Source organism: Simplicispira piscis (assembly GCF_054783455.1).
Genome location: NZ_BAAGQN010000015.1, coordinates 151,936 through 373,752, shown reverse-complemented (window position 1 = coordinate 373,752; position 221,817 = coordinate 151,936). Strand labels below are relative to the sequence as shown.

Here is a 221,817-nt window from a genome sequence, read left to right as displayed (position 1 = left end):
AACAGGTCCCCCAGGATGAAAAGAGCGTCTGCGGGGGTGGTCTGCAAGTAGTCCCGCCATGCCACCACGGTGGCAGGCTCGCTGGCCTGCAGGTGCAGGTCCGAAATGAAATCGACCGTACGCCAGTGCGGGGGAGCAGCAAGCTCTTCGAACCGGGGCACGGTCGGGGTCACGGTGATCGTTTCAGATCAGAGTGCCACGGCCTTCTCGATCACTACGTCTTCCTTGGGCACGTCGTCATGGAAACCCGAGCGGCCCGTTTTCACGGCCTTGATCTTGTCCACCACGTCGGTGCCACCGACGACTTTGCCGAACACGGCGTAGCCCCAGCCCTGGGCGTTGGGGGCGGTGTGGTTCAGGAAGCCGTTGTCGGCCACGTTGATGAAGAACTGCGCGGTGGCCGAGTGCGGGTCGCTGGTGCGGGCCATGGCCACGGTGTAGTTGGCGTTTTTCAGACCGTTCTGGGCTTCGTTCGCGATCGGTGCGTCCGAGTCCTTTTGCTTCATGCCGGGCTCAAAGCCGCCGCCCTGCACCATGAAGCCAGGGATCACGCGGTGGAACACGGTGTTGTTGTAGTGGCCCTTGTTCACGTAAGCCAGAAAATTCTCGGTCGACTTGGGGGCCTTGTCGGCGTCGAGTTCGAGGGTGATGACACCGTAACCGGTGATGTGCAGTTCGACTTGGGGGTTGCTCATGGCGGGTTCCTTGGTGGGGTTTACTTCAGCAGCGTGGCGGAGGTGATGGTGACGGGTGTGCTGGGCACGTTCTGGTACGGCCCCTTGTTGGTGGTGGCGACGGCCTTGATCTTGTCGACCACTTCAGTGCCCTGGATGACCTTGCCGAACACGGCATAGCCATGGCCGTCGGGCTGGGGGGCGTTGAGCATGGCGTTGTCCTTGACGTTGATGAAGAACTGCGCGGTGGCCGAATCGGGCGCGCCGGTGCGTGCCATGGCGATGGTGTAGGTGTCGTTCTTGAGGCCGTTGCTGGCTTCCAGAGGAATAGGCGATTTGGTGGGTTTTTGCACCATGTCGGCGGTAAAGCCGCCGCCCTGGATCATGAAGCCATTGATCACGCGGTGGAAGATGGTGCCGTCGTAGTGCTTGGCGTTCACGTAGGCGAGGAAGTTCTCGACAGACTTGGGGGCCTTGGCGGGGTCGAGTTGCACCACGATGTCGCCCATCGAGGTCGCCAGCTTGACCTTGGGGGCCTCTTGCGCCATTGCGGGTGCTACTGAAAATGTAGCTGCTAGCGTAATACCAGCAAGCGCCAGGGTCGAATTTCTTCTGGAAATCATCCAATTACTCCTTCGAAAAATATTTGCCAACGGTTGCCCCTGCGGGCCCAGAACTGGCGCTTGACGGGGCCGGTGCGTGCACCGGCGGCCACTTCGCCGAACGTTACCACCATGGTGTCTGTGCTGTCGGTCCAGCGCAGGTAAGACTTGTCTTTGAGCTGGAGTTCCCGCCCGCGCAGCGCCTGCGTTTCGGCATGCAGCACGGGGGTCCACTCGCTCAGTGGCTTTCTTTTGTAGGTCTGGAAGTCGGGGGCGTAAAAATCCAGCAGGCGCGGCATGTCGCCTTCGGTCTTGGCGTTGCGCCAGGCGTCCAGCACCGCCTCGAACGACTTGCGCTCGGCCTGGATGCTGTGCGGCTGCACCCACTGAAGCTGGCGCGCAATCACCACCGGGGTTGAACGCGGCTCCACGGTGCGCAGCAAGCGCTCCAGGTCAGGGTTGGCCAGCGCCACGCAGCCATCGGTCGCCTGCGGTGCGCGCGAGAACTGGTCGGGCGGCGTGCCATGCAGCCAGATGCCGCTGCCGGTCTTGCCGCGCAACTGGTCCAGCGGGTTGGGGTAGTTCAGGGGCAGGGCGCCCGCGCCGTAGAAATCGCGCAGGGCTTTGGGGTCCAGGCGGCTGGTAATGAAGTACACGCCCAGCGGCGTGCGCTGGTCGCCTTCGACGGCTTTCTCAATGCCCAGCTTGCCCACCGAGGCGTAGTAGTCGGCCACCAGCCGCAGGCCCTTGGAGGTGTTCTCAAACAGGTAGAGGCGCGAGAGCGCTGCATCGACCGCGATGGCATGCCGGTAACTGGGCGCCAACTGCAAAAACTGCGAGGGAATGCTGTGCTCGGGCGGCCGTATGCGCTGCGCCACCATGCGCTGGCGCGATTCGGTGCGTAGTTCTTCCAGCGCGGCCGCGCTGCCCGGTGTGCTGGCCACGGCCAGTTCGGTGGAAACATTGCCCAGGCGCTGCAAGGGGCGGCTGCGCGCCAGCAACAGGTCGCCCAGGGCCAGTTGGGCCAGCTGGAAGTGGGGGTAATCGCGTACCAGGCGTTCGGCCTGTTTCAGCGCTTCGCGGTGGTGCCCTTCGCTGGTGAGCCGGAAAACCTGCAGTAGCCGCGCCTCGGCCTGCCCGTCGCGCAGGGGGGCGGGGGGCGGTGCCGTGGGTGCTGGCCGGGCAGTCCGTCGGCCTTTTCCCCGGTCGGGGCCCTGGGACAGGGCGGGGGTGGCCAGCAGCAAGGACGCTGCCAGCCAGGCCACTGCAGCCATCCGGCTGCCCGTGGACGAAGCCACAAACATACGCAGTCTCAAGATGGGTGCAGGGCCGTCCGTGTGGCGGGCGCGGCCAGGCGGGTCAAGGCGAGGAAAGGTGTCATCAGCCGCCGGTCGATTCGCGCACGATGACCCAGCGGCCCTGGTGCTGCACCAGGTCCAGCGTTTTACGGCTGGACACGTTCAGGGTATCGGCACTGTAAGCCTGCTGGAAGCGGGCCGTCGCCTTGTTGCCTTGGACGGTGACCTGGATGTCCGACAGTTTCACGCTGATGCGGGATTTGCCCACGATGCGCGATTCGCGCTCTTTTTCCCAGGCGGCGCGCGTCTGGCGGCCAGGAGGATTGAACTCCTTGCCGTAGGAGGCAAGGTAGGCCTTCATGTCTTTGGCCGCCCAGGCGGCCGCCCAGTTCTGGACTGCAGCGGTGACGTCCTGCACGGTGGTATCCGCAGGGGCGGGCTTGGCGGGTGCGGGTGCCACAGCGGGCGCCGTCGCCTCAGGGGCGGGTGTGGCCGCTGGAACGGGCGCCGGGGCAGGTGGCGCGCTGGAGGCGGGTGCCACGGCGGGCGCCGCAGGTTTGGCCGTGGCCACGACGGCTGCAGGCGCTGTTGCTGGCGCTGCTGCAGGGGTGGGTGCGGTGGCCACAGGGCGCGCAGTGCTGCGTGTCTCGGCGGTGAACAGGTTGCGGATCAGGGCCAGCTTGGGGCGCACGGAACTGGCGTTGCTGCCGTCGAGCTGCAGTGCCTTGCTATAAGCCTGGCTGGCCAGCTTGGCATAGATGTCGCCCAGGTTCTCGTGGGCCGTGGCATAGCTCGGGTTGGTGCGGATCGCCATTTCCAGCGCGGCACGGGACTTGTCGAGCTGGTTCTGGTTGGCATAGAGCACGGCCAGGTTGTTGTAGGGCTCGGGCAGCTCCGGGTATTCTTCCGTCAGCTTGGTGAAGGTGGCAATGGCGTCGTTCTGCTTGCCTGAATCGGCCTGGGCCACGCCGCGCAGAAAGCGCAGCTGCGGGTCGCGGGGAGATTCGGCCAGGCGCTGGTCGGCCTTGGCCAGAGCTTCGGCGGCCTTGCCGGTTTTCAGCAGCTGGGCGATTTCTGCATAGTCGTTGGCATAGGCCTGGCCCACGCCCACGAGTGCCGTCAGGGCCAGCAGACGAAGGAGGCGGGGAAGGGTGCGTGTCATGGGCATGCAGTAGTGTGGGGGTGGGCAATGCCCGAACCCGGGCCGGGCTTATACTGCGGCGGATTGTAGCTGAGGGGGTTGTCATGACGGTACGCTGTTGCCACTGGTGATTTCCCATGGCGTCCCCTCCGGCGGGCGCCCAGCGGGAGGGTCGTTTGCCCTGGCGCCGCCAGATGAACGGGCCCTTCCACCCCCACCACGTTTCCCTGACCAAGATTCCATGAGTTTGCGCATCTACAACACGCTTTCGCGTGCACTGGAGGAGTTTTCCCCGCTCGAGCCCGGCCATGTGCGCATGTACGTCTGCGGCATGACGATCTACGACCTGTGCCACATCGGCCACGCCCGCATGATGATGGCGTTTGACGTGGTGCAGCGCTGGCTGCGCGCCAGCGGCTACCGCGTGACCTACGTGCGCAACATCACCGACATCGACGACAAGATCATCCGGCGCGCACTCGAGCGCGGAATCACCATCCGCCAGCTCACCGACGAGATGATTGCCGCCATGCACACTGACATTGCCAAGCTGGGCATTGAGCCTCCCAGCGTTGAGCCGCGCGCCACCGAATACGTGCCGCAAATGCTGTCGCTGATCGATACGCTGGAGGGCAGGGGCCTAGCCTACCGCGCCGGTAACGGCGATGTGAACTACGCGGTGCGCAAGTTCCCCGGCTACGGCAAGCTCTCGGGCAAGTCGCTCGATGAGCTGCGTGCGGGCGAGCGTGTGGCGGTCGATGATGGCAAGCATGACCCGCTCGACTTCGTGCTCTGGAAGGCCGCCAAGCAGGACGAGCCGCCCGAGGCGAAATGGGACAGCGCTTTTGGCGCCGGGCGCCCCGGCTGGCACATCGAATGCTCGGCCATGAGCTGTGCCACGCTGGGCGAGACCTTCGATATCCACGGCGGCGGCGCGGACCTGCAGTTTCCGCACCACGAGAATGAAATCGCGCAAAGCGAAGGCGCCCACGGTCGGCCGCTGGCGCGCTTCTGGGTACACAACGGTTTTGTGCGCGTCGATAACGAGAAGATGAGCAAGTCGCTGGGCAACTTCTTCACCATTCGTGACGTGCTCAAGGAATACGACGCCGAGACCCTGCGTTTCTTCATGGTGCGTGCGCACTACCGCAGCGCCTTGAACTACAGCGACGCCCACCTGGACGACGCGCGCCAGGCTCTCAAGCGCCTGTACACGGCGCTCAGCCTGGTGACGCCTGCCGATGTCACCGCGATCGACTGGACCGACCCCTGGGCCTCGCGCTTTCGCGCCGCCATGGACGACGACTTCGGCACGCCCGAAGCCGTGGCCGTGCTGTTTGACCTGGCGGGCGAGGTCAACCGCAGCAAATCTGCCGCCGCTGCGGGCCTGCTCAAGGCCCTGGGGAGCTGCCTGGGCTTGTTGCAAGGGGACCCGCAAGCGTTTTTGCAGGCCGGCGCCGGTTTTGACGAGGCAGCCATTGCTGCACGAATTGCCGAACGCGCAGCCGCTAAAGCGGCCAAGAATTTTGCTGAAGCCGACCGCATCCGCAACGAATTGCTGGCCGCGGGGATCGTCCTTAAGGACGCACCCACGGGCACTACCTGGGAGGTGGCAACGTGATGCCATTTCAATTAAAAATGACCTCCATGGCAGACGGGATAAGCGGTGTCAGCTACTAAAAAGATAGCTATTGAGGCTTCTGGCCTGGCCTCGCCCGGTTACTGGGTGGATGCGCGCAAGCACCTGATGAAGAAAGACCGGGTGATGAAGCGCCTGATCCCGCAGTTGGGCGATGGCACGCTGCAGTCGCGCGGGGATGCCTTCAGCACCCTGGCGCGCTCCATCGTGGGCCAGCAGATTTCGGTCAAGGCGGCACAGACCGTGTGGGACCGCTTTGCGGCGCTGCCCCGGGCCATCACGCCGGGCGATGTGCTCAAGCTCAAGATCGACGACATGCGTGCCGCCGGCCTGTCCGTGCGCAAGGTGGAGTATCTTGTGGACTTGGCCCTGCATTTCGATGCGGGCAAGCTGCATGTGGACGGCTGGCATGGGATGGACGACGAGGCCATCATTGCTGAGCTGGTGGCGATCCGCGGCATTGGCCGCTGGACAGCGGAAATGTTCCTCATCTTCCACCTCATGCGGCCCAACGTACTGCCCCTGGATGACGTGGGGCTCATCAATGGCATTAGCAAAAACTATTTTTCGGGCGACCCGGTCAGCCGCAGCGATGCCCGCGAAGTGGCCGAGGCCTGGAAGCCCTGGTGCACCGTGGCCACTTGGTATATTTGGCGGTCACTGGACCCGCTGCCGGTGACGTATTGAAATGGAACACCCCCCTGAGGCCCTGCGGGCCTTTCCCCCGCTCTCGCATTGCAGTGCAATGCAGGCAGAACGCCGCCGCCAGTGCGGCGGGGCGGCCCTCGCCTGGGGCGCGCCAGCTTCATGGGCTGCGAGTGCCTAGCGCAATGGATATCTGAAAGACAAGAGGAGAACCATCTTGGCGAAAAAAACATTCCTGGATTTCGAAAACCCGATTGCCGAACTCGAAGGCAAAATCGAGGAACTGCGCTATGTGCAGACCGAAAGCGCGGTGGATATCTCTGATGAGATCGACCAGCTCAGCAAGAAAAGCCAGCAGCTCACCAAGGACATCTATTCCGACCTGACGCCCTGGCAGATCACGAAAATTGCGCGCCATCCTGAGCGCCCCTACACACTCGACTACGTGCGTGACCTGTTCACCGATTTTGTCGAGATGCACGGCGATCGGCATTTTTCGGACGACAAATCCATCGTCGGCGGTCTGGCCCGTTTCAACGGCCACGCCTGCATGGTGCTCGGCCACCAAAAAGGGCGCGACACCAAGGAGCGTGCGCTGCGCAACTTTGGCATGACGCGCCCCGAGGGCTACCGCAAGGCGCTGCGCCTGATGAAAACCGCCGAAAAATTCGGTCTGCCCGTGTTCACTTTTGTTGATACGCCGGGCGCGTTCCCCGGTATTGACGCCGAGGAGCGCGGCCAGTCCGAAGCCATCGGCCGCAATATTTACGAGATGGCGCAGCTCGAAGTGCCCATCATCACCACCATCATCGGCGAAGGCGGCTCGGGCGGCGCGCTGGCGCTCAGCGTGGGCGACCAGTTGCTGATGCTGCAGTACTCCATTTACTCGGTCATCAGCCCCGAGGGCTGTGCGTCCATTCTCTGGAAAACGAGCGACAAGGCGCAGGAGGCCGCCGAGGCCCTGGGCATTACCGCGCACCGGCTCAAGGCCCTCGGTCTGGTCGACAAAATCGTCAGCGAGCCCGTGGGTGGCGCGCACCGTGACCCCAAGCACATGTCCTCGCTGCTCAAGCGCGCCCTGGGCGATGCTTTCCGCCAGGTGTCGGACCTCAAGGTGAAAGACCTGCTTGAGCGCCGTTACGCACGCCTGCAAAGTTACGGCCGCTTTACCGACACCAAGGCCGACAGCCGCTAACCCCCGGCAATCTCGCGGCAATCCTGAGGCGGTAAAACCCTTGGCGCACGAAAGTGCATCAAGATGTACCATCGTCAGCAGGCTGCCGCAGTATGGCGGTACGGGAGGACGCGATGGCATGGATGAAAACCCTGCGGGGCCAAATTCTTCTGATTTGTGTGGCCTTTCTGGTCGCCGGGCTTGCCGCCCTGGCTGCGGCCAACTACCTGGCGGTACGCAGCCAAGCCTATGCCTCGCTGGAAGCGCAGTCCCGCGCATTGGCCCTGAGCCATACCGAAGCCTTGCGTGACTGGGCCCGCAGCAAGGCCCTGATCGTCCAGGCGTCGGCCGCGGCGCTGGATGACCCGGAGGCTGCGCGCGCCTTGAACATGCTGCAAAAGGCTGGCAGCTTTCTCACCACGTACTTTGGCTATGCCGACAAGCGCACCGTGTTCTCCGAGCCGCAGAACCTGCCGCCCGATTACGACCCCACATCCCGCCCCTGGTACAAGCAGGCGACCAGTGCGCAGGCACCCATCCTGACGGCGCCCTACCCGGATGCCGGTGGTGCCGGGCTGGTGGTCACGTTTGCTGCGGCGGCCCGCCAAGGCAGTGATGTCAAGGCGGTGCTGGCGGGCGATGTGTCGCTGTCGGCCGTGGTGGCCAATGTGGCTTCGATCAAACCCACGCCGTCCAGCTATGCGTTTTTGGTGGGGAGTGATGGCAACATCATCGCCCACCCGGATGTCAAATTCGCCCTCAAACCAGCGACCGAGCTGTCTGCGCAGCTGTCGGCGTCGGCGCTGACGCAAATGGCGCGCAACACCGGGTTGAGCGCCATGGATCTGCAGGGCCGTGCCATGCTGCTGGCCGTGGCCCCGGTGGAGGGTACCCCTTGGATGCTGGCGATCGCGCTCGACAAAGCCGAGGCGTTGGCGGCCATCACCACCATGCTGCAGGTGTCCATCGCCACGGGCATGGTGGTGGTGTTGGCGGCGGGATTGGCGCTGGCGGCCATTTTGGCGCGCCGCCTGCGCCGCCTGACGCAGGTGCGCGATGCCATGCACGACATTGGCTCGGGTGAGGGTGACCTCGCGCGCCGGATTGATGCGCAAGGCGAGGACGAACTGGCGCAAATTGCCACCGACTTCAACAGCTTTGCCTCCAAGCTCTCGGGCGTGCTGCTGCAAATCCGCGATGCCAGCGGATCGGTGCGCGTCGCCGCCGAGGAAATCGCCTCGGGCAACCAGGACCTGAGCAGCCGCACCGAACTGACTGCGTCCAACCTGCAGGAGACCACCGCCTCCATGGAGCAGTTGACCGAAACCGTGCGCCAGAACGCCGATGCCGCGCGCCAGGCCAATCAACTCGTGGCCCAGGCGTCCAGCGTGGCGCAGCATGGTGGCAAGGTGGTGGGCGATGTGGTGAGCACCATGGAGCAGATCAATTCCGCCTCGCGCAAAATCTCCGACATCATTGGTGTCATTGACGGCATTGCGTTCCAGACCAACATCCTGGCGCTCAATGCCGCCGTCGAGGCGGCGCGGGCGGGTGAGCAGGGCCGGGGTTTTGCCGTGGTGGCCAGCGAGGTGCGCAGCCTGGCCAGCCGCAGTGCAGAAGCCGCCAAAGAGATCAAGGGCTTGATCAGCGCTTCGGTGCAAGAGGTGGCCAACGGCTCGCGGCTCGTGAACGACGCCGGCACCACCATGACCGATATCGTCACCTCGGTGCAGCGGGTGACCGACATCATGGCCGAGATCAGCGCATCCACCAGCGAGCAAAGCACCAGCATTGCCGAGGTGGGCCAGGCCGTGAACCAGCTCGACCAGATGACCCAGCAGAACGCGGCCCTGGTCGAAGAAAGCGCCGCTGCGGCCCAAAGCCTCAAGGACCAGTCCGTGCGACTGACCGAGGTGGTGGGGAGCTTTCGCCTCGCCTCCTAGCGCAACTGGGATGGGTCTGGCGCACAATGCGCCCCCATGTCTGTACTGCACGAGATTTTGCCCACCCCGGGAGTGGCCCCGTGACCCTGCGGTTCACCGAGGCCATGGCCCGCTTTACCCCGGCGCTGCCATTGGCCGTGGGGTTGAGCGGGGGTGCCGACTCGACTGCCTTGCTGTGGGCCTGCGCCGAGCGCTGGCCGGGGCAGGTGCGCGCCATCCATGTGCACCATGGGCTACAAAGCGCCGCCGATGATTTTGAACGCCATTGCGAAGCCCTGTGCGCGCGCCTGCAGGTGCCGCTGGTGGTGCAGCGTGTGGACGCTCGTCCCGTGCCAGGCCAAAGTCCTGAAGACGCAGCACGTGCGGCACGTTACAAGGCTTTTTGGGCTGCAACGCACGTCAGTCAAGCGCAACCAGCTATTCAATCAATAGCGCTAGCGCAGCATGCAGACGACCAGGTGGAAACGCTGCTACTGGCGCTCTCCCGTGGCGCAGGGGTGGCCGGGTTGGCCGCCATGCCCGACCACTGGCAGCGCCATGGCCTGGATTGGCACCGCCCCCTGCTGCGCGTGGCCGGGGCCGAACTGCGGGCCTGGCTGCAGGCACGCGGCGAGCGTTGGGTGGAAGACCCCAGCAACCAGGACGAGCGCTACACCCGCAACCGCATCCGTGCGCGCCTGCTGCCGGTGCTGGAAGCTGCTTTTCCGGCGTTCCGCGACACTTTTCCCCGCAGTGCAGGGCATGCCGCGCAGGCGAGCGAACTGTTGCTGGAAGTCGCGCAGCAAGACCTGGAAACGGTGGGCCTGCCGCCGCGCCTTTCCGCATTGCAGGCATTGAGCCGCGTGCGCCAAGCCAACGTGTTGCGCCACTGGTTGCGCCAGGCACACCAGACCACTCCGACTGCGGCGCAACTCGGCGAGTTGCTGTCACAGATTGCTGCCTGCACCACACGCGGGCACCGTATCCACATCAAGGTGGGCCGGGGATTGGTGGTGCGTGAAGGAGTGTTGCTCCGTTGGTACAATCCCTAGGTTTTGGCCCACATCAGCACGATAACCGGCGGCGCCCCAAAACACTGTCCACCCCGCGCCGCGAGATCCGGTTTCGTCACCAAGCTATTCCATGCCATTGATCGTTCAGAAATACGGCGGCACCTCGATGGGCTCGCCCGAGCGTATCCGCAATGTTGCCAAGCGTGTGGCCAAGTGGGCACGTGCTGGCCACCAGGTCGTTGTGGTGCCCAGCGCCATGAGCGGCGAAACCAATCGCCTGCTGGCCCTGGCCAAAGAACTTGCGCCCGAGCGTGCCATGCAGGCCTACCACCGCGAACTCGACATGCTGGCCGCCACGGGTGAGCAGGCCTCGTCGGCCCTGCTGGCCATTGCCTTGCAGGCAGAGGGCATGGAGGCCGTCAGCTACGCCGGCTGGCAAGTGCCTATTCGCACCGACAGCAGCCATACCAAAGCCCGCATTGAATCCATTGACGACAAGCGCGTGCGTGCCGACCTGGACGCTGGCCGAGTGGTTATCGTCACAGGCTTTCAGGGTATCGACGACCTGGGCAACATCACCACCCTGGGCCGCGGCGGCTCAGACACGTCGGCCGTTGCCGTGGCAGCGGCCATGAAGGCGGCCGAGTGCCTGATCTTCACGGATGTTGATGGTGTGTACACGACCGACCCGCGCGTGGTTCCGGCAGCGCGCCGCCTGCACACCGTGAGTTTCGAGGAAATGCTCGAAATGGCCAGCCTGGGCAGCAAGGTGCTGCAGATCCGCTCGGTCGAATTCGCAGGCAAGTACAAGGTGCCCATGCGCGTGCTGTCGAGCTTTACGCCCTGGGACATTGACATCAACGAAGAAGCCAAATCCGGCACGCTGATCACTTTTGAGGAAGACGAAAAAATGGAACAAGCCGTCGTATCCGGCATCGCATTCAACCGCGGTGAAGCCAAAGTCTCGGTGCTCGGCGTGCCCGACACCCCCGGTATCGCCCACCGCATCCTGGGCCCCGTCGCTGATGCCAACATCGAGGTTGATGTGATCATCCAGAACATCAGCAAAGACGGCAAGGCGGACTTCAGCTTCACCATCAGCCAGGCGGACTACGCCCGCACGATGGACTTGCTGCGCGAATCCGTAGCCCCCGCAATGGGCGCACAAGAGGTTGTAGGTGACCCCAATATCTGCAAGGTCAGCATCGTCGGCATCGGCATGCGCAGCCACGTCGGCGTGGCCAGCAAGATGTTCCGCGTGTTGAGTGAAGAGGGCATCAACATCCAGATGATCTCCACATCCGAGATCAAGACCTCGGTGGTCATCGACGAAAAATACCTTGAATTGGCAGTGCGTGCACTGCACACCGCCTTCGATCTGGACAAGCCCGCAGAGTAAAAGCGCCTCTAAACTGAGGCATAATAGTGGGATTGGAAACGTGACCGAGTGGCCGAAGGTGCTCCCCTGCTAAGGGAGTATGGGGTGTAGAGCCTCATCGAGGGTTCGAATCCCTCCGTTTCCGCCAGATAAAAAGCCTAAGTGATTGATTCACTTGGGCTTTTTTATTTTGTGCTTTGGCAGGTATGCCATCTGGTATGCCATAACTGGCTGGCTGTTACTGGATGACATCGGTTGACTTTGGATATCCAGCTCACACCTGTCCGCTTCGCAGCGCTCCCGGTCACTCGTCGGGATCGGCCCGGCTCACGGACTGTGCACAACACCAGCCATCGAGTGAACCGAGCTACTTCGGCTCGAAAGGCCGGTCTCGAAGGTATTGCGGAAGTAGCCACCTTATTAAGTGGGAGCGCGCGCCTCGGAATGCGCCAGCTACACTAGCGACGCTATTCCGGGAGACCTTCGGAAGTGAAGCTGGTGCAAGAAAATAAGTGGGGGGAGTGCCGATGACTAGAGACAGTAAGCCATTGCTTCGGGTGAACCAATGGCTGGGGACGTGGGACATAGCGAGCTGGGGCGGCAATCGCCCAAAGCCGCCGACGCATTTTTACGTTGGCTCGCTCTCGCTCAAAACACTACGAGCCCTGAGCGGTGTCCAGCCCAGAACCATTGAAGATCGTCGAGCCAGCAAGACCGCGGGATATCAGCGCACGCATGACGAGGACAGGCTCTCAAAGATTGGCCGCTACCTGGAGTACGGTTTTCCCTTGTCTACTGAAGGAGGCCTGGACCCGCAGGCCCACACAGAGCTGGTCAATCCCGGATGGCTACCGACCAGCATCTTGGTTAATGTGCTTGGCCCTAATGAAACACGCACTCGAAAAGGCAAGGAGCGAACCGTTGTACCGGCCGATCTGGTCAACATCGCCGCCAACGGCCAGTTTTATCAGCTGAACTTCCCGGTCACCGATGTTGATCCCGCGCAAGCGCTGCCGCCGTTAGAAATTGTCGACGGGCAACATCGATTGCTAGCCACGGATCTGATTGATTTGCCAGACGACTACGAGGTACCGGTCGTCATGTTCGACAACTTGCCCCTTACCTGGCAGGCGTATCTGTTCTGGGTCATCAACGTTGAGCCGAAACGCATCAACACCAGCCTAGCGTTCGATTTGTATCCAGAGCTGCGCGATCAAGAATGGCTCAAGCGAGGCGAGTCCATCAAGATCTACCAAGAGCATCGATCTCAAGAACTGGCCGAAGTCCTTTGGCGCAACCCGTCCAGCCCGTGGAAAGATCGCATCGAGCTGTTTGGCAAGCGCGTTGATGGGCACGTTTCGAACGCTGCGGCGATTCGATCGCTGATGGCCACATTCGTGCGGACCTGGGCGAAGGGTAATGACGCCGGGGCCGACCTGGAAGACATCACAAAATTGGGTGGCCTGTTCGGTTCGATCGACAGGAACGGCACACGCTACATCATCCGCTGGCGGAGACCCGAACAAGCTGCATTCCTGATACTTTGCTGGAACGCAATTCAGTCAGCCACTGCTGCCTCAAGGGCATCGTGGAAGCTTGCGTTGGCCGAGAACGCCGGGAAGTCCGAAGACGCTGCTGCAGCTTACGCGTTTGCTGGTCCCTACACCCTCCTGGCCACTGACCAGGGCTTCCGCGCAATCAGCTTCGCGTACAACACCCTAGCGCAACTGGTCTACGACAAGATCGGGTTACTTGAGATTGAAGGGTCTGAGGACCAGTCCGAGCCCAACGATGAACTCGTTGCCAAAGCTCTAAAGCAGTTGGAATCAAACCGAAACCTGACAACTTTTGTACAGGCGGTGGCAACAGCGCTTGTCGACGAGGTCGATTGGCGAACAAGCGCCGCCCCTGGCATTGCCGAGAAAGACAAGGTCGTGCAAGGCCAGTATCGCGGCAGCAGCGGCTACAAAGCGCTAAATAAAGCAGCTTTGACGGCAGCCTCAAAGTCTAAGAACGACAACGTCAGCGACGCCGCTACGCGCGCCCTGGCTATTCTGGGCTGGGGCAATGAATAGTCGCCATCGCCGCAGCCAAGCACAACGGAGTCAGCCTCAGAATCGCCAGCACCGTAACGCGCCCCCGCCTGCGCAAGCCGCGCCAGCAAGCCTGATACCTATCGATCTGTGCGCCCCGAGCTTGATACAAAACAGCTATGCCAGCCTTATCAGAGCAGCGCAGCCCTTCGGCGCTCCTCTGCTACCAGCAACAGAGCCGAAGACAACTCCAGCAGCTCTTGCCGTTGATGCTCTCTTGCACTTGACCGAGGGCTGGCGATTTCTGTCGGCCGCGCTGTCATCAATGCTCGGCAATGCTCCAGCACAAGCAGTTCACTTCGCCTACTACGCCGAGCTGAGGGCAGTCATATCGCTACTGTCATCCCACGGGATGCGAGTCAGCAACCGAGACAACAGCTATTTGGAGCGTGGCGGAACATCGAAAGTGCCTTCCTGGCGAACGATGGGAACGCACACGGTTGTCTGGAAGCTTTGGGAAGCCTGGGCCACGACCCCGGCAGCCGAAGCGCTTTTGCTCGACCAACTGAAAATTCTCCCATCTGTCACGATTGGAGATCTCAAGGCTTCAGTCGGTCGAGTCGCGGTTAACCCCACATTGACCCGCTGGGCGCTTGATCTCGCCATGGGGAACGAACACACAGCGAGAAACCAAGCAAGCTACGAAACGTCGGCGGCTAGAGCCCCGCTTCAGACGATGCAGGTCTCGGACTTCGAGTTTGTGCGCGATCTATGGGCGCTGGCCGAGCCCACCGGCTTTGGCCTGAGGTTCGAACAGGAGCTGGTCAGATATCTTGTCAACGCCGAGCTAAATGATGATGCCGTTGCGATCGACGAGGCTGCACGAGTTGCTTGGCGACAACGCCTCGTCGCCGACCTGGAGCGAACCACCGGCACGCCCCGCGCAACACTTGAAGCCTTCTTCCACGGCGGCGCATCTCCATCACCAGTTTTCCAGCTTGCGTTCGATACTGATGTGAAACCGGCGAACATGATTGCTCGCGCATTTTTTTTGCTCCGTTTGGCAACCCTGATGCCAAACAGCGCACTGGCTAGCCACCCAGCAACACCAGCTAAGGAGTGGCTCAAGGACTGGCTGGAGCATGCAGGACTTTTTGACCCCTCAGCCGGGACGCAGCCGGAAGAAAAATGGTTGGACTTCGAGCACCTGAGTCAGCTCGCTGTTCCACCAATGCCATTGCCTGCTCAGCTGCATTCGACGTCCTCGCGCAGCATGGATACCCACCTGCTATCGAGAGCTGACGCGCTACTTGCATGGAGCACCAGTCTTTGAAATACATGGGCTCCAAGCGAGCGATGCTTGGCAATGGTCTGGGCGAAGTGTTAGGAGGGATGGTAGGCAGGCACAAGCGATTTGTTGATCTCTTCGCCGGTTCTGCTTCAGTCGCCTGGCATGTAGCGGGACGCTATCCGATAGAAACTTGGGCGTTTGATCTCCAACGTTACAGCGCGGTGCTTGCTGCGGCCGTAGTTCAGCGAAACAGTCCGGCCGATCCCGTCAAACTCTGGAACGACTGGTCGCGCCGGGCTGCCCCGCGATTCAGTGCATTTGATGCCCCGACGTCCAGGGACATCAGCGAAGCTTTCGTCATGAAGGCTCGGAGCTGGTCGAACCAGTTTGACAAGACCAGCCTTGTCAACGCCTACGCAGGACACTACTACAGCCCGGTTCAAGCGGCTTGGATTCAGGCGCTGAGAGACACCGTTCCCACCAAGTCTCCAAATAGGGAAATCTGCCTTGCCGCGCTTGTGACGGCCGCCAGCAAATGCGCCGCGGCCCCTGGCCATACAGCACAGCCATTCCAGCCAACTGACACGGCGCTTAAGTACCTGCAGATAAGCTGGCAACGCAATTTGTGTGCTGACATACAGGCAGCGCTCGCTCAGGTTGCCCCACTTCACGCCCAGGTAGTCGGGGAAGCCCACGTCGGGGATGCCAACAAAGTTGCATCGCAACTGAGGCACGGCGATCTCGTTTTCATCGACCCACCATACTCTGCCGTTCAATACAGCCGCTTCTATCACGTGCTTGAAGCCATTGCTGTAGGCGTCACGAGTCCCGTCTTCGGCGTTGGCCGCTATCCACCGCTCAGCGAGAGGCCTAGTTCGCAGTACAGTCAAAAGACGACATCTCTAGCGGCGATCCAAGAGCTACTGACAACGCTGGCGGAACGTGACGTTTCCGCAATAGTCACTTTTCCAGATCACGAATGCTCAAATGGCATTGATGCCAGCATGATCAAGAGCGCCGCGTCCAAAATCTTCAAGGTCGAGACTCACCGTGTGTCCAGCGTGTTCAGCACGTTAGGCGGCCCGGCGTCTAAAACGCATGGACCACGGCTCGCGCGGCTGAGTGCTGATGAGATGATCCTGTGCATGGAACCAAAATGACCTGCCACCTGATCAAAGCGTTGGGGATAGCGCGCTGACTTGCTAGCATCCAATTAATCACCGGATCGTCGGCGCTGCACATCAAGTGACCGGTCTCGGTTGTACATCGGTCATACAAGCTGCTGCCTGTCGAATGTCTGGTGATGGTGCTCGCTGTTGTTCGGACCACCCACCGCGAAAGACTCTTTTCAGCCTGCAGCGGTAGGAGCGGGTTACCAGCTGGTAGCCCAACTTTCCACAGATGAGGCAATGGTTGACGCACCACGTACTGGTACTTCAAAACCCCAAGCTCGGCAAGAACTCCACCCCTGTCCGCTTCACCAGCTCCTGGTAGCTGATCGGTCGCCCGACACGCTCCCCCTCCCGGTTCTCCTGCCAGTGCGCCCAGGCCCGCTTGTCATGCTGGTCGTACACCAGCTTGAACAGATAGGTCGGCACCCTGACCCCGTTGTCTCCGATTCGTGGACTCTCCGGCGTGAACACCGGCCCGGTGATCACGAACACATCCCCCTTGGCTCTTCGCACATAGTGGCGCGTGTCCTGCTCAATCTTGGCCCAGGCACCCCCGTTGTGCTGGATGTCCTGCGGCACCATATTGGCCAGGCTGAAGCTCTGGGCCATGGCTGTCGGCGTGGGCATGTCCCCCGCAGGTGCCATGTGCCCTCTAGAGAAACCCGAGCGTTTGTAGTCTTCCAGTTCCGCTCGCTCGCCCCTGGGCAACCTGGCATCGGCGAAGAACTTGGTCGCGCGCCTCTCATCGGCATCCTCGATGCTGCGCCGGTTCAGGCGCTGCGCCACATAGACCGGGGTCTTGGTCTGGCCGCTGTGCAGGAGGGCAAAGGCTTCGTAGCAAAGCTCCCGTTGCTTGGGTCGGGGTGTTATGGCGGGTGGTTTGCCGTTGGCAAAAAACTGCGGGCACTGCGCAAAGCTCGTCGGGTGTCCTGCAGCGCTGTCGATGGCTTCCAGCGCAGACACACGGGCTTGGGACTCATTGGCAGTGGCCAGGGCAAGGATCGCGGTCACGCGCAGCAGGTGCGACCAGGGGGAGGACAGTTTCACTTCAAACGCTTGGTTCACTGCTGATGAGAATGTGCGGCGGGATTGCAGCACATGGATTCGTCGGCTGGGTTTCTACCCCACGCGCAAGCCCTCGGCCGGGAACGGCCGCAGGAACTCCATGCTGCGGCTCACGGGGGCCTGCAGCCAGTCGTCGAACTGCTCCGGCTCCAGGATCACGACCATGCGTTTCTCGTCGGCTGGCTTGTGGAACAGGTTCATCAGCGGATGCTGGTCGGCATTGATGGTCAGCATGGTGAAGCTATGCACGACCTCACCCCGGGGAGACTTCCACTGATCCCAGAGCCCCGCGATCCCCATGGGCTGGCCGTCAGCCCGGTTGATTCGGGTGGGGACGGCCTTGCCTGTGCGCCAGTCCGGTTCGTAGATGGCCATGGCCGGGATGATGCAGTGGCGTGTATGGCGCCAGGCGTCCCGGAAGCTCGGCTTGATGGCCACCGTCTCGGAACGGGCGTTGTAGGTGTGGCGCCCCAGCTTGAGGTCGCTGGCCCAGTGCGGCACCAGACCGTACTGCCCGATCAAGGCTTCATGGGGAGACACGGCCTCGTCGCCCACATCGGCATGCGGGTGCCTGCGGATGAAGCTGCCCTGGTAGCAGGGCCACATGTCCTCCTTGCCTTCCATGGCCGGAGGCTCGGCCTGGAAGACCTCTCGGTAGGCTTCAGGTCGCTGGAGGCCCTGGTAGTGGCTGCACATGGCCTGTTCTGTCCTTGTGTGGTGTGTTCTTGTCCCCAATCGCTGGGGTCAACGCTGTGGATAGTTCTCTGGATAAGCCCTGCTGGCCGCATCAATCCTGGCTTGCAGCACTGCGCTCAAGCATTAGGCAGAGCATAGCCAGAGCGCCATGCCCGGGAATTGCCCCGGATCGGCAGGCAGGAATATACTGTACTTAATAACAGTGTTTGTGCTCGCCACCTCTATTCGGCTCCCCGCCCCATGCTCTCGGTTCTCGACCCTCTTTGCTCGTCCCCTGAGCCCTATCGCCCCAGCCTCATCGCACAGGAGATCGATGCCTGTGTGCATGCGGGTTTTCCGTCACCGGCCGAGGATTTCCAGGCGGAACGGATTGATGTGCTTAAGCATATCGTCCGGCATCCCCAGGCCACCTACACCCTGCGAGTGCGAGGTGACTCCATGCGCGATGAAGGCGTCTTCGACGGGGATGTGATCCTGGTGGACCGGGCCATCAAGCCACGCCATGGCCTCATCGTCGTGGCCGTGGTCGATGGGGCCTTCACCTGCAAGAAGCTGTGGCTGCGCGCTGGCAAGCTCAAGCTCCAGGCCGCGAACCCCGCCTACGAAGACATCGTCCCCCAGGACGGGCAGACCATTGAGGTGTGGGGTGTCGTACTTGCCAGCGTCAAGCAGTTCAAGACTTGAAGCGGAGCACTGCCATGCGTACCGTTGAGTGCTGTGACCCCGGCAGAACAAGGCCATGTTTGCGCTAGTCGATGGCAACAACTTCTACGTCAGCTGCGAGCGGGTGTTCCGGCCAGACCTGGAGCTCCGACCGGTCATCGTTCTGAGCAACAACGATGGCTGCGCCATCGCACGCTCCAACGAAGCCAAGGCCCTGGGGGTGCGCATGGGACACCCCTGGCACGAGATTCGGCACCTGGAACACGAGGCGGGCCTGGTGGCCCTATCGGCCAACTTTGCGTTGTACGGGGACATGAGCGACCGTATGGCCAGCCTGGTGGCAGGGCTGGGCCACCGGCAGGAGGTGTACTCCATCGATGAGAGCTTTGTGGACCTCAGTGGCATCCGGGGCGACCTGACAGAGCGAGCCCATTCCATCCGTGCCCGGGTGCTGCAGTGGGCGGGCATACCTTGCGGGATCGGCATTGCACCGACCAAGACCCTGGCCAAGCTGGCCAACCATGTGGCCAAGACGGCCGAACGCAAACCAGGTTCCTACCCTGCAGAACTGGCCCAGGTCTGCAACCTGGCCCAGTTGCCCCCCACAGAGCGCGATGCGGTACTGCACGCCACCGATGTGGCCGAAGTCTGGGGCGTGGGGCGCAAGATCGCCGCACAGCTCAAGGGCGCAGGGATCGAGACCGTGCTGGACCTGGCACGCCTGGACCCGGCCACCGTGCGCAGGCGATGGTCCGTCGTGCTGGAGCGCACGGTGCGAGAACTGCAAGGCATGCCCTGCATTGGACTGGATGATCAACCGCCACCCAAGAGGGAAATTGCCTGTACGCGTTCCTTCGGGCAGCCCATCAGTGATCTCCCTGCGCTGGAACAGGCTGTGAGCACGTTTGCCAGCATGGCTGCGCAGAAGCTGCGCAGGCAGGGCAGCCACACCGCCCATGTGCTGGTGTTCATCCACACGAGCCCCTACCGCAAGGGGCCGCAGTACGCACGCTCGATCACCGTACCGCTGCAAAGCGCCACCAGTGACACCGTGCCGATTGCCAAGGCAGCGCTGATCGGCCTGCGCCGAATCTACCGGCCGGGTTATGCCTTCATCAAGGCGGGCGTCATGCTGCTGGACTTGCACAGCGCACGCCTCAAACAAGGAGAGCTTGAGCTGGAGCCCCTGGAGAGCCACGAAGGCTCTCGGGAGCGGCTTATGGGGGTGCTCGATGAACTCAACCAGCGCTATGGACGCGGGACTCTGAAGCTAGCCAGCGCCGGAGTGCAGACGCAGGGAGAGCGTGCTAGTTGGGCGATGCGGCAGGAACGCAGGTCACCGGCCTATACGACACGTTGGGAAGACATGCTGGAGGTGGGGGATGTGTCTATTGCGAATCCAAAAAAAATACTGTCCACCACACCGCCCATGTGAGGGTCGGTGTGGTGCACAGCATCAAGCAATGCTCTCCCCGACGGGTGACGAATGTCTACCAGCCTTCTGTCTGAGCTTGTCCGCGAGTAACGGCTTTCCCCCGGAAATATGCAGTTCACTGCTGACATCCTGAGCATCACCATCGACCGGGTAGAACTCCTCCACCACAGCAGCCCCTTCTTCCTCGGACTCCTCAAAATCCCCGAGTGCAAAACCAGCCCTGGCCGCTTCATCCAGTGCCCCCTGATCGATGCCCACAGCCTTGCGCGCTTCCCACTCCTTGCGTGCAGCAGCAATGGCCTGCTCCATCGTGCTGTCCGACCGGAGCGTGAGGTCCACGTAGTAGATCGGCGTGCGGTGCGACAGCATGGTGGACTTCCCGCGCAAGCGCAGCTCCAGTGGCAAGGTGGACAGCAAGCCCCCCGACAGCGCATGGAAGTAGCGCAGCCGGGCCGAGAGAGTCCTGATGCTGTTGAACCCGGTGGTGCGCAGCACAAAGCTGCCCAGTTCATCACACCCGGTTCCCTCCACGTCGATACGCACATTCAGGCGCCCGTAGGGCTTGCAGTTGCCGCCTTCGGCCAAGGGGCATGCCTGAGGTGACGGGCATGCAAAGCTCTGCATCCCGGACAGGGTGGCCCGCTTGCAGGTCTCCCCGTTGCCCACACACAGGGGCCGTCCTGTGGCGCGGTCAAACATCGTGTAGTTCGCCCGCAAGATCAGGTCCGGATCGTCAAACAGCAGGCGCACCGGAATGCTGCGCAGCTTGGCTCCCTTGTCCTTGCGCAACTGTTCATCGAGCGGGTGGTTTACCCAGCCATCGCGGTTCTGCACCTGGCTGGTGATGGTGAATTCGTCATCTTTCTCCGGCAAGCGCTTGCCGTTCTTCTCCACGACTTTGCCAATCGATATCCGGCCAATGACCGGGGGTGTCAATGCCAAACCTTTGAGCATGATGATTCCTTTCAAGACAAAGAGAACGGACCTGCACCGATGTGGTGGAGGTCCGCTGTTGAATGGTTGATGGGTACGGGGTGTGGGGCTCTGGCGCTTGCCTCGCCCGGCTTCTGCTGCACCAAAAACCGCCGACTGCCTGGCTTGGTGAGTGAATAGGCCTGCGCCAGGTCGGGCCGGTCCTTGAGCAATTGCACGGTGTCCAAGGTTGTTCCATCCTTGCTGCGCTTCCAGGACACTTCCCCGGTCTCGAACAGAGCCCGTGTCGCCTCGCCCATGTGCTGCTGAATGCGTTGCTTGAGTTGGGCCTCCAGTGCGGTCTGGGTGGTGATGACCTCCCGCACCGCCAGCAGGTCGGAAAACACACCGGACATCTCCAGGTCGGTCGAGAAATCTAGCGTGGTGCCGCTGTCGCGCGGATAGAGACAACGCAATGCCAAATCCGCAGAGTCCGAACCGTCGGCTGGCGGCTCCTGGTCCCGCTCCACGTAGCCCCAGAACTGCTGCTCCAGCTGGATCAGCTGGGTCATCATCTCGGCGTCCCGTTCGATGCGGAACACCTGCAGTTCCTGCCCGCCCATGAGCACCGCCACATCCGCCGCCTGTTTGCCGGTCACAGCCAGCTGGTGCATCACCTGCAGTTGCACGTACTCAGGCACGCCATCGCGCCACAGCCGAGAGCCGTGGATGCCCGCCGTCTTGCACTCCAGGATCTGGACCTCCGGAGTACCCATGACCTCCCGGTCAAGGTTCGCCAGCATCCAGGAATGTTCAGGGTGCTGCAGTACCGCGTTGACGCGCCGTACGCGGTTGCCCGTGCGCCGGGTGTAGTGCGCTGCCACGATGGGTTCGAGCAGCGTGCCCCAGTACAGCGGGCTTTGGTCGTCATTGGGATCGACGACAGGCAGACCGGCATCGCGCCCGGTCTTTTCCATCCACAGCTGCAGCTGGGACTTGTAGGGATGCAGGCCCACCGCAGCGGCAGCATCGGAACTGCCAATACCGCCCTTGCGGACTGCCAGCCAATCCTCTCGCTTCAGGTGGGTGGTCTTGACCAGCTTCAAAGCGGGCCGAGCCTGGAGTGTTGCTGACGAAGACGGAACAGGAACGGAAACCGCATCAACAGAGGGTAGAGACATGGTGACTCCTTGGGTGTAGAGACTCCCACACAACAAAAAGCCCCGGTCCCATTCAAGGGCCGGGGCTTTGTTGCGGGAAAAGTGGAAAGAAGCGAAGACTCTTGTGCCGCGTCCGATCGATCTGGCACTCACGACGCCAACTGCAGTGCCTGCTCCAACGCGCGTTGCTTGAGGGCTGCGCCTTGCCCGAACCAGGCACTGTCGAGCCGGTATTCCTGGCTGCGAGCGCGCCGCTCGTGGTCCACGAACTCGGTGACGGCGCACAGCAGACCCCAGGCCGTGCCCTTGGCGGCCTGCAGTTCTGCACCACGGCCCTGGCCCTCATACATCGCCTGCACCTTCTTGAGGGCACGCTCGTTCGTGAGACCCATGGCCTGGTCGGCATGGGCATCCGTCTGGCACAGCACCTTGAGGAAGTAGTTCATGGACTCATGGCTCTTGACCTTGCGTTCCGAGAGTGTCTTCATGCGGTACATGAAGCTGTCCCACTGGGAGACCGCAATGCCCAATTGCTTCTTGACCGCCTGGGCATCAAAGGTTGTGCTGTGGGGCACCTTGATGGCGCTGGTGGCACCACTGAGGGCGATGGACAAGGTGTTGTTGCAGACCACCCGGATCGTGGTGGGCGTGGCTGTGGTGGCGAGACTGCCGTCGCAGGAGGTAGCCAGCAGCAGATAGCCGTTGACCACATCGTTGCCCTTGAGGGCTGAGGTCTTGCCGGTGCGAGCCAGTGCCCAGAACTTGCGTCCGGCCTTAAGGACACCGGCTGTTTCCAATTCATAGCCGGAGACCTCCGTAAGATCCCGGTAGAACTCCAGCACTTCCTTGGGCTGGACTACCTGGTAGCGGCCTGACACCACGGACAAGGGGGCCTTGGTATCGCTGCGGTACAGCACCTTCTGGTCGGGAAACTCCATGGCTTCGCCGTAGAGGTTGGAGCTGTCATCGGTGGCCAGGTAGCGCACTGGCGTCTCCCGGATATGCCATTGCATGCCAGCGGCCTGTGCCCAGACGTCGATAGGTTGTTTCTTGGGCAGGGCATTGCCCAGTTGGTGCCAGGGTGTCTGGCCGACATGGGCCATGGTTTCAACGAGGTGTGACATGGGGGGTCTTTCGAAATGAAGATAGAACGGGAAAGGGAGGAGAGAGCAACGGTGTCCAGAGGAGGTTGCGGATCTGGGCGCAAGGTCAAGAACGGGAAGGGCTGGTGAACACAGCGCCGCAGTCCTGGCACTCGCAGTTGCCGAGGTAGTGCGCGTCAACGACATCGCCCAAGCGGCTACCAGCAACTGAGCCCGCAGTGGCGCCGAGCAGGCCACCCAGCAGGGCACCAGCGATGCCTCCGAGGGCGATACCAACGGGGCCACCAACAGCCCCGAAAGAAGCGCCGGCCTGGGCACCGGACCAGGTGCTGGCAGCGCCGCTGGCTGCTCCGGCGACACCGCCGAGGGTTCTTCCGGTATCGCGACCGACTTGGCGGGTGGTCACGTGGGTGGATTTGCAGATGGGACAAACAGTCATGGAGAGCTCCTTGCGATGGACGCAAAAAAGCCCGGGGCACGCGAAGGTGCACCGGGCTTGTGGGTGGGGTGAAATCAGACCAACGGAGGGCTGGTCAGGGTGGGGTTACCTGGATGGCAATGGGTATATGTGTAACTGAGGGGAGTTCAGATGAGGGGCCTGGGTCGGCACTTCTTCGGTAAGAACCCACGTGGCTCCTGCTCGCTTGAACTGTGTCGGCGTGCCTGTACTCATCGCTGTCAAAAAAATGGCCACCCGGCGCTTGCAAAAAAACTTATAGTGCTATAATATTGCGCCTGTGGATTCGGTGGTTGGTGCTGCATAAGCCGCCGAGTATGTTTACATGCGTGCAATGCGCCCATAACGCCAAAGGGTCAGCGTGTGCCTGACTAACAACTGTTGTGCTACAGCATCCCAGCTGTACCTGCAGTTCACCTCTACTACTACTATTCTTTCTGTAGCGCTTTGGTTACGCCTTTGCGTGTTCAGATGGTACGTAGCACTAAATACTCAAAACTAGAAGCATCTGCTTCTGCGCGTAAATTGGTCCAGTCACATCCCGGTGTGATGTAAGGCCCTCTCCAATTGGCAGCTCAGCAGTCGTTAAGACTGCTGAGCAAGCCATCTAAAAGCCTGCCCTGTGCAGCGCATCAATACTGACGTACGCGATTCATTTCGCGATGCTCAGCGTCCAAACGCGCCTAGCGCGACTACTACGAATTGATCGATCGCCACGACAAGGGTCGCGCCTTGCTTGTCGTTATAGGCCAACGCGACACCAGCCGCCATCTCGCAAAGAGATCGCGAGGTGGCACACAGAGGATTTGTTTTTGGAGTAGATGATGTTAGACAAAGTAATCATCAGACTGTCAGAGCTAACGCACATGACAGGGCTGTCAAAATCAACGCTGGCAGATAAACAGAATCGAAAATCACCACGTTTCGATCCCACGTTTCCGATTAAGGTTTCATTGGGTCCGAGAGCAGTCGGCCATTTTCGCGAGGACGTCCTTGCTTGGTTATCTAGCCGAAAGGAAGTAGCGCAACCTGGAGATAGAAAATGATAATCTATCCGTTACCCAACGAACTGCTTCCAAGAAAATTTGATACGACTGTGAGCGAAGTCGCCATGGCACTGCAGGCCCCCATTGAATTGGTGACCTCAGTCGCATTGGCCGCAGCTGCCGTCGCTGTTGGGCATAACTGTACAGTGCAAAGAAAGCCCGGTTTAGACGGGCCGACTTCTCTCTTTATCCTAGTCATTTGCGATTCAGGCGAGCGCAAGAGTGCAGTGCAAAGCCTGATATTTAAGGAAATCAATGACCTGCAGAGCGTTTGGCAGCATGATGCGTCTGAAGAGGCCGAGCGCATCAAGGTTGAGCACACCATATGGACTGAGAAAGTAAAACTTGCGCGTGCCGCTCTAAAACGTACAGCTCGAAAGCACGGCGCACTGGATGAGGCGGAAAACCGATTACGCGACATCCTCATCGCTGAGCCAAAACCCACGAAGGCAAGGCGAATCATCTATGTTGATTCCACCCCGGAAGCGCTGCTCTTGGGCCTGCACGAATGCGGCAATTCCGCTGGCCTGGTGCATGATGAGTTTGGGCAGTTCATCGATGGTCCCATGGCAAGCAAATTGCCGCTGTTGAACTCACTGTGGAGCGGCATGAATGCCACAGTGGATCGCAAGACCAGCGACAGTTTCGTGCTGACGAACGCTCGACTCACCTGTCTGTTCCAAGCGCAACCCGAAGTCTTTAAGCGCTTTATGCTCAAACAAGGACAGCAGGCTCGTGGCAATGGTTTCTTGTCCAGGACGCTCCTAGGTTTCCCTCTATCGACCCAGGGATGGCGGGCTGAAACCGCTGAAGTGGCTTGCCCAAAGCTGGAATGGTTCTATGAGCGCTGCAAGGCATTGCTCAGCAGGACCGAGCAGAGAGTGCTGAGGTTCTCCCCGGTTGCCCAAGTCCGATGGCATGACATTTCTGCCTCCTATGAACTGCAGATGCAACCCAATGGAATCTTCAATGACATGAAGGATTTCGCATCCAAGGCAGCTGAAAACATCGCCCGTGTGGCGGCTGTGCTGCATGCTTTTGAGACCGATGACAGCGATGAAATCTCAGACGAGGTCCTGATCGCCGCCAATAACTTGGTCGCTTGGCATGGAGAGCAGTATCGATCCGTTTTAACTAGCACAAACCTCTTAGAGGAGAAACAGCGAAGAATCGACGAGCTCTACAACTGGATCGCATCAACCATGATGAGCAGGAATTGGAACCACCTTTTGTGTAGCTATTTGATGCAATATGGCCCTAACTTCGCGCGCAAAAAGGCGGTCATGCATGAGCTCCTCGACTCACTAGCGCAATCTGGGCGTATCCTCATTTTTTATGATGGAAAAAGAAAATTTATCCAATTGCCACGGCCAACATTTCAATGCTGGTAAATTTTGATAAACATTTGAAGAGTAACAGCATCGCACCAGCTAGCTGGTGCGATGCTCAAGTTAACCAATGACGACTGTCCCGCCATTAACATCCATGAAAGAAAAATCAACAAATAGATCATCACTTATATTGCGAACGCAAAACCGTCTTTCACCATCATACATACAACCCAGGGAACGCTCAATCCACGCGATCAAACCCATCCCCCAGGCACTCGACGTCCTGCATAACTCCTCACGGCGTGTGATAGCGTGGACTCGGGCGGTCTGCGTCGTTGCGTTTCACAGGCAATAGCTATGGCTATTGCCTGTGAAACGCGCCTAGCATCCCATCCCGATCCGCACTACACCCGCTCGCGTAGAGTTATGCAGGACATCCCTAAGGCTGCTAATTTTGCTAAATTAGCCGAAATTAGCGATAGAATTTCTCCCGTTGTGAAAAATATGATGGTTCTTACCTGATCACTCGCATCGCGCTTCTGATGCTACGGGAGTGGCATCTTCATCTGTGCTGCGAATTCTGAATTCTTGGACGCCCAGCGTTACTCTTGGCCGAAGTAATAATTCCCTTCGTGACTGAGCGTTCATTGACAGAATCCTTGATGCTGTCGATGCTCTGTTCTTTCTTGAGCATGTAGGGAACGACTTTATCGAGTAATACCGCCCGCCTATCTGCATCGGTGTGATCTATCATACCAATCCCACACTGTTCGTAGTCGGATTTATTAAAATTGCAGTTGTGATATAAGCCTTTCCCTTCTGTTATTTTTTCCTTCCAATATAGTCCAACTTCCTCTGCCAGATGTTCGTCTTTTTTAACTTTTTGACCGTCATAGAGGAGCAGCATATGCGCATGCGGACCTTTCCGGGGTGTATATTCGAATTTCGTGACATAACCCTCTAGGTGCTTAAATAAATTAGGATTGCCTCTTCGATTGTCGAGCATATGCTTTATGTCACGCTTTATGTCGGACAGTTGCTTGTTCTCGCAGTGCTCTTTGGGGTACCCAAAATCTAATCTGAGCGCCAAAAGTTTGGAGTTCTGATCGTGTAATTGATTTATATACTGTCGAACACTTTTTTCAGTTTTGGTGACTGTGCGACTGCCTTTTTCCATAATTACCTCCTTGATAGTTTCATGAGAAAACTTTATCTTTTCTCATAATATATACAAAGATAGCACCCCACATGCCGGAATTGACACATCATCTATTGATGGCATAACTTCGTATATCAGCATTTACTTTGCATACCAAGTCAGTATCAAGGATTCAATTAAATTAGTGGCCGCCATGATGGGAAGCATTCGTAATGCGGAAATAGCACGAATATAGGTTATTAGTGTTATTGCAATTGAAAAGAAGCTGATTAATAAAGAATGGTGAGGAATCTGGATATAGCCCAGACGATCGCATGCACAAGCCGAATGTTGAGCAGCAACCTGGCTATGTCTTGTTGGCTTCATCAACCGCTTGCATTCTGTCTTTCAAGGTAACTGCCCGTAGGGACGGTTTTCATAGCCCGCAGGTCAGTCGTGATGACAACCTTTGGTTGACTCAGCCTGCATCTGGAGTGCGCCTCTTATCAGCTGGTTTTTTAATCAAGTCACTGATGCCTGCGTACCTGTCATGGCCTGATACGAAGGTAGCCCAGGAATTCATGAGATCCCGTCGCTGCTCTAGCAGATCGGTGCGGTGATATGCCGCCTCGACCTTGTCCTTGATGGTGTGTGCCAGCGATCGCTCAGCCAAGTCACGCGAGTAGCCCTTCTCGCTGCACCAATCCCGAAAACTGGATCGGAATCCATGGGCGGTGGCGATGCGTCCCGGAGTATCACTGCGCGCCTTGAGTCTGCGCAGCAAAGAGGTGAGGGCCATATCCGAGAGTTCCACCTGGTCTCGCACCGATGGAAACACGAGAGTGTCGTGTTGATCCTTTTGCTCCTCCAAAATGGCCAGTGCCCGGGGCGACAGCGGAACGCGGTGGGGCATCTTGGCCTTCATGCGCTCGGCGGGGATCGTCCATATGGCAGTCGTGAAGTCCACTTCGTCCCAGGTCATACCTCTTGCCTCGCCGGATCGGCATGCCGTCAGGATCACAAACTCAAGCAGTGTGCGTGACACCTCAGGACGGTTGCCCGTCCTGAGGTGCTGCTGCACGAATGTCGTAATGTCTCGCCAGGGCATGGCGGGGTGGTGCTGGGTGCGCAGGGCTTTGCCGGGTTGGTGGGCCAGCAGGTGAGTGACGACATCCACGGGGTTGGATTGGCAGTGCCTATGTGCCCATCCCCATGCCATGACTGCGTGGATGCGCTGTTTTACGCGGCTGGCGGTCTCTGCCTTGGTGAGCCATATCGGTTTAAGCACTTCTGCGACATCCCCTGGCTGGATATCCGGCAACAGCTTGTGACCCATCTTGGGGAAGACGTACTGCTCCAGCGTGTTGAGCCACTGTTGACCATGTTTGGGGTTCTTCCACCCCGGCAGCAGATCCTTGTGAAGTGTTTCAGCAGCATCCTTGAATGTTGGAACCTTGGGGGCTTCTTCGACCTTGGCTTTCTCTTCTAGGGGATCTTTGCCCTCGGCGAGTGCAGTGCGCATTGAGGCTGCTTGCTTGCCGACTTCTGCAATGCCCACTTCAGGATAGGTACCCAGGCCTGCATTCCTGCGCTTACCGGTGACTGGGCTGACGTATCGCAGAACCCATTTGCCTCGCCCCTTTGTGCTGGAAGGGTGCAAAGCCAAACCGGTGATGCCGCCATGCGGGATCGCCGACTCCGTTGGTTTGATGTTTTTGGCTCTTGTGTCGGTAATCGTTGCCATTGGGAGTTCCACGTACGGTATGCCATCCAGTATGCCATTTGAAATGGATGACGTCGGAACTCTTTGGATCAGCTTGGACTAAGAGTGCTTATTTATCAATGACTTGAGAGCTTTCTTTGGATGGCATTGGGCGATACTGGATGCTATTTTGGATGCCTCCGTTTCCGCCAAGATAAAGCCCAAGTGATTGATTCACTTGGGCTTTTTTCTTTTGCGCTTGTCTTTTCGTTCAAACACCCGCCTCAAGTCAACCCGGTGGGACTGCCTTGATTGCAGGATGTGGGGACGCTTGGAGCATGCGACCGGGCGGAATATGATGCCATGTCAGAAACTGGTTCGCTATTCGCCGGAAAACGATGGCTCGATGGGAGAAAGTTCGATGAACAGGCCCTGGCTCACGCAGTACCCGACGGGTGTGCCCGCCGAAATCGACATGCAGCGATTCGCGTCGCTTGTCGATATGCTTGCCGACAGCTGCAAGCGCTTTGCCCCTTTGCCTGCGTACCGGTCAATGGGCGTGACGATGAGTTTTCGTGAGCTGGACGAGGCCAGCAGTGCGTTTGCCGCCTGGCTGCAAAAATCGGCCGGGCTGCAGCGTGGTGACCGCGTTGCGCTGATGATGCCCAACCTGCTGCAGTATCCGGTGGCGCTGTTTGGCGTGTTGCGCGCCGGCATGGTGGTGGTGAACGTGAATCCGCTCTACACACCGCGCGAGCTCAAGCATCAACTGAACGATGCCGATGTGCGCGCCATCGTGGTGCTGGAGAACTTCGCGCATACGCTGCAGGAAGTGATTGGCGAAACCTCGGTGCGCACGGTGGTAACAACCGAGGTGGGCGACCTGTTGCCCACGCTGAAGCGGCTGGTGACGAACGCTGTGGTCAAGCATGTGAAGAAGATGGTGCCGACATGGCGGCTGCCCGGTTCGGTGTGCTGGCGCGACGCGCTCGCAGCCGGGCGCGCTCAGCAACTGGACGCGGTGTCTCTTGGACACGACGATCACGCCTTCTTGCAGTACACCGGCGGAACTACGGGCGTGGCAAAGGGTGCACAGCTCAGCCACGGCAACATGGTGGCCAACGTGTTGCAGGTGAGCGCATGGATGTCGCCCAACCTACACGAGGGCCAGGAGACCCTGATCCTGCCGCTGCCCATGTACCACGTGTTTGCACTCACCGGCGCGCTTTCCTTCTTCAGCCAGGGTGCGCAGGCGGTGCTGGTCGCCAATCCGCGCGACATGCCCGATTTTCTCAAGGTGCTGGCCAGTACGCCGTTCACCGCCATCATCGGTGTCAACACCCTGTTTCGGGCCATGCTGGATGCGCCCGGTTTTGCAGCCATTGACCTGAGTCGGCTCAAGCTGGCGGTGGCTGGCGGCATGGCGGTGCAGCAGGTGGTGGCACACCGGTGGAAGGAGCGCGCTGGCATACCGCTGGTCGAGGGCTATGGCCTGACCGAAACCTCGCCGGTAGCGATCGCCAATCCGGTCACGATCCAGGAGTGGAGTGGACAGATCGGTGTGCCCTTGCCCAGCACTGAAGCGGCCATTCTGGACGACGACGGCGACCCGATTCCTCTGGGCGAAGTGGGTGAGATTTGCCTGCGCGGCCCGCAGGTGATGAAGGGTTACTGGAACCAGCCGCAGGAGAGCGCCAAGGTGTTCACCCCCAACGGCTGGTTGCGCACCGGTGACATGGGCATGATGGATGAGCACGGCAGCATTCGCATTACCGATCGCAAGAAGGACATGATTGTGGTCTCCGGCTTCAAGGTTTTCCCCAACGAGATCGAAGACGTGCTGACGCTGCATCCTGACGTACTGGAAGCGGCGGCGATCGGGGTGAAAGATGAGCGCTCGGGGGAGGCGGTCAAGGTGGTGATCGTGCCCAGCAATCCGTCGCTGACAGAAGCCGATGTGCTGGCGCACTGCAGGCGCCATCTGACGGCTTACAAGATCCCGCGCATCGTGGAATTTCGCACCGACCCCTTGCCCAAGAGCAACATCGGCAAGATCCTGCGCCGTCAATTGCGCGATGAGGTCGCGGCGAGCCCTACAACCTCGACAGCGTCATCGTTGGGAATTTAAGTGTTTCGGCAACATCCGCTATGGGGCAAGCCGACCTCGGTACGGAGCTAACTCCTGTGCAGGGTATCGAACGCCACGATCATCAACGCCAAATATAAAAAAGCCCGCTAACCATTGTGTAGCGGGCTTTTTTGTGCCTATGAGGCTTGTAAGTGGTGGGTCCTGAGTGACTCGAACACTCGACCTACGGATTAAGAGTCCGCTGCTCTACCAACTGAGCTAAGAACCCACTTTTGAAACCGTTTCTGCGTCGCAGCAGAGAGACGAATTATGCCTTATTTTTTTAGGGCTCTGCAAGCATTGCAGCCATTTTTTGTCTGTGGGCCGCTCATTGCATGGCATTGCGGCTGGCCAGTTCTACGAACAGGCCACTGTGGTCGAGTTCGCCCAGGCCGTGTTGCACGCCGTCGGCGTAGAGGGTTTCGAACAGGGTGGTGATGGGGGCGTCGAAGCCGATTTCCTGGGCTGTGGCCAACGCATTGCGCATGTCTTTGAGCTGCACGCCCATGCGTCCGCGCGGGGCAAAGTCGCGCTCGACCATGCGCTGGCCGTGCAGTTGCAGGATGCGGCTGTCGGCGAAACCGCCGCTGATGGCCTCGCGCACTTTGGCCATGTCGGCGCCGCCCTTGGCAGCCAGCAGAAGGGCTTCGGCCACAGCGCCAATGGTGATGCCGACAATCATCTGGTTGGCCAGCTTGGCCAGTTGGCCCGCGCCGTGGGGGCCGACGTGCGTTGCGCGCCCCAGCACCGAGAAAACGCCTTGTGCACGCTGAAAGTCTGCGGCCTTGCCGCCCACCATGATGGCCAGGGTGCCGGCCTGCGCGCCCACGGTGCCGCCCGAGACAGGAGCGTCCAGGTGCGCGACGCCCATTTCGCCCAGGCGCGCGGCATGGTCGCGGGCCTCGCGCGGCTGGATGGAAGCCATATCGATGAACAGGCTGCCCTTGCGCAGAGCGGTGGCGGTACCCTGCTGGAAGAGTACATCGCCCACCACAGTGCCGTTTTCCAGCAGGCTGATGGTGATGTCGGCTTGGCGAACGGCGCTGGCAGGCTGGTCGTGCACCGTGGCGCCGTACGCGGCCAGCGGTTCTGCCTTGGCGCGCGTGCGGTTCCATACGTGAACCTCGTGGCCGGCCTCGCACAGGCGCTGGGCCACGGGCAGGCCCATCATGCCAATGCCCAGGAGGGCGATGCGTGTTTGCGACGGTGGGTGCATGGCGTGTTCCGAAAACGGTGTGAAGTCCCCATCATCAGGCCCCAGGCGGGCTGCTGGCTGTCAACTGGCTTGCAGCAGTCGCACCTAAAAGTTCAAGGTGTTTTGTGCTGCAGCGTGCTACATCAGCAGATGCTCGCCTGCGTTGTCGCCGCCGAGGATCACGTAGTTGACCTTGCGGATGTCCATCAGCTTTTTGCCGCCTGAATAGCTGATGGAGCTTTGCACGTCCTGTTCCATCTCGATCAGCGTATCCGCCAGCGGCCCCTTGATGGGTTCGAGGATGCGCTTGCCTTCCACGTGCCTGTATTCGCCCTTGTTGAAGTCGCTGGCCGAGCCGTAATACTCTTTGTAGAGCGCGCCATCGACTTCCACGGTCTTGCCGGGCGATTCCTCGTGGCCCGCGAAGAGCGAACCGATCATCACCATGCTGGCACCAAAACGGATGCTTTTGGCAATGTCGCCGTGGCTGCGGATGCCGCCGTCGGCAATGATGGGCTTGGTGGCCACGCGCGCGCACCATTTGAGCGCACTCAGTTGCCAACCGCCCGTGCCAAAACCTGTTTTGAGCTTGGTGATGCAGACCTTGCCCGGCCCCACGCCCACCTTGGTCGCGTCGGCGCCCCAGTTTTCCAGGTCGATGATGGCCTCGGGCGTGGCCACATTGCCGGCAATCACGAAGCTGGCGGGCAGGTGCTGCTTCAGGTAGGCAATCATGTTCTTCACCCCGTCGGCATGGCCGTGGGCGATGTCGATGGTGATGTATTCGGGTGACAGGCCTGCCGCCACCAGTTGGTCCACCGTGTCGTAGTCGGGTTTTTTCACGCCCAGCGAAATGGAGGCATAGCAGCCGCGGGCGTGCATATCCTTGACGAACTGGAGGTTGTCCAGGTCAAAGCGGTGCATGACGTAAAAATAGCCGTTCTGCGCCATCCAGATGCAGATTTTTTCGTCCACCACGGTTTTCATGTTGGCGGGCACCACCGGCAGGCGAAAACGGCGCGCTCCCAGCTCCACGCTGGCGTCGCACTCCGAGCGGCTTTCGACGCGGCACTTGCGCGGCAGCAGCAGGATGTTGTCGTAGTCGAAGATTTCCATGAGATTCCAAGCTCCATCAAAGGACGCCGCAAAACAATTTTTGCGGCGGTGGGCGCTTGGCCTGGAGACCGGTTGTGTGGGCAAGACCGTCTGAGGCCATGCCGAACCCCGGTAGGGGGCACAAAAAAACCGGGCTGCAAGAAACTTGGGCCTGGTGATTGATTCTACCCGTCTGCTTGGAGGGCGGCATAACGCCGACGCTATTCCCCGCATACAGACTGGGCTGCTGCCACCATGCGGCCCTGGGCATCCTGCACCCAGCCGACGGTGCGCAGGCGCTCGGGCTGTGCGCCCTCGGGGAAAGACATGGGACGCAGCTCAGTCCATCGGTTTAACTTTGATTTTGATAGCTTGTTGCGCTTATCCCACGTGCCCTGGAGCATGTTTCGAACGATATTTCGGGCGACGGGAGAGCCTTCGGTGCCTGCGGGTAGGCGCTCGACCACCAAGAGGTGAAAAGTCCATGCCGCGCCGGACTGGCGCGCGCTGAACTCCGCCGTGGCACCCAGGTAGTCGTTCACGGCAGGGCCTTGCCCCACGCGCAGGTGCAGGCCGCGCACCGGCTCAACGGGCGCCGTGTGCACGTCGGTAGCGGTGGGAACGGCTCGGCCCAGCGCCTGCAGGCGCTGCAGGGCGTCACGTGTTGCGGCGGGCGCCAGCGGGGCATCGTCTCCCTGTGCGCTGGGAACAATCCAGTCGAGTACCAGAGCGTCGGAGCCGGGGGCGGGCGTGGCGCTGTCTTGCCAGCAGCTGGCGCAGTCGGCGCTGGTAAAGCGCTCGAACAGCGCCACAGGCTGGGCTGGGCCTGCGTTGGCGCAGAGGGGCTGCGCGGCCAGAGGCAGGCTGTGCAGTGCCAACAGGGCAGTCAGGGTGAGGGCTGTATGTTTCATGGCCTGGCGCTTTCTACAATCAGGCCATGTTCCCACAAGACCCGATTTCTGGTGCGCCTTCGGCCGCATCTCCCCTTTTGGCCCACCTGAATCCCGAGCAGTTGGCTGCGGTGACGCTGCCAGCGGGCCATGCGCTCATTCTGGCGGGCGCGGGTTCGGGCAAAACCCGCGTGCTCACCACCCGCATTGCCTGGCTGCTGAACAACGGCTATGCCACGCCGGGCGGCATCCTGGCCGTGACCTTTACCAACAAGGCTGCCAAGGAAATGGTGGCACGCCTGTCGGCCATGCTGCCGATCAACGTGCGCGGCATGTGGATAGGCACCTTCCACGGCCTGTGCAACCGCCTGCTGCGCGCACACCACCAAGCAGCCGGTTTGCCGCAGTCGTTCCAGATTCTGGACACGCAAGACCAGCTCTCGGCCGTCAAGCGCCTGTGCAAGCAGTTCAACATGGACGATGAACGCTTTCCGCCCAAGCAGTTGCAGTACTTCATTGCGGGCTGCAAGGAAGAGGGCATGCGCCCCGGCGACGTGCCGGTGGCTGCGCACGACGTGGACGGACGCAAGAAGGTCGAGTTCTATCAGCTCTACGAAGAGCAATGCCAGCGCGAAGGCGTGGTCGATTTTGGCGAGCTGATGCTGCGCAGTTACGAGCTGCTGCGTGACAACGATCCCATCCGCGTGCACTACCAGCGGCGCTTTGCGCACATCCTGGTGGACGAATTCCAGGACACCAACAAACTGCAATACGCCTGGCTCAAGCAGTTGGCGGGCGACGAGGTCAATGGCCGCTTTGAGGCGCGCGGCAGCGTGATTGCCGTGGGCGACGATGACCAGAGCATCTATGCCTTTCGCGGCGCGCGCGTGGGCAACATGGCCGACTTTGTCCGCGAATTTGACGTGCAGCGGCAAATCAAGCTCGAACAAAACTACCGCAGCTACAGCAACATTCTGGATGCCGCCAACCAGCTCATCAGCCACAACACCGGGCGCCTGGGCAAGAACCTGCGCACTGAACAAGGCCCGGGCGAGCCGGTGCGCGTGTATGAGGCGCCCAGCGACCTGATGGAAGCGCGCTGGATGGTGGAAGAGATCCGTAACCTGGTCAAAAGCGACGGCTTTAGCCGCCAGGAAATTGCCGTGCTGTACCGCAGCAACGCGCAAAGCCGCATCATCGAATCGACCCTGTTCAACGCCGCCGTGCCGTACCGTGTGTATGGCGGTCTGCGCTTTTTCGAGCGCGCCGAAGTCAAGAGCGCACTGGCCTACCTGCGCTTGCTGGAGAACCCGCAGGACGACACCAGTTTTATGCGGGTGGTCAACTTTCCGCCGCGCGGCATCGGTGCGCGCAGCGTTGAGGTATTGCAGGATGCGGCGCGCAGCGCCGGTTGCTCGCTGCACGACGCCGTGAGCGCCGTGCCCGGCAAGACGGGGGCCAACCTGGGTGCGTTTGTCGCCATGGTCGATGTGCTGCGTGAGCAGACCCAGGGGTTGAACCTGCGCAGCATCCTCGAGCAAATGCTCAAATCCACCGGGTTGGTAGAGCACTACCGCGCCGAGAAGGAAGGTGCGGACCGCGTCGAAAACCTGGAAGAACTGGTCAACGCAGCCGAGAGCTTTGTCACCCAGGAAGGCTTTGGCCGCGACGCCGTGGCGCTGCCGCTGGACGAACACGGACTGCCACTCACCCAAAGCCCCGCCAGCCAGGGCCTGGACCCCGATGCGCCTTTGCTGGATGTGCCTTTGCCAGGCGCGGTGCCGGACATGGTCGACATCGACACGGGAGAAACTCTCTCGCCGCTCGCCGCCTTCCTGACCCACGCTGCGCTGGAGGCGGGCGACAACCAGGCCCAGGCTGGGCAGGAAGCCGTGCAACTGATGACCGTGCATGCCAGCAAGGGGCTGGAGTTCGACGCCGTTTTCATTGGCGGCATGGAAGAGGGCTTGTTCCCTCACGAAAACGCTATCAGCGACAAGGGCGGCCTGGAGGAAGAGCGTCGCCTGATGTACGTGGCCATCACCCGTGCCCGCAAGCGCCTGTACCTGAGCCACTCGCAAACGCGCATGCTGCACGGCCAGACGCGCTACAACCCGCGAAGCCGCTTTTTTGAAGAACTGCCCGAGTCCGCCCTCAAGTGGATCACGCCCAAGCAACAGGGGTTTGGCTCTTTTGCTCCTCATTCGGGAGCTGGTAGCGCTTATCCATCAAGCGCCAGAGGCCCATTTGGCTTTAAATCTGAAACCTTTGCCAGCCCACCCGTTCCAGTGCAAAAGGCAGCGCCTGCGCACGGCCTGCGCGCTGGCATGGCCGTGTTTCACAACAAATTTGGCGAAGGCAAAGTGCTGGCCATCGAGGGCACGGGCGACGACGCACGCGCGCAGGTCAGCTTCCCGCGCCACGGCACCAAGTGGCTGGCGCTGTCGGTGGCCAAGCTGACGGTGGTGGAGTGAAGGGCCTTGGCCTGCGTCACTGCCCCTAACGAACCAACCAAAGCCTTCACAAAGTGGGCACGTGGTGGTTTCAGGGCGGGGCGACCTGTGAGGTCATCTCGGAGGCGTTTGAGTGACGGGGGCTATGCCGGGGACTCGGCCGGAGCTTCGTCGGTAGCCACGGCTTCTGCCGCTGTCCCTGCAAAGTAATCTTCAAGTGAGACAAATTCCTGCCGCTCGCACAGCAAATGACCCAGATAAGCGGCTGCTCCTACGCCGGCGGCCATCGCCACGGCTGTTTGAGCCGAGGAGCGGCGCTCGTAGGATGCATGTCGCTCGTATTTTTTGCGGCCGCCCGGCGCCAACAGCACGTAGACCACGATTGCAATGAGACCACCTATGGCCAGCAACGTGCACTTGGCGGCAAAGGAGCTTGCGGTCATCCAAAACGAAGGGTTCGTCCGGGCGGTATGCAGCAGAACAATGCCGACAGCGCCCGCGACAAGAAGCCCTCCGACGACCTTGGCAGCGGTGTCCGGCAATCCAAATACCGCCAGAAAAATCGAAATAACGAAAGCGGCAATGGGTGAGCCCATCCACAGGGCAATGTCTGTGTAGCTCGAAAAAAGCACCAGGCGATTCTGCTTTCGCGCCATGTAGGCATACACCAGGTTGATCGCCAACAGGGCCAGGGCGATGCGGGACACCCACGTGGTGATGAAGGCGCTTCGCTTTTGCGCCTCTTCCCTCTCGATTCGCTGCGCCTCCTTGCGCGCTTGTTCTTCTGCCGCGCGCTTGTCGGTTTTCGCTTTGTTTTCACGGGCTTGACGTTCGCGCTCTTCGTTGGTAATCCGAAGGACTTCTTGCTCTTTTGCGTATTCCTGCGCGGCTCGCTCCTGCGCTTCACGCAGGGCCGCAGCTTCAGTATCTCGTTGAGCGTAGGCTTGCGCCACGCGTTCTTCCATGCTCAGATGTTGCTCGGCAGCCGAAATGGCCTTCCCCGGCGCTCCACCTGCCAAGCGGGCCGGTGAAACATTTGTAGAGTCCACCTGCTGCGGTATTCCGTGGCGAGGGTTGCTCCGGCCGTACCGCGCCGAACGGTCATTTTCTGTTCGCGTTTCAGTCGCTTGTCTGCTCGCAGGTGCAGCAGCAGCGGTGCTTTCGGCATACAACTTGTCCAGTGCGTCTTTGCGTTCCTTCATCTTGCCGTGAAGACAAAATTCACTGGCACAGGAGTCGAGCAAGAGTCTTTCCCACTGGGCTTGGTTGTCTGTGAGGGCCACTGTTTGGGCAGGAAGCGCATTCTTCACGCGGTTGAGCGCAACGTCCATGGACTGGTATACGCCCCGCAGCTGTGCGCTTCGGCAGAACGATTGCTCCATCACGGGGCGTTGCCTGCCGTTGCTGCAATCGATCTGGTCTATCACGCCTGCATATGCCGCAGAGCCCCCTATCAGAATCGCGAGCAACAACATCAGATTTTGTACTTTGACCATCCCTCCCTCCATTGTTACGAGCTGTATGCGTATTATCGGGGCGAGTGAAGGCGTGCCGTTACTGGGATTTCGTCATGTTGGGAGCATCAATGGCCGCTATCCGAGTTTTTTCATCGGTGTCGATGGCTCCATCTTCGTGCTCAACGATCTCTTTGTGGATGCGCTCGCACGCCGCAAAGGTGGGGCTTTGAAGCTCCTGTCTGCGGCTGTTGCATTTGCCATCGCCGAGGGCGCCGTCCGCGTTTCGTTATCAACGGCAGTGACCAACACAACAGCACAAGCGCTCTATCAATCCGCCGGTTGGAAGCGGAATGACGCATTCTTTGTTTACGACTTCGTTGCCCCGGCATAGGCTTGGCACGGCTGTGCGATGGAACGGAACTGACCCGCAGTCTTCACAGTCGGCAGGGTGCATGAGGGGGTGAATGCGGATTGGCCGGCGCCTGATGTGGTTTTCGACGGTGTTCGAATGCAGAAATGGACGAACCCTGGATGCAGGTGGAGACGGAACGGGTTTCACTTCTCTTCTTGCGGCTGTATTCTGGAAATGAATGTTTTTACTCCCGTTCAAACGCCATGACAATTCCATCCACCCGCACCGCCCCCCTCCAAAACAAGGTAGACCCCAGGGGCGACCTGCACGCTGTGCGTGCGCGCGGCACACTCATGGGCAATCGCGGCATCTTGCATAACGAGCACGACCAGATCGTGCGCCGCTGGACGACCAAAAGCTGGGTGTCCTGCTGCCTGGACGCCAGTTTTCAAAAGCGTTCTCCGTTCACTCAGGGTACGTATTCCGAGCTGTTTTTTCTGGACGAAGCCACGGCCTATGCGGCGGGGCACCGCCCCTGCCGCGTGTGCCAACGCCACAAACACGACGACTTCAACCGCATCTGGACAGCCGCGAACCGTGCCGACCATGTCGTTGCGAACGGCCAGGCGTGCCTGCCCATCGCCCAGATTGATGCCGTGCTGCATGCCGAGCGGGTAGGCCCAGACAAAGCAAAGCGCACCCACGCGGCCCGCTTGAGCGACTTGCCCGTGGGTGCCATGGCGGTGGACGATGGTCGCGTGCTGCTCATTGGCCCCAAGGGGCTGCGTGCTTGGTCATTCCACGGCTACAGTGCGGTGTCCGCGTTGCCGGTTGACACCTGGGTGCAGGTGCTGACGCCGCCTTCCATCGTGGCGGCCATCCGGCAGGGTATGAAGGTGGCTGTCCATCCCTCCGCCACCCACCCTGAACCCGGTGCACCTGCATCCCTTTGATTGTTGCAGCATCGTTTTTGTATTGTTTTTACCCACCCAAGTTCTCCCCCATGGAAGTCAAAGCCCAGGTCCACACCATCGAAAAGCTCAAGGATTACCACTTTCTCGTTCCCGATTACCAGCGGGAATACGTGTGGGAAGTGGACGACCAGGTGGAGCAGTTCCTTGCCGATATCGCCAATGAGTTTGACCCCGGTGCCAAAGATCCCAGCAGCTACTTCATTGGCTCCATCATCATTGTGAAAAATGGCAGCAAGTACGACGTGATTGACGGACAGCAACGGCTGACCACCACCGTCATCACCATGTGCGCCTTGCGAGACTTGTTGAAGGATCAAATACTGGATCAGGTGCAAGAGCACTATCTCAAGACCATCCAGTCCTGGCTTTCCAGTTTTGATATGCAATCCAAACAGGTCCAGGTTCGGCTGGAGCTGCAATACGAAGAAAGCAAAGACTTCCTGTTGCAGCTGATTCTGGGCAAGGCGCTGCCGCCAAGCAGCACGCTATCGATCGAGCGTATGCGGGCTGCCTATGACCGCATCAGGCAACATTTGCAGAACTACCTTGATGCTGGTTTGGGCGTATTGGCGGAGTATGCGTATTACTTCCTCACCAAAATCGACCTCGTCGTCATTGAGTCGGAAAACCTCAGCAGCGCCCTGAAGATTTTTGAAACCATCAACCAGCGCGGAGCCGGGCTCAACGCGATGGACCTCGTCAAGAACCTGCTGTTCAGCAAAGCCAAAGGCAACGATTTTGCGCGTATCAAGGACAAGTGGAAAGACCTCACGGGGCATCTGCAACGGGCGCGGGAGGGTGACAGCCCCCTGCGTTTTTTGCGGTATTTCCTCATGGCGCGCCACTTCGACGGCATCTTGCGTGAGGACGAGCTTTACAAATGGATCATCTCGGTCGAAGGCAAAAAGCGTCTGAGGTACGAGGAAGCCCCCTACGAGCTGGCTGTGGAGCTGGAAAGAGGCGCGCGCCGCTACGCCGACTTGGTGTGTGCCACCGAACTGCAAAACGACGGGGGCGATTATCCGGCCGTGACCCGCATCGGCTTCATGAACAAGATCAAGTCGCGCCAACATCTCATCTTGCTGCTGGCGCTGGATCACACCAGTACGGCCGACGCGATCAACTACCTTGCCCAGCAAATCGAGAGTTTCTTCTTCTACAGCAACACCCTGGGCATACAGGCCAAGAACAACGAGCGGTTGTTTGTGCAGTGGGCGGTCCAACTGCGGGGCCTGAAAAGCGAAGCCGAGATTGCCTCGGTCGTGGATGCCACCCTGCGTCCCTACCTGCAAGACAAGCTGGGTGAATTCCGCCAGCGCTTTTTGACCCTGCGCGACAACGACTACCACCCCCTGTACCGCCTGCGCTATGTGCTGGGCCGCATGGAAAACAAGCTGCTGGCCTTGTGCAATACCCCACAGAAAGGGTTGCGCTACATCGATGGCCTGCAGATCGAACACATCCTGCCCCAGACCCCCCGCGATGGCGCCATTCCTCCTGCCCTGGCGGCCAACCGGGCCGAGTACGAAGGCCACGTGTACCGCCTGGGAAACGTTACCTTGCTGGAGAGTGTTATCAACCAGGCAGTGAACAAGCACAACGACCTGCACGGCAGCTGGTTCACTGACAAGCAGGAGGAGTACGCTAAATCCGGCCTGCTCAGCACCCAGCTCCTCGACCACACCTTCGCCATTGGTGTGAACACCAAAGTCAATCAGCTAGCGGCCCTGCCTGGCGCCAACTTCCGCACCGCCCGGTGGGATGGGCAAGCTATCCAGCAACGCCAGACTGCATTGCTGGAGTTGGCGTTGGACACCTGGATGCTCAATAGCCGCCGTCTGGACGCATGACCAACCATTGCTCACACGACACCACTGAAAAACGAGGCGACCCCCCCTCCTGGGTAATCGGATGTATTGCACGACGCGCACGATCAGATCGTGCTCCGCTCGGTCCCCAAAGGTCTGTACCACACGGCAATCGCTCAACTTGATTTCCCCATGACAGAGGAACGGCTGAGAGGGGGCGGATCGGGTTGAGCTGCCCCCTTCCAGTCGTGCCGACGCAATGGCATCCAGCGGCATGCGCTATTCACAAAGAAGCAACGGGGCGCCGTGCCTCGAGCATGGGCCGCGCCAGAGTCATGGCGCCGTCATGCAGTCTTCATGCCATTGTCATGGCGGGTTTCTACGCTGCAGGGGTTTGCAACGACCTTCAGAAAGAACCCATGAACCAGCGTTTGGATGTGCCCGCAGCGGCCATTGATTTCAACGACGAAGACTCCAACACTTCTGCCAATCCGACGTTTGGCGCTGTCCTCACCGCCCGGTTGTCGCGCCGGGGCTTGCTGCGCGGCGGTGTGGGCACCGTGGGCACGGCCATGCTGGCCGGTTTTGGCGTGAGCGCCTGCGGCGGCAGCGACGACCCGGTGGCGCCCGCCGAGAAGCTGCTGGGCTTTGCCGCCGTGCCCAAGAGCCTGGCCGACGTGGTGAGCGTGCCCGTGGGCTACACCGCCAGCGTGCTGTACGCGCTGGGCGACCCGATCATCGCGGGTACGGCCGCCTACAAGAACGATGGCACCGACACCGATTACGACCAGCGCGGCGGCGACCACCACGACGGCATGGAGTGGTTCGGCCTGGGCGCCGACGGCAAGCGCAGCGACAGCGCCACCGAGCGCGGCCTGCTGGCCATCAACCATGAGGCCACCACCGACGAAAAGCTTTCGTCCTTCTTCATCCACGCCAACGGCGGCACCTCCACGCTGCCGCGCCCGGCCTCGGAGGTAGACAAGGAAGTGGCCCTGCACGGCATTGCCGTGATCGAGGTGACCAAGACGGCCGGCAAGTGGGGCTACACACCCAACTCGGCGCTGAATTTCCGCCTCACGCCGCTCAGCCCCATCGAGATCGCGGGCCCGGCGCGCGGCCATGCGCAAATGGCCACCAAATACTCGCCCACCGGCACCATGACGCGCGGCACGCTGAACAACTGCGGCACCGGCAAGACACCCTGGGGCAGCTTCCTGACCGGCGAGGAAAACTGGTTCGGCTATTTCACGCGCGGCGCCGCCGACGATGCCGCGCGCGGCAACGACAAGAGCGTGACCGCGCTCAAACGTTACGGCCGCAACCAGGGTGCCGCCTCGCGCCATAGCTGGGAGAGCGGCGGCGCGGCCGACCAGTACCAGCGCTGGAACAACAGCAAGACCGGCGCCTCGCAGGATGGCAGCGACGACTACCGCAACGAGATGAACGGCATGGGCTACATCGTCGAGATCGACGCCTACGACAAAACCCGCACGGCTAAAAAGCGCACCGCGCTGGGCCGCTTCGCGCACGAGAGCGCGGCGTTTGGCAAGGTGGTGGCGGGCCAGCCGCTCACCGTGTACATGGGCGACGATTCGCGCGGCGAATACATCTACAAGTTCGTCTCCACCGCGCTGTGGGATGCGGCGGATGCCAATGCCGCCGACCGCTTGGCGGTGGGCGACAAGTACCTCGACAGCGGCAAGCTCTACGTCGCCAAGTTCAATGCCGACGGCACGGGCGCCTGGGTGGAGTTGTCCATGGCCCACGCCGCCATCGCCGGCTATGCGGCCTACAAATTCGCCGACGCGGGCGACATCGCCATCAACACCCGCCTGGCCGCCGACGCCGTGGGTGCCACCAAGATGGACCGCCCCGAGTGGAACGCCGTGAACCCCGCCAACGGCGAGATCTACTTCACGCTGACCAACAACAGCAACCGCAGCATCGACCCCGCCAGCGGCCAGTACCTGCCCGACGGCCCGAACCCGCGCGCCTACACCGACATGAAGGGCGCCAGCAAGCAAAACGGCAACCCCAACGGCCACCTCGTGCGCATGAAGGAAGGCGCAGGCCAGGCCTTCACCTGGGACGTGTACCTGTTCGGCGCCGAGGCAGGGGCGGACAAGGGCATGGTGAACATCTCTGCACTGACGGCCGAGCAGGACTTCTCCAGCCCCGACGGCCTGGTGTTCAGCAAGGCCACCGGCATCTGCTGGATACAGACCGACGATGGCGCGTTCACCGATGTGTCCAACTGCATGATGCTGGCCGCCCTGCCCGGCAGCGTGGGCGACGGCGGCAAGAAGACCCTGGGCTACACCCAGGCCGACGGCAGCAAGCTCGACGTGACCACCTATGTGGGCAAGCAGGCCACGCCCGACACGCTCAAGCGCTTTCTGGTCGGGCCCAAGGGCTGCGAGATCACCGGCCTGGCCGAGACACCCGATGGCAAAGCCATCTTCGTCAACATCCAGCACCCGGGCGAGAGCACCAAGATGTCCGACATCGGTGATCCCGCCAAATACCAGAGCCAGTGGCCCGCCAATGCGGGCTACGGTGCAGGCAAGCGCCCCCGCTCGGCCACCATTGTCATCACCAAGAACGACGGCGGCCGCATCGGCAGTTAATGAAGGAGGTTACCAGCGTGCAATGCGCTGGAGCGTCTATTCATATCCGGGGAAGGCCGTCACCCCCGGGCGTTTTTTGTATTGGTAGCCACGCCCGTCCTTGGGGCCTTTCATGCCGCTGATCTGCCAGGCCGTGCGCTGGCGCACCAGGGCGGCCAGCATTTCCATCTCTTCGTCGGTGTGGTTGATGGCCGGAGCCGGGAACAGGCTTTGCCCCTTGCGTGGGCTGGCCTCGGCCCAGAAGGACTGGTGGTAAGTTGATTCGCTCACGGTGCGGTCGCCGCCTGCGGCGATGTCCACGGTGCCGTAGCAGTTGCAGAAATAACTGCGGAAGTCCTGCTCGGGCAGTACCTCGGCGTACACGCCCGTGCCCCGGATACCCGCGGTCATGGTGGGCGTGATGATCTGGCGGTCTGCCCCCCGGCTCCACACGCTGGCCACGGCACCTGAGAGCAGGCGCAGCAGCCGCACGGTGACGGGGTTGTCACCTTCGATTGCCAGGCGGGTGTTTTCGCGTACCAGGAAGGCGCTGTCGCCCACGGTCAGCACCATGCGGGAACCCGGGCCTGTTTCCAGCTGGTCGCCTGCGGCGATGCGGTCCTGGGCGTCGAGCGGTGTGCCATTGCGCAGCACGTCGCCGCGCAGTTCCACCACGCGGCTGTGCAAGGTCTCTGGAGCCTGTGCCTGCGCAGCCTGCCAGCCTGCGGTGGCTGCCCATGCGCCAGCGGCCTGCACCAGGCTGCGCCGCCCGAGCAGGGGGTGCTGACTGTCAGTCGGCGCCAGGGGCTGTGGGGGGCGCAAGGGCATTGTCGGCCTCGGGTGTGCCCGGCTTCTCAGGGGGATCGAAGCAGTCGCGGAAGGTAAAAACGATGGAGCTGAAGAACATGGTAGCCATCACCATCGCCAGGCCCACCATGATGCCGCCCATGGTGCCCGGTACATTGCCTGGCGGCAATATCCCCACCACGGCCAGCAGGCCCGACAGCAGGCTGACCAGCACCCCGCCAATGGCAAAAACCGCCATCCAGCCCAGCCCGTAAACGGTGAAGGCGCCGATATTGCGCACGCAGGCCACGATGCTGAAGAACAGGCTTTTGACCGGCGGCACGCCATGCCAGTGCACGAGGCCCGGCGCGTGCCAGAACAGCAGCGAAAGCGGCAGGTACAGTGCCATGCACACCCACATCGCGGCCTGGAAGTCAGGGTTCTCTGCAGTCTCTTGCGTGAGTGGCGCGCCACCCAGGTAAACCTGCGCAAACAGGCCGCCGTCGAGCAGTGAAGACAAGGCGATGATGCCCAGAAAACCGGCGGCGTACAGTGCGCCCAATTGCAGCATGTGGTGCAGGCGCTGGCGCCCCGTGCGAAAAGCCACCAGCAGCACCGTGGGCATGGGGAAGCGCCCCTGCATGGCCTCTGCCGAGGCGACCATCATGGCCAGCGTGGCCGAGGGCAGCAGCGTGAGCGCCAGCGCTGGGCCGACCAGCGGCACCATCGAGGCCAACGACATGGCGGCCATGGTCATAAAAAACAGGGCCGCCATGGCCATGGGCTGGCGGCGGAAGACGAAGATGCCGCTTTTGACCCAGGCCAGGCCCGTGCGTGCGGGAACGATGTGTAGTTTCATGCGGGTGCCTATTCTTGCAGCATGACGGGATGCAGTACCCGCTGGCGCAGTACCCGTTCGAAGTGCGAGGGATCGTGCGGTGTGAGCATGGAGGCTTCGCGCGGCAGGTAGTAGTCCCACAGCCGCGAGACCCAGAAGCGCAGTGCGCCCGCGCGCAGCAGGGCAGGCAGCAGGCTGCGCTCGGCCGCAGTGAGCGGGCGCACGGCCTGGTAGGCGGCCAGCATGGCGTTGGCGCGGGGTGCATCGTGCGCGCCGCTGGGCAGGTCGATGCACCAGTCGTTCATGCACACGGCCAGGTCGAACAGAAAGCTGTCCACCCCGGCAAAGTAGAAATCAAAGAAACCGGTGAGCTGCTCGCCCTCGAACATCACGTTGTCGCGGAACAGGTCGGCGTGCACCGGGCCACGTGGCAGGGCGGCATAGGCGGAACTGGCTGCAATGTGGTTCTGGTAGGCCAGCTCGGCACGCAGCAGCGCGGCCTGTTCGGGGTCGATGTGCGGCAGTACCACGGGCACCGTTTCGTTCCACCAGGGCAGGCCGCGCAGGTTGGGTTGCTGGCGCTCGTAGTCGCGCCCGGCCAGGTGCATGCGCGCCAGCATCTCGCCCACGGCAGCGCAGTGCACGGCCTCGGGTGCCAGCTGGCTGCGGCCGACCAGGCGGTTCACCACGGCGGCAGGCTTGCCGCACACGGTGTGCAGGATGTCGCCGGCCTTGTTGGCGCGCGGGTCGGGCACGGGAATGCCTGCGTGCGCCAGGTGTTTCATCAGGTACAGATAAAACGGCAGTTGCTCTGCGGTCAGGCGCTCGAACAGCGTGAGCACGAACTCTCCCTGGTCGCAGGTGACGAAGTAGTTGGTGTTCTCGATGCCGCCCTCGATGCCGCGCAGCGCATGCAGCTCGCCCAATTGCAGTTGGCGCAGCAGGTCGCGCGCCTCGTTGTCAGAGACTTGTGTAAATACGGCCATCGGTCAGAGCACAGCGGGAAAGGGGGTCGATCGTCAGGGGCGGTGTGGGGCGTTGCCGCGCGGTATGGCAGGGCTTGTCAGAACTTGATCACGTTCCAGACACGGGGACCGGTGGTGGACTCGGAGCCATTGCGGCTGCCGGGCAGGTTGCGCACGCCGTCAGACGGCAGCACTTCGTAGGCAGGCATGTCGCCGGTCTTGGGCTGCACCGTAATGGTCTGGGTTTGCCCGCCCACGCGTAACTCGTCTACGCGGCTGCCGCCGTCTTCCACGCGGATGCGCTCGGTGCGCTGGTCCTGGCGGGTGGTTTTTTGCTCTGTTTTTGGTAGCTGACTGCGCTCTATAGCTGTGCCCTGTGCGGCATTTTGACTGGTATTTTGGGCGAAGGAGGGGGCTGTAGTCAAAGCCAGCAGCAAAAGGGGGTAAAGAGCGCGCATAGCGCGATTGTAGGCGGGGTGGGGTGCTGCAAACGGTGCGTCCTGGCCAGCCAGAACCCGCCAGGCCCGCAGCAGCAGCCTGCACCGTGCGGATTCAGGGGTGCTGCGGGCAGATCCCTGCGTCACATTTGACGGTGTGCTGGGCAATGAAGGTGCGGAAGTTCTTGCCCAGTTGTCCCATCTGTACGCAGACATCACCGCGGGTATCAAACGCATACCCTTGCGCACCGGCGGCGTCGAGCAGCTCGACCCGCTTCAAGGCGAACTGGGCGAACTGTTCGGGGTAGTGCCACTGCACGCCGCAGATGTTGTGGAAAACCAGGGTGGAATACACCAGCTCGGAGACCACGGGCTTGTCCATTTGCAGGCGCAGCACGCCTTGGTCGAGTTGTGCCGTCTTGAGGCTGTTGCCTTGCAATGATTTTTGCAAGGTTTCTGGCACGTTTTTGAATTCGGTCCCCGCAAAAGCCAGCGTGGACGCTGCGCCGATCAACAACGCGAGCCATTTTTTCATGGTGTGGTTTCCCAAGGTGGAGGGTCTGAAGGCATGCGCCCGAGGGGGCGAGATTACCGCATCCCACAGAGGCGGGCTCTGCTGCAGGGCCGCCCCCCCTCAACCGGCGGTGCTGGTGGGCAATGCGCTTCAGCGCGCTGGCGATGCTGCGGCCTCGTCGTCTACCGCTTTTTGCACCGCATGGTAGAAGGCTTCGCGCGCTTCGCTGGTCTCGCGGTCGCTGGCGCCCGCGGCCCAGTTGGCGTTCGACGCAATCACGAGTTTGCGCTTGGCGTCCAGGAAGATGCCCTGGCCGAAGATGCCGCGCGCAGCGAAGGTGTCGTCGTCATAGGTCCACCACTGGTAGCCATAACCCCGACCGGGCTGGCCAATGGGGGTTTGGCGGGATGTGGCATCGGTCAGCCAGCCATCGGGCACGATGCTCTGGCCGTTGACGACGGCGCCATCAAGAATGAACTGGCCGAAGCGCGCAAAGTCCCGGGTGGCGGCCTGGATGCAGCAGCCGCTGATCTCTTTACCCGTTTTGCTCAGCAGCCAGGTGGCCTGCTGCTCCATGCCCACGGGGTTCCAGACTTTCTCGTACAGGTAGTCGGCCAGTGGTTTTTTCGTCGCCTGGTTCAGCAAGATGCCTACGAGATTGGTCTCGCCGGTGCTGTAGTGCCAGCGCGTGCCCGCCGGTGCTTCGCGCGGGAGCCTGCGCATGTAGCTCACCAGTGCGTCCACGCCTTCCTCGGGCTTGTGGTTGTTGAACTGGGCGACATCGGAATGGGGGTCCGAGTAGGTCTCGTTCCAGCGCACGCCCGATGTCATGGTGAGCAACTGGCGCACGCTCACGTCGTCATAGGCCGAACCTTTCATGTCCGGGATGTAGTCGCTCACCTTGTCGTCCATGCTTTTGATGAACCCATCGCGCAGCGCGGCGCCCACCAGCGTGGAGGTGAATGACTTGGCGACCGAGAAGCTCGTCCAGCGGCCGTCCTTGTCAAAGCCCAGGCCGTAGCGTTCCACACGGATTTTTCCGTCGTGCAGGATCACGATGGCGGCGCTGCGCTGGCTAGCCATGTAGGCATCGAGGTCGATGGAGAGCTTGAGCGGCTCGCCCTGCGGCAAGGGTTTGGGCGTGCTGCTGGCTGGAATGGCGTGGGATTTGGCCAGGATGGGCAGCCGGTCGAGCGCGCGAAACGCGGCGTCACGCTGTGGCTGGGTCCAGAACAGCAGGTCGCGGTTGGTGGGCGCTGTCTTGAGCAGGGCCCGCGTCTCCTTGTCCAGGCTGAACCACCCGGCGGTTCCTGCAACGGCCAGGGCCAATACGGTTCCCACGGCGAACTTCTTGAATTTCAACGCGCTTCTCCTCTCGTTTGTCTTGTGGGGCGATTGGACCGCAACCGGCCCTGCTGCGCCACAGGGTATTCGCTGGGGCAGAGCAGGCTGGGTAGGGTAGAGGTCTTCCTGTGCACAATCGCTGCATGAGCAATAAAAAAACCCTGGTGTTGGTGGATGGCTCCAGCTACCTGTACCGTGCGTTCCATGCCATGCCCGACCTGCGCGCCGTGCCTGGCGACCCGGCCAGCGCGGCCACGGGTGCCATTCGCGGCATGATCAACATGATGCAGGCGCTGCGCAAAGAAGTGCGCGCTGACTACGCGGCCTGCATCTTCGATGCTTCTGGCCCCACCTTTCGTGACGCGATTTATCCCGAATACAAGGCGCAACGGGCGCCGATGCCTGACGATTTGCGTGCGCAAATTGAACCGATCCACGAAGTGGTACGCATGATGGGCTGGCCTGTTTTGGCTATCAAAGGCATAGAAGCCGACGACGTGATTGGCACCTTGGCTGTCACAGCCGCCGCCCAAGGTGTGGAGGTGGTGGTGAGCAGCGGTGACAAAGACCTGAGCCAGCTGGTCAACGAACACATCACCATCATCGACACCATGAACGGCAAGCGCCGCGATGTGGCCGGTGTGACTGCAGAGTTTGGGGTGCCCCCGCACCTGATGGTGGACTACCAAACTCTGGTGGGTGACACGGTGGACAACGTGCCCGGCGTACCCAAGGTGGGCCCCAAGACTGCTGCCAAGTGGCTCATGGAATACGGCTCACTCGATGCATTGCTCGAACGCGCTGCAGACATCAAGGGCGTGGTGGGTGAGAACCTGCGCGGCAGCCTCGGCTGGCTGCCCACGGGCCGCCAGCTCGTCACCATCAAGACCGACTGTGACCTGGCTGCCGAGTTGCCAGGCCTGCCCGCACTGGACGCTTTGGCCATGGGCGAGCCCCAGACAGAACCCTTGCGCACGTTCTACGAGAAATATGGCTTCAAGGGCCTGGCCAGTGCGCTCAAAGCGGCGGCCCCTGCCGCCGCCGAGTCCCCTGTCGTCGCCCTGCCCGGCGAAAGTGGCGATCTGTTTGCCGACCACTCTGCCAGCCCCGTGGCCGAGGCTGCCCAGCACCGCACCGTGGTGTACGACACCATCCTGAACTGGACCGACTTTGACCAGTGGATGCAGCGCCTGCACCAGGCCGGGCTGGTCGCCATCGACACCGAAACCACCTCGCTCGACGAGATGCGTGCCGAAATCGTCGGCATCTCTTTCAGCGTGCAGGCGGGCGAGGCGGCCTACATCCCGCTGGCCCACACCGGGCCCGATGCGCCGGTGCAATTGCCCCTGGATGAAGTGCTGGCGCGCATGAAGCCCTGGCTGCAAGACCCCAAGCGCCACAAGCTGGGCCAGCACATCAAATACGACCGCCATGTGTTCGCCAACCACGGCATCGAGGTGCAAGGCTACGCCCACGACACCATGCTGCAAAGCTACGTGCTGGAAGTGCACAAGCCGCACAGCCTCACCAGTCTGGCCCTGCGCCACACAGGGCGCACTGGCCTCAGCTACGAAGACCTGTGTGGCAAGGGCGCGCACCAAATCCCGTTTGCGCAGGTGCCGGTCGACAAAGCCGCCGCCTATTCGTGCGAAGACTCCGACCAGACGCTGGACGTGCACAACGCCCTGTGGCCGCTGTTGCAGGCAGATGACAAGCTGCGTTTTATCTACGAGCTGGAGATGGCGAGCAGCGAGACGCTGTACCGTATCGAACGCAACGGCGTGCTGATCGACGCGCCCACGCTCGCCGCGCAAAGCCACGCGCTGGGCCAGCGCATCGTGCAGCTGGAGACCGAGGCGTATGAGATCGCGGGCCAGCCCTTCAATCTGGCATCACCAAAGCAACTGGGCGAAATTTTCTTCGACAAGCTGGGGATGCCGGTCGTCAAAAAGACCGCGACCGGCGCGCGCAGCACCGACGAAGAAGTGCTTGAAAAGCTGGCCGAGGATTACCCCCTGCCCGCCAAGCTGCTGGAGCACCGGTCCTTGAGCAAGCTCAAAGGCACCTACACCGACAAGCTCGCCCAGCTGGCCAACCCGCGCACCGGCCGCGTGCACACGCACTACGCGCAGGCCGTGGCCGTCACGGGGCGCCTGTCGAGCAACGACCCCAACCTGCAGAACATCCCCATCCGCACGCCCGAAGGCCGCCGCGTGCGCGAGGCCTTTGTGGCGCCGCCCGGCAGCGTGATCGCCAGCGCCGACTACAGCCAGATCGAGCTGCGCATCATGGCCCACATCAGCGGCGACCACGCTTTGCTGCACGCCTTTCACGCCGGGCTCGACGTGCACCGCGCCACCGCCGCCGAAGTGTTTGGCGTGGCGCTGGAGCAGGTGAGCAGCGAGCAGCGCCGCTACGCCAAGGTCATCAACTTTGGACTGATCTATGGCATGAGCAGCTTTGGTTTGGCGAAGAATTTGGGGATCGAGACCAAGGCGGCTGCCGCCTACATTGACAAATACTTTCAGCGCTACCCCGGCGTCAAGCAGTACATGGACGAAACCAAGGCCCAGGCCAAGGCGCGCGGCTATGTGGAAACCGTTTTTGGCCGCCGCCTGTACCTGCCCGAAATCAACAGCCCCAACGGCCCACGCCGCGCCGGTGCCGAGCGCGCCGCCATCAACGCGCCCATGCAGGGCACGGCGGCCGACCTGATCAAGCTGGCGATGGTGGCGGTGCAAAAGGAACTCGATGCGCACAAACCGGCCATCAAAATGATCATGCAGGTGCACGACGAACTGGTGTTTGAGTTGCCCGAGACCGAGGTGGACTGGGTCAAGGTCGAAATCCCGAAACTCATGGCCGACATCGCAGCGCTGAAAGTGCCGCTGCTTGCCGAGGTGGGCGTGGGGCCGAATTGGGACAAAGCGCATTGACGGCACGGCTGCATTGTCATAACCACTATCGAATCAGGAGCTGCTAACGCTTTTTTTTCAATAGCTTGAGATGGTTTTTTATCTCAAACCATTGTCAATCAAGCGCAACTAGCTATCAAAATTGATTTCTGTAAATTCTTCCCCATCCACCTTGCGACCTGCTTCCTGGACCCCCGCCATCCGCATGGGCCTGTCCATTGCCACCGCCACAGGGCTTTACGGCGTCTCCTTCGGCGCCCTGGCCGTGGCGGCGGGCCTGACCGTCGGCCAGGCCATGGCGCTCAGCCTGCTCATGTTCACGGGCGGCTCGCAGTTCGCCTTTATTGGCGTCATCGCGGGCGGCGGCGTGCCGTCTGCCGCGCTGGGCGCTGCGGCCTTGCTCGGCGTGCGCAACGCCGTCTACGGGATGCAGATGAACCACATGCTGCAACCCCAGGGCTGGCGCAAATGGCTGGCCGCCCAGGTCACCATCGACGAATCCACCGCCACCGCCGCAGGCCAGACCACGCCGGATGAGCAGCGCCGCGGTTTCTGGGTCGCGGGCCTGGGCATCTTCGTGCTCTGGAATGTGTTCACCTTCGTCGGCGCCTGGCTGGGCGACGCCCTGGGCGACCCGCGCCGCTGGGGGCTGGATGGCGCGGCCGTCGCCGCCTTCCTCGGCCTGCTCTGGCCGCGCCTGCGCCAGCGCGAGCCCGTGGCGCTGGCGGTGTTGAGTGGCGTGGTCACGGCGCTCGCTCTGCCCTTGCTGCCGCCTGGCTTGCCCATCCTTGTCGCTGCTGCGGTCGGCGCGGCCTGGGGCTGGTGGGTGCCCGAGGCTGCGCCGGTGGTCTCTGGCGCGGCAGAGGGGACCGCACCATGACCCTCTGGTTCGCCATCCTGGTCGGTGCTGCCGTTACCTACCTCACCAAACTCTCGGGCTACGCCGTGCCGGCCCGCTGGCTGGGCAACCCCCGGATGACGCGCGTGGCTGGGGCCATCACGGTGGCGCTGCTGTCGGCACTGACGGTGATGAACACCTTTGCTGCGGGCACCGCGCTGGTGCTGGATGCGCGGCTAGCGGCACTCGCGGCTGCGGCGCTTGCGTTGTGGTTGCGTTGGCCGTTTTTGCTGGTGGTGGTGCTGGGGGCGGGTGCCGCCGCAGTGGTGCGGCTGTGGGGGTGATACCCAGGCGCGTGGCGGGTACTGGCGCATCGATGGCGTAATGGCCGCTGCTGCTGCAAGAAAATTTCTGGATGACCCCTGGGTAATGCCCTTCTCCGGTGAAACCCAGGGTGCTGCACTTTGCTTTTGACCCCATTTTTTTGATGCCCACGCGCCCCTCCCATCAACCCTCACCGTGGACGATTGTCATCACCGGTCTTGTCTCTCTTGCCATCGCGATGGGGATTGGGCGGTTTGCTTTCACGCCGCTCATGCCGCTGATGCTGCGCGATGCAAGCCTGGACGCAGTCACCGGAACCGAATGGGCGGCCGCCAACTATTTCGGCTATCTGGCGGGGGCGTTGACGGCGCCGTGGTTTGCGCGGGCGCCGCAAAGCGGTATCCGGGTCGGGCTGATCGGTGTGGCACTGACGACGGCGTGCATGGCCTGGGCGCATGCCTCTGTCCCTTGGCTGGGCGTGGTTTTGCGCGGCAGTGCCGGCGTCTTCAGTGCCTGGGTGCTGGTGTGCGCAAGCAGTTGGTGCCTGCTCGAACTGGCCCGCAGAGAGACCACCTCTTTGGGTGGCTGGATGTACACCGGTGTGGGCTTGGGGATTGCGCTGACCGGTGCCATGGCCTGGCTCGGCGGACATCAGCCTGCCCGGTGGCTGTGGATCGAGCTGGCAGCCATGGCGGCTGCGGGGGCTGTTTATGTGCTGCGCAGTCTTGCCGTGCAAGCGGCCGCTTTTGCGCCGCAGCGCGCCCACACCAGTGTCCATCGGGGGCCTGGGCCGCCATCGGGTGCGGGCAATTGGGGGCTGGTTGTTTGCTACGCTGTGTTTGGGTTTGGCTACATCATCCCCGCCACGTACTTGCCAACCATGGCAAGGCAACTTGTTTCTGACCCCTTGATCTTTGGTCTGACCTGGCCCCTTTTTGGTGCGGCGGCGGCCCTGTCGGTGGCTTTGGCGTCTCGCTGGCTGTCCGCCTGGCCCCGCAGAAAAGTCTGGGCTGCGGCCCAGGCTGTCATGGCGGTGGGTACTTTGCTTCCACTGTGCCAAAACGCCTTGTGGACGTTGACGGCTTCGGCTGTGTTGGTCGGCGGCACTTTCATGGTCGCCACCATGGCGGGTCTCCAGTGGGCGCGGCAGCGGATGCCATCGAACCCGACGCCCCTGTTGGCACGCATGACCGCAGGTTTTGCCGTTGGTCAGATCGCTGGCCCGCTCCTGGTGCGATTTTTTGGGAACGCACCCGTTGCCGGGTGGGATGCGTTGACTTGGGCCAGCGCCATCGCGACGGTACTCTTGGCCGCCAGTGCCTTGTGGCTGTGGCGTGGTGGTCTTTCTTCGCGTTGATCAGCCGGTCTTCAGGGGCTGCTGTGGCGGCTGCGACCGCAGAGGTCGCTGACAGCGTTAAAGTGCCCCATAACGTCCTGGGGCGTTGCGTGCTTCAGGCACGAATTCACCAAAGGTAACCAGCCGCCATGACCATCCATACATCTGTTCGCACCAACGCATCCTTTCCTATCGGTTTCGCGCCCCTTGAAGGAACGCCGCGAGACTGCGAAGACTGCGGCAAAGGTGCGCGGCTGGACTTTGGCTTTGAATATGCCTACCAGCCCATTGTGGATCTTGAGCGCCGCACGATCTACGCGCACGAGGCCTTGGTGCGCGGACCGCAAGGGCAGGGAGCCGCCACGGTGCTGGCACAGGTCAACGACGACAACCGCTACCGGTTTGACCAGGCTTGCCGGGTCAAGGCGATCAAGGGCGCCAGTGCGCTGGGCATGACCGAACGCTTGTCGATCAATTTCCTGCCCAATGCCATTTACAAGCCCGAGCTGTGCATCCGCACGACGCTGGAAGCTGCCCGCACGCACCATTTCCCGCTGGAACACATCATCTTCGAGGTGACGGAGGGCGAGAGGGTCGAAGACGGCCCCTGGTTTGCCGAGATCCTGCGCGAGTACAAGCGCTGCGGTTTCAAGACCGCCATCGATGATTTTGGCGCCGGTTACGCAGGCCTGTCCCTGCTGGCCGACTTTCAGCCCGACCTCATCAAGTTGGATATGGGCCTGGTGCGCAATGTGGATGCCGACCGATCCCGCCGCACCATCGTGCGCAGCCTGGTGCGGATGTGCGAAGAAATGAACATACAGGTGATTGCCGAGGGCGTTGAAACGCTTGCCGAGCGTGATGCCCTGCGCGACGCCGGAATCCACCTGATGCAGGGTTACTTCTTTGCCCGGCCTGCTTTTCAAGCCGTGGCGTCTGTGGAGTCGGTGGTGTTTGCGTAGATTGAAGGCTGCAGGCAAGCCCTGCGCGCAGGGTGTGAGCAAGTCGGAACGCTGGTTGTTGCTGCCCAGGGTGCGCATTCCCAAAAAATCACCGCAGTACCACTCTCGCAAAGGGGCGCGCGAATCCGGGGGGCGCGGTCACTGCCGGACTCGTTGGGGGTTTTTCGGAAACGCCGGGCAGACGATAGCCGCCTGATCGACAATGAAAGTTGCCGCGTGGCGGCGAGCCGCATCCCCGTGGTGAGATGCCTCCCACGATACCGGCCGCCAGACCGCCAAGACAGCGGCGTAACCCCACCGAGAGTCCTCCATGCACCCATCCATCCCCTCTACCGCCCTGCAATTGCGCTCGCTCGTGCAGGCCGACGGCCGCTTGCAGATCAGCCTGGAACCAACGCCCGTTCCCGTTCCGGGTGCTGACGAGGTGTTGATCCAGATGCAGGCGACACCGATCAACCCGTCAGACATGGGCCTGCTTTTCGGGCCCGCCGATCTCTCCACCGTGCAGGTTGCCGGTAGTGCCCAGCGGCCGGTGGTCACCGCCCGCATCCCCGAACGTGCCATGCCCGGCCTGGCCGCGCGCCTGGGCCACAGCATGCCGGTAGGCAATGAGGGCGCTGGCCTGGTGGTGGCTGCCGGTGCCTCTGCGGCAGCCCAGGCGCTTCTTGGCCGCACGGTGGCCGTCATTGGCGGCGCCATGTATGCGCAGTACCGGGCCATGCCCGCCGAACAGTGCCTGCCGTTGCCGGCGGGCACCACGGCAGCGCAAGGGGCATCGTGCTTTGTCAACCCGCTGACCGCCCTGGGCATGGTCGAGACGATGAAGCGAGAAGGTCATACGGCGCTGGTGCACACCGCTGCGGCCAGCAACCTCGGCCAAATGCTCAACAAAGTCTGCCAGAAAGATGGGATTGGTCTGGTCAACATCGTTCGCAAGCCCGAGCAGGCGGCGGTGCTGCGCGAGATCGGCGCCCCATATGTGTGCGACAGCAGTGCGCCGGGGTTCATGGCCGATCTGACCGACGCGCTGGCGGCCACCGGCGCCACGATGGCGTTCGACGCCACAGGCGGCGGCACGCTGGCCGGGCAGATCCTGCAATGCATGGAAAGCGCCATCAATCGCACCGCCAAGGAATACAGCCGTTATGGCTCGGCAGTGCACAAGCAGGTCTATCTGTATGGCCACCTGGACACCCGCCCCACAGAAATCCAGCGCACCTTCGGCATGGCCTGGGGTGTGGGTGGCTGGTTGCTGTTTCCTTTCCTGGAAAAAATCGGGGGCGCAGCGTCACAGGCGCTGCGCGACCGTGTGGTCGCCGAGCTGAAGACCACGTTTGCCAGCCACTACGCACGCACCGTATCGCTGGCCGGCGCATTGAGCGCTGACGCCATCGCCTTCTATGGCCCGCGCAACACGGGCGCCAAGGTGCTGATCGATCCGTCGATGTGATGGAGTGACGGCCAGCCGGGCGCGTTGGATACAGGCGGCCCCCGGCCGTTACCTTTTATCTATTTCTCTCGCCTGCACCGCGTGGACTTCGCCACAATGCACAGGGCATTGCCCCAGGCGAACGGCGTGCGCACCGCCTTGCACGGCCATCCACCCCGCAGGAGACGACCCACATGCACATCCTCTGGACCTACCTGCGCCCCCACAGCAAGCTGGCGTTGCTGGCGCTGCTGCTGGCGGCCGTCAGCCAGGTGCTGGCGCTGGTGGACCCGATCATTTTTGGCAAGATCATTGACGGCTATGCCGTGCACCCGGCAGGCAAAAGCGACGACGAACTGATCTCGGGCGTGCTGCGCCTGCTGGGTCTGGCGGTGGGGGTGGCGGTGCTCTCGCGCCTGGCCAAAACGCTGCAGGAATATGTCACGCGGCTGGTGGTGCAAAAGCTGGGCACGCAAATTTTTAACGATGGGCTGCGCCAGGTGATGCGCCTGAAGTTCCAGGAATTTGCCGAAATGCGCAGCGGTGAAACGCTTTCGCTGCTGCAAAAGGTGCGGCAAGACAGCGAGCGTTTCATCAACGCCTTCATCAACACCGTGTTCGCCGCTTTCGTGGGTGTGGGCTTTCTGATCTGGTATGCGGTGACGCGGCACTGGGCGCTGGTGCCGGTGTTTTTGATCGGCGTGCTGGTGCTGGGCGGGCTCACGGGCTTGCTCAGCCGCGAAATCAAGAGTCAGCAGCGCTCCATCGTGCGCGAGACCAACCGCAGCTCTGGCTTCATCACCGAGTCGCTGCGCAACATCGAGCTGATCAAAAGCCTGGGGCTGACGTTTCCGGAGATTCGGCGGCTGCAGGCGCAAACGCAGAAGATTTTTGCGCTGGAGATGCAGAAGGTCAAACGCATCCGCCTGCTGTCCTTTTTGCAAGGCACTACGCTGAGCCTGCTCAAGCTCGCCATCCTGTTCGCACTGCTGTGGCTGATTTTCAAGGACGTGCTGAGCACCGGCGAGCTGATCGCCATGCAGTTCATCTCGGTCGCCATCTTTGCGCCGCTGCAAGAGCTGGGCAACATCATTTTGGCCTGGCGCGAGGCCGAGGCGTCGCTGCTCAACTTTGAAGCGCTGATGAAAAAGCCGGTGGAGCGCCGCCCCAAGGACTCGGTGCACATTGGGCCGGTGCGCCAGGTGCGTTTCAGCAACGTGGTCTTCAAGCACCAGGGCGCTCCGGACAATGCGCTCGATGGGGTGAGTTTTAGCGCAGAGCTGGGTGATACGGTGGCCTTTGTCGGGCCGTCGGGCTCGGGCAAATCCACGCTGGTCAAACTGCTGGTGGGGTTGTATACGCCGGGCAGTGGCGCCATTTTCTACAACGGCACTTCCACCGCCCAACTGCGCTACAACGAGGTGCGCCGCCAGATCGGTTTTGTGACGCAGGAGACGCACCTTTTTGCCGGCACCCTGCGCGAGAACATGCAGGTGGTGAAAGCCGACGCCAGCGACGCTGAAATCGTCGCCGCCATGCAGCAGGCGGCTTGCGCCCACCTGCTGGCCAAAGCGCCCGAGGGACTGGACACGCCGATTGGCGAGATGGGCGTGCGCCTGTCAGGCGGCGAAAAGCAACGGCTGTCGATTGCCCGCGCGCTGTTGCGCCAGCCGCCGTTGCTGATCTTTGACGAGGCCACGTCGGCGCTGGATTCGTTGACGGAGGAGCAGATCACCGACACCGTGCGGCGCCTGTCCACCGAGAGCACGCGCATCACCATTCTCATTGCGCACCGGCTCTCGACCATCCTGCATGCGCAGACCATTTTTGTGCTGGAAAAAGGCCGCATCGTGGAGTCGGGCAGCCACACCGCACTGCTGGAGCAGCGTGGCCTGTACTACGCCATGTGGCGCCAGCAGATTGGCGAGCGCCCGGCGCCGTGGGCTCCTGAGCCGCCAGCGCCGGAAGGGCCCAATGACGACCCAATCCTGCTGCTGTAGTCGGCGGCAGCGCCGTTGCAGTGGCGCTGTCGTGGACGGTGAAAAAAAGAACAGAATCTGATCGTTCGTGCCGACGCGACCCACCCAGACAGCGCAGGGCGCAGTTTTTTTCCAACCACGCGGGCTCTGTAAGACAGTGAATCCGGATACCGTCCTCTTCCATGAATCTGTTCTCACCGATTGGGGCCGCGCTGGGCATGGGGTGTTGGAGCCGCATCGGGCTTCGTGGCGGCGATCGTCGCGTTCGCTTACCACCGTTTTTCGGTCCGCGCTGCAGGGCTGTTGCGACAGCGGTTTGCGCAGAAATACCAGGTAAAATCGGGCTCTGGCGCTTACTGCATAAGCGCTAGCAGCTATTTATTTTGAGTATTTTATCGATTCCCTTGCGGTAGGCTGGCACGGAAGTCGTGGCCGCTGGGGTGCTGGTACAGGCGCAGGCCAAACTCCGGCAGCACCGCCAGCAGGTGGTCAAAGATGTCGCCCTGGATGCCTTCGTACACCGCCCACTTGGTGGTGGCGGTGAAGCAGTACACCTCCAGTGGCACGCCCTCGGCGGTGGGCTCCAGGGTGCGCACCATCAGCGTCATGTCCTGGTGGATGTCGGGATGGGCCTGCAGGTAGGCGAGTACGTAAGCGCGAAAGGTGCCGATGTTGGTCAGATGGCGTTGGTTGGCCGTTAGCTCGACGCGCTCGCCCAGCGCTGCACGCGCGGCAGCGTTGGTTTGCTCGACAGCAGTGCGCTTGGCCTGCATGTAGTCCTGCAGCAGCGCAAAGTTGGAGAAGTAGGCCATCTGCTCGGCATCGAGAAAGCGCACCGAGTTCACGTCGATTCGCAGGGTGCGCTTGATGCGCCGCCCCCCCGATTCGCTCATGCCGCGCCAGTTGCGGTAGCTCTCGCTCATCAGCCGCCAGGTGGGGATGGTGGTGATGGTTTTGTCCCAGTTCTGCACCTTCACGGTGTGCAGCGCAATGTCGATCACGTCGCCGTCGGCGCCCACCTGCGGCATCTCGATCCAGTCGCCGATGCGCAGCATGTCGTTGGACGACAGTTGCACGCCCGCAGTGAACGAGAGGATGGTGTCCTTGAACACCAGCATCAGCACGGCAGACATGGCGCCCAGGCCCGAGAGCACGATCAGGGGAGAGCGGTCCAGCAGCAGGGCCACAGAAACAATGGCGCCGGCCAGAATCAGCATGAGTTTGCCCAACTGCACATAGCTCTTGATCGAGCGCACCTTGTGCGCTGAAGCCTGGTCGCCTTTCTCGCGGCTGTATTTCTCTTGTAGCGACAGCAGGGCATCGAGCATGGCCATCAGCGCGGCCACGATCTGGATGGCGATGAACGCCAGCGCGATGTTGCTCAGTACGGTCGCAAATCTGGCGTTCAGGTGCGGCACATACACCACTCCAGCGCTCACCACGAGCCAGGGCAGCAGCCGTGCCAGGCGATGGAGGACGCCTTCGTGCAGCAGTATTTCCATCGGCCATGCCCCCGCGTGCAAGCGCAGGCGCTGCAGGCTGGGCGCAATTACCCAGAGCGCCAGCAACCGCGCCGCGACAGCCGCCAACAGCAACAGGGCAAGGCCCAGGGCGGCCTGCATCTGGGGTTCAAGGCTGGCGAAAAAAGTGAAGGGAGCGAGGCTGATCATTGGTATGTGGCTGCAATTGCAATGCGTTGGTGCCCAGAACGTGGTGGTTGCAGCTTACTGTGTCTGCCATTGGGAGCGGCGCACGCGCGCACGGGTGGCAACTGCAGGTACCGAAGCCAACACCGCGCCGCACGGTGGTGTGCCCCGCATTCCCCAAGTCGCCAGAGGTGCTTCCGAAGGGGCGGCAAGGTATTTACGGCAGGGCACCGTACACTTTTCGATTCGTTGGCGGCACTGCACCAGCCACCCCTGATTTGTCCACGGAGTCCTCGCACATGACCAATCCATCCCCCTACACACCGCCCGCTGTCTGGCAATGGAACAAGGAGAACGGCGGAAAGTTCGCCAGCATCAACCGGCCCATCTCGGGCGCCACGCATGACAAGGAACTGCCGGTGGGCAAGCACCCGCTGCAGCTGTACTCGCTGGCCACGCCCAACGGCGTCAAAGTCACGGTGATGCTTGAAGAGCTGCTGGCGCTGGGCCACAGCGGGGCCGAGTACGACGCCTGGCTGATTCGCATCCATGAAGGTGCGCAGTTTGGCAGCGGTTTTGTGGCGGTGAACCCCAACTCCAAGATTCCGGCGCTGCTGGACCGCAGTGATGCCGCTCATCCCATCCGGGTTTTCGAGTCTGGCGCCATATTGATGCACCTGGCCGAGAAGTTCGGCGTTTTTTTGCCCCAGGAGCCTGCCCAGCGGGCCGAGTGCCTGTCGTGGCTGTTCTGGCAGATGGGCAGCGGGCCCTTTCTGGGCGGTGGATTTGGGCACTTTTATGCCTATGCGCCGGAGAAGTTCGAATACCCCATTGACCGTTTCGCCATGGAAGTGAAGCGCCAAATGGATGTGCTGGACAAGCGCCTCGCGCAGCACGAATACATCGCAGGCAGCGACTACACCGTGGCCGACATGGCCATCTGGCCCTGGTACGGCGCGCTGGCCAAGGGGCAGCTGTACGAGGCGGGCGAGTTCTTGCAGGTGCACGAATACACCCATGTGCTGCGCTGGGCCAACCAGATCGCCAAGCGCCCCGCGGTGCAGCGTGGCCGCAAGGTGAACCGTGTGTTTGGCGACCCCGCCAGCCAGTTGCACGAGCGGCACGACGCCAGCGACTTTGACACCCAAACCCAAGACAAGCTGGCCCCAGCGGCTTGAGCCCTGCCTTGCAGAAGGAGACCTTGCCATGATCACCCTGTACGACTGCGCCACGGCGCCCAGCCCGCGCCGGGCGCGCATTTTTCTCGCTGAAAAAGGCGTACCGCACGACACCATTGCCATCGACCTGCGCACCGGCGAGCAGTTGGGCGATGCCTACCGCCAGATCAACCCGCAGTGCACCGTGCCCGCGCTGCGTACCGACGAAGGCCTGCTGCTGGCCGACAACGCGGGCATTGCCGCCTACCTGGAGGCGCGCTATCCCGAGCCGCCCTTGCTGGGCACCACGCCCGAGGAAAAAGCCGAGGTCGCCAGCTGGAACTGGCGCATGGAGTTCGAAGGCCTGCTGGCGATTGCCGAGGCGCTGCGCAACAGCGCACCCGCCATGGCCAACCGCGCGCTGCCAGGCGTGGTGAACTATCCGCAGATTCCCGCGCTGGCAGAGCGTGGGTTGGCGCGGGTGGATCAGTTTTTTGACCTGCTGAACGTGCGCCTGGCGGGCCGCGAGTTTGTGGCGACGGATCGGTTCAGTGTGGCCGACATTACCGCCGTGGTGGCCGTGGACTTCGCCCGCATTGTCAAGCGCAAGCCGGGCGATCAGCACCCTGAGTTGCTGCGCTGGCGCGCAGCGATGGCCCTGCGTCCGTCGATGGCGCTGTAGCGGTTGCCATGGCCGCGCTGAAAACCCTGCTGATCGTTTACCACTCGTTGACCGGGGGCACGTGGCAGATGGCAGAGGCAGCACGCGATGGTGCCGCAGCCGAGGGCGGCGTGCTGGTGCGTCTGCTGCCTGCCACCGATGCGGGTCCCGCCGATGTGCTGGCGGCAGATGGGTATCTGTTTGCCACCCCTGAAAACCTGGCGGCCATCAGCGGGCTGATGAAGGATTTCTTTGACCGCAGCTACTACCCGGTGCAGGGCCGGGTGAATGGCCGCCCTTACGCCAGCATGGTGTGCGCAGGCAGCGATGGCAGCAGCGCGGCGCGGCAGATGGCGCGTATTGCCACGGGTTGGCGGCTCAAGGCGGTGGCCGAGCCGCTCATCATTTGCACCCACGCCCAGACACCTGAGGCGATTTTGGCGCCCAAACAAATCAGCAGCGAAGATCGGGAGCACTGCCGGGCACTGGGTGAGGCCTTGGCCGCAGGGCTGGCGCTGGGGGTGTTTTAGTTGCTATTTGTTTTCTAGCTGCTAGCGCTTTGTCAGTAACCGCTAGAGGCCGATTTGACTTGAATTTTGTAGCAGTGTGCCCGCCTGCCATCAGCGCCAGGCGGTAGCCACCAGTTGGCTGTAATGCACGCCGGGCCGCCCCAGCAACTGCTCAAACACGGCCGGGTTGCCCACGTTGTCGCTGCCCAGCATGACCAGGGTTTCGCTGCACCAGGGCGAGGCGGGCACGGCGTCGCCCAGGCGGGCGCTGATATTTGTCAGCAGTTGAGGCAGGCGCAGCACCATGGCGGGGCTGTGACCGAGCTGCTGGCGCAGGCTGGCGATGAAGGCGCCCATGGTGAGCGCCTCAGGTCCGGTGCATTCGATGACGCCTGTCTGCTCCAGGGCCGGACCGAGCAGGGCGACCACGCCTGCGGCAAGGTCGTGCACGGAGACGGGTTGCACCCGCGCATCGAGCACCGGGCCGGGGAACAGTGCCACGGGCAGGCGTGCCAAGTTCATGAACAGCGCGCTGCTGTCGCCGCCTTTGCCATACACCACGCTGGGCCGCAGGATGGCGGGGCGCAGCGCGCCCTGTGCGGCCAACGCCTGCAAGTGTGTCTCGGCGGCCCGTTTGGTCTTCGCGTAGCGGGTGTCGCTGCCGTCAATGCCCAGTGCCGAAATCTGCACCACGCGCTGCACCCCCGCCTGGGCGCAGGCGCCAAACAGGGCGATGGGCGTATCGCGGTGCACGGCGTCGATGGGTCTCGCGCGGGTGTCGCGCAGCACACCCACGGCGTTGACCACGGCGTCGATGCCCTGTAACCGTGGCAACCAGGCAGCGGCCGTGGTGTCGCGCGCAAAATCCATGGGCACCAGGCCGTGCTGGGCGCCAGCGCTGCGTGGCGAGGCGCCGCCGTGCACGGTGTGGCCTGCAGCCTCCAGGGAGGCTTGCAGTGTGTGGCCAATGAAGCCGGTGGAGCCCGTGAGCAAAATGCGCATGGTGGGGTCTGACAAAGACAGCGTTGGTGCCAACGATACGACGGTTTGCGCTGCAGCGCCGGGCAGGGCTCTCCGCTACCCGTGGCAAAGCGCGGTCTTGCCGTGCACGCCAGCGCAAAGGTCTTGCAGGGCCTAGACTTGAACGCCCCCTTTTCAGGAGAACCCCATGCCGCTTGAAGAAATTTGCTCTGAGGTCCATGCGCTGCTGCCCGGACGCAGTACCGAGGCCGGTGCCAGCCGCCGCACGGTGCTGCAATCTGCGGCGGGCCTGGGTTATGCTGCTGCCGCAGCACCGCTGATGGCGCAGACCGCCATTTCCACCCCAGCCGACGGGCTCGATACCGGGCGCATCCACTACACGGTGGACGGGTTCCAGGTGCCCGCCTACCGTGCGGCGCCTGCAGGCAAAACCGGGTTGCCCGTGGTGCTGGTGGTGCACGAGATTTTTGGCGTGCACGAATACATTGCCGACGTGTGCCGTCGCCTGGCCCGGGCGGGCTACATGGCCATTGCCCCCGAACTCTATGCCCGCCAGGGCGATGCCACCCAGTACGGCGAAATCACCAAGCTCATGTCTGAATTGGTCGCCAAGGTGCCCGATGCCCAGGTCATGGCCGACCTGGACGGTGCGCTGGCCTGGGCCGGACAGCATGGCGGCGACACCGCGCGCGCTGCCGTCACCGGGTTTTGCTGGGGCGGACGCATCACTTGGCTGTATGCCGCACACGGCCCGGTGAAGGCCGGCGTCGCCTGGTATGGCCGCCTGGTGGGCAGTGCCAGCGCACTGACACCCCAGCAGCCCATCGACATCACACCCATCCTCAAGGCCCCGGTGCTGGGGTTGTATGGCGGGCAAGATGGCGGTATCCCTCTTGACACGGTTGATAAGATGAAAGCTGCCTTGGCGCAGGGTTCTGCCCCAGCCAAGGCGTCCGAGTTTGTGGTCTACCCTGATGCGCCCCATGCCTTCCAAGCCGACTACCGCCCCAGCTACCGCCAGGGGCCGGCCGAGGATGGCTGGAAGCGGGCGCTGGCCTGGTTCAAGGCGAACGGCGTTGGTTAATGGAGGCCGTGACTGGTACTTGGGCGTGAGGTAATGCCTGCGCAGTGACAGATGCTACGCCAGCGCAGCCCTGGCCCAGGCTGCAATGACACAGCCGCCCCGCCACGGCAGGGCGGCTTTTTTGGTGTTGAGGGGAGCGCAGTGGCGGGTTGCGTCAGGGTATTGAGTTTTAATGAAAAAGGCCAATAGGCCATACAGGGTAAGCGCATATAGCTATGACATTAATAGCAATCATTTTGGCCACTTTGGCGTCGGGCATTGGCAGCGTGTGGCTGGCCGCGTGGCTCTTGCGCGCTGGCCTGGGGGGGGTCTCGGGGGGTGTCGGGCCGCAGCATCTTTTGAGCCTGGCCGCGGGCGCCTTGTTGGCTACGGCCTTCATGCACTTGTTGCCGGAGGCGTTTGAAAGCCAGGCCGGCGCACAAGACCTGTTTGCCACCTTGTTGGTCGGCGTGGTGTTCTTTTTCATGCTGGAAAAGGCCGAGCTCTGGCACCACGGTCACGAGCATGGCGAGGCGCAGTCTGCCCATGACCACGGGCACGCCCATGGGCACAGCCATGCGCACCATCACCACCCTGCGGGCGGTCCGCGTGTGGGCGGCTGGACGGTGCTGACCGGCGACAGCGTGCACTGCTTTGGCGACGGCGTGCTGATTGCCTCGGCCTTTGTTGCCGACATGCGCCTGGGGCTGATCGCTGCCGTGTCGGTGCTCGCGCACGAGGTGCCGCACCACATGGGCGACCTGGTGGTGCTGTTGCAAAGCAGCGCCAACCGCCGCGTGGCGCTGCTCAAGGTGTCGCTGGCCGGCGCGGTGACGGCGCTGGGCGGTCTGGCCGGCTATTTTTTGCTGGAGCGGCTGCACGACTGGCTGCCATACTTTCTGGTGGTGGCATCCAGCAGTTTTGTCTATGTGGCTTTGGCCGACCTGATTCCGCAACTGCAAAAGCGCTTGTCAGCGCGGGAAACTGCCCTGCAAATTGCCATGTTGCTGATTGGCATGGGCGTTGTGACCCTGGTCAGCAGCCTGGTGCACGGTGGCCACTGACGGACCCCATCGGCACCCCTGTCTGCCCCTGCACTGAGATCAGCGCCCGATGGCAAACACCGCCGGTGTGTGTTTGTCGGGCCCGCCAGGTTTGTGGCGCCATTGCTGCACGCTTTGGCTGCGCGTGGCGCTTTCCGCCAGCGTCAGGCCGCTGCTGACCGATAGGCGTGTGCCTGGCTGCAGGGTGTGCAGCAGGGCTTGCAGCAGGGCGGCATTGCGGTAGGGCGTTTCGATGAACAATTGCGTCTGCCCGGTTTTGAGGGCCAGCGTTTCCAGGGCCCGTATGCGCTGGGCGCGTTCGTTAGCGTCCTGCGGCAGATAGCCCACAAAAGCAAAGTTCTGCCCGCTCAGGCCGCTTGCGGCCAATGCCAGTAGCAGCGACACCGGTCCCACCAAGGGCGCCACGGTGATGCCCAGCTCGTGCGCGGCGCGCACTACGGAGCTGCCGGGGTCGGCCACAGCGGGCATGCCCGCTTCGCTCACCAGGCCCATGTCGTGCCCGTCCAGCGCGGCGGCCAGCAGCGGGCGTGCGTCGAAAACGGCCGAGCCTTTGCCGCCATGGTCGCCTTTTTTGTGCACTTCGCGCGGCAATTCGGTGATGGCCTGCTCTTGCAGCGGCAGGACCAGCGGGTACAGGGCATCCACACGCTTCAAATAGGCGCGTGCGCTTTTGGCGTTTTCGCAAATCCAGTGCGTCAGCCGTGCGGCGGTGGCCAGCGTAGCGTTGGGCAGGCTGTCCTGCAGCGGCGTTTGGGTGTCGCAGCCAAAGTCGAGCGGTGCAGGCACCAAGTACAGGGTGCCGAACTTGTTGTCTGTGGGTGCGGTCATGGCAACACCAGTCCAGCGGCGCGCAGCATGCGGCAGGTGCGGATCAGCGGCAGGCCCACCAAGGCGGTGGGGTCATCGCTGGCAATGGCGTCGAGCAGGCTGATGCCCAAGCCCTCGCTCTTGGCGCTACCAGCGCAATCGTAGGGCTGCTCGGCGTGCAGGTAGCGTTCGATTTCGCCATCGTTCAGCGGACGAAAGCGCACTTCGACGGCCGCCAGTTCGACCTGTTCGAAGCCTGTGGCCTGGCACACCACCGCTACAGCGGTCTGGAAAACGACGGTCTGTGCGCTCATCTGGCGCAGTTGCTGCGTGGCCCGTTCGTGCGTGCCGGGCTTGCCCAGCGCGTGCCCGGCCAGGTCTGCCACCTGGTCGGAGCCAATCACCACGGCCTCGGGGTGCTGCGCGGCCACAGCACGGGCCTTGGCCAAGGCCAGGCGCAAGGCCAGCGCCTGCGGGGCCTCGCCCGGTTGAGGGGTTTCGTCGACGTCGGGAGCGGCCACGGTGAAAGGCAGGCGCAGGCGTTGCAGTAATTCGCGCCGGTAGGGAGAAGTTGAGCCCAAAACCAGGGCTCTGGGGGCAGGGGGGGATTGATGCATGGGCCGATTCTCTTACACTGCACCCATGACCAAGGAACATTCCCCCGACCGGCTGGACGTCAAGGCATTCGTGCAGGCGGGCGCCCGCTTGTCAGGGCACGATTCCTTGTTGAAATATGAGCGCCTGGCCCAGGAGGCCAAAGGCCTGCACCCCGACCTGCGCGTGGACTGGGAAGCGGTGGGCGAGTTGCGCCCTGAGCTCGGCACGGAGAGTGGACAGATGTGGATGCACCTGCAGGTGCAGGCCACGTTTCCCATGCAGTGCCAACGCTGCATGGGGCCGGTGGATGTGCCGCTGCAGGTGGATCAGTGGTTCCGTTTCGTGGCCGACGAGGCCACCGCCGAAGCGCTGGATGATGAGGTTGAGGAAGATTTGCTGGCGATCAGCCGTGAATTCGACTTGCACGAGTTGATCGAAGACGAACTGCTCATGACGCTGCCCGTGGTGCCGCGCCACGAAGAATGCCCCACCGACGTGCCCATGCAGTCGAGTGACGATGATTTTGAGGCCGCCGAAGCCGAACGCCCCAATCCCTTTGCAGCGCTGGCAAGCATGCGCGTTGGAAAGTCAGATAAATAAGACTATAATTGAGGGCTTCGCGCGAATCCCCTCGTGTCTTTTAATGGGCTGATCGCGTTTTTACCAACCCTTATTCAAGACCAGGAGCCGACCATGGCCGTTCAGCAAAACAAGAAATCTCCTTCCAAGCGCGGCATGCACCGCTCGCACAACGCCCTGAATGTGCCCGGCATCGCTGTTGAGCCCACCACTGGCGAAATCCATCTGCGCCACCACATCAGTCCTAACGGTTTCTACCGTGGCCGTCAGGTGCTGAAGAACAAATCCGAAGCCTGATTCGCCCCAGCGGCGCATCCCTAAGGGCCCGTAGCTACCGTCTCGTAGCACGGGCCTTTGTTTTGGGTGCTCACTTTGTATCCACAGGCCGCGCAGTCGGCCAGAATTCCATTCCATGATCACATTGGCTGTTGACTGCATGGGCGGCGACCATGGCCCCCATGTCACTCTGGCGGCATGCCGTCATTTTCTGGAGAGCCACCCCGACGCGCGTCTGCTGATGGTGGGCCTGCCCGAAGCCTTGCAAGGCTTCTCTCATGAGCGCGCGACCTTGGTTCCAGCCAGCGAGGTGGTGGCCATGGACGACCCCCTCGAAGTGGCCTTGCGGCGCAAAAAGGATTCTTCCATGCGCGTGGCCATCCAGCAGGTCAAGGACGGCGCTGCTGCGGCTGCCGTGTCGGCGGGCAATACCGGTGCCTTGATGGCCATAGCCCGCTACGTGCTCAAGACGCTCGACGGCATCGACCGTCCGGCCATCGCCTACCCGCTGCCCAACATGCTTGGCGGTGCGACCACGGTGCTGGACCTGGGTGCCAATGTGGATTGCAACGAACGCCACCTGCTGGAGTTTGCCGTGATGGGCTCTGCGCTGGACTCGGTGCTCAAGGGCAAGGAGCAGCCGACGGTCGGTTTGCTCAACATCGGTGCAGAGGCCATTAAAGGCAGCGAAGTCATTAAAAAAGCAGGGGAACTGCTGCGTTCTGCTGCTAATTCCGGTAATTTGAACTTTGTGGGCAATGTCGAGGGCAACGACATTTACAAGGGAACGACCGATATCGTTGTGTGCGACGGCTTTGTTGGTAACGTTGCGCTCAAGACCAGCGAAGGCTTGGCCACTATGGTGGGTGCTTTCCTCAAGCAAGAGTTTTCACGCAACGTTTTTACAAAAATGGCAGCGATCGTCGCGTATCCAGTGTTATCTGCGTTCAAAAAGCGCGTAGATTACCGCCGGTACAATGGTGCGGCGTTGCTGGGCCTGCGCGGCCTGGTGTTCAAGAGCCACGGCTCGGCCGACGAGATGGCTTTTGAGCAGGCTTTGATCCGGGCGTATGATGCAGCCCGCAACAACCTTCTGGACCGCGTGCGCCTTCGCATTGCCAGTGCAGCCCCGTTTCTGCTGCCTGCTGATGCTCTTGTGGGGGGCGCCACGCCGCCAGCACCACATTAATGAAACGCTACTCCCGTATTACCGGCACTGGCAGTCATCTGCCACCACGCCGGGTGACCAATGCCGATTTAGTGACCGATCTCGCTGCACGGGGTATTGAAACCTCGGATGAATGGATTGTGTCGCGCACGGGAATCCGGGCACGCCACTTCGCCGCGCCCGATGTAGCCTGCAGCGACATGGCCCTGGACGCGGCCCGCCATGCCTTGGAGGCGGCAGGGCTGGAGGCTAGTGACATTGACCTGATCATCGTCGCTACCTCCACGCCGGACATGGTGTTTCCGTCCACCGCCTGCATCCTGCAGAACAAGCTGGGCGCCGCAGGTTGCCCCGCTTTTGACGTGCAGGCTGTGTGCAGCGGCTTTGTTTATGCATTGACGGTGGCTGACGCCATGATCCGCGCGGGCACCGCGCAGCGAGCCCTGGTCGTGGGCTCCGAGATTTTCAGTCGTTTGCTGGACTTCAATGACCGCACCACCTGCGTGCTGTTTGGTGATGGTGCAGGCGCCGTGGTGCTGGAGGCGTCTGACACCCCGGGCATTCTTTCGTCTGACCTGCACGCCGATGGCCGCCATGTCGGCATCTTGTGCGTGCCTGGCCATGTGTCGGGCGGTCAGGTGAGTGGCCTGCCGTTGCTCACCATGGATGGCCCGGCGGTGTTCAAGCTGGCTGTAGGGGTGCTGGAAAGCGCCGCCCGCGCCGCGCTCGACAAGGCGGGGCTGACCGAGGCCGATATCGACTGGCTGGTGCCCCACCAAGCCAACATCCGCATCATGCAGGGCACGGCGCGCAAGCTCAAGTTGCCCATGGACAAGATGGTGGTCACAGTGGACCAGCATGGAAATACCTCGGCGGCGTCGATCCCGCTGGCGCTGGACCATGCGGTGCGCTCGGGCCAGGTAAAGCAGGGCGAGACCGTGCTGCTCGAAGGCGTGGGCGGCGGGTTCACCTGGGGTGCAGTGCTCCTGAAAATGTAGCTGTTAGCGCTTTACTGGTAAGCGCTACAGCCATATTTTTTCACTAATACTGAATACGCATGAAAACCTTTGCATTTGTTTTTCCGGGCCAGGGCTCGCAGGCTGTGGGCATGCTCGATGGGTGGGCAGACCACCCGGCCGTCGTGCAAACGCTGCAGGAGGCGTCTGACGCCCTGGGCGAGGATGTGGGTCGCCTGATCCACGAGGGCCCCAAGGAGCAGCTGGCGCTCACCACCAACACCCAGCCCGTGATGCTGGTGGCCGGTGTGGCCGCCTGGCGCGTGTGGCGTGCCGAAGGCGGCGCCCTGCCGGCGGCTGTGGCGGGGCATTCGTTGGGTGAATACTCGGCGCTGGTGGCGTCGGGCGTGCTGACGCTGGCCCAGGCGGCGCCGCTGGTGCGTCTGCGCGCCGCCGCCATGCAGGAAGCCGTGCCCGTGGGCACGGGGGCCATGGCCGCGATTCTGGGCCTGGATGCTGCGAAAGTGATAGCTAATTGCGCAGAAGTGACAAGCGCTATGGGCCAAAACGGCACTGAAGTGGTCGAGGCGGTCAATTTCAACGATCCGGCACAGACTGTGATTGCGGGCAGCAAGGCCGCCGTCGAGAAGGCCTGTGAAGTTCTCAAGGCTGCGGGTGCCAAGCGCGCGTTGCCGTTGCCGGTGTCGGCGCCTTTCCATTCCAGCCTGATGAAACCCGCCGCCGAGAAGCTGCGCGCCGCCCTGGCCACCACGCCCCTCGCGGCGCCGCAGATTCCGGTACTCAATAATATTGATGTGGCGGTGCAGCAGGATGCAGACGCCATCCGCGACGCGCTCTATCGCCAGGCCTTTGGCCCCGTGCGCTGGGTGGAATGCGTACAGGCTCTCAAGGCGCGTGGCATGACCCACATTGTCGAATGCGGCCCTGGCAAAGTGCTTGCGGGCCTCACAAGGCGCATTGATGCCGAACTCACGGGTGCCGCGCTGTACGATGCCGCGACCCTCACCGAAATCAAGGAGCTGCTGGCATGAGCGAAAGCACTGCAAAACCCCTCGTGGCGCTGGTCACCGGTGCCTCACGCGGCATTGGCGCCGCCATCGCGCTGGAACTGGCCGTGCGCGGCTTCCAGGTGGTTGGTACAGCCACCACCACTGAAGGCGCCGAGCGTATCAGCCAGGCGCTGGCCGCGCACCCGGGCTGCCGAGGGGCCCATCTGAACGTGAACGATGGTGCGGCGGTCGATGCCCTGATTGACGGCATCGTCAAGGGCCAGGGCGGCCTGCATGTGCTGGTGAACAATGCCGGCATTACCCGCGACCAGCTGGCCATGCGCATGAAAGACGACGACTGGGATGCCGTGCTGGACACCAATCTCAAGGCGGTGTTCCGCGTTAGCCGTGCGGCCATCAAGCCGATGATGAAGCAGCGCTATGGGCGCATCATCAGCATCACCAGTGTGGTAGGCGCCTCGGGTAACCCCGGCCAAGCCAACTACGCTGCCGCCAAGGCGGGTGTGGCCGGTATGACCCGTGCGCTGGCGCGTGAGCTGGGCAGCCGCAGCGTGACTGTGAACTGCGTGGCTCCCGGGTTTATTGACACTGACATGACCTCTGGCCTGCCCGAAGCACAGCAAAAAGCACTGCTCGACCAGATCCCTTTGGGTCATCTGGGCAAGCCCGCAGACATCGCACATGCCGTGACCTACCTCGCTTCCAACGAGGCCGGTTACATCACTGGGCAGGAATTGCATGTCAATGGCGGCATGTACATGTAATTGACGAAAAATCACGCCGGTTCATCCGTACGGCGGGCCTTTGGGGAAACCTCTCTTAAACGGCTAGAATCGCGGATTCCATTCACAACCCCCAGAGGGAAACCATGAGCGATATCGAAGCACGTGTCAAAAAAATCATCGCCGAACAACTCGGCGTGGAAGAGTCACAAGTCACCAATGAAAAAGCTTTCGTGGCCGATCTGGGTGCAGACTCCCTCGACACCGTGGAGCTGGTGATGGCGCTGGAAGACGAATTCGGCATCGAGATTCCGGACGAAGACGCCGAGAAGATCACGACGGTGCAGAACGCCATCGACTACGCCACCACCCACCCGAAGGCTTGAACGGCGCGCTTGGCGCCCCTTCAGCGATCAGCACAAGGTTTTACGCATGAGCCGTCGTCGCGTTGTCGTGACCGGCCTGGGTTGCATCAGTCCCGTGGGAAACACGGTGCAGGACGCCTGGGCCAATATCCTGGCCGGGCAGTCCGGCATTGGCCTCATTACCAGGTTCGATGCATCGACCTTCGCCTGCAAAATTGCAGGCGAGGTCAAAGGACTGGACCTGGAGTCCTACATCAGCGCCAAGGATGCGCGTGCGATGGACTCGTTTATCCATTACGGCATTGCTGCAGCGGTGCAGGCCGTAGAGGACGCTGGTTTGCCCACCGGCGATGCCCTGAGCGAAGACCTGGCGACCCGCATTGGCTGCGTGATCGGCTCGGGGATCGGTGGTCTTCCGCTGATCGAAAACACCCATACCGAATTCATCAACCGGGGCGCACGGCGCATCACACCTTTTTTTGTTCCCGCCTCCATCATCAACATGGTGGCAGGGCATGTGTCCATGCGTTTCGGTTTCAAGGGGCCGAATCTGGCCGTTGTCACGGCCTGTACCACGGGCTTGCACTGCATTGGCGAAGCCGGTCGCATGATTGAGTACGGTGATGCCGATGTGGTCATCGCTGGGGGGACTGAGGCCACCGTCTCGCCCCTGGGTATTGGCGGTTTTGCCGCGATGCGCGCACTCTCCACCCGTAACGACGATCCCAAGGCGGCATCACGCCCATGGGACAGGGACCGCGACGGCTTCGTGCTGGGCGAAGGCGCCGGCGTGGTGGTGGTTGAGGAATACGAACACGCCAAGGCCCGTGGCGCCAAAATTTATGCCGAACTGAGCGGTTTTGGCATGAGCGCCGATGCCGGCCATATGACGGCGCCTAGCATGGATGGCCCACGCCGTGCCATGCAAGCCGCCCTGCGTAATGCCGGGGTCAATACCGATGAGGTGGCTTATCTCAATGCGCATGGCACGTCCACGCCGCTGGGTGACCTCAATGAAACCAATGCCATCAAAGCCGCTTTTGGCGATCATGCCCATAAGATGGTCGTGAGTTCCACCAAGTCCATGACTGGCCATCTGCTGGGCGGGGCGGGGGGCATCGAGAGCATCTTCACGATCCTCGCACTGCACCACCAGAAGGTTCCGCCCACGATCAATCTGGATAATCAGGATCCCGAATGCGACCTTGATTACTGCGCCAACACAGCGCGGGACATGAAGATCGATGTTGCCGTCAAAAATAATTTTGGATTTGGCGGTACCAACGGCACGCTGGTTTTTCGGCGCGTCTGACGTCCGTAGCCCGCTGCGTTGCGTGCACTACCCCGCACGACACCTTGCAGCGACGGACCGTTTGTGAATCAGCGTTCCGCCCGCCACCATGCCCCGGCAGTGCGTTTTCCGGTGCGCCGCAGCGCGTGGCTCGCTGGAGCACTGGCGTGCGGATCGGCCGCTGGTGGACTGGCTTGGGTTGCCTGGATGCTATGGGGTGCCGCACCATGGCCACTCTGGATACCGATGGGTACAGGGCTCGCTTGGTTGCTGATCACGGGCGCTGCATGGCGCTTCTGGGCCCGAATGCCGGTGGGCACTCTGTCCTGGGACGGTGGTGCATGGGAGCTGCTCGGGCCCCTGGGCGGTAGTGTGCGTGGTACGCTGACCACTCACCTCGATTTGCAGCGCCGCATGGCCGTCTGCCTGGTGCCTCTCGCCGGACGTGCGCAATGGCTCTGGCTGGAGCGGGGACATGCGCCCGCTCACTGGCTGGATCTGCGCCGTGCGGTATATTCGCGCGCCGTAACGGGCGTTCCCGATGCCGCCGAACATGCTTCTGGGCGCGCTGGCCCGGTGTGAACTTTCTTCTCCATGACTGCGACTCCGCCCGAACCCCCATCTCTTGATCCTCCTGCCACGGATAGCGACCTTCTCCTTGTGGAGCGCACCGTGGCCGGCGATCTGCGGGCCTATGATCTGCTCGTCATCAAATACCAGCGCCGTATCGAGCGGCTGATCGGGCGCATGGTGCGCGATACTGATTTGGTGCCTGACATTGCCCAGGAGACCTTTCTCCGAGCCTACCGGGCCTTGCACCAGTTTCGGGGGGATGCGCAGTTCTACACCTGGCTGTACCGCATTGCAGTCAACACGGCCAAAAAGGCCTTGATGGACCTCAAGCGTAATCCTTTGGTGTATGAGGGCACTCTGCGTTCTGCTGATGACGAGAATGAAACTTATCGTATCGGCCATGAACTAACTACAGAAGAAACACCAGAAACAGTGCTGGCTGCCCGGGAAATTGCGGCCCAGGTCAACGCCGCAATGGATGCATTGCCCGAGGACTTGCGCCAGGCGGTGACTTTGCGCGAGATTGAAGGTCTGAGCTATGAGGAAATTGCCACCGTGATGGGATGCCCGATCGGAACTGTGCGGTCGCGTATTTTTCGCGCCCGAGAGGCCATTTCCACACGGGTGCGACCATTGCTCGAAAACCGCACGGGCAAACGCTGGTAGGTGCGCGGCACAGGTGAAGAGTTTCCATGACGTATAGGTATGGGTTTGGCAGGTGACACCATGAATGATGATCTGAAGATGCACGAACAGTTATCGGCTTTGGCAGACGGTCAATTGCACGGGGATGAACTGGCGCAGGCTTTGCGTTTTGCTGCGCAGGACGAAGGCCGTGACACTTGGCAGGTCTATCACTTGGTGGGAGATGTGTTGCGTTCCCCCGAACTGGCGCACGCTTCTGATGGCGGGGCTTTCCTGGCGCAGTTGCACCAGAAGTTGGCCCAGGAGCCTGCGCCACCGCATGCATTGCCCCATACCGAGCCATTACAGGTCGAGTTGGCACAGGCGGCCAATGCATCGGCCTTTCGCTGGAAGATGGTGGCGGGGTTGGCGTCCTTGGCGGCGGTGTCTGCCATCGGATGGAATTCGCTGAGCCATGTCCGCGAAGCGGATTCAGGGGCTCGCCTGGCTGCTGCACCACCCGCGGCCACACAGCAGATGGTTGTTACGAGCAGTCCCGATGCACAAGTGATGCTGCGTGACCCTCGTCTGGACGAATTGCTCGCCGCGCACAAGCAATACGGTGGCGCTGCGGCTCTGCAGATGCCTGCAGGGTTCCTGCGCAACGCCACGTTCGAGTCGCCCTCACGTTGATTGCTTGGGCGCATGCGGCAAATGACTGCAGGCATGGTGTTTCGGGCGAGATGGCGGCGCGGTTGTTGTTCCGCAAAATTAGTGTTCTCACGTGCTGCCCGGTATCTCGGTGGGATGGCTTTGTGCGCCCTTGCCTTGGGTGTACAGGGCGGGCCGGTCAATAGACCGCAGGACGACGCCAATCCGCGGACTGCCCAACAATGGATGGAGCGCATGCAGGGGGCATCCCGCAGCCGCAGTTACGTGGGCACGGTGGTGGTGCTCCATGCATCAGGTGCCATGGCGACTTCCAAAATCTGGCATGCGGTACGCGATGGCCAGCAGTTCGAGCGCGTCGATGCACTCGATGGTGCAGCAAGTACCGTCTATCGGCAGGATGGGCTCGTGCGTACCTTCCTGCACCAGTCGCGTACGGTCCGCACCGAGCGCCGCGATTTGCTTCATGCGCTACCCGGAAGTGCCGATGCGACCTTTGTCCCGCCCTATACCGCGCACCTCCTTGGACAGGAGCGCGTCGCCGGGATGGAGGCTGATGTCGTGTCGTTCGCGCCACACGATGCACTGCGCTTTGGTTACCGCTTCTGGAGTGAGCGCACATCGGGTCTGGTGCTGCGGGTACAGATGCTGGAGCCAAGTGGGCGGGTGCTGGAGCAGACGGCGTTTTCCGCTCTGCAACTGGACGCCGACAAGGAGGCACAGCAGTGGGCTCGCATGCCACAGGATACCGCTGGCTACCAGGATCTGAGTGTGCAAATGCGGATGACCACAGCCACCGAACAGGGCTGGGGGCTGCGTGAGCCCGTGGATGGTTTCGTGCCTGTCGGTTGTTATCTCCATGCAGTTTCCTCAGCAGGCCATGAGCCCGGACTGCTGCAGTGCTTTTACTCCGATGGGCTGGTGACGGTATCGTTGTTCATCGAACGGCACCATGCCCGTCGCAGCGCATCAACGGTGGTTCAGGTCGCACGGGGGGCTACCCATGTTCTGGCCAAGCCACTGAGTGACGGTGTCTGGCTGACGGCAGTGGGAGAGGTACCTGCAGCCACGCTGGTGTTGTTTGCGGACCGCCTGGCACGGCTGAAATGAAATGGCTGTTTGCTGGATGGAACCAAATTCACTGAAGGATTTCTCACAGTATCTGCGCGCAAAGCAGAACGTGACTTGAATTCTCGAAAGGCCATCAATGAAAATAATCGATTGGACAAAAAACCATGGCGCCGGGCTGGCTGCGGCTTGTGTTCTGGCGTGCAGCGCCGCGATGGCGCCCCTGGCCATTGCGCAGGTGGCGACGCCTCCGGCTTCCGTGCGCGGGTTGCCTGACTTCACAGATCTTGTCGAACAAGCAGGGCCTTCGGTAGTGAACATCCGCACGACGGAAAAGGCTTCCAGGCGGAGTGGCGTTAATGGCATGGACGAAGACATGCTTGAGTTTTTCAAGCGGTTTGGCGTGCCCATCCCGAACATGCCGCGCCAACAACGACCAAATCGTCCGCAGCAGGAAGAAGAACAGCCGCGCGGCGTGGGCTCTGGCTTCATTCTCAGTGCCGATGGCTATGTCATGACCAATGCCCATGTGGTAGACGGTGCCGACGAAGTGATCGTCACATTGACGGACAAGCGCGAATACAAGGCAAAAATTATCGGAGCGGACAAGCGCACCGATGTGGCCGTTGTGAAGATCGAAGCATCGGGCTTGCCTGCCGTGCGGATTGGCGATGTCAACCGCCTGAAGGTGGGTGAATGGGTCATGGCTATCGGCTCGCCCTTTGGCTTGGAAAACACTGTCACTGCGGGCATCGTCAGTGCCAAGCAGCGCGATACCGGGGATTACTTGCCTTTCATTCAGACTGATGTGGCGATCAATCCGGGAAATTCAGGCGGACCCTTGATCAATATGCGGGGCGAGGTCGTGGGCATCAACAGCCAGATCTATTCACGTTCAGGCGGGTTCATGGGCATTTCGTTTGCCATTCCGATCGATGAAGCCATGCGCGTCAGCGAGCAGCTGCGCTCCAGCGGGCGTGTGACACGGGGGCGTATTGGTGTGCAAATTGGGCAGGTGACGCGCGATGTGGCGGAATCGCTGGGGCTGGGCAAGCAGCAGGGGGCCTTGGTAACCGGGGTGGAGAGTGGCTCGCCCGCGGAGAAGGCCGGGGTAGAGGCTGGCGACATCATCGTTCGTTTCGAAGGCAAGCCCATTGAGCGGATCGCAGACCTACCACGCTTGGTCGGTAATACCAAGCCGGGCACCAAGAGCACCGTGACGGTGTTTCGCCGGGGGAATATGCGCGATTTGTCGGTCGTGATTGCGGAGATTGATGGTGACACGCCAGCCATCAAGGCCAGTGACCGCGACGTCAAACCCAAGTCTTCGAATGCTGCCCAGCAGTTCGGGCTCACGGTTTCGGATTTGACGGGAGCACAGAAGAAGGAGCTCAAGCTCAAAGGGGGTGTGCGCATCGATGCTGCTTCGGATGCTGCTGCCCGTGCAGGATTGCGCGAAGGCGATGTGATCCGGGCCATTGCCAACACTGAAGTGAGTACGGTGAAAGACTTTGAATCGGTCTTGTCCAAGGTGGACAAAACCAAACCGGTCAACGTGCTTTACCAGCGCGGGGAGTGGGCTCAGTACGCTTTGATCCGTCCATAAGAGCCTTGGGTTGGATTGCTGTCCTCTGTGGCAGAAACCCTGCATCAGAAGCCGAGGCTGTGGCGGACGGGGCGTTATCGACCGATTAGGTAGAATGCGCCCTGTTTTTGCACAACTATGGATATATCAAATTGTCTCGAATTCATGGCGCAAAAAATCCTCCTGAATTGCACGGGTTCCCCACGGCGTATTCCTTGACTTGTGGAATGCACCAAGTGTCGGCAGCGTAGTTCAGGCAGTGGCCCACGGCATCGCCCGCGTGAGGCCATGGCGCCCCTCTTTTTTTGGGTGATTTTTTGCCTACAATGAGGCTCCAACCATCGCAGTTGCCCAAGATTGTTGGTTCAGGGCGCGTCACCAGCCGACGCGCCCTTTTTTGTTGCGGTGGTCTAGCACCTTCCTTATTTGACGTTTTCGTTGATGAAGCACATTCGTAATTTTTCCATCATTGCGCACATTGACCATGGCAAGTCCACCCTCGCCGATCGCCTGATCCAGCGCTGCGGGGGCTTGGCTGATCGCCAGATGGAAGCCCAGGTGCTCGATTCCATGGACATCGAAAAAGAGCGCGGCATCACCATCAAGGCGCAAACTGCCGCGCTGCAGTACAAGGCCCAAGATGGTCAGGTCTACAACCTGAACCTGATCGATACGCCTGGCCACGTTGACTTTTCCTACGAAGTGAGTCGTTCGCTCTCGGCCTGCGAGGGCGCCTTGCTGGTGGTCGATGCCTCGCAAGGTGTGGAAGCACAAACAGTGGCCAATTGCTACACCGCGCTGGATCTGGGCGTGGAAGTGCTGCCGGTGCTCAACAAGATGGACTTGCCGCAGTCTGACCCCGAAAACGCCAAGGCGGAAATCGAGGATGTGATCGGCATCGATGCCGAGGACGCCATCCCGTGTTCAGCCAAGACGGGCATGGGCATCGACGAGATCCTGGAAGCTATTGTCGCGAAGGTTCCGGCGCCGCGTGGCAACCCCGATGGGCCGCTGCGCGCCATGATCATCGACAGTTGGTATGACGCTTACGTTGGCGTCGTGATGCTGGTGCGCGTGGTCGATGGGCGCCTTCTCAAGGGTGAGCGCTTCAAGATGATGGCAAGCGGGACCGTATACAACGCTGATAACCTGGGTGTGTTTACTCCCGCCAACGAGTCGCGGGACCGCTTGGAGGCGGGCCAGGTAGGCTACATCATCGCCGGGATCAAGGAATTGCAGGCGGCCAAGGTGGGCGACACCATCACGCTGGAAAAGAAGCTGCCGAACAACGCAGGACCTGCCGCCGAGGCGCTGCCGGGCTTCAAGGAAATCCAGCCCCAGGTGTTTGCCGGCCTGTACCCCACCGAGGCGAGCGAATACGATCAACTGCGCGACGCGCTGGAAAAACTCAAGCTCAATGATGCGTCACTGCACTACGAGCCCGAAGTGTCGCAGGCGCTCGGGTTTGGTTTTCGCTGCGGTTTTCTGGGCCTGCTGCACATGGAGATTGTGCAGGAGCGGCTGGAGCGCGAGTTCGATCAGGATCTGATTACAACGGCACCCAGCGTGGTCTACGAGGTGGTGATGCCGGGCGGTGAAGTCATCATGGTGGAGAACCCTGCCAAGATGCCCGACCAGGGCAAGCTGCAGGAAATCCGTGAACCCATTGTGACCGTGCATCTGTATATGCCTCAAGAGTATGTGGGGCCTGTGATGACGTTGGCCAACCTGAAGCGTGGCGTGCAAATGAACATGGCGTACCACGGCCGCCAGGTCATGCTGACCTATGAAATGCCGCTGGGTGAGATCGTGCTGGACTTCTTCGACAAGCTCAAATCAGTGAGCCGGGGCTATGCCTCCATGGACTACGAGTTCAAGGAGTACCGTGCGTCCGATGTGGTGAAGGTGGACATCTTGCTCAACGGTGAGAAGGTCGATGCGCTGTCCATCATCGTGCACCGTAGCCAGAGCCAGTACCGCGGCCGCGCCGTGGTGTCCAAGATGCGCGAAATCATCAGCCGCCAGATGTTCGATGTGGCGATCCAGGCCGCGATCGGAGGCAACATCATTGCGCGCGAGTCCATCAAGGCGTTGCGCAAGAACGTGCTGGCAAAGTGCTATGGCGGCGACATTTCGCGCAAACGCAAGCTTCTTGAGAAGCAGAAGGCAGGCAAAAAACGCATGAAACAGATTGGATCGGTCGAGGTGCCCCAGGAGGCCTTCCTGGCCATTTTGCAGGTGGAAGATTGATGCAGGCCATGCAAATTCTCACGTCGCTGGTGCTGGCGGCCTTTGCGGGCTATATGGGGGCCTGGTATTTTGGGGCTATCGAAGGCAACTTTGCCTTGCTGCTGTTTTTGACGACGGTCGTCACGGGCTGCTACTGGTTTGCCGAGCGGTTTTATTTCCTGCCGCGCCGCCGCCGTGCGGCCCAAGCCATCGAGGACACTGCCGTGCAACGCCGTGCCGAGTTGGACCGCATGGGCATTGCCCAGGTGGACATCAATGTGCAGGACGAGAAAACCCGTTTGCTCATGCAGCCCTGGTGGCTGGATTGGACGGCCGGGCTTTTTCCGGTGATTGCGGCGGTTTTCCTGCTGCGCTCGTTCCTGTTCGAGCCTTTCAAGATTCCATCGGGCTCGATGATTCCCACCTTGCTGGTGGGCGACTTGATTTTGGTGAACAAATTCACGTACGGTGTGCGTCTACCTGTCATCCACACCAAGGTGACTGATGGAACGCCACCGCAGCGCGGCGACGTGATGGTCTTTCGCTACCCGCCCCAGCCGAACCTGGACTACATCAAGCGTGTGGTGGGCGTGCCGGGCGATGAGGTGGCGTATATCAACAAGCGATTGACCATCAATGGACAGGTGATCGCAACCTCACCGCAGCCGGACTTCTTTGATGAAAGCGCCATGCGCTATTTCAAACAGTTCGAGGAACAGTTGGGAACACACCCCCACCGTTTGCTCAATAACCCCGATGCGCCTGCCTTTGTGCAGGGCGCCAGCAATTTTGCTTCTCGTGACAACTGCCGCTACAGTGTCGAAGGTGTGGTGTGCAAGGTGCCCGAAGGGCATTACTTCATGATGGGCGATAACCGCGATAATTCGCTCGATTCGCGTTACTGGGGGTTTGTGCCAGAGGCCAACATTGTGGGCAAAGCCTTCTTTGTCTGGATGAATTTCGGTAACCTCAAGCGCATCGGTTCCTTTAACTAAGCAGCCACGGCAAACAATCAAGAGGGGAAAAACATATGCATGCGCACCATTCAGCCAGCCGTTCGAGCCAGCGCGGCCTGTCTTTCATTGGGGTGATCTTTATCGGCCTGCTGGCCGTCGCAGCATTTGCCATTGGCGGCCAGTCGGTACCGATTTTTCTGGAATACCACGCGATTGGCAAGGCTGCGGCCAAGGCGGCCAAGGAGGGTAACACTGTGCCAGAGGTTCGCGCCAGTTTTGATCGAGCCGGTGCCATCGACGATATTTCGTCAATTTCGGGCAAGGATCTGGAAGTGACAAAAAAAGGCGACAAGATCGTGGTGTCCTTCAAATACTCGCGTGAAATTGCATTAGCGGGGCCGGCCTATCTGGTCTACCGCTTTGAAGATTCGACCAAATAGGTGCAGCCTTCTCTTCTTGCGCTGCAGGAGCGCCTGCAGCACCGCTTTTCAAACCCTGCCTTGCTGCAGCGTGCCATCACACACCGCAGCTTCAGCGCCGACCACAATGAGCGGCTGGAATTTCTAGGCGATTCGGTGCTCAACTTGGCTGTGGCCAGTCTGTTGTACACGCGGCTGGCGTCTCAGCCCGAGGGCGATCTTTCGCGCGTGCGTGCCAACCTGGTCAAGCAGGAGACGCTGCACCAGCTGGCGCTGGAGTTGCGTGTGTCCGAGGTGCTGCGCTTGGGCGAAGGCGAGGCACGCTCCGGCGGCCAGAAGCGCCCGTCCATCCTCGCCGATGCTCTGGAGGCCCTGATCGGAGCCGTGTATCTCGATGCAGGTTATGCCCCGGCTGAGGCATTGGTGCTGCGACTGCTCAATGCCGTAGAGATCAATCCCCAGATGCAGGCGGCTGCCAAGGATGCCAAGACGGCATTGCAGGAGTGGCTGCAGGGCCGCAAAATGCAATTGCCGCAGTACCGCGTGGTGACGACGGAAGGGGCGGCGCACCGCCAGACCTTTGATGTGGAATGCGCTATTGCGGAACTCTCCCTGGCCGAGCGAGGCCTCGGTGGTTCGCGCCGGGCGGCCGAACAATCTGCCGCACAGGCCATGCTGGCCACACTGAAAGCAAAACAGCCATGAATGAAGATGCTACTAAAAATGTAGCTGACAGCGCAGGTGAATCAAGCGCTGAAGGCCAAAATGACCTTGACTCCATGTTGGCGGCTGCCCGGCCTGCCGGTGCTGCCGGGGTGGATGTGAAGGGACAGCGCTGCGGCGTCATCGCCATTGTCGGCAAGCCCAACGTGGGCAAGTCCACGCTGCTCAATGCCCTGGTGGGTCAGAAGATCAGTATTACGTCCCGCAAGGCGCAAACTACGCGCCACCGCATCACCGGCATCCGTACGCAAGGACAGACGCAGTTCGTCTTTGTCGATACACCTGGCTTCCAGACGCGCCACGCTACTGCGCTCAACAAGTCGCTCAACAAGACAGTCATGGGCGCTATTGGCGATGTGGATCTGATCCTCTTCGTGGTGGAGGCGGGCAGCTTTACCCTGGCCGATGCCAAGGTGCTCTCGCTGTTCAAGCCGGGTATCCCCACGCTGCTCATCGCCAACAAGCTCGACAACATCCACCGCCGCGCCGAGATCGCGCCTTGGCTCAAGAGCATGCAAGAGCGTCACCCGTTCGCCGAATTCGTGCCCATGTCGGCCAAGAACAAAGGCGACGTGGAGCGGCTTTACGGTATTTGCGAGAAGTATTTGCCCGAGGCCCCCTGGTGGTACGCCGAAGACGAATTGACGGACCGCAGCGAAAAGTTCCTCGCCAGCGAGACCGTGCGCGAAAAGCTGTTCCGCTTCACCGGTGACGAGTTGCCCTACACCTCGACCGTCATCATCGACCAGTTCAGCGAAGAAAAAAGCAAGCAGCACAAACGCCTGGTGCGCATTGCAGCCACCATCGTGGTCGAGCGCGACAGCCACAAGGCCATGGTGATCGGCGACAAGGGGGAGCGGCTCAAGCGCATCGGCACCGAGACCCGCCAGGAGCTGGAAAAACTCATGGATGCCAAGGTGTTCATCGAGATATGGGTCAAGGTGCGCAGCGGCTGGGCGGACGATGAAGCACGGGTGCGCTCCTTTGGTTATGAATAGCGATCACCCTCCTGCAGCGCTTGCGCCTTCCCCCCTCTCCTTCGGGAGGGGGCGCCACCAGTGGCCTGGCAAAGCCAGCTCCACGGTGGCCGCTGGTGGGCCAAATGCGGTGGCCGTTGAAATGACCAAGCCTGTCATCTAGAGGGTAGCGATTGGCTACTGCGCGCCGCTTTTCCAACGAACCCGCCTTTGTCCTGCACCGCTACGACTGGAGCGAGTCCAGCCTGATCCTGGAGGTGTTCACGCGCCACCATGGGCGCACTGCACTGGTGGCCAAGGGGGCCAAAAAGCCGAGTTCCAATTTCCGTCCGGTGCTGTTGCCGCTGCAGCCGCTGCACCTGACCTGGACCCAGAGCGATACGGGTGCCGGAGATATTCACACCCTTAAAGGCGCGGAGTGGGTGGGCGGCCACATCATGCCCACAGGCGACGCGCTGCTGTCGGGCACCTACCTGAACGAGCTGCTGCTGCGCCTGCTGGCACGCGATGACCCGCACGCTCACTTGTTCGACACCTATGGTGCTGTGGTGCGCGTACTGGCCAGTGAGCATGGCGACGCCCTGGAGCCGGTATTGCGCAGTTTTGAAATGCTGCTGCTGCGTGAAATCGGCCTGCTGCCTGCGTTGGATGCCCAGACCCTCACCGGCGGTGCCCTGGCGCCGGATGCCCGTTACGCTTTAGTCGCCGAGGGCGGCCTGCGCAGCGCCGCCGCAGGCGAGCGGGCCAGCCTCTCTGGAGCGCGGTGGCTGCAGTTGAGCGATGCGCTGCAGGGCGAAGTGCCCTTTACCGACCTGCTACGGGCCTGTGCCCCCGTGACTGGAGAGCTCAAGCCCCAATTGCGTACCCTGTTGCAATACCATTGCGGAAACCCGTTGCTGCGCACACGCCAGTTCATGATGGATATGCAATCGCTATGAGCGATGCGGATGCACCATCTCGGCAACGGCAGGGCTGTTTTTCTTCGCACTTTTGCGTAAGTTCCTATGAATCCACTTTCCCACGGACACCGTACCGCGCTGTCGGTCAACGTCAACAAGGTCGCGCTGGTACGCAACACGCGCCATCTGGGCATCCCCAGCGTCATGCGCGCGGCCTTGCTGTGCCTGCAGGCCGGTGCCAATGGCATCACCGTGCATCCCCGACCGGACGAGCGGCATATCCGTGCCAGCGATGTGCATGAACTGGCCAGTCTCATGAAAAATTGGCCCGACCGTGAGTACAACATTGAGGGCAATCCGTCGCAGAACCTGATGGACTTCATTCGCCAGGTACGCCCCCACCAGGCCACTTTTGTGCCCGACAGCGAAGACCAGTTCACCAGCGACCATGGTTGGAGCTTTCCGCAGGATGCCGCCCGCCTTGCTCCGCTGATTGCCGAATGCCGGGCGCTGGGCGTGCGCGTGAGCCTGTTCATGGACCCTGTGCCCGAACAAATGGCGCAGGCCCGGGCCGTGGGCGCGGACCGGGTCGAGCTGTACACCGAGCCCTATGCCGCGGCCTGGGGCACCGACCGGCAGGCCCAGGAGCTTGAGCGCTACCGCGCCGCAGCCCGGGCGGCCATGGATGCCGGCCTGGGCGTGAATGCGGGCCATGACCTCAACCGCGACAACCTTGCCGCCTTTGTACGCGGCGTACCAGGCGTGCTGGAGGTGTCCATCGGCCATGCACTGATTGCCGATGCGCTGGAACTGGGCTACGCCGCCACGGTACGGGCCTACCAGGCCTGCATTGACCAGGGATTCGTTGACTCCTGAATTGATAGCTGCTAGCGCTTTGTAGATAAGCTCTGAAGGCCTATTTCATCTAAAATTATGATCTATGGTATCGGCACCGATATTTGCGATGTGCGCCGCATCCGTGCCAGCCTGGAGCGCCATGGAGACCGTTTTGCCGAGAAGGTGCTGGGACCGGCCGAGCTGGCCACCTGGCGCGGGCGCAGCACTCGCTGGCCCGAGCGTGGCGTGCGCTATTTGGCCACGCGCTTTTCCGCCAAGGAATCCTTCAGCAAGGCCATTGGCCTGGGAATGCGCATGCCCATGACTTGGCGCTTGTGTGAGGTGGGTACGTTGGCCAGCGGTCAGCCCACCATCGTGCTGCACGGTGAACTGAAGGACTGGTTCGACGCGCGTGGCCTCAGCGCGCACCTGAGCGTGACCGATGAGTCTGACTACGCTGCAAGTTTTTGTGTTGTAGAAAAATTGGCCTCTAGCGCTTATCCATCAAGCGCTGATAGCTATTAAATGTAGAGCACTTCAATCCCTCGTACCATGACTGAACATTCCCCCCTCATCCTTGACGTTGCCGGTACCACCCTGTCCGCTGTGGACCGGCGCCGCCTGGCCCATCCCCTGACCGGCGGTGTCATTCTGTTTGCCCGCAACTGGGAGAATCGTGCCCAGTTGCTGGCCCTGACCAGCGCTATCAAGGCCGTGCGCGACGATCTGCTGATCTGCGTGGACCACGAAGGTGGCCGTGTGCAGCGCTTTCGCAGCGACGGTTTCACCCACCTGCCGCCCATGCGTGCCCTGGGCACCCTGTGGATGCGTGACGGCAAGGGTGGCCCTGGCAGCGGAGCCCTGGCTGCCACCAATGCGGCCACGGCTGCGGGCTATGTGCTGGGCAGCGAGTTGCGGTCCTGCGGGGTGGATTTCAGTTTTACCCCGATCCTGGACCTGGACTGGGGTGGCAGCGCTGTCATTGGCGACCGCGCCTTTCACCGCGATCCGCGTGTCGTCACCTTGTTGGCCAAAAGTCTGGCGCATGGTTTGCTGCAGGCGGGCATGGCCCACTGCGGCAAGCATTTTCCCGGCCACGGCTTCGTCCAGGCCGATTCGCATACGGAAATTCCTGTGGACAGGCGCAGCCTCAAGGCCATCCTGCAGGACGATGCAGCGCCCTATGGCTGGCTGCGCAGCACGCTGACCAGCGTGATGCCGGCCCATGTGATCTATCCCAAGGTGGATAGTCGACCGGCCTGTTTTTCACGCAAGTGGCTGCAGGACATTCTGCGCGACCAGCTGGGTTTTGATGGCGCCATCTTTAGCGACGACCTGAGCATGGAAGGCGCCCGCCGTATCGATGGGCAGCTGGTCAGTTATACCGACGCGGCCGTGGCGGCGCTGCAGGCCGGGTGTGACCTGGTGCTGCTGTGCAACCAGAGTGTGGGAGACGGACACGCCGTCGACGAGTTGCTCGACGGGTTGGCGCAACGCTTGGAGGAGGGGCAGTGGCAACCCAGCGCCGACAGCGAGGCCCGCCGCCTGGCGCAGTTGCCGCAAATCCTGCCGCAGGCCTGGGATGATCTGATGTTCCAGCCCGCCTACCAGCAAGCGCTGGAAATGCTGTCCTGATTCTTCGGGTGTCTGGCGGTCGTGTGCGCCGTCAGGCGGGTGGGGTGTTGTCCGCGTCCGGGGCCGTCGAGGCCGGGACGGTAGGCTTGACCTCTTGCCCCGGTTTCCAGCGCCGCACCATGCGCTGAAAAATCAAGGTGTTCGGAATCTGCAGCAAGGTGCCTGCCGTGTGGGGGGCTATGTCTTCGAGCGTGGTGTAAAGCATGTTGATGTCGGTGACACGGCCGCGCGCGCCTTCCTTTTCGGCGGTGTCGAGCACCTCGATCACATCGCCCACGCGGAACGGCCCCACTGCAAAGATCAACAGCGCACAAAACAGGTTGGACAGTACGCTCCAGGCGGCAAAAAACGCCACGGCGCCCACGGTGGCAAAGCCGGTAAAGGCTGTCCACAGCACCATGGCGGAAACCCCCATGCGCTCGAGGATCAGCAAGGCGGTGCCCAGCACAATGGCCCAGCGCAAGATGCCGTTGAACAGCAACTGCATGTCGTGGGGGAGTTGGTAGTGCGCCCCGATACGGCGCAGCACGCGGTGCAGCAGGCGCAGCAACAGCCATGCGACCAGCACGATCATCACAATTTGCAGTCCTGGGACGATGATTTCGAACCAGTCCTGCGCCCACTCGGGCAGGTAGAACTTCAGCGAGCGCCGCATGCCATGCCCGTGTGCTGAAGGTGCTTGAAAGGAGAAATGCCGCGCCCTTCCATCAGCTTTCGCGCCGCAGGGCCGGGAACAGGATCACATCGCGGATGCTGGGGCTGTCGGTCAGCAGCATCATCAATCGGTCAATGCCGATGCCGCAGCCACCCGCGGGTGGCATGCCGTACTCGAGCGCGCGCACAAAGTCGTGGTCGTAATACATGGCCTCGTCGTCGCCGCTGTCCTTGGCCGTCACCTGGGCGTGAAAGCGGGCGGCCTGGTCCTCGGCGTCGTTCAGTTCGGAGAAACCGTTGCCAAATTCGCGGCCCGTGATGTAGAGCTCAAAGCGCTCGGTCACCTCCGGGCGGGCGTCGTTGGCGCGGGCCAGGGGCGAGATTTCGGTAGGGTGCTCCATGATGAAGGTGGGCTGCCATAGTTTGTCTTCCACCGTTTCCTCAAAGTACAGCACCTGCAGGCTGGCCAGGCTGCGGGCGGAGAGCTTGTTCTTTTCCTCGCTCATGCCCAGTTTTTTCAGTGCGCTGATGAGCCAGGCTGCATCGTCCACATGGGCGCCGGCCTCGGTGTGCTGGAAGATGGCCTCGCGGATTGTGAGGCGTGCAAACGGCTGGCCCAGGTCCACGGCACGGCCCTGGTAGCTCAGATCGAGCGTGCCCACGGCCTTGAGGGCGGCATCACGCACCAACTGCTCGGTAAAGCCCATGAGGTCCTGGTAGTTCCAGTAGGCTGCATAGAACTCCATCATGGTGAACTCGGGGTTGTGGCGCACCGAGATGCCTTCGTTGCGGAAGTTGCGGTTGATTTCAAACACGCGCTCGAAGCCGCCCACCAGCAGACGCTTGAGGTACAGCTCGGGCGCGATGCGCAGGTACATTTCTTGTTCGAGCGCGTTGTGGTGCGTGACGAAGGGCTTGGCGTTGGCACCGCCCGGAATGGGGTGGAGCATGGGCGTTTCGACCTCCAGGAAGCCGTGCTGCACCATGAAGTCGCGGATGCCGCTCACGGCCTTGCTGCGCGCCACGAAACGCTTGCGGGCCTGCTCGTCGGTCATCAGGTCGATGTAGCGCTGGCGGTACTTGACCTCCTGGTCAGCAATGCCATGGAACTTGTCCGGCATGGGGCGCAGGCTCTTGGTGAGCAGGCGCAAGGCGGTGACCTTGATCGATAGTTCACCCGTCTTGGTCTTCATGAGCGTGCCTTCGGCCCCGACGATGTCGCCCAAGTCCCAGTGCTTGAAGGCCGCATAGAGTTCTTCGCCCAGGGCATCGCGCGTGATGTAGAGCTGCATGCGTCCAGTGGCATCCTGCACGGTGGCAAAGCTGGCCTTGCCCATCACGCGCTTGAGCATCATGCGGCCGGCCACGCTGGCGGTGACGGGCGCTGCCTCCAGGGATTCACCGGAGGCTTCGCCGTGGGTTTCCTGCAAAGTGGCGGCGTGGTGGGCTGGTTTGAAGTTGTTGGGGAAAGCAACGCCCTTGCCCTGTGCCTGGGCCTCACGCAGGGCGCGCAATTTGTCGCGGCGCTCGGCGATAAGCTGGTTTTCGTCTTGGGGGGCGGGGGCGTGGTTCTGTTCAGACATAGGGGCCGTAGGTGCGGGGGCGTAAAAGAGGGGCTGCACGCAGCCGAACCGCTGATTTTATGGGTTATGGCGCAGGGGGTGGCTGCGGGGCTGCAGAGTTTGCCCATCCCAGCAAGGTCAAAGCCGTCCGCACGATGATTTTCAGGTCCAGCCACAGAGTATGTGTTTGCACATACTGGCAGGCAAAGGCCAGTTTGGTGGGCAAAATCTGTTCCACATAAGTGCGCTCCGGGTCTGGGCTGTGCGCCAGCAGTGCGCTTTCGTTGCGAAACGCGAGCGAGGCCAGGTCGGTGATGCCTGGACGCACGCTGAGCACGGTGGCGCGCAGGTCGGCAGGGTAGTGCGCAACGTAGCGCGGCACTTCGGGGCGGGGGCCCACCATGCTCATGTCGCCCCAGAGCACATTGAGGAGCTGCGGTAATTCGTCCACCTTCGTGCGGCGCAGCCAGGCACCTGCGCTTGTGATGCGGGTGTCTGCACCTACCGTCAGGGGCAGACCTTCAGCTTCGGCACCGGTGTACATGCTGCGGAACTTGTAAATACCAAACAGCTGACCACCACGTCCCACGCGCTGCTGCCGAAAGAGCGCGGGCCCGGGTGAATCGAGCCGCACCCACAGTGCCACGGCCAGTAGCACCGGGCACAGCAGCAGCAGGGCCAGCGTGGCGAAGGCTGTGTCGAACAGGCGTTTGGTCATGGCCAACAGATCAGAAGGGATGCGCTGTGCGTGAGAGGCTCAGGCACTGTTTTAGCCGAGCACCTCATGCAGCGCCGCAATGACGCGATCCTGGTCGGCGTCTTGCATGGCAGTGAACAGGGGCAGGCTGATCATGGACTGGTAAGCCGCATCGGCCTGGGGGAACATATTGGGGGTGAGCTGGTAGCGGTCGCGCCAGTAGGGCTGGCGGTGCAGCGGCACATAGTGCACGCTGGTGCCAATGCCCCGGTCTGACAGCGCCTGGATGGTCTCGTCGCGCCCGACACGCGCCCCGGGAGCCAGCCGCACGACGTACAGGTGCCAGGCATGCGCGTCCCCCGCCGGAGCATCTGCGGGCAGCACCAGGGGCAGGTCTGCCAGTTGCGCCTGGTAGCGCGCTGCCAGGTGCTGGCGGCGTTGCACGAACTGCGGCAGCCGTGCCAGTTGCTCCACGCCCATCGCCGCAGCGATGTCGGTCATGTTGTATTTGAAGCCGGGGGCCACGATTTCGTAGTACCACGCCGGGGTTTTGGAGCTGAAGCGGTCGAAGGCGTCCCGGCTCATGCCGTGCAGGCGCATCACGCGCATGCGCTCGGCCAGTTGGGTGTCGCGCGTCACGGCCATGCCGCCTTCGCCGGTGGTGATGGTCTTGTTGGCGTAGAAGCTGAACACCGTTGCGTCGGACTGCAACTGCCCCACCAGCGTGCCCTGCCAGGTGGTGGGCAGGGCGTGGGCGGCGTCTTCCACCACCTTCAGATTGTGCTCACGTGCGATAGCCAAAATTTCATCCATGCGGCAGGCCAGGCCCGCGTAGTGCACCGGCATGATGGCCTTCGTCCGCGGGGTAATGGCGGCGCGGATGGCGTCGGGGTCAATGTTCAACGTTACCGGGTCTACGTCCACCAGCACCGGATCGGCGCCCAGGTAGCGCACTACTTCCACGGTGGCGGTGAAGGTCAGTGTGGGGGCAATCACCTCGTCGCCCGGGCCGATGCCCAGGGCCTCCAGCGCAAGGTGCAGGCCCGCAGTGGCCGAATTGACGGCGATCGACTGCAGGCCGCTGCCGCCCAGGTAGTCGGTGAAGGCTTGCTCAAACTCCCTGGTCTTGGGGCCTGTGCTTACCCAGCCCGAACACAGGGCTTGGGTGACAGCGGCGATTTCTTTGTCACCGATGTCGGGGCGGGCGAAGGGAAGAAAGGGCAGTGCGGTGTCGGGCATGGTGGATACAGCGGGTTCAGGGGAGTGATCAGGACGCTCCGCGCCCAACGGCGTGGTATTCAAGGCCCAGCGCCTGCATGTCGGCGGGCTCAAAAAGATTGCGGCCGTCAAAAACAATGGGTTGGCGCAGCGTAGCAGCGAGGTGGGCAAAGTCGGGGCTGCGAAACTCTTTCCATTCGGTCACGATGACAAGCGCGTCTGCATCCTCCAGAGCGGCCTGCTTGGTCGACCAAGAGCAGGCCGGGTCGCTCGCCCAGTAGACGACGTGCCTGGTTCATGGCCACTGGGTCATAGGCGGTGATTTCGGCGCCCCGGGTTAGCAGTTGTTCAATCACGGTCAGGCTGGGTGCCTCGCGCATGTCGTCGGTGCCCGGTTTGAAGGCTAGGCCCCACAGGGCGAAGCGGCGCCCCTGCAGATCGGCGCCGAAGCGTGCCACGATCTTGCCCACCAGTACGTGTTTTTGGCGCTGGTTGACGTCCTGCACAGCCTGCAGGATGCGCAACTCTTGGCCTATCGCGCGGGCTGTGTGTACCAGTGCTTTTACGTCCTTGGGGAAGCACGATCCACCATAGCCTGTACCAGCATACAAAAAATGGGTGCCAATGCGCGGGTCGGTCCCCATGCCGGTGCGTACCTGTTCAATGTCTGCACCCAGCCGCTCGGCCAACAAAGCCAGCTCGTTCATGAAACTGATGCGGGTGGCCAGCATGGCGTTGGCCGCGTATTTGGTGAACTCTGCGCTGCGGACATCCATCAAGATGAAGCGGTCGCGGTTGCGCATGAAAGGTGCGTACAGCGCACGCATGGTTTGTGCGGCCTGCTCATCATCCGCACCTACGACGATGCGGTCGGGGCGCATGAAGTCTTGCACAGCGGAGCCTTCCTTGAGGAACTCAGGGTTCGATACCACGGCGAAATCTATCGCCTGACCACGAGCATCAAGCACCGAGGCCATGGTCGCACGCACCTTGTCTGCAGTGCCCACCGGTACCGTGCTTTTGTTCACGATGAGCTTGTGGTTTTGCATGCGCTCGGCAATGGTCTGCGCTACCGCCAGCACATGTTGCAGATCCGCCGATCCGTCTTCACCTGCCGGTGTACCCACGGCGATGAACAGCACCTGCCCGTGAGCAACAGCATGGTCCGCATCGCCGGTGAAGACCAGCCGACCACTGTGCGCGTTGCGCAGCACGATGTCGAGCAGGCCGGGTTCGTGGATGGGCAGGTTCCCGTTTTGCAGGGTGCTCACACGCGCGGCATCGCGGTCCAGGCACACGACATGGTTCCCCATTTCTGCGAGACAGGCGCCGGTGACGAGGCCGACGTAACCAGTGCCAATAACAGTGATCTTCATAGGTGTTCAGTGGGCCTTGACTGCCCAAGTCAGGCGGTGCGTGCGCAGCGGGTACAGCAAGGTTGAGGCGGGGGTGATGAGTGCCGATGGCAGCAGCCGTGCGAGGGGTGGAGCAAGCGTCAGCCGCCGTGAATGCAGCTGCGCCTCAGGGAATAAGGTTTGCAACTCTGACAGAGGCAGTTTGCGTACATCGGGGTTGTGCGGATTATTGACGACAAAGTCGTACACCAGCACACCGCCGCCAGGCGCGACCCAGCGCCACATGGTGCGCGCCAAGGTCTGGCGGAAATCCGGATCGAGCAGCGAACTGAACACGGTAAAAGCCAGCACGGCTTGCTGACTTGTGTCTGCAAGGGGCGTGGTGCAGGCGTCGCCTTGCACAATGCGCACAGGCGCTGCAAGCAGGGCGCGCGCAGCCGTGGCGCGCTCGGGCAGCAGTTCGATTCCGCACAACTGCTCGGGTGTGGCGCCCATGCGCAGCAGGTCAAGCAGGTTGCCCCCGCTGCCACAACCTACCTCTAGCAGGGATCGGCCTTCCAGACTGGGCCAACCGTGACTGCGCCAAAGGCCAACCATCGCGCGCAGTCGTTCCTGCTGTGCTTGCAATGCGGCTGCGTTGGCGTAAAGGCTGTAGCGCAGTGCGTTTGCATCGCCGTCTCGGCGTGCGTAGCGGGTCTGAACCGCTTGGGTTTCGGGGCGATTCATCGCGTCATCTTGGCAAACTGGGACGAGGGTGCCCGTGCACGAACGACATCCATCAAGCCCTGCCAAGTGCCCCACCCGTAGCCGACATGAAAGGCCGCAATCACGGCAGGCAGCCGCCACAGCATGCTCCACCGCCCCGTCGGCTGAGTAGCTGCCAGGCTGGCCAGCACGAGGTACAGGCCATAGAGCGTCAGCAGGCCTGCGATGGGCAGTGTTGTCCAAGGCGTCATCAGCGTGCAGGCAACCAGTGCTGCCACGAAAAAGGCTGGAACGAGCTGTCGCATAGAGTCGGGCTGACCATGTTTACGTACCACGAAGGGCCGCCAGTATCCGTACTGCTGCTGTTGTGCGAACAAGTGGCCGAGGGAGTTGCGGGGGTGATAGACGGAGTGGATCAGGCCGCTTTGCCAGATGCGACCGCCCGCACGGCGCAGGCGCAGGTTGTGTTCGTCGTCCTGGTTGCGCACCAGGTTTTCGTCGAACAGCCCAAAGCGATCGAATGCGGCGCGCGGCCAGCATCCCAGGTACACGGTGTCCACTTCGCCTTCGTGCTGGCGGTCGCGGGAGTGCGCACCGCCCACCACCCAGGCGCACTGGAATGCCGCAGCGATCGCCTCGCCCATCGGGCCTGTGCCTTGTGCGACCCAGGGGCCACCCACGTTGTCGGCACGGGTGCGTTGCAGGGTTTCAATGCACCGGGCCAGATAATCCGGGGCGAATTGCGTGTGGATGTCAAGCCGTGCGATCACCTCGCCCTGCGCGCGCGCGATGCAGGCGTTGAGCCCAGTGGACACAATGCGCCCCGGGTTTTCTACCAGCTGCAACCGATCGTCTTGGGCGCAGCGCTGGTACAGGTGCTCGCGGGTGCCGTCGTCGCTTTCGCCGTCCGCCACCAGCACTTCCATGCGCCAGTCTGTGGGTAGTTGCTGGCTTAGCACAGAGTCGCAGAAGGCGTTGATATAGGCTGCTTCGTTGCGGCAAGGGGCGATGACACTGAGCAGGTGTGTTGTGGCGCTGCGGTTTTTTGGGGTGTGGCTCATGGCTTCTTCAACAGTTGCCGGTAGAGGTTGTCCATCTGGTCCATCTGTTGCGTGCGGTCTCCCTCATGCTCGATACGCTCAGAATTGTGTGTACCGACCTGTTGCATGCGCTCTTCGCTGCAGCCCAGTGATTCCAGAGTGTCTGCCAGGGCTTGCGCGTCACGTGGGGGCACCAGCAGGTCGGAACCTATCCATTGTCGGTTAGCATCAAGCTTGCTGGCCACTACAGCCAGGCCACAAGCCATGCTTTCCAGCATGGCGACGGAGGTGGCGTCGCTGGTGGGCACAGTCACGGAAATTTTGCATTGCGCCAGCACAGCAGCCATACCTGCATCGTCAAGCCGACCGTGGAACACGATGTCCCCATCCAGCCCCTGCGCTTTTGCTTGGGCGCGCAGCGCAGCTTCCATGGAGCCGCCGCCCAGCAGGTGCAAACGCAGCAGCACGCCGGGAAGGCGTTGGCGCAACAGTCCGAAAGCAACGATCAATGTGTCGATGTTGTAGTTGGTTTCCCAGGCGCGCAGGCTGACCAGTTGCAGCCCACTCTTGTTCTGCCAGGGCTTGGGTGAAAAGCGCGTCCGGTCCACCCCCCAGTGGATGGTGTGGATGGGTGCGCGTGGGCGGTAGCCGCGTGCGGCTTTGACCAGACTGGCTGAGTCGCCGGTGATGAGGTCTGCCTGGCACAGTATCCAGCCGGTAAGCCAGCGCATCCAGGGACTGGACTGCGGCGTGACCAGCAAGTCGCTGCCCCAGGCTGTCAGAACGAGCGGGTGGCGCCGGCAGCGCGCAGCCAGGTAGCCATAGGATGTGACGTAGTGCGCGTGCACGATGTCGGGCGCCAGATCACGGACATGGCGTTGTGCGGCACCTGCGCGCATCAACCAGTCGGGGGTGCGCCGCACCGGTGGCAGGATGCGTTGCTCCACGCCTGCAATGGGTTCGGGCCTTGCGGTAATCAGTGAGACGCGCCAACCACGGGCCAGCATTTCGCGCGCCCAGCGTTGGGTATGGGGGCTATTGGCATCGCCCAGCAGGCACAGATGTGGAGCCGGAGCCATTTCAATCAGGGGCCTTGGTAGTGGGCTGGGGTAGTTCGCCTGCCCAGGCACGGTAGTGCTCGGCCAGCTCCGGGTATTGTTCCAGCAGGCGGGCGTCGGCGTGGCGCACGTCGCCCACTGCACGGGCGGGCGACCCCGTCACGATGGCGAAGTCCGCTACCGAGCCTCGCACCCGGGAATGGGCGCAAACCACCACACCCTTACCGATGCAGCTGCCTGCCTCGATGGTGCTGTGCGGGCCGATGAAACTGTAGGCACCGATCTCAACTGGCGCACGAACGTAGCCGGGTATCTTGCCCTTGTAGTTTGCGTACGTACGACCGAGTAACCGCAGGCTGCGGTGTGAGCTATGCGTGACGATGCTCACGAAGTTGGTGATTTGCACGCCCTCGCCGATGCGCAGTCCTGCCGCGGCGTCCAGAAAGTTAAACTGCCCGATGAATACATGGTCGCCCAACTCCAGCCCGGCTTCGCCTTCGATGCAGGTACTCGGTGCGATGCGGGTGTGGGGCAGGCTGCGGCCTAAGGGGTCCTTTTCGCCAAACACCATGCGATACAGCATCTGCCGCCACAGCCAGCGGCGCCAGCGGTTAAGTAAAGCTCTCATGGGGGATATTTCTCCAGTGCGCTAGGGCCCAGAAATAATAGGCGAAATACCCCAGCATCGAGGCTGATACGCCCCATGCCGCACCCTCCAGACCACCCCAGTACAAGCCGAGCCCGAGGCCGGCAAAAAACACCAACTGCCCTACCAACGCCAACCGCAAAGCCCAGGCTTGTGCGCGCCAGGCCAGCGTGACGACCGACAAGGGCGAGGCAATGAAATGCAGTGCTATGTACAGGCTCAGTCCACGGGCCAGTGTGCCAGCATCGCCCCATTGGTCGCCAAAGAGCGTGGTGAAAAGGGCAGGACCCCACAGCAGTAGCAATGCCGCCAAGGGAATGGCAAGGGCGGCCAGTGTTAGCATGCTGCGCCGTACCAGTGTGCGGGCTTGTGATGCGCTGTGGGTTTGCAGCAGCAAGGGATAAAGCGCTTGTGACAGCGCGCCGCCGAGCAAGGTGGCTGGGGCCTTAAGGTAGCGCAGCGAAAGTGCCCAGAAGCCGGCGGCCGCATCCCCCGCCCAGGCCGTGATGAGGAGCAATGTCAAGGTGTCCTGCAGGGCTCCGACAAAAGCATGTGGGGTGTTGTAGATCGGAAAATCGCGGTGCCGTGCCGCCATGGCCTTCAGTCGAGCCAGAGGTTGATGCCAAAGCCGTTCCCAGCCACCCTGGGGAGCCGGCCGGGCCAACAAACCAGAGGCACACAGTCCCGCTAAGACAGGGCCCAGCAGCAGTCCTGCGGCGCCCATGTGGATCAGGCCCAGAAGGGCCTGAAGCATTGCGCCTCCTCCTTGCTGCACCAATCGAGCCAGAGATAACAAGCCAAAGCGTTGCGCGCGGGTGGCCCACAGTGTCAACCATTGGGTACAGCCGCCGGCAAACACTGCCAGTGGGAGCAGCCAGGCCAGTGCCAGGCCTTGCCAGCACACCAGCACCAGGGCGACGGCTACCGAGGCGAGCGTTACGGCCAGCAGCAAGCGCGCGCACAAGGCCATGAGCAAGGCGGCGCGGGATGGACTGGATTCGAGGGGTAGGGCAAATTCGTAACGCGCGCATCCCACTACCGACAGGTTGGTAGCCACGGCCCATAGCAGGGCGAACTGGCCGAAATCTTCGGGCGTATAGAGGCGGGTGAGTACTGGCCCCAACAGCAGCGGCAGGGCGTGGGCCAGCACGCTGCCGGTCAGCAGCGTGAGCGTGGCACGCAGGAGGTCCGATTTCATGGGTGTTTCATGGGCCCCGGCAGGTAGCCTGCTACCAATTGGCGCAGCAGTGCCTTGATATTAATGGTGTCATTCTCCAATGCCGCGTGATGCAGGCAATGCAGCATTGACTCCAGTTTTTTCCAAGGGATGTGCTCCTCACGCGCCCGCAGAATGCGCGGGTGCGCCGTGGGTATGGGGTGGTCGCTGATCAGCAATTCTTCATACAGTTTTTCACCGGGGCGCAGGCCGGTGAATTCGATGGCGATGTCGCCGCCGGGGTGTTGCGCGTCGCGCACCGTCAGACCCGACAGCGCCACCATGCGCCGGGCCAGATCGACGATGCGGATGGGCTCGCCCATGTCGAGCAGGAACAGATCACCACCCTCGGCCATGGTGCCGGCCTGCAGTACCAATTGTGCGGCTTCGGGGATTGTCATGAAGTAGCGTGTGACGTCGGGGTGCGTGACCGTGACCGGGCCGCCTGCGGCGATCTGGCGGCGGAACAGGGGGATTACGCTACCGCTCGATCCCAGCACGTTGCCGAAACGCACCATGGAAAAACGGGTCGTGCAGTGCCATGGCGCCGCGGCGGTGGCGTCAAAGGGGGCGTGGCTGGATGCCGCGATGGCCTGCAGGATCATTTCGGCCACACGCTTGCTGGCACCCATGATGTTGGTGGGCCTTACCGCCTTGTCTGTGGATACCAGAACAAAATGCTGCGCTCCATGTTCCAGGGCCATGTGCACCATGTTCAGCGTGCCGAACACGTTGTTCAAAATGCCCTCGCCCGCGTTGGCCTCGACCATGGGGACATGCTTGTAGGCGGCCGCATGGTAGATCGAGCCCGGGCGGTAGGCCCGGCAGATGTCGGCCATGCGGTGCGCGTCGCCCACGCTGGCCAGCAGGGGGAACAGTGTGCAGCTGTGGGCACCTTGTTCGCACAGCGCTTGCAGCTCGTGGTGGATGCGATAGAGCGCAAATTCACTGTGATCGACCAGCAGCAGCCGGGCAGGCCCTTCTTGCACGATCTGGCGGCACAGCTCGCTGCCAATGCTCCCGCCTGCGCCGGTCACCATGACAACCTGTCCCGCAAGGTTGCGACCGAGCAAGCCCGGCATTGGAGCCACGGGCTCCCGGCCCACCAGGTCCTCGATGTCCAGGTCCTGGAAATCGGCCACCGTGACACGCCCGCTGGCCAGATCGGACAAGCCAGGCAGGGTGCGGATGCGCACGGGCAGGTCATGCAGACTTTCGATGATCTCGCGCCTGCGCTGGCGGCTTGAACTAGGAATGGCCAACAGCACATCCGTCACACCCAATTGCTGTACGACTTCAGGCAAGGACTGCGGGGCGTAGACGCGTACACCGTTGATGCTGCTGCCTATTTTGGTAGTGTCGTCATCCACAAATCCTTGCAGCAGATACTGGTGCATGCCGCCCAGGCCCGCCGCCGTTTGTGCGCCTGCACTGCCCGCACCGTAGATCAGCAACCGCTGCGAAGCTGTGCCAGGGCGCCCGGCCAGCCACAGCCAGCCCAGTGCACGGCTGGCGCCCACCAGTAGCAGGAACATCAGCGGCTGAAGGGCTCCCACGCTGCGGGGAACCCCCTCCCACTGGGCGATCAAAAGGATGCTCATCAGCAGCACGCCATACAGCGCCACGGCCCTTCCGGTGGTGATGAGGGCGTGGATGCCGGTATAGCGAAAAATGGCGCGGTACAGCCCCAGGTTGACGAAGATCGGAAAAGCCAACATCGGGCCCAGGGCGTACACCAGCCACTGCATTCCTTCGGGCTGGTGCAGGGTTTCGAGGCGAAGGGAAAAGGCCAGCCACATGGCCAGCAGGCCCATGACGGCGTCCATCGCCACGACGAACAGACGTTTGGCGGCGCGCGGCCATTCCAGAATGTGGTTCAGCAGGGTACGTTGCAGCGGCATCGGTGTGTCACAGCGGGGCAATGCCGGTACGTTCCAGCACGTCGCCCACCAGTTCCAGCCGTACGAACGGGTTGTCGAGTTGCATCAACTGCTGTTTTAGTTCCAGCGGAACGGGCAGCAGTTCACACCAGCGGTTGGCGACCCAGCCGCAGTCGTTTAACTGCGCTGGCGTCGGCATGATGGCGGCCGGGCTCGCCGGGTCACGTTCGCGCAGCGAGGCCAGCACCTGTTCCAGCGCGCGCGCGGTTGCGGCAAGGTGTTCGGGCACGGAGATTGGCCGGTCTGCAGGCAGCATTTCCACATCGGCCACCCAAAGACCATGGGGTAGCAGATGGCTGTGGATGATGCGAAAACGCTGGCCGCCCCGGCATTGCAGCTGGATCAGCCCGGGTTGCGGGCTGTGCAATTGGTCGATGGTGGCCAGGGTGCCCACATCGTGCAGTTGCTCTACTGGGGCCCCCGCGCGGCGCACTTCCTGCCCACTGCGCAGGCTGACAACGCCAAAGGGTGCGCCGGCGTGGTGGCATTTGCGCACCATGTCGAGGTAACGCACTTCAAAAACGCGCAAGGCCAGCACGCCCCCCGGGAACAGCAGGGAGGCAAGCGGAAACAGTGGCAGGCTGGTCAGAGTGAGGGGCTGCGACATGGAAGAGTGCGGGAATCGGTAAGGCTATCATCCCATGCCACAGTGCGACCAAGGATGTATCCGTTCAATGCTCTACCAGATTGTTTCTTTTTTGCTGGATGTCGTGGCTGGGCTGCTGTGTGGTGCCTGTCTGCTGCGCATTTACATGCAGTGGCAGCGCGTGCCTTTTGGCAACCCCGTCGGGCGGCTGGTTTTTGCTTTCAGCGACTGGATGGTGTTGCCGCTGCGCCGCGTGCTGCCTCCGGTCGGGCGCTGGGACTGGGCCAGCCTGCTGGCCGCGCTGCTGGTGGAACTGGCGCAGTACGGCGTGCTGTGGGTGTTACTGGGCGCAGGAGCCGGGTTGCAGTGGCTGCCCTGGCTGGCGTTGTTTGGCGTGGTGCGGGTGGCCATCACGGGGCTGATCGGTCTGATGATTGTCTATGCCGTGCTGTCCTGGGTGCAAACGCGATCGCCTGCTTCAGAGGTGATTGCCCGTTTGTGCGAGCCGCTTCTGCGGCCCCTGCGGCGCATCATTCCGCTGGTCGGCGGGATCGACCTGTCGCCCCTGGTGTTGCTGGTGTTGCTGCAGGTGGCAATAATGGTGCTCGGAAACCTGCAGGCCAGCGTGCTGCGCTGAAAATAGCATAAAAATAGCTGCTAACGCTCATGGGTAAAGCGCAAGCAGCTATTCATAAGATAGCGCATCCTTGTGCTTATGCCACGGCATCGGCCGGCAGGCGCTGCAGCATGGCCAGGCTGTTGGCCACCGTGGTGCGCAGTTCTCGGCGATCGCAGATCAGGTCCACGGCACCTTTTTGCATCAGGAACTCGGCGCGCTGGAAGCCCTCGGGCAGGGTCACGCGCACGGTCGATTCGATCACGCGCGGGCCGGCAAAGCCAATCAGCGCCTTGGGCTCGGCGATCACGATGTCGCCCAGAAAGGCAAAGCCAGCGCTCACGCCGCCCATGGTGGGGTCTGTCAGTACGCTGATGTAGGGCAGGCCCTTCTTGGCCAGGCGCGTGAGGGCCGCATTGGTTTTGGCCATCTGCATCAGCGAGAGCAGGCCTTCCTGCATGCGCGCGCCGCCCGTGGCGGTGAAGCAGATGAAGGGCACCTTTTGCTCGATGGCGGTCTCGACGCCGCGCACAAAGCGCTCGCCAACCACACTGCCCATGGAGCCGCCCATGAAGTCGAACTCGAAGCAGGCGGCCACCACGTTGATGCTCTTGACGGCGCCGCCCATGACGATGAGCGCGTCCGTCTCGCCGGTGTTTTCCAGGGCCTCTTTCAGGCGCTCGGGGTACTTGCGGCTGTCCTTGAACTTGAGGGCGTCGACAGGGATGACTTCCTGGCCGATCTCGTAGCGACCTTCCGGGTCGAGGAAGGTGTCGAGTCGGGCGCGTGCGCCAATGCGGTGGTGGTGGCTGCAATTGGGGCAGACGCACTGGTTTTGCTCCAGGTCGGCCTTGTAGAGCACGGTTTCGCAACTGGGGCATTTGACCCACAGGCCCTCGGGCATCTGGCGGCGCACCGTGGGGTCGGTTTGCTGGATCTTGGAGGGCAGGAGTTTTTCAAGCCAGGACATCTGTATTCCTCTGTATGAATGGGCCCGCCGAGCGCGGCCCGTGAAACTGGCACACCCCAGGCCAGGGACGCCGTGGAACTGGCTTTGCCAGACCACCGGCGTCGTCCCCCTTCCCGCAAGCGCAGCGCAGCGAGAGAAGGAGGAGGCGGCAAAGCCGCTCAGGGGGGTGCCTTCTTATTATGCGTCGAGCGCCTTGCGCACTCCGCGCAAAAAGTCCATTGCCAGCGGTACAACTCGCTCATGGGGCTGGTCGTCCAGCAGCTGGATGATCCGGCTGCCAATGACGACGGCATCGGCCACCTTGCCGATGGCCTGGGCCGTGGCGGCATCGCGGATACCAAAACCCACGCCCACGGGGATGTGCACATGCTGGCGGATGAGTGGCAGCATGGCTTCGACGGCAGCGGTGTCGAGCGCACCCGAACCTGTCACGCCCTTGAGCGAGACGTAGTACACATAGCCGCTGGCGACGCGGGCCACTTCCTGCATGCGCTGCGCAGTCGAAGTTGGGGCAAGCAGGAAGATCAGGTCCATGCCGTGCGCGCGCAGTTTGGCGGCAAAGTCTGCGCATTCCTCGGGGGGGTAATCGACGATGAGCAGGCCATCCACGCCAGCGGCCGCCGCATCGCGCACAAAGGCGTCCGCGCCATGGATCTGGTCATAGCGCTCGACGGGGTTCGCGTAGCCCATCAGCACCACCGGGGTGCTCTTGTTGCGGTTGCGGAACTCTCGCACATGGCCCAGCACCTGGCGCAGGCCTACGCCCAGAGCCAAAGCCTTTTCGCCCGCCTTCTGAATCACCGGGCCATCGGCCATGGGGTCGGAGAAGGGGACGCCGAGTTCAATGATGTCGGCACCGGCCTCGACCATGCCGTGCATCAGCGCAGGTGTGATGTCGGCAAACGGAAAGCCTGCCGTGACGTAGGGAATCAACGCCTTGCGGCCCTTGGCTTGCAGGGCGGCGAAGGTGGTGGCGATGCGGTGGGGGGTGTCGCTCATGCTGCGGGCCCTCCCTTTACGGCATGACCGCGCATCGAGGGGCGATCATAGAAATCTTCGCCCGACAGGTCGGCCACGGTGCCAATGTCCTTGTCGCCCCGGCCCGAGAGGTTGACCAGGATGGACTGGTCGGGACGCATTTCCTTGGCCAGTTTTATGGCGTAGGCGACGGCGTGGCTGGATTCGAGGGCGGGAATGATGCCCTCGGTGCGGCACAGGTAGTGGAAGGCGTCGAGCGCCTCCTTGTCGGTGATACCCACATACTGTGCGCGGCCAATTTCCTGCAACCAAGCGTGTTCGGGTCCAACGCCGGGGTAGTCCAGGCCTGCGCTGATACTGTGCGTTTCGGTGATTTGGCCGTTTTCGTCCTGCAGGATGAAGGTGCGGTTGCCGTGCAGCACGCCGCTGGAGCCGCGCTGCAGGCTGGCCGAATGTTTGCCGCTGTCCAGGCCTTCGCCTGCGGCTTCGACGCCAATCAGGCGCGTCTTCTCGAACGGAATGTAGGGGTGGAAGATGCCCATGGCATTGCTGCCACCGCCTACGCAGGCCACCACGGCGTCGGGTTGCGCTGAGGCGATTTTCTGGTCTGCGAGCATGGGGGGCATTTGTGTCAGGCACTCCTCGCCGATGACGCTCTGGAAGTCGCGCACCATCATCGGGTAGGGGTGCGGTCCTGCCACGGTACCGATGATGTAGAAAGTGTCGTCCACGTTGGCCACCCAGTCGCGCATGGCTTCGTTGAGAGCGTCTTTCAGGGTCTTGCTGCCTGAGTCGACCGGCACCACGGTGGCGCCCAGCAGTTTCATGCGGAACACGTTGGGGCTTTGGCGCTTGACGTCCTCGCTGCCCATGTACACCACGCATTCCAGGCCGTAGCGCGCGCAGATGGTGGCCGTGGCCACGCCGTGCTGGCCCGCGCCAGTCTCGGCGATGATGCGCTTCTTGCCCATGCGGCGCGCCAGCATGGCCTGGCCGATCACGTTGTTGATCTTGTGCGCGCCGGTGTGGTTGAGGTCTTCGCGTTTGAGGTAGATCTGAGCACCGCCCATCTCGCGGCTGGTGCGTGCGGCGTGGTACACGGGCGAAGGACGGCCGACGAAGTGCACCAGTTCGTAGTTGAACTCGGCGATGAATTCCGGGTCGCCTTGGTAGCGGGCGTAAGCGCTTTGCAGTTCGCGCAGCGCGAAGGTCAGCGTCTCGCTGGCGAAGCTGCCGCCATAGGGGCCGAAATGGCCCGAGGAATCAGGTTGGTTGTACTGGTACATGGACATTCTTTGCAAATTGCTCGTCGGCCGCACGCACGGCGGCCACGAAGCGCTGGATCTTGCCGGCGTCCTTGATGCCTTTCACGGGGTTGCCGTCAGGGCCCTCAAGCTCCACGCCGGAGCTGACATCAACCGCCAGCGAAAAGCCTCGCGGGCGCACCTGCAAGATGCCATCGGTCACGTTTGCAGGCGTGAGTCCACCACTTAAAACGAGGTGAGAGGCGACGCTTGGAGGAAGAAGTGACCAATGGAATGCCTTGCCGCCACCGCCATAGCCTTCGACGTGGGCGTCGAGCAGGATGGCCTGGGCGCGGGAGTGAATATGGGCATATTCTACGAGGTCGAAGTCCAGAGCATTGTTCCCCAGGGGAATACGCGCAGCCCGCAGATAAGGGCGGGTGCCTTGGCCGCTGGCTTCCCAGCAGTCCTGGGCTGATTCATCACCATGAAATTGCAGTACAGCGCCCGTAACGCAAGCGCTTGCAGCTATGACATTAATAGTTGTTTCGTTGACGAACAAAAGCACGGGTGTCACAAAGGGCGGCAACCGCGATGCCAGTTGTGCCGCACGCTGGGGTGTCACCGCACGCGGACTGGGGGGGTAGAGGACAAAACCCACCGCATCGACCCCTGCGGCCACGGCGGCGTCCACATCCTGCTCGCGCGTCAGGCCGCACACCTTGATGCGGGTGCGGTGCTGGGAAAGGGGTGATGGCGTGGTGGTGGGCTGCGGACTGCTCATGGGAGCGCATCATACGCAGCCGTGCGTGTGGGCAGTCCCCAGTGCTCGTCGTAAACCGGTCCCAGAAAATACAGACCGTCCGGAGAGAACGTGGGTGCTGCCACCTTGCGTGAACGCGCAGCCAGCACTTGTGCAACCCATTGCGGAGGTTGCGCACCCTGACCCACGGCGACCAAGCAACCCATGATGTTGCGGATCATGTGGTGCAGGAAGGCATTGGCTTCGAATTCAAAGCGCCAGTAGCAGGGGCTCCAGTCCTCTCCCGGCTCCGGGTGGGCGGGGCCCGTGCGGGTAATGTCGATGCGCCGCAGCGTTTTGATGGGTGACAGTGCTTGGCAGGCCGAGGCGCGGAACGAGGTGAAGTCATGCTCACCCAGCAGGTACGCGGCCGCGGCACGCATGGCCTCGCCATCGAGCGGGCGGAACACCCAGCCCACACGCCCGGTTTCGACGCTGGGGCGCACCGGGGACTGGAGCAGTACATAGGCATAGCGCCGCGCTGTGGCGCTGGCACGGGCGTGGAAGGCGTCGGGCACGCACCGCGCCCATTGCACGGCGATGTCGGAGGGGAGAAAAGCGTTGGTACCGCGCACCCAGGACGCGGGCGTGCGATCTACTGGGGCATTGAAGTGCACTACCTGCATGAGGCCATGAACGCCCGAGTCGGTGCGGCCCGCGCACAAGGTGCTGACAGGTACCGTAGCAAAACGGCCCAGGGCGGCTTCAAGCCGGTCCTGGACCGTGTTTCCCGAGAGCTGGCTTTGCCAGCCGAAATAGCCGTGGCCGTTGTAGCTGACGCCCAGCGCGATTCTCATGCGCAGGGCGTGGCTCAGCTCAGTTCAGAGAGCATCTTCTGCGCACGGGCTTTGAGGGTGCCGGTCGATTCGGCAATGACTTCCTCAATCAGCGTGCGGGCACCATCGCTGTCGCCAATGGTGTTGAACTCTTGCGCCAGTGCCAGCTTGGTAGCCAGAGGGTCATCGTTCAGGCCTGCAGCGGCGGTTGCCTCTTCATCGCGCTGGGTTGAACCGGCTACCGAGGCGGTGGCCGCAGGAGTGTTCAGATCCAGCGAGATGCTGCCGAGGTCAAACTCCATCAGGCCCGACTCGGATGGCGTGTAAGGCAGCTCGCCGGGTTTGCTTTCCAGTGAGTCAGGCCGGGTGTCCAGTGTAGGCATGTCCACCATGGGCATGTCCAGCACAGAAGGCGGGGCGACCGCAGGTGCTGCCGATGGTGCGGTAGGTGGGGTCCAGGCGGGTTGCGTGGACAGCAGGCTGTCCATGGGATCTGGCTCCATTGCTGCCATGGCAGCGGGAACTGCTGCTGCCTGGGCGCTGGCAGCAGCGGCTGCAAAGCTGCCTGCAGATGCTGCCGGTGCGTCGGTCAGTGCATCGTCGGGCAGATCGAGGTCCAGATCGAGATCCAAGTCCATATCGGGCGGCAGCATACTGTCCGGGGCGCTCAGCGACACGGCTGGCGCACTGGTGGGGCGGCCACCTGGCTGGTACAGGGTGTTGTCGGGATCGAGGTTGCGGCCCAGTTCAGCAATGCGGTTCCAATCCGGGCCTTCGCCCTGGGTCAGGCTGTGGATTTCTGTGGCGACGGCTTCCAGCGCCTTGCGGTCTTGGCGCTTGGCATAGATTTCGCCCAGCTTGGCATGTACCGACACGCGGGCTGGGTTGTGGCGCACAGCCTCTTTGAGAATTTCTTCGGCCTGCAGGTCACGGCCATAGGCGAGGTACACGTCGGCTTCAGCGACCGGGTCCACATCGCCACCCGCATCGAGCTGGCTGGGCGAGTAAGCCATGGAAGAGCCGCCGGTGGTCGAGTCGTTACCGGCAGTGTCCACGCGCTGGCCGCCGCTGGCGCCGAAGAAGGAATCAGGCTGCAGGCGGCTTTCCAGGAAAGAGCTGTCCATACCCGCACCATTGCGGCGGCGCTGCACCACACGCCAGGCACCGTAGCCCAGCAGCAGGGCGAGCAGGCCGCCACCGGCCAGCGGAATCATGGGGTCATCCATCAGGCTGGAGATGAAGCCAGGTTCTTCTGCAGGCGCTGGCTGCGGCATGGGTGCAGGCACCACCACGGGCGTCGCTGGGGCCGACGCAGCCTCGGCGGCTTCGCTGGCCGCCGAGGCTGCGGGTTCTGCGGTGGCTGGAGTGGCTTCAGGGGCCGAAGCCTCGGGCAATGCGACTTCGGCGGCAGATGCGGGTGCTTCCGGTGCTGCCACGCCAGGGACGGCAATGCCGGGAATCGCTGGCTCGCTGGCGGCCACTGCGGCAGGGCTGGCGGCGGCGCCTGGAGCGGCCGATGCAGCGCTGAGCTTGTTCAGTTCGCTGATGTTTTTGGACAACTCTTCTGCGCGGGCAGAGGCCTCGTTGGCCTGCTTGCGCTGGGCGAGCTGTTCCTCAGTGGATTTCTTGCCTTGTACGGCGCCCTTGGACAGCGTGAGCTTGTCGGGAGCTGTGCTGCTGGCACGCTGGTCGTCCACCTGGGTTTGCACCTTGCCGGTGGCGGCGCGGCTGGATGCGGCTACCTCGGCCGTCGGTGCGGCACCTGCCAGCTTGCGGCGGAACTCATTGAAGTCGCGGCTTTGCGCAGCCAAGATTTTGCGCGCTTCGCCGTTAGGCGTGGCGCTGGCCTCGGCGGTGCCGGGTAATTGCAGCACGGCACCGGCCTTGAGGCGGTTCACGTTGCCCTGGATAAAGGCGTCGGGATTGGCGCGCACGAGTGCGACGAGCATCTGATCCAGCGAGACATCCGCCGGGCGATGGGCACTGGCAATGCGTCCCGCTGTATCGCCGGCCTTGACGGTAACGCTGTCGCTTGATGCGGGTGCTGCGGCTGCAGGAGCAGGGCGTGCAATTGCAGGGGTGCGGGTTGCGGCGGCAGGGCTGGGTTTTTCGGGTGCAGACACCTGGGCCTGCGCTGTGGGTGCTGCAGGCGCACGGCGCAAGGCAGGCGGATCAAACAGCATGGTGTAGCTGCGCGTAATGCGGCCGGTGCTCCAGTTGGCCTCGACCACCAGATCCACGAAGGGGTCGGTGATGGCACGGTCGCTGGTGACGTGCAGCACTGCGCGACCATCAGGGCGACGCAGGAACTTGATCTGCACCTTGGGAATGGCCGGAGAATATTCCATGCCCTGGGCGCGGAAGACTTCCGGGCTGGCGGGGGCTACCCGCAGCGAGTCGGCCTCGGCGGCGGTGACTTGCGGCAGATTGATCTCGGCGCGCAGGGGCTCGCCCAATGCGGATTGCACCGTGATGGGGCCCAGGGACAAGGCCCAAGCGTCTGGCGTGTGCAAGCCAACGGTTGCCACGGCCGCAGCCGCCAGTGCAGAAAATTTCCAACGATGCATGGTTGCAATCAACTGTTTTGGTTTTGAGGCTCGGTGGAGCGGATTGCTGTTTTTCATGGTCGGATGCCCGCTGCGCTCCAGCGTTAAAGAATGTGTAAAAGCACCATAGCAGCAATGTTTTGCACTGACAAGCTAACGTAGTGGCGAAGCTCTGGCCTGGCCCCGGAACGGCCTTTCCCGGGGGGATGGGTGTTGCCCGATGACAACGAGCGTAACAAGTTGTTTTTGCGTGAATTTGCGCGCACGATGAGGGTCGCAGCACTGGTGGGGTGCTGCGGCCGGTGGCGATCAGGCGCCCAGCAAGATACGCAGCATGCGGCGCAGCGGCTCGGCGGCGCCCCAGAGCAACTGGTCGCCCACAGTGAAGGCGCCCACATATTCAGGCCCCATGGCCAGCTTGCGGATGCGGCCCACGGGAATCTGCATGGTGCCCGTCACGGCCACGGGCGTGAGGTCGCGAATCGTCGCTTCGCGGGTGTTGGGCACCACTTTCACCCATTCATTGTCGGCCGCAATCATGGCCTCGATGTCAGCCGACGGCACGTTCTTCTTGAGTTTGAAGGTCAACGCCTGGCTGTGGCAGCGCATGGCCCCCACGCGTACGCAGAAACCATCGACCGGAATGGCGGCCGAGCCAAACCCCTCACCCATGCCCAGAATCTTGTTGGTTTCGGCCATGCCTTTCCATTCTTCCTTGGACATGCCCCAGCCCGGCTCGTCTTGTGCGTGGCCGAGGCCCAGGTCCTTGTCGATCCAAGGAATCAGGCTGCCGCCCAGGGGCACGCCGAAGTTGGCGGTCTCAAGCCCGGTCAGGGCGCGTTGCTTGGCGATGACCTTGCGGTCGATCTCCAGGATGGCGCTCTTGGGGTCGTCCAGCAGTGCCTTTACCTCGGCGTTCAGCGTGCCGTATTGCGTGAGCAACTCGCGCATGTGCTGCGCGCCGCCGCCGCTGGCGGCCTGGTAGGTTTGCGTGCTCATCCACTCCACCAAGCCTGCCTTGTACAGTGCGCCCACGCCCATCAGCATGCAGCTCACGGTGCAGTTGCCGCCCACCCAGTTCTTGCCACCCTTGGCCAGCGCGTCCTTGATGACGGGCATGTTGACCGGGTCGAGCACGATGACGGCGTCGCCGTTCATGCGCAAGGTCGAGGCGGCGTCGATCCAGTGCCCGTTCCAGCCCGCAGCGCGCAGCTTGGGGAACACTTCGGTGGTGTAGTCGCCGCCCTGTGCGGTGATGATGATGTCGCAGCGCTTCAATGCGTCGATGTTGAACGCATCCTGCAGCGTGGTTTCGTTCTTTGCCTGGGCGGGCGCCTTGCCGCCGGCGTTTGAGGTGGAGAAGAACAAGGGCTCGATCAGATCGAAGTCCTTCTCTTGCGCCATGCGGTCCATCAAGACCGAGCCAACCATGCCGCGCCAGCCAACCAACCCTACCAACTTACTCATTTCAACGCCCTTTCAAAGTAAAAACAGTGCCAGACCAGACTGTTTACCCCCGGCTCGTCTGGCCAGGGAGGGCGCACGACGAACCGGAGCTGGATCAGCCCTTAATGGTCGTGGTTTTGGTGGTGCTTGCGCGCGCAGCCGCACCGGCCAAGGCGGAGGGTGCGAGGTTCGGGGCGAACGGGTGGGCGGCGAGCATGGGTTGCGATTGTACTGGAAGGAATCTTCCGTCTTCCAGGACCAGCGTTCGCAAAACGCGGCGACGGGCAACGCGAAGACGGGCCAATCCAATGAGTCTTGACTGGAATCAAGAAAGACCCTACTAGAAACATTACATTATTGTTTTCAGTGCGAATCCCCAAATGGCTCTTGGACCTCTAGAACTCTACCGTGATAAAGACCACGCTTGCTTGATGTTTTCCGACCTTGTCGAAGAAGACGGCCAAGCAGTACAAGCGAACCAATTTTTGATTGTGGATGGCGATACCGGCGCCATCATCGACCCGGGCGGCAACCTGGCTTACAACGAGTTGTTCATCGGCATGTCAAAGCATTTCCCGCCGCAAAAGCTCTCGTACCTGCTCGCTTCGCATGCCGATCCGGACATCATCGCGTCGCTCGACCGTTGGTTGACCAGCACCAGGGCCACGCTGGTCATCTCGCGCGTGTGGGAGCGCTTCGTGCCCCATTTCACCAAGGTTGGCAAAACCGAGGGCCGGGTGATTGGCGTGCCCGATGGCGGCGGTCACCTTCCTTTGGGCCGACATAGCCTCGTATTGCTGCCGGCGCACTTCATGCACTCTGAAGGCAATTTCCATTTCTACGATCCGGTCAGCCGTATCTTGTTCACGGGCGACCTGGGGGTTTCGATGACCTCGGGCACAGAGGCGCGGGTTCCGGTGACGGATTTGACGCCGCACATTCCGCGCATGGAGGGTTTCCATCGCCGTTACATGGTGTCCAACAAAATCCTGCGTCTCTGGGTGCGCATGGTGCGCCAGCTCGATATTTCCATGCTGGTGCCGCAGCATGGGGCGCCCATCCAGGGCCCGAAGGCTATCAGCCAGTTTTTCGACTGGATCGAAAACCTGATGTGTGGCGTCGATCTGTTTGATGACCGGGCGTACCAGTTGCCCACGGCAAAAATCGATCCCATCGTGCGTTAGTTAGCAGGCGCGCCTCGGGCCGCAGTGTGTCGTGCGCTATCGATGCTTTGGGCAATGAAAAAGGGCAACCCGAGGTTGCCCTTTTGAGCGTTGTGGCCCTGCTGCTTTTCTTTTAAGCGAGCGCTCGCACCACGGCATCGCCCATCTCCGCAGTCCCCACCTTGGTGGTGCCCGCGCTGTAAATATCCGGCGTGCGCAGCCCCTGTGCCAGTACCTTTTGCACGGCCGCCTCGATGCGCTGGGCGGCTTCTTCCTGGTTCAGGCTGAAGCGCAGCATCATGGCGGCGCTCAAGATGGTGGCCAGCGGGTTGGCCACGCCTTTGCCCGCGATGTCGGGGGCGCTGCCGTGGCTGGGTTCGTACAGGCCCTGGTTTTTGCTGTTCAGGCTGGCCGAAGGCAGCATGCCGATGGAGCCGGTGAGCATCGAGGCTTCGTCGCTGAGGATGTCGCCGAACATGTTGCCGGTCACCACCACGTCAAACGCCTTGGGGGCCTTGACCAGCTGCATGGCGGCGTTGTCCACGTACATGTGCTGCAGCTCGACGTCGGGGTATTCCTTGTGCACGTCGGTGACAACATCTTTCCAGAACTGGAAGGTTTCCAGCACGTTGGCCTTGTCGACGCTGGTGACCTTTTTGCTCCGCTTGCGGGCGGCCTGGAAGGCGACGTGGGCGATGCGCTCGATCTCGGGGCGGCTGTAACGCATGGTGTCAAACGCTTCTTCGGCACCGGGGAAGTGGCCATCGGTGGCCACGCGGCGACCACGCGGCTGGCCAAAGTAGATGTCACCCGTCAGCTCGCGGATGATGAGGATGTCCAGGCCGGAGATCAGCTCGGGCTTGAGGCTGGAGGCGTTGACCAGCTGCTCATAACAAATGGCGGGGCGGAAGTTGGCGAACAGGCCCAGGTGTTTGCGCAGGCCCAGAATGGCTTGCTCGGGGCGCAGGGGGCGGTCAAGCTTGTCGTATTTCCAGTCGCCCACGGCGCCAAACAGGATCGCGTCGGCATCCTTGGCGAGCTGGAGCGTCGATTCGGGCAGGGGGTGGCCGTGGGCGTCATAGGCGGCGCCGCCGACCAGGGCGGATTCCATCTCGAACGGGAGGCCCAACACGTCGAGGACCTTGACGGCTTCGGCCACAATTTCGGTGCCAATGCCGTCACCGGGCAAAACTGCGATTTTCATGGGTTGCTTTTATTTTGATAGCTGCTAGCGCTTATCCCATAAGCGCTAGAGGCCAATTTTGTTTAAATATCAGGACGCCATCGAATGCGCCAGCCAGGGCTTGGTGGCCAGGCGCTGGGCTTCAAAGGCTTTGATCTTGTCGGACTGGCGCAGGGTCAGGCCGATGTCGTCAAAGCCATTGAGCAGGCAGTACTTGCGGAAAGCCTGCACGTCGAACGGAATCTCTTCGCCCTGGGGGCGCACGATGACCTGGCGCTCCAGGTCGATGGTGAGCTGGTAGCCGGGGAAGGCCGCCACTTCGTCGAACAGTTGCGCCACGGTGGCCTCGGGCAGCACGATGGGCAGCAGTCCGTTCTTGAAGCAGTTGTTGAAGAAGATGTCGGCAAAACTGGGTGCGATGACGCAGCGAAAACCGTATTGGTCCAGCGCCCAGGGGGCGTGCTCGCGGCTGGAGCCGCAGCCAAAGTTCTTGCGCGCCAGCAGGATGGAGGCGCCCGCGTAGCGCGGCTGGTTCAGTACGAAGTCGGGGTTGGGTTTGCGGCTGGCCGGGTCTTGCCCCGGCTCGCCGTGGTCCAGGTAACGCCATTCGTCAAACAGGTTCACGCCAAAGCCGGTCTTCTTGATCGACTTCAAAAACTGCTTGGGGATGATGGCGTCGGTGTCGACGTTCTCGCGGTCCATGGGGGCGACGAGCCCCTTGTGCACGTTGAATTTCTGCATGTTGTGGTCTTCGTTTTACTTGGCAGCGCGTTCGATGGCGTGCCCGGCTTTGCCGATGTCCTGGCCCATGCCCTGGACGGTGTTGCAGCCGGCCAGCACGAAGGCGATCGACAGGACGATGAGGGTGGCGGTTTTTTTCATGGCGAAGTCCTTTCAGGCGAATTGGCGAATGTCAACGAAGTGGCCGTGCACGGCGGCGGCGGCGGCCATGGCGGGGCTGACCAGATGGGTGCGGCCGCCCGCGCCCTGGCGACCTTCGAAGTTGCGGTTGGAGGTAGAGGCGCAGCGCTCGCCGGGTTCGAGCCGGTCGGCGTTCATGGCCAGGCACATGCTGCAGCCGGGTTCGCGCCACTCAAAGCCAGCGGCGATAAAAATCTTGTCGAGGCCTTCGCGCTCAGCCTGCTCTTTCACCAGACCCGAGCCGGGCACGACCATGGCCAGCTTGACGTTGCTGGCGACTTTGCGGCCGATTTTCTTGACCACGGCAGCAGCTTCGCGCATGTCTTCGATGCGGCTGTTGGTGCACGAGCCGATGAACACCTTGTCGATGGTGATGTCGTTGATCGGCTTGCCGGGCTGCAGGCCCATGTAGGTCAGGGCGCGTTCGATGGCGCCACGCTTGTTGGCGTCCTTTTCCTTGTCGGGGTCGGGCACACGGGCGTCGATGCCCAGCACCATCTCGGGCGAAGTGCCCCAGGTCACTTGCGGCTGGATGTCGGCGGCGTCGAGCTTGACCACGGTGTCGAACACGGCGTCGGCGTCGGAGTGCAGCGTCTTCCAGTAATCAACAGCCTGGTCCCATTCCACGCCGGTGGGTGACAGGGGGCGGCCTTTGACATATTCAATCGTCTTGTCGTCCACGGCCACCAGGCCAGCGCGTGCGCCGGCTTCAATCGCCATGTTGCACACGGTCATGCGGCCTTCCATGCTCAAGGACCGGATGGCGCTGCCCGCAAACTCAATGGTGTAGCCCGTGCCGCCGGCGGTGCCAATCTTGCCGATGATGGCCAGCACCACATCCTTGGCCGTGATGCCGGGGGCCAGCTTGCCATCGACCTGCACCAGCATGTTCTTGGCCTTTTTGGCCAGCAGGGTTTGCGTGGCCATGACGTGCTCGACTTCGCTCGTGCCAATGCCGTGGGCCAGTGCGCCAAATGCGCCATGGGTGCTGGTGTGGCTGTCGCCGCAAACCACGGTCATGCCCGGCAGGGTGGCGCCGTTTTCAGGGCCAATGACGTGCACGATACCCTGGCGCTGGTGCATGAAGGGGAAAAATGCCGCAGGATGGATCTGCGCCATGTTGTCGTTCAGCGTGGTGATCTGCTCTTTGCTGATCGGGTCGGTGATGCCGTCATAGCCGTTTTCCCAGCCCGTGGTGGGTGTGTTGTGGTCGGCTGTGGCAACGATGGAGCTGGCGCGCCAGACCTTGCGACCGGTCTGGCGCAGGCCCTCAAATGCCTGTGGGCTGGTCACTTCGTGCACCAAGTGGCGGTCGATATAAAGGATGGACGTGCCGTCTTCTTCGGTGTGGACGACGTGCTCGTCCCAGATCTTGTCGTACAGGGTGCGTCCCATGGTGCTTCTCTTTCAGGTGGGGTGGTACAGATTTTAATGAGGCGCCGCTGGCGTTGGCGTTGCAAGGTGTTCGGCCAGCAGGCGGGCGGTGACGGGCAGGGCGTCGAAGTCGCGGGCCACCAGGCGCAGCTCGCGCTGGGCCCAGGCGTCGCGCAAAGGCACGGCCTGCAAGCGGCCCACGCCGTGCATCAGCGCAAAGGCGCGGTCGGGCAGCAGGCCCACGCCCAGGCCGTTGTCGATCATGCGGCACATGGCATCCAGGCCCGTGACCTGGATGCGCTGGCGCAACGGCCGACCGGCCGTGGCAGCGGCGGCGCGCATGGCCAGGCTGATGCTGCTGCCCGCATGCAGGCCAATGATGTCCCAGTCCAGTACTTCTTCAAAAAAGAGAGCGTCTTGCGCCGACAGGGCGTGCCCTTGCGGCACAACAAGCACAAGGTTGTCGGTGCGGTAGGGGCGGCTTTGCAGGGCGCTGGCGCCATGGCTGCCGGTATTGCACAGGCCCAAGTCGGCGGCCCCCTCCTGCACGGCGTGCAGCACATCGGGGCTCAGGTGTTCCTGCAGGTCGATCTTGATCTGGCTGTGCGTGCGTGCAAAGGAGCCCAGGTCTTCGGGCAGAAACTGGAAGATGGCCGAAATGTTGGCATGCACGCGCACATGGCCGCGCACGCCTTCGGCGTATTCGCTCAGCTCACCCTGCATGCGTTCCAGCCCAAAAAGCACAGTACGGGCGTGGTGCAACAGGCTCTCGCCGGCCGGGGTCAGGGTGACGCCCCGGCTGTGGCGGTAGAGCAGGGCGGTGTCTAAAGCGGCTTCCAGGTCGGATAGGCGCTTGCTGATGGCCGAGGCGGCCAGAAACTCGCGCTCGGCCGCTCGGCCAATGCTGCCCAGCTCGCACACCGCCACAAACAATTGCAGCGATGTCAGATCGATACGGCGCGCAAAACTGCGCTCGGAGCTTTTCATGGGGGTGTATTTGGCTTCTCATTTCGAGAAGTTTTGGCTATTTTCCCCTACGTTTATGTATCTAGCCATCGTCAAACGCGATGTCCATCATCTTGCGGAGTGGGGTGTCGTGGCAAAGCGATGGCTGCTGCACTATCAAAAATAGAGCTGCTTGCGCTCATGTCTAGGCTTATTGAAGGACATTTATAGCCAGAACACCCGTAAATTAAGCGCAAGAAGCTCACTTATTGATAGCTGCTCCGCTTGCCTCACCTTATACGTTGAGCGTGCTGCCGTGTTCCGGCACGGTGGCGTGCCAGCGCAGTTCGTGTGCAATGCGCTGGCGCAGCATGTCGGCGGCCTGCATTTCGCCGTGCACCACAAAGACCTGCTGGGGCGCTTGTTCCATGCTGCGCAGCCAGGCCAGGGTCTGGTTGGCGTCGGCATGGGCGGATGCGCTGGTCAGTTGCACCACCTCGGCGTGTATCTCCACTTCCTGGCCGTAGATGCGGATGCTCTTTTCACCGCTGGCAATGCGGGCGCCGCGCGTGCCGGGTGCCTGGTGGCCGGTGATGATGACCATGTTACGGCGGTCGCCAGCGTGCCGCGCCAGGTGGTGCAGCACGCGGCCGCCCGTGGCCATGCCGCTGGCCGACAAAATCACCATGGGCCCATGGTGGTGCGCCAGGGCCTTGGATTCGTCGGTGGTCTGCACCATGGTGGCGCTGTGCGAGAGGGCGTGCACTTCTTTATCGGTCAGCCGGTGCTCGGCCGGAAAGCGCTCAAACAGCCCGGTGGTGCTGACGGCCATGGGGCTGTCCAGAAACACCGGCAGCGATTTGGGGAGGGCGCCTTCCACCTTGAGCCGATGGATGGCGTGCAGCACCGACTGCGCGCGGCCCACGGCAAACACGGGCACCACGGCGACGCCGCTGCGCGCGACCAGGCGTTGCAGGGCGGGGCGCAGCTCTTGCAGCATGTCTTCGTGCGGGTGCTGGCGGTCGCCGTAGGTGGATTCGACCAGTACGGTATCGGCCTGGGGCGGCGCCTCGGGTGGGTTCATCAGCAGGTCGTCGGGGCGCCCGATGTCGCCCGAGAACAGGATGCGGCGCCCGCCCACTTCCAGCAGCACGCTGGCTGCGCCCAGGATGTGCCCGGCGTGGCTGAAGGTGACGCGCCAGCCCGGAATCGGCTCGAAACTTTTATGAAAGGCGTGCGTGCGCAACTGCTTCAGGCAGTGCAGCGCGTCCTGGCGGGTGTAGAGCGGCAGCGCCGGGGTATGTTTGGACAGCTGGTGGCGGTTGAGGTAGGCGGCGTCTTCTTCCTGCAAATGGCCGCTGTCGGGCAGCAGGATGGCGCACAGGTCGCGCGTGCCGGGCGTGCAATGGATGGGCTTGGTGTAGCCGTCCTTGGCCAACAGGGGCAGATAGCCGCTGTGGTCCAGGTGCGCGTGTGTCAGCACCACAGCATCGATCTGGTGGGGCGCGACCGGCAGGGGCTGCCAGTTGCGCAGGCGCAGCAGCTTGTAGCCCTGGAACAGGCCGCAGTCGAGCAACATGCAGTGCCCTTTGTGCCGCACAAGGTATTTGGAGCCGGTAACGGTACCTGTGCCCCCGAGGAAGGTGATGCTGACGGTCATGGTGATGGATCTCCTGAGGCCATGGTAACCCCGGGAGAGGTACTTCAACGCCTCGTTTTGGACATGAAAAAACCGCCTGGGCGCGGCGGCCGCAGGCGGTTTTTTGCAGAAACAGCGGTCAGCTGAAGAAGCTCTTGAGCTTGTCCGTCCAGCTCTCGCCGCTGGGCGAGTGGCGTCCGCCGCCTTTTTTCAGCGAATCTTCCAGCTCGCGCAGCAGCTTGCGCTGGTGCTCGGTGAGCTTGACCGGGGTTTCTACGGCGATATGGCAGTACAGGTCGCCGGGATAGCTGGAGCGCACGCCCTTGATGCCCTTGCCGCGCAGGCGGAACTGCTTGCCGGCCTGGGTGCCTTCGGGGATGTCGATGGCGGCCTTGCCCGCGAGCGTTGGTACCTCGATCTCACCGCCCAATGCCGCCGTGATGAAGCTCACGGGCACCTGGCAGTGCAGGTCGTCGCCGTCGCGCTCGAAGATGTCGTGTTTTTTCAGGCGGATCTCGATGTACAGGTCGCCCGGAGGCCCGCCGTTGGTGCCGGGCTCGCCATTGCCGGTGCTGCGGATACGCATCCCGTCGTCGATGCCGCCGGGAATCTTCACCTCCAGCGTCTTCTGCTTTTTCAGCTTGCCCTGGCCCTGGCAGGTGGTGCAGGGTTCGGGAATGATCTTGCCTGTCCCGCGGCAGTGCGGGCAGGTTTGTTGTACGCTGAAAAAGCCCTGGCGCATTTGCACCGTGCCTGCCCCTTGGCAGGTGCCGCAGGTCTTGGCGCTGGTGCCGGGTTTGGCGCCGCTGCCATGGCAGGTTTCACAGGCGTCCCATGAGGGGATGCGGATTTGCGCGTCCTTGCCACGGGCGGCTTCTTCGAGCGTGACTTCCATGGCGTAGCTCAGGTCGCTGCCGCGGTAGACCCGGCCAGCGCCGCCGCGGCCGCGGCCGCCGCTCTGGCCGAACATGTCGCCAAAAATGTCGCCAAAGGCTTCGGCAAAACCGCCAAAACCCTCGGCTCCCGGCCCGCCCGGGCCGCGCATGTTGGGGTCGACCCCGGCATGGCCGTACTGGTCGTAGGCGGCGCGCTTTTGCGCATCAGACAGCATCTCGTAGGCTTCTTTGGCCTCTTTGAACTTGTCTTCCGCAGCCTTGCCCGCATCACCCTGGTTGCGGTCGGGGTGGTGCTTCATCGCCAGCTTGCGATAGGCCTTCTTGATCTCGTCCTCGGAAGCGTTCTTGGGAACGCCGAGGACTTCGTAAAAGTCTCTTTTAGACATGAGTAGATGTGCCCGGTTGGAACAGGAACGCCGCGCAGGCGCCCTGGGCGGGGCCTGGCGCGGCGGCTTGGGTCAGCAACCGCTGCTCTTTAGCCCTTCTTGACTTCCTTGACCTCTGCGTCCACGACGTTGTCGTCGTCGGCGGCGGCTGGGCCGGCCGAGGCGGTGCTGCCTGCGTCGGACGCACCGCCAGTGGCGGCCTGGGCAGCTTGCGCGTCAGCGTACATCTTCTCGCCCAGCTTCTGGCTAGCGGCCATCAGGGCCGTGGTCTTCTCGTCGATCGCGGCCTTGTCTTCGCCCTTGAGGGCCTCTTCCAGGGCCTTCACGGCGGCTTCAATGCTTTCTTTCTCGCCAGCATCGAGCTTGTCGCCATGCTCGGTCAGGCTCTTGGTCACGCTGTGAACGGCGGCCTCGCCCTGGTTGCGCGATTGCACCAGTTCGAGTTTCTTCTTGTCGTCGGCGGCGTTCAGCTCAGCATCCTTCACCATCTGCTGGATCTCCTCTTCCGAGATGCCCGAGTTGGCCTTGATGGTGATCTTGTTTTCCTTGCCGGTGGCCTTGTCCTTGGCGCCGACGTGCAGGATGCCGTTGGCGTCGATGTCGAACGACACTTCGATCTGCGGCGTGCCACGCGATGCGGGTGGAATGCCTTCGAGGTTGAACTCGCCCAGCAGCTTGTTGCCCGAGGCAATCTCGCGCTCGCCCTGGAACACCTTGATGGTCACGGCCGGCTGGTTGTCGTCGGCGGTCGAGAAGGTCTGTGCGAACTTCGTCGGGATGGTCGTGTTCTTGGTGATCATCTTGGTCATCACGCCGCCCAGGGTTTCAATGCCCAGGGAGAGTGGCGTTACGTCCAGCAGCAGCACGTCCTTGCGGTCGCCCGACAGCACCTGGCCCTGGATGGCCGCTCCAACAGCCACGGCTTCGTCGGGGTTCACGTCCTTGCGGGGTTCCTTGCCGAAGAATTCCTTGACCTTCTCCTGCACCTTGGGCATGCGGGTCATGCCGCCGACCAGGATGACGTCGTTGATGTCGGAGACGCTGATGCCTGCATCCTTGATGGCGGTGCGGCAAGGGGCGATGGTGCGTTCGATCAGCTCGTCCACCAGGCTCTCCAGCTTGGCGCGGGTGAGCTTGATGTTCAGGTGCTTGGGACCCGAGGCATCGGCCGTCACATAGGGCAGGTTGATGTCGGTCGAGGCCGAGTTCGACAGCTCGATCTTGGCCTTTTCAGCGGCTTCCTTCAGGCGCTGCAGGGCCAGCACGTCCTTGGACAGGTCTACGCCCTGGTCTTTCTTGAACTCGCCGATGATGTAGTCGATGATGCGCTGGTCGAAGTCTTCGCCGCCCAGGAAGGTGTCGCCGTTGGTGGACAGCACCTCAAACTGTTTCTCGCCATCGACGTCAGCAATTTCGATGATGGACACGTCGAACGTGCCGCCGCCCAGGTCATAGACAGCAATTTTGCGGTCGCCCTTTTCTTGCTTGTCCAGGCCAAAGGCCAGTGCGGCAGCGGTAGGCTCGTTGATGATGCGCTTGACATCCAGGCCGGCAATGCGGCCCGCGTCCTTGGTGGCCTGGCGCTGGGCGTCATTGAAGTAGGCCGGTACGGTGATGACGGCTTCGGTGATGGGTTCGCCCAGGTAGTCCTCGGCGGTCTTCTTCATCTTGCGCAGCACTTCGGCGCTGATCTGTGGCGGTGCGAGTTTTTGGCCACGCACTTCGATCCAGGCGTCGCCGTTGTCTGCCTTGACGATGGTGTAAGGCATCAGGTCGATGTCCTTTTGCACTTCCTTTTCGTCAAACTTGCGGCCAATCAGGCGCTTGGAAGCGTAGATGGTGTTGCGCGGGTTGGTCACGGCCTGGCGCTTGGCCGAGGCACCGACCAGGATTTCGCCGTCTTCCTGGTAGGCAATGATGGACGGCGTGGTGCGCGCACCCTCGCTGTTTTCGATCACGCGCGTGGTGTTGCCTTCCATGATGGAAACGCAGCTGTTGGTCGTGCCCAGGTCGATACCGATGATTTTTCCCATGTTCTTCTCCGCGATGTCTTAAAGGTTTGGATAACTCGTAACTTGTGGATAACTTCCCCGGCTTCAAGCCGGGCAGGTGCATTTTTTATTGGGGCCCGGCGACCGTGACCAATGCCGGGCGCAGAATACGTTCGGCAATGGCATAGCCTTTTTGCAGCACGCTCACCACAGTGTTGGCCTCTTGGGCCGCAGGCACCACGCTGATCGCCTGGTGAAAGTGGGGGTCGAATTTTTCGCCTGTTGCAGGGCTGATCGGCAGGACCTTGTTGCGCTCCAGTGCCGCCAGCAACTGGCGCAGCGTGGCGCCCGAGCCTTCGAGCAGTTGTTCGGCCGTGGCGTTCTGGATGGCCAGTGCGGCTTCCAGGCTGTCGCAGACGGGCAGCAGGCCCTCTGCAAAACTCTCGACGCCGAATTTGCGCGCCTTGGAAACCTCGTCTTCGGCACGGCGGCGGGCGTTCTCCGCCTCGGCCTTGGCGCGCAGGAACTGGTCGGCCAGATCGGCGCTTTTGGCTTTGAGATCGGCCAGTTCATTCTGCAGGCGGCTCATCTCGTCGGAGGCGTGGGCTGCCATTGCGGCTTCCATTTCTTCGGGGGCCAGGGTGCCGTTATCGGGAGCAGAAGGATTGTTTTCGGACATGTCGATGGTTCTGAAGCTGTGAAGGGTCAGTGATTGCCTGCCACATTTAGGGGCAGGGCCCTGTATTTCAAGGCGCAGGGCAGAAAAAGGCGCCGCATGCACCTTTTTCCATCCGCAGAAGGCTCTGCAGGAGGCCGCCAGTGTACCGAAGCGGCACATCGGGCTATAATGCCTGGCTTTGCCTTACCACACTGCTACAGACGCAGCGGGTGGTTCTAATCCAGAAGGAGTATGCATGCGTCATTACGAAATCATTCTGTTGATCCACCCGGATCAAAGCGAGCAGGTTCCTGCCATGCTCGAGCGCTACAAGGGCATGATCACCGCTGGCGGTGGCAAGGTGCACCGCGTGGAAGACTGGGGCCGCCGTCAACTGGCGTACCTGATCAACAAGTTGGCCAAGGCCCACTACCTGTGCGTGAACATCGAAGCCGACCAGGCCGTGATGGCTGAACTGGAGCATGCCTTCAAGTTCAACGACGCCGTGCTGCGCCACCTGACGGTTCAGAAGAAGAAGGCCGATACGGGTCCTTCCTCGATGATGAAGACCGTTGAGCGCGAAGAAGCCCGCAAGGTCAGCCAGGCCGAATACGCCGCTGCCAACGAGCGCTGAGCCCACGCTTTCAAGGGGAGTGGAGAACCACGTAGCGATCAAGGCATGCATCGCCGAGGCCCAGGCCCTGCGATTCACGCCTGCCGGTGTGCCCGCCATCGAACTGCGCCTTGAGCACAGTTCAAAGCAGCAAGAAGCCGGTCAGATGCGCGAGGTGAATGCGGTCATGAAAGCGGTGGCTTTTGGCGCCATGGCAGAGCGGCTGGCCCGCCAGCCTATCGGCAGCCTCTGGCGCTTTACCGGTTTTCTGGCCACGCCGCGTAACGGCAAGCATCCAGTGCTCCACGTCCAGGATATTCAACAAGATTAATTTTCGAGAGGTCCGCAATGGCCACGTTCAAGAAATTCAACAAAGACAAGCGCCCCAAGCGCAACACCCAATCGCTGCTGTTCAAGCGCAAGCGCTTTTGCCGCTTCACCGTCACGGGCGTCGAAGAAATCGACTACAAGGACGTTGATACCCTGCGCGATTTCATCGCCGAAAACGGCAAGATCATCCCCGCGCGCCTGACCGGCACGCGCGCCATCTTCCAGCGCCAGCTCAACACCGCCATCAAGCGTGCCCGCTTCCTGGCCCTGGTGCCGTACAGCGACCAGCACAAGATCTAAGGAGCACAACCCATGCAAATCATTCTGCTCGACAAGGTTGTGAACCTCGGTAACCTCGGCGATCTCGTCAAGGTCAAAGACGGTTACGCCCGCAACTTCCTGATCCCTTCGGGCCGTGCGCGCCGCGCCACCATCGCCGCCAAGGCCGAGTTCGAAGCCAAGCGCGCCGAACTGGAAAAAGCCGCTGCTGAAAAGCTGGCCGCTTCGCAGGCTGACGGTGAAAAGCTCGCCGGCAAGGTCTTCAAGCTGACGCAAAAAGCCGGTGTGGACGGTCGCCTGTTCGGTTCGGTCACCAACGGCGACATCGCCGAAGAGCTGAACAAGCAAGGCCACAAGGTGCTGAAGTCGCAGATTCGTCTGCCCAACGGCCCCATCAAGACCATTGGCGACAACACCGTGAGCGTGTCTCTGCACACCGATGTGGTGGTGGACGTGACCGTTTCGGTCTACGGCGAAACTGCCTGATCGCGCACTGCGCCTCTGCAAAAACCGCCTCCGGGCGGTTTTTGTTTTTCTGGTGCTGCACGCCGCTGGTCATGCACCCGCTGTGCACGCTTTGTCCAGTGCTTTTCCACAGGCTGCGCACAGGCTTGTGCAATGACGCCAGCGACCGCCATTGATACGATCAAAGGCTTGCCCAAGGAACCCCATGTTTGATGTACCCCAGCCCGTGGACGACGGGTTCGTCCCCTATGACCGGCAGATCGCGCAACTGCGCGTGCCGCCGCACTCTATCGAGGCCGAATCGAGCGTGCTGGGTGGCCTGCTGCTCGACAACCATGCCTGGGACCGGGTGGGGGACTTGCTGGTCGAGAGCGACTTTTACCGGCACGAACACCAGATGATCTACACGGCCATTGCGGGACTGGTCAATGCCAGCAAGCCGGCCGATGTGATTACTGTTTACGAGAAGCTGCAAGGCCTGGGAAAATCCGAGGAAATTGGCGGACTGGTCTATCTGAATTCTCTGGCGCAGTATGTTCCCAGTGCCAGCAACATCCGGCGCTACGCCGAGATCGTGCGCGAGCGCGCCATCCTGAGGAAGCTCGTCACTGCCAGCGATGAAATTGCCACCAACGCTTTCAACACCCAAGGTCGGCCTGTAGACAAAATCCTGGACGAGGCCGAGCAAAAAATCTTCAACATCGGTGAAGAAGGCTCGCGCATGAAGCAGGGCTTTCAGGGCATGGATACCCTGGTGGTCAACCTGCTCGACCGCGTGCAGGAGATGGCGGACAACCCCAACGACATCACCGGCGTACCCACCGGGTTTATTGACCTGGACCGCATGACCTCGGGCCTGCAGGCGGGCGATATGGTGGTGCTGGCAGCGCGTCCGTCCATGGGCAAGACGGCGTTTGCCGTGAACATTGCCGAGCATGTGGCGCTGAACGAGGGTCTTCCGGTCGCCATCTTCTCGATGGAAATGGGCGCCGCCCAACTGGCGGTGCGTATCGTGGGTTCCATCGGCCGTATCGAACAAGGCCATTTGCGCACCGGCAAGCTCACCGACGATGAATGGCCGCGACTTACCGAGGCCATCGAGCGTTTGCGCAATGTTTCGCTGCACATCGACGAAACCCCGGGCCTGACCCCCAGCGAATTGCGCGCCAACGCCCGGCGCCTGGCGCGCCAGTGCGGCAAGCTGGGCCTGATCGTGGTGGACTATTTGCAGCTGATGAGCGGCTCGGCGGGTTCACAGGGCGAGAACCGCGCGACCGAGCTGGGCGAAATCTCGCGTGGCCTCAAGATGCTGGCCAAAGAGTTGCAGTGCCCGGTGATTGCGCTTTCTCAGCTCAACCGCAGTGTCGAGACCCGTACCGACAAGCGCCCCATGATGAGCGACCTGCGCGAGTCCGGCGCCATTGAGCAGGATGCGGACATCATCATGTTCATCTACCGCGACGACTACTACAACAAGGACAGCAAGGAGCCCAACGTCGCCGAGATCATCATCGGTAAGCAGCGCAACGGCCCCACCGGGACGGTCAAGCTGTTTTTCCAGAAATCGCAGACGCGCTTCGAGAGCCTGGCGCTGGGGTCTGGCGACGACTTCTGACCTTGCTTGCTCGATGGGTATGGCGGCGGTGTCGGGTTTTTCCAAGACGGGGCCTGCCCCAGCGTCCACACTGGCGGCTTTGCTTGAAAGGAGTTGAACCATGCGCTTGGGATACACGATTCTTTATGTGCCGGATGTGCGCGTTGCCCTGGCCTTTTATGGCAAGGCCTTTGGCCTGGCCACGCGCTTTGTGCACGAAAGCGGCGATTGGGGCGAGCTGGAGACCGGCAGCACCTCGCTCGCGTTCTGTTCGCACGGCCTGCTGGCGCAAATGGGCAAGACGGTGGCGCTGCCCGATGCCCGCAAGCCCTGCTTTGAAGTGGCGCTGGTCACCCCTGACGTGGCCGCTGCCTATGCGCAGGCGCTGGAACATGGCGCACAGTCCTTGCAGGCCCCGCAGGACATGCCCTGGGGCCAGACCGTGGCCTATGTGCAGGACCTCAACGGCTTCTGGGTGGAGCTGTGCACCCCTATGGGGTGAACGGCCCCAGATCGCCGTAACCTGATTGCAGCAGCAGCCCCAGGCGCTGCGGGTCGTGCTGCAACTGCCGGGGTGTGCAGCCCAGCCAGTGCCTGAATGCCAGGTTCATGTGGGGCTGGTCGGCCCAGTGGTGCAGGGCGGCCACTTCGGCCAGCGGCCAGTGGAGCTGCGCAGCCAGGCAGTGGGCCGTCTGGCGCACCCGTGCCAGGCTGCGCCAGAATGCAGGCGGGTGGGCGGTATGCCGGTGCAGCAGGCGTTCCAGCGTGCGCGGGCTCACGCCCAGGCTGCGGGCCGCCTGGGTGACGGAGGGTGCGTGCGCCAGTGCCTGCAGCGATTCTTCAACCCTGGCATCCAGCGTGCAGGTGTCGGCCAGCAGGGCCATGGCCTGCTGGCCATCGTCCAGTTCCAGGTCCAGCGCGTGCGTGCGCTGCAGCAGTGCTTCGGTGTCCACCTGGGTGCCGGGGGCCAGCCTGAAGCCGCACAGACGCGCCCCGGCAGGCAGGGCGATGGTTTCGGCCTGTGGCGACAGGGCATATACATGCCATTGCACCGGGCCGCCGGGCAAGGCAATGCCCACCAGGTCCTGGCAGCCGTCGGGCGGGATCCAGGCCTGTTCTTGCACCTGTGCAGCACAGGTATGCTGCCAGGTGCCAAGCAGGGGTGGGATGATCGGTCTCAGGGCTTACAGCACTTCGCTTGCAAAGTCCGCCAGGCGTGAGCGTTCGCCGCGTGCCAGGGTGATGTGGCCGCTGTGCGGCCAGCCCTTGAAGCGGTCCACCGCAAAGGTCAGGCCGGACGATCCTTCGGTGAGGTAGGGCGTGTCGATCTGTGCCAGGTTGCCCATGCAGATGATCTTGGTGCCCGGGCCGGCGCGCGTGATCAGCGTTTTCATCTGCTTGGGTGTGAGGTTTTGCGCCTCGTCGATGATCACGTACTTGTTCATAAACGTGCGCCCGCGCATGAAGTTCATGCTCTTGATCTTGATGCGGCTGCGGATCAGCTCGTTGGTGGCAGCGCGCCCCCATTCACCGGCGTTGCCGCCATCGCCCTTGGCGAGAAATTCGAGGTTGTCGTCGAGCGCACCCATCCAGGGACCCATCTTCTCCTCCTCGGTGCCGGGCAGGAAGCCGATGTCCTCGCCCACGCTGACAGTGGCGCGGGTCATGATGATCTCTGTGTAGCGGCGGTCGTCCAGCACCTGCGTGAGGCCTGCGGCCAGCGCCATCAGCGTCTTGCCGGTACCGGCCGTGCCGGCCAGGGTGACCAAATCGACCTCGGGGTCCATCAGCAGGTTGATGGCAAAATTTTGCTCACGGTTGCGCGTGGTCACGCCCCAGACAGCGTTCTTGGCGTGTCCGTAGTCCTTGAGGGTCTTGAGTACCGCAGTCTTGTCGCGGATTTCGCTCACCCGGGCGTACAGGCTGGGCTCGCCCGGGGCTTCAAAGTAAACGAACTGGTTGATCATCAGATGCGGCACGATCGGACCGCTGATACGGTAGTAGGTGTGCGCGCCACTCTGCCAGCTCTCCACCGACTTGCCATTGCGGCTCCAGAAGTCGGGTGGCAGCGGCAGCGAGCCGGAATACAGCAGATCACCGTCTTCCAGCACCTTATCGTTCTGGTAGTCCTCGGCCGGCAGGCCCAGGGCGCGTGCCTTGACGCGCATGTTGATGTCCTTGGACACCAACACCACTTCGCGCGGAGCGTGTAGTTTGCGCAGGGCCTCGACGACGCCCAGGATCTGGTTGTCGGCCTTGCCCTGGGGCAGGCTGGCAGGGAGCTGGTAGTCCAGCGTGGAGGTCTGGAAGAACAGGCTGCCACCGGCCGCGCGCTGGCCCGTGGAGTCGAGCTTGAGGCCCTTGCCCATGTCGGCGCCCTGCGCACCGGCCAGGGCGTCGAGGGAGCGGCTGACCTGGCGGCCGTTGCGCGCAACCTCGGTCATGCCTTTCTTGTGGGCATCCAACTCTTCGAGAACGATCATCGGCAGATAGATGTCGTGTTCCTCAAAGCGGAATAGGCTGGTCGGGTCGTGCAGCAGCACGTTGGTGTCCAGCACAAACAGCTTGGCCGGCCCTGTGCCGCGCGCCTTGCGGCTGCGTGCAGGAGGTGTGGCGGGGGCTTGCACCGGTGATGCGCTGGCAGCTGCGACCCGCGGTGCAGGTGCTGCTGGGGCCGGAGCGGTACGCCGTCCCCGGGTGGGGTGTGCCTCGGGCGCTGTCGAGGGTGGCGGTGCGGCGTCGGCCTTGCGCTGGGTGCTTTTGCGCTCGACGGGAGGCGTTGCAGCCGCTCTGCCGGGGGCGAGATAGGCTTCGGGAGCGAGAAGGGCGGCGCGCCTGGTGGGGGCGGGGGGCAGGGGCATGGTGCGGAAGGCCTCGGATCAGGTCGGTCTAGAAAGCAAAAAGCCGCCTGGATGCCAAGGCGGCTTGCGGGGAGTGGAGGGGCGTTGCGATGGGCAGCGGCATTGGGCCATTATGCATGGCACTGATGACACGACCGTGGCGCCCCTGCGGCACCCGTTCAGGCGGCCTTTTTCAGCGCATTGATGGACTTGACGGCCTTGAGGACTTCTTCGACATGGCCGGGCACCTTGAGGCCGCGCCACTCGAAAGCGACCAAGCCGTCAGGGCCGATGAGGAAGGTGCTACGCTCAATACCCTTGACCTTCTTGCCGTACATGATCTTGTTCTTGACCACGCCGAACATGTGGCACATTTTTTCTTCGGTGTCAGCGATGAGTTCAAAGGGCAGTTCCAGCTTTTCCTTGAATTCGTCGTGCGACTTCATGTTGTCGCGCGAAACGCCGAACAACGCCGCGCCAGCCTTGACGAAATCCTTGTACTTGTCGCGAAACTGCATGGCCTCGGTGGTACAACCGGGCGTGTTGTCCTTGGGGTAGAAGTACAGGATCAGGACCTGACCGTTGTGGGAGGTGTTGGAAACCTTGACACCGCTGGTCGCGTTGGCTTCGAATTCCGGGAGGGGTTTGTTGACAACGATCGCCATATGTCTTCTATCTCTCTGGGTGAGGTCGTTGAAAAACCGGTAGTGCGCGCATGTTCTTCTTATTGGGCTCTACCGGCTGCAACCTCGCATTTTAACCTGAAACAGGTGTTGTGGACTGGTAAGCAGGGGTATCAAGAATCAGTGCCGCCAGTACATGGCGTCCTTCGCCCGCAAGAATGTTGTAGGTGCGGCAGGCGGCGGCAGTGTCCATGGTCTCTACACCGATGCGCCGGGCCATCAGGGGCTGCAGCCAGGCAGGAGGCGCAAAGCGCAGTCGGCTGCCGCTGCCCAGCAACAGTACTTCGGCGTCGTGCAGGGCCAGTTCTGCAAAATGTTCTGCGGCCAGGTCTTCAAAGCGCGCACAGGGCCAGGGCAGGCGCAGGCCGCGGGAGCTGATGAGGATGCTGGACTGGATTTTCTCCGGCCCCACGCTGATCCAGCCGGGGCCGTATCCAGTGATGCTTTGGGAGTCGAATCGGTCAGGCTGGAATTTCATGGCGGCGTTGGGCGGGCGGTAGGGCGCGCATGGTGCGCAAAGGGGCCGGGTGCCCTGAAGCGGGGCGTGGAACTGTGGTCAAATTATAGGTTTCGCCGCAGGGTGTGCCTGTGGCAGGCCTTTGCCACTGTTCCACGACCGCGCATGAAAACCGTACTCAAGTCCACCAAACTCAACAACGTTCTCTACGATGTGCGCGGCCCCATCGTGGACGCGGCCCGGCAGATGGAGGACGAGGGCCAGAAGATCATCAAGCTCAACATCGGCAACATGGCGCCGTTTGGTTTCGATCCGCCCGAGGAGGTGGTGCAGGACATGGCGCGCAACCTGCCCGATTCGGCGGGTTACTCCGACAGCAAGGGCATCTTCGCGGCGCGCAAGGCCGTCATGCACTACACGCAGCAGCAGGGCATCGCGGGCGTCACGCTCGACGACATCTACCTGGGCAATGGCGCGAGCGAGCTCATCGTCATGGCGACGAACGCGCTGCTCAACGACGGCGACGAGCTGCTGCTGCCCGCGCCCGACTACCCGCTGTGGACGGCGGCCACCAGCCTCTCGGGCGGCGTGCCGGTGCACTACGTGTGCGACGAGTCCAACGGCTGGATGCCCAGCTTGGAGGACATGCGCGCCAAGATCACGCCGCGCACGCGCGGCATCGTGGTCATCAACCCCAACAACCCCACGGGCGCGCTGTATTCCGACGCGCTCTTGCGCGGCATCGTGCAGCTGGCGCGCGAGCACGACCTGGTGCTGCTGGTGGACGAGGTGTACGACAAAGTGCTGTACGACGGCGTGCGCCACACGGCCATGGCCAGTCTGTCCACCGACGTGCTCACGCTCACCTTCAACTCGCTCTCCAAGGCCTACCGTTCCTGCGGCTTCCGCGCGGGCTGGATGGTGGTCTCGGGCGACAAGCGGGCTGCGCGTGATTACATCGAGGGGCTGAACATGCTGGCCAACCTCAAGCTCGGCTCCAACGTGCCCGGGCAGTGGGCCATCCAGACGGCGCTGGGCGGCTACCAGAGCATCAACGACCTCGTCAAGGAAGGCGGGCGCCTGCGCCGCCAGCGCGATCTGGCTTACGAGCTGATCTCCAAGATTCCGGGCGTTACCTGCGTCAAGCCCCAGGCGGCGCTGTACATGTTCCCGCGCCTCGATCCCGAGATGTACCCCATCGAGGACGACCGCCAGTTCTTCATGGAGGTGCTGCGCGCCACGCGCGTGATGCTGGTGCAGGGCACGGGCTTCAACTACCCTGACAACCAGCATTTCCGCATCGTCTTCCTGCCGCACGAGGATGACCTGCGCGAGGCCATCGGCCGGCTGGCGGGCTTCCTGGCCCAGTACCGGCAGCGCCACACCAAGGTTTGATGCTATTGTTTTTGTAGCTTCTGGCGCTTGATAAATGGGCGTTCGAGGCATTTTTTACCGAAAGTTTTCTGATGAAACCCATCCAAGTAGGCCTGCTGGGCATCGGCACCGTCGGCAGCGGCGTGTTCAACGTGCTGCAGCGCAACCAGGAAGAAATCCGTCGCCGCGCCGGCCGTGGCATCGAGATCGCCATGGTGGCCGATCTGGACGTGGAGCGTGCCCGCAGCGTGGTGGGCGCGGGCGTGCAGGTGGTGAACGACGCGCGCGCTGTCATCGCCAACCCCGAGATCGACATCGTCATCGAGCTGATTGGTGGCTACGGTGTGGCCAAGGCGCTGGTGCTCGAAGCCATTGCGGCGGGCAAGCATGTGGTGACGGCCAACAAGGCCTTGCTGGCCGTGCACGGCAGCGAAATCTTTGCCGCAGCGTCGGCCCAGGGCGTGATGGTGGCTTTTGAGGCCGCCGTGGCGGGGGGCATCCCCATCATCAAGGCGCTGCGCGAAGGCCTCACCGCCAACCGCATCCAGTGGATCGCCGGCATCATCAACGGCACCACCAACTTCATCCTGAGCGAGATGCGCGACAAGGGCCTGGACTTTGACGCTGCCCTGCAAGACGCGCAGCGCCTGGGCTACGCCGAGGCCGATCCGACCTTCGACATCGAAGGCGTGGACGCCGCGCACAAGGTCACCATCATGAGCGCCATCGCGTTCGGCATTCCGGTGCAGTTCGACAAGGCCTACGTGGAAGGTATCACGAAGCTGGCTGCGGCCGACATCAAATACGCCGAGCAACTGGGCTACCGCATCAAGCTGCTGGGCATCACCAAGCGGGTCGCCAGCGGCATCGAGCTGCGCGTGCACCCCAGCCTGGTGCCGTCCAAGCGCCTGATCGCCAACGTCGAGGGCGCCATGAACGCCGTCGTGGTGCACGGCGACGCCGTGGGAACCACGCTGTACTACGGCAAGGGCGCGGGCTCCGAGCCCACGGCCAGCGCCGTGATCGCCGACCTGGTCGACATCGCCCGCCTGCACACCGCCGACCCGCACCACCGCGTGCCGCACTTGGCGTTCCAGCCGCACACGCTGGAGGGCGCCATGGGCGCGCTGCCCGTGCTGCCGATGAGCGAGGTGGTGACGAGCTACTACCTGCGCCTGCGCGTGGCCGACCAGGCCGGGGTGCTGGCCAAGGTCACCGGCATCCTGGCCGACGCTGGTATCAGCATCGACGCCATGCTGCAGCGCGAGGCGGACGAAGTGGGCGGCGAAGGCTCCACGCAAACCGACCTCATCATCCTCACGCACGACACACGCGAAGGCACCATGAACGAAGCCATCGCACAGATGCAGCAGCTCCCCACGGTGCTGGCCCCCATCACGCGCATCCGCAAGGAAGAGCTGAACTAACCCCTAGCGAGACGAGACCGCCATGCTGTACCTCTCCACGCGCGGACACGCCGAACGCAAACATTTCTGCGACATCCTGCTCGAAGGCCTGGCGCCCGACGGCGGCCTGTACCTGCCCGAGCACTACCCGCAGGTGGACGATGCCATGCTCACCCGCCTGCGCACCGCCTACCACGAGCAGGGCTACGCCGAGCTGGCGTTCCAGATCTTGCAGCTCTACATCGACGACATTCCCGCCGCCGACCTGCGCGCACTGTGCGAGAAGACGTACACCGCCGAGGTGTTCGGCACCGGCGAAATCGTGCCGCTGCGCCACCTCGAAGACGGCCTGTGGCTCGAAGCCCTGTCCAACGGCCCCACGCTGGCCTTCAAGGACATGGCCATGCAGCTGCTGGGCAACCTGTTCGAGTACGAACTGGCACGCCGGGGCGAAACACTCAACATCCTGGGCGCCACCAGCGGCGACACCGGCAGCGCGGCCGAGTACGCCATGCGCGGCAAGCAGGGCGTGCGCGTCTTCATGACCAGCCCGCATGGCCGCATGAGCGCGTTCCAGCAGGCGCAGATGTTCAGCCTGCAGGACGAAAACATCCATAACATCGCCATCGAAGGCGTGTTCGACGACTGCCAGGACATCGTCAAGGCGGTCAGCAACGACCACGCTTTTAAGGCGAAATACAAGATAGGCACCGTCAACTCGATCAATTGGGCGCGCCTGCTGGCGCAGGTGGTGTACTACTTCGCGGGCTACATCCAGGCCACTGAAAACCCGGCCCCCACGCTCGGCCCTGACGTGTCCTCGCTGCCCCCCGAGGGGGTTGATTCGCCTCGGGGCGGCCCGTCGGCGAATCCCAACGACCAGAAGGTCAGCTTCACCGTGCCCAGCGGCAACTTCGGCAACGTCTGCGCCGGCCATGTGGCGCGCATGATGGGCCTGCCGATCGACAAGCTGGTGGTGGCGACGAACGAGAACGACGTGCTCGACGAGTTCTTTCGCACCGGCGTCTACCGCGTGCGCAGCAGCGCCGACACGCATGAGACATCGAGCCCCTCCATGGACATCAGCAAAGCCAGCAATTTCGAGCGCTTTGTGTTCGACCTGCTCGGGCGCGACGGCGCACGCACCAAAGCCCTGTTTGGCGATGCGTTGGCGAAAGACGGCCGGTTCGATCTGAGTGGAGACCCAGCCTTTGCCGATGCCGCCCAAAAATACGGTTTCGTCAGCGGCAAAAGCACACACGCCGACCGCCTGGCGACCATCCGCGATACGCATGCACGCTTTGGTGTCACCATCGACACCCACACCGCCGACGGCGTGAAAGTGGCGCGCGAGCACACCGTGGCCGGTCAGCCCATGCTGGTGCTGGAAACTGCCCTGCCCATCAAATTTGCCGAAACCATTGTCGAAGCCCTGGGCCAGGCGCCCGAGCGACCAGCCAAGTTTGCAGGCATCGAAAGTTTGCCCAAGCGGGTGCGGGTCATGCCCTCTGATGTGGCGCAGGTCAAGGCCTACATCGAGCAGCATTGCAAGTAAAAATACCATGTAAGGCTTGCTGGTCAAGCGCTGATAGCTATTTATTCAATAGCAAAAGGACGTGCGGATGAAAGTGGCAGGTTTTGCCGGTTTTTCTGGCTGTGGCAAGACAACCCTGATCGAGCAGCTCATCCCCCTGCTGCGCCAGCAAGGGCAGCGGGTTTCGGTGGTCAAGCATGCCCACCACCGCTTCGACATGGACCACCCAGGCAAGGATTCCTACCGCCATCGCGAGGCCGGGGCCTTTGAGGTAGTGATTGCCTCGGACCGCCGCCTGGCCTTGGTGCGCGAGTTCGAACAGCCCACGCAGCTCAGCGTGCACCACCTGCTGGCCGAGTTGTACGAGGGTGTGGACTGGGTGCTGGTGGAAGGCTTCAAGGAAAGCGACATCCTCAAGCTCGAAGTCTGGCGGGCACCGACCGCAGACCAGCAAGCCCGGCCCGTGCGCTACCCCGAGGACGACTTTGTCGTCGCCATCGCCACCGACACCCCGGACCAGCTGCCCGCCCCCACGCAGTTGCCTGTGCTCGACCTGAACCACCCAGAGCAGGTCGCCCAGTGGCTGCTGGCGCAGGCTGATCGATTTGAATACGACTGGAACCTGCACGGAGACCTGTGATGACATCCCCACGCTCCCCCTTGATGCCGCTGGACGATGCCCTGGCCCGCCTGCTCGCGCAGGCTGGGCTTCTGCAGGGCTTCGAGACGCTCAGCACCTTTGAGGCCGATGGCCGGGTGCTGGCGCACGACCTGGTGTCGGCCGTGCAGGTACCGCCGCTCGATAACAGCGCCATGGATGGCTACGCCCTGCGCTGCGCCGACGTGCCCCAGCCCGGTGTTTTGCTGCCCGTATCACAGCGCATTCCTGCAGGCCATGTGGGCACGCCGCTGCAACCGGGCACGGCGGCGCGCATTTTCACCGGCGCCCCGGTGCCCGAGGGCGCCGACGCCGTGGTCATGCAGGAAGAGTGCGCCGCCGAAGGCGAGGGCCATGTGCGCGTGCAGGCTACGCCCCGGCGGGGCCAGAACATCCGCCTTGCGGGGGAAAACATCACCCGCGGCTCCGTGGTGCTGGAGGGGGGTATGCGCCTGAACCCCGCCGCGCTGGGCATGGCCGCCAGCATTGGCGCAGCGCAGTTGGCAGTGGTGCGCCGCCCGCGTGTGGCCTTGTTCTCTACCGGCGACGAATTGGTCATGCCCGGCGACGTGGCGCCGGAGGACATGCCGCCCGGCGCCATCTACAACAGCAACCGCTTCTTCCTGCGTGCCCTGCTGCAGCGCATGGGCTGCGAGGTTACTGACATGGGTATCGTGCCCGACCGTCTCGAAGCCACCCAGGACGCGCTGCGCACCGCCAGCCAGGTCCACGATGTGATTTTGACCAGCGGTGGCGTTTCGGTGGGCGAGGAAGACCACCTCAAACCCGCCGTGCAGGCCCTGGGGCAACTCGACCTGTGGCAGATCGCCATCAAACCCGGCAAGCCCTTCGCTTATGGCCGGGTGGGGCCGGCGCATTTCCTGGGCCTGCCCGGTAACCCGGTGGCCAGTTTCGTGACCTTCGCCATCCTGGTGCGGCCTTTTCTGCTGCGCTTGCAAGGGGTGCGCGATGTGGCTCCCCGGTTCATCATGGCCCGCGCGGATTTTGATTGGCCCAAGGGTGACAAGCGCCGCGAATTCCTGCGCGTGCGCTACAACGCTGCGGGCGCGCTGGACCTGTTCTCCAACCAAAGCTCGGGTGTGCTGACCTCGACCGTCTGGGGCGACGGCGTGGTCGACAACCCGCCCGGCCAGACCATTGCGCGCGGCGACACGGTGCGCTTCCATTCGTTTGCGGAGATGCTGTCATGAAAAATGCCCCCCACGCTCGCCACTTCGTGTGGTCGCTGGCCTTGCAGGCCGCGGCGGTGCCAGAGTCAACGCCTCTTCGGGCTGTCCAGTCCTGCGCAGGCAGGACCGGAGCCGCAACCCTCAGCCCCAAGGGGGCCGTTTTTCATCTTGGGGCGGCCCGGCGATGAAAAGGATTACCGTACGCTACTTCGCCTCCATCCGCGAAGCCGTGGGCCAGGGCAGCGAGCAGGTGCAAACATCGGCGGCCACGCTGGGCGCACTGCGCGACGAGCTGATTGCGCGCGGCGGCGCGCACGCCAGCAGCCTGGCCCGCGGCAAGGCCGTGCGCATGGCGCTCAACCAGGTGCTGAGCGACGACGCCGCCGCGCTGGCCGACGGCGCTGAAGTGGCTTTCTTCCCGCCCGTCACCGGTGGGTGACATGAAAAAGCATAGCTGCTAACGCTTTCATCCATTGGTTTTCGACTATAAAAATAGCGAAAAATCAATGGATTCGTGCGCAGGCAGCTCTTGTTTTTGATGTTCTCTGGCGACGCACGAATGCCGTTCCCGCCCGTGCCGGTGTTTGGCTAGCGCTGCGTGCAATCGATACGAACGGGCCCTTGGGCGGTCAGGCGGTCACTGCCGCTGCGCGTGAAGACAACCCGCTGCACCTCCAGCGTAGCGCCCTGCACCGTGGTTTTCGCTGCGGGTACGCGCAGGCTGTCTGCGCTCCCGTCGTTGGCAATCCAGACCACCTCGGGGGTTTTGCGCGGCTGATCGGTGCCCACATTGATGCGCAGCTCGGGGCCTTGTGCCGGGTTGTTGTCTTCGTCTTGGACGGTGACATAGATCGGTTGTCCGTCGGGTGACTGGCCCGCGCCTTCGATGCTGTACGAAACCTCGCTATTGCCGGGCTCCTGCGCTATCGAGCAGCGCCGGGGCTCGAACCAGAACAGGCCTGCGTCGGTGTCGATCGCTACCCTGGGGTAGGTGGGGGCGCTGGCCTTTTGCGCGGCAGTTTTTTGTGCCGCGGCCGGTGCGCCGGGCGCCATCGGCGCGGCATCGGGTTCGCTCTTCGAGCATGCGCTCACCAGTACGGCGCACGCGGCCGCGGCCATCCACAAGGGTTTCATTCCTGCTCCTTTATTGAGTTCCATGGGCCAGAGCGCATGGCGGTGCCGACGTTGTGGCCGGCGGGGGTGAACAACTAGTGACGTCGCTGGTTCAGCGTGTGTGCTTCGGGGGGCATGCCTGCAACCTGCTGAAAGCGCAGCCATTGCGTGCCGACGGCGTCGTCAAACACCAGGGCGTTACGTGCCAGGCCGGTCGTCTGGAGCTCCTGGCCACCGGGGTGGGCTGCAATCACAAAAACGAGGCGCTCTGCATTCGGCGCGAAAGGCATGGTGCGCTGCGCGTCTTCGCCCATCCAGGCCAGCAGTTGTTCGACGATGCTGGCCGGCACCGGGCCTTCCGGGGTCGTGCGTTTGAACGAGCGCGGCAGTGGGGTGATTTGCTGCGGCTTCCAGCGGCCCTGCGGGCCTTCGTTTGATGCAAGCTGGGTGCAGGGCTGGCCCAGGCAGTCCATGGCTTGGGCTTCCTTGGCGGAGATTTGTTTGCGGCTGACCGCGTCCAGTCCGGCCGCCATGCCGCGCTGCGGCGACATGGCAAAGCGCCAGCGCACATGCGGCCCCACACCAAACGTTTTGATGTTGGCCAGGTGCTTTGCAGGTACCGAGCCGACCAGGTCGGCGTGCACTGCCGGGCCCAGGTTGAAGCGTGTGATCTCGACAAAGTAGCGTGTGCTGTCTGGTGCAGAGGCCTCGCTGGTCGGCTGGTAGTTGACCAGGTAGCGTACATGCGGCAATACGCCTTCGTGGCTGTCGAGTATCAGCATCGCGCGCACCGGGGCGGGCAGATCGGCGTCGGGGAGGAAAGCAGAGGCGCCCATGGCCGGGAACCGCGTGGCCGCGTAATAGCGCTTGCCCTCCAGTTGCTCGATGGGCATCGTACGAAAACCCTGGGCGCCCACAAATTGCTCTGAAGCTTGGGTCAGTGTGCCGCTGCTCGTGGCGATCAAGGCCAGGGCGAGCAGCCATGCCTGTTTTGTTGTGTTCTTGTGCATATGCCTCCTTCTCGACGACGGCCCGACACCATAGCGGTTAACGGCATCATTGCAAAACGGATAAAAAATACCCGCTAAATACAATAAAAATACGATAAAAAACAGCAAATCTGTATATGGTGCGCTCTTCATGGCTGTGCAAAAGTGCGGCGATCTGAGCGAGAAGGGGGCAGGGATGGGATATTTTTGGAGTGCCGGCACCGCCCGGCGCACGCTGTGGCCGTTGCTGCTTGTGGCGGTGCTGGCCAGTACCGTCGTCGGAGCACGGGCGGAGGCCCCCGTGCAGGGCCAGGGCCTGGAGCTCACCATCAGCGGTCCGGCGTTCTCTGCGCCCGCACGTTTTGTGGTGCCGGCAGACAATGCCAAACTGATACTGCAGCTTGCTTCAGGCAGCTTCAAGATGATGGCGTTGCTGGACTCGCCCGTGGCCTCGCACGATGGCAAGCACCGCCTGAAAAGCTTTACCCTGGGGACTGAACCGGCGGGCGTGGGAACCTATACCGAAAGCAGCGGCCTGACCGCGATGGGTTTTGCACTCACGACCGATGCAGGCACGCCAGCGCAGCAAAACTTCAGCGTGAGCTTCAAGTACCAACGCGGCACCACGCTGCCTGCGCGAATCGTCATCGAGCGCTACGAGCCCGAGCGCCAAGCGTCTGGCACGCTGTTGGGCAAGGCGCAGCGCACCAATCCCCAGCGCAAAGACCAGATCTATGAAATTTCAGGCCGTTTCGATGTGCGCAGATGACACTTATCGCCCCCCATGGGTCGTGGACAGGGTGCTGAGGTCGGCACAAAGAGAAGACAACGCCGCCATGGGCATGGTGCGGCGGTCGGTTTCTTATTGATTTTCGGTGCCTGCTGCGGGCAGTTCCGGGCACGGCCACTGCAATAATTCTGCCAAACGGCTGACGATCCATGTTGCCTCGCCTAGTTCCATGGCCGACTCGGGCGTGCACAACCCGGCGTGGATGCGCTGCAGGATTTCTTTTTCGGACGGCGCCTGCACGTGGTACAGAATTTGTGCCTGTTCCACCAGGTGGCCCGCCAGGTCTTCGCACAGTTCGTAGCGGGCGCGCACCACATCGGCGCTTTCGCGCAGGCGGTTGCGGGCGTCGGTGTACACGGCCATGAAGCTTGGCGGCACCAGGATCTGGTTGTCGTGTTCCTGCATGGGGCTGCGCTTAGTCGGGTGTGAACAGGCGTTCAAAGCGCGCCTGGTCGGCGGGCAGTTCGAACGTCACCATTTGGCCCATCTTCATGTCGGAGAGCCTGCACGCAGCAAACAGGCTGGCTTTGCCGGTCAGGTCGAAGCCGGGCAGGTCAATCAATGCATAGGGGTAGGGCAGGAACAGCTGGTGCTCGAAAACCGAGCGGTGCACGTTGCGGGGGGACGGAAATAGTTTGTATCCGTCGATGGTGATTGTCTGGGTGGCCATCGCAGGGAGCGTTAAAGTGTGGGCACATCCTACCGACATTCCGGGTGGGGTCAAAAAGGGTTTCATGGCACGCAACAAGAATGAATGGGCCGCCAAGGTGTTTGCTCTGGTCAAGGGCGGCAATGTGGCCGCCGCCACGGCACAGATCAAGGTGGCGCCTACGGTGGGCGACATCACGCGGCTGCAAGCCCTGCTCGCCGGGTTGCCGCCATCACCGGCGCTGCGGCAACTGGCCGATTTTGTGGAAGAAGAACGCGCCTTGCTGGCCGCGCCGCGCCTGCACCGCTCGCCTTGACGTTGTGAGAGCCGCTGCCATGACCGCACCCCGCGTTTCCATCCAGACCCATGATTTCGACGTGTCCGCCGAACTGGCTGTGCTGCGCAGCACCCACCGGGGCGTGGGTGCCGTGTGCTGTTTCGTGGGTACGGTGCGCGACCGCAATGAGGGCGACGATGTGGCCTCCATGGAGCTGGAACATTACCCCGGCATGACCGAAACCTCTATCGAGTCCATGATCGACGCGGCGCACCAGCGGTTCGACCTCTTCGGCGCCCGCGTCATCCACCGCGTGGGCCTGCTGCAGCCGCTCGACCAGATCGTGCTGGTGGCGGTGACCTCGGCGCACCGGGGCGAGAGCTTCCAGGCCTGCGAGTTTCTGATGGACTACCTCAAGACCCAGGCGCCGTTCTGGAAGAAAGAAACCACGCCGCAAGGCGCGCGCTGGGTGGATGCCCGGGTGAGCGACGACGCTGCGCTGGCCCGCTGGGGCATTGAAGCCGACAACGCAGGGCGTTAGGGAGCCGCAGCAGCAGCGCCAGGTGTCACCCTGACCGGCTGCGTACCGACACTTTGTCGCTGTAGACGGATGTGATGTGGCCGTCGATTTCCACGCGCAACGCACCGTGTGCGTCTATGCCACGTCCTATCCCCGAGTGCATCGCGTGTGCGCTGTGCACGTTGAGTGGCTTGCCGGCCAGCCAGTCCATGTGTGCAAAATCTTGCGCAAAGGGTGCCAGGCCTTCGTGCTCGAAGCGCAGCAGGCCGGTGCGCAGATGCTCGATGATGTGCGCCGCAAGCTCGTTGCGCTCGGGCGGCGTGCCGCCGCACAGTGTGGCCAGGTCGGTCACGGGCTGATCGAGCGTGCCGTGCACGGCGGGCGACAGGCGCACGTTCAACCCCACCCCCACGCGCACCACGCTGGGGCCATCGTATTCGCCGCTGACTTCGATCAGGATGCCGGCCAGCTTGCCGTGGTCGGTCACCACGTCGTTGGGCCATTTAAGCTGCAGCCCCGGCACCCCGGCGCTGGCCAGGGCCTGTACCACGTACACGCCCATGGCAATCGACAGCCCCGACAGCCCCGCCGGGCCGTCAGCAAAGCGCTTCAGGCACGACAGGGTGATGCCCAGCCCCGGCGGCGAGAGCCAGCCGTGGCTGCGCCGCCCGCGCCCCAAGGTTTGGTACTCCGCCAGGACCACCGTCAAGTCCGGTGCATCGGGCAGAAGGCGTGCCAATTCGTCCTGGGTCGAATCCAGCTCCCAGTGCAGGTGGATGGGTGCACCCAATGCCGTCTCCAACTTGGAAACGATCGATGGGGGGTGCAGCAACTGCGTGGGCCAGGGCATCCGGTAACCGGCGCGGCTGCGTGCCTCGATGGGTACGCCCAGGGCCCGCAAAGCAGCGATCTGTTTCCAGACGGCGGCCCGTGTCACGCCCAGCTGGGTGGCAAGCACTTCGCCAGAAACAGCGTTGCCGGTAGCCAGTTGGCGCAGCAGTTCTCTGGCGGGCGGTTCGGGTTGCATGGGCAGAGTGTGCCTCAGGTCCGGTGGGAGCGGCCTGGCATGCGGAGTGGCAGCACTTGAACACTGCGTGTAGGCGGCAAGGATACGTACAGGGCAATTTCAGCCCAGTCAGAATAAATAATTACGTAAACAAAAAAATATACATAAAGTTGACAATTCAAGTGGCGATGCCGATACTTGCGCCGGTCTTCGCGGGTTGGGGTGTGTTGCACCCTGCCTGAGTCTCCATTACCACTTCAGAGGAACCCATGTCCCAAGATATTTCCAGTGCCGTCGTCGTTCCAGTCTCCCGTCTTCCCCATGCGGCGCGCCAGCTGGCCCTGGTTCTGGGCGGCACGGCAGTGTTGACTGCTTCGTCTTACGTCAGCATCCCGATGCAGCCCGTACCGGTGTCGCTGCAAACCTTTGCGGTGTTAATGGTGGGCGCGCTGTACGGCTGGCGCCTGGGCGGTCTGACCGTGCTGGCCTGGCTGCTGGAGGCGGCGCTTGGCATGCCCGTGCTGGCAGGTGGCAAAGGTGGGCTGGCGCCTTTCTTTGGCCCGACGGCAGGCTATTTGCTTGCGTTCCCGCTGGGGGCCGTGCTGATGGGCTGGCTGGCTGCGCGCGGCTGGGATGGTGCACACCCGCTGCGCGCCTTTGGGGCCATGCTGCTGTGCACCACCTTGATTTTGCTCTTGGGTGGCGCGTGGCTGGGCGCAATGGTCGGTGCGGCCAAGGGCTGGCAGTTGGGCGTGCTGCCCTTCCTGGTGGGGGATGTCGTGAAGTCGGCCCTGGGCGCCGCCACGCTGGCACTGTGGCACTCAGCACGCACCCGGCTGCTGGGCACGTGACGGTTGCGCTGCGCGCCCACCACTTGCTGTGCATGCTGACCTACGTCGGCAAAGGCTACAGCCCCGAGTTTGCGCACAACTTTGATGGCATCGTCCGCCGCCTGGCTGCTGGTGAGGCGATGGATCTGGTGGATGGGCCCGATGCCATTTGTGCCCCGCTGTGCGAGAGCGAGGGGGCCTGCGCACATTGCCATGGCGAGGGTGTGCGCGTGCGTGACCAGCGGGCGGTGCAAGAACTGGCACCGCTGCTGGGCGGCCTACTGGGCGCCGACAGCCGCCTGCTGTTGGATGCTGCCTTGCTCGCGCGCTTGCGCACGGCGTTCACCTGCGGCCATATACGTGGCGCGTGTGCGGGCTGCGAATGGGCCGATCTGTGCACGGGCATTGCATCAACGGGGTACGAAGGCGTGCGCCTGCGCCTGCAGGTTGCGGCGGCTGCTCCGCTGTGATGCGCCCCGGCCCTGCGTGCCGCCCAGCAGTCCACCATGGCAGACTGAACACTGCCGCGGGTGTGGCGGAGCTGGCCAATGGTGATTCAGGGGGGGGCGAAATCGCATGGCACGGTGTGCTGCAGCGCTTGAATTGTTTGCAGTGGTCCTCATCTGAGAGCCATACTAAATCCAAGGGATTGAGGACACCGCCATGCGCATAGATAAATTCACCACCAAGTTCCAGGAAGCCTTGAGCGATGCACAGTCGCTCGCGTTGGGCAACGACAACGCCTATATCGAGCCCGTGCACCTTCTCGCCGCCATGCTGCGCCAGGACGACGGGCCGCGTGCCTTGCTCGAGCGCGCTGGTGCCAACGTGCCCGGCTTGCTGGCGGCGGCGGATGCTGCTGTCAAGCGTCTGCCCCAAGTGACCGGGCAGGACCAGGTGCAGGGCGGGCCCGAATTGGGCCGCGTGCTGCAGGCCACCGAGAAGGAAGCGATCAAGCGAGGCGACCAATTCATCGCCAGCGAGCTGTTTTTGCTGGCGCTGATCGACAGCAAGGGCGATGCAGCGCGCATCGCCAAGGAAAATGGATTGAGCCGCAAAAGCCTGGAGACCGCGATTGAGGCGGTGCGGGGCGGTCAAAAAATGGACAGTGCCGAAGGCGAAGGCCAGCGCGAGGCGCTGAAAAAATACACCATCGACCTGACCGAGCGCGCCCGCCTGGGCAAGCTCGACCCGGTGATTGGCCGTGACGATGAAATCCGCCGCGCCATCCAGGTGCTGCAACGCCGCACCAAAAACAACCCGGTGCTGATTGGTGAGCCGGGCGTGGGAAAGACCGCCATTGTCGAAGGCCTGGCGCAGCGCATCATTGCGGGCGAGGTGCCCGATTCGCTCAAGGGCAAGCGCGTACTCTCGCTCGACATGGCCGCACTGCTGGCGGGTGCCAAGTTTCGCGGCGAGTTTGAAGAGCGCCTGAAAACCGTGCTCAAAGAGTTGGCGCAGGACGAAGGCCAGACCATCGTCTTCATCGACGAGTTGCACACCATGGTGGGTGCCGGCAAGGCCGACGGGGCGATGGACGCGGGCAATATGCTCAAACCCGCCTTGGCGCGTGGCGAGCTGCACTGCGTGGGCGCGACGACGCTCGACGAATACCGCAAGTACATTGAGAAAGACGCTGCGCTGGAGCGGCGCTTTCAGAAAATCATCGTGGGCGAGCCCACGGTGGAGGCGACGATTGCCATCCTGCGCGGGTTGCAGGAGCGCTACGAACTGCACCACGGCGTGGAGATCACCGACCCGGCCATCGTTGCCGCAGCCGAGCTTTCGCACCGTTACATCACCGACCGCTTTCTGCCCGACAAGGCGATTGACCTGATTGACGAGGCGGCGGCCAAAATCAAGATTGAAATCGACTCCAAGCCGGAGGTGATGGATCGGCTCGACCGGCGCCTGATCCAACTGCAAATCGAGCGCGAGGCGGTGCGCAAAGAAAAGGACGAGGCTTCGCTCAAGCGTTTTGATTTGATCGAAGAAGAAATCACTGCGCTGCAAAAAGAGATCGCCGACCTCGACGAAATCTGGCAATCCGAAAAGGCCCAGGCCCAGGGCAGTCAGCATGTGCGCGAGGAGCTGGAGCATGTCAAGCTGCAGATTGAAGAACTCAAGCGCAAAGGCGATTTCAACAAGGTGGCCGAGCTGCAGTACGGCAAGCTGCCAGAGCTGGAGAAGCAGCTCAAGGAAGCGCAAGCCAAAGAGGCTGGTGACGGCACACACGCGCCCAACCGCCTGCTGCGCACCCAGGTGGGTGCTGAAGAAATCGCCGAAGTGGTGAGCCGCGCCACGGGCATCCCCGTGGCCAAGATGATGCAAGGCGAGCGCGACAAGCTGCTGCAAATGGAGACCAAGCTGCATGAGCGCGTGGTCGGCCAGGAAGAAGCGATTGCTGCCGTGGCCAACGCGATTCGCCGCTCACGCTCGGGGCTCTCCGACCCGAACCGCCCGACGGGCAGCTTCCTGTTCCTTGGCCCCACCGGTGTGGGCAAGACAGAGTTGTGCAAGGCGCTGGCGGGCTTTTTGTTCGACAGCGAAGACCACCTGATCCGCATCGACATGAGTGAATTCATGGAGAAACATTCGGTCGCCCGCCTGATCGGCGCGCCGCCCGGCTATGTGGGTTATGAAGAGGGCGGCTACCTGACCGAAGCCGTACGCCGCAAGCCCTACAGCGTGCTGCTGCTTGACGAGGTCGAAAAAGCCCATCCCGATGTGTTCAACGTGCTCTTGCAGGTGCTCGACGATGGCCGCCTGACGGACGGCCAGGGCCGCACTGTGGACTTCAAGAACACGGTGATCGTGATGACCAGCAACATTGGCTCGCACCTGATCCAGGCCATGGTGGGGCAGGACTCGGAGGACATCAAGGAAGCGGTCTGGGGGGAACTCAAGAACCATTTCCGACCCGAATTCTTGAACCGCATCGACGAGACGGTGGTGTTCCACGCGCTCGATGCCGGGCACATTGAATCCATTGCGCGTATCCAACTGCAGATCCTGCTGGCGCGTCTGGCGAAAATGGAGCTGGAGCTGCAAGTGTCCGAGACGGCGGTGGCCGAGCTGGCCAAGGTCGGGTTTGACCCGGTGTTTGGCGCACGGCCGCTCAAACGTGCCATTCAGCAGCGCATCGAGAACCCGCTCTCCAAGCTGCTGCTGGAAGGCAAGTTTTTGCCCAAGAGCGTGATTGCAGTCGATGTGGACCCCGTGCTGGAGCCAGGGGTGTTCCGCTTCAGCGCAACGCAGAAGAGTTGATTTTGCTACTATAAAGATAGCTTCTGGCGCTCTATGGACGGGCGTTGGAGGCTTTTTTCTATTATTTTCAGGCCGGTCAGGAGATGGTTTGAGCGATTTTTTTACCGATGTACTGCGCCTGCTGCTGCGGCTGGTACTGGTGGCCGTGGGTGTCGTTTTCTTTTTAAGCCTGCTGGCCGCCGCCTTGGTGCTGGCCTTGGTGTGGGGGTTGCGCGCCCTGTGGGCGCGGCTGACGGGGCGCCCCGTGACGCCCTGGGCTACGCGCATCGACCCGCGTGCAGGCTGGAGTTCGGTGTACCGCTCCAGCACACGCTGGCGTGCCGCAGCGGGCACGGCACCCGAGGCTCCACAGGAGCCGTTGCCTGTGCATCTGCGGCCCTTGCCTGGGGCCGACGAAGTGACCGATGTGCAGCCGCGCGAACCCGGCGTAAAGTGATGCGGTGGTCGGCGCTTTGTCCGATGGGATAGACCCGTTCCTCTAAACACGGATTCCCTCCGTAACCCTATGATGCGTCCATGAACTCTGCCGATCTACAAGCCCTCTTCGACGCCCAGTACCAGGCCAGCCGTGCCCAGGTGAATGTGCCCCTGCTGGTGCGCCGTGAACGCCTGTTGCGCATGCGCAAACTCATCGACGAGCACAGTGGCACGCTGGCGGCAGCGGTCGAGGCTGATTTTGGCGTGCGTTCGCAACGGCTGACCGAGGTGGCCGACATGTTCGTACTGCGCACCCTTATTTCGCACACGCTCAAGCACCTCAACCGCTGGAGTCGGCCGCAAAAGGTGCGCACCCCCATCTACCTGCAGCCTGCCAGCGCCATGATCCAGCGCCAGCCACTCGGCGTAGTGGGCGTGGTCTCCCCCTGGAACTACCCCGTGCAGCTCGCCCTGGCACCGGCCATTACTGCGCTGGCGGCAGGCAACCGGGTGATGATCAAGCCCAGCGAACTCACGCCGCACACCTCGGCGCAGCTGGGTTTGCTGATCGCCCAGTTTTTTGCCCCCGACGAAGTGTGTGTCGTGCAGGGCGATGCGGCGGTGGCGCAGGCGTTCAGCGCACTGCCGTTTGACCACCTGGTGTTCACCGGCTCCACTGCCGTAGGCCGCAAAGTGGCGCAGGTGGCTGCAGCCAACCTCACACCCACCACGCTGGAGCTGGGCGGCAAGTCGCCTTGCATCATCGATACCAGTTGCGACCTGCAGGACGCTGCCCTGAAGATTGCGCACGGCAAGTTGCTCAATGCCGGCCAGACCTGCATTGCTCCCGACTACGTGCTGCTGCCCCGGGGCAGCGAGAGCGCATTTGCCGACGCTTACCGCGCTGCCGTGGCGCGGCTGTTCCCGCGCATCGCGGGCAACAAGGACTACGCCTCCATCATCAGCCCCCGCCACTTGGCGCGCCTGCGCACCATGCTGCAGCAGGCCCAGACGCAGGGCGCCGACGTGCAGAACATGGACCCCGCACCGGGCGCCGCGCCCGACCCGGCTGCCGCCGTGCAAGACGGCGGCACCAGCCGCCAGATGGCGCCGGTACTGGTGTTCGGCGCCACCTCGGGCATGCAGCTCATGCAGGAGGAAATCTTTGGCCCCATCCTGCCGGTGGTGTCGTACGAGCGGCTCGACGACGCCATTGCCCACATCAACGCCGGGCCACGCCCGCTGGCGCTGTACTGGTTTGGTGCCGACGACCGCGTGCGCGATGACGTACTCGCACGCACCGTGAGCGGTGGCGTGACGGTGAACGACACCCTCATGCACATTGCGCACGACAACCTGCCCTTTGGCGGCGTGGGCGACAGCGGCTGGGGCGCCTACCACGGCGAGTCAGGCTACCTGCGCTTTTGCCACCAGAAGTCGGTGCTGGTGCAGTCGCGCTGGGCCATGGGATCGCTGTTTTACCCGCCCTACGGCAAGCGTTTCGACCAGGTCATGGGTTTGCTGCGCCGCTGGCTTTAAAGGCCCTTGGCACCCTGTGCACAGGGGTGCCGATGGGCGGTGCGCAAGGCCTCTGAAAAGGCGGCAAATGCGTTTGCGGCGACAATGCGCCTCCGTTTTCTTTTTCGTTGTCCGATTCCGGTCGGTTTTCTCATGTCCAGTATCCAGGTTCGTCCCGCCACGCTTCGCGATGCCAAAGCCATTGCCCAGATCCATACCCTTGCCGCACAAGCCGCCTACCAAGGCCTGGTGCCCGAGGAACAGTTGAAATCCCTCTCCATCGAAAAACGCCAGACCTACTGGCGTGAAGCCATCGAGTTCTGTGAGCCCCAGGTCCAGGTGGCCGTCGAGGATGAAAAAATTGTCGGTTTCGTCGGTTTCGATCGGTCGCGCGACGAAAAATCCCGCCCCACCACCGGTGAAATCTGGGCCATCTACGCGGCTCCCACGCACTGGGACAAAGGCGTGGGCCTGGCCCTGTGGGATGCCGCCCGTGACGGTCTCCAGGAAGAAGGCTGTACGAATGTCACCGCTTGGGTGCCGCTGCGCAACGAGCGCGCGATCCGGTTCCACGAACTTGCCGGCTTCAAGCGCGAAATGACCACGGCCAAGACGGCGGTGGTCGGCGGCGTGAAGATCGAGGAAGTGCGCCTCAAGCGCCCCTTGAATTAGGAACAACCCCCTGTGTCGCTGCGCTCCTTCCCCCTTCTCTGGCATCGCTGCGCGATGCGGAAGGGGGACGCCCCCAGCGCGTCGGGACGGCCCTTGCGCGGGGCCGTTGGCCTGGGCCGCGCCAGTTTCACACGGCGCGGGTGGCGCGCAGCGGCATGACAACAAAGGATGATCTCATGATCGAATGGAACGAACAGGGCGAGGTACGCAAGGCGCACTGGCGTTCCGAAAGCGGTGCCCCGGCGCCGCGCCGCGTGGAACTGGCCATGGACACCTTGTCCGCCGACTCCGCCTATCGCCTGGCCTGCGCCGGCACAGCCATGCTGTGGCGCAGCGATTTTCAGAACGCCCGGCTGATGCTGCAGGCCTTGCAGCGCCGTATCGAGGACAAGCCGCCCAAGGCGGCTGCCCGTGCTGCCGCCAAAATTGCGGCATCCACACCCGAAGAGGTGTTTCACTTGCACCGCCAGGCGCAGTCGCAGCGGGCGCGCACGCTCTCCACCCTGGTGATCCGGGTCGAAGGTGACTACAGCATCCAGCTGCGGCGCGCCCCCGACTGGAAAGAAGCGCTGATCGAAGCCTGGGGCCCCGCCACGGGCGAGGCGCAGGTGGTGTCGCTGCGCGAGCTGCTGGGCGTGGTGGGCGCGCACGAATGGCGCAAAAAAGGCGTGGAAATTGCCGCGCTAGGCGATGCGCCCAACAACCGCATTCATCCGCACTACGGCGTCTTCTCCCCGGTGCGCGGTGAGTACATTGACCTGGTGGCGCACACACCGCTGCCGTCCAAGGCGCTGGCGTTTGATATTGGCACCGGCACGGGCGTGCTCGCCGCTGTGCTGGCCCGCCGAGGCGTGCGCCGCGTGGTGGCCACCGAAAACGCGCCACGCGCCCTGGCCTGCGCCCGGGACAACCTGCAGCGCCTGGGGCTCACCGCGCAGGTCGAGCTGCAGCACGTGGACCTGTTTCCCGAAGGGCAGGCGCCGCTCGTTGTCTGCAACCCGCCCTGGATGCCGGCACGGCCGAGCTCGCCCATCGAGCATGCGGTATACGACGAAGGCAGCCGCATGCTGCGCGCTTTTCTGGCCGGGCTGGCGGCGCACCTCACGCCGGATGGCGAAGGCTGGCTGGTGCTGTCCGACCTGGCTGAGCACTTGTGCCTGCGCCCGCGTGCACAGCTGCTGGAGTGGATGGCCGCGGGTGGCCTGCGTGTGCTGGAGCGCCACGATGTGCGCCCCGTGCACGCCAAGGCCACCGCATCGGGCGACGCGCTGCAAGCAGCGCGCGCGGCGGAGGTTACCTCGCTGTGGCGGCTGGCCGCCATCGCTTGATGGACTCTTGATTTTGTAGCTGTTAACGCTTTCTGGATAAGCGTTAGAGGCCAATTTACCTCTGATATTCGTGCCTGCTGCACCTGCACCTTTGTTGCTGCTTGCCCCGATGGAGGGCTTGCTCGATTTTGTGCTGCGCGATGTGCTGACCCGCGTGGGCGGTGTGGATCGCTGTGTCTCCGAGTTCATTCGCATTACCGGTACCTTGCTGCCTGACAAGGTGTTCCTGCGCTATGTGCCGGAACTGCTCCACGGTGGGCGCACCCTGGCCGGTGTGCCCGTGCGGGCGCAGCTGCTGGGCTCTGACCCGGTGTGCATGGCCGAGAACGCTGCCAGCCTGGCCGCGCTGGGGCCCGAAGGCATCGACCTGAATTTCGGCTGCCCGGCCAAGGTGGTGAATCGCCATGGCGGGGGCGCCGCCTTGCTGCAGGAGCCCGAACGCATTGCCACCGTAGTCGCCGCCGTGCGCCGTGCGGTGCCTGCGCACATGCCGGTCTCCGCCAAAATGCGCCTGGGCTTTAACGATGCCAGCCTGGCGCGCGAATGTGCCCAGGCCATGGAGGACGGCGGCGCCTGCGAGATCGTGGTGCACGCGCGCACCAAGCAGGACGGCTACCGGCCGCCCGCTTATTGGGAGCATATTCCGGCCCTGCGCGCGGCAGTATCGGTACCGGTGGTGGCCAATGGCGAGATCTGGACCGTGGACGATGCGCAGCGCTGCCGTGCGGTGTCGGGCTGCGATGCTCTCATGCTGGGCCGGGGCATCGTGGCCGACCCGGGCCTGGCCCGCGCCTTGCGCGCCTTTGATGCCGGGCGCCCGGGGAGCGATACCGTGGTGTGGGCCGACCTGGTGCCGCATCTCATGGATTTCTGGCGGCTGGTGTGCGCCGACCTGGAGCCGCGCCAGCGCGCCGGGCGGCTCAAGCAGTGGCTCAACCTGCTGCGCAGGCGCTTTCCCGAGGCTGAGCAGGCCTACCAGCAGGTGCGCACCATGACGGACCAGAAGGCCATCACCCTGTGGTTGAGCGCCTTGCAGACGGGTGCTACAGCAGGCTATCGGGCGCCAGCGGCCCCAGCAGCCTGAGCATCAGCCGCAGGGGCAGGCTGGTGTCGGGCTCGGTGTGGCTGTCGGGCAGGTCGCTGCCCTGCGGGGCGTGCCAGCGCAGTTGCCGGTCTTCGGTGAGCGTCACCTCCCAGGCCACTGCGCCCAGGGCCTGTTTGATGCGCTCGGTGACCTGGCCCGATAGCTCCTTGCTGCGGATCAGCAGGGCAATTTCAGTGTTTTGCCGCTGCGAACGCTGGTCCAGGTTCATGGAGCCTACTGCCAGTAACCGTTCATCCATCACCAGCAATTTGGAATGCAGCATGGCCCGCGAGCCGCCCGTGCTCCCCGAGGAACTGAAGGCACCGCGCAGGCCCGCAAGTTCGCTGCGCATTTCGAACAGCTCGACCCCCATGGCCAGCAGTTCGGGCCGGTGGCGTGCATAGCCCACATGTGCGATGGGGGCGTCGTTGGACGCCAGGGAGTTGGTCAGCACCCGCACCCGCACGCCCCGGGCACGTGCGGCGGCAAAGGCCTGGAGCATGTCGGGGCCTGGCACGAAGTAGGGCGAAATGATGAGCAGCTCTTTGCGCGCATAGCCCATCAACTGCAGCAGGCCATCGACCACCGTGTCTGTGGCGGCATCGCCCGCTACCGGAGCCGCCGCAGGGGTGCCTGGCGTTTTGCGCGCCGTGATCGACAACGGCGATGCCCCGGAGGGGGCCCGTTCGGGCAGCGGTACCGTACCGTTTGGCTCGTCGGAGGGTATCTTGGCCGGTTGGTCTACCAGGACTGCAGCGGGGGCCCAGACCAGCCCCGCCTGGGCCAGGTCCATGGGTTCCTGGTCCCAGATGTAGGCACGCTGGGCATCGCTGCCCTGGGGTTGGCCTTGGGGCTCTGTGGTGGGGTTGGGCGTCGCGGGCGTAGCCGCATCTGACGCATCGAAGCTGCTGCGCAGGGCATCGAGCTCTTTGCGTGTGATGAGGGATTGCACCGGGTAGGCGCGCTGGTTGTTCCAATAGCTGTCGAAGCTGCGCGAAAGCTCTTGCACCACAGGGCCGGCCGCCAGCACGTCCATATCCACAAAATTGCCACTTTCCGCATTCCCAAAATAGGCATCGCCCAGGTTGCGTCCGCCGGACACGCCCATGGCATTGTCGGCAATGAACAGTTTGTTGTGCATGCGCTGCTGCATGCGCTTGAAGTCCGCCAGCATGCTGAGCATGCGGCCCAAGCCCGAGCCGCGTGCACCGGGCACAGGGTTGAACATGCGCATTTCGATGTTGGGCTCGAAGGCCAGGCGCATCACCTGTGCGTCGCGCCCGGTACTGTGGAAATCGTCCAGCAGCACGCGCACCCGCACGCCCCGCCGTGCAGCGGCCACGACGCCGGTCAACAGGCGCTCGGTGCTGGCGTCGGCGTGGATGGCGTAGTATTGCAGGTCGAGTGTTTTTTCGGCTGCCTCGACCAAGGCCAGGCGGCTGCTGTAGGCCGCCTGCGGGCCGCTGAGCAGTTGGAACCCGGAGGGGAAGCGCGCACCCGCACTCTTGTGGCGTTCCTGCACCAGCCGGCCCAGTGTGGTGCCGGAGGGCGCTGTCAGGGCGTGGCTGACGGGCCGATCCACTTCCTGCGGCAATCCCGAGCAGCCTGTCGCCAACAAGGCCGCGATGCCTGCCAGCCAGGCCCGCCAGCCTTTGTGTGTCGGGGGCATCGCTGGGGTGGTTTGGGCAGAGGTGGGCGGCATGGTGTGGTGTCCTTCGGGGCAGCTTATGCCCTTTTGGGGTGCGCCGTGCAAAGCATGCGCTGGATCCGGTCGGGGCTCGCCCCAAGGTATAACCCGGCCGTATACGCGGATCTGTCGGACAAGGCGCTGCCAGCCTGTGTATTGCGTCCTTACATTTGCCGTGTTGGTATTGGGCCGCTCGAAATGCATTCGCAGGATGATGGGCTTGCTTGCTGCGCAGTGCGCACAAAAAAAGCCCCTATCGGTTCGCGCGAAGGGGGTTCTGTATAGCTATGTTTTTGATAGCTTCTGACGCTTTTCGGATAAGCGCCAGGTGCCAAAAAACACTTTATTTTGCAGCAGCACGTGCCTGTGCGATCCATTGGTCAAAGGTTTTTTGGTGCGCCTTGATCCAGCCTTCGGTGTGGCGCGTGATGTCGGCTGCGGTGTTCTCGCCCTGGGCCATGCGGTTGTTCTGTGCGTTGATGTCGTTGATCGACAGCTGCATCACCTCAAACAGCTTGCCTGCGGCGGGGTTCTTCTCCACAAAGGCCTTGTTGGCCACGATCTGCTGCTTGTTCACCACGAAGCCGTAGTTCTTGCCATTGGGCAGCTGGGTGTCGAGCTTGCCCTGCTCGCCGGGCAGCGAAGAAAACGGCACTTCCAGCCAGACCACGTCCTTGCCAGGCTTGAGCTGTGCGCTCACCCAGTAGGGCGTCCAGGTGTAATAAAACACGGGCTTGCCGGCCTTGTAGCGGGTGATGGTGTCGGCAATCAATGCCGAGTAGCTGCCCTGCTGGTGCGTGATGGCATCGCGCAGCTTGAAGGCGGTGAGCTGGTGCTCAATGACGGCCTCGCAGCCCCAGCCTGGGTTGCAGCCCGTCAGGTCGGCCTTGCCGTCGCCATCGGCGTCAAAGAGCTTGGCGATCTTCGGGTCGGTGAACTGGGCGATGTTGGTGATCCTGTATTGGTCGGCGGTCTTCTTGTCGATCAGGTAACCCTGCGCGGCATGGTCCGAGTACACGCCTTTGCGCGAGAGCTTGTCGTCGCCACCGGCGTTCTTGTAGAAGTCGGCGTGCATGGGGTTCCAGTGGTCGGCCATGAAGGTGGCGTCGCCATTGGCAATGGCGATGTGGGCCGTGGGGTATTCCACTTCCTTGATGGGTTGGACGTCGTAGCCGAGTGTCTCCAAGGCCTTCATGACCAGCTGGGTCTGGAATGTTTCTTCGGCGATTGAGCTTTTGAGCGGCTGTACCTGAATGCCCTTGCCGGGCAAGGATTCGGCGTTGGCGGCTCCGGCCAGACCCAAGGTGAGAGCGGCAGCGGCCAGTAGGCGGTGGATAGTGACGGGGGTTGTTGCATGCATGAAGGACTCCTGGCGGTAAAAAATGGGTGAAGGCCTCATCCGTGTGCGGATGAAGGGGCAGGGTGGCTGGCGGTCTGCGCGGTGGCGGCGGCTTGCGCGGGCCGGGCACGCAGCAGGCGCAGCACCAAGCCGGTCGGGCCAGTCTGCCACCAGTGGCGCACACCGCGGCGCGGTTGGCCCATGGCCTGGGTGATGCGGTCCAGCGTGATGGCCAGCAGCACAATGCCCAGGCCCCCGACGGTGGCCAGGCCCATGTCGAGCCGCCCAATGCCGCGCAGCACCATCTGGCCCAGGCCCCCGACGGCAATCATGGAAGCGATGACGACCATGGACAGCGAGAGCATGAGCGACTGGTTGATCCCAGCCATCACCGAGGGCATGGCCAGTGGCAGTTGCACCTTGAGCAGCATCTGCAGGGGCGAGGCGCCGTAGGCACGCCCGGCTTCGATCAGGTCGGGCCGCACCTGGCGGATGCCCAGGTTGGTCAGGCGAACCAGCGGCGGCAGCGCAAACACGATGGTGACGATGACGCCCGGCACATTGCCAATGCCAAACAGCATCACCACCGGTACCAGGTACACGAAGGCTGGCGTGGTCTGCATGGCGTCCAGGAAGGGGCGCATGGTGTTTTGTGCCCGGTCGCTGGATGCGAGAAAAATACCCAGCGGCAAACCGATGACCACGCAGAACACCAGCGAAGTGAGCACCAACGACAGCGTCACCATGGCCTCGGGCCAGATGCCCAGCATGGCCACCACCAGCAGCGACACTACAGCGCCCACGGCAATCAGGCGCCCGGCAAATTGCCAGGCCAGCAGGCCCAGCAAGGCGATCATGGCCAGTGCTGGAGCACTGGTGAGCAGTCCTTCCACCCAGGAAAGCGTGCCATCAATCGGTACGCGCACCGTCTGGAAGAAGGGGCGGAAGTTCTGCACCACCCAGGCCAGGCCTTGGTTGATCCAGGCCTCTATGGGAAGTGAGCCATCCCATAACTGGTGCAGTGCAAAGCCGGTGTGTTGGCCCGCAGCATCGGCTTGCGCGGTCAGGGCGTCGTGGGCATTGGCCGGTGCATCGAGCCAGCTGCTGGCGGCTGACGGGTCGGCGGGGGCGGTTGTCGTGCCCCAGGCGTCGGTATCGGGGGGCGCCGCTGCTGCCGCCGAAGGGGCTGCCGTGCTGTCCCAGGGCGATGGTGCCAAAGACGCGGCGTCGCCGCCCGTCGCCCAGGGGTTGGTGTCTGCGGGAGGCGCCAGCGGCATATCGGGCGCGGCCTGTTGCATCGCAGTGGATTCGTTCATGGTGCGTCTTTCAGTGGGCGAAGGCCATGGCGGCTTGCGGGGCAGCACTGGCTTCGATAGGTGGGGTGTCTCGGTCGAGGAACTTGAGCAGCGTGGTCTTGCTGATCACACCGGCCAGACGTCCGTCGCCCTTGACCACAGGGACCGCGCAAGGTGCATGCGCCACCTGGCCAAACAGGTCGGCCACAGGGGCGTCGGCAGCGATAGGCTCCAGGCCGTTCAAAAAAGCATGCTGCAGACCGAGCGGGCCCTGGTGACCGTCGAGCGCGCTGCGCAGCGAATCGGCAGACACGGTTCCCAGGTAGCGGCCCTGGGTGTTGACGATGTAAGCGAAGTCGCGGTCGTCGTTTTCGATCAGCTTGAGTGCGGCGCGCGAGCCCCGGTCGTTCTGTTCCGAAACGATGGTCAGCGGCCGACGCGCGATGTCACCCGCCTTGAATACGGCTGCTGCATCGACACCGCGCACAAAGTTGCGCACGTAATCATCGGCGGGGTGGCGCAGGATTTCATCCGGGGTGCCCACTTGCACGACCTGACCGTCTTTCATGATGGCGATGCGGTCACCGATGCGCATGGCTTCGTCCAGGTCGTGTGAAATAAAGACAACGGTGCGGCGCTTGACCTGCTGCAGGCGCAGCAGTTCGGTCTGCATCTCTGTACGGATGATGGGGTCCAGGGCGGAGAAGGCCTCGTCCATGAGCAGGATGGAGGGGTCGGACGCGAGGGCGCGCGCCAGTCCCACGCGCTGTTGCATGCCGCCCGACAACTCGTCGGGGTAACTGGCGCCCCAACCGGCCAGACCGACCTGTTCCAGTGCCTGGGCTGCCTGGGCCTGGCGCTCAGCCCGGTCCACGCCCGCCAGCTCCAGGCCGAAGGCGGTGTTGTCCAGCACGGTCATGTGCGGCATGAGCGCGAACGACTGGAACACCATGCTGATGTCCTTGCGTCGCAGGGCGCGTAACTGGGCGTCGGGCAGTGAAGCCAGATCGATACCATCGACCAGCACGCGGCCGGCGGTGGGATTGATCAAGCGGTTGAGCATGCGCACCAGCGTGGATTTGCCGGAACCCGACAAACCCATGACCACAAAGATCTCGCCAGCACCAATGGTGAAGTGGGCATCGAACACGCCGATCGACTGGCCTGTGCGCGCCAGAATGTCCTGCTTGCTGCAGCCTTGCCGCACCAGTTCAAGTGCAGTGTGCGGCGCGTCGCCGAACACCTTGAATACATGCTCAATGGTAATTTTTTTGGCCATGGATGATTTCCTTGGTAGATGGCAATCGGCCAGAGCGAATCGCTCCAATGCTGTTGCCACGCCCGGTGGTGCGAGTGCACGCGGGACGATGAAAATGTGGGGGCGAGGGTTGTGGCCCTCTGCTTCATATGGCGGCGGGCCATAAGAAACGGTCGCACACTTCAAAAGAGGTCGGGCTGAGGACTTTTGAAAGGTACGGGCAGCGTGCACGGGGTGCACTCTGCAGGGGTATCAGGCGCGCAGGGTCCGCCTTGATGAACGGGGCGCAGAGCCCGCGTAGCAGCCTGCAAGGGGCTGCAGTGGAAACGCATTACCTGCGTTGCAGGTGTTAAAGAAGGCTAAATTATATGGATTTGAAACATTTAGTCAAAACACAGGGTTTTGAAAATGTGATAAGCGTAAAATATCTCTAGAAATTTACGTCTTTTAGGCACCCTTTTGTCAACCCCGTTGCGCCTTGGGTGATTAACAAAGGGTTGTCGGCAATGCTGCTGACGGACGCACAGCCTGGCATTCGGGCCGGGGTGCCGCCCCACTGAACCCTTCTTCATGTCTTCCCCCCTCTCCCGCGACCCCCTGATAGACATCTTCAAGGCGCTGGCCTGCGCCTTGATCATCTGGCATCACCTGGCCTTTTACGGCCCTATGTCCGATGCCGTGCTGCCTTTGTTTCCCAGGCTGCTTTCCTGGCTGTACGACTATGGTCGCATGGCGGTGCAGGTGTTTCTGGTGCTGGGCGGTTATCTGTCGGTGGCGCATCTGGCCCCGCAGGGCCGGGCGCGATTTGGCAGTGCGCGTCAGCAGATCGTGCGGCGTTTTACGCGCCTGGTGGTGCCGTACGCGGTAGCCCTGGTCATAGCGGTACTGGCGACCGCCCTGGTGCGACCCTGGTTGGACCACCCCAGCGTGCCGGCAGAGCCACGGCTGCCCCAGTTGCTCGCCCATGCCTTGCTTTTGCAGAACATCGTGGATGAAGAGTCTCTGTCGGCCGGAGTCTGGTACGTGGCCATTGATTTCCAGTTGTTCGTGCTGGCGACGCTGCTGTTTGCCGGCGTCAGATCCGTAGGCTGCTTTGGCGACAAGTGGGGAGCCCTGGTGGGCAAGGCCATGGTGGTGGCGGGAATCGCGGCGTCCTTGCTGGTGTTCAACCGCCAGTCGGAGCTGGATATGTGGGGGATCTACTTTTTTGGTGCCTATGGCATGGGCATGGTGGTGTATTGGGCCGTTCGCTCACCCCGACCGGGGTGGTGGCTGACAGGGCTGGTCGCTCTGGTCGGGTTGGCTCTGGCCCTGGATTTTCGGGCGCGAATTGCCGTGGCCCTGGTGACGGCGTTGGTGCTGGCATGGGCGCTGCTGCGCCCCATCGTCTGGCCTCGCCATGTGCTGGTCTCCTGGATGCAGCAATGGGGGCAGATGTCCTATTCGGTGTTTCTGGTCCATTTTCCCGTTTGTTTGCTAGTGAACGCGTTGGTGCATGGGCTGTGGCCGAACACCGTGTTGCCCAATGCATTGGGAATGCTGACTGCATTCATGCTGTCACTGGCTGCGGGGCGGCTACTGTACCGCTGGGTAGAGCAACCGGCGCCCACATGGCACCAGGGTCTGCGCTGGCAAGCTGGTCTGGTGGGTGCGGGTCTGCTGGTCGTGCGGGCAAATGCCTGGATGTGATCGCCCAGCCATTGCGTGCCAGGTGGTTGTGACCGGCGTTCCGACCAGATCAGCGTTCTTCTGCTGCGCGCCGACCCTTGCGTTTGTGGTCAATGAACCACGCCAGAAAAGGCAGGAGCAACATGGAGCCAGGAATGACCCAGATGATCAGATAAGGGCTGACCGAGGACGCTGAACGCATGACCTGGCGCAGGTGCGTGCGTTCTTGTGCGCTCCAGTGCCCGAGGCGTCGTTGGCGCACCAACCACACTACGGATCCTTTCATTACCGTGAGTTCGCTGCGCAAGCGGGTTTTTTCGCGGGAGTTTCCCGCGAGAAAGGAACAGAACCAATCCGGTGCACGTTCCATGCGCCGTTGGAAGGCTGTGGTGGATTGCGGATCGAAGACGACTGCCTCCACCGGAGGCTCGTGGATGTTCGAGTCCGTCGTGGCGGATGGTGCGGTCAACGGGTGGGAGGGAGGGCGGTTCACTGGACCATTTTAGGATGGTCGTACAAGGTCAACGATGAAGTTCGCCAGAACGCTCGGGTTGATAGATGATTTCTGTCACATGGACGGTCATGCTTTTGCCGCCGGGACCAGGCCAGGCCAGTGCGTCGCCTACCGATAGGCCGAGCAAAGCACTGCCCACTGGAGCAAAGATGGAGATACGGTCTGCGCTACCGTCCATGTCGCGCGGATAGACCAGCGTCAGACAGAACTCCTTGCCCGTCTCGGCAATAGAAAACTTGACGGTGGAATTCATGGTCACGACCGTGGCCGGCATCTGCTCGGGGGCGAGCACTTCGGCGCGGTCAAGCTCTGACTGCAGTTGTGCCTTGTTTGGAAAAACGCTGGAAGGAATGGCTGCGAGCAGGGTTTCAATGCGGTCAAGGTCCAGCGAGGACAGGGTGATCGGTGGTTTGGACACGGTGGACTTCCTTGGCAATGCACAAAGTGCGGGACTGTAACGGATCGGGAGTGCGGCATCACCATTCATGGTTAATGCGCTGGCACTGGTTGCCCTGGATTTTCCAAGAAAAAACCCGCCCAGGGGGCGGGTGTGATCGCTCCCACCTCGTGGTGGGAGCCAAAGATGGTACCGGTTGATCAGATGTCGCGGCGGGGCGAACCGGTGAACAACTGGCGTGGACGGCCAATCTTGTATTCCGGATCGCTGATCATTTCGTTCAGCTGGGCGATCCAGCCCACTGTGCGGGCCAGTGCAAAGATGCCGGTGAACAGATTGACAGGAATGCCGATGGCACGCTGCACGATACCAGAGTAGAAGTCCACGTTCGGGTAGAGCTTGCGCTGCACGAAGTAGTCGTCTTCCAGAGCAATCTTTTCCAGCTCTTTGGCCAGCTTGAACAGCGGGTCGTTTTGCAGACCCAGTTCGGCCAGCACTTCGTCGCAGGTTTCCTGCATGAGCTTGGCGCGTGGGTCGTAGTTCTTGTAGACGCGGTGGCCAAAACCCATCAGCTTGACGCCGGAGTTCTTGTCCTTGACCTTCTCCATGAACTCTCCCACCTTGGAGACGCCACCCATGGCCTGGATTTCTTCCAGCATGTTGAGGCAGGCCTCGTTGGCGCCGCCGTGGGCTGGGCCCCACAGGCAGGCCACACCGGCAGCAATGGCAGCAAAGGGGTTGGTGCCCGAGGAGCCACACAGGCGCACCGTGGAGGTCGATGCGTTTTGCTCGTGGTCAGCGTGCAGGATGAAGATGCGGTCCATTGCGCGCTCGATCACCGGATTGACCTTGTAGTCCTCGCAAGGGGTGCCGAACATCATGCGCAGGAAGTTGCCTGCGTACGAGAGGTCGTTGCGCGGGTACATGTAAGGCTCACCCTTGCCGTACTTGTAGGCCATGGCCACCAGCGTGGGCATTTTGGAGATCAGGCGGATCGCGGCGATGTCGCGGTGCTGCGGGTTGTTGATGTCGGTGCTGTCGTGGTAGAAGGCCGACAGGGCGCCCACCAGACCGGTCAATACGGCCATGGGGTGCGCGTCGCGGCGAAAGCCCCGCAGGAAGAACTGCATTTGCTCGTTCACCATGGTGTGGTTGAGCACACGCTGGTGGAAGTCGCTGCGCTGGTCATCGTCGGGCAGTTCGCCTTTGAGCAGCAGGTAGCAGGTGTCCAAGTAATCGCACTTGGTGGCCAGTTGCTCGATAGGGTAGCCGCGGTACAGCAACTCACCCTTGTCTCCGTCAATGTAGGTAATGGCCGACTGGCACGACGCGGTGGAAAGAAAGCCCGGGTCGTAGGTGAACATGCCCGTTTGCGCGTACAGCTTGCGGATGTCGATGACGTCGGGGCCAATGCTGCCCTGGTAGACAGGCAGATCCACGCTGGGGCTGCCGTTACTGAACGACAGGGTGGCTTTGTTGTCTGCTAGCTTCATTGTTTCGTCCTTCTAGAGTTTGCCGATGATCTGGTCTGGTGGGTCTGCAGCCACGGTCAGGCCTTCGCCAACCGGGCTCCGCTCTGTCTGAGCATGCCAAGTACTTCACATACCGGCGGAGTGTTCAATTCGCCTTCGGGTTCTTTCCGACACAGCAGGAGATCCAGCAGGTCGTTGTCCGCAAGATCCATCAACGCTGTCAGCCCCTGGGCATGCCGCTGGGTCAGCGTGGACTCGAAACGGGAGAAGAACTGTTCGATGAACAGGTCGTTTTCCAGCAGGCCACGCCGACAGCGCCAGTGCAGCTTGCTGAGTTCGCGTGTGTCCAGCAGCGGTGATGGCGCTGACAGGTCTATGGTTGAGGTTTCACCCATGGCTTCGAGGCGTGCAGGTCAGATGGCGCGGCGCACCATCAATTCCTTGATCTTGCCGATGGCCCGTGTGGGGTTCAGTCCCTTGGGACAGACGTCCACGCAATTCATGATCGAGTGGCAGCGGAACAGGCGGTAGGGGTCTTCCAGGTTGTCCAGGCGCTCGCCCGTGGCTTCGTCGCGGCTGTCGGCCAGGAAGCGGTAGGCCTGCAGAAGACCGGCAGGGCCCACAAACTTATCGGGGTTCCACCAGAAACTGGGGCAGGCGGTGGAGCAGCTGGCGCACAGAATGCACTCGTACAGACCGTCGAGTTCCTCACGCTGCTCTGGTGACTGCAGGCGCTCCTTTTCGGGCGGAATGCTGTCGTTGATCAGGTAAGGCTTGATCGAGTTGTACTGCTTGAAGAACAGTGTCATGTCCACGATCAGATCGCGAATCACGGGCAGGCCCGGCAGGGGCTTGAGCACGATGGTGCCGGGCAGCGTGTTCATGTTGGTCAGGCAGGCCAGGCCATTCTTGCCGTTGATGTTCATGGCGTCCGAGCCACAAACACCCTCGCGGCAGGAGCGGCGGAACGACAGTGCAGGATCCTGCTCCTTGAGTTTGATCAGCGCGTCGAGCAGCATGCGTTCATGGCCATCGAGTTCAACCTCAATGGTCTGCATGTAAGGCTTGGTGTCCTTGTCCGGGTCGTAGCGATAGATTTGAAATGTGCGTTTTTGCATGATTCTTCTCTCGTGGGGCTGCCGATTTAGAACGTCCGAACCTTGGGTGGAATGCTTTCCACGGTCAGTGGCTTCATGTTCACTGGCTTGTAGGTCAGGCTATTCGTGGCGCTGTGCCACAGGGTGTGCTTGAGCCAGTTCACGTCGTCACGGCCCAGCGGTGCGGTGGGGTGGTCGGCAGGATGTTCGTAGTCGTACACCATGTGTGCGCCGCGGCATTCTGTGCGTGCTGCGGCCGACACCATGGTGGCTTGTGCCACCTCGATCAGGTTGTCCACTTCCAGCGCCTCGATGCGTGCGGTATTGAAGACCTTGGATTTGTCCTTCAGCTCGATGCTGGCGACACGCTCACGCAGCGCAGCAACTTTGACTACGCCTTCGTTCATGCTGGCCTGCGTACGGAACACACCAGCGTGTTGTTGCATGGTGGCGCGAATGTCGCCTGCCAGTGCTTGCGAGTAGGTGCCACCGGTGGAATTTTCGAGCTGATTGAGGCGCTCGAGTGTCCGGTCGGCTGCATCCTTGGGCAGTGGCTTGTGCTCGGCGTTGCGTGCATTGAATTCGACGATGTGGCGGCCTGCGGCCTTGCCGAACACCAGTAGGTCGAGCAGCGAGTTGGTGCCCAGGCGGTTGGCGCCGTGCACGCTGACGGCCGAGCATTCACCCACCGCATAGAGCCCGTTGACGATCACGTTGCCTGTGCCGTCATGTGTCACCACCTGGCCATGGATGTTGGTCGGCACGCCGCCCATCTGGTAGTGGATGGTGGGCACCACTGGGATTGGCTCTTTGGTGATGTCCACGTTGGCAAAATTGACGCCGATCTCATAGACAGACGGCAACCGCTTGTGGATGGTCTCGGAGCCCAGGTGGTCAAGCTTGAGCAGGACGTAATCCTTGTTCGGGCCGCAGCCACGGCCTTCCTTGATTTCCTGGTCCATGGAACGGGAAACGAAGTCGCGTGGTGCCAAGTCTTTCAGGGTGGGCGCGTAGCGCTCCATGAAACGCTCGCCATTGCTGTTGAGCAAGATGGCGCCTTCGCCGCGGCAGCCTTCGGTGAGCAGAACACCTGCGCCAGCAACGCCGGTGGGGTGGAACTGCCAGAACTCCATGTCTTCCAGCGGGATGCCGGCGCGTGCCGCCATGCCCAGGCCATCGCCGGTGTTGATGAACGCATTGGTGGAGGCAGCGAAGATCCGGCCGGCGCCGCCGGTAGCCAGCAGCACGGTCTTGGCTTCCAGGATGTACAGGTCGCCCGTTTCCATTTCCAGAGCCGTCACGCCGACCACGTCGCCATCCTGATCGCGGATCAGGTCGAGGGCCATCCATTCGACGAAGAAATTCGTTTTGGCCTTGACGTTCTGCTGGTACAGCGTGTGCAGCATGGCATGGCCGGTTCGGTCAGCGGCCGCGCAAGCGCGTTGCACAGGTTTTTCGCCATAGTTGGCAGTGTGGCCACCAAACGGCCGCTGGTAAATGGTGCCGTCGGCATTGCGGTCAAACGGCATGCCGAAGTGTTCCAGCTCATACACGACGTTGGGCGCTTCACGGCACATGAATTCGACCGCGTCCTGGTCGCTCAGCCAGTCGCCGCCCTTGATGGTGTCGTAGAAGTGGTAGTGCCAGTTGTCCTCGCTCATGTTGCCCAGGGATGCGCTCACGCCACCTTGTGCAGCCACGGTGTGCGAGCGGGTAGGAAACACTTTGGACAGCGAGGCCACGTTCAGGCCTGCGCGCGAGAGTTCGAGGGCGGCGCGCATGCCGGAGCCGCCGGCGCCGATGATGACGACGTCGAACTTGCGTTTGGTGATGTTGGCGTTGGTGTAGCTCATGGATTTAGCCTTTGTTCGCGGTATTGGGCGTGGGCATCACAGACGCCACAGAACCTGGAAACCCCAGCCCGCGCAGCCGACGAGCCAGACGATGGTGAAGACTTGCAGCACCAAGCGCAGTCCTACGGGCTTGATGTAGTCCATCCAGATGTTGCGCATGCCGACCCAGGCGTGCAGGGCAAGCGCGATGATGACGGAGAAGGTCAGGAACTTCATCCATTGGGCAGCAAAGATGCCGGCCCACAGGTCGTAACCCACGGGGCCCTTGCTGAACACGACCTGCAGCAGCAATGCCAGCGTGAACAAGATCATGAGCGCTGCAGTAACGCGCTGGCTGAGCCAATCACGCAAACCGTAGTGGGCACCCACGACGGTGCGTTTGTATCCGTAGTTGGACATGGTATTTTCCTCTTTATCGTCAGGCCACCCCGCCGCTGGCGTCAGGGGCGCGGGGTTGAATCAGTACAGACCGAAGAGTTTTGCGCCCAAGACCAGCGTCAGGAAGATGCTGACCACCAGGGTGAAAATGGCGGAGGACTTGCCGAATTGTTTGTTCACGGCTTCGTGGCTGACGTCCATCCACAGGTGGCGCATGCCCGCAATCATGTGGTGCAGGTAGCCCCACATGATGCCCAGCACCACCAGCTTGAGAAACCACCCGGGTACAAAACCCACGCCAGTGCCGAAGGCGGACTTGAAGCGCGCAAATGAATACTCGGAAGATACGGAGGTGTCAAACAGCCAGATCACCAGCGGCAGCAGCAAGAACAGGATGGCTCCGCTCGCTCGGTGCAGGATGGAGACCCAGGCGGCAGCCGTCATGCGGTAGGTCGTCAGGTCCTTGAAGGCGTTGATGTTGCGGAATTCAGGCCGCTTTTTGGCTAGCTCGGTCATGGCAAGTGCTTTCGTGGAGGTAACTGCTTTGTAATTTTGAGCGCAAGGAGAACCCAAAATTCTATTGCAATGCAGCAAGGCATCATTTGATGCAGGTGGTATTTTCTGTTTTTTTCGGCATTGCGTGCCAATGTGGGGCTGTTATCTTCAGTTCAGTTCGTTGTGGTAGTGGTGGGTGTCTGTGCGGTAAAGACCGCGCCGTAACTCCATGGGAACATCGTTGTAAGTGTAAGCAATGCGCTCGACGCTCAGCAGGGGCGTTGCCGGGGTGACTTGCAGTCGTTTGGCTTGTTCGTCGTCCGGTAGCACGGCGCGAATTTTTTCTTCGGCACGCACCATGCGAACGCCAAAATCCAACTCCAGCATGGCGTAGGTGGGGCCGGGGTAGTTGGCCATCTGCGTTGCCGTCAGACCTTTGAATGCCTGGCCCGGGAGCCATATCTCTTCAAGAATGGTGGGGACCCCGCTGAACGACAGGATACGGCGTGCCTGCACCATGGGGTCGCCCGTGCGCAGGCCCAGCGCACGGGCCACCTCGGCGCTGGCGCGTACCCGCTTGCAGTCAATGATGAGGCGCTCTGCAGGGCCCTCCACGCTGGCGTCTCCGCTGTCGGGCATCAGCTTGAGAAACCGGTACTGCACATGTTGCTCGGCATGGGTGGACACGAAGGTGCCCTTGCCCTGGCGGCGCGTGACCAGGTTCTCGGCAGCCAGCTCGTCGATGGCCTTGCGAACCGTACCCTGACTGACTTTGAAGCGGGCTGCCAATTCCATTTCGCTGGGAATGGCTTCGCCGGGCTTCCACTCGCCTGCCTGCAGGCTTTGCAGGATCAGGCCCTTGATTTGCTGGTAGAGCGGGCTGAACGCTGGCGCCGGCAAGCCGACCGGCTGCAGCGGATCCGGGAAGTCAGTGGCGGAAAGCGGTAGTGAAGACATGGTGCATGGAGGTGCGCGAACGGGTGGTGCAAAGCAAAAGCCGGGCGCCGCATGGTGCTCAATCATATCTTATATAAGACATAAGACAAATTGACGCAGTGCGGAAAACGGCAGTAAAATCCCGCTCTGTTCGCGGAGCACGTGTTGCTGATAACAGGCGCAGGTGGCAACCGCTGCACTCTCCCCTGTTTCCTTCACTTCCTGGAGTTCTCACCATGAGCAAAAAGCCCGTTCGCGTAGCCGTTACCGGCGCCGCAGGCCAAATCGGCTACGCCCTTCTGTTTCGCATCGCTTCGGGCGAAATGCTGGGCAAGGATCAGCCTGTCATCCTGCAGTTGCTCGAAGTACCCGTGGACGGACCGCAGAAGGCACTCAAGGGCGTGATGATGGAGCTCGACGACTGCGCCTTCCCGCTGCTCGTCGAGATGACTGCCCATAGCGACCCCATGACCGCCTTCAAGGACGCCGACTACGCACTGCTGGTCGGTTCGCGTCCCCGCGGTCCTGGCATGGAGCGTGCCGAGCTGCTGGCCGTCAACGGCGCCATTTTTACGGCCCAGGGCAAGGCCCTCAACGCCGTTGCCAGCCGCAACGTCAAGGTGCTGGTGGTGGGCAACCCCGCCAATACCAACGCCTACATCGCCATGAAGTCGGCCCCTGATCTGCCGCGCAAGAACTTCACCGCCATGCTGCGCCTGGACCACAACCGCGCTGCCAGCCAGATTGCCGCCAAGACCGGCAAGCCCGTGGCCGACATCGAAAAGCTGACTGTCTGGGGCAACCACTCGCCCACGATGTACGCGGACTACCGCTTTGCCACCATCAATGGTGAGAGCGTTGCCCAGATGATCAACGACCAGGAATGGAACGCCAACGTGTTCCTGCCCACGGTCGGCAAGCGTGGCGCCGCCATCATTGAAGCGCGCGGCCTGTCGTCGGCTGCCTCGGCTGCCAACGCCGCCATCGACCACATGCGCGACTGGGCCCTAGGCACCAACGGCAAGTGGGTCACCATGGGCATCCCATCGGACGGCCAGTACGGCATCCCGAAGGACACCATGTTCGGCTTCCCCGTGACCTGCGAAAACGGCGAATACAAGATCGTCGAAGGCCTGGAAATCGATGCCTTCTCGCAAGAGCGCATCAACAAGACGCTGGAAGAACTGCAAGGCGAGCAGGACGGCGTGAAGCACCTGCTTTAAGCGCCCATGAGCGATGCTGGGTCTCCCCAAGCCGTGATCGCCCCTCTCGGGGGCGGCGCAGCGCACGCAGTGAAACGCATGGGGGGTGCCTCGCATCCGCGCGACATCCTGTTGGGTGCCCAGGCCGCAGCAGGTTTGCTGCCGGTCTGTGACCATTACAGCGGTGCCCCAGCGCGGATGCGCAAAAGCCTGCAACTGCAGGCTGAAATGACACAAGAGTTTGGCGCCTGCGTCTTTGATGTGACGCTGGATTGCGAAGATGGCGCCCCCGTGGGCGCCGAGGTCGAACATGCCGCTCTCGTCGTGGCGCTGGCCTGTGAAGCGGCGCCCGGCGCCCGGGTTGCGGCGCGTGTGCATGCGGTGGATCATCCGGCTTTTGCCAGCGACATGGCTACCATCGCCGGTCAGGCGGGCCACCGTTTGTGCCACATCATGCTACCCAAGGTCGAGTCGATCGACGATGTGCTGCAGGCCGAGCGCGCACTTGAGCGTGCAGGGGCTGCGCATCTGCCGCTCCACGCCCTCATCGAATCCCCTGGCGCGGTTCACCGCGCCTTTGACATTGCTGCCCACCCGCGTGTGCAGAGCCTGAGCTTTGGCTTGATGGACTTCGTGTCGGCCCATGGAGGCGCCATTCCGGCATCGGCGATGACGTCGGCAGGGCAGTTTGATCACCCGCTGGTGGTGCGGGCCAAGCTGGAAATCGCCTCCGCCTGCCATGCCCATGGCAAGGTGCCTTCACATTGCGTGGTGACGGAATTCACGGACATGTCCGCCATGCAGTCCGCCGCCCGCCGCGCTGCGCGCGAGCTGGGCTACACCCGCATGTGGAGCATCCATCCGGCGCAGATCAGGCCTATCCTTGAAGCGCTGTCGCCTGCCCAGGACGAGGTGCTGGAGGCTTCCCGCATCATTGCTGCCGCCGCTGAGGCAGACTGGGCGCCCATCAGTGCGGATGGCGTTCTGCACGACCGCGCGAGCTACCGGTATTTCTGGCAGGTGCTGGAACGTGCACACCAGACTGGGCGAAGTCTGCCGCATGCGGTACAACACTGGTTTGCATCGTCGCATTGCTGAACCTTTTTCCTCACGCTGGAGCCACATCATGAAAACACTGCTCGCCTCTGCACTCATCGCCTTGGTACCTTCTCTGGTTCTGGCCCAGGCAGCCCCGGCTGCCAAATCAGCGCCCAAGTCATCAATCAAGTCATCGACCAAGGCTGCAACAGAGACCAAGACCAAGTCCGTCGCCAAAAAGGCATCCGCCAAAGGCAGCACCAAAACCACGGTGGCCAAGGTCGAGCCGCCCAGCAGCCGCGTGCAGCTGCGCAGCGCGACGAGTCAAGTCGCCAGTGGTCTGATCGCTGCGCGCACGGCAATGTCTCCTGAAGAGTTGGCTATTGCACAGCGCGTTTATGTTGGCCAGATCGCCTGTGAGCTGGGGGCTACGGTCAGTGTTACGGCAGACACCGAAGCGCCGGGCCATTTCCACGTAGGCGGCAAAGGCTTCAAGTACCACATGGTTCCGGTGGTTACGTCGACCGGCACGGTGCGCCTGGAAGACCAGGCTGGCGGCGCCGTGTGGCTGCAGATCGCCAACAAATCCATGCTGATGGACCAGAAGCGTGGTCAGCGCCTGGCCGACGAATGCATGAGCCCGGAACAGACCGTGGTGGCCGAAGCCATCAAGAAAACCCCCCCGCCCAGCTTGTTCGAAGCAAAAACTACCAAGTAATTGCCCGCAGCGGGCTGTGAAAGCCTTGCCCCTCGTTTGAAAAGATAGAAGTAACCGGAGAAAGAAGTAAATGTTGCAAGCCTACCGTGACCATGTGGCCGAGCGCGCAGCGCTGGGTATTCCGCCGCTGCCCCTGACCGCCAAGCAAACCGGCGAACTGGTCGAGTTGCTCAAGAACCCGCCGGCAGGCGAAGAAACCACGCTGGTCGAGCTGATCACCCACCGCGTGCCTGCAGGCGTGGATGATGCCGCCAAGGTCAAGGCCAGCTACCTGGCCGCCGTGGCCCACGGTACCGAGAAGTGCTCGCTCATCAGCCGTGCGCAAGCCACCGAGTTGCTGGGCACCATGCTGGGTGGATACAACCTCACGCCGCTGATCGATCTGCTGGACGATGCTGCCGTGGCAGGTGTTGCCGCTGAGGCGCTGAAAAAGACGCTGCTGATGTTTGACCAGTTCCACGACGTCAAGGAAAAGGCCGATAAGGGCAATGCCTTTGCCAAGGCTGTGGTGCAAAGCTGGGCCGATGCCGAATGGTTCACCAGCCGCCCTGAAGTGCCCAAGCGCATTACGCTCACCGTGCTCAAGGTCACGGGCGAGACCAACACCGACGACCTCTCCCCCGCACCCGACGCCTGGAGCCGCCCTGACATCCCGCTGCATGCGCTGGCCATGCTCAAGAACAAGCGCGACGGCATCACGCCCGAGGAAGACGGCAAGCGCGGCCCGGTGAAGTTCATCGAAGACCTGCGCGCCAAGGGCCATCTCGTGGCCTATGTCGGCGACGTGGTCGGCACGGGTTCGAGCCGCAAGTCGGCCACCAACAGCGTGCTGTGGTTTACCGGCGAAGACATCCCCTTTGTGCCCAACAAGCGCTTTGGCGGCGTCTGCCTTGGGTCAAAGATTGCCCCCATCTTCTACAACACCATGGAAGACGCGGGCGCGCTGCCCATCGAGCTCGACGTGAGCCAGATGAACATGGGCGACACCATCGAACTGCGTCCCTACGAAGGCAAGGCCTTAAAGGACGGCAAAGTGATTGCCGAGTTCGAGGTCAAGAGCGACGTGCTGTTCGACGAAGTGCGCGCCGGTGGCCGTATCCCGCTGATCATCGGTCGTGGCCTGACCGCCAAGGCACGCGAGGCGCTGGGGCTGGCTGCTTCCACTTTGTTCCGCCTACCACAAGTGCCCAAGAGCCATGGCAAGGGCTTTACCCTGGCGCAGAAGATGGTGGGCCGCGCCTGCGGCCTGCCTGAAGGCCAGGGCGTGCTGCCCGGCACCTACTGCGAACCCAAGATGACCTCGGTCGGCTCGCAGGACACCACCGGCCCGATGACGCGCGACGAGCTCAAAGACCTCGCCTGCCTGGGTTTCAGCGCCGACCTGGTGATGCAGTCGTTCTGCCACACGGCCGCTTATCCCAAGCCCGTGGACGTGAAGATGCACCATGAGTTGCCCGAGTTCATCAGCAACCGTGGCGGCATCTCGCTCAAGCCCGGCGACGGCATCATCCACAGCTGGCTCAACCGCATGCTGCTGCCCGACACCGTCGGCACCGGCGGCGACAGCCACACGCGCTTCCCCGTGGGCATCAGCTTCCCCGCAGGCTCTGGCCTGGTGGCCTTTGCCGCCGCTACCGGCGTCATGCCGCTCGACATGCCCGAATCGGTGCTGGTGCGTTTCAAGGGCCAGATGCAGCCCGGCGTGACGCTGCGCGACCTGGTGCATGCGATTCCGCTCTATGCCATCAAGGCGGGTTTGCTCACCGTGGCCAAGCAGGGCAAGAAGAACATCTTCTCGGGCCGTATCGTTGAAATAGAAGGTCTGCCCGATCTGAAGGTGGAGCAGGCTTTTGAGTTGTCGGATGCCTCGGCCGAGCGCTCGGCTGCCGGTTGCACGGTGCGCCTGAACAAGGCCCCCGTGATCGAGTACCTGCAGTCGAACATCGTGCTGCTCAAGAACATGATCGCCCAAGGCTACGAAGATGCGCGCACCATCCGTCGGCGCATCCAGGGCATGGAAGCCTGGCTGGCCAACCCACAGCTGCTGGCACCCGATGCTGACGCTGAATACGCTGCCGTGATCGAGATCGACCTGGCCGAAATCACCGAGCCTATCGTTTGCTGCCCGAACGACCCGGACGACGCCAAGACCCTGTCCGACGTGGCCGGTGCGAAGATCGACGAAGTGTTCATCGGCTCGTGCATGACCAACATCGGCCACTTCCGCGCAGCTTCCAAGCTGCTCGAAGGCAAGAAGGACATGCCGGTCAAGCTCTGGATGGCACCGCCCACCAAGATGGATGCGCAGCAGCTCACCGAAGAAGGCCACTACGGCGTCTTCGGCGCCGCTGGTGCCCGCATGGAGATGCCCGGCTGCTCGCTGTGCATGGGCAACCAGGCGCAGGTGAAAGAGGGCGCCACGGTCATGTCCACCAGCACCCGTAACTTCCCCAACCGCCTGGGCAAGAACACCAATGTGTACCTGGGCTCGGCCGAACTGTCGGCGATTGCTTCCAAGCTGGGCCGCATCCCGACCAAGGCCGAATACCTGGCCGACATGGGGGTGATCAAGCAAAGCAGCGATCAGATTTACCAGTACCTGAACTTTGACCAGATCGAGGAATACTCTGACGTGGCCAAGGGTGTCGACGCTTGAAGCGTTCAGTCTTGACATGAAAAAACCCGCTTTGAGCGGGTTTTTTTTGGCGGATGCTGGCGCCGCTGGACGGCATTGCCGCTCGATGGGCGGCCTGCAGCGCTCAGGCTGCTGCGCTCAGGCTGCTGCGCTGGAACCATCGGGGGCAGAGGGTTCTGTGGCCGGACGGGGGCCGAGTTTGGAAGCCAGAAAATCGTCATACCCCTGCATGACCAGTGCGTACGCCTTGTTGATGCCTTGCTCAACCGGGCTGTCCTCCCCGAGCACGCCCAGGCCGCCGAGGATCTCCCGTGCTTCGCTAAAGCCACGCTCAAAACCGCCCCGGATCAGGTCGACAAAATCGCGTGCCATGGTTTCCGCATCTTTGTCCTTGTTTTTGGGCTGTGCGGCATAAGCATCGTAGAAAGCCGTAGACAGAGAAAGAATGCGCCCGGCAGTGGCCTCGGGCGAGCCGTCCGGCGCATCCTTGCCGCCGATGGCGTTTGGCCCCAGCTCAGGTTCCAGGTATTCGTTGATGCGATCAATGGCCGTGCGGTAAAGCAGTGCCAGTGAAGAGTCGCCCGACTGGATCGATACGTCCATCGACGCCTGCAGGATCTGCACATTCTGCTGCTGGCGCAGGTTGGATTTGCCATCCGGCGCCTTGGCACCCTGGGCGTCCTCGATGGGCGCTGCGCGGTGGGTGCCTGCGGCCTCCTGGGCGGGCAGGGCGGCGGTGGAGGGAAAATTTCCGATGGAAGAAGTGGCCATGGCAGTCTCCTGGGCAGATTCAAGGGCGTGGCATTTCTCCTTAAGTTATCGGCCGCTACCGATGAAAGTTGAATCCGGGTGGTAAAGCAGGGGCTGTTCGGGCTTTAGAAATCCGAAATCCGCTGGTTGGTCGAACGGGCTGGCGGAGTTGGGGCGCATGCCACTTTGTTGGATTGATCACCGCAGCCCGCTAAAAGAGTCGAGCGGGCTGAAAAAAACAGGAGCTGCTTGCGCTTTACCAATAAGGGTTTCAGGTAATTTCCATATTGAAATCCAATGGATACAAGCGCTGCAAGCTATACTTTCAATAGCTTGTAAAAAACAGCTTTCACACCAACCGCGCAATCAGCGCCCCCTCGGCGGGCCCTTCGATTGGGATGCGCACGCGCAGCGGGCTGCCCGAGGCGACCTGCAGTGCTTCGCCGTCCAGGCTGCGCATCTGCGTGAGTTGCACGGTGCGGTTGCCGCTGGGGTGGACGATTTCCAGCCTGTCGCCTACGCCAAAGCGGTTCTTGGTTTCCACTTCGGCCCAGCCATCCTGCACGCTTTTCACTTCACCCACGAACTGGCTGCGCTGCGACTCGGAGCTGCCGGTTTCGTAGTTCTGGTAGTCGTTGGCCGGACGGCGCTCCAGGAATCCGGGGGTATAGCCCCGGTTGGAGAGGCCTTCAAGCTCGGTGATGAGTTCGGGGTTGAAGGGGCGGCCCGCCACCGCGTCGTCGATGGCGCGGCGGTAGACCTGGGCGGCGCGTGAGACGTAGTACTGGCTCTTGGTGCGGCCTTCGATTTTGAGCGAATCGACGCCGATCTCGACCAGGCGCTGCACATGCTCGACGGCGCGCAGGTCCTTGCTGTTCATGATGTAGGTGCCGTGCTCATCTTCCATGATGGGCATGAGCTGGCCTGGGCGTTCTTTTTCTTCCAGCAGGTACACCTTGTCGGCCAGCGGGTGCCGCTCGCCACCGCCGCACGAGGCAAAGGCGGAGTTGTCGTCCTCCTGGGCCTTGTTGAAATTGAAGTCGCCCTCGATGCGCTGGGCCATGGCTTCGCCGGTGTTGGGGTCCACAGCGGCCTCTTGCGTGGCGTAGTTCCAGCGGCAGGCGTTGGTGCAGGTGCCCTGGTTGGGGTCGCGCCGGTTGAAGTAGCCCGACAGCAGGCAGCGGCCCGAATAGGCGATGCACAGGGCGCCGTGCACAAACACTTCCAGCTCCATGTCGGGGCATTCCTGGCGGATTTTCTCGATCTCGTCCAGGCTCAGTTCCCGCGAGAGGATGATGCGCGTGACGCCCACCTTCTGCCAGAACTTGACCGACATGAAGTTGGTCGTGTTGGCCTGTACCGAGAGGTGAATGGCCACTTCGGGCCATTTCTCGCGCACCATCATGATGAGGCCGGGGTCGGCCATGATGATGGCGTCCGGGCGCATGGCGATGATGGGCTCGATGTCACGCAGGTAGGTGCGTACCTTGTCGTTGTGCGGCAGCAGGTTGCTCGTCAAAAAGAATTTTTTGCCGCGTGCATGCGCTTCTTCGATGCCCGTCTGTATCTGTTCAATACGGAATTCGTTGTTGCGTGCGCGCAGGCTGTAGCGCGGCTGGCCGGCGTATACCGCGTCGGCACCGTAATCGTAGGCGGCGCGCATGCGGTCAAGCGTGCCGGCAGGCAGCAGGAGTTCGGGGCTTTTCAGGGTCATGGTGCGTGATTGTCGGGCAGTTGCCCCAGTGCGTGTGTGCGCACCGGCATTTGCACCCGGTGCGCACAGGGTCAGTCGCGCGGGCGGAATCCGATTTCCAGGGTGGCGGGCACTCTGCCGTCCACATCGCGGGGCAGGGTCTCGGTTTTTTGCAGGGCGCGCAGCACGGCGTCGTCCCAGCTCTTGTTGCCGCTCGATTCCTTCAGCCGCGTGCGGGTGATGGTGCCGTCGGGGGCGGCCTGTACCTCGACCACCGCGCGGGGGTTGCCGTCCAGGGCGTCGGGATAGACGATGTTGGGTTTGACCTTGGCCGCTACCTTGCCACCGTAACTGCCGGAGGGGCCGGAGTCGCGCAGGGCCGTGCCGCTGGCGTTGGCGCCGCCCGTGGCATTGGCCAGGCCCTGCATGCGGCGCAGGGTTTCCTGGCGGCGTTCTTCCGCAGCCTTTGCGCTGGCCTTTTCCAGGGCTTCTTTTTTTCGCTTGTCTTCGGCAAGGCGCTTTTGTTCCTTGTCGTGCTCAACTTTTTCCCGCTCGGCCGCCTTTTCCCGTTCGGCCTTTTCTTTGGCGAGCCGGTCTTTCTTGTCCTGCTCCTTGCGGGCCTGTTCCTTTTCGCGTTCTTCGTGTCTTTTCTTTTCGAGGGTCAGGCGTTTTTTCTCACGCTCCACCGCAATGTCGGCTTCCCGTGGATCGGGCTGCGGTTTGGGCGGCGGCTCCACCGCCTTGGGTGGTGGCGCGGGGGGCGGCTGCGGTGTGGGTGGCGTGGGGGGGGGCGGTGGCGTGGGCGGTTCCTCGGCGCGTGGCGCAGCCTGCTGCGGCACGGCGGACCATAACTCGGCCACCACGGCAGGCTGGTCGCTGTCGCGCTTCCAGGCTACGCCCCAGGTGAGCGCGCCCACCAGCACCAGGTGCGCCAGCACGGCCAGCGCAATGGCGCGCCCACGGCCCGGGGGGCGGGGCGGGATGAATTGGTCGCGGTCGTCGTGGGCGTGCATGCAGTGGCTTGAATTCGGTGGCAGGCTCTCAGCCGCCTTGTTTGACGGACAGGCCCACGCGCTGCACTCCGGCCTTTTGCAGAGCGTCCATGGCTTTGACCACCGCTTCGTAGGGCACGCCCTTGTCCGCACTGATGACCACAGGCGTGTTGTCCGGCTGGTCTTTTTGCCATGCCTTGGCCAGCGTGCCCAGCGTCTGGGCCGTTACCGGGCGCTCGTTACCGCCGGTTTTGAGTTGAAAGCTGCCATCCTTCTGGACGATCACCTGCCCGAATGTTTTAGGCGCCTTGGCGCTCTTGCCCACGCTGGGCACGTCGATCATGCCCGGCGTCAGCATGGGTGCCGTCACCATGAAGATGATGAGCAGCACCAGCATCACGTCGATAAAGGGCACCATGTTGATCTCGTTGATGGTGCGGCGGCCGCGGCCGCGCGAGGCTGAAGCGGGCATGGTGGTCTTTGCCTCGGTCAGTGGCCCGTGCCTACAGGCGCCGGGTGTGCGCCCAGGTTGCGCTGCAGGATGTTGGAGAACTCCTCAATGAAGGTCTCCTGGTGGATGGCCACGCGGTCGATGTCGCGGGCAAAGCGGTTGTAAGCGATCACTGCGGGAATGGCCGCAAACAGGCCGATGGCCGTGGCCACCAGGGCCTCGGCAATGCCGGGCGCCACGGTGGACAGGGTGACCTGCTCCATGCCGGCAAAACCGGTGAAAGCGTGCATGATGCCCCACACCGTGCCAAACAGCCCCACATAGGGCGAGACGGAACCGACCGATGCAAGGAAGGACAGGCTGGACTCGACCACATCCATCTCGCGCTGAAAACTCGCCCGCATGGCGCGGCGTGCGCCGTCCAGCAGCGTGCCTGGGTCCTGGATGCGGCGTTCGCGCAGTTTTTGGTATTCGCGCATGCCGCTGGCAAAAATACGCTCCATGGGGCCGGTGTTTTTGGCGTTTTGCACGGCGCTGGCGTACAGGTCGTTCAGGCTGGTGCCGGACCAGAACTCGCGCTCGAAATCGTCGTTGAGCGACTTCACCCGGTTGAGGCCAAACAGTTTGCGGAAGATGGCAGCCCAGCTGGCCACCGAAACGGCCAGTAGCAGCACCATGACGAGTTGCACCACCCAGCTGGCGTGCAGCACCAGGCTGATGATGGACATGTCTTGGGAGTTCATGAAAGTTGTTCCAGGAGGGAGCCGGGGATTCGGGCAGGGCGCATGGTGGCCGCGTCGACCCAGCCGATGCGGATGGTGGCTTCGCTCAAAAGAGTGGGCGGTTTGCCGTTCATGTGCTCTTGATTTAATAGCGCTTGCTGCGCCATTGTCAACGAGGCGCGGCCTTTGTCTTGCAAAACAGCAGTAACAATGAGTTCGTCGTCCAGGCGTGCCGGGCTGAGGTAGCGCAAGCGGGCATCGGTTACGACAAACATGCCGCCGGTTTGTTCCCGCAGGCGGTGCTGCGACAGCCCCAACGAGCGCAGCCATTCGGTGCGGGCGCGCTCAAAGAACTTGAGGTAGTTGGCATAGAACACGATGCCCCCGGCATCGGTGTCCTCCCAGTAGATGCGGACAGGGAAGATGAACGCCATGCTCAGCCCAACAGTGCGCGCATGCGCGCTACTGATTCTTGCAACTGCGCCATCGAATTGGCGGTGGAAAAGCGCACAAAACGCTGCGGGTCAAAGTTGCCGAAATCGCGTCCCGGCGTCACGGCCAGGTGGGCGCGGCGCATCAGTTCAAAGGCAAAGTCCCAGCTCCCCTCTACCCCCAGCTTGGCGCAGGCGCTGCTGCAGTCGGCCCAGGCGTAGAAGGCGCCATCGGGCAGCACGGGCACGCTCAATCCCAGGCGCTGCAGTTCGGGGATGAAGTAGTCGCGCCGGGCCTTGAACTCGGCGCGGCGGCGTTCGTATTCGGCAATGCTCTCGTCTTCGAAGCAGGCCAGCGCGGCGTGCTGCGAGATGGTCGAGGCGCAGATGAACAGGTTTTGCGCCAGACGCTCGACCACCGGCACCAAGGCCTCGGGCACCACCATCCAGCCCAGGCGCCAGCCGGTCATGTTGAAGTATTTGCTGAAGCTGTTGATGCTGATGATGTTGTCGTCGATGGCCAGCGCCGTGTGGCTGAACTGCTCTTCGTAAGACAGGCCCAGATAGATCTCATCAATCAGCGTAATGCCGCCGCGCTCCTGCACCACGTTGTGGATACGGCGCAGCTCATCGGGTGCAATGGAGGTGCCTGTGGGGTTGGAGGGCGAGGCCAGCAGCACGCCCCGTGTTTTGTCGGTCCAGGCCGCGCGCACCTTGTCGGCAGTCAGCTGGAAGCGCTCCTCGGCCGTGGTGGGCACCAGCACCGCGGTGCCCTCGGCGGCGCTGACGAAGTGCCGGTTGCAGGGGTAGCTGGGGTCGGGCATGAGGATTTCGTCGCCCGCGTCCACCAGCGCCAGGCAGGCCAGCTGCAGCGCGGCCGAAGCCCCAGCAGTCACCACGATGCGCCGCGCCGGCACATTCACGCCAAAGCGTTGCTGGTACCAGCCGCTGATGCGCTCACGCAAGGCGTCGAGCCCCAGTGACTGCGTGTACTGCGTGGCACCGGCGGCAATGGCGCGCGCAGCGGCTTCTGCTACCTGCGGCGGCGCCGTGAAATCGGGCTCGCCAATGTTCAGAAAGATCATCGGCTCGCGCGTACCCGCCACCTCGCGTGCCATGGCCTGTGCGGCCTTGGCCACTTCCATTACGTAAAAGGGTTCGATGCGGCTGGCGCGGGTGGAGATTTTCATGGGGGAGTGTTCTGGCCCGTGGGTTGCGGGCTGCGGAGAAAAGACAGGGCGGGCGGGGGGCCCGCTGCGATCGTGCACTCAGCCGCGGGGTGTTGCGGCCTTGTCGGCGGCCACTTCGTCGGCACGCAGCTTCGGGGCCAGGCCGCCGAGCACGCCGTTGACGTACTTGTGACCGTCGGTGCCGCCAAATTCCTTGGCCAGTTCGATGCATTCATTGAGCACCACGCGCCAGGGTACGTCCAGGCAGTGCTGGAATTCGTACACCCCCATCCACATCACGGCACGCTCAATGGGCGAGATTTCGGTCATCTTGCGGTCGAGCAGCGGAGTGATGAGGGCGTCGAGTGCGACCGAGGTTTCGATGCAGCCGTGCAGGAGCGCGTCGTAATGCGCTGCATCGGCCTTGTGAAAGCCGGTCAGGTCGCGTGTGAAGGCGTCAATGGCAGCGGCCTCGTTGCGGCCCACCAGGTGCTGGTAGAGCGCTTGCAGCGCGAATTCGCGTGCGCGGCTGCGGTTGGATTTGGCCGAGGCCTTGCGCGCGCCGGTGCTGGTCACGCCGGGGCGCTTGGTGCGGGGGGCGGGCGCGTCGGGGGTGTGCTCGCTCATGACAGTTGGTCCAGCAGGTTGGCCATTTCTACCGCCACGTAGGCGGCGTCGCGGCCTTTTTCGGTCTGGCGGGCGATGGCTTGCTCCAGGTTCTCGGTGGTGAGAATGGCGTTGGCCACGGGCACCTGGTAATCCAGTGCGACGCGCGAAACACCCGCACCGGACTCGTTGGCCACCAGCTCGAAGTGGTAGGTCTCGCCGCGAATGATGCAGCCCAGGGCAATCAGGGCATCAAATTCGTCCTGCTCGGCCAGGGCTTGCAGCGCCATGGGCACTTCCAGCGCGCCGGGCACGAGCACATGGGTGATGTGCTTTTCCTGCACGCCCAGGTCGATCAGCGCCTTGCGGCAGGCCGTGGCCAGGGCGTTGGTGATGCCTTCGTTGAAGCGGGCCTGAACCATGCCGATGTGCAGTTTCTTGCCATCGAGCTTGTCCGCTGTTCCTTTGTCTGCGCCAAACATGGGTGTGGTTCCTATTCTTTCGGGATGTAACCGGTGATTTCGAGTCCGTAGCCCGCCATGCTGGGCATGCGGCGGGGCTGGCCCATGAGTTGCATCTTCTGCACACCGCATTCGCGCAGGATTTGCGCGCCCACGCCGTAGGTGCGCAGGTCCATGCGGCCGCGCTCGGGCGCCTGGGCAGCGCGGGCCGTACCTTCAAACTGTGCCAGCAACTGTGCAGCGCTTTCGCCGCAATTGAGCAGCACGGCAACGCCCTTGCCTTGCTGGTCGATGTACTGCAGGCTGGTGCCCAGGCCCCAGGAGTGCATGGAGCGGTTGACTTCCAGCGTGTCGAGTACCGACAGCGGCTCGTGCACGCGCACGGGCACCACGTCGTCGACATTCCATTGGCCCTTGACCAGTGCCAGGTGAACGGCCCCGCTGGGTTTGTCGCGGAAGGCATGCGCGGTGAATGCACCGTAGGGGGTTTGCAGCGGGCGTTCGCCCACTTTTTCGACCAGCGACTCGGTGCGGCTGCGGTGTTCGATCAGGTCGGCAATGGTGCCGATCTTGATGCCGTGCTCGGCCGCGAACACCTGCAGGTCGGGCAGGCGCGCCATGGTGCCGTCGTCTTTCATGATCTCGCAGATCACGGCGGCGGGGCTGCAACCGGCCATGGCGGCCAGGTCGCAGCCGGCCTCGGTGTGGCCTGCGCGCATCAGCACGCCGCCGTCCACCGCCTGCAGCGGAAAGATATGGCCCGGCTGTACCAGGTCGTCGGCTTTGGTATTGCCCGCGACGGCCACCTGCACGGTGCGCGCGCGGTCGGCCGCCGAGATGCCGGTGGTTACGCCCTCGGCCGCCTCGATGGAGACCGTGAACGCGGTGCTGTACACCGTGCCGTTGCGCGTGGCCATGGGCGGGAGCTTGAGGAACTCGCAGCGCTCGCGGGTGAGCGTCAGGCAGATCAGGCCGCGGCCAAAGCGCGCCATGAAGTTGATGGCTTCGGGGGTGACATGGTCGGCGGCCAATACCAGGTCGCCTTCATTCTCGCGGTCTTCCTCGTCCACGAGGATGACCATGCGCCCGGCGCGCATCTCGGCAACGATGTCCTGTACCGGTGAGATGGAGGCGGGGGGGAGGGGGGTCTTCATGGGGGCTTTCTTCGATGGGCCGCAGGGGGGAGGGGTCAGCCTGCAACGCAGGTTCTCCGGTGCTGGCGCCCGGCGGGGGCAGAGCCCGCCGAGCGTCCCAAAGAACATGCGATGCGGCGCTGCCGCATGGTGGGCTGGTGTGCGCCGTTGCTGCACGCCAGTCCAAAGCGCTGATTTTAGTGCAGTGCGCCCTGGCCGTGCGCGGCAAACCCGGCGCGGTGGCGGGGTCAGATGGACGAACCCTCCAGCACCACGTCCGATGCGGGATAGGCCACGCAAGGCAAGACGCAACCTTCGGCGATCTCCTCAGGTGTCAGGCCGGGCCAGTCGATGGCATAGCGCACCTGGCCCTGGGCCAGATGACCGATGCAGGTGCGGCAGGTGCCATTGCGACAGGAACTGGGCCAGTCAATGCCGCCTTGCTCCAGTGAGAGCAACAGGGGTTGCTCGGGCCAAGCGTCGCATTGCTGGCCACTGGGTTCGACCGTGGCAATGAAGAAGGGGGTGGTTGCGGTGTTCATGGTGATCAAGGCTGGGGGGTATGCACCCACACCAGCAGCAGGTTGTTGGCAGGCAGGGCGTGGCGTGCGGCCAGGCGCAGGCCGGCCTGGGCGGCGACCTGCGCCACATCGTGCAGGCGGCGAATGCCCCAGTCCGGGTTGCGCTCACGCAGGCTGGCATCAAAAGCCAGGTTGCCGGGCGCGGTGGGCACGTCGTCTTCCAGATAGGGCCCGTAGGTGACGAGATGGCCGCCCGGCGCCAAGTGCCGCGCTGCGCCCTGCATCAGCCCGGCGCAGCAGGCCCAGGGCGCGATGTGCAGCATGTTGGCGCAGTACACCAGGTCGAACGGCGTGGCAAAGGCCGCCCCGCTGCTGGGCCATTGCGGCGCCAGTACATCCAGCAACACAGGCGTGCGCACGTTGTGCACCCCGGCATCGGCGCACCAGGCGGTGATCGAGTCCAAGTGCCCGGCTTGGGCGTCGCTGGGCTGCCAGGTCCAGCCCGGCAGGGCGGCGGCGAACCAGGCCGCATGCTGGCCGGTGCCGCTGGCCACCTCCAGCGCGCTGCCGGTGGCGGGCAGCAAGGCCTGCAGCACCTGCAGGATGGGCTGGCGGTTGCGTTCAGCGGCAGGGCTGTGCATCGGTATTTGCATGAAAAATGGCTATAACGCTTAAAGAATAAGCGCTGAAAGCTATCAATTTAATAGTTTGCAGGACGAACTGCAACGGAGGAAAAAACCATGTTGCAATTGCCTAAAAAAGAGGCGATGCAGGGATGTCCCTGAAAAATCAAGCACTTAGCGCGGCCATACAGCGCTTATCCGGATTTATCCACAGCATTGTCCAGCGGGTGCCGGGATAAGTGTGGGGCGTGTGGCAATGGCGTGCGTAAAAAAAGGGCAATCTACCGCAGTTCTTTGTAAATCAAGCACTTGCAAGCCCCATACAAGGCTTGCCAAAACTTATCCACATGATTGTCCAGTGCGGACAGGGATAACCCCCGCCACGCTCCATCGGCTCAGGCGACGGTCACGCCCTTCCAGAAGGCCACGCGACCGCGCACCATCTCGGCTTCGGGCTTGGGGTCTGCATAGGTCCAGGCGGCTTCGGGATTCATCTCACCATCCACGAGCAGCGAGAAATAGGTCGCCTGCCCTTTCCAGGGACACATGGTCTTGTGGTTGCTGAAGGTGAAGAAGTCGCGCCGGAGCGCGCTCTCGGGAAAGTAGTGGTTACCTTCGACCACGACGGTGTCATCGCTCTCGGCGACGACCACGCCGTTCCAAATAGCTTTCATGGCAGGGACTCCTGTGTGTTTCTGGGTAAAAATGGCTTCTATCGCTTATCAGTTATGCGCTAATAGCTATAAAAATGATAGTAATTTGGGCCTGTGCTTGGGGCCTGCGCAGCCGCCATTGTCGGTGGTGTGGTTCTTTGCAGGGGGTTGTACCTGTCGGAGAATGGCCGCATGACTACCGTAACCCCCGATTATTCCCAAGGCGCTGCCTTTGTGCGCGGCCAGTACGTACCCATTGGCGAAGCTGCCATTCCCATCACCGACTGGGGTTTTCTGCGCTCCGATGCCGCGTATGACGTGGTGACGGTGTGGGATGGCGCCTTCTTTCGGCTCGACGCGCACCTGGAGCGGTTTCAGGCCAGTTGCGCGCGCTTTCGCCTGGATCCGGGCCTCTCGCCCGCGCAGATCACCGCCGTGCTGGAGCAGTGCGTGCGTCTCTCAGGCCTGCGCAGCAGTTATGTGGAGATGATCGTTACGCGCGGCCAGCCGCCGTGGGGCTCACGCGATCCGCGCCAGGCGATCAACCAGTTCTATGCCTTTGCCGTTCCCTATGTGTGGATCGCCAACGCCGAACAGCGCGAGAAGGGGTTGAACCTGGTGGTCAGCAATGTGCAACGCATTCCGGCCGCCAGTGTGGACCCGCGCGCCAAGAATTACCACTGGAACGACCTCACCATGGGGCTGCTGGGCGCGCTCGATGCCGGTGGCGACACGGTGGTGCTGACCGATGGCGCGGGCCATGTGGTCGAAGGGCCGGGCTTCAACCTGTTTTGCCTGAATGCGCAGGGCATGCTGGTGACCCCGGCCGAGGGAGTGCTCGAAGGCGTCACGCGCCGCACCGTGATCGAGATGGCGCAGGCGCTGCAACTCCCGCTGGAAGTGCGGGCGCTGCCCGTGGCCGAACTGCGCGCGGCGCGCGAGGTGTTTGCGACGTCGTCGGGCGGCGGACTGTTGCCCATCACGCAGGTGGATGGCCGGCCCGTGGGCAATGGAACGGTGGGGCCGGTGACGCGGCAGCTGGTGCAGACGTATTGGGACTGGCACCGCGACCCGCGTTACAGCCGTCCCGTGCACTACTCGTAAACACCCTCCTGAGCTGCTCTGTCGCTGCCCCCGGTACTGGCTGCGCTACGCAGGGGGAGCGATGCCCGCGCGGCGGGGCCCTGGACGCTGGTGGCGGGCGTCGTGGGGGTGTTTGGCGTTCAGTCGAACAGCGACTCAAATCCGCCTTCTGGCGCAAAACGCCGCGCCTGGTAGCGCAGCCGCGTGGGGCCGGGCAGGGCGCGTTCGGGTACCGAGTGGAGTGGATCGCCGGGGTAGCAAATGGTGCGCAGGCCGTCTTGCTCAAACGCCTCGGGCAGGATGGTGGGCGGGCGCTGGCCCTGTGCGGCCTGAAGCACGCTGCTTGCGCTGGCGTGGCGCGCCAGGTGGGCCAGGCTCATGATTTGGGGCGGCGCCAGGTCGATGCGGCCGTCGCGGTACTGCTCCAGCGCCGTGCGGGGTGCCACCCAGACGCTCTCGGTGGTTTCCTCGTTGTCATGCAGGGCTGTCTGGCCTGTGGGCGCGAGGGCCACGAAGAACCGCGTGTCAAATCGCCGTGAGCTCACCGTGGGCGACAGGGGGGTGATCCAGCGCGACCATGGCGCCAGCTGGCGGGTCTGCAGGCGCAGTTGCAGGGCCGTCAGCATGTCGGCAAAGGGCATGCCGTCCCGCAGCATGGCGCGGGCGCGCAGGGCATCGAGGGCGCGGCCGGGGGCCGTGGGTTCGGCCAGCAGCAGGCCGCATTCCTCCAGGGCCTCGCGCAGTGCGGCCACGTGCAGGCCCGAGGCCGTGGCGGCGTCGGTGCCGGGCTCGGCCAGGCGGGTGTGCAGTGTGGCCGTGGGCTGGTCGAGCAACCCGCCGCTGCCCAGGGTGCGGTCGGCCTCGTCGAGCTTGCCGCCCGGAAACACGTAAACACCGGCCATGTTGCTGGCCTGCGCATGGCGGCGCAGCAACAGCACTTCCATGCCCGCCGGTGCATCGCGCAGCAGCACCACGGTGGCGGAATCACGGGGCGTTTCAGGGGCGGTGGGGGTGGCGGGCTGCATGGCGGCTTTCAGGGCGGAAGGGGCGTGGGTCAGTCACGAAAGATACTCGTACGTATCATTCTGTCGCTTAAAGTGTGGCGTGTGGTGGCTGACCCTGTCGGGTCGGCGACTGGATTTTCAAGACAACAAAGTGGGTGCATTCCATGGAAATTGATTTCAAAGGCCGCGTGGCCATTGTGACGGGCGCTGGTGGCGGACTGGGCCGTCAGCATGCATTGGCGTTGGCCAAGCGGGGCGCCAAGGTGCTGGTGAACGATCTGGGTGGTGCGGTGGATGGCAGTGGCGGATCGGTTTCGGCGGCGCAGGCGGTGGTGGATGAAATCCGCGCAGCGGGCGGCGAGGCGCTGGCCAACGGTGCGTCGGTCACCGACTTCGAGGCCGTGCAGGCCATGGTGCAGCAGGCCATCGACGCTTGGGGCCGGGTGGATGTGCTGGTGAACAACGCAGGCATCCTGCGCGACAAGTCCTTTTCGAAGATGGACATGGCAGATTTCCGCCTGGTGGTGGACGTGCACCTCATGGGCGCGGCCCACTGCTGCAAGGCCGTGTGGGCGCACATGGTGGCGCAGAACTATGGCCGCATTGTGATGACCACCTCGTCCACGGGCCTGTATGGCAACTTTGGCCAGAGCAACTACGGCGCGGCCAAGCTGGCCCAGGTGGGCCTGATGCAGACGTTGGCCATCGAGGGCGCCAAGTACAACATCCGTGTGAACGCGCTGGCGCCCACGGCGGCCACGCGCATGACGGAGGCCTTGTTTCCACCGCAAATCCTGGACGCGCTCAAACCCGAAGCCGTGGTGCCCGCCATGCTGGTGCTGGCGCACGAAAGCGCGCCGACACGCACGATTCTCTGCGCGGGCGGTGGCTCTTTCGAGGCGGCGCACATCACCCTCACGCAAGGCGTGCACATCGGCCTGGGGGCGGATACCCCCGAGCAACTGGCCGCACGCCTGGCTGGCGTCACGGACCGCACCGACGAACAGGTGCCGCAAAGCGGTGCTGCCCAGGGGACGATTGAGGTGCAAAAGGCCATGGCGGCCGGGGGCTGACACCGCCCCTGCAGGCAGCAGGCGCACCCGACACCTTGGTTTTTGTGGGTGTGCCCGCACTTGTCCCGCACCGGGCGCGGCTGTGCAGGGCATGCTAAGTTCCGGGCCGACGCAAAGAAACGGTACCGACCCATGAGCACATTGCAGGAAAAAATCAGCGCCCACCCACCCGAGCGCCTGGCGGGTATCCGCCGCGGCATCGAGAAGGAGGGCCTGCGCGTGCTGCCCACGTGCGGCCTGGCCCTGACGCCGCATCCGCTGGCGCTGGGCTCGGCCCTCACGCACCCGCACATCACCACCGACTACAGCGAGTCGCAGATCGAGCTGATCACCGCCGCCCACCCGGGGGTGCAGGATTGCCTGAACGAACTGACAGAAATCCACCAGTTCGTGTACCGCGTGCTGCAGGCGCAGAGTGGGGAAATGCTCTGGGTTTCCAGCATGCCTTGCAACCTGCCGACGGACGAGACCATTCCGTTGGCGCGCTACGGCAGCTCCAACATCGGGCGCGCCAAAAGCATCTACCGCATGGGCCTGGGCCACCGCTATGGGCGGCGCATGCAGACCATCTCGGGTATCCACTACAACTGGTCGATGCCCGGCCTGGGAAGCGACGAGTATTTCGCCCTGATCCGCAACTTTCGTCGCCATGCCTTTGTGCTGCTGTATCTGTTCGGGGCTTCCCCCGCGCTGTGTTCCTGCTTTGTGCAAGGGCGAGAGCACAGTTTGCAGCCCCTGGGCGACGACGGGCATTCGCTTTACCTGCCGCATGCCACCTCGCTGCGCATGGGGCGCCTGGGATACCAGAGCGATGCGCAGGCCACCCTGGCGGTGAGCTACAACAGCTTAAAGGGCTACGCTGATTCACTGCATGCCGCGCTCACGCAACCCTATCCGGCCTACGAGACCGTGGGTGTGCGCAACCCCGGCGGCGACTACAACCAGTTGGGCACCAGTCTGCTGCAGATCGAGAACGAGTTCTACGGCACCATCCGCGCCAAACGCACCGTGCGCTCGGGCGAGCGCCCGCTCCATGCGTTGCGCGAGCGCGGGGTGGAATATGTCGAGGTGCGGCTGATGGACCTGGACCCGTTCGTGCCCGTGGGTATCGCCGCTTCCACCATGCGGCTGTTGGATGTGTTTTTGCTGCACTGCCTGCTGCAGGACAGTCCACCCGACACTCCGGCCGAAATTGCGGAACTCAAACACAACCAGCACCTGACCGCAGAGCGCGGGCGCGAGCCAGGCCTGTGCCTGCAGCGCAATGGTCGCAGTGTGCCGCTGGTCGAATGGGGCAGCGAGATCCTGGTGCAGTGCGCTCCGCTGGCGGCGGCCCTGGATGCCACGCATGGCGTCAGCGACTATGGCGACGCCTTGCGGGGTGCCCAGGCGCTGATGGCATCCCCCCAGAACACCCCCTCGGCCCGTGTGCTGGACCGCATGGCCCGGGAGCACGGCCATGGCTTCTCGGCGTTTGCCTGCCAGCAGGCGCGCATGGCACGCGATGTGCTGTTGCAAGAGCCTTGGTCTGCGGAGCAGCAGGCCCGCTACGTGGCCATGGCCAACCATTCGCTGGCCGCGCAGAAAGACATTGAAGCGGCGGACAGCCTGCCGTTTGAGGCCTGGCGCGAGCAGTACATGGCTGTGGAGGAGTTGGGTTAAGGCGCTACTGCGCAAGTCCCTCAGGCGCGCAATGCGCCCCCTGGGGGATTTGTTCAGTATTGCCGTTGTGCTGAAGGCCCGCCGGGCTTGCGCATGCCGTCAGTGCCGCCCTGACAGCGTGGCTGCCACCATCCGTTTGAAGGGCGGAAAGTTCTGCGCCAGGCGCAGGGCGGCATCGCGCAGCAGGCGGGCGGGCGGGTGGTCCGTGGTGTACAGGCGGGCAATCAAAGTCGTTGCCAAGTACAGCGGCAGCGTGGCGCGGCGGTGTGCGCGCTCGTAGCGCGCCAGCAGTTCGGGCGCGGCAATGTCGTGGCCCGCAGCATGCGCGGCGCGCAACTCGCCAGCCAGTGTGGCGATGCCCCGCAGACCAAAGTTAAAGCCGTGCGCCGTCACCGGGTGCATGCCTACAGCCGCATCGCCCACGCAGGCAAAGCGCGGCGCCACCAGGCGGTGCGGGCGCACGCCGACCAGTGGATACAGGTGGCGTGTGCTGGCCAGCTGCATGGCGCCCAGGCGGTTGTCAAAGCGGCGTGTCAACTCTGCGCCGAATGCCGTTTCATCCATCTCCTGCAGGGCTTCCAGCGTGTGGTGCGCCAGCGTGAGCACCACGCAGGAGCGGTGGGCGCCCGTGGCAGGGTCATCGTTCATGGGCAGCAGTGCCAGTGTCTGGCCATAGCCGAACCACTCCCAAGCCACATGCTGGTGCGGTAGCGCATGCGCCATGGTGCACAGCAACATCGAGCGGCCAAAGTCGTGCATGTCGGCGCCAATACCCAGGGCGCGGCGCGTGGCCGAGAAGCGGCTGTCAGCCGCCACCAGCAGGCGTGCGCGAAGCTGCTTGCCACTGGCCAGGGTGACATGCGCCGCGCTGGCGTCGGTATGGGCGCGGGCTACTTTCTCACCTGCCAGCAGGGTGATGTCGTGGTGCTTTTGCTGTGCGGCGTGCAGTTCCTGGAAGGCTGCGCGCCGGATCAGGTGGTTGGACACCAACCAGCCCAGTTCGCTGTGTTGTGAGAGCTGGTGGTCGATCACCATGGCAAAAGGCGAGGGGCCGTTGAGGACCTGTGCATCGCGCAGGGGTGAAAAGGCGCTGGGCGCGTCCGCCACGATGCGGTCCCACAGCCCCAGGTCGCGCAGCATTTGCGCTGACTGCTGCGTCAGTGCGATCTCGCGCCCGTCGTAGGCGGGGTTTTCAATAGCGGCCAGGGGCTGCTGCTCCACCACGCCCACGCGCAGGCCGTGGCCCGAAAGAGAGCGTGCCAGGCACAGGCCCGCAGGGCCGGCGCCGCTGATCAAGATGTCGTAGTCCATGGCGGTTGACACTAACCTGGGGCCCAAAGCCATGCATTGATGGGGGTCAAGACCTGGGTGGCCGGTGGGTGACAATGTAGGCTGACCGTGTCATGGCTGCGATTTTTCAATAAAAAATGCTGTTTTCGCCCGTAAATAAAGCGCGAGCAGCTATCAAATAAGTAGTAAATGTATCTGGGCAGGCGGTTATCCTGGATGGGTATGTGGTTCTCTGATTTTTTGCATTTACACCCCCGCCGGTTTGTATTGGCGCTGCGCATGTCGCGCCCCGGCTTTCTCGTCATTACGGCCGTGGGCTGCCTGATCGGCGTGGCCTCGGCGGCGTCTGCGGGGGGCGGCGTGTCCGGTCCGCGGGCATGGGTCACACTGGTACTGGCGCTGCTGGCACATGCGGCGGCGAATATGCTGAACGACCATGCCGACGCCCTGAATGGTGCCGATGCTGCCAACACGCAAGGCCTTTTCCCGTTCACCGGTGGCTCGCGCCTGGTGCAAAGTGGCGCGATGCAAGCGAGCGCCATGCGTACCTTGGCGCAGGTGCTGCTGGCTTTGGTGGCAGCAGGTGGCTTGTGGCTGGCGCTGTACAGCGGCCCCGCGCTGGTGCTGGTCGGTCTGGCGGGTGTGTTGCTGGGCTGGACGTATTCGATGCCGCCGCTGGCGCTGATGTCGCGCGGCCTGGGCGAGCTGGCTGTGGGTTTGGCCTGGGGGCTGGTGGTGGTGGGGGCTGACTATGTGCAGCGCGGCCATTTCGCTCCGGCGCCCCTGGCGGCGGCGGCCAGCTATGCGCTGTTGATTGCCAACATCCTGGTGGCCAATGGTTTTCCGGATGCAGTGCCCGATGCGCAGGTGGGCAAACGTACACTCATGGTGCGCCTGGGTCCCGAGCGTGCTGCCTGGCTGTATCTTGCGCTGGCTGTAGGGGCGCACGCCCTGCTGGCGGCAGCGGTGCTGGTGCGCGTGCTGCCGCAGTCTGCGCTGTGGGCGCTGGCGGCTCTGCCGCTGTCCATCGCGGCGGCCGTTCTGCTGTTGCGCTGGTCGGGCAACCCCGAGCGGCTGCGCCCGGCCCTGGTGCTGGGTATTGCAGCCGCCGTGGTGCATGGGCTGGCGTTGGCAGTCGGGCTCTGGTGGGCCGGGCGCTGAAATGGCCTGCATGCGGTACAACCGATTTTGAAAGAATAAGAAAATGTCCATCCAGTGGTTCCCCGGTCACATGCACTTGACCAAGAAAGCGATCACCGAGCGCATCAAGGACATTGATGTCGTGATCGAGGTGCTGGATGCCCGTCTGCCCGGCTCCAGCGCCAATCCGCTGCTGGCCGAGCTGACGGGGCACAAGCCCACGCTCAAGGTGTTGAACAAACAGGATGTGGCCGACCCCGCGCGTACCGAAGCCTGGCTGGCCTGGTACAACGCCCGAAGCGGTACGCATGCGCTGGCGCTGGATGCCTCCGAGCCCGCGCCGGCGCGCAAGCTCATCGACGGGTGCCACTTGCTGGCCCCCAACCGCGGCGGCATGGCCAAGCCTATGCGTGTGCTGATCTGTGGGGTGCCCAATGTGGGCAAATCCACCCTGATCAACACGCTCTCCAACAAGCGCCAGGCCAAAACGGGTGACGAGGCTGGCATTACGAAGCTGGAGCAGCGCATCACGCTGGCTGACGACTTCTATCTGTGGGATACACCCGGCATGCTCTGGCCGCGTATCAGCGTGATCGAGAGCGGTTACAACCTGGCGGCCAGTGGTGCGGTGGGGCGCAATGCCTATGACGAAGAACTGGTGGCGCTGGAGCTGTTGCGCCGCCTGCAGACACGCTATGCCGCGCAGCTTGAGGCACGGTACAAGTTGGGCCTGGCGCCCGCTGCTTTGGCCGCCATGCCCGATGACGCCTTGCTCGAAGCCATTGGCCGCAAGCGCGGCGCGGTGATGACCGGCGGGCGGGTGAATGTGCAAAAGTCCGCCGAGATCGTGATGACCGATTTCCGCACGGCCACCTTGGGCCGCATCACGCTGGAGACGCCGGAAGAATTCGAGGCCTGGCAGGCCGCCGGGGTGCTGCGCGACGCCGAGCGCGATGCGAAAAAGCAGGCCCGCGAAGACCGGAAGAAAAAAGGCAGCGGCATTCGGGAGTCCTGAGCCGCGCCGCCTTCGTGCTTTTTAGGCCGCTTTGGTCTTGCCCTTTGGGATCACGGCCGTAACGGGTGGCGTGGGGCGGTCGGAGCCGGACGACTCCTTGGGCAGCGAAGTATCCTTTTTGGGCTTCTTCGCCATCTTGTTGTTGTGCATCTGACCTTTGGCCATGGGTTCTCCTTGTGGGTCTCGGGATGGGACCGCTGGGCCGATGGTAAGCCACAAATGATCGCCCACGCACCAGCCTGGTGACCTTGCTCGCCCAGTGCTCAGGGTTTGCGTCAGAATGACTTTGGATGCCGCCTCCGCGGGTTCACGGTGCAGCCATGCTCTGCCATGGAGCGGCCCAGCCCAAAATGGACCGCAGCGGCCGGTGGGCAGCCGACGATCTCCAAATCCGCCAGCCTTCTGGTTCTGCGCAATAGGCTGCGGCCCCCTCATAAGGAATTCCCTGCATGACACACCACCCTCCGATTTTTGAAGTTCTGCCACGCGACCTGTCGGCCTATCGCCAGGGCAACATCGGCATTGACTATGTGCACCGGTTTGCGTCTGGAAAGCCAGGCCCCCATGTGCTGGTCAATGCGCTGACGCATGGCAATGAGATTTGTGGGATGGTGGCTGCAACGCACCTGCTCGACACGGGCATACGCCCCCTGGTGGGCACGTTGACCATCAGCTTTGCCAATGTGGCGGCCTATGAATCGTTCGACCCGGCCCGTCCGTTCGAGAGCCGCCAGCTGGAGCACAACCTCAACCGCGTCTGGTCCGCCCTGGAGCTCGATGGTCCGCTGGACAGCCCGGAAATGCGCCGCGCGCGTGAACTGCGGCCCGTGGTGTCGGCGGCCGACCATATTCTGGATATTCATTCCACCAGCCAGGACGTGGAGCCCTTCTGGGTCTACCCCGGCTATGCGCGCAACGCTGCTGCCGCCATGGCGTTGGGGCGCCCGCCGGTGCACCTGGTGATGCCCAGCGGGCTGGGTTCGGGCACGCCGCTGATCCAGCACGGGCGCCACGGCCAGGACGATGGGCATGGGGTCGCCCTGGTGGTGGAGTGCGGCCAGCATTTTCGCCAGAGTGCGGCCGATGTGGCCACGGTGGCGGCGCTGGATTTTCTGGCGCATTTCGGTCTGATCGAGCGCACGGGGCAACAAGCCGAACCTTTGGTGCAACGGCGGTTCGAGCTGCTGGAGACTTGCATGGTGCGCACGGCGAACTTCCGTTTTGTGCGGCCCCTGGTGGGCTTTGAGGTGTTTGCCCAAGGTGACCTCATTGCCACCGACGGCCCGCATGACGTCCGCGCGCCCTGCGATGGCTGCACCATCTTCATGCCGACCCGGGAGCCTATCGTGGGGCGTGAGGCGGTGTACCTTACGCGGCCGTTGGTCTGAGCAGGGGCAGAGCCCAGGGCTGCTGCTCCAGCAGCCGATGCCAGTCGCCGATGTCGGCGGTGGCAGTGCCGGGCTGCAGGAGCCCGCTGTCCAGTTCCAGCCATTCGCCGGTAACGGGGTGGGGCAGCGCCAGTTGCCAGGCGTGCAGCCACAGGCGCTGCTGGCCCAGACGGGTGGCCCACCAGCGGTTCAGCGGGCCTTTGCCGTGCGTGGCGTCGCCGATGATGGGGTGGGCCAGGTGCTTGAGGTGGCGGCGAATCTGGTGGCGCCGCCCAGTCAGTGGCACCGCTTGCACCAGTGAGGCGCGTGTGTGTGCAAAGCGCGGGTCGCTGGACTCGGGCAGCTCCAGGTGCGTCAGGCTGCGCAAGTGCGTCTGGGCAGGCTGGGCGGGAGCATCTGGGGGGGCATCGTCGGGTCGCAGGGCATGGTCTACCTCGGCGCTCCCTGGGAACCAGCCGCGCACCATGGCCAGGTAGCGCTTGCGCACGGCATGGTGTTCAAAGGCCTGCGACAGCGCGCGCGCAGCAGCAGGGTGCAGACCCATCACCAGCACGCCGCAGGTGCCCTTGTCGAGCCGGTGCACGGGGTAGACATGCTGGCCCAACTGGTCGCGCAGCGCCTGCATAACAAAACGGGTCTCCCCGGCATCCAGCCCGGTGCGGTGCACCAGCCAGCCGGCAGGCTTGTACACGGCCACCATGGCGTCATCGCGCCAAAGAATGTGGAGCGGGGGCATCAATGCGCCTGCGCAGCCTCTTTGGCGCGCATCTTGGCCGCGATGTATTCACCATGGGTGACATGCAATAGCCCGGCCACCTTGCTGATGGTGTGCTGTTCGTGCGCGTCCAGGTGGTCGTCGGCATAGGCTACCTGCCACAGGGCCTCGACCAGGTCGATTTTCTGTGCTTGCGTGCAGTGGTCGTTGAGCATGCTGGTAAAGCGCTGGTAGTCATAGGCTGTCTCGGCCGTGGTGGTGGCCTGCTCCACCAGCCGGGCCAGCGTGTCTGGTGCCAGGGCAAAGGTGCGCTGCAGCGCGCGCAGCAGGGCTTGCTGCTCCACGGCGCTGGTCGTGGCGTCGGCGCGGGCCACTTCCACCAGCAGCACCGCGGCCGCCAGTTGCACGGCCTGTGCAGGGTCGGCATGGTCGGGAGCGGGCAATGCGAAGTGGTCGAAAAGGTCTTTCAGGGCTTGGATCATGGTGGTGTGTGGTTCATGGGGGAAGGCGTGCCCGTGTGCAATGGGTCCCGGCGCGCGACAATCCTGCACCATGAAGACCATTCTCCCCCTGCAATTGCTGGTCAAGCCCAGCAAGATAGACCCCCAGCCCCTGGTTTTGTTCCACGGGCGCAGTTGCCCCGACGGCTTTGCGGCCGCTCTGGCCGCCTGGCGCTACTACGGCGGCCAAGTTGAGCTGGTGGGCCTGGACCACGGCGATACGAAGTCGGTGGACGACTTGCCGCCGCTGGCGGGCCGGGCTGTTTACATCCTGGACTTTTCTTTTTCGGAAAACATTTTGCGCGCCATTGAGGAGCGCGCAGAGCGTTTGGTTCTGCTGGACCACCACAAGAGCGCCGCAGAAAAACTCACAGGCTTTGCCTGCCGCTGCGGTGTGGTGCATTTCGATATGGACAAATCGGGCGCCCGCCTGGCATGGGAGTTCTTCCATCCCGAGGAATTTTTACCGGATCTCGTGCGCTACGTCGAGGACCGCGACCTGTGGAACTGGCAGTACCCGGAAAGCGCAGCCTTTCTTGCCGCGCTGGACATGGAACCGTTCGATTTTGTGCGTTGGCAGGAGATCGCCTTCTTCGATTCGGTACAGACGGCCGCATTCATGGCGCGTGGCCAGGCCATGGACGAGAAATTCCACAAGCTTGCCGCCGACATGGCCGAGGGCGCCTTGCCTGTCACCTTCAATGGACAGCAAGGTTTGATGCTCAACGCCCCTGGTGTGTTCCACAGCCTGCTGGGTGAAATGCTCTCCAAGCGCAGCGGTACCTTTGCGCTGCTGTGGTCGGCGGGCAAGGGGGGCGTGGTCAAGGTGGGGCTGCGCTCGCAGCGCGGTTTCGATTGCATTCCCTTGGCCGAAAGCATGGGCGGTGGCGGCCATGCGCAGGCCTGTGGTTTTCGCATGGGAATCGAGCGCCTGCCTGCTCTGCTCAGTGGATCGCTGGATGCCACGGCCCCCGCGGCTGGATGTTTCTGAAATATATTAGGTTAAAATGCTTCGAAACGCTTATCAATAAAGCGCAAGCAGCTATCGTTAATATAGCTTTTCCACAAAAAATATCGCCATGTACCAACGCCCAGCGGAGGGTAGTGCAGGCACATCCCCGCCATGGAGCCAGCCCTCCTGGCAGATTCTGCGGCCTGGGGCTCCCGGCCCCCTTTTTTTGAAAGCCTCTCTGCTGTGTTCAAGGGCATTGTTGCGTCCGTTCTCGCCTCCTTCCTGTTTGGCGGCATTTACTACCTGTCTCCGTTTCTCGCACCGCTCGATGGCGAGGCCATTTTTGGCTGGCGCGTGCTGTGTACGCTGCCCTTTACCACCGCGCTGCTGTTCTGGCGTGGCGAGGCTGCGCAGGTGCGGGAGCTGTGGCAGCGCGTGCGTGCCAAACCGACGTTGGCGCTGGCCTTGCTGACCAGCAGTGCCCTGGTGGGTGTGCAGTTGTGGCTGTTCATGTGGGCGCCGCTGCATGGGCGCGCGCTGCCTGTGTCGCTGGGCTATTTTTTGCTGCCACTGGTGATGGTGCTGGTGGGCCGTGTGATCTACCGCGAGCAACTTTCGCCTGCGCACCGCTGGGCGACCGGGCTGGCGGCGGTGGGGGTGGGGTTTGAGCTGCTGCGCGCCGGGGGCGTGTCGTGGGAGACCTGGCTGGTGGCCTTGGGCTACCCTGTGTACTTTGCTCTGCGCCGCCGTTTGCGCACCGAACAACTGGCAGGCCACTGGCTTGATCTGGCGGTGATGCTGCCCGTGGCCGCCTGGTTTGTGATGCGTGAGCCGTCCACTCTGCCAGTCGTGGCGGCACACGCCAAGTTGTGGATCCTGGTGCCCTTGCTGGGCGTGGTCAGTGCGGTGGCGCTGGCGCTGTACATGGCCGCCAGCCGCCTTCTGCCCATGGGGTTGTTTGGTTTGCTTACCTATGTCGAGCCGGTGCTGCTGGTGCTGGTGGCCCTGCTGCTGGGCGAGACCGTGGCCGAAGGGCAGTGGCCCGTGTACGGCCTGGTATTTGCCGCCGTGGCTGTGCTGGTGGCCGACGGCGCCGCGCAGGTGCTGCGCGAGAGGCGCTCGCTGCCACCGGGCGCATGAGGCGCGCGCTTTTCGGCCCGGCCTTGACTGCCCTCAATAAAGCGGCGCAAACGCGAAGGCTCTAGCCCGGTGTCTGGGTACACTCGCGCCGCACCGCACCCCATCTGCGGCGCAGAAGGTTGAACAATGCACACACTGACCGAGATACGCGGCGCCCGCCGAACAGGGTATTGGTTATGGGCCCTGGCCACCCTGCTGGCGCTGCTGCTCGGCACAGGAGGGGCGCAGGCGGAAGAGGCGGCGGGCCAGTGGGGTCTGCGTTTGCTCAAGACCTACGATCTGCCCCCTGAGGCCGTGGCCCGGTTTCTGCAGTACCAGGAGAAAAATGCCCAAGCCGGGCCCGCTGCTGCGCAACCGGGCGAACCACTGGCAGGTGCTCAAGCCTGGCAGGGCCCGGATATCGACCTGACCACGGATGGCAGCCCCTACACCTTGGTCATCAAAGCCACCGGCGTGGCGCTGGCCGATGGAGACGCAGGCACCCGTCTGCAATTGGGCTGGGTTCTCGACGGTAGCTTGCACAAGGTGTTGTTGCCTGAAATGGCACAGAAAAATGCACGCGGGGGCCAAACGGTTGAACTGGTCGGTGCGTCGCTGCCCGTGACCCTGAAAGCCGACCGCAAGGCCGCCCCGGTGATCGAGTTCAATACGGCCCACAACCTGCGCCTGCAGGACATGCGGATCGAGGTGTGGTCGGGTATGCGCCCCTCCTCGCCGATCGAGCTGCTGATGGGCTGGGTGCCCATCTTGCTCGGGGTGGCGGCACTGGCCTTTGTGTGGTGGGCGCGGCGTAATTAGAGCGGCAAACAACCTTTCTTGTTGTCGTTGTCCCGCCTTGTTGCGCTGTCTGTGCTGCCTGCGACGGGATGCCTGGACAGGGCCGCTTCGTTGCGGTTTTGTGAGCCATTCCTGGTGCGTTTTTCGGATCGTGTAACTTATTGCTTCGACCCGCAATCGTCTCGCTGCGTCTTTTAAGATGCCCCGCCCACCGTTGTAGTCGCGTGGCAGTCAACGTCAGGAGAAGCAGCCATGTCCCAACCTTTGCAAAGTGCCCGTGCCAGGGCCTGGGCCGCAGGCGTGCTGTGCACCCTGGCACTGTGGGCAGGGTGCGTGGCGGCGCAAACCGATGCCAGCCCGCAGAGACCCGCGGTGCTCAAGCAATGGCATGTGGCCTATGACGTGGCAAAGGATGGTCGTGCGTCGTACGCCAATACCTTGCTGAACCAGGTCACGCGGCCCAGCGCCTTGGAAGAGTTGAAATCCTTTTCTTTCTCCTTCAGCAATGGGGTCCAGAAGGGCCAGATGCTGGAGGCCTATACCCTCAAGGCGGATGGGCGGCGCATTGAGGTGCCTCCTGGCGACTACCAGACGCACGTGCAGTCAGACCAAACGCGCATCTCGGTTGTATTCCCGGATTTGGCCGTGGGCGATTTCGCAGGCGTCAGCTACCGCATCGACGACAAGGAGGCCATGTTCCCCGGGCAGTTTTCGGTGGTGCAAGAGTTTTCTCCCGATACCGTGCACGAGGACAGCCAGATCACGCTCCGGGTTGCCAAGGGCCTGAAGCTGCGTTTCGAGGCGCATGGTTTGCAGGAGCAGCCCGAAGCGACTGAAGGCGATACCACGGTGCGCCAATGGCGTTACCGCAACCCCCAGCCGCACCCCTCGGAAGAAGGCGATGCGGGCATCTGGCGCCTGGACGAAATGCCGGTGCTGCTGGTCAGCAGCTTTGCCGACTATGCCGCGATGGCCCGCGCCTATGGCGAGCGCGCCCTGCCCAAGGCCGAGCCCACGGCCCGTATCCGTGAACTGGCGCGCTCCATCGTGGGCGCGCAAACCGATCCGCGCGAACGTGCGCGCCTGCTCTATGAATGGGTGTCCACGCAGATCACCTATGACGGCAATTGCCTGGGTGTGGGCACCGTGGTGCCGCGCGATACCGACCAGGTGCTGGACAGCAAGATGGGCGACTGCAAAGACCATGCCACGCTGCTGCAGGCTTTGCTGGCGGCGGCCGGGGTGCGCGCTGAGCAGGCGCTCATCAATGCGGGCGAAGAGTATGACCTGCCCGCTACGCCGGTGGTCGCCAGCGTGAACCATGTCATCAACTACCTGCCCGACCTTCGCCTTTACCTGGACGCCACGGCCAAGCAGGTGCCTTTTGGCTACCTGCCCGCCAATGCCTATGCCAAGCCGGTGGTCCATGTGGGAGCAGACCAGGCGGTGGCCATCCTGCCTGCCGCCAATGCCGACCAAACGCAGCAGCGTGTGCACACTGCGATCAAGCTGGCCGTCAACGGCAGCGCGAGTGGACGCCTGCGGGTCGATTTTTTGGGCACCCAGGCCGCCCGCATGCGTGAATACATGCGTGACCTGCACGGTGATGCGCAGCACGATTTTGTGCGCAAGGTGCTCGCCAGCGCAGGCTACAAGGGCACAGGCGTTCTGGACAAGGGCGATTTGTCTGCCGACAAGGCGCTCTCGGAAAAATACAGCTTTGGCTTCAGTTTCGACATCGACAACTACCTGCAAGGCGGCCCCGAAGGCGCTTTTGTGCTGGCGCCGGTGGTGGGGTTGCCCTTGTCGGTGGTGCGTTTTGCCACGCTGGAGGACCCACCCAAGCCCCGGCGCAGGGTGCGTTGCTATGGCTACCACAGCCAGGAAACCTACGACATCACCCTGGAGCCAGGAGTAGTGTTCACGCGCCTGCCGGAGAACCTGCAGACCAACAACCCGCTGATCAACTACAGCGGCAGCTACCGGCGCACCAGCAATGGGGTGCGGGTGGAACGCGAAATCCGTGACACCACGCCTGAGGGCATTTGTGCCCCTGAATACATGGTGCAGTGGAACGCCCAGGCCCAGCCCATCGCGCAAAGTTTGCGCGCGCAAATTTTCTATCAGCGGGGCATGGCACAGAGCCGGGCAAAGCCTGCACGCAGCCACAGTGCCAAGGCCAAAGCGCGCGGAACAAAGAAAAAGAAGTGAAAAACGCCTCTGGCGCTTGCTGTGAAAGCGCTGACAGCTATAAAGAATAGAGCATTCAGGCCCGATTGACAGGGCGCTGTAGAGACCCCGCCAGCGCCAGACCCAGGGCAAGGCCCGCAGCATCAGCCAGCCAGTCGGCCCACTCGCCATGGCGCCAGCCGGTGGCGGCTTGTGCCAGTTCGATGAGTCCACCAAACACCAGCAAACCCGCCAGCACCCGCCAGCGGCGGTGCGGGTAGGCCAGCAGGCCCAGGGCTGCCAGGGTCGCAAAGGCAAGCGCGTGCTGTGCCTTGTCCCACAGGCTGAACACCTTCGGTGGAAGGTACGCAGTGGGCAGCAGGCAGAGCACGGTCACGCCTAGCAGCAGGGCCCAGAAGACGGGAATGGTCACGCCGGGTTGAACCCGGCCAAAGGTAGGGTGGGGCATCAAGCGCTCGGTGGGGCAGGCAGGCGCTTTTCCAGCAGGCGCACCAGGATGTGCAACAGGCGGTTGGCGGGGGTGGCAATCCCCAGCGCCTCGCCCCGGCGCACGATGAAGCCGTTGAGGTGGTCAATCTCGCTGTGCTTTGCGCGCGCCAGATCTTGCGCGGTGGAGGATATCTGGCCCGGCATGGAGGCTGCGAGCGGCAGCACCGCCTCGGCCGTGCCTTCTGGCACATGGATGCCGCTGGCCCGTGCCACGGCCAGGCATTCCTGCACGATGTCGTCCATCATTCGGGGGATGTTCAGGCCCGGGCTGTTAACGATTTCGCCGTAGGGCAGCCCGGTAATGGCCGAGAGCGGGTTGTACACGCAGTTGAGCACCAGTTTGGCCCACAGCGCTCCCGCCACGTTGTCCGATACCTGCACCGGAATGCCTGCGGCGGCAAAGGTTTGTGCAAGGGGTTCGCTGGCGGGTGACGGCGCAACCACCAGTTCGCCCCGGCCAAAGTGGCGCACATGGCCGGGCCCGGCCATGGCGGTGGCCACGTACACCACGGCAGGCAGCACTGGACGCTGCAGTACGGCCGCGAGGCGCTCGGCGTTGTCCACGCCGTTTTGCAGGCTCAGCACAGTGGCGCCTTCAGCCAGATGCGGCGCCATGGCCAGGCCTGCGCTCTCGGTGTCGGTGGACTTGACGCAAAACAGCACGCACTGCGCGCCCTGCACGGCCTCGGGCTGCGTGCTGGCCTGCACGCGCACCTGTTCCTGAAAGGTCTGGGTGTCCAGCCGCAATCCCTGGCGTTGCATGGCCTCGACGTGTGCAGGTCGGGCCACCAGCACCACATCGTGCCCGGCGCGGGCCAGCATTCCTCCGTAGTAGCAGCCCACGGCGCCCGCGCCCATCACGGCGATCTTCATGGCAAGGGCCTTGGCGCAGTGTGGCGCAGTGATGGGGCGGAAGGTGGATGGGTAGGGATGTGTGCAGGCATGGGCGCAGTGTAAAGGCGCGGGCCTTGCTGCACGTATCGCAAATGGGGAGCCACTCGTAAACCCTTGCCTTGTCGGGGTTGGCATCTTGGACGGTGCCGCGATAATGGGCCGCATGGATCCCTCCGTTCACGTGCCGGAAGATGTCAGCCAGTGGAATGAAGGGGCTGTCGAACCACTGGCTGAGTTGCCCGCTATCGTCGACTTGCTGCGACGGCGTTGCGCGATCGATTTTTCAGGGTACAAAACCTCCACCGTCACGCGCCGCATCCACCATCGGATCGCCCAGTGTGAACTCGATGGTGCACAGGCCTATGTGCAGCGCCTGGATGCCGACGAGGCCGAGCGCCAGGCCTTGTGCCGCGATCTGATGATCAACGTGACCGAGTTCTTCCGTGACCCGGAGGTGTTCGCTCAATTGTTCGACGAAGTGCTGCCCGACCTGCTGCGTGGGCGCGATGCCAGCGATGAGTTGCGTATCTGGTCCGCGGGTTGCGCGAGCGGCGAGGAGGCGTACTCGCTGGCCATGCTGGCGCTCGATGCCGCAGGTCGCATGGGCTTCCACGGAAACGTCAAGGTGTTTGCCACCGACCTGGCTGGAGACGTGCTGGCCGAAGCGTCGCGCGGCAGCTATGGCGATGCGGCAGTGGCTGCCGTGCCCGAGGGGCTATTGAGACGGTATTTTTTGCGCGAATCCGAGGAGCGTGTGCGGGTCGACGCCACTTTGCGCCGCCATGTCGTGTTTGCACGGCACAACCTGCTGAGCGATCCGCCGTTCACCCGCATCGATCTGGCCGTCTGCCGCAACTTGCTGATCTACCTCAAGCCAGTGGCGCAAATCAAGGCACTGTCGCAACTGCACTTTGCCCTCAAGCCGCATGGTGTGTTGTTGTTGGGAGCCAGCGAAACGGTGGGTGCTTTCGAGTCACAGGCGTTTTCGGCCATGCACCGTTCGCACAAGCTTTTTCGCAAGCAGCCGGTGGTGCTGGCGCGGTCGATCGATGCGCCGACCCTGGGAGTCAAGGCCATCCCCGTGCAGCCCGAAATGGATTTGCCCGACGTGACGGGTCAGCCGCCGGAAGTGCTTGAAGCAGAGCTGCTGGCCACGCGCGAACGCCTGCAGGAAATGGTGCTTGAACTGCAGGCGAGCCACGAGCGGCTCGACCTGGGCAATGAGGAACTGACGGCCTCCAACGAGGAGCTGCAGAGCACCAACGAAGAACTGAAATCGGTGAATGAAGACCTGTACGTCCTCAACCGCGAACTCGAAGGCAAGAACGAAGAACTGGGCACGCTGAACCGCGATTACGACCACTTGCTCGACAGCACCGAGATCGGCATTGTGTTTCTGGATGCGCAGTTGCACTTGCGCCGCTTTAGCCCGGCGGTGGGCGAATTTCTGGCGCTGCGGGCCAGTGATCTGGGTCGCCCGGTGCGCGATATCCATTACCGCATCGGATCGCAGCAGGACTTTTTGGCGGAGTTGCAGCGCTGCGCACGCACGGGTGATCGCATCGAACACGAAATTGCGCTGGGGGGTGGGCGCTGGGTGTACCAGCGCATGCTGCCTTTCAAGGAAGACGGCGCGCGGGGTGATGGCGTGGTGCTGACGTGGACCGACATCAGCGAAATCAAGCGCATGCAGACGCTGACCGAGCAATTGGCTGCCGACCGCACGCGCCTGATGGGCATTCTGGACTTGCTGCCCGATGGGGTGTACATCACCAGCGCGAATTTTGATATTGAATATCTCAATCCGGCGCTGGAACGGGAGTTCGGACCGGTGCAAGGCCGCAAGTGCTACGAGTATTTCCATGGCCGGAATTCACAGTGTGACTGGTGCAACCATGACAAGGTATTGGCCGGAAAGACGGTGCAATGGGAATGGACGTCGCCCAAGGGGCGCACCTTTGACCTGTTTGACCTGCCTTTCCATAATCCCGACGGCACGGTGAGCAAGTTTGAGCTTTTCCATGACATTACCGATGCCAAGGACAGTCGCCGTCGCATGCAAGAGGCCGCCAAGCTCGCGCGGGTGGGTCATTGGGAATGGTCGATAGCGACGGGTGAACTGCACTGGGGCGATGAAACCCTGAAGTGCTTTGGTTATGCGCCGGGCAGTCAATCGCCGACCATTGAGGCCTTTTTGCAGCACATCATTCCCCAGGATCGGAGGCGGATAGAGGCTTCTCTGCAAAGCACCCTGGAGCTGCGCACCGATTACCAGGAAGAGTTTCAGTTCGTGCGCATGGATGGCAGCGTGCGCATTGGTCTGGCCACCGGCCACGTGGAATGCAATGTTCAGGGCCATCCCATCACCCTGTCGGGGGCCATGCAGGACATTACCCTGCTGCGCCAGACCGAGCAGCGGTTCCAGGTGGCGTTTCGGGCCAGCCCGCTGGCGGCGTCGATCGCGCAGATATCGGACGGTCGGTTCATTGAAGTCAATGACAAGTATGAAAAATACTTTGGTTGGACACGGGCAGACCTGATCGGGAAGTCCACACTGGATATTGGTTTATGGGTCGATCTGGCGTCCCGCCAGGCCTGGCTGGATGAGCTCAGGCGCGTTGGCACGGCGCTCGATTTCGAGTCGCAATGGCGTTGCAAGTCGGGTGAGATACGGCTGGTGAGCCTGTCGGCCGAGCTGATCGACATCGACAACGAGCCGCTGGTGCTGGCCTTTATCCAGGACATCACCGAGCGCAAGGAGAACGAGGCGCGCATTGATTTTCTCGCGCACCACGATCCCCTTACCGGTTTGCCCAACCGCGTGCTGTTCCGCGACCGGTTTGCCTTGGCCATGGCCTGGTCTGAACGCAGCGGGTGCAAGGTGGCGCTGCTGTATGTGGATCTGGACCACTTCAAAACCATTAACGACACGCTGGGCCATCCGGTGGGTGACCACCTGCTGCAGCAGGTGGCGCAGCGCCTGCGTGGGTGTGTGCGCGAAACTGACACGATCAGCCGCCAGGGCGGCGACGAGTTCCTGATAGCCCTCACTGACATCCACGACCAGGAGGCTGTCAGCCGGGTGACCACCAAGGTCATCGATGCCTTGAGCAAACCCTTCAGCATCGACAACCACGAGCTGGCCGCTACCGTTTCCATGGGCGTGGCGGTATGGCCCGACGATGGCCAGGATTTTGACGCACTGCTGCAACGCGCCGATACCGCCATGTACCAGGCCAAGGCGGCCGGGCGCAATACCTACCGTTTTTATACCGCCCAGATGAATGCCCAGGCGCTGGAGCAGTTTCAGCTGCGCACTGCGCTGCACTGGGCGCTGGACCAGCACCAGTTCGTGCTGCACTACCAGCCGCAGATCGAGCTGGCCAGCGGGCGCGTGGTGGGCGTGGAAGCCCTGCTGCGCTGGCAGCGTGGCCCGCAGGAGTTGCTGCTGCCGGGGCGCTTTATTGCCGCCGCCGAGGAGAGCGGGCTGATTGTGCCGATTGGTGAGTGGGTGTTGCGCGAAGCCTGTGCCCAGGCCGTGCGCTGGCAGCAGGCGGGTTTGCCCGAGATGACCATGGCGGTCAACCTTTCGGCGGTGCAGTTTCGCCGCAGCGACCTGTTGTGCACCGTGACGCAGGCGCTGGTCGATTCCGGGCTCGACCCAGCCTGGCTGGAGCTGGAGCTGACAGAATCCCTGCTGATCGACGATGCTGAGCAGGTGCTCGAAACCTTGCGCCGCCTCAAAGCGCTGGGCGTGTGCCTGTCTATCGATGACTTCGGCACCGGCTATTCCAGCCTGGCTTACCTCAAGCGTTTTGCCGTGGAAAAGCTCAAGATCGACCAGTCCTTCGTGCGCGACATCGTCAGTGACCCGGACGACGCGGCCATCGTGCGCGCCATCATCAGCATGGCGCGCAGCCTCAAACTCAAGGTCATTGCCGAAGGGGTGGAAACCGGCGAGCTGGCCAGCATCCTCCACCTGTACCAGTGCCATGAAGCGCAGGGTTATCACTACGCACGCCCCATGCCTGCCGATGCCCTGGTCGACTGGCTTCAGTCCTATCCCGTGCGCACCTGAAAGTGCGGAAAAATAGAGTGGAATCCCCACCCTGCAATAAGCTGCGGTTCGCATTGCGAAGGCGCGTAAACCTGCAGATACTGGGCGCTCTTCCAACCCTTGCTTCGACATGCCTGCAAAGAACCCTTCTTCCGAATTTCGCATCCTCGCCCTCAGCGGCGGTGGTTATCTGGGTTTGTATGCAGCGGTGGTGCTTGCCGAACTGGAAGAACGTGTAGGCGAGCCGCTGGGGCGGCGGTTTGACTTGATCGCCGGCACGTCGGTCGGTGGGCTGCTGGCCATGGCACTGGCGTTCGAGGTGCCCATGGCGCAAATCGTCAAGCTGTTTGTCGAGCGCGGAGAGGACGTGTTCTCATCGCGCCGCCTGCCCGGCGGTGCCGTTACGCGGCTGATTGATCTTACGCGGTCCGTGCTGGGCCCCAAATACACCGGGGAAGCCCTGCGCCAGGAACTGACCCGCCATTTCGGCAAGAAGACACTGGGCGATGCGCTGCACGCCGTGGTGGTGCCTGCGGTCGACGTTTCGCGCAGCGTGACCAAGGTGTTCAAAACGCCCCATGCCCAAGGATCGCTGGGCGACGAATTGCTGAGCGTGGTGGATGTGACGCTGGCCACCTGCGCTGCGCCAGCCTTCTTCCCTTGTGTGAAGGTGGGCCCTAAGCTATATGCTGACGGGGGCCTGTTTGCCGTGGCGCCCGACCAGGTGGCCCTGCACGAAGCCGAGCACTTCATGGGCGCCAAGCCGTCCAAGGTGCGCATGTTGTCGGTGGGCACTGCCACCATGGGCTACCAGCCCGCCGACAGCGTCGAGGCCGACGCCGGCGCTGTGGGCTGGCTGACCGATGGGCGCCTGATTCTGACCATGATCTCGGTACAACAGCAGCATGTGCAGGCCGTCATGGAAGACCGGCTCGACGACCGCTACCTGCGCCTTGATGCGCCCTGGCCCGCCCAGGCAGGCCTGGGCATCGACATTGCAACCAAGGCTGCGACCAAGACCCTCACGGGGCTGGGACGTGCGACGCTGGCGCAGACCGATCCGGCGCGTGTGGCTGCCTTTCTGTGAGTTGTTCGACAGAATTTACTGTCAAAATAGGCTCTAGCGCTTGACTGTAAAGCGCAAGTGGCTATCAAAATAAGAGCGTTTGTCGGTATTGCGCTATCGCTACCTTCTGCGGTCTTGGCTTTACTTTTGGCTGCAGTTGCACGACGATGGGCGCTTAGGGCAATGCTGAACAAGTCCCTCACGCGCTGCGCATCCGTACCTCGGGCGGTCTGCGGCGTTGCAAATCCTCGCCATCGCTGCGGCTATGGCTGCGGTTTGCGCCTTGCATCCCATCCCGATGCACGGCGCGCATCATCGCGGTGACTTATTCAGCATCGCCTTAGACCCTTGATCACAGGAGACCAGTCCATGGAAGCTGTTCAACGCAACCAGGATGCTGCCAGCCGCTATGCGGGTGCTGCGACCCCCGGTGTAGGCCAGGCAGATAATGCCGCAGCCTATCGGCGCAATGCCAGTCTGCAGGCCGAAACCCCCGAGCCTGTCGGCAATGAAACCACCGTCACCCTGAGCGCACGGGCTCAGCAGTTGGCCGCTCAGGCCAAGGAAGATCGGGCCGCAGGTGCATCTGAGGCGTCGGATAACGGGCGGGTGGCCAGCGAACAGATGTCGCTGCTCAACGCCCAGTTGCGACGAACCTACGCAGAGGCAGGTGGCCCCGGTTGAAGGCCGAAATATTTCTTTTTCTCAATCATTCGTCTCTAGGCGCGAAGCCTACGATCAGTGCTGTAGCACGGCAAGGAGAAGCAACAACGGCACGGATGGTTTAGAAATGGAATAAGGAGGGAGCATGCTATCGATAGCCAGCAGCAATCTGGGGTTCGCAGCGCCGGGTGGGCAGTTTCAACTGCAGGCGGCGCGGCGCGCTGCCAGCCAGTCAGAGCAAACCGCACGTGCCCTGGAAGCCCAGGCACAGGCAGCGCAGCGCAGTGCTGACCAGGAGCAGGCGCGTGCCGACGGGTTGACGAACCAGGCCTCCCAGGCGGGTCAGCGCTCCGATCTGGCGCGCCGCAATGTGTCATCGATCGAAATGGGTGTGCAGCGCGACGGTACCGCGTTCGCCACAGGCCGCACCAAAGGGGTTTTGCTGGACACCTTTGCGTGAGCAAAGCAGGGCATTAACGCGCACGCAGGCCCTGTACCAGCGCCCCCAGGGCAATGCCGCCCAGTGCCCACAACAAGGTCCAGTTGCCCGTGCCCAATCCTGCAATGGCCGGGCCAGGGCACACGCCGCACAATCCCCAGCCCACACCAAACAGCGCAGCGCCCAGGGCTGTGTCGCGGTTCCAGGCGCTGGGATGGGTGCCAAACTGCCCGCCCAGCAGCGGGCGCGACAGCAGGCGTGGGGCCAGTTTGTAGGCCAGCAGGGTCACCACCACGGCGCCGCCCATCACCAGCACCAGGCCAAAGTCTTCAAGGCGCAGAAAACCCAGTACCACCTCGGGCCGCACCATGGTGGAGAGCGCCAGGCCAAAGCCAAACAACGCACCGGCCAGCAGAACGGCCAGAAAGCGGGACAAGGACATGCGTTCGCCGTTCATGGCAACCACCGCGCCACAAGGTTCGCCGTGAGAAAGGCAGTGCCCATAAAGGTCAGCACCGCCAGCAGCGAAGGCCACTGCATCGACCCCAGCCCGCAGATGCCATGGCCTGAGGTGCAGCCATTGCCCAACCGGGCACCATAGCCCACCAGAAACCCGCCCACCACCAACTGCCAGATTGGCACGCTGGTCGATTGTGCTGCCCCGTGGGCCACCAACAGCCACCACAGCAGCGCACCAAGGACGAGACCCAGGGCATACACCAGGCGCCACCCCCGCGAGCCGGTCAACCGCGCTTGCTGGAAAAACGGGCGCTGCACCACAAACGACCAGGTGGAGGAAAACACCGTGCTCATGCCGCCCACCAAGCCGACCAGCACAAACAGCAGTGCGACACCCGTACCGATGAGCAGGCCGCCCAGTAGGTAATGCTGCCATCCAAAGGGAAAGAGCGAGGAAATCATGGCAAAAGAAGATAGGTCGCGTGATGGCGGGGGCTGCCCAGGCCCTTACCGCTCCACACGCGCACGGGGCCGCAGGTCAGCGGGGCAGCACGGATCGGATCGTGTCAGCCAGGTCTTCTGCGACAAATTTGGCCACGTAGGCGTCGGCCCCCACGCTGCGGACGTGGTCTTCGTTGGCCGAACCGGAAAGGGACGAATGGATCACCACGGGCAGGCCGCTAAAACGCGCATCCTGCTTGATGTTGCGGGTCAGGGTGAAGCCGTCCATCTCGGGCATTTCCAGATCGGTCAACACCAGGCTGACCTTGTCGAGAATGGTTTTCCCTTCCGCTTCGGCGCTCTTGGCCAAGGCGTTCAGGCGGTCCCAGGCCTCTTTGCCCGATTTGGTCATTTCGTAGGGCGCTTGCAGTGCCCGCAATTCCTGCTCGATCATCGAGCGGGCTACGAAAGAATCGTCCGCTGCCAGGATGATGGTTCCGGCTTTGAGCTTGAGCCGTGGCCCCACCTTTTGGGGGTCCACCTGCTGGTTTTCCGAAGGCGACACCATTTGCAGGATGGCCTCGACATCGAGCACCTGGGCCAGGCGGGTGCCATCGGTATTGCCATCGAGCCGGGCGATGCTGGTGACCAGGTTGTGTGCCGCGCCGCTGGTTTCAGCCGACAGCACCTGCTTCCAGTCCAGGCGCACGATGTCTTCGACGGATTCGACTGCAAAGGCTTGCGTGGTGCGCGCGTACTCGGTCACCAGCATGATGTTCAGCCCGGTCTTGGGCGTGCAGCCCACGATGGAGGGCAGATCCAGCACCGGAATGACCTGGCCGCGCAGGTTGACCACTCCCAGCGAATGGGGCGTGGCACCCACGATGGGCGTGATGCTGGGCATGGCCACGATCTCGCGGATCTTGAACACATTGATGCCAAAAAGCTCGGACTGGCCCAGCGCACTGTCAGCGCCCAGACGAAACAACAGGAGCTCGAATTTGTTGGAGCTGGTGAGGTTGGTGCGTTCGTCAACTTCGTTCTGGACGGTTTTCATGGTGGCTCACTTATGCGCAGGTACTTGCGTACCAAATTTTAGAAGCAGAACGCCTGCAACACGAGGGCAATTATTCAGGCAATACCCGTAGAAATGGACTGTGCTCCATGGAACACAGCCCGCCTGTCAACGATTTCATCATTGAAAGCCCATTTGCTGATCAAAAGCCCTGCTTCACCGGCGCGTCACCTCGTCAGTGTTTGCTGTGATCCATGTGCTCATCCTGCATGGTGGCCAGCGGGGTAAAGCGTGCTGTTTCAGGGGGCTGGCCTTTGGCGGTGAGTGTGATGACCACCTTCATGTCCGGGGTTGAGGCAAAACGCCCCACGCCTTTGAGGCGGTTGTCACCATCGGGCCCCAGCGCCACCGTCGCTTTTGCCTTGGCGGCCAGAATGGTCGCGCTGCCTGTGGCGTTTGCGGTGGAGATTTTTTGCCCCGCATGGTCCGTGACGTAAACCAGCACGGACTTGTCGGCGATCGCCGGGCTGGATTTGTCGAGCACCAGTTCCAGGTGATAGAGGCCCGCCATGCGCAGTTGACCGCCATGGGGGGCCTTCTGGGTGTCCAGATAGGCATCGTCATGTGCATGGACGGTGCTTGCACTTGCTGCAAGTGCCAGGGCGATAGCGGTCAGAAAATGGTTTTTCTTCATGGTGAGTCCTGTGATGCAAACCCGGTTTGCGCCGGGATCGCGGTGGTTAAAAACTGTCTTGTGATTTTTCGTCGCTGCGCAGCGCCAACAGGCGTTCGAGCGGTTTTTCGCCCCAGCGCCAGAACATCAGTGGGGTCAGCAGCGTGTCGAGCAGCGTGGAACTGACCAGGCCGCCAAAGATCACCACGGCCACCGGATGGAGGATTTCCTTCCCCGGTGCGTCGGCGGAAACCAGCAGCGGAACCAGTGCAAACGCAGCGACCAGTGCGGTCATGAGCACGGGTGTGAGGCGCTCCAGCGAGCCGCGCACAATGAGCTGCTTGCCGAAGCTCTCACCCTCGAAGGCACACAGGTTGATGTAGTGGCTGATCTTGAGGATGCCGTTGCGCGTGGAGATGCCGGTCAGCGTGATGAAGCCCACCAGCGCAGCCACCGACAAGGGCTGGCCGGAGATCCAAAGTGCCACCACGCTGCCGACCAGGGCCAGGGGGATATTGCCCATGATGATGAGCGTGAGCACGGTAGAGCGGTAGCGGCTGTAGAGCACGAAAAAAATCATCGCCAGCGACGCCAGGGCGAGCAGCGCAATCAGCCGCGCCGCCTGTTCCTGGGCCTGAAATTGGCCCTCCAGCGCAGTGAAATAGCCTTCTGGCAAATGCGTGGAGGCCAGTTCTGCACGGATGTCACTGACGATGCGCGCCATGTTGCTGCCATCCGTGTTGGCAGAGACCACGATGCGTCGGCGTGCGTTCTCGCGGCTGACCTGGTTGGGGCCTTCGCTGTCTTCGATGGTTGCCAGCAGCGACAGCGGAACCGCGCCGGTGGGTGTTTCGATCAGTAACCCCTTCAGGGCCTCCAGTCCCCGGCTGTCTTCGGGCAGACGCACCACCAGGTCGAAGCGGCGGTTGCCTTCGATGATCTGCGTAATGCGCTCGCCTTCGATCATCTGCTGCAAAGAGCGCAACAGCACGCCGGGTGCGACGCCATAGCGAGCCACCAGCGCATAGTCCACATGGATCTTGATCTGCGGAATCAGCACCTGCTTTTCGACCTGCAGGTCGGTGATGCCGGGAATCCGGGAAAGACGGTCACGCAAATCACCCGCGAGGCCGCGCAGGGTGTCCAGGTCATCGCCATACACCTTCAGTGCAATCTGGGCTCGGACACCCGAGAGCAGGTGGTCGAGCCGGTGCGAAATGGGTTGCCCCACGCTGGTGGCTGCGGGCAGGGTGGCCAGCCGGGTACGGATGTCCTGGACCACGGCACCGCGGCTGCGTTCCGATACCCTGAGATCAATGTCCATCTCCGAGGAGTGCACCCCTTCGGCATGCTCGTCCAGTTCAGCGCGGCCGGTTCTGCGGCCCACCTGGATAACCTCGGGGACTTGCAGTGCCAGTTGTTCGGCCAGTGTTCCGATGCGGTTGGATTCGGCGAGCGACGTCCCCGGGTTGAGCAACACGCTCACGGTCAACGTCCCTTCGTTGAAGGGCGGCAAGAACGAGCGGGGAAAGAACGGCACGCTGGCAGCAACGGCCAGCACCACAATCAATGCGCCCACCAGCAGGCCCCGTGAGTGGTTCAACGACCAGTTCAGCAAGCGGGCATCCCAGCGTTTGAGCCAGGCTGCCAGGGGGCTGTCGCCTGCATGCAACTGCTTCATGCGGGGCAGCAGGTAGTAGCAAAGCACGGGGGTGATCGTGACGGCGACCAGCATGCTCGCCAGGATGGACACCACGTAGGCAATGCCCAGGGGCGTAAACAATCGACCTTCGATGCCGGGCAGGGCGAACAGCGGCACAAACACCAGCACCACCACCAGTGTGGCGTAGACGACGCCTGTGCGCACCTCGCGGGACGCAGCGGCTACCACGGTCAGTGCGGGCAGTGGTTGCGATTTCTGGCTGTTTTCTTTCAGGCGGCGCAGCACATTTTCGACATCGACCACCGCGTCGTCCACCAGTTCGCCGATGGCAATGGCCAGCCCGCCGAGGGTCATGGTGTTGATCGACAGACCGAAATAGCGAAACACCAGGGCCGTCACCATCAGCGACAGGGGAATGGCCACCAGCGAGATCACCGTGGTGCGCACGTTGAGCAAGAACAGGAACAGCACCACCGCCACCAGCATGGCGCCGTCGCGCAGTGCCTCCTGCACGTTGCCCACCGACCGTTCGATGAAATCAGCTTGCTTGAACAGGAACTGCGGGGGATCGATGCCCTGGGGCCGACCTTTGTCCAGCTCGGCTATGGCATTTTCGACCGCTTGTGTCAGCGCCACACTGTCGGCGCTGGGCTGCTTTTGTACCGACAGGATCACTGCCGGCTGGCCCTTGTAACTGCCATCGCCCCGCTTGACGGCCGGGGCCCACCGAACGTCGGCCACTTGGTGGAGCAGGATGGGCTGGGTGTTTTTCACGCCGACCACCACGTTGCGCAAATCCTCGATGCGGCTGGTGCGGCCGATGTGCCGGATCAGGTATTCACGGCCGGGCGCCTGCAAGAAGCCGCCGCTGGTGTTGGCGCCAAAATCGCGCAGCGCGGCATCCACCTTTTCGCGTTCGATGCCCAGCGCCTGCAGCTTCTGCGGGTGAATTTCGACCCGGTATTGCCGCACCTCACCGCCGATGGGGGTCACCTGGGCGATGCCCGGGATCGTGAGCAACCGTGGGCGAACCACCCAGTCGGCATATTCGCGCACCTGCATCGGGCTGGCCTGTGTGGGGTCGGCGGGAAGGGCGATCAGCAGAATCTCGCCCATGATGGACGAGATGGGCCCCATCTGAGGCACGATGCCCTCGGGCAGTTGCTCGCGCACCAGGTTCAGGCGCTCTGCAATCTGCTGGCGGTTGCGGTAGATGTCGGAGCCCCACTCGAACTCTACGTACACGATCGACAGGCCGACTCCCGAGACGGAACGCACGCGCGTCACGCCGGGCATGCCGTTCATGCCCGATTCGAGGGGAAAGCTCACCAGCTGTTCGACTTCTTCAGGCGCCATGCCACCGGCCTCGGTCATCAGGGTGACGGTGGGCTTGTTCAGGTCGGGAAACACATCGACGGGCATCTCGCGGAGGGTCAGGGCGCCGTAGACCACCAGAAGCAGGGACAGGCCCAGCACCATCAGGCGCTGCCGCAGGCTGGTTTGGATGATGAAATCAAACATCTCAGCGCACCTGTGCGAGCAGGCCCGCACCTTCGGTCACCACGCGCTCGCCTGCGGTAATGCCGGAGATGAGTGCAACGCGGTCGGCACTGAGCGCCTGGGCGCGCACGGTGCGCCGCTCGAAACGCTCCGCACGGGTGTGCACCCATACGGTCTGCTCGCCACCACTGCCGCGCACCACCGCCGTTGGCGGTACGGCGGCACCCTTGTGGGTCTGTCCCGTGGTTGCCACCACGGTGACCGATTGGCCAACGGCCAGCGCATGCTGGTCTGATGGCACGCGGAACTGCAGCACCCAGGCCTGCTCGCGCAACTGCCTCCCACTGCCTACAAACTGCAACTCCGTACTGCGGCCAGCCACGTGGGTGCTGGCGGCGGTGACCCCTTGGGTCAAAGCAGGGTCGTAGGCCAGTGCTTCCACGGTGAGCCGGGCGGGGTTCACCACTTCGAAAAGGGTTTCGCGGGCATCAACGACCTGGCCCGCCATGACATGCACCGCACTGACCACACCGGAGACCGGGGCGCGCAGCAGTTCGGGCGTGTGGAGGCTGGCCTGAAGTGCCTGCCTGCGCTGGCGCAACGCCACCCATTCAAGTTGCGCGGCATCGATGGCGGACTGTGGCACGGCGCCCTGGAGCTGGTCGTAGCGTTCCGCCTTGCGCTTTGCAATGGTCTGCTGGGCATCAAGATCGGCCAATTGCGCCTGCAGCCCCCCGCGTTCGGTGCCGGACACCGTGGGCTGCACATGGGCCAGCACCTGCCCTTTGCGCACCTGCTGGCCCAAGGTGGGCAGGCCCTGGGCCGGTGCCACGATGCGGCCAGGCTGGGTGGATTGCACACGGCCTCCGGCCGTCGCATCGGCAACCACCTTGCCAGAGAGCTCTACTGACAGGGGCAGGTCGCGGATGTCGGTTTTCACGGTACGTAGGCCCCATTGCCGCTGGATCGCCTTGGGGATGAACAGGCTTCCATCGGCCTGGCGCTGTGGGATGGCCAGGGGCGCTGCGGTGACTGTGGGCGCGGGAGTGGGCGCTGCGCCATGGTCTTCATCGCCATGGGCGAGTGCGGCGCCATGCATCACCAACAACAAGGCAGCAGCCAGAGGGGGGAGGTATCCGGATTTCATTCGATGTCTCTTGGGGAATGCGTACGACTCGGTGTGCGGCGGCGCCGGGCCATCAGGCCTACACCTGCGAGCAGCGCGATACCGCCCAGGCCCCAGGCCATCGAGCGCGCAGGCTCAACCGTTGCAGCGGCGATTGCCACCGGCGGTGGGACTTCCAGCGTGGCGGTCAGCAGGTCTGCGCTGTCGTCGGTCTCGATGGTGAACGTCAGGGGGTGCCTGCCGGGTTGGCCGATGCCCCCCTGGGGAATCCAGTACACCCCAGGGGACGATGGGTGGGCGCTGACCTGCTCGGTGCCGGTGTCCACTTCCACCTGGGCGCCTACGACGGGTTCGTTCGTGTCAAACCGGTCGATGGTCAGTACAAGCCGGTCTTGTTCCAGCGTAGCCACCAGTTCAAAGGCATCGGTTTGTGCTTCGGCGCGCGGTGCCAGTGCCAAGGCCTGGGACGTTTTTGCTGTGCGCGGTTCGCTGTGGTCTTCGTCGCCGTGGGCCAGGGCGGACCACGCCAGACAGGCGAGGGCTGCACCAGCCAGAAGAGAACGCAGGTTTTTCATTGGGGAAGGGCTCCGAGGGCTTGGTTCAATCGGGACTGGGCGGCTGCCACGGACCACTGTTGTTGGCTGACCAGGGCCTGGGCTTGCAGCGCATCGGAGCGTGCCCGCAGCAAGGCAGGCAAGCCGCTCTCTCCCAGGGCAAATGCCTTGTCTGCCAGGTGGAGCGTGTCTGTGTCGAGGGCCAAGCGCTCTTGTGCCTGGCGTAATTGGCGCGTGCTGGACTCCAGGCTGCGCTGCGCCTGCTCGGCGTCGAGTGCCAGCTTGCGCTGCAATTGGTCGTATTCAGCTTGCGCCTGCTCCAGTGCCGCCAGGGCTGCCGATTGCGCCTGGTGTACCAAGGGAGCAGAAGACAAGGGAATCGTCAGTTTGATGCCCAGGGCGCTGGAATATGGCTGCCCGGCCGCGCCGCGGTCACGGACCATGCGCAAGGCCAGCTCCGGGGCTGTGCGGCGGGTGGCGTCCACCGACCGAACCCGCGCCTGCGCCCGCTCCAGGGCCGCGGAGGCTACGGCCAGAAGGGGGTGGTCTGGCGCAAGGACTTTTCGACCGTAAGGGGACTCCGGAGCCAGTTGGGCAGGTGCGGCGCTGCCGGTGAGCGCGCGAAAGGCTTGCTCGGCTTGCACCAGCGCCGTGGCGCTATCGGCCAAAGCCCCTTGGGCGACAAGCACTTCGCGTTGGGCCAGGTTGGCGTCGATGCGTGCCAGTTCTCCCGCACGGTAGCGGCGCTGGACCTCCGCCTGGAGAGCCTGGGCCGTGTCCACGCGCTGCTGGGCCAGGGCCTGTGTCTGGCGTGCAGCGGCCACGGCCCACCACGCTGTGCGCAGGTCGCCGGCCAACCGAAGGCGCAGCGCATGGGGCTCTGCCATGGCTTCCTTCTGGCTGCTGAGGGCCTCGGCCGTTTGAGCTGCCTTTTGACCGGGCAGCCACAGCGGGACGGACATTTCCACTTCCCATTCGCGCTGGCCCAGGTTGGCATGGAAGCGGTCGCTCACTGTGCCCAGCGACAGCGCGGCCGGGCCGGGTGTCAGGCTGGTAGCTGCTTCGACACCTGCGGCGGCCTGGGCGGTGCGCGTGCTGCTGGCCCTGGCCTGGGGGTGCAGCGACCAGGCCTGCTCCAGCACCTGTGCCAGTGTTTGCGCAGTGGCCGGTGCTGCGGCCAGAGACAAGGCCAGCAGTATTCCGGCGAACCGGGCCCAGTGGAGTTTTTGCGCTGGGTTTTGCAGGGTTGGTCTGATCGGATGGCGCCGGTGTCTGGAGCGGTGGGAGTGCATGGCGTGCATGGTGCAGCGCCACCCCCCACAGGCAGCTTTCCGGCAGATTACAAATCTGTCATCTACGCTCCAGTGCGGGATGCGGCGGGCACAATCGGGTGGTGTGCCCCACAGCAGCTCTGCCCCGCATGAAAATCCTGATCGTTGAAGATGAGCCCAAGACGGGGGACTACCTGCAGCAAGGGCTGACCGAGTCGGGGTTTGTGGCCGATTTGGTGCGCAGCGGTGTTGATGGCCTGCATCTGGCCATGACGGGCGACTACGACCTGCTGGTGCTCGATGTCATGTTGCCGGGGATGAGCGGCTGGCAATTGCTGGACATTTTGCGCCAGGGGGGCAAGCACATGCCGGTGATGTTTCTGACAGCGCGGGACCAGGTGGAGGACAGGGTCAAGGGCCTGGAATTGGGGGCCGACGACTACCTCGTCAAGCCCTTTGCTTTTTCGGAGTTTCTGGCGCGGGTGCGCACCCTGCTGCGCCGGGGCAAGAGCGGAATGGAGAGCACGCTGCTGCGGGTGGCTGATCTGGAGCTGGACCTTGTGCGCCGCCGCGTCGTGCGCGGCGGTCATCGCATCGACCTCACGGCCAAGGAGTTTGCGCTGCTCGAATTGCTTCTGCGCAGGCAGGGCGAAGTGCTGCCGCGCACCCTGATTGCTTCCCAGGTCTGGGACATGAACTTCGATAGCGACACCAATGTGATCGAAGTGGCTGTGCGCCGTTTGCGCGCCAAAGTGGATGATGCCTTCGAGCGCAAGCTGATCCGCACCGTGCGCGGCATGGGCTATGTGCTGGAGGATTCCGGGTGTTGATGCCACGCCTGTCCCTGACCGCTCGGTTGACGCTGCTTTTCACCACGGCCTCGGGGGCTGTCCTGCTGCTCCTGGGCTGGGTGGTGCTGGGCGCCATCGAACGCCATTTCGACGACCTTGACCGCTCTGAATTGACGGGCAAGTTGCAGCATGCCGAGCACATCATTGGTGCTGCGCGTACACCGCAAGATCTGGCGGGGATGGTCGGGCAACTGCGTGAAGCCTTCTCCGGGCACCATGATCTGGTGATGGCGGTGCGCGGGCCTGACCAGGCGTTGTTGTTTGCCACACCGGGGGTCGTTTTTCCGGATTCGGGGGGCGCCAGTGGGCCTGACCGTGCAGCAGCGCCCTTGCAGAAATGGACCACCGAAGGGCGGCGGTTCCATGGGCTGGAATGGGGCATGCCCATGGCCCCTGCTGCGCATGGGGACGTGCGTGTCTTTCTCGCCATCGATAGCGCGCACCACGATGATTTCATGCACGACTTTCGCCGTACTCTGTGGCTGTTTGTGGCCTGTGCGGCGCTGATGGTGGGCCTACTGGGCTGGTTTGCCGCACGCCGGGGCTTGGCGCCACTGCGGGCCATGCGCGAACAGGCCGCCGCCGTTACGGCGCAAAGCCTGGACCGTCGCGTGCCGACCCAGGCCGTACCGGCCGAGCTGGCCGACCTGGCCACCACCTTGAATGAAATGCTCGAACGTCTGGAGGATGCCTTTCGACGGCTGTCCGATTTCTCTTCGGATCTGGCACACGAGTTGCGCACGCCCATCAGCAACTTGATGATGCAGACCCAGGTGGCACTGAGCCGACCGCGTGAAGCAGACATCTACCGCGACATCCTGGAATCCAATGCGGAGGAGTATGAGCGCCTGGCGCGGATGATCTCCGACATGCTGTTTCTGGCCAAGGCCGAGAACGGCTTGGCCATCGTGCATGGTGAGCCGGTGGACTTGGCACGCGAGGTGCATGACCTGTTTGACTTCTACGAGGCACTGGCCGATGAGCAAGCGATTCGGCTGGAAATGCAAGGCGCGGGCGTGGTGCTGGGCGACCGGCTCATGCTGCGCCGGGCGCTGAACAACCTGTTGTCCAACGCACTGCGCCATACCCCCGCCGGGGGGCAGGTTGCCGTGACCATTGTTCGGCAGCAAGGCCAGATCGTACTCACGGTGGAAAACACCGGCGAGATGATTCCCGCGCAACACCTGGCCCGGTTGTTCGAGCGCTTTTACAGGGCTGATCCGTCGCGCCAGCACGCATCAGGCGAGGGCACGGGCCTGGGCCTTGCCATCACGCAGGCGATTTTGCGTGCGCACAAAGGCGATGTAGGGGTTGCCTCGCACCCGGGCCGCACGGCTTTTACCCTGCGCTTTCCATTCTGAATGCGGATTGACGGGGCTGCATACGATGGCCGTAAGGGGAGCAGTGGCTGCTGGGCCGATGCTGTCGATGCGCGTATGCTCTGCGCCTTTTCCTTGCATAGCCCGCCGCCATGATCGATCACACCGATGACACACCTTCCACCATCCAGGAACCCCGCCTGTGGAGCGACGGGCACTGGACGGCGCGGGTCATCAAAAACGAGGACGACGATGGCTGGGCCGTGGCCATGACCTTGAAGGGCGAGGACGAGCCCGCGCTGGTGGGCCCGTGGACCATGGGGCGCGACAAAAAGAACCCCAAGCCGCTGGATGTGAATGCCTTCAACACGCTGGTTAAAACAGCCAGCGAGGTGTTGCGCCGCCACGAGCAGCAGCTGCACGCGCAGCTGAACAAGAACGTCACCATCACCGTGCAGGGCGAACGCGTGCGCGTGCTGCTGGCGATCGTGCCCGACGAGGAAGGCGCCAGCGCCACGCTGAGCGCGCAGGACCCGCTGGGCGAAGAGCTGGCGCGCATGCCGGTGTCGCCGGCTTTCAAACTGACGGTGGACAGCGCGCTGCGCTGGGCCGAGAGCGGCTTCGAGCGCCCGCGCTGAGCGCCGGCGCCCGCATCGCGGCCGCATAGCGCTGCGGCGCCCACTGCGCGGTCAGCAGCGCCACCAGCGCCACGCAGGCCATGTGCGCCAGCCAGCCGGCGGCAAAGCCGCCACTGGCGCCGTGCAGCGCGGCCAGCGCCCAGGGTGCGAGCGCCGCCAGCAAGAAGCCGCCGCCCTGCATCAGCGCGCTCAGTGCTCCGGCCTGGGCCGCGTCGGGCAGGTGGTCGAGCACCACCACCATGGTGAGCGCAAAACATCCGCCCAGGCCCGCGCCCAGCAGCAGGGCTGCGCTGCGCGGCGCCAGGTCGGGCCAGAACACCAGCGCCGCAAAGCCGGCCGCCTGCAGCGCCAGCGTGAACCACAGCCAGGGCCGGCGGTCGCTTTGGCGCGCCGCCAGCGCAGGCAGCAGCAGCGCCGCGCCGGCCTGCGCCAGGGCGAGCAGCGCCACCAGGCTGCCGCTGCTGGCGGCGCTCCAGCCGTGCGACTGGTAGAACGGCGCCAGCCACGCGACCACCGAGGCGTAGCCGCCATTGACCAGGCCAAAGCAGGCCATCAGCAGCCAGGTGCGCGGCCGGCGCAGCATCCAGCGCGCGGGGCCCGGGCCGGTGGCAGCCGCCTGCGGCGTGCGCGGCAAGGCGCGCCAGGCCAGCAGCAGCGCCGCCAGCACCGGCAGCGCCCACCAGGCCAGCGCCGTGCGCCAGGCGCCGCCCTGCGCCGCGAGCGGCGTGAGCTGCGCGCCGAGCGCGCCGCCGCCCATCAGCGCGGCCGAATACAGCCCCATCACCGGCGCCACATGGCCCGGAAACTGGCGCTTGATGACGCCCGGAAACACCGCCTGCACCAAGGCCACGCCCAGGCCGCACAGCGCTGCCGTGGCGACCAGCGCGGCGCCGCCGGGCGCCCAGGCGCGCAGCGCCGAGCCCGCTGCCAGCACCACCAGCGCGCCCAGCAGCACGCGGCGCGCGCCCAGGCGCTGCTGCAGCGCCGGGCCGCACCAGGCGCCCAGGCCCATCAGCAGCATGGGCAGCAGTGTGAGCCAGGCCATGCCGCGCAAATCGAGCCCCGTGGCGGCCGCGATGTCGTGCGCCAGTGGCCCCACGGCCGTGAGGAAGGGGCGCAGGTTCAGCGCCGTGAGCACCACCACGGCCAGCCACAGGCCCTGGCGGGCCGCAGGCGTTGGCGCGGGCGCGGCGGCGTGGCCGGCAGTGCGGTCCATGTCAGGCGGCGCCCAGGGGGCCGGCCGGCGCGTCGCCATAGAGCTGCTGCGCCGTCACGCCGGTATCGAGCCGCGTGAGCGGCAGCGGCGCGGGGTCGAGCGGCAGGCGCAGCGCTGTATACGCGGCGGCGCTCGACAGCCCGTAGGGCGCTGCGTCGTCGTTGTCGAACGCGTAGTACACCGCCTGCACGCCGCCCATGACCATGGCCGCCAGGCACATCGGGCAGGGGTGGCCGCTGGCATAGACGACGCAGCCGTCCAGGCGCGGGCGGCCCAGCTGGCGGCTGGCGGCGCGCAGCGCCTGCATTTCGGCGTGGGCGGTGGGGTCGTGGCTGTGCACGATCTCGTTGACGCCGCTGGCAATGCGCTCGCCGCCGAGCGCCAGCACGGCGCCAAACGGGCGCCCGCCGCGGGCGCGGTTGGCCTGAGCGAGGCGCACGGCCTCGCGCAGCAAAGAGAGGTGGTCGGACATGGACAAGATTCCTGAGGCAAGCGGGAAAGCGGGGGGCGCGAAGCGGCGCGCTTCAGCGTGCGCCGGCCGCGCGCAGCAGCGCGGCGATGGCGTGGTAGCCGCGCTGCTCGGCATGGCGCAGCGGCGTCACGCCGCCGTGGTCGGGCAGGTGGACGTCGGCGCCGGCGGCGATCAACTGGCGCACGATGTCCTGGTGGGCCGGGCCGCCGTCCGACAGCACAATGGCTTCGAGCAGCGCCGTCCAGCCCAGGCGGTTGACATGGTCGACCGCGACGCCCGCGGCGATCAGCAGGCGCACCGCCTCCACATGGCCGCGCTCGGCCGCCGGGATCAGCGCCGTGCCGCCATAGCGGTTGGTGCTGCGCAGGTCGGCGCCGTGCGCCAGGGTCATGCGCAAGATGGCCCGGCGCCCCTGAGCGCCGGCCAGCAGGTAGGGGCTGTCCCGCTGGGCATCCTGGGCGTTCACATCGGCGCCGGCGGCGATCAGGGCCTGGGCGATGGCCACGCGGTCCAGTGCCGTGGCCAGCAGCAGCGGCGTGCGCCCTTGCGCATCGCGGGCTTCCAGGGTTTCGCGCAGGCGGGCGCCTTCAGGCGCGGCGAGCAGGGCCTGCACCGCGGCCAAGTCCTGGGCCTCGACGGCCGCGTGCAGGGGGCTGGCCTGGGCCGGGGCGGTGGCCAGCAATGCCGCCGTGGCGGCGCAGGCCACGGTGGCGGGGTGGAAAAGCGGGTGGGGCATCACGGCAGCAGGGGCAAAGTGGCAGAGGGCTGCCAGTCTAGGCAATGCCCTCAAAATCGGGAAATTAAATGATCGAATGCACGCCAGTGGAAAACCAACTGCCCCACCCCCTTCTGGACCCGGTGCTGCTGCGCAGCTTTGTCGCGGTGGCGGGCACCGGCAGCTTCACGCGCGCGGCGCAGAGCGTGCACCTGACGCAGTCCACCGTGAGCCAGCAGGTGCGCCGCCTCGAAGAGCAGCTGGGCTGCGTGCTGCTCGACCGCAGCGGCCGCCATGTGCTGCCCACGCCCGAGGGCGAGCGCCTGCTGGGCTACGCGCAGCGCATCACGCAGCTGATGGCCGAGGCCGTCGGGCAGCTGGCCGCCAGCGCCGGCCAGAGCGCCATCCGCCTGGGCGTGCCCGAGGACTTTGCCGCGCGCGCCCTCACGCCCACCTTTGCCGCGTTCGCCGACGCGCACCCGCAGGTGCGCCTGGAGGTGACCAGCGGCCTGAGCCGCGGCCTGTGGCACCAGTTCCAGCAGGGCGAGCTGGACTTGGCCCTGGTCAAGCAGCGCGCCGGCAGTGCGCCGGGCCTGGCGCACTGGCCCGAGCCGCTGGCCTGGATGGACAGCCGCACGCGCCCGGCGGCGGCGCGCGTGCCGCTGCCGCTGGTGGTGTTTCCGCAGGACGGGCTGTACCGCAGCGAGATGACGCACGCGCTCGACGCCGCGGGCCGCAGCTGGCGCATTGCCTACGTCAGCGCGAGCCTGGCGGGCCTGAGCGCGGCGGTGGAAGACGGCCTGGGCCTGACCCTGCTGCCGCGCCGCCTGGCCACCGCCGGCCACCGGCTGCTGGGCGCGGCAGAGGGCTTGGCCCCCGTGCCCGACCTGGAGCTGGCCCTGCACGCGCGGCCCGACCTCTCGGCCGCCGCCAAGGCGCTGGCAGTGCTGCTGGTGCAGGTTTGCCGCAGCGTGGTGCAGGCGTGAGCGCGGGCAGGGCACGATTAAAAAGCTATTGAATTCATAGCTTCTAGCGCTTGCTGATAAAGGGCTGGAGGCGTTTTTTGTTCGAATTCTTCTCAGACCACGCCGCGGGCGCGCAGGTCGGCCCGTTGCGCCGCATCCAGCCCCATCTCGCGCAGCACCTCATCGGTGTGCTGGCCCAGCGCCGGCGGCGCGTTGCGCAGCACGGGTGGCGTGGCCGACAGGCGCAGCGGGCTGGCCACGCCGGTGATCTGCAACACGTTGTCGGTGGCGGCCTCTCCGTCCTTCCAGCGCGGCAGCGTCACGGCCAGGCCACGGGCCTGCACCTGCGCGTCGTCGAACGCCTGCGCAATGGTGTTGATGGGGCCGCAGGGCACGGCCTTGTCTTCCAGCAGCGTGATCCAGTCGGCCGTGGTGCGCGTGCGGGTCACGGCCTCCATGGCGGGGATCAATGCGGCACGGTTTTGTACGCGCAGCGTGTTGGTGGTAAAGCGCGGGTCCGTGGCCCATTGCGGCTGGTTGGCCGCTGCGCAAAAGCGCTGGAACTGCCCGTCGTTGCCGATGGCCAGCAGCATGTTGCCGTCCTCCGTGGGGAAGTCCTGGTAGGGCGCGAGGCTCGGGTGGCTGTTGCCCATGCGGCCGGGCGCCTTGCCGGTGGCCAGGAACCCCGACGCCTGGTTGGCCAGCACGGCCATGCCCACGTCCAGCAGCGCCATGTCGATGTGCTGGCCCTGGCCGGTGCCGGTGGCCGCGTTGTCGCGCACATGCAGCGCGGCCAGGATGGCGTTGCTGGCGTACAGGCCGGTGAACAGGTCGATCACCGCCACGCCCACGCGCATCGGGCCGCCGCCGGGTTGGTTGTCGGCCTGGCCGGTGATGCTCATCAGGCCGGTCATGGCCTGCACCATCAGGTCGTAACCTGCGCGCTCGGCATAGGGCCCGTCTTGGCCGAAGCCGGTGACGGAGCAGTAGATGAGTCGCGGGTTGAGTGCGCGCAGGCTGGTCTGGTCCAGGCCGTATTGCTTCAGGCCGCCGACCTTGAAGTTCTCCACCACGATGTCCGCCTCTTGCGCCATCTGCTTGATGAGCGCTTGCCCTTCAGGCGAGGCCATGTCGATGGTGACGGAGCGCTTGTTGCGGTTGCAGGCGGTGTAGTAGCTGGCCTGGTTGGTGTCGTTGCCCTCGGCGTCCTTCAAAAAGGGCGGGCCCCACTGGCGCGTGTCGTCGCCCACGCCGGGGCGTTCCACCTTCACCACGTCCGCGCCCAGGTCGGCCAGAACCTGCGTGCACCACGGCCCGGCCAGCACGCGGGAGAGGTCGAGCACCTTGATGCCTGCGAGGGCGCCGGGAGAGGTAGAGGGGGTGGTCATGGTGTGGTGTACTATGAAATTGATAGCTGTTAGCGCATGATTGACTAGCGCTACAAGGCAAAAACACCGCAAAGGCGGTGTTTTTGCCGGTTTTCGGGGCGCAGGCCGATCAGTTGGCGAACGCGGCGATGCCCGTCTGGGCGCGGCCCAGGATCAGCGCGTGCACATCGTGCGTGCCTTCGTAGGTGTTCACCACTTCCAGGTTCACCAGGTGGCGGGCCACGCCAAACTCGTCGCTGATGCCGTTGCCGCCCATCATGTCGCGCGCCAGCCGGGCAATGTCCAGCGCCTTGCCGCAGCTGTTGCGCTTGATGATGGAGGTGCCTTCCACGCTGGCTGTGCCCGCGTCCTTCATGCGGCCAAACTGCAGGCAAGCCTGCAGGCCAATGGCGATCTCGGTCTGCATGTCGGCCAGCTTCTTCTGGATGAGCTGGTTGGCAGCCAGGGGGCGGCCGAACTGCTTGCGGTCCAGCGTGTACTGGCGGGCGGTGTGCCAGCAGAACTCGGCCGCACCCAGCGCGCCCCAGGCGATGCCGTAGCGTGCGCTGTTCAGGCAGGTGAAGGGGCCCTTCAGGCCCTGCACTTCAGGGAAGGCGTTTTCTTCGGGCACGAACACGTCGTCCATCACGATCTCGCCGGTGATGGAGGCGCGCAGGCCGACCTTGCCGTGGATGGCGGGGGCTGTCAGGCCCTTCATGCCCTTTTCCAGCACAAAGCCGCGGATGGGGCCCACGGCGCCGCCTTCGGACACTTCCTTGGCCCAGACCACGAACACGTCGGCCACGGGGCTGTTGGTGATCCACATCTTGCTGCCCTTGAGCTTGTAGCCGCCATCGACCTTGTAGGCGCGCGTGGCCATGCTGCCGGGGTCGGAGCCGTGGTCGGGCTCGGTCAGGCCGAAGCAGCCGATCCACTCGCCGCTGGCGAGCTTGGGCAGGTATTTCTGCTTCTGCGCTTCGGTGCCGAATTCATGGATGGGCACCATTACCAACGACGACTGCACGCTGGCCATCGAGCGGTAGCCCGAATCCACGCGCTCCACTTCGCGGGCGATCAGGCCGTAGGCCACGTAGGAGAGACCAGGGCCGCCGTACTGCTCGGGGATGGTGGGGCCCAAGAGACCCACTTCGCCCATCTCGCGGAAGATGCTCACGTCCATCTTTTCGTGGCGGAAGGCGTCCAGCACGCGGGGTGCCAGCTTGTCCTGGCAATACGCTGCGGCGGCGTCGCGGATGGCGCGCTCGTCATCGGTCAGTTGCTGGCTCAGGAGGAAAGGGTCATCCCATTGAAAAGCGGCGTGGGCCATGTGTGTCTCCAGGTCGGAAAAGGGGGAAGAAAAAAACGAATCTGGAACGCATCGTAGGCTTTGGGATGCTGGCCCGCAAGCGAGTTCTTTTCATCCAGACATGCGTTTATGGAATGTATGGAATACTGGCGGCCAGCTAAGTCAAGGTGTGGCTGGTCACTTAAAAATTCCTCTTCATCATGCGCCGCAACATTCCATCGACCCAGGCCCTGGCCTGTTTTGAAGTGGCCGCCCGCCACGAGAGCTACACCCGCGCCGCGCAGGAGCTGTCGCTCACGCAAAGCGCCGTGTCGCGCCAGATCCAGGCGCTGGAAGAATTTTTGGGCGTGCAGCTGTTTCGTCGCACGCGCCACGGCGTGGTGCTGACGCCTGCGGGCGCGCACTATGGCCGCCAAGTGGCGCGCTGGCTGCAGGGGCTGGAGCGCGACACGCTGGACGTGATGGCCCACCAGGGCGAGGGCGGCACCCTCACGCTGGCGGCGGTGCCCACCTTTGCCACGCGCTGGCTCATCCCGCGCCTGCCGCAGCTGGCGCAGGCGCACCCCGACATCGTGGTGCACATCGACACGCAGACGCGGCCTTTTTTGTTTGCCGACACCACCTTTGACGCCGCGCTGTACGCGGGCACGCCCGAGCAGGTCGCCAACTGGCCCGGCGTGCAGGCGCAGTTGCTGATGCACGAAGACGTGGTGCCCGTGTGCAGCCCGCGCCTGCTTGAATCCGCTGCGCCCCGGGGCCGGGGCCGCGCGCACCAGCCTGTGGCGGCCGAGGCGCTGGCCGATCTGCCCCTGCTGCAGCAAAGCACACGCCCCTATGGCTGGCGCCAGTGGTTCGAGGCGATGGGGGTCGATGCACCGTACGCCCTCGATGGCCCGCGCTACGAGCTGTTCTCCATGCTGGCCGTGGCCGCCACCCATGGCATGGGCGTGGCGCTGATGCCGCCGCTGCTCATCGAGGCCGAGCTGGCCAGCGGCGAGCTGGTGGTGGCTTGCGCCCGGCCGTTGCGCGGGGAGCGCGCTTATTACCTCGTCAGCCCGGCGCATGCCTTGTCGCCCGTGCTGGCCGCCTTCAGTGCCTGGCTGGCGACGATGGCGGGCCCTGACGCATAAAAGGTCTCTTCCTACAAGCCGCGCTTTGGCTCTAAAGTAAGCTCATTGCAATCCCCTCCACAGAAAAAGGATTGATCGCATGTACGGAATATCGGCGGTGCGCTATGACAGTCGGCAAGGGCCATGTATCAGCGAGGTGCTGATGGGATTGCTGGCTGCCGATGGCCGTTGCTGGGAATCTGCACCCGTGCCTGTGCCGCTGGTCGAAGTGGTCGACCGGCTGCTGGAGGGTGACCCCATTGTGGCGGTGCGCCCCGGCCCGCGCGGCACGCTGGTACACGGCGCTCCGGCCTGCCTGCAGGTACAAGACAGCCAGCATGGCGGCTGGGACGAGTGCATCAGCTTTCCGGAAGACGGCAACGCTCCCGCGCTGCACGACCTTCCCCTGTTTTGACCCATGGAGCGCCACAACCGCTTTGTTTTTTTACGGGAGACCTGCTATGAGCACCTACCACGCGCCCCAGTTTGATCCCACTGTGGACGAACTCGAAACCCTCAAGCAATTGGAGATGGGTGAGCTGGTCACCACGCCCCAGGCGCTCAAGGAGCATCTGTCCAGCCGCCTTTATGAGCGCGGCTACCTTGGTAAAAACAGCGCTGACGAGCTGACCATTACCGACGCAGGCCGCGCACTGATCCGCCGCCAAGACAATTGAGCGTCACAGCGCCAGAGCACTTGCGTAGTGAGCGCGCCGGTACTGAATGCTTACGGCATGGAGGAAACGTAAGCGACCACCGCTTCAATATCCGCGTCCGTCATCAGCCGGGTATTGGGCGTCATGATCGAATCAGAGCGGACATCGCTACCGCTGCGGTAACGATGCAGTGTGGTGCGCAAGTATTCGGTTTGCTGCCCGGCAATGCGGGCAATCTGGTCGTTGCCGCGGCCTGTCTGTCCGTGGCAGCGAAAGCAGGTCTTGTTGAAATACGACTTGCCTTTGTCTGCCAGTGCAGCATCGGTGGCGGGTTTGTGTGCTACTTCCTGGGCGGAATAGAACAGCACCATGCCGATTTTTTCATCGCTGTTCATGGCGCGGATCATGCCCTCCATGAACTCGTTGCGGCGTCGCCCATCGGCAAACTGGCGCAATTGTTCCAGCAGGTAGGCAGGGTTCTGGCCGGCCAGATTGGGGATGGATGGCTTGGTGCTGTTACCCCCCTCGCCATGGCAGTTGGCGCATACCGCAGCCACCTTGCGACCGATCTTGAACAGGTTCTCTGCCAGTTGCGTGTCCGTTTGCACTTCGCGGAACCGCACGTCCAAGTCAACCTTTGCGCTGGACCGCGCGGACTGGGCTGCCGCAGGCATGAAAAAAGACGCCGCCATCATTGCCGCCGCCAGAAACATGGGAATGCGCTTTGTCATTTTCATAACCACAAAATAAAGATGGTTATTTTAGGGTGCCGCTGTCCGCGCAAAACATGGCCTATGTCAAGCCGACGACAAAAATCTGGAGGTGTGCAGCGGGTATCAAGCGCACGTCGGCCTCTTGCACTGCCGCTTTATATTACATAATAGCTATAAATTTAATAGCTATTGGCGCTTTGTGAGTAAGCGATAGAGGCTATTTTTCGCCAAAATTCCCATGCCTTGCCGTGATTTCCAGCTGGCGTAATTCTTCGAGTGTGTTGGCATTGAAGAAGGCCTCACTCGCATCAGACGGCAGGTCAAATGGAACCCGCACACAAGTGTGCTGCGCAGTCCAGGCGCCGACCTTGCGTCCGCCAGTGGCAATGAAATGGGCCAGGCTGTCCTTCAAACGGACATTGAGCAGGCAAAACACCGACTGAGGGCGCAGGGTGGTGTGCTGCGGATCGCTGTAGTCGCGCGCTGCGGCCATGGCGATGTCGGCGCCCTCGCGGCAGGCGGCATGTGCCAGTCGTTGGGCCAGGTCGACGGGGAACAGCGGCGTATCGCAGGGCACGGTCAGCA

At 62.9% G+C, this 221,817-nt stretch carries 215 protein-coding genes, 2 tRNA genes and 1 pseudogene (1 of these 218 only partly in view); 105 read left to right on the top strand and 113 right to left on the bottom strand.

Annotated elements, in window-relative coordinates; genetic code table 11:
* The 5 genes from ACYVOC_RS11470 to ACYVOC_RS11450 all read right to left on the bottom strand — a co-directional run.
* A protein-coding gene (locus ACYVOC_RS11470) for a UDP-2,3-diacylglucosamine diphosphatase (protein ID WP_461161888.1) crosses the window boundary here: on the bottom strand, positions 1–173 show its beginning. 607 nt of this gene lie to the left of the window's left edge; 173 of the gene's 780 nt are visible here — the first part of the coding sequence; the start codon lies at positions 171–173; its stop codon lies off the left edge, out of view.
* A gap of 15 nt (positions 174–188) precedes the next feature.
* Positions 189–695, bottom strand: a complete 507-nt coding sequence (locus ACYVOC_RS11465; RefSeq protein ID WP_116004516.1) for a peptidylprolyl isomerase — start codon at positions 693–695, stop codon at positions 189–191.
* Positions 696–715: 20 nt separating this feature from the next.
* Positions 716–1,297: a peptidylprolyl isomerase gene (locus tag ACYVOC_RS11460; RefSeq protein ID WP_461161887.1), complete on the bottom strand. Its 582-nt coding sequence runs from the start codon at positions 1,295–1,297 to the stop codon at positions 716–718.
* Positions 1,294–2,580, bottom strand: coding sequence for a L,D-transpeptidase family protein (locus ACYVOC_RS11455; protein WP_116004514.1), 1,287 nt, complete (start codon positions 2,578–2,580; stop codon positions 1,294–1,296). The genes ACYVOC_RS11460 and ACYVOC_RS11455 overlap by 4 nt, the downstream gene beginning before the upstream one ends.
* 76 nt (positions 2,581–2,656) lie before the next feature.
* Complete coding sequence (locus ACYVOC_RS11450) at positions 2,657–3,736, bottom strand: YybH family protein (protein ID WP_461161886.1); 1,080 nt, start codon at positions 3,734–3,736, stop codon at positions 2,657–2,659.
* A 220-nt stretch (positions 3,737–3,956) separates the two neighbouring features.
* Here ACYVOC_RS11450 and cysS point away from each other — a divergent pair, with 220 nt between their 5' ends.
* The 10 genes from cysS to ACYVOC_RS11400 all read left to right on the top strand — a co-directional run bounded on the left by cysS (position 3,957) and on the right by ACYVOC_RS11400 (position 15,970).
* Positions 3,957–5,336 carry a cysteine--tRNA ligase gene (gene cysS / locus ACYVOC_RS11445; protein WP_461161885.1) on the top strand — a complete coding sequence of 460 codons (1,380 nt, stop codon included), beginning with the start codon at positions 3,957–3,959 and terminating at the stop codon, positions 5,334–5,336.
* 45 nt (positions 5,337–5,381) lie between these two features.
* Positions 5,382–6,041 carry a DNA-3-methyladenine glycosylase family protein gene (locus ACYVOC_RS11440; protein WP_116004511.1) on the top strand — a complete coding sequence of 220 codons (660 nt, stop codon included), beginning with the start codon at positions 5,382–5,384 and terminating at the stop codon, positions 6,039–6,041.
* 175 nt (positions 6,042–6,216) lie between these two features.
* Positions 6,217–7,194: an acetyl-CoA carboxylase carboxyltransferase subunit alpha gene (locus ACYVOC_RS11435; RefSeq protein ID WP_116004510.1), complete on the top strand. Its 978-nt coding sequence runs from the start codon at positions 6,217–6,219 to the stop codon at positions 7,192–7,194.
* A 113-nt stretch (positions 7,195–7,307) separates the two neighbouring features.
* A complete protein-coding gene (locus ACYVOC_RS11430) occupies positions 7,308–9,116 on the top strand; it encodes a methyl-accepting chemotaxis protein (protein WP_461161884.1) in 1,809 nt (602 codons plus the stop codon).
* 104 nt (positions 9,117–9,220) lie between these two features.
* On the top strand, positions 9,221–10,147 hold the full coding sequence (tilS, locus tag ACYVOC_RS11425) for a tRNA lysidine(34) synthetase TilS (RefSeq protein WP_461161962.1): 927 nt from the start codon (positions 9,221–9,223) through the stop codon (positions 10,145–10,147).
* Positions 10,148–10,238: 91 nt separating this feature from the next.
* On the top strand, positions 10,239–11,507 hold the full coding sequence (locus ACYVOC_RS11420) for an aspartate kinase (protein WP_116004507.1): 1,269 nt from the start codon (positions 10,239–10,241) through the stop codon (positions 11,505–11,507).
* Between the two features lie 34 nt (positions 11,508–11,541).
* Positions 11,542–11,634, top strand: a tRNA-Ser gene (locus ACYVOC_RS11415).
* Positions 11,635–12,013: 379 nt separating this feature from the next.
* Positions 12,014–13,561: a DGQHR domain-containing protein gene (locus ACYVOC_RS11410; RefSeq protein WP_461161883.1), complete on the top strand. Its 1,548-nt coding sequence runs from the start codon at positions 12,014–12,016 to the stop codon at positions 13,559–13,561.
* A gap of 235 nt (positions 13,562–13,796) precedes the next feature.
* Complete coding sequence (locus ACYVOC_RS11405) at positions 13,797–14,852, top strand: hypothetical protein (RefSeq protein WP_461161882.1); 1,056 nt, start codon at positions 13,797–13,799, stop codon at positions 14,850–14,852.
* Positions 14,834–15,970, top strand: a complete 1,137-nt coding sequence (locus ACYVOC_RS11400; protein ID WP_461161881.1) for a DNA adenine methylase — start codon at positions 14,834–14,836, stop codon at positions 15,968–15,970. The genes ACYVOC_RS11405 and ACYVOC_RS11400 overlap by 19 nt, the downstream gene beginning before the upstream one ends.
* A 276-nt stretch (positions 15,971–16,246) precedes the next feature.
* On the opposite strand, the gene ACYVOC_RS11395 is transcribed toward ACYVOC_RS11400, so the two are convergent.
* Positions 16,247–17,029, bottom strand: coding sequence for a DNA/RNA non-specific endonuclease (locus ACYVOC_RS11395; RefSeq protein ID WP_461161880.1), 783 nt, complete (start codon positions 17,027–17,029; stop codon positions 16,247–16,249).
* 72 nt (positions 17,030–17,101) lie between these two features.
* A complete protein-coding gene (locus ACYVOC_RS11390; protein WP_461161879.1) occupies positions 17,102–17,743 on the bottom strand; it encodes an SOS response-associated peptidase in 642 nt (213 codons plus the stop codon).
* Positions 17,744–17,983: 240 nt separating this feature from the next.
* Between ACYVOC_RS11390 and ACYVOC_RS11385 the strand changes: the two genes are divergently transcribed.
* Together ACYVOC_RS11385 and ACYVOC_RS11380 are read left to right on the top strand one after the other, a co-directional pair.
* Positions 17,984–18,427: a LexA family protein gene (locus ACYVOC_RS11385; RefSeq protein ID WP_461161878.1), complete on the top strand. Its 444-nt coding sequence runs from the start codon at positions 17,984–17,986 to the stop codon at positions 18,425–18,427.
* A gap of 55 nt (positions 18,428–18,482) precedes the next feature.
* A complete protein-coding gene (locus tag ACYVOC_RS11380; RefSeq protein WP_461161877.1) occupies positions 18,483–19,841 on the top strand; it encodes a Y-family DNA polymerase in 1,359 nt (452 codons plus the stop codon).
* Between the two features lie 21 nt (positions 19,842–19,862).
* Here ACYVOC_RS11380 and ACYVOC_RS11375 read toward each other — a convergent pair whose 3' ends face one another.
* The 4 genes from ACYVOC_RS11375 to ACYVOC_RS11360 form a co-directional block, all read right to left on the bottom strand.
* A complete protein-coding gene (locus tag ACYVOC_RS11375) occupies positions 19,863–20,795 on the bottom strand; it encodes a recombination directionality factor (protein WP_461161876.1) in 933 nt (310 codons plus the stop codon).
* 11 nt (positions 20,796–20,806) lie between these two features.
* On the bottom strand, positions 20,807–21,934 hold the full coding sequence (locus tag ACYVOC_RS11370; RefSeq protein ID WP_461161875.1) for a YqaJ viral recombinase family nuclease: 1,128 nt from the start codon (positions 21,932–21,934) through the stop codon (positions 20,807–20,809).
* A gap of 128 nt (positions 21,935–22,062) precedes the next feature.
* Complete coding sequence (locus tag ACYVOC_RS11365) at positions 22,063–23,037, bottom strand: DUF932 domain-containing protein (protein WP_461161874.1); 975 nt, start codon at positions 23,035–23,037, stop codon at positions 22,063–22,065.
* Positions 23,038–23,122: 85 nt separating this feature from the next.
* On the bottom strand, positions 23,123–23,455 hold the full coding sequence (locus tag ACYVOC_RS11360; protein ID WP_461161873.1) for a hypothetical protein: 333 nt from the start codon (positions 23,453–23,455) through the stop codon (positions 23,123–23,125).
* Positions 23,456–24,294: 839 nt separating this feature from the next.
* On the opposite strand from ACYVOC_RS11360, the gene ACYVOC_RS11355 reads away from it, so the two are divergent.
* Complete coding sequence (locus ACYVOC_RS11355) at positions 24,295–24,519, top strand: helix-turn-helix transcriptional regulator (protein WP_461161872.1); 225 nt, start codon at positions 24,295–24,297, stop codon at positions 24,517–24,519.
* Positions 24,516–25,910 carry a YfjI family protein gene (locus ACYVOC_RS11350; protein ID WP_461161871.1) on the top strand — a complete coding sequence of 465 codons (1,395 nt, stop codon included), beginning with the start codon at positions 24,516–24,518 and terminating at the stop codon, positions 25,908–25,910. The genes ACYVOC_RS11355 and ACYVOC_RS11350 overlap by 4 nt, the downstream gene beginning before the upstream one ends.
* Before the next feature lie 502 nt (positions 25,911–26,412).
* Here ACYVOC_RS11350 and ACYVOC_RS11345 read toward each other — a convergent pair.
* Both ACYVOC_RS11345 and ACYVOC_RS11340 read right to left on the bottom strand, forming a co-directional pair.
* A complete protein-coding gene (locus ACYVOC_RS11345) occupies positions 26,413–27,027 on the bottom strand; it encodes a YagK/YfjJ domain-containing protein (RefSeq protein WP_461161870.1) in 615 nt (204 codons plus the stop codon).
* Between the two features lie 439 nt (positions 27,028–27,466).
* A complete protein-coding gene (locus ACYVOC_RS11340) occupies positions 27,467–28,732 on the bottom strand; it encodes a tyrosine-type recombinase/integrase (protein WP_461161869.1) in 1,266 nt (421 codons plus the stop codon).
* A 379-nt stretch (positions 28,733–29,111) separates the two neighbouring features.
* On the opposite strand from ACYVOC_RS11340, the gene ACYVOC_RS11335 reads away from it, so the two are divergent.
* Entirely contained in the window at positions 29,112–30,818 is a 1,707-nt protein-coding gene (locus tag ACYVOC_RS11335; RefSeq protein ID WP_461161868.1) for an AMP-binding protein, read from the top strand.
* A gap of 153 nt (positions 30,819–30,971) precedes the next feature.
* Here the strand turns inward: ACYVOC_RS11335 and ACYVOC_RS11330 are convergent.
* The 4 genes from ACYVOC_RS11330 to ACYVOC_RS11315 form a co-directional block, all read right to left on the bottom strand.
* Positions 30,972–31,047, bottom strand: a tRNA-Lys gene (locus ACYVOC_RS11330).
* 99 nt (positions 31,048–31,146) lie between these two features.
* Positions 31,147–32,034 carry an NAD(P)-dependent oxidoreductase gene (locus ACYVOC_RS11325; RefSeq protein WP_461161867.1) on the bottom strand — a complete coding sequence of 296 codons (888 nt, stop codon included), beginning with the start codon at positions 32,032–32,034 and terminating at the stop codon, positions 31,147–31,149.
* A gap of 117 nt (positions 32,035–32,151) precedes the next feature.
* Positions 32,152–33,129, bottom strand: a complete 978-nt coding sequence (locus ACYVOC_RS11320; RefSeq protein ID WP_116004504.1) for a GMP reductase — start codon at positions 33,127–33,129, stop codon at positions 32,152–32,154.
* 200 nt (positions 33,130–33,329) lie between these two features.
* Positions 33,330–34,019, bottom strand: coding sequence for a hypothetical protein (locus ACYVOC_RS11315; RefSeq protein ID WP_461161866.1), 690 nt, complete (start codon positions 34,017–34,019; stop codon positions 33,330–33,332).
* 26 nt (positions 34,020–34,045) lie between these two features.
* Here ACYVOC_RS11315 and ACYVOC_RS11310 point away from each other — a divergent pair, with 26 nt between their 5' ends.
* The gene (locus ACYVOC_RS11310; protein WP_461161865.1) at positions 34,046–36,472 is read left to right on the top strand and encodes a UvrD-helicase domain-containing protein; all 2,427 of its coding nucleotides are present in this window, start codon (positions 34,046–34,048) and stop codon (positions 36,470–36,472) included.
* Between the two features lie 122 nt (positions 36,473–36,594).
* Here ACYVOC_RS11310 and ACYVOC_RS11305 read toward each other — a convergent pair whose 3' ends face one another.
* A complete protein-coding gene (locus tag ACYVOC_RS11305; RefSeq protein WP_461161864.1) occupies positions 36,595–37,947 on the bottom strand; it encodes a hypothetical protein in 1,353 nt (450 codons plus the stop codon).
* Between ACYVOC_RS11305 and ACYVOC_RS11300 the strand changes: the two genes are divergently transcribed.
* From ACYVOC_RS11300 to ACYVOC_RS11285, 4 genes are all read left to right on the top strand, one after another.
* A complete protein-coding gene (locus ACYVOC_RS11300; RefSeq protein WP_461161863.1) occupies positions 37,940–38,299 on the top strand; it encodes a GNAT family N-acetyltransferase in 360 nt (119 codons plus the stop codon). The genes ACYVOC_RS11305 and ACYVOC_RS11300 overlap by 8 nt on opposite strands.
* Positions 38,300–38,523: 224 nt before the next feature.
* A complete protein-coding gene (locus ACYVOC_RS11295) occupies positions 38,524–39,213 on the top strand; it encodes a hypothetical protein (RefSeq protein WP_461161862.1) in 690 nt (229 codons plus the stop codon).
* A gap of 50 nt (positions 39,214–39,263) precedes the next feature.
* On the top strand, positions 39,264–41,084 hold the full coding sequence (locus tag ACYVOC_RS11290) for a DUF262 domain-containing protein (protein WP_461161861.1): 1,821 nt from the start codon (positions 39,264–39,266) through the stop codon (positions 41,082–41,084).
* A 377-nt stretch (positions 41,085–41,461) separates the two neighbouring features.
* The gene (locus tag ACYVOC_RS11285) at positions 41,462–43,672 is read left to right on the top strand and encodes a PhoX family protein (protein ID WP_461161860.1); all 2,211 of its coding nucleotides are present in this window, start codon (positions 41,462–41,464) and stop codon (positions 43,670–43,672) included.
* Positions 43,673–43,708: 36 nt separating this feature from the next.
* Here the strand turns inward: ACYVOC_RS11285 and ACYVOC_RS11280 are convergent, their stop codons facing one another.
* The 6 genes from ACYVOC_RS11280 to ACYVOC_RS11255 all read right to left on the bottom strand — a co-directional run bounded on the left by ACYVOC_RS11280 (position 43,709) and on the right by ACYVOC_RS11255 (position 48,553).
* Complete coding sequence (locus ACYVOC_RS11280) at positions 43,709–44,479, bottom strand: FecR domain-containing protein (RefSeq protein WP_461161859.1); 771 nt, start codon at positions 44,477–44,479, stop codon at positions 43,709–43,711.
* Entirely contained in the window at positions 44,442–45,296 is an 855-nt protein-coding gene (locus tag ACYVOC_RS11275; RefSeq protein ID WP_116004485.1) for a BPSS1780 family membrane protein, read from the bottom strand. Before ACYVOC_RS11275 ends, ACYVOC_RS11280 begins: the two co-directional genes overlap by 38 nt.
* 8 nt (positions 45,297–45,304) lie before the next feature.
* Positions 45,305–46,261: a homoserine kinase gene (locus tag ACYVOC_RS11270; protein WP_116004484.1), complete on the bottom strand. Its 957-nt coding sequence runs from the start codon at positions 46,259–46,261 to the stop codon at positions 45,305–45,307.
* A 77-nt stretch (positions 46,262–46,338) separates the two neighbouring features.
* Positions 46,339–46,698, bottom strand: a complete 360-nt coding sequence (locus tag ACYVOC_RS11265) for a hypothetical protein (protein ID WP_461161858.1) — start codon at positions 46,696–46,698, stop codon at positions 46,339–46,341.
* 94 nt (positions 46,699–46,792) lie between these two features.
* Complete coding sequence (locus tag ACYVOC_RS11260) at positions 46,793–47,212, bottom strand: hypothetical protein (RefSeq protein ID WP_116004482.1); 420 nt, start codon at positions 47,210–47,212, stop codon at positions 46,793–46,795.
* Positions 47,213–47,341: 129 nt separating this feature from the next.
* Positions 47,342–48,553 (bottom strand): serine hydrolase domain-containing protein, encoded by a 1,212-nt coding sequence (locus ACYVOC_RS11255; RefSeq protein WP_461161857.1) that lies wholly within the window; start codon positions 48,551–48,553, stop codon positions 47,342–47,344.
* A gap of 125 nt (positions 48,554–48,678) precedes the next feature.
* Here ACYVOC_RS11255 and polA point away from each other — a divergent pair, with 125 nt between their 5' ends.
* From polA to ACYVOC_RS11220, 7 genes are all read left to right on the top strand, one after another.
* Entirely contained in the window at positions 48,679–51,471 is a 2,793-nt protein-coding gene (gene polA, locus ACYVOC_RS11250; protein WP_461161856.1) for a DNA polymerase I, read from the top strand.
* Between the two features lie 151 nt (positions 51,472–51,622).
* On the top strand, positions 51,623–52,330 hold the full coding sequence (locus tag ACYVOC_RS11245) for an AzlC family ABC transporter permease (RefSeq protein WP_461161855.1): 708 nt from the start codon (positions 51,623–51,625) through the stop codon (positions 52,328–52,330).
* A complete protein-coding gene (locus ACYVOC_RS11240) occupies positions 52,327–52,632 on the top strand; it encodes an AzlD domain-containing protein (RefSeq protein WP_116004478.1) in 306 nt (101 codons plus the stop codon). The genes ACYVOC_RS11245 and ACYVOC_RS11240 overlap by 4 nt, the downstream gene beginning before the upstream one ends.
* Before the next feature lie 143 nt (positions 52,633–52,775).
* The gene (locus ACYVOC_RS11235) at positions 52,776–53,969 is read left to right on the top strand and encodes a YbfB/YjiJ family MFS transporter (RefSeq protein WP_461161854.1); all 1,194 of its coding nucleotides are present in this window, start codon (positions 52,776–52,778) and stop codon (positions 53,967–53,969) included.
* 128 nt (positions 53,970–54,097) lie between these two features.
* Positions 54,098–54,910 (top strand): EAL domain-containing protein, encoded by an 813-nt coding sequence (locus ACYVOC_RS11230; protein WP_461161853.1) that lies wholly within the window; start codon positions 54,098–54,100, stop codon positions 54,908–54,910.
* 310 nt (positions 54,911–55,220) lie between these two features.
* On the top strand, positions 55,221–56,360 hold the full coding sequence (locus ACYVOC_RS11225) for a zinc-binding dehydrogenase (RefSeq protein ID WP_461161852.1): 1,140 nt from the start codon (positions 55,221–55,223) through the stop codon (positions 56,358–56,360).
* Positions 56,361–56,533: 173 nt separating this feature from the next.
* Positions 56,534–58,339, top strand: coding sequence for an ABC transporter ATP-binding protein (locus ACYVOC_RS11220; RefSeq protein ID WP_461161851.1), 1,806 nt, complete (start codon positions 56,534–56,536; stop codon positions 58,337–58,339).
* Positions 58,340–58,710: 371 nt separating this feature from the next.
* Here the strand turns inward: ACYVOC_RS11220 and ACYVOC_RS11215 are convergent, their stop codons facing one another.
* Positions 58,711–59,988 (bottom strand): mechanosensitive ion channel family protein, encoded by a 1,278-nt coding sequence (locus ACYVOC_RS11215; RefSeq protein ID WP_461161850.1) that lies wholly within the window; start codon positions 59,986–59,988, stop codon positions 58,711–58,713.
* A 275-nt stretch (positions 59,989–60,263) separates the two neighbouring features.
* On the opposite strand from ACYVOC_RS11215, the gene yghU reads away from it, so the two are divergent.
* The 3 genes from yghU to ACYVOC_RS11200 are packed head-to-tail and all read left to right on the top strand — an operon-like array spanning position 60,264 to position 62,312.
* Positions 60,264–61,142 (top strand): glutathione-dependent disulfide-bond oxidoreductase, encoded by an 879-nt coding sequence (yghU, locus tag ACYVOC_RS11210; RefSeq protein WP_116004472.1) that lies wholly within the window; start codon positions 60,264–60,266, stop codon positions 61,140–61,142.
* Between the two features lie 28 nt (positions 61,143–61,170).
* Positions 61,171–61,803, top strand: a complete 633-nt coding sequence (locus ACYVOC_RS11205) for a glutathione S-transferase family protein (protein ID WP_461161849.1) — start codon at positions 61,171–61,173, stop codon at positions 61,801–61,803.
* Positions 61,804–61,811: 8 nt separating this feature from the next.
* Entirely contained in the window at positions 61,812–62,312 is a 501-nt protein-coding gene (locus ACYVOC_RS11200) for a flavodoxin family protein (RefSeq protein ID WP_461161848.1), read from the top strand.
* Positions 62,313–62,402: 90 nt separating this feature from the next.
* Here ACYVOC_RS11200 and ACYVOC_RS11195 read toward each other — a convergent pair whose 3' ends face one another.
* On the bottom strand, positions 62,403–63,293 hold the full coding sequence (locus ACYVOC_RS11195) for an NAD-dependent epimerase/dehydratase family protein (protein WP_461161847.1): 891 nt from the start codon (positions 63,291–63,293) through the stop codon (positions 62,403–62,405).
* Between the two features lie 166 nt (positions 63,294–63,459).
* On the opposite strand from ACYVOC_RS11195, the gene ACYVOC_RS11190 reads away from it, so the two are divergent.
* Positions 63,460–64,356 (top strand): dienelactone hydrolase family protein, encoded by an 897-nt coding sequence (locus ACYVOC_RS11190; RefSeq protein WP_116004468.1) that lies wholly within the window; start codon positions 63,460–63,462, stop codon positions 64,354–64,356.
* A 215-nt stretch (positions 64,357–64,571) separates the two neighbouring features.
* The gene (locus tag ACYVOC_RS11185) at positions 64,572–65,399 is read left to right on the top strand and encodes a ZIP family metal transporter (protein ID WP_116004467.1); all 828 of its coding nucleotides are present in this window, start codon (positions 64,572–64,574) and stop codon (positions 65,397–65,399) included.
* Positions 65,400–65,438: 39 nt separating this feature from the next.
* Here ACYVOC_RS11185 and ACYVOC_RS11180 read toward each other — a convergent pair whose 3' ends face one another.
* Together ACYVOC_RS11180 and ACYVOC_RS11175 are read right to left on the bottom strand one after the other, a co-directional pair.
* Positions 65,439–66,227 (bottom strand): SAM-dependent methyltransferase, encoded by a 789-nt coding sequence (locus ACYVOC_RS11180; RefSeq protein ID WP_461161846.1) that lies wholly within the window; start codon positions 66,225–66,227, stop codon positions 65,439–65,441.
* Positions 66,224–66,823: a Maf family nucleotide pyrophosphatase gene (locus ACYVOC_RS11175; RefSeq protein ID WP_461161845.1), complete on the bottom strand. Its 600-nt coding sequence runs from the start codon at positions 66,821–66,823 to the stop codon at positions 66,224–66,226. Before ACYVOC_RS11175 ends, ACYVOC_RS11180 begins: the two co-directional genes overlap by 4 nt.
* A gap of 25 nt (positions 66,824–66,848) precedes the next feature.
* Here ACYVOC_RS11175 and ACYVOC_RS11170 point away from each other — a divergent pair, with 25 nt between their 5' ends.
* The 22 genes from ACYVOC_RS11170 (at position 66,849) to nagZ (ending at position 86,385) form a co-directional block, all read left to right on the top strand.
* On the top strand, positions 66,849–67,403 hold the full coding sequence (locus ACYVOC_RS11170) for a YceD family protein (RefSeq protein ID WP_116004464.1): 555 nt from the start codon (positions 66,849–66,851) through the stop codon (positions 67,401–67,403).
* A 93-nt stretch (positions 67,404–67,496) separates the two neighbouring features.
* Complete coding sequence (gene rpmF, locus ACYVOC_RS11165; RefSeq protein ID WP_019575026.1) at positions 67,497–67,679, top strand: 50S ribosomal protein L32; 183 nt, start codon at positions 67,497–67,499, stop codon at positions 67,677–67,679.
* 115 nt (positions 67,680–67,794) lie between these two features.
* Positions 67,795–68,847: a phosphate acyltransferase PlsX gene (gene plsX, locus ACYVOC_RS11160; RefSeq protein WP_116004463.1), complete on the top strand. Its 1,053-nt coding sequence runs from the start codon at positions 67,795–67,797 to the stop codon at positions 68,845–68,847.
* Complete coding sequence (locus tag ACYVOC_RS11155; RefSeq protein WP_461161844.1) at positions 68,847–69,824, top strand: beta-ketoacyl-ACP synthase III; 978 nt, start codon at positions 68,847–68,849, stop codon at positions 69,822–69,824. Before plsX ends, ACYVOC_RS11155 begins: the two co-directional genes overlap by 1 nt.
* A gap of 59 nt (positions 69,825–69,883) precedes the next feature.
* Positions 69,884–70,834 (top strand): ACP S-malonyltransferase, encoded by a 951-nt coding sequence (gene fabD / locus ACYVOC_RS11150; RefSeq protein ID WP_461161843.1) that lies wholly within the window; start codon positions 69,884–69,886, stop codon positions 70,832–70,834.
* The gene (gene fabG / locus ACYVOC_RS11145) at positions 70,831–71,577 is read left to right on the top strand and encodes a 3-oxoacyl-ACP reductase FabG (RefSeq protein WP_461161842.1); all 747 of its coding nucleotides are present in this window, start codon (positions 70,831–70,833) and stop codon (positions 71,575–71,577) included. Before fabD ends, fabG begins: the two co-directional genes overlap by 4 nt.
* 104 nt (positions 71,578–71,681) lie before the next feature.
* Positions 71,682–71,921: an acyl carrier protein gene (acpP, locus tag ACYVOC_RS11140; RefSeq protein WP_027995239.1), complete on the top strand. Its 240-nt coding sequence runs from the start codon at positions 71,682–71,684 to the stop codon at positions 71,919–71,921.
* Between the two features lie 46 nt (positions 71,922–71,967).
* On the top strand, positions 71,968–73,212 hold the full coding sequence (gene fabF / locus ACYVOC_RS11135; protein WP_461161841.1) for a beta-ketoacyl-ACP synthase II: 1,245 nt from the start codon (positions 71,968–71,970) through the stop codon (positions 73,210–73,212).
* A gap of 63 nt (positions 73,213–73,275) precedes the next feature.
* Positions 73,276–73,773 (top strand): hypothetical protein, encoded by a 498-nt coding sequence (locus ACYVOC_RS11130; protein WP_461161840.1) that lies wholly within the window; start codon positions 73,276–73,278, stop codon positions 73,771–73,773.
* Positions 73,774–73,785: 12 nt separating this feature from the next.
* Entirely contained in the window at positions 73,786–74,430 is a 645-nt protein-coding gene (gene rpoE, locus ACYVOC_RS11125; RefSeq protein ID WP_461161839.1) for an RNA polymerase sigma factor RpoE, read from the top strand.
* 60 nt (positions 74,431–74,490) lie between these two features.
* On the top strand, positions 74,491–75,081 hold the full coding sequence (locus ACYVOC_RS11120; RefSeq protein WP_116006101.1) for a sigma-E factor negative regulatory protein: 591 nt from the start codon (positions 74,491–74,493) through the stop codon (positions 75,079–75,081).
* A gap of 204 nt (positions 75,082–75,285) precedes the next feature.
* The gene (locus ACYVOC_RS11115) at positions 75,286–76,167 is read left to right on the top strand and encodes a MucB/RseB C-terminal domain-containing protein (protein ID WP_461161961.1); all 882 of its coding nucleotides are present in this window, start codon (positions 75,286–75,288) and stop codon (positions 76,165–76,167) included.
* A 172-nt stretch (positions 76,168–76,339) separates the two neighbouring features.
* Positions 76,340–77,731: a DegQ family serine endoprotease gene (locus tag ACYVOC_RS11110; protein WP_233521244.1), complete on the top strand. Its 1,392-nt coding sequence runs from the start codon at positions 76,340–76,342 to the stop codon at positions 77,729–77,731.
* 420 nt (positions 77,732–78,151) lie between these two features.
* Positions 78,152–79,960 (top strand): translation elongation factor 4, encoded by a 1,809-nt coding sequence (lepA, locus tag ACYVOC_RS11105; RefSeq protein WP_116004455.1) that lies wholly within the window; start codon positions 78,152–78,154, stop codon positions 79,958–79,960.
* Positions 79,960–80,934: a signal peptidase I gene (gene lepB, locus ACYVOC_RS11100; protein WP_461161838.1), complete on the top strand. Its 975-nt coding sequence runs from the start codon at positions 79,960–79,962 to the stop codon at positions 80,932–80,934. The genes lepA and lepB overlap by 1 nt, the downstream gene beginning before the upstream one ends.
* Positions 80,935–80,969: 35 nt before the next feature.
* Positions 80,970–81,335: a DUF4845 domain-containing protein gene (locus ACYVOC_RS11095; RefSeq protein WP_461161837.1), complete on the top strand. Its 366-nt coding sequence runs from the start codon at positions 80,970–80,972 to the stop codon at positions 81,333–81,335.
* Positions 81,336–82,019 carry a ribonuclease III gene (gene rnc / locus ACYVOC_RS11090; protein WP_461161836.1) on the top strand — a complete coding sequence of 228 codons (684 nt, stop codon included), beginning with the start codon at positions 81,336–81,338 and terminating at the stop codon, positions 82,017–82,019.
* Positions 82,016–83,035, top strand: a complete 1,020-nt coding sequence (gene era / locus ACYVOC_RS11085; RefSeq protein WP_116004451.1) for a GTPase Era — start codon at positions 82,016–82,018, stop codon at positions 83,033–83,035. Before rnc ends, era begins: the two co-directional genes overlap by 4 nt.
* A 152-nt stretch (positions 83,036–83,187) precedes the next feature.
* A complete protein-coding gene (gene recO / locus ACYVOC_RS11080) occupies positions 83,188–83,952 on the top strand; it encodes a DNA repair protein RecO (protein ID WP_461161835.1) in 765 nt (254 codons plus the stop codon).
* 66 nt (positions 83,953–84,018) lie between these two features.
* Positions 84,019–84,789, top strand: a complete 771-nt coding sequence (locus ACYVOC_RS11075) for a pyridoxine 5'-phosphate synthase (protein ID WP_461161834.1) — start codon at positions 84,019–84,021, stop codon at positions 84,787–84,789.
* Positions 84,790–84,846: 57 nt separating this feature from the next.
* Complete coding sequence (gene acpS, locus ACYVOC_RS11070; protein WP_461161833.1) at positions 84,847–85,275, top strand: holo-ACP synthase; 429 nt, start codon at positions 84,847–84,849, stop codon at positions 85,273–85,275.
* A gap of 27 nt (positions 85,276–85,302) precedes the next feature.
* A complete protein-coding gene (gene nagZ / locus ACYVOC_RS11065) occupies positions 85,303–86,385 on the top strand; it encodes a beta-N-acetylhexosaminidase (protein WP_461161832.1) in 1,083 nt (360 codons plus the stop codon).
* Positions 86,386–86,416: 31 nt separating this feature from the next.
* Here the strand turns inward: nagZ and ACYVOC_RS11060 are convergent, their stop codons facing one another.
* The 12 genes and pseudogenes from ACYVOC_RS11060 to ACYVOC_RS11005 all read right to left on the bottom strand — a co-directional run bounded on the left by ACYVOC_RS11060 (position 86,417) and on the right by ACYVOC_RS11005 (position 99,083).
* Positions 86,417–87,040, bottom strand: a complete 624-nt coding sequence (locus tag ACYVOC_RS11060; protein WP_116004446.1) for a mechanosensitive ion channel family protein — start codon at positions 87,038–87,040, stop codon at positions 86,417–86,419.
* Between the two features lie 52 nt (positions 87,041–87,092).
* Positions 87,093–88,622, bottom strand: coding sequence for a lysine--tRNA ligase (gene lysS / locus ACYVOC_RS11055; protein WP_461161831.1), 1,530 nt, complete (start codon positions 88,620–88,622; stop codon positions 87,093–87,095).
* A gap of 64 nt (positions 88,623–88,686) precedes the next feature.
* Positions 88,687–89,319 carry a sugar transferase gene (locus ACYVOC_RS11050; RefSeq protein WP_116004444.1) on the bottom strand — a complete coding sequence of 211 codons (633 nt, stop codon included), beginning with the start codon at positions 89,317–89,319 and terminating at the stop codon, positions 88,687–88,689.
* Positions 89,320–89,370: 51 nt separating this feature from the next.
* Positions 89,371–90,537, bottom strand: coding sequence for a DegT/DnrJ/EryC1/StrS family aminotransferase (locus tag ACYVOC_RS11045; RefSeq protein WP_461161830.1), 1,167 nt, complete (start codon positions 90,535–90,537; stop codon positions 89,371–89,373).
* Between the two features lie 28 nt (positions 90,538–90,565).
* A pseudogene (locus tag ACYVOC_RS11040) lies at positions 90,566–91,892 on the bottom strand (UDP-glucose dehydrogenase family protein).
* 6 nt (positions 91,893–91,898) lie between these two features.
* Positions 91,899–92,597, bottom strand: a complete 699-nt coding sequence (locus tag ACYVOC_RS11035; protein WP_461161829.1) for a class I SAM-dependent methyltransferase — start codon at positions 92,595–92,597, stop codon at positions 91,899–91,901.
* On the bottom strand, positions 92,594–93,637 hold the full coding sequence (locus tag ACYVOC_RS11030) for a glycosyltransferase family 2 protein (RefSeq protein WP_461161828.1): 1,044 nt from the start codon (positions 93,635–93,637) through the stop codon (positions 92,594–92,596). The genes ACYVOC_RS11035 and ACYVOC_RS11030 overlap by 4 nt, the downstream gene beginning before the upstream one ends.
* A complete protein-coding gene (locus tag ACYVOC_RS11025; RefSeq protein ID WP_461161827.1) occupies positions 93,634–94,695 on the bottom strand; it encodes a glycosyltransferase in 1,062 nt (353 codons plus the stop codon). Before ACYVOC_RS11025 ends, ACYVOC_RS11030 begins: the two co-directional genes overlap by 4 nt.
* Position 94,696: 1 nt before the next feature.
* Positions 94,697–95,302 carry an acyltransferase gene (locus ACYVOC_RS11020; RefSeq protein ID WP_461161826.1) on the bottom strand — a complete coding sequence of 202 codons (606 nt, stop codon included), beginning with the start codon at positions 95,300–95,302 and terminating at the stop codon, positions 94,697–94,699.
* A complete protein-coding gene (locus ACYVOC_RS11015) occupies positions 95,286–96,518 on the bottom strand; it encodes a lipopolysaccharide biosynthesis protein (RefSeq protein ID WP_461161825.1) in 1,233 nt (410 codons plus the stop codon). The genes ACYVOC_RS11020 and ACYVOC_RS11015 overlap by 17 nt, the downstream gene beginning before the upstream one ends.
* A complete protein-coding gene (locus ACYVOC_RS11010) occupies positions 96,515–98,437 on the bottom strand; it encodes a polysaccharide biosynthesis protein (RefSeq protein WP_461161824.1) in 1,923 nt (640 codons plus the stop codon). Before ACYVOC_RS11010 ends, ACYVOC_RS11015 begins: the two co-directional genes overlap by 4 nt.
* 7 nt (positions 98,438–98,444) lie before the next feature.
* Positions 98,445–99,083, bottom strand: coding sequence for an LON peptidase substrate-binding domain-containing protein (locus ACYVOC_RS11005; RefSeq protein ID WP_116004432.1), 639 nt, complete (start codon positions 99,081–99,083; stop codon positions 98,445–98,447).
* A gap of 67 nt (positions 99,084–99,150) precedes the next feature.
* Here ACYVOC_RS11005 and ACYVOC_RS11000 point away from each other — a divergent pair, with 67 nt between their 5' ends.
* The gene (locus tag ACYVOC_RS11000; RefSeq protein WP_461161823.1) at positions 99,151–99,699 is read left to right on the top strand and encodes a YggT family protein; all 549 of its coding nucleotides are present in this window, start codon (positions 99,151–99,153) and stop codon (positions 99,697–99,699) included.
* A 76-nt stretch (positions 99,700–99,775) separates the two neighbouring features.
* Here ACYVOC_RS11000 and accD read toward each other — a convergent pair whose 3' ends face one another.
* The 7 genes from accD to asd all read right to left on the bottom strand — a co-directional run bounded on the left by accD (position 99,776) and on the right by asd (position 108,461).
* The gene (gene accD / locus ACYVOC_RS10995; protein ID WP_116004430.1) at positions 99,776–100,648 is read right to left on the bottom strand and encodes an acetyl-CoA carboxylase, carboxyltransferase subunit beta; all 873 of its coding nucleotides are present in this window, start codon (positions 100,646–100,648) and stop codon (positions 99,776–99,778) included.
* Positions 100,649–100,825: 177 nt separating this feature from the next.
* Complete coding sequence (gene trpA / locus ACYVOC_RS10990) at positions 100,826–101,647, bottom strand: tryptophan synthase subunit alpha (protein WP_116004429.1); 822 nt, start codon at positions 101,645–101,647, stop codon at positions 100,826–100,828.
* The gene (gene trpB / locus ACYVOC_RS10985) at positions 101,644–102,912 is read right to left on the bottom strand and encodes a tryptophan synthase subunit beta (protein WP_461161822.1); all 1,269 of its coding nucleotides are present in this window, start codon (positions 102,910–102,912) and stop codon (positions 101,644–101,646) included. The genes trpA and trpB overlap by 4 nt, the downstream gene beginning before the upstream one ends.
* Positions 102,890–103,654: a phosphoribosylanthranilate isomerase gene (locus tag ACYVOC_RS10980; protein ID WP_461161821.1), complete on the bottom strand. Its 765-nt coding sequence runs from the start codon at positions 103,652–103,654 to the stop codon at positions 102,890–102,892. Before ACYVOC_RS10980 ends, trpB begins: the two co-directional genes overlap by 23 nt.
* Positions 103,651–104,469 carry a tRNA pseudouridine(38-40) synthase TruA gene (truA, locus tag ACYVOC_RS10975; protein WP_116004426.1) on the bottom strand — a complete coding sequence of 273 codons (819 nt, stop codon included), beginning with the start codon at positions 104,467–104,469 and terminating at the stop codon, positions 103,651–103,653. Before truA ends, ACYVOC_RS10980 begins: the two co-directional genes overlap by 4 nt.
* A gap of 14 nt (positions 104,470–104,483) precedes the next feature.
* The gene (locus ACYVOC_RS10970; protein WP_461161820.1) at positions 104,484–107,015 is read right to left on the bottom strand and encodes a FimV/HubP family polar landmark protein; all 2,532 of its coding nucleotides are present in this window, start codon (positions 107,013–107,015) and stop codon (positions 104,484–104,486) included.
* 288 nt (positions 107,016–107,303) lie between these two features.
* Positions 107,304–108,461, bottom strand: coding sequence for an aspartate-semialdehyde dehydrogenase (asd, locus tag ACYVOC_RS10965; protein WP_461161819.1), 1,158 nt, complete (start codon positions 108,459–108,461; stop codon positions 107,304–107,306).
* A gap of 359 nt (positions 108,462–108,820) precedes the next feature.
* Between asd and ACYVOC_RS10960 the strand changes: the two genes are divergently transcribed.
* On the top strand, positions 108,821–109,624 hold the full coding sequence (locus ACYVOC_RS10960) for an oxygen-binding di-iron domain-containing protein (RefSeq protein ID WP_461161818.1): 804 nt from the start codon (positions 108,821–108,823) through the stop codon (positions 109,622–109,624).
* Positions 109,625–109,736: 112 nt separating this feature from the next.
* Here ACYVOC_RS10960 and leuB read toward each other — a convergent pair whose 3' ends face one another.
* The 9 genes from leuB to grpE form a co-directional block, all read right to left on the bottom strand.
* Entirely contained in the window at positions 109,737–110,807 is a 1,071-nt protein-coding gene (gene leuB, locus ACYVOC_RS10955; protein ID WP_116004422.1) for a 3-isopropylmalate dehydrogenase, read from the bottom strand.
* 69 nt (positions 110,808–110,876) lie between these two features.
* On the bottom strand, positions 110,877–111,527 hold the full coding sequence (gene leuD, locus ACYVOC_RS10950) for a 3-isopropylmalate dehydratase small subunit (protein ID WP_461161817.1): 651 nt from the start codon (positions 111,525–111,527) through the stop codon (positions 110,877–110,879).
* Between the two features lie 15 nt (positions 111,528–111,542).
* Positions 111,543–111,668 carry an entericidin A/B family lipoprotein gene (locus ACYVOC_RS10945; protein ID WP_116004420.1) on the bottom strand — a complete coding sequence of 42 codons (126 nt, stop codon included), beginning with the start codon at positions 111,666–111,668 and terminating at the stop codon, positions 111,543–111,545.
* Between the two features lie 12 nt (positions 111,669–111,680).
* On the bottom strand, positions 111,681–113,102 hold the full coding sequence (leuC, locus tag ACYVOC_RS10940) for a 3-isopropylmalate dehydratase large subunit (protein WP_461161816.1): 1,422 nt from the start codon (positions 113,100–113,102) through the stop codon (positions 111,681–111,683).
* Between the two features lie 33 nt (positions 113,103–113,135).
* Positions 113,136–114,068 carry a LysR family transcriptional regulator gene (locus ACYVOC_RS10935; protein WP_116004418.1) on the bottom strand — a complete coding sequence of 311 codons (933 nt, stop codon included), beginning with the start codon at positions 114,066–114,068 and terminating at the stop codon, positions 113,136–113,138.
* Between the two features lie 253 nt (positions 114,069–114,321).
* Positions 114,322–115,686, bottom strand: coding sequence for an MBL fold metallo-hydrolase (locus ACYVOC_RS10930; protein WP_461161815.1), 1,365 nt, complete (start codon positions 115,684–115,686; stop codon positions 114,322–114,324).
* 118 nt (positions 115,687–115,804) lie between these two features.
* Positions 115,805–116,947 carry a molecular chaperone DnaJ gene (gene dnaJ, locus ACYVOC_RS10925; protein WP_461161814.1) on the bottom strand — a complete coding sequence of 381 codons (1,143 nt, stop codon included), beginning with the start codon at positions 116,945–116,947 and terminating at the stop codon, positions 115,805–115,807.
* Between the two features lie 89 nt (positions 116,948–117,036).
* Positions 117,037–118,980 (bottom strand): molecular chaperone DnaK, encoded by a 1,944-nt coding sequence (dnaK, locus tag ACYVOC_RS10920; protein WP_116004415.1) that lies wholly within the window; start codon positions 118,978–118,980, stop codon positions 117,037–117,039.
* Positions 118,981–119,065: 85 nt separating this feature from the next.
* The gene (gene grpE, locus ACYVOC_RS10915; RefSeq protein ID WP_116004414.1) at positions 119,066–119,617 is read right to left on the bottom strand and encodes a nucleotide exchange factor GrpE; all 552 of its coding nucleotides are present in this window, start codon (positions 119,615–119,617) and stop codon (positions 119,066–119,068) included.
* A gap of 235 nt (positions 119,618–119,852) precedes the next feature.
* Between grpE and rpsF the strand changes: the two genes are divergently transcribed.
* The 6 genes from rpsF to ACYVOC_RS10885 all read left to right on the top strand — a co-directional run bounded on the left by rpsF (position 119,853) and on the right by ACYVOC_RS10885 (position 123,379).
* A complete protein-coding gene (rpsF, locus tag ACYVOC_RS10910; protein WP_116004413.1) occupies positions 119,853–120,230 on the top strand; it encodes a 30S ribosomal protein S6 in 378 nt (125 codons plus the stop codon).
* A gap of 19 nt (positions 120,231–120,249) precedes the next feature.
* The gene (gene priB, locus ACYVOC_RS10905) at positions 120,250–120,540 is read left to right on the top strand and encodes a primosomal replication protein N (protein WP_116004412.1); all 291 of its coding nucleotides are present in this window, start codon (positions 120,250–120,252) and stop codon (positions 120,538–120,540) included.
* A 17-nt stretch (positions 120,541–120,557) separates the two neighbouring features.
* Positions 120,558–120,839 carry a 30S ribosomal protein S18 gene (gene rpsR / locus ACYVOC_RS10900; RefSeq protein ID WP_005795932.1) on the top strand — a complete coding sequence of 94 codons (282 nt, stop codon included), beginning with the start codon at positions 120,558–120,560 and terminating at the stop codon, positions 120,837–120,839.
* A 12-nt stretch (positions 120,840–120,851) separates the two neighbouring features.
* A complete protein-coding gene (gene rplI, locus ACYVOC_RS10895; protein ID WP_461161813.1) occupies positions 120,852–121,304 on the top strand; it encodes a 50S ribosomal protein L9 in 453 nt (150 codons plus the stop codon).
* 184 nt (positions 121,305–121,488) lie between these two features.
* Positions 121,489–122,898 (top strand): replicative DNA helicase, encoded by a 1,410-nt coding sequence (gene dnaB, locus ACYVOC_RS10890; protein WP_116004410.1) that lies wholly within the window; start codon positions 121,489–121,491, stop codon positions 122,896–122,898.
* Positions 122,899–122,998: 100 nt separating this feature from the next.
* Positions 122,999–123,379 (top strand): VOC family protein, encoded by a 381-nt coding sequence (locus tag ACYVOC_RS10885; protein WP_461161812.1) that lies wholly within the window; start codon positions 122,999–123,001, stop codon positions 123,377–123,379.
* Here ACYVOC_RS10885 and ACYVOC_RS10880 read toward each other — a convergent pair.
* From ACYVOC_RS10880 to ACYVOC_RS10865, 4 genes are all read right to left on the bottom strand, one after another.
* Positions 123,369–124,001: an AraC family transcriptional regulator gene (locus ACYVOC_RS10880; RefSeq protein ID WP_116004408.1), complete on the bottom strand. Its 633-nt coding sequence runs from the start codon at positions 123,999–124,001 to the stop codon at positions 123,369–123,371. The genes ACYVOC_RS10885 and ACYVOC_RS10880 overlap by 11 nt on opposite strands.
* A gap of 60 nt (positions 124,002–124,061) precedes the next feature.
* Positions 124,062–125,738, bottom strand: coding sequence for a PhoH family protein (locus ACYVOC_RS10875; RefSeq protein ID WP_116004407.1), 1,677 nt, complete (start codon positions 125,736–125,738; stop codon positions 124,062–124,064).
* A 158-nt stretch (positions 125,739–125,896) separates the two neighbouring features.
* Positions 125,897–126,382 carry a peroxiredoxin gene (locus tag ACYVOC_RS10870; protein WP_116004406.1) on the bottom strand — a complete coding sequence of 162 codons (486 nt, stop codon included), beginning with the start codon at positions 126,380–126,382 and terminating at the stop codon, positions 125,897–125,899.
* A 91-nt stretch (positions 126,383–126,473) separates the two neighbouring features.
* Positions 126,474–126,878: an Mth938-like domain-containing protein gene (locus ACYVOC_RS10865; protein WP_116004405.1), complete on the bottom strand. Its 405-nt coding sequence runs from the start codon at positions 126,876–126,878 to the stop codon at positions 126,474–126,476.
* 144 nt (positions 126,879–127,022) lie between these two features.
* Between ACYVOC_RS10865 and ACYVOC_RS10860 the strand changes: the two genes are divergently transcribed.
* The 6 genes from ACYVOC_RS10860 (at position 127,023) to moaD (ending at position 133,458) form a co-directional block, all read left to right on the top strand.
* On the top strand, positions 127,023–128,252 hold the full coding sequence (locus ACYVOC_RS10860) for a pyridoxal phosphate-dependent aminotransferase (protein WP_461161811.1): 1,230 nt from the start codon (positions 127,023–127,025) through the stop codon (positions 128,250–128,252).
* Positions 128,253–128,323: 71 nt separating this feature from the next.
* Positions 128,324–129,658 (top strand): homoserine dehydrogenase, encoded by a 1,335-nt coding sequence (locus ACYVOC_RS10855; RefSeq protein ID WP_461161810.1) that lies wholly within the window; start codon positions 128,324–128,326, stop codon positions 129,656–129,658.
* A gap of 22 nt (positions 129,659–129,680) precedes the next feature.
* Positions 129,681–131,192, top strand: coding sequence for a threonine synthase (locus ACYVOC_RS10850; RefSeq protein WP_116004402.1), 1,512 nt, complete (start codon positions 129,681–129,683; stop codon positions 131,190–131,192).
* A gap of 67 nt (positions 131,193–131,259) precedes the next feature.
* A complete protein-coding gene (gene mobB / locus ACYVOC_RS10845; protein ID WP_116004401.1) occupies positions 131,260–131,811 on the top strand; it encodes a molybdopterin-guanine dinucleotide biosynthesis protein B in 552 nt (183 codons plus the stop codon).
* Entirely contained in the window at positions 131,811–133,040 is a 1,230-nt protein-coding gene (locus ACYVOC_RS10840) for a molybdopterin molybdotransferase MoeA (protein WP_461161809.1), read from the top strand. The genes mobB and ACYVOC_RS10840 overlap by 1 nt, the downstream gene beginning before the upstream one ends.
* A gap of 163 nt (positions 133,041–133,203) precedes the next feature.
* The gene (moaD, locus tag ACYVOC_RS10835; RefSeq protein ID WP_116004399.1) at positions 133,204–133,458 is read left to right on the top strand and encodes a molybdopterin converting factor subunit 1; all 255 of its coding nucleotides are present in this window, start codon (positions 133,204–133,206) and stop codon (positions 133,456–133,458) included.
* 149 nt (positions 133,459–133,607) lie between these two features.
* On the opposite strand, the gene ACYVOC_RS10830 is transcribed toward moaD, so the two are convergent.
* Both ACYVOC_RS10830 and ACYVOC_RS10825 read right to left on the bottom strand, forming a co-directional pair.
* Positions 133,608–134,153 carry a hypothetical protein gene (locus tag ACYVOC_RS10830; RefSeq protein ID WP_461161808.1) on the bottom strand — a complete coding sequence of 182 codons (546 nt, stop codon included), beginning with the start codon at positions 134,151–134,153 and terminating at the stop codon, positions 133,608–133,610.
* A gap of 74 nt (positions 134,154–134,227) precedes the next feature.
* Positions 134,228–135,142 (bottom strand): hypothetical protein, encoded by a 915-nt coding sequence (locus ACYVOC_RS10825; protein ID WP_461161807.1) that lies wholly within the window; start codon positions 135,140–135,142, stop codon positions 134,228–134,230.
* A 175-nt stretch (positions 135,143–135,317) separates the two neighbouring features.
* Here ACYVOC_RS10825 and ACYVOC_RS10820 point away from each other — a divergent pair, with 175 nt between their 5' ends.
* Positions 135,318–135,890, top strand: a complete 573-nt coding sequence (locus tag ACYVOC_RS10820) for a hypothetical protein (RefSeq protein ID WP_133243614.1) — start codon at positions 135,318–135,320, stop codon at positions 135,888–135,890.
* A 93-nt stretch (positions 135,891–135,983) separates the two neighbouring features.
* Here ACYVOC_RS10820 and ACYVOC_RS10815 read toward each other — a convergent pair whose 3' ends face one another.
* The gene (locus ACYVOC_RS10815) at positions 135,984–136,316 is read right to left on the bottom strand and encodes a hypothetical protein (RefSeq protein ID WP_461161806.1); all 333 of its coding nucleotides are present in this window, start codon (positions 136,314–136,316) and stop codon (positions 135,984–135,986) included.
* Between the two features lie 10 nt (positions 136,317–136,326).
* A complete protein-coding gene (locus ACYVOC_RS10810; RefSeq protein WP_116004394.1) occupies positions 136,327–136,581 on the bottom strand; it encodes a hypothetical protein in 255 nt (84 codons plus the stop codon).
* A 64-nt stretch (positions 136,582–136,645) separates the two neighbouring features.
* On the opposite strand from ACYVOC_RS10810, the gene ACYVOC_RS10805 reads away from it, so the two are divergent.
* Together ACYVOC_RS10805 and ACYVOC_RS10800 are read left to right on the top strand one after the other, a co-directional pair.
* Positions 136,646–136,876, top strand: a complete 231-nt coding sequence (locus ACYVOC_RS10805; RefSeq protein WP_116006099.1) for a hypothetical protein — start codon at positions 136,646–136,648, stop codon at positions 136,874–136,876.
* Between the two features lie 19 nt (positions 136,877–136,895).
* Positions 136,896–137,378, top strand: coding sequence for a molybdenum cofactor biosynthesis protein MoaE (locus ACYVOC_RS10800; protein ID WP_461161805.1), 483 nt, complete (start codon positions 136,896–136,898; stop codon positions 137,376–137,378).
* 25 nt (positions 137,379–137,403) lie between these two features.
* Here ACYVOC_RS10800 and ACYVOC_RS10795 read toward each other — a convergent pair whose 3' ends face one another.
* Positions 137,404–138,384 carry a biotin--[acetyl-CoA-carboxylase] ligase gene (locus ACYVOC_RS10795; RefSeq protein WP_461161804.1) on the bottom strand — a complete coding sequence of 327 codons (981 nt, stop codon included), beginning with the start codon at positions 138,382–138,384 and terminating at the stop codon, positions 137,404–137,406.
* Positions 138,385–138,632: 248 nt separating this feature from the next.
* On the opposite strand from ACYVOC_RS10795, the gene ACYVOC_RS10790 reads away from it, so the two are divergent.
* The 8 genes from ACYVOC_RS10790 (at position 138,633) to ACYVOC_RS10755 (ending at position 147,479) form a co-directional block, all read left to right on the top strand.
* Positions 138,633–139,214 (top strand): biotin transporter BioY, encoded by a 582-nt coding sequence (locus ACYVOC_RS10790; RefSeq protein WP_461161803.1) that lies wholly within the window; start codon positions 138,633–138,635, stop codon positions 139,212–139,214.
* Positions 139,178–139,663, top strand: coding sequence for a DUF1284 domain-containing protein (locus tag ACYVOC_RS10785; protein WP_207780324.1), 486 nt, complete (start codon positions 139,178–139,180; stop codon positions 139,661–139,663). The genes ACYVOC_RS10790 and ACYVOC_RS10785 overlap by 37 nt, the downstream gene beginning before the upstream one ends.
* A gap of 193 nt (positions 139,664–139,856) precedes the next feature.
* Positions 139,857–142,460, top strand: a complete 2,604-nt coding sequence (gene clpB / locus ACYVOC_RS10780; protein WP_116004389.1) for an ATP-dependent chaperone ClpB — start codon at positions 139,857–139,859, stop codon at positions 142,458–142,460.
* 88 nt (positions 142,461–142,548) lie between these two features.
* Positions 142,549–142,896 (top strand): hypothetical protein, encoded by a 348-nt coding sequence (locus tag ACYVOC_RS10775; RefSeq protein WP_116004388.1) that lies wholly within the window; start codon positions 142,549–142,551, stop codon positions 142,894–142,896.
* An 80-nt stretch (positions 142,897–142,976) separates the two neighbouring features.
* Complete coding sequence (locus ACYVOC_RS10770; protein WP_116004387.1) at positions 142,977–144,416, top strand: coniferyl aldehyde dehydrogenase; 1,440 nt, start codon at positions 142,977–142,979, stop codon at positions 144,414–144,416.
* A 132-nt stretch (positions 144,417–144,548) separates the two neighbouring features.
* On the top strand, positions 144,549–145,067 hold the full coding sequence (locus ACYVOC_RS10765) for a GNAT family N-acetyltransferase (protein ID WP_116004386.1): 519 nt from the start codon (positions 144,549–144,551) through the stop codon (positions 145,065–145,067).
* Between the two features lie 176 nt (positions 145,068–145,243).
* Positions 145,244–146,395, top strand: a complete 1,152-nt coding sequence (locus ACYVOC_RS10760; protein WP_461161802.1) for a methyltransferase — start codon at positions 145,244–145,246, stop codon at positions 146,393–146,395.
* 109 nt (positions 146,396–146,504) lie between these two features.
* Positions 146,505–147,479, top strand: coding sequence for a tRNA dihydrouridine synthase (locus ACYVOC_RS10755; RefSeq protein WP_116004385.1), 975 nt, complete (start codon positions 146,505–146,507; stop codon positions 147,477–147,479).
* Here the strand turns inward: ACYVOC_RS10755 and ACYVOC_RS10750 are convergent.
* The 4 genes from ACYVOC_RS10750 to proV all read right to left on the bottom strand — a co-directional run bounded on the left by ACYVOC_RS10750 (position 147,439) and on the right by proV (position 153,079).
* Positions 147,439–149,181, bottom strand: coding sequence for a phospholipase D-like domain-containing protein (locus ACYVOC_RS10750; protein ID WP_461161801.1), 1,743 nt, complete (start codon positions 149,179–149,181; stop codon positions 147,439–147,441). The two genes, ACYVOC_RS10755 and ACYVOC_RS10750, sit on opposite strands and share 41 nt — an antisense overlap.
* A 328-nt stretch (positions 149,182–149,509) precedes the next feature.
* Positions 149,510–150,526, bottom strand: a complete 1,017-nt coding sequence (proX, locus tag ACYVOC_RS10745) for a glycine betaine/L-proline ABC transporter substrate-binding protein ProX (protein ID WP_461161800.1) — start codon at positions 150,524–150,526, stop codon at positions 149,510–149,512.
* Positions 150,527–150,561: 35 nt separating this feature from the next.
* Entirely contained in the window at positions 150,562–151,821 is a 1,260-nt protein-coding gene (gene proW / locus ACYVOC_RS10740) for a glycine betaine/L-proline ABC transporter permease ProW (RefSeq protein ID WP_461161799.1), read from the bottom strand.
* Positions 151,822–151,831: 10 nt separating this feature from the next.
* Complete coding sequence (gene proV, locus ACYVOC_RS10735; protein ID WP_461161798.1) at positions 151,832–153,079, bottom strand: glycine betaine/L-proline ABC transporter ATP-binding protein ProV; 1,248 nt, start codon at positions 153,077–153,079, stop codon at positions 151,832–151,834.
* Between the two features lie 549 nt (positions 153,080–153,628).
* Here proV and ACYVOC_RS10730 point away from each other — a divergent pair.
* The gene (locus ACYVOC_RS10730; RefSeq protein WP_461161797.1) at positions 153,629–154,747 is read left to right on the top strand and encodes an acyltransferase family protein; all 1,119 of its coding nucleotides are present in this window, start codon (positions 153,629–153,631) and stop codon (positions 154,745–154,747) included.
* 49 nt (positions 154,748–154,796) lie between these two features.
* On the opposite strand, the gene ACYVOC_RS10725 is transcribed toward ACYVOC_RS10730, so the two are convergent.
* The 9 genes from ACYVOC_RS10725 to ACYVOC_RS10685 form a co-directional block, all read right to left on the bottom strand.
* The gene (locus ACYVOC_RS10725) at positions 154,797–155,195 is read right to left on the bottom strand and encodes a hypothetical protein (protein ID WP_461161796.1); all 399 of its coding nucleotides are present in this window, start codon (positions 155,193–155,195) and stop codon (positions 154,797–154,799) included.
* Between the two features lie 52 nt (positions 155,196–155,247).
* Positions 155,248–155,658 (bottom strand): nucleoside diphosphate kinase regulator, encoded by a 411-nt coding sequence (gene rnk / locus ACYVOC_RS10720; protein WP_233521144.1) that lies wholly within the window; start codon positions 155,656–155,658, stop codon positions 155,248–155,250.
* 179 nt (positions 155,659–155,837) lie between these two features.
* Positions 155,838–157,130 carry a citrate synthase gene (gltA, locus tag ACYVOC_RS10715; RefSeq protein WP_461161795.1) on the bottom strand — a complete coding sequence of 431 codons (1,293 nt, stop codon included), beginning with the start codon at positions 157,128–157,130 and terminating at the stop codon, positions 155,838–155,840.
* Between the two features lie 56 nt (positions 157,131–157,186).
* Complete coding sequence (locus ACYVOC_RS10710) at positions 157,187–157,504, bottom strand: FAD assembly factor SdhE (protein WP_461161794.1); 318 nt, start codon at positions 157,502–157,504, stop codon at positions 157,187–157,189.
* Positions 157,505–157,522: 18 nt separating this feature from the next.
* Entirely contained in the window at positions 157,523–158,227 is a 705-nt protein-coding gene (locus tag ACYVOC_RS10705) for a succinate dehydrogenase iron-sulfur subunit (protein WP_116004376.1), read from the bottom strand.
* 26 nt (positions 158,228–158,253) lie between these two features.
* A complete protein-coding gene (gene sdhA, locus ACYVOC_RS10700; RefSeq protein ID WP_116004375.1) occupies positions 158,254–160,059 on the bottom strand; it encodes a succinate dehydrogenase flavoprotein subunit in 1,806 nt (601 codons plus the stop codon).
* Positions 160,060–160,095: 36 nt separating this feature from the next.
* Positions 160,096–160,458, bottom strand: coding sequence for a succinate dehydrogenase, hydrophobic membrane anchor protein (gene sdhD, locus ACYVOC_RS10695; RefSeq protein WP_116004374.1), 363 nt, complete (start codon positions 160,456–160,458; stop codon positions 160,096–160,098).
* A gap of 60 nt (positions 160,459–160,518) precedes the next feature.
* Positions 160,519–160,953 carry a succinate dehydrogenase, cytochrome b556 subunit gene (gene sdhC / locus ACYVOC_RS10690; RefSeq protein WP_116004373.1) on the bottom strand — a complete coding sequence of 145 codons (435 nt, stop codon included), beginning with the start codon at positions 160,951–160,953 and terminating at the stop codon, positions 160,519–160,521.
* Between the two features lie 147 nt (positions 160,954–161,100).
* Complete coding sequence (locus ACYVOC_RS10685) at positions 161,101–161,889, bottom strand: GntR family transcriptional regulator (RefSeq protein ID WP_116006096.1); 789 nt, start codon at positions 161,887–161,889, stop codon at positions 161,101–161,103.
* A 215-nt stretch (positions 161,890–162,104) separates the two neighbouring features.
* Between ACYVOC_RS10685 and ACYVOC_RS10680 the strand changes: the two genes are divergently transcribed.
* The 4 genes from ACYVOC_RS10680 to acnB all read left to right on the top strand — a co-directional run bounded on the left by ACYVOC_RS10680 (position 162,105) and on the right by acnB (position 167,482).
* Positions 162,105–163,091, top strand: coding sequence for a malate dehydrogenase (locus ACYVOC_RS10680; protein WP_116004372.1), 987 nt, complete (start codon positions 162,105–162,107; stop codon positions 163,089–163,091).
* Between the two features lie 78 nt (positions 163,092–163,169).
* Positions 163,170–164,168 (top strand): HpcH/HpaI aldolase/citrate lyase family protein, encoded by a 999-nt coding sequence (locus ACYVOC_RS10675; RefSeq protein WP_461161960.1) that lies wholly within the window; start codon positions 163,170–163,172, stop codon positions 164,166–164,168.
* Between the two features lie 28 nt (positions 164,169–164,196).
* On the top strand, positions 164,197–164,826 hold the full coding sequence (locus tag ACYVOC_RS10670) for a hypothetical protein (protein WP_116004371.1): 630 nt from the start codon (positions 164,197–164,199) through the stop codon (positions 164,824–164,826).
* 70 nt (positions 164,827–164,896) lie between these two features.
* Entirely contained in the window at positions 164,897–167,482 is a 2,586-nt protein-coding gene (gene acnB, locus ACYVOC_RS10665; RefSeq protein ID WP_461161793.1) for a bifunctional aconitate hydratase 2/2-methylisocitrate dehydratase, read from the top strand.
* A 117-nt stretch (positions 167,483–167,599) separates the two neighbouring features.
* On the opposite strand, the gene ACYVOC_RS10660 is transcribed toward acnB, so the two are convergent.
* The 13 genes from ACYVOC_RS10660 to ACYVOC_RS10600 form a co-directional block, all read right to left on the bottom strand.
* Positions 167,600–168,232 (bottom strand): DUF5610 domain-containing protein, encoded by a 633-nt coding sequence (locus tag ACYVOC_RS10660; RefSeq protein ID WP_461161792.1) that lies wholly within the window; start codon positions 168,230–168,232, stop codon positions 167,600–167,602.
* A 328-nt stretch (positions 168,233–168,560) separates the two neighbouring features.
* Complete coding sequence (gene trhP, locus ACYVOC_RS10655) at positions 168,561–169,925, bottom strand: prephenate-dependent tRNA uridine(34) hydroxylase TrhP (RefSeq protein ID WP_116004368.1); 1,365 nt, start codon at positions 169,923–169,925, stop codon at positions 168,561–168,563.
* 71 nt (positions 169,926–169,996) lie between these two features.
* Positions 169,997–170,917 carry a cell envelope integrity protein TolA gene (gene tolA, locus ACYVOC_RS10650; RefSeq protein WP_461161791.1) on the bottom strand — a complete coding sequence of 307 codons (921 nt, stop codon included), beginning with the start codon at positions 170,915–170,917 and terminating at the stop codon, positions 169,997–169,999.
* A 28-nt stretch (positions 170,918–170,945) separates the two neighbouring features.
* Positions 170,946–171,368 (bottom strand): ExbD/TolR family protein, encoded by a 423-nt coding sequence (locus tag ACYVOC_RS10645; RefSeq protein WP_116004366.1) that lies wholly within the window; start codon positions 171,366–171,368, stop codon positions 170,946–170,948.
* Between the two features lie 17 nt (positions 171,369–171,385).
* Positions 171,386–172,090, bottom strand: coding sequence for a protein TolQ (tolQ, locus tag ACYVOC_RS10640; protein WP_461161790.1), 705 nt, complete (start codon positions 172,088–172,090; stop codon positions 171,386–171,388).
* Positions 172,087–172,503 carry a tol-pal system-associated acyl-CoA thioesterase gene (gene ybgC / locus ACYVOC_RS10635; RefSeq protein ID WP_461161789.1) on the bottom strand — a complete coding sequence of 139 codons (417 nt, stop codon included), beginning with the start codon at positions 172,501–172,503 and terminating at the stop codon, positions 172,087–172,089. Before ybgC ends, tolQ begins: the two co-directional genes overlap by 4 nt.
* A gap of 2 nt (positions 172,504–172,505) precedes the next feature.
* The gene (locus ACYVOC_RS10630) at positions 172,506–173,690 is read right to left on the bottom strand and encodes a pyridoxal phosphate-dependent aminotransferase (protein ID WP_116004363.1); all 1,185 of its coding nucleotides are present in this window, start codon (positions 173,688–173,690) and stop codon (positions 172,506–172,508) included.
* 78 nt (positions 173,691–173,768) lie between these two features.
* A complete protein-coding gene (gene nusB / locus ACYVOC_RS10625; protein ID WP_461161788.1) occupies positions 173,769–174,296 on the bottom strand; it encodes a transcription antitermination factor NusB in 528 nt (175 codons plus the stop codon).
* Positions 174,293–174,757, bottom strand: coding sequence for a 6,7-dimethyl-8-ribityllumazine synthase (gene ribH, locus ACYVOC_RS10620; RefSeq protein ID WP_116004361.1), 465 nt, complete (start codon positions 174,755–174,757; stop codon positions 174,293–174,295). The genes nusB and ribH overlap by 4 nt, the downstream gene beginning before the upstream one ends.
* 11 nt (positions 174,758–174,768) lie before the next feature.
* A complete protein-coding gene (ribBA, locus tag ACYVOC_RS10615) occupies positions 174,769–175,890 on the bottom strand; it encodes a bifunctional 3,4-dihydroxy-2-butanone-4-phosphate synthase/GTP cyclohydrolase II (protein ID WP_461161787.1) in 1,122 nt (373 codons plus the stop codon).
* A gap of 227 nt (positions 175,891–176,117) precedes the next feature.
* A complete protein-coding gene (locus ACYVOC_RS10610) occupies positions 176,118–176,411 on the bottom strand; it encodes a 2Fe-2S iron-sulfur cluster-binding protein (RefSeq protein WP_116006094.1) in 294 nt (97 codons plus the stop codon).
* A 5-nt stretch (positions 176,412–176,416) separates the two neighbouring features.
* A complete protein-coding gene (locus ACYVOC_RS10605; protein ID WP_233521143.1) occupies positions 176,417–177,031 on the bottom strand; it encodes a DUF938 domain-containing protein in 615 nt (204 codons plus the stop codon).
* Positions 177,032–177,408: 377 nt separating this feature from the next.
* Entirely contained in the window at positions 177,409–177,687 is a 279-nt protein-coding gene (locus ACYVOC_RS10600; protein ID WP_116004358.1) for a DUF427 domain-containing protein, read from the bottom strand.
* 171 nt (positions 177,688–177,858) lie between these two features.
* Between ACYVOC_RS10600 and ACYVOC_RS10595 the strand changes: the two genes are divergently transcribed.
* On the top strand, positions 177,859–178,770 hold the full coding sequence (locus ACYVOC_RS10595) for an aminotransferase class IV (protein WP_461161786.1): 912 nt from the start codon (positions 177,859–177,861) through the stop codon (positions 178,768–178,770).
* A 119-nt stretch (positions 178,771–178,889) separates the two neighbouring features.
* On the opposite strand, the gene ACYVOC_RS10590 is transcribed toward ACYVOC_RS10595, so the two are convergent.
* Entirely contained in the window at positions 178,890–179,774 is an 885-nt protein-coding gene (locus tag ACYVOC_RS10590) for an NUDIX hydrolase (protein ID WP_461161785.1), read from the bottom strand.
* A 143-nt stretch (positions 179,775–179,917) separates the two neighbouring features.
* On the opposite strand from ACYVOC_RS10590, the gene ACYVOC_RS10585 reads away from it, so the two are divergent.
* Together ACYVOC_RS10585 and gshA are read left to right on the top strand one after the other, a co-directional pair.
* Positions 179,918–180,826: an SDR family NAD(P)-dependent oxidoreductase gene (locus ACYVOC_RS10585; RefSeq protein WP_116004356.1), complete on the top strand. Its 909-nt coding sequence runs from the start codon at positions 179,918–179,920 to the stop codon at positions 180,824–180,826.
* Between the two features lie 132 nt (positions 180,827–180,958).
* Positions 180,959–182,488 carry a glutamate--cysteine ligase gene (gshA, locus tag ACYVOC_RS10580; protein ID WP_116004355.1) on the top strand — a complete coding sequence of 510 codons (1,530 nt, stop codon included), beginning with the start codon at positions 180,959–180,961 and terminating at the stop codon, positions 182,486–182,488.
* Positions 182,489–182,587: 99 nt separating this feature from the next.
* Here gshA and ubiM read toward each other — a convergent pair whose 3' ends face one another.
* On the bottom strand, positions 182,588–183,799 hold the full coding sequence (gene ubiM, locus ACYVOC_RS10575) for a 5-demethoxyubiquinol-8 5-hydroxylase UbiM (protein WP_461161784.1): 1,212 nt from the start codon (positions 183,797–183,799) through the stop codon (positions 182,588–182,590).
* Between the two features lie 258 nt (positions 183,800–184,057).
* On the opposite strand from ubiM, the gene ACYVOC_RS10570 reads away from it, so the two are divergent.
* Together ACYVOC_RS10570 and ylqF are read left to right on the top strand one after the other, a co-directional pair.
* Positions 184,058–184,939 carry a UbiA family prenyltransferase gene (locus tag ACYVOC_RS10570; protein WP_461161783.1) on the top strand — a complete coding sequence of 294 codons (882 nt, stop codon included), beginning with the start codon at positions 184,058–184,060 and terminating at the stop codon, positions 184,937–184,939.
* Between the two features lie 43 nt (positions 184,940–184,982).
* Complete coding sequence (gene ylqF / locus ACYVOC_RS10565; RefSeq protein ID WP_116004353.1) at positions 184,983–185,933, top strand: ribosome biogenesis GTPase YlqF; 951 nt, start codon at positions 184,983–184,985, stop codon at positions 185,931–185,933.
* A 21-nt stretch (positions 185,934–185,954) separates the two neighbouring features.
* Here ylqF and ACYVOC_RS10560 read toward each other — a convergent pair whose 3' ends face one another.
* The gene (locus ACYVOC_RS10560) at positions 185,955–186,098 is read right to left on the bottom strand and encodes a hypothetical protein (protein WP_165829126.1); all 144 of its coding nucleotides are present in this window, start codon (positions 186,096–186,098) and stop codon (positions 185,955–185,957) included.
* A gap of 284 nt (positions 186,099–186,382) precedes the next feature.
* Between ACYVOC_RS10560 and ACYVOC_RS10555 the strand changes: the two genes are divergently transcribed.
* Entirely contained in the window at positions 186,383–187,321 is a 939-nt protein-coding gene (locus ACYVOC_RS10555) for a M14 family metallopeptidase (RefSeq protein WP_116004352.1), read from the top strand.
* Here ACYVOC_RS10555 and ACYVOC_RS10550 read toward each other — a convergent pair.
* Positions 187,302–188,057, bottom strand: coding sequence for a pseudouridine synthase (locus ACYVOC_RS10550; RefSeq protein WP_461161782.1), 756 nt, complete (start codon positions 188,055–188,057; stop codon positions 187,302–187,304). The two genes, ACYVOC_RS10555 and ACYVOC_RS10550, sit on opposite strands and share 20 nt — an antisense overlap.
* On the bottom strand, positions 188,057–188,518 hold the full coding sequence (locus ACYVOC_RS10545) for a tellurite resistance TerB family protein (protein ID WP_116004350.1): 462 nt from the start codon (positions 188,516–188,518) through the stop codon (positions 188,057–188,059). The genes ACYVOC_RS10550 and ACYVOC_RS10545 overlap by 1 nt, the downstream gene beginning before the upstream one ends.
* Before the next feature lie 70 nt (positions 188,519–188,588).
* Between ACYVOC_RS10545 and ACYVOC_RS10540 the strand changes: the two genes are divergently transcribed.
* From ACYVOC_RS10540 to ACYVOC_RS10525, 4 genes are all read left to right on the top strand, one after another.
* Positions 188,589–189,527, top strand: coding sequence for a DHH family phosphoesterase (locus ACYVOC_RS10540; RefSeq protein ID WP_461161781.1), 939 nt, complete (start codon positions 188,589–188,591; stop codon positions 189,525–189,527).
* Positions 189,528–189,731: 204 nt separating this feature from the next.
* Positions 189,732–190,628, top strand: coding sequence for an EamA family transporter RarD (rarD, locus tag ACYVOC_RS10535; protein WP_461161959.1), 897 nt, complete (start codon positions 189,732–189,734; stop codon positions 190,626–190,628).
* A gap of 126 nt (positions 190,629–190,754) precedes the next feature.
* Positions 190,755–191,426: a hypothetical protein gene (locus ACYVOC_RS10530; RefSeq protein ID WP_461161780.1), complete on the top strand. Its 672-nt coding sequence runs from the start codon at positions 190,755–190,757 to the stop codon at positions 191,424–191,426.
* Between the two features lie 231 nt (positions 191,427–191,657).
* Complete coding sequence (locus ACYVOC_RS10525; RefSeq protein WP_461161779.1) at positions 191,658–193,616, top strand: DUF3857 domain-containing transglutaminase family protein; 1,959 nt, start codon at positions 191,658–191,660, stop codon at positions 193,614–193,616.
* A 55-nt stretch (positions 193,617–193,671) separates the two neighbouring features.
* Here the strand turns inward: ACYVOC_RS10525 and ACYVOC_RS10520 are convergent, their stop codons facing one another.
* Both ACYVOC_RS10520 and ACYVOC_RS10515 read right to left on the bottom strand, forming a co-directional pair.
* Positions 193,672–194,043: a VanZ family protein gene (locus ACYVOC_RS10520; RefSeq protein WP_461161778.1), complete on the bottom strand. Its 372-nt coding sequence runs from the start codon at positions 194,041–194,043 to the stop codon at positions 193,672–193,674.
* Positions 194,043–194,957 (bottom strand): ketopantoate reductase family protein, encoded by a 915-nt coding sequence (locus ACYVOC_RS10515; protein ID WP_116004345.1) that lies wholly within the window; start codon positions 194,955–194,957, stop codon positions 194,043–194,045. The genes ACYVOC_RS10520 and ACYVOC_RS10515 overlap by 1 nt, the downstream gene beginning before the upstream one ends.
* Positions 194,958–195,141: 184 nt before the next feature.
* Here ACYVOC_RS10515 and ACYVOC_RS10510 point away from each other — a divergent pair, with 184 nt between their 5' ends.
* The 4 genes from ACYVOC_RS10510 (at position 195,142) to ACYVOC_RS10495 (ending at position 201,224) form a co-directional block, all read left to right on the top strand.
* A complete protein-coding gene (locus tag ACYVOC_RS10510; RefSeq protein ID WP_461161777.1) occupies positions 195,142–199,056 on the top strand; it encodes an EAL domain-containing protein in 3,915 nt (1,304 codons plus the stop codon).
* A gap of 109 nt (positions 199,057–199,165) precedes the next feature.
* Positions 199,166–200,122 carry a CBASS cGAMP-activated phospholipase gene (locus ACYVOC_RS10505; RefSeq protein ID WP_461161776.1) on the top strand — a complete coding sequence of 319 codons (957 nt, stop codon included), beginning with the start codon at positions 199,166–199,168 and terminating at the stop codon, positions 200,120–200,122.
* A gap of 348 nt (positions 200,123–200,470) precedes the next feature.
* On the top strand, positions 200,471–200,785 hold the full coding sequence (locus ACYVOC_RS10500; protein WP_116004342.1) for a hypothetical protein: 315 nt from the start codon (positions 200,471–200,473) through the stop codon (positions 200,783–200,785).
* 124 nt (positions 200,786–200,909) lie between these two features.
* A complete protein-coding gene (locus ACYVOC_RS10495; RefSeq protein ID WP_116004341.1) occupies positions 200,910–201,224 on the top strand; it encodes a hypothetical protein in 315 nt (104 codons plus the stop codon).
* A 13-nt stretch (positions 201,225–201,237) separates the two neighbouring features.
* Here ACYVOC_RS10495 and ACYVOC_RS10490 read toward each other — a convergent pair whose 3' ends face one another.
* From ACYVOC_RS10490 to ACYVOC_RS10455, 8 genes are all read right to left on the bottom strand, one after another.
* On the bottom strand, positions 201,238–201,660 hold the full coding sequence (locus tag ACYVOC_RS10490) for a DUF6691 family protein (RefSeq protein ID WP_461161775.1): 423 nt from the start codon (positions 201,658–201,660) through the stop codon (positions 201,238–201,240).
* On the bottom strand, positions 201,657–202,124 hold the full coding sequence (locus tag ACYVOC_RS10485; RefSeq protein ID WP_461161774.1) for a YeeE/YedE family protein: 468 nt from the start codon (positions 202,122–202,124) through the stop codon (positions 201,657–201,659). The genes ACYVOC_RS10490 and ACYVOC_RS10485 overlap by 4 nt, the downstream gene beginning before the upstream one ends.
* A gap of 76 nt (positions 202,125–202,200) precedes the next feature.
* Positions 202,201–203,160, bottom strand: a complete 960-nt coding sequence (locus ACYVOC_RS10480; protein ID WP_116004337.1) for a chemotaxis protein — start codon at positions 203,158–203,160, stop codon at positions 202,201–202,203.
* Positions 203,161–203,353: 193 nt separating this feature from the next.
* Positions 203,354–203,812: a hypothetical protein gene (locus tag ACYVOC_RS10475; RefSeq protein ID WP_461161773.1), complete on the bottom strand. Its 459-nt coding sequence runs from the start codon at positions 203,810–203,812 to the stop codon at positions 203,354–203,356.
* Positions 203,813–203,858: 46 nt separating this feature from the next.
* A complete protein-coding gene (locus ACYVOC_RS10470) occupies positions 203,859–206,975 on the bottom strand; it encodes an efflux RND transporter permease subunit (protein WP_461161772.1) in 3,117 nt (1,038 codons plus the stop codon).
* 1 nt (position 206,976) lies between these two features.
* On the bottom strand, positions 206,977–208,101 hold the full coding sequence (locus tag ACYVOC_RS10465; RefSeq protein WP_461161771.1) for an efflux RND transporter periplasmic adaptor subunit: 1,125 nt from the start codon (positions 208,099–208,101) through the stop codon (positions 206,977–206,979).
* Positions 208,098–208,655: a hypothetical protein gene (locus ACYVOC_RS10460; RefSeq protein WP_461161770.1), complete on the bottom strand. Its 558-nt coding sequence runs from the start codon at positions 208,653–208,655 to the stop codon at positions 208,098–208,100. The genes ACYVOC_RS10465 and ACYVOC_RS10460 overlap by 4 nt, the downstream gene beginning before the upstream one ends.
* The gene (locus ACYVOC_RS10455; protein ID WP_461161769.1) at positions 208,652–209,926 is read right to left on the bottom strand and encodes a TolC family protein; all 1,275 of its coding nucleotides are present in this window, start codon (positions 209,924–209,926) and stop codon (positions 208,652–208,654) included. Before ACYVOC_RS10455 ends, ACYVOC_RS10460 begins: the two co-directional genes overlap by 4 nt.
* 128 nt (positions 209,927–210,054) lie before the next feature.
* Here ACYVOC_RS10455 and ACYVOC_RS10450 point away from each other — a divergent pair, with 128 nt between their 5' ends.
* The 3 genes from ACYVOC_RS10450 to ACYVOC_RS10440 all read left to right on the top strand — a co-directional run bounded on the left by ACYVOC_RS10450 (position 210,055) and on the right by ACYVOC_RS10440 (position 212,713).
* Positions 210,055–210,735, top strand: a complete 681-nt coding sequence (locus ACYVOC_RS10450) for a heavy metal response regulator transcription factor (protein ID WP_116004332.1) — start codon at positions 210,055–210,057, stop codon at positions 210,733–210,735.
* Complete coding sequence (locus ACYVOC_RS10445) at positions 210,735–212,117, top strand: heavy metal sensor histidine kinase (protein ID WP_461161768.1); 1,383 nt, start codon at positions 210,735–210,737, stop codon at positions 212,115–212,117. Before ACYVOC_RS10450 ends, ACYVOC_RS10445 begins: the two co-directional genes overlap by 1 nt.
* Before the next feature lie 110 nt (positions 212,118–212,227).
* A complete protein-coding gene (locus ACYVOC_RS10440; protein ID WP_461161767.1) occupies positions 212,228–212,713 on the top strand; it encodes a hypothetical protein in 486 nt (161 codons plus the stop codon).
* Here the strand turns inward: ACYVOC_RS10440 and ACYVOC_RS10435 are convergent.
* The 3 genes from ACYVOC_RS10435 to ACYVOC_RS10425 are packed head-to-tail and all read right to left on the bottom strand — an operon-like array spanning position 212,652 to position 215,137.
* Positions 212,652–213,929 (bottom strand): cyanate transporter, encoded by a 1,278-nt coding sequence (locus ACYVOC_RS10435; RefSeq protein ID WP_461161766.1) that lies wholly within the window; start codon positions 213,927–213,929, stop codon positions 212,652–212,654. The two genes, ACYVOC_RS10440 and ACYVOC_RS10435, sit on opposite strands and share 62 nt — an antisense overlap.
* 1 nt (position 213,930) lies before the next feature.
* Positions 213,931–214,401 (bottom strand): nucleoside deaminase, encoded by a 471-nt coding sequence (locus ACYVOC_RS10430; RefSeq protein ID WP_461161765.1) that lies wholly within the window; start codon positions 214,399–214,401, stop codon positions 213,931–213,933.
* 52 nt (positions 214,402–214,453) lie between these two features.
* The gene (locus ACYVOC_RS10425; protein WP_461161764.1) at positions 214,454–215,137 is read right to left on the bottom strand and encodes an ankyrin repeat domain-containing protein; all 684 of its coding nucleotides are present in this window, start codon (positions 215,135–215,137) and stop codon (positions 214,454–214,456) included.
* A gap of 68 nt (positions 215,138–215,205) precedes the next feature.
* Between ACYVOC_RS10425 and ACYVOC_RS10420 the strand changes: the two genes are divergently transcribed.
* A complete protein-coding gene (locus ACYVOC_RS10420) occupies positions 215,206–216,102 on the top strand; it encodes a LysR substrate-binding domain-containing protein (RefSeq protein ID WP_461161763.1) in 897 nt (298 codons plus the stop codon).
* Between the two features lie 92 nt (positions 216,103–216,194).
* On the opposite strand, the gene ACYVOC_RS10415 is transcribed toward ACYVOC_RS10420, so the two are convergent.
* Positions 216,195–217,469: a CaiB/BaiF CoA transferase family protein gene (locus ACYVOC_RS10415; RefSeq protein WP_461161762.1), complete on the bottom strand. Its 1,275-nt coding sequence runs from the start codon at positions 217,467–217,469 to the stop codon at positions 216,195–216,197.
* Positions 217,470–217,578: 109 nt separating this feature from the next.
* Entirely contained in the window at positions 217,579–218,775 is a 1,197-nt protein-coding gene (locus ACYVOC_RS10410; protein WP_461161761.1) for an acyl-CoA dehydrogenase, read from the bottom strand.
* A gap of 179 nt (positions 218,776–218,954) precedes the next feature.
* Here ACYVOC_RS10410 and ACYVOC_RS10405 point away from each other — a divergent pair, with 179 nt between their 5' ends.
* The 3 genes from ACYVOC_RS10405 to ACYVOC_RS10395 all read left to right on the top strand — a co-directional run bounded on the left by ACYVOC_RS10405 (position 218,955) and on the right by ACYVOC_RS10395 (position 220,540).
* Entirely contained in the window at positions 218,955–219,884 is a 930-nt protein-coding gene (locus ACYVOC_RS10405; protein WP_461161760.1) for a LysR family transcriptional regulator, read from the top strand.
* Positions 219,885–219,963: 79 nt separating this feature from the next.
* Positions 219,964–220,278 carry a hypothetical protein gene (locus tag ACYVOC_RS10400; RefSeq protein ID WP_116701310.1) on the top strand — a complete coding sequence of 105 codons (315 nt, stop codon included), beginning with the start codon at positions 219,964–219,966 and terminating at the stop codon, positions 220,276–220,278.
* A gap of 46 nt (positions 220,279–220,324) precedes the next feature.
* A complete protein-coding gene (locus ACYVOC_RS10395) occupies positions 220,325–220,540 on the top strand; it encodes a hypothetical protein (RefSeq protein WP_116004316.1) in 216 nt (71 codons plus the stop codon).
* 50 nt (positions 220,541–220,590) lie between these two features.
* On the opposite strand, the gene ACYVOC_RS10390 is transcribed toward ACYVOC_RS10395, so the two are convergent.
* Both ACYVOC_RS10390 and ACYVOC_RS10385 read right to left on the bottom strand, forming a co-directional pair.
* Entirely contained in the window at positions 220,591–221,256 is a 666-nt protein-coding gene (locus tag ACYVOC_RS10390; protein ID WP_461161759.1) for a c-type cytochrome, read from the bottom strand.
* Positions 221,257–221,449: 193 nt separating this feature from the next.
* A partial coding sequence (locus tag ACYVOC_RS10385; RefSeq protein WP_461161758.1) for a glycosyltransferase family protein occupies positions 221,450–221,817 on the bottom strand: 368 nt, incomplete at its 5' end.

Excerpts from the sequence above, each read along its gene's own strand:
- ACYVOC_RS11465 (WP_116004516.1), bottom strand. The coding sequence starts at position 695 with ATGAGCAACCCCCAAGTCGAACTGCACATCACCGGTTACGGTGTCATC.
- ACYVOC_RS11460 (WP_461161887.1), bottom strand. The coding sequence starts at position 1,297 with ATGATTTCCAGAAGAAATTCGACCCTGGCGCTTGCTGGTATTACGCTA.
- ACYVOC_RS11455 (WP_116004514.1), bottom strand. The coding sequence starts at position 2,580 with ATGTTTGTGGCTTCGTCCACGGGCAGCCGGATGGCTGCAGTGGCCTGG.
- ACYVOC_RS11450 (WP_461161886.1), bottom strand. The coding sequence starts at position 3,736 with ATGACACGCACCCTTCCCCGCCTCCTTCGTCTGCTGGCCCTGACGGCA.
- cysS (WP_461161885.1), top strand. The coding sequence starts at position 3,957 with ATGAGTTTGCGCATCTACAACACGCTTTCGCGTGCACTGGAGGAGTTT.
- ACYVOC_RS11430 (WP_461161884.1), top strand. The coding sequence starts at position 7,308 with ATGGCATGGATGAAAACCCTGCGGGGCCAAATTCTTCTGATTTGTGTG.
- tilS (WP_461161962.1), top strand. The coding sequence starts at position 9,221 with ATGGCCCGCTTTACCCCGGCGCTGCCATTGGCCGTGGGGTTGAGCGGG.
- ACYVOC_RS11420 (WP_116004507.1), top strand. The coding sequence starts at position 10,239 with ATGCCATTGATCGTTCAGAAATACGGCGGCACCTCGATGGGCTCGCCC.
- ACYVOC_RS11410 (WP_461161883.1), top strand. The coding sequence starts at position 12,014 with ATGACTAGAGACAGTAAGCCATTGCTTCGGGTGAACCAATGGCTGGGG.
- ACYVOC_RS11400 (WP_461161881.1), top strand. The coding sequence starts at position 14,834 with ATGGAGCACCAGTCTTTGAAATACATGGGCTCCAAGCGAGCGATGCTT.
- ACYVOC_RS11390 (WP_461161879.1), bottom strand. The coding sequence starts at position 17,743 with ATGTGCAGCCACTACCAGGGCCTCCAGCGACCTGAAGCCTACCGAGAG.
- ACYVOC_RS11385 (WP_461161878.1), top strand. The coding sequence starts at position 17,984 with ATGCTCTCGGTTCTCGACCCTCTTTGCTCGTCCCCTGAGCCCTATCGC.
- ACYVOC_RS11380 (WP_461161877.1), top strand. The coding sequence starts at position 18,483 with ATGTTTGCGCTAGTCGATGGCAACAACTTCTACGTCAGCTGCGAGCGG.
- ACYVOC_RS11375 (WP_461161876.1), bottom strand. The coding sequence starts at position 20,795 with ATGCTCAAAGGTTTGGCATTGACACCCCCGGTCATTGGCCGGATATCG.
- ACYVOC_RS11370 (WP_461161875.1), bottom strand. The coding sequence starts at position 21,934 with ATGTCTCTACCCTCTGTTGATGCGGTTTCCGTTCCTGTTCCGTCTTCG.
- ACYVOC_RS11365 (WP_461161874.1), bottom strand. The coding sequence starts at position 23,037 with ATGTCACACCTCGTTGAAACCATGGCCCATGTCGGCCAGACACCCTGG.
- ACYVOC_RS11360 (WP_461161873.1), bottom strand. The coding sequence starts at position 23,455 with ATGACTGTTTGTCCCATCTGCAAATCCACCCACGTGACCACCCGCCAA.
- ACYVOC_RS11355 (WP_461161872.1), top strand. The coding sequence starts at position 24,295 with ATGATGTTAGACAAAGTAATCATCAGACTGTCAGAGCTAACGCACATG.
- ACYVOC_RS11350 (WP_461161871.1), top strand. The coding sequence starts at position 24,516 with ATGATAATCTATCCGTTACCCAACGAACTGCTTCCAAGAAAATTTGAT.
- ACYVOC_RS11345 (WP_461161870.1), bottom strand. The coding sequence starts at position 27,027 with ATGGAAAAAGGCAGTCGCACAGTCACCAAAACTGAAAAAAGTGTTCGA.
- ACYVOC_RS11340 (WP_461161869.1), bottom strand. The coding sequence starts at position 28,732 with ATGGCAACGATTACCGACACAAGAGCCAAAAACATCAAACCAACGGAG.
- ACYVOC_RS11335 (WP_461161868.1), top strand. The coding sequence starts at position 29,112 with ATGAACAGGCCCTGGCTCACGCAGTACCCGACGGGTGTGCCCGCCGAA.
- ACYVOC_RS11325 (WP_461161867.1), bottom strand. The coding sequence starts at position 32,034 with ATGCACCCACCGTCGCAAACACGCATCGCCCTCCTGGGCATTGGCATG.
- ACYVOC_RS11320 (WP_116004504.1), bottom strand. The coding sequence starts at position 33,129 with ATGGAAATCTTCGACTACGACAACATCCTGCTGCTGCCGCGCAAGTGC.
- ACYVOC_RS11315 (WP_461161866.1), bottom strand. The coding sequence starts at position 34,019 with ATGAAACATACAGCCCTCACCCTGACTGCCCTGTTGGCACTGCACAGC.
- ACYVOC_RS11310 (WP_461161865.1), top strand. The coding sequence starts at position 34,046 with ATGTTCCCACAAGACCCGATTTCTGGTGCGCCTTCGGCCGCATCTCCC.
- ACYVOC_RS11305 (WP_461161864.1), bottom strand. The coding sequence starts at position 37,947 with ATGGTCAAAGTACAAAATCTGATGTTGTTGCTCGCGATTCTGATAGGG.
- ACYVOC_RS11295 (WP_461161862.1), top strand. The coding sequence starts at position 38,524 with ATGACAATTCCATCCACCCGCACCGCCCCCCTCCAAAACAAGGTAGAC.
- ACYVOC_RS11290 (WP_461161861.1), top strand. The coding sequence starts at position 39,264 with ATGGAAGTCAAAGCCCAGGTCCACACCATCGAAAAGCTCAAGGATTAC.
- ACYVOC_RS11285 (WP_461161860.1), top strand. The coding sequence starts at position 41,462 with ATGAACCAGCGTTTGGATGTGCCCGCAGCGGCCATTGATTTCAACGAC.
- ACYVOC_RS11280 (WP_461161859.1), bottom strand. The coding sequence starts at position 44,479 with ATGCCCTTGCGCCCCCCACAGCCCCTGGCGCCGACTGACAGTCAGCAC.
- ACYVOC_RS11275 (WP_116004485.1), bottom strand. The coding sequence starts at position 45,296 with ATGAAACTACACATCGTTCCCGCACGCACGGGCCTGGCCTGGGTCAAA.
- ACYVOC_RS11270 (WP_116004484.1), bottom strand. The coding sequence starts at position 46,261 with ATGGCCGTATTTACACAAGTCTCTGACAACGAGGCGCGCGACCTGCTG.
- ACYVOC_RS11265 (WP_461161858.1), bottom strand. The coding sequence starts at position 46,698 with ATGCGCGCTCTTTACCCCCTTTTGCTGCTGGCTTTGACTACAGCCCCC.
- ACYVOC_RS11260 (WP_116004482.1), bottom strand. The coding sequence starts at position 47,212 with ATGAAAAAATGGCTCGCGTTGTTGATCGGCGCAGCGTCCACGCTGGCT.
- polA (WP_461161856.1), top strand. The coding sequence starts at position 48,679 with ATGAGCAATAAAAAAACCCTGGTGTTGGTGGATGGCTCCAGCTACCTG.
- ACYVOC_RS11240 (WP_116004478.1), top strand. The coding sequence starts at position 52,327 with ATGACCCTCTGGTTCGCCATCCTGGTCGGTGCTGCCGTTACCTACCTC.
- ACYVOC_RS11235 (WP_461161854.1), top strand. The coding sequence starts at position 52,776 with ATGCCCACGCGCCCCTCCCATCAACCCTCACCGTGGACGATTGTCATC.
- ACYVOC_RS11230 (WP_461161853.1), top strand. The coding sequence starts at position 54,098 with ATGACCATCCATACATCTGTTCGCACCAACGCATCCTTTCCTATCGGT.
- ACYVOC_RS11225 (WP_461161852.1), top strand. The coding sequence starts at position 55,221 with ATGCACCCATCCATCCCCTCTACCGCCCTGCAATTGCGCTCGCTCGTG.
- ACYVOC_RS11220 (WP_461161851.1), top strand. The coding sequence starts at position 56,534 with ATGCACATCCTCTGGACCTACCTGCGCCCCCACAGCAAGCTGGCGTTG.
- ACYVOC_RS11215 (WP_461161850.1), bottom strand. The coding sequence starts at position 59,988 with ATGATCAGCCTCGCTCCCTTCACTTTTTTCGCCAGCCTTGAACCCCAG.
- yghU (WP_116004472.1), top strand. The coding sequence starts at position 60,264 with ATGACCAATCCATCCCCCTACACACCGCCCGCTGTCTGGCAATGGAAC.
- ACYVOC_RS11205 (WP_461161849.1), top strand. The coding sequence starts at position 61,171 with ATGATCACCCTGTACGACTGCGCCACGGCGCCCAGCCCGCGCCGGGCG.
- ACYVOC_RS11200 (WP_461161848.1), top strand. The coding sequence starts at position 61,812 with ATGGCCGCGCTGAAAACCCTGCTGATCGTTTACCACTCGTTGACCGGG.
- ACYVOC_RS11195 (WP_461161847.1), bottom strand. The coding sequence starts at position 63,293 with ATGCGCATTTTGCTCACGGGCTCCACCGGCTTCATTGGCCACACACTG.
- ACYVOC_RS11190 (WP_116004468.1), top strand. The coding sequence starts at position 63,460 with ATGCCGCTTGAAGAAATTTGCTCTGAGGTCCATGCGCTGCTGCCCGGA.
- ACYVOC_RS11185 (WP_116004467.1), top strand. The coding sequence starts at position 64,572 with ATGACATTAATAGCAATCATTTTGGCCACTTTGGCGTCGGGCATTGGC.
- ACYVOC_RS11180 (WP_461161846.1), bottom strand. The coding sequence starts at position 66,227 with ATGACCGCACCCACAGACAACAAGTTCGGCACCCTGTACTTGGTGCCT.
- ACYVOC_RS11175 (WP_461161845.1), bottom strand. The coding sequence starts at position 66,823 with ATGCATCAATCCCCCCCTGCCCCCAGAGCCCTGGTTTTGGGCTCAACT.
- ACYVOC_RS11170 (WP_116004464.1), top strand. The coding sequence starts at position 66,849 with ATGACCAAGGAACATTCCCCCGACCGGCTGGACGTCAAGGCATTCGTG.
- rpmF (WP_019575026.1), top strand. The coding sequence starts at position 67,497 with ATGGCCGTTCAGCAAAACAAGAAATCTCCTTCCAAGCGCGGCATGCAC.
- plsX (WP_116004463.1), top strand. The coding sequence starts at position 67,795 with ATGATCACATTGGCTGTTGACTGCATGGGCGGCGACCATGGCCCCCAT.
- ACYVOC_RS11155 (WP_461161844.1), top strand. The coding sequence starts at position 68,847 with ATGAAACGCTACTCCCGTATTACCGGCACTGGCAGTCATCTGCCACCA.
- fabD (WP_461161843.1), top strand. The coding sequence starts at position 69,884 with ATGAAAACCTTTGCATTTGTTTTTCCGGGCCAGGGCTCGCAGGCTGTG.
- fabG (WP_461161842.1), top strand. The coding sequence starts at position 70,831 with ATGAGCGAAAGCACTGCAAAACCCCTCGTGGCGCTGGTCACCGGTGCC.
- acpP (WP_027995239.1), top strand. The coding sequence starts at position 71,682 with ATGAGCGATATCGAAGCACGTGTCAAAAAAATCATCGCCGAACAACTC.
- fabF (WP_461161841.1), top strand. The coding sequence starts at position 71,968 with ATGAGCCGTCGTCGCGTTGTCGTGACCGGCCTGGGTTGCATCAGTCCC.
- rpoE (WP_461161839.1), top strand. The coding sequence starts at position 73,786 with ATGACTGCGACTCCGCCCGAACCCCCATCTCTTGATCCTCCTGCCACG.
- ACYVOC_RS11120 (WP_116006101.1), top strand. The coding sequence starts at position 74,491 with ATGAATGATGATCTGAAGATGCACGAACAGTTATCGGCTTTGGCAGAC.
- ACYVOC_RS11115 (WP_461161961.1), top strand. The coding sequence starts at position 75,286 with ATGGAGCGCATGCAGGGGGCATCCCGCAGCCGCAGTTACGTGGGCACG.
- ACYVOC_RS11110 (WP_233521244.1), top strand. The coding sequence starts at position 76,340 with ATGGCGCCCCTGGCCATTGCGCAGGTGGCGACGCCTCCGGCTTCCGTG.
- lepA (WP_116004455.1), top strand. The coding sequence starts at position 78,152 with ATGAAGCACATTCGTAATTTTTCCATCATTGCGCACATTGACCATGGC.
- lepB (WP_461161838.1), top strand. The coding sequence starts at position 79,960 with ATGCAGGCCATGCAAATTCTCACGTCGCTGGTGCTGGCGGCCTTTGCG.
- ACYVOC_RS11095 (WP_461161837.1), top strand. The coding sequence starts at position 80,970 with ATGCATGCGCACCATTCAGCCAGCCGTTCGAGCCAGCGCGGCCTGTCT.
- era (WP_116004451.1), top strand. The coding sequence starts at position 82,016 with ATGAATGAAGATGCTACTAAAAATGTAGCTGACAGCGCAGGTGAATCA.
- ACYVOC_RS11075 (WP_461161834.1), top strand. The coding sequence starts at position 84,019 with ATGAATCCACTTTCCCACGGACACCGTACCGCGCTGTCGGTCAACGTC.
- acpS (WP_461161833.1), top strand. The coding sequence starts at position 84,847 with ATGATCTATGGTATCGGCACCGATATTTGCGATGTGCGCCGCATCCGT.
- nagZ (WP_461161832.1), top strand. The coding sequence starts at position 85,303 with ATGACTGAACATTCCCCCCTCATCCTTGACGTTGCCGGTACCACCCTG.
- ACYVOC_RS11060 (WP_116004446.1), bottom strand. The coding sequence starts at position 87,040 with ATGCGGCGCTCGCTGAAGTTCTACCTGCCCGAGTGGGCGCAGGACTGG.
- lysS (WP_461161831.1), bottom strand. The coding sequence starts at position 88,622 with ATGTCTGAACAGAACCACGCCCCCGCCCCCCAAGACGAAAACCAGCTT.
- ACYVOC_RS11050 (WP_116004444.1), bottom strand. The coding sequence starts at position 89,319 with ATGACCAAACGCCTGTTCGACACAGCCTTCGCCACGCTGGCCCTGCTG.
- ACYVOC_RS11045 (WP_461161830.1), bottom strand. The coding sequence starts at position 90,537 with ATGCCCGACACCGCACTGCCCTTTCTTCCCTTCGCCCGCCCCGACATC.
- ACYVOC_RS11035 (WP_461161829.1), bottom strand. The coding sequence starts at position 92,597 with ATGAATCGCCCCGAAACCCAAGCGGTTCAGACCCGCTACGCACGCCGA.
- ACYVOC_RS11030 (WP_461161828.1), bottom strand. The coding sequence starts at position 93,637 with ATGAGCCACACCCCAAAAAACCGCAGCGCCACAACACACCTGCTCAGT.
- ACYVOC_RS11025 (WP_461161827.1), bottom strand. The coding sequence starts at position 94,695 with ATGGCTCCGGCTCCACATCTGTGCCTGCTGGGCGATGCCAATAGCCCC.
- ACYVOC_RS11020 (WP_461161826.1), bottom strand. The coding sequence starts at position 95,302 with ATGAGAGCTTTACTTAACCGCTGGCGCCGCTGGCTGTGGCGGCAGATG.
- ACYVOC_RS11015 (WP_461161825.1), bottom strand. The coding sequence starts at position 96,518 with ATGAAATCGGACCTCCTGCGTGCCACGCTCACGCTGCTGACCGGCAGC.
- ACYVOC_RS11010 (WP_461161824.1), bottom strand. The coding sequence starts at position 98,437 with ATGCCGCTGCAACGTACCCTGCTGAACCACATTCTGGAATGGCCGCGC.
- ACYVOC_RS11005 (WP_116004432.1), bottom strand. The coding sequence starts at position 99,083 with ATGTCGCAGCCCCTCACTCTGACCAGCCTGCCACTGTTTCCGCTTGCC.
- ACYVOC_RS11000 (WP_461161823.1), top strand. The coding sequence starts at position 99,151 with ATGCTCTACCAGATTGTTTCTTTTTTGCTGGATGTCGTGGCTGGGCTG.
- accD (WP_116004430.1), bottom strand. The coding sequence starts at position 100,648 with ATGTCCTGGCTTGAAAAACTCCTGCCCTCCAAGATCCAGCAAACCGAC.
- trpA (WP_116004429.1), bottom strand. The coding sequence starts at position 101,647 with ATGAGCGACACCCCCCACCGCATCGCCACCACCTTCGCCGCCCTGCAA.
- trpB (WP_461161822.1), bottom strand. The coding sequence starts at position 102,912 with ATGTACCAGTACAACCAACCTGATTCCTCGGGCCATTTCGGCCCCTAT.
- ACYVOC_RS10980 (WP_461161821.1), bottom strand. The coding sequence starts at position 103,654 with ATGAGCAGTCCGCAGCCCACCACCACGCCATCACCCCTTTCCCAGCAC.
- truA (WP_116004426.1), bottom strand. The coding sequence starts at position 104,469 with ATGAGAATCGCGCTGGGCGTCAGCTACAACGGCCACGGCTATTTCGGC.
- ACYVOC_RS10970 (WP_461161820.1), bottom strand. The coding sequence starts at position 107,015 with ATGCATCGTTGGAAATTTTCTGCACTGGCGGCTGCGGCCGTGGCAACC.
- asd (WP_461161819.1), bottom strand. The coding sequence starts at position 108,461 with ATGAGTAAGTTGGTAGGGTTGGTTGGCTGGCGCGGCATGGTTGGCTCG.
- ACYVOC_RS10960 (WP_461161818.1), top strand. The coding sequence starts at position 108,821 with ATGGCTCTTGGACCTCTAGAACTCTACCGTGATAAAGACCACGCTTGC.
- leuB (WP_116004422.1), bottom strand. The coding sequence starts at position 110,807 with ATGAAAATCGCAGTTTTGCCCGGTGACGGCATTGGCACCGAAATTGTG.
- leuD (WP_461161817.1), bottom strand. The coding sequence starts at position 111,527 with ATGCAGAAATTCAACGTGCACAAGGGGCTCGTCGCCCCCATGGACCGC.
- ACYVOC_RS10945 (WP_116004420.1), bottom strand. The coding sequence starts at position 111,668 with ATGAAAAAAACCGCCACCCTCATCGTCCTGTCGATCGCCTTCGTGCTG.
- leuC (WP_461161816.1), bottom strand. The coding sequence starts at position 113,102 with ATGGGACGCACCCTGTACGACAAGATCTGGGACGAGCACGTCGTCCAC.
- ACYVOC_RS10935 (WP_116004418.1), bottom strand. The coding sequence starts at position 114,068 with ATGAAAAGCTCCGAGCGCAGTTTTGCGCGCCGTATCGATCTGACATCG.
- ACYVOC_RS10930 (WP_461161815.1), bottom strand. The coding sequence starts at position 115,686 with ATGACCGTCAGCATCACCTTCCTCGGGGGCACAGGTACCGTTACCGGC.
- dnaJ (WP_461161814.1), bottom strand. The coding sequence starts at position 116,947 with ATGTCTAAAAGAGACTTTTACGAAGTCCTCGGCGTTCCCAAGAACGCT.
- dnaK (WP_116004415.1), bottom strand. The coding sequence starts at position 118,980 with ATGGGAAAAATCATCGGTATCGACCTGGGCACGACCAACAGCTGCGTT.
- grpE (WP_116004414.1), bottom strand. The coding sequence starts at position 119,617 with ATGTCCGAAAACAATCCTTCTGCTCCCGATAACGGCACCCTGGCCCCC.
- rpsF (WP_116004413.1), top strand. The coding sequence starts at position 119,853 with ATGCGTCATTACGAAATCATTCTGTTGATCCACCCGGATCAAAGCGAG.
- rpsR (WP_005795932.1), top strand. The coding sequence starts at position 120,558 with ATGGCCACGTTCAAGAAATTCAACAAAGACAAGCGCCCCAAGCGCAAC.
- rplI (WP_461161813.1), top strand. The coding sequence starts at position 120,852 with ATGCAAATCATTCTGCTCGACAAGGTTGTGAACCTCGGTAACCTCGGC.
- dnaB (WP_116004410.1), top strand. The coding sequence starts at position 121,489 with ATGTTTGATGTACCCCAGCCCGTGGACGACGGGTTCGTCCCCTATGAC.
- ACYVOC_RS10885 (WP_461161812.1), top strand. The coding sequence starts at position 122,999 with ATGCGCTTGGGATACACGATTCTTTATGTGCCGGATGTGCGCGTTGCC.
- ACYVOC_RS10875 (WP_116004407.1), bottom strand. The coding sequence starts at position 125,738 with ATGCCCCTGCCCCCCGCCCCCACCAGGCGCGCCGCCCTTCTCGCTCCC.
- ACYVOC_RS10870 (WP_116004406.1), bottom strand. The coding sequence starts at position 126,382 with ATGGCGATCGTTGTCAACAAACCCCTCCCGGAATTCGAAGCCAACGCG.
- ACYVOC_RS10865 (WP_116004405.1), bottom strand. The coding sequence starts at position 126,878 with ATGAAATTCCAGCCTGACCGATTCGACTCCCAAAGCATCACTGGATAC.
- ACYVOC_RS10860 (WP_461161811.1), top strand. The coding sequence starts at position 127,023 with ATGAAAACCGTACTCAAGTCCACCAAACTCAACAACGTTCTCTACGAT.
- ACYVOC_RS10855 (WP_461161810.1), top strand. The coding sequence starts at position 128,324 with ATGAAACCCATCCAAGTAGGCCTGCTGGGCATCGGCACCGTCGGCAGC.
- ACYVOC_RS10850 (WP_116004402.1), top strand. The coding sequence starts at position 129,681 with ATGCTGTACCTCTCCACGCGCGGACACGCCGAACGCAAACATTTCTGC.
- mobB (WP_116004401.1), top strand. The coding sequence starts at position 131,260 with ATGAAAGTGGCAGGTTTTGCCGGTTTTTCTGGCTGTGGCAAGACAACC.
- ACYVOC_RS10840 (WP_461161809.1), top strand. The coding sequence starts at position 131,811 with ATGACATCCCCACGCTCCCCCTTGATGCCGCTGGACGATGCCCTGGCC.
- moaD (WP_116004399.1), top strand. The coding sequence starts at position 133,204 with ATGAAAAGGATTACCGTACGCTACTTCGCCTCCATCCGCGAAGCCGTG.
- ACYVOC_RS10830 (WP_461161808.1), bottom strand. The coding sequence starts at position 134,153 with ATGAAACCCTTGTGGATGGCCGCGGCCGCGTGCGCCGTACTGGTGAGC.
- ACYVOC_RS10825 (WP_461161807.1), bottom strand. The coding sequence starts at position 135,142 with ATGCACAAGAACACAACAAAACAGGCATGGCTGCTCGCCCTGGCCTTG.
- ACYVOC_RS10820 (WP_133243614.1), top strand. The coding sequence starts at position 135,318 with ATGGGATATTTTTGGAGTGCCGGCACCGCCCGGCGCACGCTGTGGCCG.
- ACYVOC_RS10815 (WP_461161806.1), bottom strand. The coding sequence starts at position 136,316 with ATGCAGGAACACGACAACCAGATCCTGGTGCCGCCAAGCTTCATGGCC.
- ACYVOC_RS10810 (WP_116004394.1), bottom strand. The coding sequence starts at position 136,581 with ATGGCCACCCAGACAATCACCATCGACGGATACAAACTATTTCCGTCC.
- ACYVOC_RS10805 (WP_116006099.1), top strand. The coding sequence starts at position 136,646 with ATGGCACGCAACAAGAATGAATGGGCCGCCAAGGTGTTTGCTCTGGTC.
- ACYVOC_RS10800 (WP_461161805.1), top strand. The coding sequence starts at position 136,896 with ATGACCGCACCCCGCGTTTCCATCCAGACCCATGATTTCGACGTGTCC.
- ACYVOC_RS10795 (WP_461161804.1), bottom strand. The coding sequence starts at position 138,384 with ATGCAACCCGAACCGCCCGCCAGAGAACTGCTGCGCCAACTGGCTACC.
- ACYVOC_RS10790 (WP_461161803.1), top strand. The coding sequence starts at position 138,633 with ATGTCCCAAGATATTTCCAGTGCCGTCGTCGTTCCAGTCTCCCGTCTT.
- clpB (WP_116004389.1), top strand. The coding sequence starts at position 139,857 with ATGCGCATAGATAAATTCACCACCAAGTTCCAGGAAGCCTTGAGCGAT.
- ACYVOC_RS10770 (WP_116004387.1), top strand. The coding sequence starts at position 142,977 with ATGAACTCTGCCGATCTACAAGCCCTCTTCGACGCCCAGTACCAGGCC.
- ACYVOC_RS10765 (WP_116004386.1), top strand. The coding sequence starts at position 144,549 with ATGTCCAGTATCCAGGTTCGTCCCGCCACGCTTCGCGATGCCAAAGCC.
- ACYVOC_RS10760 (WP_461161802.1), top strand. The coding sequence starts at position 145,244 with ATGATCGAATGGAACGAACAGGGCGAGGTACGCAAGGCGCACTGGCGT.
- ACYVOC_RS10755 (WP_116004385.1), top strand. The coding sequence starts at position 146,505 with ATGGAGGGCTTGCTCGATTTTGTGCTGCGCGATGTGCTGACCCGCGTG.
- ACYVOC_RS10750 (WP_461161801.1), bottom strand. The coding sequence starts at position 149,181 with ATGCCGCCCACCTCTGCCCAAACCACCCCAGCGATGCCCCCGACACAC.
- proX (WP_461161800.1), bottom strand. The coding sequence starts at position 150,526 with ATGCATGCAACAACCCCCGTCACTATCCACCGCCTACTGGCCGCTGCC.
- proW (WP_461161799.1), bottom strand. The coding sequence starts at position 151,821 with ATGAACGAATCCACTGCGATGCAACAGGCCGCGCCCGATATGCCGCTG.
- proV (WP_461161798.1), bottom strand. The coding sequence starts at position 153,079 with ATGGCCAAAAAAATTACCATTGAGCATGTATTCAAGGTGTTCGGCGAC.
- ACYVOC_RS10730 (WP_461161797.1), top strand. The coding sequence starts at position 153,629 with ATGTCTTCCCCCCTCTCCCGCGACCCCCTGATAGACATCTTCAAGGCG.
- gltA (WP_461161795.1), bottom strand. The coding sequence starts at position 157,130 with ATGAAGCTAGCAGACAACAAAGCCACCCTGTCGTTCAGTAACGGCAGC.
- ACYVOC_RS10710 (WP_461161794.1), bottom strand. The coding sequence starts at position 157,504 with ATGGGTGAAACCTCAACCATAGACCTGTCAGCGCCATCACCGCTGCTG.
- ACYVOC_RS10705 (WP_116004376.1), bottom strand. The coding sequence starts at position 158,227 with ATGCAAAAACGCACATTTCAAATCTATCGCTACGACCCGGACAAGGAC.
- sdhA (WP_116004375.1), bottom strand. The coding sequence starts at position 160,059 with ATGAGCTACACCAACGCCAACATCACCAAACGCAAGTTCGACGTCGTC.
- sdhD (WP_116004374.1), bottom strand. The coding sequence starts at position 160,458 with ATGTCCAACTACGGATACAAACGCACCGTCGTGGGTGCCCACTACGGT.
- sdhC (WP_116004373.1), bottom strand. The coding sequence starts at position 160,953 with ATGACCGAGCTAGCCAAAAAGCGGCCTGAATTCCGCAACATCAACGCC.
- ACYVOC_RS10685 (WP_116006096.1), bottom strand. The coding sequence starts at position 161,889 with ATGTCTTCACTACCGCTTTCCGCCACTGACTTCCCGGATCCGCTGCAG.
- ACYVOC_RS10680 (WP_116004372.1), top strand. The coding sequence starts at position 162,105 with ATGAGCAAAAAGCCCGTTCGCGTAGCCGTTACCGGCGCCGCAGGCCAA.
- ACYVOC_RS10675 (WP_461161960.1), top strand. The coding sequence starts at position 163,170 with ATGGGGGGTGCCTCGCATCCGCGCGACATCCTGTTGGGTGCCCAGGCC.
- ACYVOC_RS10670 (WP_116004371.1), top strand. The coding sequence starts at position 164,197 with ATGAAAACACTGCTCGCCTCTGCACTCATCGCCTTGGTACCTTCTCTG.
- acnB (WP_461161793.1), top strand. The coding sequence starts at position 164,897 with ATGTTGCAAGCCTACCGTGACCATGTGGCCGAGCGCGCAGCGCTGGGT.
- ACYVOC_RS10660 (WP_461161792.1), bottom strand. The coding sequence starts at position 168,232 with ATGGCCACTTCTTCCATCGGAAATTTTCCCTCCACCGCCGCCCTGCCC.
- trhP (WP_116004368.1), bottom strand. The coding sequence starts at position 169,925 with ATGACCCTGAAAAGCCCCGAACTCCTGCTGCCTGCCGGCACGCTTGAC.
- tolA (WP_461161791.1), bottom strand. The coding sequence starts at position 170,917 with ATGCACGCCCACGACGACCGCGACCAATTCATCCCGCCCCGCCCCCCG.
- ACYVOC_RS10645 (WP_116004366.1), bottom strand. The coding sequence starts at position 171,368 with ATGCCCGCTTCAGCCTCGCGCGGCCGCGGCCGCCGCACCATCAACGAG.
- tolQ (WP_461161790.1), bottom strand. The coding sequence starts at position 172,090 with ATGAACTCCCAAGACATGTCCATCATCAGCCTGGTGCTGCACGCCAGC.
- ybgC (WP_461161789.1), bottom strand. The coding sequence starts at position 172,503 with ATGGCGTTCATCTTCCCTGTCCGCATCTACTGGGAGGACACCGATGCC.
- ACYVOC_RS10630 (WP_116004363.1), bottom strand. The coding sequence starts at position 173,690 with ATGAAAATCTCCACCCGCGCCAGCCGCATCGAACCCTTTTACGTAATG.
- nusB (WP_461161788.1), bottom strand. The coding sequence starts at position 174,296 with ATGAGCGAGCACACCCCCGACGCGCCCGCCCCCCGCACCAAGCGCCCC.
- ribH (WP_116004361.1), bottom strand. The coding sequence starts at position 174,757 with ATGTTTGGCGCAGACAAAGGAACAGCGGACAAGCTCGATGGCAAGAAA.
- ribBA (WP_461161787.1), bottom strand. The coding sequence starts at position 175,890 with ATGAAGACCCCCCTCCCCCCCGCCTCCATCTCACCGGTACAGGACATC.
- ACYVOC_RS10610 (WP_116006094.1), bottom strand. The coding sequence starts at position 176,411 with ATGAACACCGCAACCACCCCCTTCTTCATTGCCACGGTCGAACCCAGT.
- ACYVOC_RS10605 (WP_233521143.1), bottom strand. The coding sequence starts at position 177,031 with ATGCACAGCCCTGCCGCTGAACGCAACCGCCAGCCCATCCTGCAGGTG.
- ACYVOC_RS10600 (WP_116004358.1), bottom strand. The coding sequence starts at position 177,687 with ATGAAAGCTATTTGGAACGGCGTGGTCGTCGCCGAGAGCGATGACACC.
- ACYVOC_RS10595 (WP_461161786.1), top strand. The coding sequence starts at position 177,859 with ATGACTACCGTAACCCCCGATTATTCCCAAGGCGCTGCCTTTGTGCGC.
- ACYVOC_RS10590 (WP_461161785.1), bottom strand. The coding sequence starts at position 179,774 with ATGCAGCCCGCCACCCCCACCGCCCCTGAAACGCCCCGTGATTCCGCC.
- ACYVOC_RS10585 (WP_116004356.1), top strand. The coding sequence starts at position 179,918 with ATGGAAATTGATTTCAAAGGCCGCGTGGCCATTGTGACGGGCGCTGGT.
- gshA (WP_116004355.1), top strand. The coding sequence starts at position 180,959 with ATGAGCACATTGCAGGAAAAAATCAGCGCCCACCCACCCGAGCGCCTG.
- ubiM (WP_461161784.1), bottom strand. The coding sequence starts at position 183,799 with ATGGACTACGACATCTTGATCAGCGGCGCCGGCCCTGCGGGCCTGTGC.
- ACYVOC_RS10570 (WP_461161783.1), top strand. The coding sequence starts at position 184,058 with ATGTCGCGCCCCGGCTTTCTCGTCATTACGGCCGTGGGCTGCCTGATC.
- ylqF (WP_116004353.1), top strand. The coding sequence starts at position 184,983 with ATGTCCATCCAGTGGTTCCCCGGTCACATGCACTTGACCAAGAAAGCG.
- ACYVOC_RS10560 (WP_165829126.1), bottom strand. The coding sequence starts at position 186,098 with ATGGCCAAAGGTCAGATGCACAACAACAAGATGGCGAAGAAGCCCAAA.
- ACYVOC_RS10555 (WP_116004352.1), top strand. The coding sequence starts at position 186,383 with ATGACACACCACCCTCCGATTTTTGAAGTTCTGCCACGCGACCTGTCG.
- ACYVOC_RS10550 (WP_461161782.1), bottom strand. The coding sequence starts at position 188,057 with ATGCCCCCGCTCCACATTCTTTGGCGCGATGACGCCATGGTGGCCGTG.
- ACYVOC_RS10545 (WP_116004350.1), bottom strand. The coding sequence starts at position 188,518 with ATGATCCAAGCCCTGAAAGACCTTTTCGACCACTTCGCATTGCCCGCT.
- ACYVOC_RS10540 (WP_461161781.1), top strand. The coding sequence starts at position 188,589 with ATGAAGACCATTCTCCCCCTGCAATTGCTGGTCAAGCCCAGCAAGATA.
- ACYVOC_RS10530 (WP_461161780.1), top strand. The coding sequence starts at position 190,755 with ATGCACACACTGACCGAGATACGCGGCGCCCGCCGAACAGGGTATTGG.
- ACYVOC_RS10525 (WP_461161779.1), top strand. The coding sequence starts at position 191,658 with ATGTCCCAACCTTTGCAAAGTGCCCGTGCCAGGGCCTGGGCCGCAGGC.
- ACYVOC_RS10520 (WP_461161778.1), bottom strand. The coding sequence starts at position 194,043 with ATGCCCCACCCTACCTTTGGCCGGGTTCAACCCGGCGTGACCATTCCC.
- ACYVOC_RS10515 (WP_116004345.1), bottom strand. The coding sequence starts at position 194,957 with ATGAAGATCGCCGTGATGGGCGCGGGCGCCGTGGGCTGCTACTACGGA.
- ACYVOC_RS10510 (WP_461161777.1), top strand. The coding sequence starts at position 195,142 with ATGGATCCCTCCGTTCACGTGCCGGAAGATGTCAGCCAGTGGAATGAA.
- ACYVOC_RS10505 (WP_461161776.1), top strand. The coding sequence starts at position 199,166 with ATGCCTGCAAAGAACCCTTCTTCCGAATTTCGCATCCTCGCCCTCAGC.
- ACYVOC_RS10500 (WP_116004342.1), top strand. The coding sequence starts at position 200,471 with ATGGAAGCTGTTCAACGCAACCAGGATGCTGCCAGCCGCTATGCGGGT.
- ACYVOC_RS10495 (WP_116004341.1), top strand. The coding sequence starts at position 200,910 with ATGCTATCGATAGCCAGCAGCAATCTGGGGTTCGCAGCGCCGGGTGGG.
- ACYVOC_RS10490 (WP_461161775.1), bottom strand. The coding sequence starts at position 201,660 with ATGAACGGCGAACGCATGTCCTTGTCCCGCTTTCTGGCCGTTCTGCTG.
- ACYVOC_RS10485 (WP_461161774.1), bottom strand. The coding sequence starts at position 202,124 with ATGATTTCCTCGCTCTTTCCCTTTGGATGGCAGCATTACCTACTGGGC.
- ACYVOC_RS10480 (WP_116004337.1), bottom strand. The coding sequence starts at position 203,160 with ATGAAAACCGTCCAGAACGAAGTTGACGAACGCACCAACCTCACCAGC.
- ACYVOC_RS10475 (WP_461161773.1), bottom strand. The coding sequence starts at position 203,812 with ATGAAGAAAAACCATTTTCTGACCGCTATCGCCCTGGCACTTGCAGCA.
- ACYVOC_RS10470 (WP_461161772.1), bottom strand. The coding sequence starts at position 206,975 with ATGTTTGATTTCATCATCCAAACCAGCCTGCGGCAGCGCCTGATGGTG.
- ACYVOC_RS10465 (WP_461161771.1), bottom strand. The coding sequence starts at position 208,101 with ATGAAATCCGGATACCTCCCCCCTCTGGCTGCTGCCTTGTTGTTGGTG.
- ACYVOC_RS10460 (WP_461161770.1), bottom strand. The coding sequence starts at position 208,655 with ATGAAAAACCTGCGTTCTCTTCTGGCTGGTGCAGCCCTCGCCTGTCTG.
- ACYVOC_RS10455 (WP_461161769.1), bottom strand. The coding sequence starts at position 209,926 with ATGCACTCCCACCGCTCCAGACACCGGCGCCATCCGATCAGACCAACC.
- ACYVOC_RS10450 (WP_116004332.1), top strand. The coding sequence starts at position 210,055 with ATGAAAATCCTGATCGTTGAAGATGAGCCCAAGACGGGGGACTACCTG.
- ACYVOC_RS10445 (WP_461161768.1), top strand. The coding sequence starts at position 210,735 with ATGCCACGCCTGTCCCTGACCGCTCGGTTGACGCTGCTTTTCACCACG.
- ACYVOC_RS10440 (WP_461161767.1), top strand. The coding sequence starts at position 212,228 with ATGATCGATCACACCGATGACACACCTTCCACCATCCAGGAACCCCGC.
- ACYVOC_RS10435 (WP_461161766.1), bottom strand. The coding sequence starts at position 213,929 with ATGGACCGCACTGCCGGCCACGCCGCCGCGCCCGCGCCAACGCCTGCG.
- ACYVOC_RS10430 (WP_461161765.1), bottom strand. The coding sequence starts at position 214,401 with ATGTCCGACCACCTCTCTTTGCTGCGCGAGGCCGTGCGCCTCGCTCAG.
- ACYVOC_RS10425 (WP_461161764.1), bottom strand. The coding sequence starts at position 215,137 with ATGCCCCACCCGCTTTTCCACCCCGCCACCGTGGCCTGCGCCGCCACG.
- ACYVOC_RS10420 (WP_461161763.1), top strand. The coding sequence starts at position 215,206 with ATGATCGAATGCACGCCAGTGGAAAACCAACTGCCCCACCCCCTTCTG.
- ACYVOC_RS10415 (WP_461161762.1), bottom strand. The coding sequence starts at position 217,469 with ATGACCACCCCCTCTACCTCTCCCGGCGCCCTCGCAGGCATCAAGGTG.
- ACYVOC_RS10410 (WP_461161761.1), bottom strand. The coding sequence starts at position 218,775 with ATGGCCCACGCCGCTTTTCAATGGGATGACCCTTTCCTCCTGAGCCAG.
- ACYVOC_RS10405 (WP_461161760.1), top strand. The coding sequence starts at position 218,955 with ATGCGCCGCAACATTCCATCGACCCAGGCCCTGGCCTGTTTTGAAGTG.
- ACYVOC_RS10400 (WP_116701310.1), top strand. The coding sequence starts at position 219,964 with ATGTACGGAATATCGGCGGTGCGCTATGACAGTCGGCAAGGGCCATGT.
- ACYVOC_RS10395 (WP_116004316.1), top strand. The coding sequence starts at position 220,325 with ATGAGCACCTACCACGCGCCCCAGTTTGATCCCACTGTGGACGAACTC.
- ACYVOC_RS10390 (WP_461161759.1), bottom strand. The coding sequence starts at position 221,256 with ATGAAAATGACAAAGCGCATTCCCATGTTTCTGGCGGCGGCAATGATG.